The organism is Arthrobacter pullicola (assembly GCF_014836875.1).
Lineage (GTDB): Bacteria > Actinomycetota > Actinomycetes > Actinomycetales > Micrococcaceae > Arthrobacter_B > Arthrobacter_B pullicola.
In genome coordinates this window covers 339,720-562,919 of the sequence record NZ_JACSQC010000001.1, presented here as the reverse complement: position 1 = coordinate 562,919, position 223,200 = coordinate 339,720, and the positions used below count along the sequence as shown (strand labels likewise).

Annotated in this window: 222 protein-coding genes, 2 tRNA genes and 2 riboswitches (2 of these 226 running past the window's edge); of the genes, 101 read left to right on the top strand and 123 right to left on the bottom strand. The window is 65.9% G+C overall.

Features of this window, described 5'->3' with window-relative positions:
• Both H9638_RS02740 and H9638_RS02735 read left to right on the top strand, forming a co-directional pair.
• On the top strand, positions 1–829 hold the 3' portion of the coding sequence (locus tag H9638_RS02740; RefSeq protein ID WP_191745636.1) for a YeiH family protein. Its footprint begins 245 nt before the window's first position; 829 of the gene's 1,074 nt are visible here — the last part of the coding sequence; its start codon lies beyond the left edge, outside the window; the stop codon is at positions 827–829.
• A gap of 178 nt (positions 830–1,007) precedes the next feature.
• Positions 1,008–1,703, top strand: a complete 696-nt coding sequence (locus H9638_RS02735) for an HAD family hydrolase (RefSeq protein WP_225216886.1) — start codon at positions 1,008–1,010, stop codon at positions 1,701–1,703.
• A 14-nt stretch (positions 1,704–1,717) separates the two neighbouring features.
• Here H9638_RS02735 and H9638_RS02730 read toward each other — a convergent pair whose 3' ends face one another.
• The 4 genes from H9638_RS02730 to H9638_RS02715 are packed head-to-tail and all read right to left on the bottom strand — an operon-like array spanning position 1,718 to position 5,502.
• Complete coding sequence (locus H9638_RS02730; protein WP_225216885.1) at positions 1,718–2,989, bottom strand: NAD(P)/FAD-dependent oxidoreductase; 1,272 nt, start codon at positions 2,987–2,989, stop codon at positions 1,718–1,720.
• Entirely contained in the window at positions 2,990–3,304 is a 315-nt protein-coding gene (locus H9638_RS02725; protein ID WP_191745633.1) for a 2Fe-2S iron-sulfur cluster-binding protein, read from the bottom strand.
• A 31-nt stretch (positions 3,305–3,335) separates the two neighbouring features.
• The gene (locus H9638_RS02720; RefSeq protein WP_191745632.1) at positions 3,336–4,541 is read right to left on the bottom strand and encodes a cytochrome P450; all 1,206 of its coding nucleotides are present in this window, start codon (positions 4,539–4,541) and stop codon (positions 3,336–3,338) included.
• A 10-nt stretch (positions 4,542–4,551) separates the two neighbouring features.
• Positions 4,552–5,502: an ABC transporter substrate-binding protein gene (locus H9638_RS02715; RefSeq protein WP_191745631.1), complete on the bottom strand. Its 951-nt coding sequence runs from the start codon at positions 5,500–5,502 to the stop codon at positions 4,552–4,554.
• A gap of 141 nt (positions 5,503–5,643) precedes the next feature.
• On the opposite strand from H9638_RS02715, the gene H9638_RS02710 reads away from it, so the two are divergent.
• The 3 genes from H9638_RS02710 (at position 5,644) to H9638_RS02700 (ending at position 8,560) form a co-directional block, all read left to right on the top strand.
• Positions 5,644–6,510 (top strand): IclR family transcriptional regulator, encoded by an 867-nt coding sequence (locus H9638_RS02710; protein ID WP_191745630.1) that lies wholly within the window; start codon positions 5,644–5,646, stop codon positions 6,508–6,510.
• 136 nt (positions 6,511–6,646) lie between these two features.
• Entirely contained in the window at positions 6,647–7,738 is a 1,092-nt protein-coding gene (locus H9638_RS02705) for a type I restriction endonuclease (RefSeq protein ID WP_191745629.1), read from the top strand.
• A gap of 225 nt (positions 7,739–7,963) precedes the next feature.
• Complete coding sequence (locus H9638_RS02700) at positions 7,964–8,560, top strand: DUF1349 domain-containing protein (RefSeq protein ID WP_191745628.1); 597 nt, start codon at positions 7,964–7,966, stop codon at positions 8,558–8,560.
• 11 nt (positions 8,561–8,571) lie between these two features.
• Here the strand turns inward: H9638_RS02700 and H9638_RS02695 are convergent, their stop codons facing one another.
• Complete coding sequence (locus H9638_RS02695; RefSeq protein ID WP_191745627.1) at positions 8,572–8,928, bottom strand: nuclear transport factor 2 family protein; 357 nt, start codon at positions 8,926–8,928, stop codon at positions 8,572–8,574.
• A gap of 100 nt (positions 8,929–9,028) precedes the next feature.
• On the opposite strand from H9638_RS02695, the gene H9638_RS02690 reads away from it, so the two are divergent.
• Together H9638_RS02690 and H9638_RS02685 are read left to right on the top strand one after the other, a co-directional pair.
• Positions 9,029–10,048 carry an LLM class flavin-dependent oxidoreductase gene (locus H9638_RS02690; protein WP_191745626.1) on the top strand — a complete coding sequence of 340 codons (1,020 nt, stop codon included), beginning with the start codon at positions 9,029–9,031 and terminating at the stop codon, positions 10,046–10,048.
• Between the two features lie 56 nt (positions 10,049–10,104).
• Positions 10,105–10,563 (top strand): GNAT family N-acetyltransferase, encoded by a 459-nt coding sequence (locus H9638_RS02685; RefSeq protein ID WP_191745625.1) that lies wholly within the window; start codon positions 10,105–10,107, stop codon positions 10,561–10,563.
• Between the two features lie 55 nt (positions 10,564–10,618).
• Here the strand turns inward: H9638_RS02685 and H9638_RS02680 are convergent, their stop codons facing one another.
• Genes H9638_RS02680 through H9638_RS02670 form a run of 3 tightly spaced genes read right to left on the bottom strand, consistent with a single transcriptional unit; the run spans position 10,619 to position 11,726 of the window.
• Positions 10,619–11,155 (bottom strand): DUF488 domain-containing protein, encoded by a 537-nt coding sequence (locus H9638_RS02680; RefSeq protein WP_191745624.1) that lies wholly within the window; start codon positions 11,153–11,155, stop codon positions 10,619–10,621.
• A 5-nt stretch (positions 11,156–11,160) separates the two neighbouring features.
• Positions 11,161–11,376 carry a hypervirulence associated TUDOR domain-containing protein gene (locus tag H9638_RS02675; protein WP_191745623.1) on the bottom strand — a complete coding sequence of 72 codons (216 nt, stop codon included), beginning with the start codon at positions 11,374–11,376 and terminating at the stop codon, positions 11,161–11,163.
• Between the two features lie 50 nt (positions 11,377–11,426).
• Positions 11,427–11,726 carry a hypothetical protein gene (locus H9638_RS02670; RefSeq protein WP_191745622.1) on the bottom strand — a complete coding sequence of 100 codons (300 nt, stop codon included), beginning with the start codon at positions 11,724–11,726 and terminating at the stop codon, positions 11,427–11,429.
• A 168-nt stretch (positions 11,727–11,894) separates the two neighbouring features.
• Between H9638_RS02670 and H9638_RS02665 the strand changes: the two genes are divergently transcribed.
• Positions 11,895–13,697, top strand: a complete 1,803-nt coding sequence (locus tag H9638_RS02665) for an NAD(P)/FAD-dependent oxidoreductase (RefSeq protein WP_191745621.1) — start codon at positions 11,895–11,897, stop codon at positions 13,695–13,697.
• Between the two features lie 57 nt (positions 13,698–13,754).
• On the opposite strand, the gene H9638_RS02660 is transcribed toward H9638_RS02665, so the two are convergent.
• Positions 13,755–14,780 (bottom strand): GTP pyrophosphokinase, encoded by a 1,026-nt coding sequence (locus H9638_RS02660; protein WP_191745620.1) that lies wholly within the window; start codon positions 14,778–14,780, stop codon positions 13,755–13,757.
• A 278-nt stretch (positions 14,781–15,058) separates the two neighbouring features.
• Between H9638_RS02660 and H9638_RS02655 the strand changes: the two genes are divergently transcribed.
• Positions 15,059–16,516, top strand: a complete 1,458-nt coding sequence (locus tag H9638_RS02655) for an FAD-binding oxidoreductase (RefSeq protein WP_191745619.1) — start codon at positions 15,059–15,061, stop codon at positions 16,514–16,516.
• On the opposite strand, the gene H9638_RS02650 is transcribed toward H9638_RS02655, so the two are convergent.
• Together H9638_RS02650 and H9638_RS02645 are read right to left on the bottom strand one after the other, a co-directional pair.
• Positions 16,504–16,731 carry a hexameric tyrosine-coordinated heme protein gene (locus H9638_RS02650; protein WP_191745618.1) on the bottom strand — a complete coding sequence of 76 codons (228 nt, stop codon included), beginning with the start codon at positions 16,729–16,731 and terminating at the stop codon, positions 16,504–16,506. The genes H9638_RS02655 and H9638_RS02650 overlap by 13 nt on opposite strands.
• Positions 16,732–16,840: 109 nt before the next feature.
• Positions 16,841–17,206 carry an antibiotic biosynthesis monooxygenase family protein gene (locus H9638_RS02645; RefSeq protein WP_191745617.1) on the bottom strand — a complete coding sequence of 122 codons (366 nt, stop codon included), beginning with the start codon at positions 17,204–17,206 and terminating at the stop codon, positions 16,841–16,843.
• A 49-nt stretch (positions 17,207–17,255) separates the two neighbouring features.
• Here H9638_RS02645 and H9638_RS02640 point away from each other — a divergent pair, with 49 nt between their 5' ends.
• Positions 17,256–17,876, top strand: a complete 621-nt coding sequence (locus H9638_RS02640) for a flavin reductase family protein (RefSeq protein WP_191745616.1) — start codon at positions 17,256–17,258, stop codon at positions 17,874–17,876.
• A 200-nt stretch (positions 17,877–18,076) separates the two neighbouring features.
• Complete coding sequence (locus tag H9638_RS02635) at positions 18,077–19,837, top strand: BCCT family transporter (RefSeq protein WP_191745615.1); 1,761 nt, start codon at positions 18,077–18,079, stop codon at positions 19,835–19,837.
• Here H9638_RS02635 and H9638_RS02630 read toward each other — a convergent pair.
• Complete coding sequence (locus tag H9638_RS02630; protein ID WP_191745614.1) at positions 19,834–20,580, bottom strand: alpha/beta fold hydrolase; 747 nt, start codon at positions 20,578–20,580, stop codon at positions 19,834–19,836. The two genes, H9638_RS02635 and H9638_RS02630, sit on opposite strands and share 4 nt — an antisense overlap.
• Before the next feature lie 99 nt (positions 20,581–20,679).
• On the opposite strand from H9638_RS02630, the gene H9638_RS02625 reads away from it, so the two are divergent.
• From H9638_RS02625 to H9638_RS02615, 3 genes are all read left to right on the top strand, one after another.
• The gene (locus H9638_RS02625) at positions 20,680–21,675 is read left to right on the top strand and encodes a GlxA family transcriptional regulator (protein ID WP_191745613.1); all 996 of its coding nucleotides are present in this window, start codon (positions 20,680–20,682) and stop codon (positions 21,673–21,675) included.
• Between the two features lie 282 nt (positions 21,676–21,957).
• Positions 21,958–22,024: riboswitch (guanidine-III (ykkC-III) riboswitch) on the top strand.
• Positions 22,025–22,035: 11 nt separating this feature from the next.
• Positions 22,036–22,350: a DMT family transporter gene (locus tag H9638_RS02620; RefSeq protein ID WP_191745612.1), complete on the top strand. Its 315-nt coding sequence runs from the start codon at positions 22,036–22,038 to the stop codon at positions 22,348–22,350.
• Between the two features lie 2 nt (positions 22,351–22,352).
• Positions 22,353–22,703, top strand: a complete 351-nt coding sequence (locus tag H9638_RS02615) for a DMT family transporter (RefSeq protein WP_191745611.1) — start codon at positions 22,353–22,355, stop codon at positions 22,701–22,703.
• Here the strand turns inward: H9638_RS02615 and H9638_RS02610 are convergent.
• The 9 genes from H9638_RS02610 to H9638_RS02570 all read right to left on the bottom strand — a co-directional run bounded on the left by H9638_RS02610 (position 22,700) and on the right by H9638_RS02570 (position 31,628).
• Positions 22,700–23,473 (bottom strand): triose-phosphate isomerase family protein, encoded by a 774-nt coding sequence (locus tag H9638_RS02610; protein ID WP_191745610.1) that lies wholly within the window; start codon positions 23,471–23,473, stop codon positions 22,700–22,702. The two genes, H9638_RS02615 and H9638_RS02610, sit on opposite strands and share 4 nt — an antisense overlap.
• Position 23,474: 1 nt before the next feature.
• The gene (locus H9638_RS02605; protein ID WP_191745609.1) at positions 23,475–24,482 is read right to left on the bottom strand and encodes a 4-hydroxythreonine-4-phosphate dehydrogenase PdxA; all 1,008 of its coding nucleotides are present in this window, start codon (positions 24,480–24,482) and stop codon (positions 23,475–23,477) included.
• Positions 24,479–24,946, bottom strand: coding sequence for a ribose-5-phosphate isomerase (locus H9638_RS02600; RefSeq protein WP_191745608.1), 468 nt, complete (start codon positions 24,944–24,946; stop codon positions 24,479–24,481). Before H9638_RS02600 ends, H9638_RS02605 begins: the two co-directional genes overlap by 4 nt.
• The gene (locus tag H9638_RS02595; RefSeq protein WP_191745607.1) at positions 24,939–26,660 is read right to left on the bottom strand and encodes a dihydroxyacetone kinase family protein; all 1,722 of its coding nucleotides are present in this window, start codon (positions 26,658–26,660) and stop codon (positions 24,939–24,941) included. The genes H9638_RS02600 and H9638_RS02595 overlap by 8 nt, the downstream gene beginning before the upstream one ends.
• On the bottom strand, positions 26,657–27,694 hold the full coding sequence (locus H9638_RS02590; RefSeq protein ID WP_191745606.1) for a sugar phosphate isomerase/epimerase family protein: 1,038 nt from the start codon (positions 27,692–27,694) through the stop codon (positions 26,657–26,659). Before H9638_RS02590 ends, H9638_RS02595 begins: the two co-directional genes overlap by 4 nt.
• Positions 27,687–29,189, bottom strand: coding sequence for a tripartite tricarboxylate transporter permease (locus tag H9638_RS02585; RefSeq protein WP_191745605.1), 1,503 nt, complete (start codon positions 29,187–29,189; stop codon positions 27,687–27,689). The genes H9638_RS02590 and H9638_RS02585 overlap by 8 nt, the downstream gene beginning before the upstream one ends.
• Before the next feature lie 9 nt (positions 29,190–29,198).
• The gene (locus H9638_RS02580; RefSeq protein ID WP_191745604.1) at positions 29,199–29,744 is read right to left on the bottom strand and encodes a tripartite tricarboxylate transporter TctB family protein; all 546 of its coding nucleotides are present in this window, start codon (positions 29,742–29,744) and stop codon (positions 29,199–29,201) included.
• A 3-nt stretch (positions 29,745–29,747) separates the two neighbouring features.
• Positions 29,748–30,719 carry a tripartite tricarboxylate transporter substrate binding protein gene (locus H9638_RS02575; protein WP_318241757.1) on the bottom strand — a complete coding sequence of 324 codons (972 nt, stop codon included), beginning with the start codon at positions 30,717–30,719 and terminating at the stop codon, positions 29,748–29,750.
• 210 nt (positions 30,720–30,929) lie between these two features.
• On the bottom strand, positions 30,930–31,628 hold the full coding sequence (locus tag H9638_RS02570; RefSeq protein ID WP_191745603.1) for a GntR family transcriptional regulator: 699 nt from the start codon (positions 31,626–31,628) through the stop codon (positions 30,930–30,932).
• A gap of 196 nt (positions 31,629–31,824) precedes the next feature.
• Between H9638_RS02570 and H9638_RS02565 the strand changes: the two genes are divergently transcribed.
• On the top strand, positions 31,825–33,300 hold the full coding sequence (locus H9638_RS02565) for an amino acid permease (protein WP_191745602.1): 1,476 nt from the start codon (positions 31,825–31,827) through the stop codon (positions 33,298–33,300).
• Between the two features lie 48 nt (positions 33,301–33,348).
• On the opposite strand, the gene H9638_RS02560 is transcribed toward H9638_RS02565, so the two are convergent.
• The 3 genes from H9638_RS02560 to H9638_RS02550 are packed head-to-tail and all read right to left on the bottom strand — an operon-like array spanning position 33,349 to position 37,047.
• On the bottom strand, positions 33,349–34,941 hold the full coding sequence (locus H9638_RS02560; RefSeq protein ID WP_191745601.1) for a sensor histidine kinase: 1,593 nt from the start codon (positions 34,939–34,941) through the stop codon (positions 33,349–33,351).
• Positions 34,938–35,681 carry a response regulator transcription factor gene (locus H9638_RS02555; RefSeq protein ID WP_191745600.1) on the bottom strand — a complete coding sequence of 248 codons (744 nt, stop codon included), beginning with the start codon at positions 35,679–35,681 and terminating at the stop codon, positions 34,938–34,940. The genes H9638_RS02560 and H9638_RS02555 overlap by 4 nt, the downstream gene beginning before the upstream one ends.
• 46 nt (positions 35,682–35,727) lie before the next feature.
• Positions 35,728–37,047: an MFS transporter gene (locus tag H9638_RS02550; RefSeq protein WP_225216884.1), complete on the bottom strand. Its 1,320-nt coding sequence runs from the start codon at positions 37,045–37,047 to the stop codon at positions 35,728–35,730.
• A gap of 149 nt (positions 37,048–37,196) precedes the next feature.
• On the opposite strand from H9638_RS02550, the gene H9638_RS02545 reads away from it, so the two are divergent.
• The 3 genes from H9638_RS02545 to H9638_RS02535 all read left to right on the top strand — a co-directional run bounded on the left by H9638_RS02545 (position 37,197) and on the right by H9638_RS02535 (position 38,630).
• Positions 37,197–37,637, top strand: coding sequence for a hypothetical protein (locus H9638_RS02545; RefSeq protein WP_225216883.1), 441 nt, complete (start codon positions 37,197–37,199; stop codon positions 37,635–37,637).
• 140 nt (positions 37,638–37,777) lie between these two features.
• A complete protein-coding gene (locus H9638_RS02540) occupies positions 37,778–38,095 on the top strand; it encodes a hypothetical protein (RefSeq protein WP_191745598.1) in 318 nt (105 codons plus the stop codon).
• 142 nt (positions 38,096–38,237) lie between these two features.
• Positions 38,238–38,630: a DUF1622 domain-containing protein gene (locus H9638_RS02535; RefSeq protein ID WP_191745597.1), complete on the top strand. Its 393-nt coding sequence runs from the start codon at positions 38,238–38,240 to the stop codon at positions 38,628–38,630.
• Here H9638_RS02535 and H9638_RS02530 read toward each other — a convergent pair.
• Positions 38,542–39,090, bottom strand: coding sequence for a hypothetical protein (locus tag H9638_RS02530; RefSeq protein ID WP_191745596.1), 549 nt, complete (start codon positions 39,088–39,090; stop codon positions 38,542–38,544). The genes H9638_RS02535 and H9638_RS02530 overlap by 89 nt on opposite strands.
• Positions 39,091–39,291: 201 nt before the next feature.
• Here H9638_RS02530 and H9638_RS02525 point away from each other — a divergent pair, with 201 nt between their 5' ends.
• A complete protein-coding gene (locus H9638_RS02525) occupies positions 39,292–39,540 on the top strand; it encodes a PLDc N-terminal domain-containing protein (protein WP_191745595.1) in 249 nt (82 codons plus the stop codon).
• A 127-nt stretch (positions 39,541–39,667) separates the two neighbouring features.
• On the top strand, positions 39,668–40,936 hold the full coding sequence (locus tag H9638_RS02520) for an Nramp family divalent metal transporter (RefSeq protein ID WP_191745594.1): 1,269 nt from the start codon (positions 39,668–39,670) through the stop codon (positions 40,934–40,936).
• Between the two features lie 12 nt (positions 40,937–40,948).
• On the opposite strand, the gene trxB is transcribed toward H9638_RS02520, so the two are convergent.
• From trxB to H9638_RS02500, 4 genes are all read right to left on the bottom strand, one after another.
• Positions 40,949–41,923 carry a thioredoxin-disulfide reductase gene (gene trxB, locus H9638_RS02515; protein WP_191745593.1) on the bottom strand — a complete coding sequence of 325 codons (975 nt, stop codon included), beginning with the start codon at positions 41,921–41,923 and terminating at the stop codon, positions 40,949–40,951.
• An 88-nt stretch (positions 41,924–42,011) separates the two neighbouring features.
• Positions 42,012–42,899 (bottom strand): ABC transporter permease, encoded by an 888-nt coding sequence (locus tag H9638_RS02510; protein ID WP_191745592.1) that lies wholly within the window; start codon positions 42,897–42,899, stop codon positions 42,012–42,014.
• On the bottom strand, positions 42,896–43,837 hold the full coding sequence (locus tag H9638_RS02505) for an ABC transporter ATP-binding protein (protein ID WP_191745591.1): 942 nt from the start codon (positions 43,835–43,837) through the stop codon (positions 42,896–42,898). The genes H9638_RS02510 and H9638_RS02505 overlap by 4 nt, the downstream gene beginning before the upstream one ends.
• A 164-nt stretch (positions 43,838–44,001) precedes the next feature.
• Entirely contained in the window at positions 44,002–46,365 is a 2,364-nt protein-coding gene (locus H9638_RS02500) for a transglycosylase domain-containing protein (protein ID WP_191745590.1), read from the bottom strand.
• Positions 46,366–46,711: 346 nt separating this feature from the next.
• On the opposite strand from H9638_RS02500, the gene H9638_RS02495 reads away from it, so the two are divergent.
• On the top strand, positions 46,712–47,305 hold the full coding sequence (locus H9638_RS02495; RefSeq protein WP_191745589.1) for a hypothetical protein: 594 nt from the start codon (positions 46,712–46,714) through the stop codon (positions 47,303–47,305).
• Entirely contained in the window at positions 47,302–47,886 is a 585-nt protein-coding gene (locus H9638_RS02490) for a hypothetical protein (RefSeq protein WP_191745588.1), read from the top strand. The genes H9638_RS02495 and H9638_RS02490 overlap by 4 nt, the downstream gene beginning before the upstream one ends.
• Before the next feature lie 408 nt (positions 47,887–48,294).
• On the opposite strand, the gene H9638_RS02485 is transcribed toward H9638_RS02490, so the two are convergent.
• Positions 48,295–48,367 (bottom strand) — tRNA-Ala (locus H9638_RS02485).
• 227 nt (positions 48,368–48,594) lie between these two features.
• Between H9638_RS02485 and H9638_RS02480 the strand changes: the two genes are divergently transcribed.
• The gene (locus tag H9638_RS02480) at positions 48,595–49,002 is read left to right on the top strand and encodes a four-helix bundle copper-binding protein (RefSeq protein WP_318241756.1); all 408 of its coding nucleotides are present in this window, start codon (positions 48,595–48,597) and stop codon (positions 49,000–49,002) included.
• 10 nt (positions 49,003–49,012) lie between these two features.
• Positions 49,013–49,342: a hypothetical protein gene (locus tag H9638_RS02475; protein ID WP_191745587.1), complete on the top strand. Its 330-nt coding sequence runs from the start codon at positions 49,013–49,015 to the stop codon at positions 49,340–49,342.
• An 87-nt stretch (positions 49,343–49,429) separates the two neighbouring features.
• On the opposite strand, the gene H9638_RS02470 is transcribed toward H9638_RS02475, so the two are convergent.
• Both H9638_RS02470 and H9638_RS02465 read right to left on the bottom strand, forming a co-directional pair.
• Positions 49,430–49,732 (bottom strand): hypothetical protein, encoded by a 303-nt coding sequence (locus H9638_RS02470; protein WP_191745586.1) that lies wholly within the window; start codon positions 49,730–49,732, stop codon positions 49,430–49,432.
• The gene (locus H9638_RS02465; protein ID WP_191745585.1) at positions 49,729–50,250 is read right to left on the bottom strand and encodes a mycothiol transferase; all 522 of its coding nucleotides are present in this window, start codon (positions 50,248–50,250) and stop codon (positions 49,729–49,731) included. The genes H9638_RS02470 and H9638_RS02465 overlap by 4 nt, the downstream gene beginning before the upstream one ends.
• 141 nt (positions 50,251–50,391) lie before the next feature.
• Here H9638_RS02465 and H9638_RS02460 point away from each other — a divergent pair, with 141 nt between their 5' ends.
• The 7 genes from H9638_RS02460 to H9638_RS02430 all read left to right on the top strand — a co-directional run bounded on the left by H9638_RS02460 (position 50,392) and on the right by H9638_RS02430 (position 56,350).
• Positions 50,392–50,616: a hypothetical protein gene (locus H9638_RS02460; RefSeq protein WP_191745584.1), complete on the top strand. Its 225-nt coding sequence runs from the start codon at positions 50,392–50,394 to the stop codon at positions 50,614–50,616.
• 102 nt (positions 50,617–50,718) lie between these two features.
• Complete coding sequence (locus H9638_RS02455; RefSeq protein WP_191745583.1) at positions 50,719–51,651, top strand: metal ABC transporter substrate-binding protein; 933 nt, start codon at positions 50,719–50,721, stop codon at positions 51,649–51,651.
• Positions 51,648–52,430, top strand: a complete 783-nt coding sequence (locus H9638_RS02450) for a metal ABC transporter ATP-binding protein (protein ID WP_318241755.1) — start codon at positions 51,648–51,650, stop codon at positions 52,428–52,430. The genes H9638_RS02455 and H9638_RS02450 overlap by 4 nt, the downstream gene beginning before the upstream one ends.
• On the top strand, positions 52,427–53,317 hold the full coding sequence (locus H9638_RS02445; protein ID WP_191745582.1) for a metal ABC transporter permease: 891 nt from the start codon (positions 52,427–52,429) through the stop codon (positions 53,315–53,317). Before H9638_RS02450 ends, H9638_RS02445 begins: the two co-directional genes overlap by 4 nt.
• Positions 53,314–54,027 carry an IclR family transcriptional regulator gene (locus H9638_RS02440; RefSeq protein WP_191745581.1) on the top strand — a complete coding sequence of 238 codons (714 nt, stop codon included), beginning with the start codon at positions 53,314–53,316 and terminating at the stop codon, positions 54,025–54,027. The genes H9638_RS02445 and H9638_RS02440 overlap by 4 nt, the downstream gene beginning before the upstream one ends.
• 104 nt (positions 54,028–54,131) lie before the next feature.
• A complete protein-coding gene (locus tag H9638_RS02435) occupies positions 54,132–56,114 on the top strand; it encodes a heavy metal translocating P-type ATPase (protein ID WP_191745580.1) in 1,983 nt (660 codons plus the stop codon).
• Positions 56,111–56,350: a nuclear transport factor 2 family protein gene (locus tag H9638_RS02430; RefSeq protein ID WP_318241754.1), complete on the top strand. Its 240-nt coding sequence runs from the start codon at positions 56,111–56,113 to the stop codon at positions 56,348–56,350. The genes H9638_RS02435 and H9638_RS02430 overlap by 4 nt, the downstream gene beginning before the upstream one ends.
• Before the next feature lie 95 nt (positions 56,351–56,445).
• On the opposite strand, the gene H9638_RS02425 is transcribed toward H9638_RS02430, so the two are convergent.
• The 8 genes from H9638_RS02425 to H9638_RS02390 all read right to left on the bottom strand — a co-directional run bounded on the left by H9638_RS02425 (position 56,446) and on the right by H9638_RS02390 (position 65,603).
• Positions 56,446–57,945, bottom strand: a complete 1,500-nt coding sequence (locus H9638_RS02425) for an FGGY-family carbohydrate kinase (protein ID WP_318241753.1) — start codon at positions 57,943–57,945, stop codon at positions 56,446–56,448.
• Between the two features lies 1 nt (position 57,946).
• On the bottom strand, positions 57,947–59,581 hold the full coding sequence (locus H9638_RS02420) for a fucose isomerase (protein ID WP_191745578.1): 1,635 nt from the start codon (positions 59,579–59,581) through the stop codon (positions 57,947–57,949).
• A gap of 51 nt (positions 59,582–59,632) precedes the next feature.
• Positions 59,633–60,520 carry a dihydrodipicolinate synthase family protein gene (locus H9638_RS02415; RefSeq protein ID WP_191745577.1) on the bottom strand — a complete coding sequence of 296 codons (888 nt, stop codon included), beginning with the start codon at positions 60,518–60,520 and terminating at the stop codon, positions 59,633–59,635.
• An 81-nt stretch (positions 60,521–60,601) separates the two neighbouring features.
• Positions 60,602–61,756 (bottom strand): exo-alpha-sialidase, encoded by a 1,155-nt coding sequence (locus H9638_RS02410; protein ID WP_191745576.1) that lies wholly within the window; start codon positions 61,754–61,756, stop codon positions 60,602–60,604.
• The gene (locus H9638_RS02405) at positions 61,753–63,354 is read right to left on the bottom strand and encodes a tripartite tricarboxylate transporter permease (protein WP_191745575.1); all 1,602 of its coding nucleotides are present in this window, start codon (positions 63,352–63,354) and stop codon (positions 61,753–61,755) included. Before H9638_RS02405 ends, H9638_RS02410 begins: the two co-directional genes overlap by 4 nt.
• Complete coding sequence (locus H9638_RS02400) at positions 63,351–63,905, bottom strand: tripartite tricarboxylate transporter TctB family protein (RefSeq protein WP_191745574.1); 555 nt, start codon at positions 63,903–63,905, stop codon at positions 63,351–63,353. Before H9638_RS02400 ends, H9638_RS02405 begins: the two co-directional genes overlap by 4 nt.
• Before the next feature lie 2 nt (positions 63,906–63,907).
• Positions 63,908–64,870: a tripartite tricarboxylate transporter substrate binding protein gene (locus H9638_RS02395; protein WP_191745573.1), complete on the bottom strand. Its 963-nt coding sequence runs from the start codon at positions 64,868–64,870 to the stop codon at positions 63,908–63,910.
• A 46-nt stretch (positions 64,871–64,916) separates the two neighbouring features.
• Positions 64,917–65,603 (bottom strand): GntR family transcriptional regulator, encoded by a 687-nt coding sequence (locus tag H9638_RS02390; protein ID WP_191745572.1) that lies wholly within the window; start codon positions 65,601–65,603, stop codon positions 64,917–64,919.
• 201 nt (positions 65,604–65,804) lie between these two features.
• Here H9638_RS02390 and H9638_RS02385 point away from each other — a divergent pair, with 201 nt between their 5' ends.
• On the top strand, positions 65,805–68,771 hold the full coding sequence (locus tag H9638_RS02385; protein WP_191745571.1) for an aminotransferase: 2,967 nt from the start codon (positions 65,805–65,807) through the stop codon (positions 68,769–68,771).
• A gap of 102 nt (positions 68,772–68,873) precedes the next feature.
• Complete coding sequence (locus H9638_RS02380; RefSeq protein ID WP_191745570.1) at positions 68,874–69,599, top strand: hypothetical protein; 726 nt, start codon at positions 68,874–68,876, stop codon at positions 69,597–69,599.
• On the opposite strand, the gene H9638_RS02375 is transcribed toward H9638_RS02380, so the two are convergent.
• On the bottom strand, positions 69,530–70,102 hold the full coding sequence (locus H9638_RS02375; RefSeq protein ID WP_191745569.1) for a hypothetical protein: 573 nt from the start codon (positions 70,100–70,102) through the stop codon (positions 69,530–69,532). The two genes, H9638_RS02380 and H9638_RS02375, sit on opposite strands and share 70 nt — an antisense overlap.
• Here H9638_RS02375 and H9638_RS02370 point away from each other — a divergent pair.
• A complete protein-coding gene (locus tag H9638_RS02370; protein ID WP_191745568.1) occupies positions 70,091–70,348 on the top strand; it encodes a hypothetical protein in 258 nt (85 codons plus the stop codon). The genes H9638_RS02375 and H9638_RS02370 overlap by 12 nt on opposite strands.
• 194 nt (positions 70,349–70,542) lie before the next feature.
• Positions 70,543–71,484, top strand: coding sequence for a choloylglycine hydrolase (gene bsh / locus H9638_RS02365; protein WP_191745567.1), 942 nt, complete (start codon positions 70,543–70,545; stop codon positions 71,482–71,484).
• A gap of 28 nt (positions 71,485–71,512) precedes the next feature.
• Here the strand turns inward: bsh and soxR are convergent, their stop codons facing one another.
• Positions 71,513–72,025, bottom strand: coding sequence for a redox-sensitive transcriptional activator SoxR (gene soxR / locus H9638_RS02360; RefSeq protein ID WP_191745566.1), 513 nt, complete (start codon positions 72,023–72,025; stop codon positions 71,513–71,515).
• Between the two features lie 63 nt (positions 72,026–72,088).
• Here soxR and H9638_RS02355 point away from each other — a divergent pair, with 63 nt between their 5' ends.
• The 3 genes from H9638_RS02355 (at position 72,089) to H9638_RS02345 (ending at position 74,753) form a co-directional block, all read left to right on the top strand.
• Positions 72,089–73,321, top strand: coding sequence for an MFS transporter (locus H9638_RS02355; RefSeq protein WP_191745565.1), 1,233 nt, complete (start codon positions 72,089–72,091; stop codon positions 73,319–73,321).
• A 641-nt stretch (positions 73,322–73,962) separates the two neighbouring features.
• Positions 73,963–74,127 carry a hypothetical protein gene (locus tag H9638_RS02350; protein WP_191745564.1) on the top strand — a complete coding sequence of 55 codons (165 nt, stop codon included), beginning with the start codon at positions 73,963–73,965 and terminating at the stop codon, positions 74,125–74,127.
• A 56-nt stretch (positions 74,128–74,183) separates the two neighbouring features.
• Positions 74,184–74,753, top strand: a complete 570-nt coding sequence (locus H9638_RS02345) for a sugar O-acetyltransferase (protein WP_191745563.1) — start codon at positions 74,184–74,186, stop codon at positions 74,751–74,753.
• Between the two features lie 89 nt (positions 74,754–74,842).
• Here the strand turns inward: H9638_RS02345 and H9638_RS02340 are convergent, their stop codons facing one another.
• Together H9638_RS02340 and H9638_RS16730 are read right to left on the bottom strand one after the other, a co-directional pair.
• On the bottom strand, positions 74,843–75,922 hold the full coding sequence (locus tag H9638_RS02340) for an alkene reductase (protein WP_191745562.1): 1,080 nt from the start codon (positions 75,920–75,922) through the stop codon (positions 74,843–74,845).
• Between the two features lie 452 nt (positions 75,923–76,374).
• On the bottom strand, positions 76,375–76,812 hold the full coding sequence (locus H9638_RS16730; RefSeq protein WP_225216882.1) for an NADPH-dependent F420 reductase: 438 nt from the start codon (positions 76,810–76,812) through the stop codon (positions 76,375–76,377).
• Positions 76,813–77,034: 222 nt separating this feature from the next.
• Here H9638_RS16730 and H9638_RS02330 point away from each other — a divergent pair, with 222 nt between their 5' ends.
• Entirely contained in the window at positions 77,035–78,180 is a 1,146-nt protein-coding gene (locus H9638_RS02330; protein ID WP_191745561.1) for a baeRF2 domain-containing protein, read from the top strand.
• Positions 78,181–78,190: 10 nt separating this feature from the next.
• Here H9638_RS02330 and H9638_RS17040 read toward each other — a convergent pair whose 3' ends face one another.
• Positions 78,191–78,970, bottom strand: a complete 780-nt coding sequence (locus H9638_RS17040; RefSeq protein ID WP_191745560.1) for a CPBP family intramembrane glutamic endopeptidase — start codon at positions 78,968–78,970, stop codon at positions 78,191–78,193.
• 424 nt (positions 78,971–79,394) lie between these two features.
• Here H9638_RS17040 and H9638_RS02320 point away from each other — a divergent pair, with 424 nt between their 5' ends.
• From H9638_RS02320 to H9638_RS02310, 3 genes are read left to right on the top strand one after another with little or no spacing between them, the layout of a single operon-like run.
• Positions 79,395–80,342 carry an ABC transporter ATP-binding protein gene (locus tag H9638_RS02320; RefSeq protein ID WP_318241752.1) on the top strand — a complete coding sequence of 316 codons (948 nt, stop codon included), beginning with the start codon at positions 79,395–79,397 and terminating at the stop codon, positions 80,340–80,342.
• A gap of 24 nt (positions 80,343–80,366) precedes the next feature.
• Complete coding sequence (locus H9638_RS02315) at positions 80,367–81,425, top strand: iron-siderophore ABC transporter substrate-binding protein (protein ID WP_191745559.1); 1,059 nt, start codon at positions 80,367–80,369, stop codon at positions 81,423–81,425.
• Complete coding sequence (locus H9638_RS02310) at positions 81,422–83,551, top strand: iron ABC transporter permease (RefSeq protein WP_191745558.1); 2,130 nt, start codon at positions 81,422–81,424, stop codon at positions 83,549–83,551. The genes H9638_RS02315 and H9638_RS02310 overlap by 4 nt, the downstream gene beginning before the upstream one ends.
• A gap of 30 nt (positions 83,552–83,581) precedes the next feature.
• Here H9638_RS02310 and H9638_RS02305 read toward each other — a convergent pair whose 3' ends face one another.
• The 6 genes from H9638_RS02305 to H9638_RS02280 form a co-directional block, all read right to left on the bottom strand.
• Entirely contained in the window at positions 83,582–84,001 is a 420-nt protein-coding gene (locus H9638_RS02305; RefSeq protein WP_191745557.1) for a hypothetical protein, read from the bottom strand.
• Positions 83,998–84,468 (bottom strand): hypothetical protein, encoded by a 471-nt coding sequence (locus tag H9638_RS02300; RefSeq protein WP_225216881.1) that lies wholly within the window; start codon positions 84,466–84,468, stop codon positions 83,998–84,000. Before H9638_RS02300 ends, H9638_RS02305 begins: the two co-directional genes overlap by 4 nt.
• A 115-nt stretch (positions 84,469–84,583) precedes the next feature.
• Positions 84,584–84,769 (bottom strand): Rid family hydrolase, encoded by a 186-nt coding sequence (locus H9638_RS02295; RefSeq protein WP_318241767.1) that lies wholly within the window; start codon positions 84,767–84,769, stop codon positions 84,584–84,586.
• A gap of 312 nt (positions 84,770–85,081) precedes the next feature.
• Positions 85,082–85,318, bottom strand: a complete 237-nt coding sequence (locus H9638_RS02290; RefSeq protein ID WP_191745555.1) for a hypothetical protein — start codon at positions 85,316–85,318, stop codon at positions 85,082–85,084.
• A gap of 521 nt (positions 85,319–85,839) precedes the next feature.
• On the bottom strand, positions 85,840–86,610 hold the full coding sequence (locus H9638_RS02285; RefSeq protein WP_191745554.1) for an alpha/beta fold hydrolase: 771 nt from the start codon (positions 86,608–86,610) through the stop codon (positions 85,840–85,842).
• Between the two features lie 82 nt (positions 86,611–86,692).
• On the bottom strand, positions 86,693–87,547 hold the full coding sequence (locus H9638_RS02280) for an aldo/keto reductase (RefSeq protein ID WP_191745553.1): 855 nt from the start codon (positions 87,545–87,547) through the stop codon (positions 86,693–86,695).
• A 196-nt stretch (positions 87,548–87,743) separates the two neighbouring features.
• On the opposite strand from H9638_RS02280, the gene H9638_RS02275 reads away from it, so the two are divergent.
• A complete protein-coding gene (locus H9638_RS02275) occupies positions 87,744–88,514 on the top strand; it encodes a carboxymuconolactone decarboxylase family protein (RefSeq protein WP_191745552.1) in 771 nt (256 codons plus the stop codon).
• Here the strand turns inward: H9638_RS02275 and H9638_RS02270 are convergent.
• Complete coding sequence (locus H9638_RS02270; RefSeq protein WP_191745551.1) at positions 88,511–88,723, bottom strand: hypothetical protein; 213 nt, start codon at positions 88,721–88,723, stop codon at positions 88,511–88,513. The two genes, H9638_RS02275 and H9638_RS02270, sit on opposite strands and share 4 nt — an antisense overlap.
• 46 nt (positions 88,724–88,769) lie before the next feature.
• Positions 88,770–89,498, bottom strand: a complete 729-nt coding sequence (locus H9638_RS02265) for a helix-turn-helix transcriptional regulator (protein WP_191745550.1) — start codon at positions 89,496–89,498, stop codon at positions 88,770–88,772.
• A gap of 218 nt (positions 89,499–89,716) precedes the next feature.
• On the opposite strand from H9638_RS02265, the gene cynS (H9638_RS02260) reads away from it, so the two are divergent.
• The 3 genes from cynS (H9638_RS02260) (at position 89,717) to H9638_RS02250 (ending at position 92,449) form a co-directional block, all read left to right on the top strand.
• Positions 89,717–90,169, top strand: coding sequence for a cyanase (gene cynS / locus H9638_RS02260; protein WP_191745549.1), 453 nt, complete (start codon positions 89,717–89,719; stop codon positions 90,167–90,169).
• A 10-nt stretch (positions 90,170–90,179) separates the two neighbouring features.
• Entirely contained in the window at positions 90,180–91,007 is an 828-nt protein-coding gene (locus H9638_RS02255) for a formate/nitrite transporter family protein (RefSeq protein WP_191745548.1), read from the top strand.
• Positions 91,008–91,315: 308 nt separating this feature from the next.
• On the top strand, positions 91,316–92,449 hold the full coding sequence (locus tag H9638_RS02250; protein ID WP_191745547.1) for a polymer-forming cytoskeletal protein: 1,134 nt from the start codon (positions 91,316–91,318) through the stop codon (positions 92,447–92,449).
• Here H9638_RS02250 and H9638_RS02245 read toward each other — a convergent pair.
• The 5 genes from H9638_RS02245 to H9638_RS02225 all read right to left on the bottom strand — a co-directional run bounded on the left by H9638_RS02245 (position 92,446) and on the right by H9638_RS02225 (position 98,367).
• Complete coding sequence (locus H9638_RS02245; protein ID WP_191745546.1) at positions 92,446–94,050, bottom strand: alpha-amylase family glycosyl hydrolase; 1,605 nt, start codon at positions 94,048–94,050, stop codon at positions 92,446–92,448. The genes H9638_RS02250 and H9638_RS02245 overlap by 4 nt on opposite strands.
• Positions 94,047–94,937 carry a carbohydrate ABC transporter permease gene (locus H9638_RS02240; RefSeq protein ID WP_191745545.1) on the bottom strand — a complete coding sequence of 297 codons (891 nt, stop codon included), beginning with the start codon at positions 94,935–94,937 and terminating at the stop codon, positions 94,047–94,049. The genes H9638_RS02245 and H9638_RS02240 overlap by 4 nt, the downstream gene beginning before the upstream one ends.
• Complete coding sequence (locus tag H9638_RS02235; protein ID WP_191745544.1) at positions 94,934–95,938, bottom strand: carbohydrate ABC transporter permease; 1,005 nt, start codon at positions 95,936–95,938, stop codon at positions 94,934–94,936. The genes H9638_RS02240 and H9638_RS02235 overlap by 4 nt, the downstream gene beginning before the upstream one ends.
• 81 nt (positions 95,939–96,019) lie before the next feature.
• Positions 96,020–97,336: an ABC transporter substrate-binding protein gene (locus tag H9638_RS02230; protein WP_191745543.1), complete on the bottom strand. Its 1,317-nt coding sequence runs from the start codon at positions 97,334–97,336 to the stop codon at positions 96,020–96,022.
• A 29-nt stretch (positions 97,337–97,365) separates the two neighbouring features.
• Positions 97,366–98,367, bottom strand: a complete 1,002-nt coding sequence (locus H9638_RS02225) for a LacI family DNA-binding transcriptional regulator (RefSeq protein WP_191745542.1) — start codon at positions 98,365–98,367, stop codon at positions 97,366–97,368.
• 220 nt (positions 98,368–98,587) lie between these two features.
• Between H9638_RS02225 and H9638_RS02220 the strand changes: the two genes are divergently transcribed.
• Entirely contained in the window at positions 98,588–99,016 is a 429-nt protein-coding gene (locus H9638_RS02220; RefSeq protein ID WP_191745541.1) for a RidA family protein, read from the top strand.
• Between the two features lie 17 nt (positions 99,017–99,033).
• Here the strand turns inward: H9638_RS02220 and H9638_RS02215 are convergent, their stop codons facing one another.
• A complete protein-coding gene (locus H9638_RS02215) occupies positions 99,034–99,636 on the bottom strand; it encodes an RNA polymerase sigma factor (protein ID WP_191745540.1) in 603 nt (200 codons plus the stop codon).
• Positions 99,633–100,223 (bottom strand): hypothetical protein, encoded by a 591-nt coding sequence (locus tag H9638_RS02210; RefSeq protein ID WP_191745539.1) that lies wholly within the window; start codon positions 100,221–100,223, stop codon positions 99,633–99,635. Before H9638_RS02210 ends, H9638_RS02215 begins: the two co-directional genes overlap by 4 nt.
• 284 nt (positions 100,224–100,507) lie before the next feature.
• Between H9638_RS02210 and H9638_RS02205 the strand changes: the two genes are divergently transcribed.
• Positions 100,508–101,041, top strand: coding sequence for a hypothetical protein (locus H9638_RS02205; RefSeq protein ID WP_225216880.1), 534 nt, complete (start codon positions 100,508–100,510; stop codon positions 101,039–101,041).
• Between the two features lie 137 nt (positions 101,042–101,178).
• Here H9638_RS02205 and H9638_RS17035 read toward each other — a convergent pair whose 3' ends face one another.
• A complete protein-coding gene (locus tag H9638_RS17035; RefSeq protein WP_191745537.1) occupies positions 101,179–102,006 on the bottom strand; it encodes a DUF4839 domain-containing protein in 828 nt (275 codons plus the stop codon).
• Between the two features lie 638 nt (positions 102,007–102,644).
• Between H9638_RS17035 and H9638_RS02195 the strand changes: the two genes are divergently transcribed.
• From H9638_RS02195 to H9638_RS02180, 4 genes are all read left to right on the top strand, one after another.
• The gene (locus H9638_RS02195; protein ID WP_191745536.1) at positions 102,645–102,812 is read left to right on the top strand and encodes a hypothetical protein; all 168 of its coding nucleotides are present in this window, start codon (positions 102,645–102,647) and stop codon (positions 102,810–102,812) included.
• A gap of 265 nt (positions 102,813–103,077) precedes the next feature.
• Positions 103,078–103,764 carry an ABC transporter ATP-binding protein gene (locus H9638_RS02190; RefSeq protein ID WP_191745535.1) on the top strand — a complete coding sequence of 229 codons (687 nt, stop codon included), beginning with the start codon at positions 103,078–103,080 and terminating at the stop codon, positions 103,762–103,764.
• 3 nt (positions 103,765–103,767) lie between these two features.
• The gene (locus H9638_RS02185; RefSeq protein ID WP_191745534.1) at positions 103,768–105,312 is read left to right on the top strand and encodes a DUF6297 family protein; all 1,545 of its coding nucleotides are present in this window, start codon (positions 103,768–103,770) and stop codon (positions 105,310–105,312) included.
• A 402-nt stretch (positions 105,313–105,714) separates the two neighbouring features.
• Positions 105,715–106,359 carry a hypothetical protein gene (locus H9638_RS02180; RefSeq protein ID WP_191745533.1) on the top strand — a complete coding sequence of 215 codons (645 nt, stop codon included), beginning with the start codon at positions 105,715–105,717 and terminating at the stop codon, positions 106,357–106,359.
• Positions 106,360–106,465: 106 nt separating this feature from the next.
• Here H9638_RS02180 and H9638_RS02175 read toward each other — a convergent pair whose 3' ends face one another.
• Entirely contained in the window at positions 106,466–106,732 is a 267-nt protein-coding gene (locus tag H9638_RS02175; protein ID WP_191745532.1) for an HNH endonuclease family protein, read from the bottom strand.
• A gap of 1,015 nt (positions 106,733–107,747) precedes the next feature.
• On the opposite strand from H9638_RS02175, the gene H9638_RS02170 reads away from it, so the two are divergent.
• The 8 genes from H9638_RS02170 to H9638_RS02135 all read left to right on the top strand — a co-directional run bounded on the left by H9638_RS02170 (position 107,748) and on the right by H9638_RS02135 (position 117,274).
• A complete protein-coding gene (locus tag H9638_RS02170; RefSeq protein WP_191745531.1) occupies positions 107,748–109,244 on the top strand; it encodes a serine/threonine-protein kinase in 1,497 nt (498 codons plus the stop codon).
• A 143-nt stretch (positions 109,245–109,387) separates the two neighbouring features.
• The gene (locus tag H9638_RS17135) at positions 109,388–110,251 is read left to right on the top strand and encodes an endonuclease VII domain-containing protein (RefSeq protein WP_404799620.1); all 864 of its coding nucleotides are present in this window, start codon (positions 109,388–109,390) and stop codon (positions 110,249–110,251) included.
• 12 nt (positions 110,252–110,263) lie between these two features.
• A complete protein-coding gene (locus H9638_RS17130; protein ID WP_404799619.1) occupies positions 110,264–111,058 on the top strand; it encodes an endonuclease domain-containing protein in 795 nt (264 codons plus the stop codon).
• Between the two features lie 163 nt (positions 111,059–111,221).
• On the top strand, positions 111,222–112,700 hold the full coding sequence (locus tag H9638_RS02155) for a fumarylacetoacetate hydrolase family protein (protein ID WP_191745528.1): 1,479 nt from the start codon (positions 111,222–111,224) through the stop codon (positions 112,698–112,700).
• Positions 112,697–113,371, top strand: a complete 675-nt coding sequence (locus tag H9638_RS02150; protein WP_191745527.1) for a GntR family transcriptional regulator — start codon at positions 112,697–112,699, stop codon at positions 113,369–113,371. The genes H9638_RS02155 and H9638_RS02150 overlap by 4 nt, the downstream gene beginning before the upstream one ends.
• 42 nt (positions 113,372–113,413) lie before the next feature.
• Positions 113,414–114,931 (top strand): 5-carboxymethyl-2-hydroxymuconate semialdehyde dehydrogenase, encoded by a 1,518-nt coding sequence (hpaE, locus tag H9638_RS02145; protein WP_191745526.1) that lies wholly within the window; start codon positions 113,414–113,416, stop codon positions 114,929–114,931.
• A gap of 25 nt (positions 114,932–114,956) precedes the next feature.
• Positions 114,957–116,033: a 3,4-dihydroxyphenylacetate 2,3-dioxygenase gene (gene hpaD / locus H9638_RS02140; RefSeq protein ID WP_191745525.1), complete on the top strand. Its 1,077-nt coding sequence runs from the start codon at positions 114,957–114,959 to the stop codon at positions 116,031–116,033.
• Positions 116,034–116,692: 659 nt separating this feature from the next.
• Positions 116,693–117,274 (top strand): dihydrofolate reductase family protein, encoded by a 582-nt coding sequence (locus tag H9638_RS02135; protein ID WP_191745524.1) that lies wholly within the window; start codon positions 116,693–116,695, stop codon positions 117,272–117,274.
• Positions 117,275–117,541: 267 nt separating this feature from the next.
• Here the strand turns inward: H9638_RS02135 and cynS (H9638_RS02130) are convergent, their stop codons facing one another.
• Positions 117,542–118,012 (bottom strand): cyanase, encoded by a 471-nt coding sequence (cynS, locus tag H9638_RS02130; protein ID WP_191745523.1) that lies wholly within the window; start codon positions 118,010–118,012, stop codon positions 117,542–117,544.
• 38 nt (positions 118,013–118,050) lie between these two features.
• A complete protein-coding gene (locus H9638_RS02125; RefSeq protein WP_191745522.1) occupies positions 118,051–118,716 on the bottom strand; it encodes a carbonic anhydrase in 666 nt (221 codons plus the stop codon).
• Positions 118,717–118,828: 112 nt separating this feature from the next.
• Between H9638_RS02125 and cynR the strand changes: the two genes are divergently transcribed.
• Positions 118,829–119,743: a transcriptional regulator CynR gene (cynR, locus tag H9638_RS02120; RefSeq protein ID WP_191745521.1), complete on the top strand. Its 915-nt coding sequence runs from the start codon at positions 118,829–118,831 to the stop codon at positions 119,741–119,743.
• A 15-nt stretch (positions 119,744–119,758) separates the two neighbouring features.
• Here the strand turns inward: cynR and H9638_RS02115 are convergent, their stop codons facing one another.
• On the bottom strand, positions 119,759–120,355 hold the full coding sequence (locus tag H9638_RS02115) for a TetR/AcrR family transcriptional regulator (protein ID WP_191745520.1): 597 nt from the start codon (positions 120,353–120,355) through the stop codon (positions 119,759–119,761).
• 126 nt (positions 120,356–120,481) lie between these two features.
• Between H9638_RS02115 and H9638_RS02110 the strand changes: the two genes are divergently transcribed.
• The 3 genes from H9638_RS02110 (at position 120,482) to H9638_RS16715 (ending at position 123,073) form a co-directional block, all read left to right on the top strand.
• Positions 120,482–121,447, top strand: a complete 966-nt coding sequence (locus H9638_RS02110; protein ID WP_191745519.1) for a DUF5692 family protein — start codon at positions 120,482–120,484, stop codon at positions 121,445–121,447.
• A gap of 199 nt (positions 121,448–121,646) precedes the next feature.
• On the top strand, positions 121,647–122,642 hold the full coding sequence (corA, locus tag H9638_RS02105) for a magnesium/cobalt transporter CorA (protein ID WP_191745518.1): 996 nt from the start codon (positions 121,647–121,649) through the stop codon (positions 122,640–122,642).
• Between the two features lie 11 nt (positions 122,643–122,653).
• Positions 122,654–123,073 (top strand): META domain-containing protein, encoded by a 420-nt coding sequence (locus H9638_RS16715; RefSeq protein WP_225216877.1) that lies wholly within the window; start codon positions 122,654–122,656, stop codon positions 123,071–123,073.
• A 58-nt stretch (positions 123,074–123,131) separates the two neighbouring features.
• Here the strand turns inward: H9638_RS16715 and H9638_RS02095 are convergent, their stop codons facing one another.
• A complete protein-coding gene (locus H9638_RS02095) occupies positions 123,132–124,343 on the bottom strand; it encodes an MFS transporter (protein WP_191745517.1) in 1,212 nt (403 codons plus the stop codon).
• A 251-nt stretch (positions 124,344–124,594) separates the two neighbouring features.
• Positions 124,595–125,941, bottom strand: coding sequence for an MFS transporter (locus H9638_RS02090; RefSeq protein WP_191745516.1), 1,347 nt, complete (start codon positions 125,939–125,941; stop codon positions 124,595–124,597).
• Between the two features lie 255 nt (positions 125,942–126,196).
• On the opposite strand from H9638_RS02090, the gene H9638_RS02085 reads away from it, so the two are divergent.
• Positions 126,197–126,769, top strand: a complete 573-nt coding sequence (locus H9638_RS02085) for a dihydrofolate reductase family protein (RefSeq protein ID WP_191745515.1) — start codon at positions 126,197–126,199, stop codon at positions 126,767–126,769.
• Between the two features lie 69 nt (positions 126,770–126,838).
• Here the strand turns inward: H9638_RS02085 and H9638_RS02080 are convergent, their stop codons facing one another.
• Positions 126,839–127,339: a DUF456 domain-containing protein gene (locus H9638_RS02080; protein WP_191745514.1), complete on the bottom strand. Its 501-nt coding sequence runs from the start codon at positions 127,337–127,339 to the stop codon at positions 126,839–126,841.
• 918 nt (positions 127,340–128,257) lie between these two features.
• Between H9638_RS02080 and H9638_RS02075 the strand changes: the two genes are divergently transcribed.
• Positions 128,258–129,427: a TIGR04086 family membrane protein gene (locus H9638_RS02075; RefSeq protein ID WP_191745513.1), complete on the top strand. Its 1,170-nt coding sequence runs from the start codon at positions 128,258–128,260 to the stop codon at positions 129,425–129,427.
• Positions 129,428–129,504: 77 nt separating this feature from the next.
• Here the strand turns inward: H9638_RS02075 and H9638_RS02070 are convergent, their stop codons facing one another.
• From H9638_RS02070 to H9638_RS02060, 3 genes are all read right to left on the bottom strand, one after another.
• Positions 129,505–130,413 carry an SDR family oxidoreductase gene (locus H9638_RS02070; RefSeq protein ID WP_191745512.1) on the bottom strand — a complete coding sequence of 303 codons (909 nt, stop codon included), beginning with the start codon at positions 130,411–130,413 and terminating at the stop codon, positions 129,505–129,507.
• Between the two features lie 157 nt (positions 130,414–130,570).
• Positions 130,571–131,590 carry a hypothetical protein gene (locus H9638_RS02065; RefSeq protein WP_191745511.1) on the bottom strand — a complete coding sequence of 340 codons (1,020 nt, stop codon included), beginning with the start codon at positions 131,588–131,590 and terminating at the stop codon, positions 130,571–130,573.
• 161 nt (positions 131,591–131,751) lie between these two features.
• The gene (locus tag H9638_RS02060; protein WP_225216876.1) at positions 131,752–132,915 is read right to left on the bottom strand and encodes a multidrug effflux MFS transporter; all 1,164 of its coding nucleotides are present in this window, start codon (positions 132,913–132,915) and stop codon (positions 131,752–131,754) included.
• Between the two features lie 383 nt (positions 132,916–133,298).
• Between H9638_RS02060 and H9638_RS02055 the strand changes: the two genes are divergently transcribed.
• Entirely contained in the window at positions 133,299–133,775 is a 477-nt protein-coding gene (locus H9638_RS02055) for a universal stress protein (protein ID WP_191745509.1), read from the top strand.
• On the opposite strand, the gene H9638_RS02050 is transcribed toward H9638_RS02055, so the two are convergent.
• Positions 133,772–135,367: an MFS transporter gene (locus H9638_RS02050; protein WP_318241751.1), complete on the bottom strand. Its 1,596-nt coding sequence runs from the start codon at positions 135,365–135,367 to the stop codon at positions 133,772–133,774. The two genes, H9638_RS02055 and H9638_RS02050, sit on opposite strands and share 4 nt — an antisense overlap.
• A gap of 138 nt (positions 135,368–135,505) precedes the next feature.
• Between H9638_RS02050 and H9638_RS02045 the strand changes: the two genes are divergently transcribed.
• The 3 genes from H9638_RS02045 (at position 135,506) to H9638_RS02035 (ending at position 137,255) form a co-directional block, all read left to right on the top strand.
• The gene (locus H9638_RS02045; RefSeq protein ID WP_191745508.1) at positions 135,506–136,072 is read left to right on the top strand and encodes a TetR/AcrR family transcriptional regulator; all 567 of its coding nucleotides are present in this window, start codon (positions 135,506–135,508) and stop codon (positions 136,070–136,072) included.
• Positions 136,073–136,137: 65 nt separating this feature from the next.
• Positions 136,138–136,605, top strand: a complete 468-nt coding sequence (gene rraA, locus H9638_RS02040; protein WP_225216875.1) for a ribonuclease E activity regulator RraA — start codon at positions 136,138–136,140, stop codon at positions 136,603–136,605.
• 8 nt (positions 136,606–136,613) lie between these two features.
• Entirely contained in the window at positions 136,614–137,255 is a 642-nt protein-coding gene (locus H9638_RS02035) for a dienelactone hydrolase family protein (RefSeq protein ID WP_191745506.1), read from the top strand.
• 73 nt (positions 137,256–137,328) lie between these two features.
• Here the strand turns inward: H9638_RS02035 and H9638_RS02030 are convergent, their stop codons facing one another.
• From H9638_RS02030 to H9638_RS02005, 6 genes are all read right to left on the bottom strand, one after another.
• Positions 137,329–138,174 carry an HpcH/HpaI aldolase/citrate lyase family protein gene (locus tag H9638_RS02030; protein WP_191745505.1) on the bottom strand — a complete coding sequence of 282 codons (846 nt, stop codon included), beginning with the start codon at positions 138,172–138,174 and terminating at the stop codon, positions 137,329–137,331.
• 64 nt (positions 138,175–138,238) lie between these two features.
• Positions 138,239–139,744, bottom strand: a complete 1,506-nt coding sequence (locus H9638_RS02025; RefSeq protein ID WP_225216958.1) for a nucleobase:cation symporter-2 family protein — start codon at positions 139,742–139,744, stop codon at positions 138,239–138,241.
• Positions 139,744–140,670, bottom strand: coding sequence for a factor-independent urate hydroxylase (pucL, locus tag H9638_RS02020; protein WP_191745504.1), 927 nt, complete (start codon positions 140,668–140,670; stop codon positions 139,744–139,746). Before pucL ends, H9638_RS02025 begins: the two co-directional genes overlap by 1 nt.
• A gap of 3 nt (positions 140,671–140,673) precedes the next feature.
• Positions 140,674–141,012, bottom strand: a complete 339-nt coding sequence (gene uraH, locus H9638_RS02015) for a hydroxyisourate hydrolase (RefSeq protein ID WP_191745503.1) — start codon at positions 141,010–141,012, stop codon at positions 140,674–140,676.
• Positions 141,009–141,524, bottom strand: a complete 516-nt coding sequence (gene uraD, locus H9638_RS02010) for a 2-oxo-4-hydroxy-4-carboxy-5-ureidoimidazoline decarboxylase (protein WP_318241750.1) — start codon at positions 141,522–141,524, stop codon at positions 141,009–141,011. The genes uraH and uraD overlap by 4 nt, the downstream gene beginning before the upstream one ends.
• Positions 141,525–141,859: 335 nt before the next feature.
• Positions 141,860–143,245 carry an 8-oxoguanine deaminase gene (locus tag H9638_RS02005; protein ID WP_191745502.1) on the bottom strand — a complete coding sequence of 462 codons (1,386 nt, stop codon included), beginning with the start codon at positions 143,243–143,245 and terminating at the stop codon, positions 141,860–141,862.
• Positions 143,246–143,661: 416 nt separating this feature from the next.
• Between H9638_RS02005 and H9638_RS02000 the strand changes: the two genes are divergently transcribed.
• From H9638_RS02000 to H9638_RS01990, 3 genes are read left to right on the top strand one after another with little or no spacing between them, the layout of a single operon-like run.
• The gene (locus tag H9638_RS02000) at positions 143,662–144,795 is read left to right on the top strand and encodes an XdhC family protein (RefSeq protein ID WP_191745501.1); all 1,134 of its coding nucleotides are present in this window, start codon (positions 143,662–143,664) and stop codon (positions 144,793–144,795) included.
• Between the two features lie 13 nt (positions 144,796–144,808).
• Positions 144,809–145,657, top strand: coding sequence for an FAD binding domain-containing protein (locus H9638_RS01995; protein ID WP_191745500.1), 849 nt, complete (start codon positions 144,809–144,811; stop codon positions 145,655–145,657).
• A 5-nt stretch (positions 145,658–145,662) separates the two neighbouring features.
• A complete protein-coding gene (locus H9638_RS01990; RefSeq protein ID WP_191745499.1) occupies positions 145,663–148,614 on the top strand; it encodes a molybdopterin-dependent oxidoreductase in 2,952 nt (983 codons plus the stop codon).
• 47 nt (positions 148,615–148,661) lie between these two features.
• On the opposite strand, the gene H9638_RS01985 is transcribed toward H9638_RS01990, so the two are convergent.
• Complete coding sequence (locus tag H9638_RS01985) at positions 148,662–148,919, bottom strand: metal-sensitive transcriptional regulator (RefSeq protein ID WP_191745498.1); 258 nt, start codon at positions 148,917–148,919, stop codon at positions 148,662–148,664.
• A gap of 514 nt (positions 148,920–149,433) precedes the next feature.
• Here H9638_RS01985 and H9638_RS01980 point away from each other — a divergent pair.
• The 8 genes from H9638_RS01980 to H9638_RS01945 all read left to right on the top strand — a co-directional run bounded on the left by H9638_RS01980 (position 149,434) and on the right by H9638_RS01945 (position 158,514).
• Complete coding sequence (locus H9638_RS01980; protein ID WP_191745497.1) at positions 149,434–150,834, top strand: MBL fold metallo-hydrolase; 1,401 nt, start codon at positions 149,434–149,436, stop codon at positions 150,832–150,834.
• A gap of 38 nt (positions 150,835–150,872) precedes the next feature.
• Positions 150,873–151,463 (top strand): rhodanese-like domain-containing protein, encoded by a 591-nt coding sequence (locus H9638_RS01975; protein WP_191745496.1) that lies wholly within the window; start codon positions 150,873–150,875, stop codon positions 151,461–151,463.
• 8 nt (positions 151,464–151,471) lie between these two features.
• Positions 151,472–152,359 (top strand): sulfite exporter TauE/SafE family protein, encoded by an 888-nt coding sequence (locus H9638_RS01970; protein WP_191745495.1) that lies wholly within the window; start codon positions 151,472–151,474, stop codon positions 152,357–152,359.
• Positions 152,360–152,640: 281 nt separating this feature from the next.
• The gene (locus H9638_RS01965) at positions 152,641–153,285 is read left to right on the top strand and encodes a TetR/AcrR family transcriptional regulator (RefSeq protein ID WP_191745494.1); all 645 of its coding nucleotides are present in this window, start codon (positions 152,641–152,643) and stop codon (positions 153,283–153,285) included.
• Positions 153,286–153,346: 61 nt separating this feature from the next.
• Entirely contained in the window at positions 153,347–155,854 is a 2,508-nt protein-coding gene (locus H9638_RS01960) for an MMPL family transporter (protein ID WP_191745493.1), read from the top strand.
• A gap of 265 nt (positions 155,855–156,119) precedes the next feature.
• Positions 156,120–157,655, top strand: a complete 1,536-nt coding sequence (locus H9638_RS01955) for a collagen-like domain-containing protein (RefSeq protein WP_191745492.1) — start codon at positions 156,120–156,122, stop codon at positions 157,653–157,655.
• Entirely contained in the window at positions 157,652–158,011 is a 360-nt protein-coding gene (locus H9638_RS01950) for a DUF6916 family protein (RefSeq protein WP_191745491.1), read from the top strand. The genes H9638_RS01955 and H9638_RS01950 overlap by 4 nt, the downstream gene beginning before the upstream one ends.
• A 2-nt stretch (positions 158,012–158,013) precedes the next feature.
• Entirely contained in the window at positions 158,014–158,514 is a 501-nt protein-coding gene (locus H9638_RS01945; RefSeq protein WP_191745490.1) for a phage tail protein, read from the top strand.
• Positions 158,515–158,541: 27 nt separating this feature from the next.
• Here the strand turns inward: H9638_RS01945 and H9638_RS01940 are convergent, their stop codons facing one another.
• Together H9638_RS01940 and H9638_RS01935 are read right to left on the bottom strand one after the other, a co-directional pair.
• The gene (locus tag H9638_RS01940; protein ID WP_318241748.1) at positions 158,542–159,936 is read right to left on the bottom strand and encodes an FAD-binding oxidoreductase; all 1,395 of its coding nucleotides are present in this window, start codon (positions 159,934–159,936) and stop codon (positions 158,542–158,544) included.
• A complete protein-coding gene (locus tag H9638_RS01935) occupies positions 159,936–161,708 on the bottom strand; it encodes an L-lactate permease (RefSeq protein WP_318241747.1) in 1,773 nt (590 codons plus the stop codon). Before H9638_RS01935 ends, H9638_RS01940 begins: the two co-directional genes overlap by 1 nt.
• A 210-nt stretch (positions 161,709–161,918) precedes the next feature.
• On the opposite strand from H9638_RS01935, the gene H9638_RS01930 reads away from it, so the two are divergent.
• The gene (locus H9638_RS01930; RefSeq protein WP_191745489.1) at positions 161,919–162,671 is read left to right on the top strand and encodes an SDR family oxidoreductase; all 753 of its coding nucleotides are present in this window, start codon (positions 161,919–161,921) and stop codon (positions 162,669–162,671) included.
• Between the two features lie 9 nt (positions 162,672–162,680).
• Here H9638_RS01930 and H9638_RS01925 read toward each other — a convergent pair whose 3' ends face one another.
• The 7 genes from H9638_RS01925 to gcvP form a co-directional block, all read right to left on the bottom strand.
• Positions 162,681–163,103: a ChaB family protein gene (locus tag H9638_RS01925; protein WP_191745488.1), complete on the bottom strand. Its 423-nt coding sequence runs from the start codon at positions 163,101–163,103 to the stop codon at positions 162,681–162,683.
• A gap of 2 nt (positions 163,104–163,105) precedes the next feature.
• Positions 163,106–163,339, bottom strand: coding sequence for a hypothetical protein (locus tag H9638_RS01920; protein WP_191745487.1), 234 nt, complete (start codon positions 163,337–163,339; stop codon positions 163,106–163,108).
• Between the two features lie 92 nt (positions 163,340–163,431).
• Positions 163,432–164,841, bottom strand: a complete 1,410-nt coding sequence (locus H9638_RS01915) for an L-serine ammonia-lyase (protein WP_191745486.1) — start codon at positions 164,839–164,841, stop codon at positions 163,432–163,434.
• 9 nt (positions 164,842–164,850) lie between these two features.
• Entirely contained in the window at positions 164,851–166,152 is a 1,302-nt protein-coding gene (gene glyA / locus H9638_RS01910; RefSeq protein ID WP_318241746.1) for a serine hydroxymethyltransferase, read from the bottom strand.
• Positions 166,149–166,526: a glycine cleavage system protein GcvH gene (gcvH, locus tag H9638_RS01905; RefSeq protein WP_191745485.1), complete on the bottom strand. Its 378-nt coding sequence runs from the start codon at positions 166,524–166,526 to the stop codon at positions 166,149–166,151. Before gcvH ends, glyA begins: the two co-directional genes overlap by 4 nt.
• 233 nt (positions 166,527–166,759) lie before the next feature.
• Positions 166,760–167,881, bottom strand: coding sequence for a glycine cleavage system aminomethyltransferase GcvT (gene gcvT, locus H9638_RS01900; RefSeq protein ID WP_191745484.1), 1,122 nt, complete (start codon positions 167,879–167,881; stop codon positions 166,760–166,762).
• A 13-nt stretch (positions 167,882–167,894) separates the two neighbouring features.
• Positions 167,895–170,729, bottom strand: a complete 2,835-nt coding sequence (gcvP, locus tag H9638_RS01895) for an aminomethyl-transferring glycine dehydrogenase (protein WP_191745483.1) — start codon at positions 170,727–170,729, stop codon at positions 167,895–167,897.
• Between the two features lie 149 nt (positions 170,730–170,878).
• Positions 170,879–170,985: riboswitch (glycine riboswitch) on the bottom strand.
• 268 nt (positions 170,986–171,253) lie between these two features.
• Between gcvP and cycA the strand changes: the two genes are divergently transcribed.
• The gene (gene cycA, locus H9638_RS01890) at positions 171,254–172,744 is read left to right on the top strand and encodes a D-serine/D-alanine/glycine transporter (protein WP_191745482.1); all 1,491 of its coding nucleotides are present in this window, start codon (positions 171,254–171,256) and stop codon (positions 172,742–172,744) included.
• On the opposite strand, the gene H9638_RS01885 is transcribed toward cycA, so the two are convergent.
• The 6 genes from H9638_RS01885 to H9638_RS01860 all read right to left on the bottom strand — a co-directional run bounded on the left by H9638_RS01885 (position 172,731) and on the right by H9638_RS01860 (position 176,123).
• Complete coding sequence (locus H9638_RS01885; RefSeq protein WP_225216874.1) at positions 172,731–173,612, bottom strand: MBL fold metallo-hydrolase; 882 nt, start codon at positions 173,610–173,612, stop codon at positions 172,731–172,733. The genes cycA and H9638_RS01885 overlap by 14 nt on opposite strands.
• A gap of 104 nt (positions 173,613–173,716) precedes the next feature.
• Complete coding sequence (locus H9638_RS01880) at positions 173,717–174,340, bottom strand: hypothetical protein (protein ID WP_191745481.1); 624 nt, start codon at positions 174,338–174,340, stop codon at positions 173,717–173,719.
• Between the two features lie 33 nt (positions 174,341–174,373).
• On the bottom strand, positions 174,374–174,964 hold the full coding sequence (locus H9638_RS01875) for a DUF6286 domain-containing protein (RefSeq protein WP_191745480.1): 591 nt from the start codon (positions 174,962–174,964) through the stop codon (positions 174,374–174,376).
• A complete protein-coding gene (locus H9638_RS01870; protein WP_225216873.1) occupies positions 174,961–175,365 on the bottom strand; it encodes an Asp23/Gls24 family envelope stress response protein in 405 nt (134 codons plus the stop codon). The genes H9638_RS01875 and H9638_RS01870 overlap by 4 nt, the downstream gene beginning before the upstream one ends.
• Complete coding sequence (locus tag H9638_RS01865; RefSeq protein ID WP_191745478.1) at positions 175,362–175,541, bottom strand: hypothetical protein; 180 nt, start codon at positions 175,539–175,541, stop codon at positions 175,362–175,364. The genes H9638_RS01870 and H9638_RS01865 overlap by 4 nt, the downstream gene beginning before the upstream one ends.
• Before the next feature lie 54 nt (positions 175,542–175,595).
• The gene (locus H9638_RS01860; RefSeq protein WP_191745477.1) at positions 175,596–176,123 is read right to left on the bottom strand and encodes an Asp23/Gls24 family envelope stress response protein; all 528 of its coding nucleotides are present in this window, start codon (positions 176,121–176,123) and stop codon (positions 175,596–175,598) included.
• A 270-nt stretch (positions 176,124–176,393) separates the two neighbouring features.
• On the opposite strand from H9638_RS01860, the gene H9638_RS01855 reads away from it, so the two are divergent.
• Positions 176,394–176,804: an Asp23/Gls24 family envelope stress response protein gene (locus H9638_RS01855; protein WP_191745476.1), complete on the top strand. Its 411-nt coding sequence runs from the start codon at positions 176,394–176,396 to the stop codon at positions 176,802–176,804.
• A gap of 170 nt (positions 176,805–176,974) precedes the next feature.
• Here H9638_RS01855 and H9638_RS01850 read toward each other — a convergent pair whose 3' ends face one another.
• Positions 176,975–178,177, bottom strand: coding sequence for an MFS transporter (locus tag H9638_RS01850; protein WP_191745475.1), 1,203 nt, complete (start codon positions 178,175–178,177; stop codon positions 176,975–176,977).
• A 167-nt stretch (positions 178,178–178,344) separates the two neighbouring features.
• Between H9638_RS01850 and aceB the strand changes: the two genes are divergently transcribed.
• The 3 genes from aceB to ald all read left to right on the top strand — a co-directional run bounded on the left by aceB (position 178,345) and on the right by ald (position 181,772).
• Positions 178,345–179,943, top strand: coding sequence for a malate synthase A (aceB, locus tag H9638_RS01845; RefSeq protein WP_191745474.1), 1,599 nt, complete (start codon positions 178,345–178,347; stop codon positions 179,941–179,943).
• A gap of 240 nt (positions 179,944–180,183) precedes the next feature.
• A complete protein-coding gene (locus H9638_RS01840) occupies positions 180,184–180,612 on the top strand; it encodes a helix-turn-helix domain-containing protein (protein ID WP_191745473.1) in 429 nt (142 codons plus the stop codon).
• Between the two features lie 41 nt (positions 180,613–180,653).
• Positions 180,654–181,772 (top strand): alanine dehydrogenase, encoded by a 1,119-nt coding sequence (ald, locus tag H9638_RS01835; RefSeq protein ID WP_191745472.1) that lies wholly within the window; start codon positions 180,654–180,656, stop codon positions 181,770–181,772.
• Positions 181,773–181,855: 83 nt separating this feature from the next.
• Here ald and H9638_RS01830 read toward each other — a convergent pair whose 3' ends face one another.
• From H9638_RS01830 to H9638_RS01820, 3 genes are all read right to left on the bottom strand, one after another.
• Complete coding sequence (locus H9638_RS01830; RefSeq protein ID WP_191745471.1) at positions 181,856–183,184, bottom strand: MFS transporter; 1,329 nt, start codon at positions 183,182–183,184, stop codon at positions 181,856–181,858.
• An 84-nt stretch (positions 183,185–183,268) separates the two neighbouring features.
• On the bottom strand, positions 183,269–184,315 hold the full coding sequence (locus H9638_RS01825) for a Gfo/Idh/MocA family protein (protein WP_191745470.1): 1,047 nt from the start codon (positions 184,313–184,315) through the stop codon (positions 183,269–183,271).
• A complete protein-coding gene (locus H9638_RS01820; protein WP_191745469.1) occupies positions 184,312–185,049 on the bottom strand; it encodes a GAF and ANTAR domain-containing protein in 738 nt (245 codons plus the stop codon). Before H9638_RS01820 ends, H9638_RS01825 begins: the two co-directional genes overlap by 4 nt.
• Positions 185,050–185,176: 127 nt before the next feature.
• Between H9638_RS01820 and H9638_RS01815 the strand changes: the two genes are divergently transcribed.
• Positions 185,177–185,368, top strand: a complete 192-nt coding sequence (locus tag H9638_RS01815; protein WP_191745468.1) for a hypothetical protein — start codon at positions 185,177–185,179, stop codon at positions 185,366–185,368.
• 7 nt (positions 185,369–185,375) lie between these two features.
• On the top strand, positions 185,376–185,804 hold the full coding sequence (locus H9638_RS01810; protein WP_191745467.1) for a hypothetical protein: 429 nt from the start codon (positions 185,376–185,378) through the stop codon (positions 185,802–185,804).
• A gap of 127 nt (positions 185,805–185,931) precedes the next feature.
• Here the strand turns inward: H9638_RS01810 and H9638_RS01805 are convergent, their stop codons facing one another.
• The 3 genes from H9638_RS01805 to H9638_RS01795 form a co-directional block, all read right to left on the bottom strand.
• A complete protein-coding gene (locus H9638_RS01805) occupies positions 185,932–188,154 on the bottom strand; it encodes a catalase (protein WP_191745466.1) in 2,223 nt (740 codons plus the stop codon).
• A gap of 246 nt (positions 188,155–188,400) precedes the next feature.
• Complete coding sequence (locus tag H9638_RS01800; protein WP_191745465.1) at positions 188,401–188,613, bottom strand: hypothetical protein; 213 nt, start codon at positions 188,611–188,613, stop codon at positions 188,401–188,403.
• A gap of 28 nt (positions 188,614–188,641) precedes the next feature.
• Positions 188,642–189,601 (bottom strand): lantibiotic dehydratase C-terminal domain-containing protein, encoded by a 960-nt coding sequence (locus H9638_RS01795; RefSeq protein WP_191745464.1) that lies wholly within the window; start codon positions 189,599–189,601, stop codon positions 188,642–188,644.
• Between the two features lie 522 nt (positions 189,602–190,123).
• Between H9638_RS01795 and H9638_RS17030 the strand changes: the two genes are divergently transcribed.
• Together H9638_RS17030 and H9638_RS01785 are read left to right on the top strand one after the other, a co-directional pair.
• Complete coding sequence (locus tag H9638_RS17030) at positions 190,124–191,092, top strand: LuxR C-terminal-related transcriptional regulator (RefSeq protein WP_191745463.1); 969 nt, start codon at positions 190,124–190,126, stop codon at positions 191,090–191,092.
• A 45-nt stretch (positions 191,093–191,137) separates the two neighbouring features.
• Positions 191,138–192,430, top strand: coding sequence for an aminotransferase-like domain-containing protein (locus H9638_RS01785; RefSeq protein WP_191745462.1), 1,293 nt, complete (start codon positions 191,138–191,140; stop codon positions 192,428–192,430).
• Between the two features lie 28 nt (positions 192,431–192,458).
• Here H9638_RS01785 and H9638_RS01780 read toward each other — a convergent pair whose 3' ends face one another.
• The 5 genes from H9638_RS01780 to H9638_RS01760 all read right to left on the bottom strand — a co-directional run bounded on the left by H9638_RS01780 (position 192,459) and on the right by H9638_RS01760 (position 197,734).
• The gene (locus tag H9638_RS01780; protein WP_191745461.1) at positions 192,459–192,665 is read right to left on the bottom strand and encodes a hypothetical protein; all 207 of its coding nucleotides are present in this window, start codon (positions 192,663–192,665) and stop codon (positions 192,459–192,461) included.
• Between the two features lie 30 nt (positions 192,666–192,695).
• Positions 192,696–194,213, bottom strand: coding sequence for a dihydrolipoamide acetyltransferase family protein (locus H9638_RS01775; protein ID WP_191745460.1), 1,518 nt, complete (start codon positions 194,211–194,213; stop codon positions 192,696–192,698).
• Between the two features lie 59 nt (positions 194,214–194,272).
• On the bottom strand, positions 194,273–195,247 hold the full coding sequence (locus tag H9638_RS01770) for an alpha-ketoacid dehydrogenase subunit beta (RefSeq protein WP_191745459.1): 975 nt from the start codon (positions 195,245–195,247) through the stop codon (positions 194,273–194,275).
• Positions 195,244–196,452, bottom strand: a complete 1,209-nt coding sequence (gene pdhA / locus H9638_RS01765; protein WP_191745458.1) for a pyruvate dehydrogenase (acetyl-transferring) E1 component subunit alpha — start codon at positions 196,450–196,452, stop codon at positions 195,244–195,246. Before pdhA ends, H9638_RS01770 begins: the two co-directional genes overlap by 4 nt.
• A gap of 142 nt (positions 196,453–196,594) precedes the next feature.
• Positions 196,595–197,734 (bottom strand): histidinol-phosphate transaminase, encoded by a 1,140-nt coding sequence (locus H9638_RS01760; protein ID WP_191745457.1) that lies wholly within the window; start codon positions 197,732–197,734, stop codon positions 196,595–196,597.
• A 103-nt stretch (positions 197,735–197,837) separates the two neighbouring features.
• On the opposite strand from H9638_RS01760, the gene H9638_RS01755 reads away from it, so the two are divergent.
• Positions 197,838–198,236: a phage holin family protein gene (locus H9638_RS01755; RefSeq protein ID WP_191745456.1), complete on the top strand. Its 399-nt coding sequence runs from the start codon at positions 197,838–197,840 to the stop codon at positions 198,234–198,236.
• Here the strand turns inward: H9638_RS01755 and H9638_RS01750 are convergent.
• Both H9638_RS01750 and H9638_RS01745 read right to left on the bottom strand, forming a co-directional pair.
• Entirely contained in the window at positions 198,193–199,815 is a 1,623-nt protein-coding gene (locus H9638_RS01750; protein WP_191745455.1) for a hypothetical protein, read from the bottom strand. The two genes, H9638_RS01755 and H9638_RS01750, sit on opposite strands and share 44 nt — an antisense overlap.
• A gap of 2 nt (positions 199,816–199,817) precedes the next feature.
• Positions 199,818–200,096 (bottom strand): hypothetical protein, encoded by a 279-nt coding sequence (locus H9638_RS01745; RefSeq protein WP_191745454.1) that lies wholly within the window; start codon positions 200,094–200,096, stop codon positions 199,818–199,820.
• Between the two features lie 186 nt (positions 200,097–200,282).
• Between H9638_RS01745 and purB the strand changes: the two genes are divergently transcribed.
• On the top strand, positions 200,283–201,707 hold the full coding sequence (gene purB / locus H9638_RS01740; protein ID WP_191745453.1) for an adenylosuccinate lyase: 1,425 nt from the start codon (positions 200,283–200,285) through the stop codon (positions 201,705–201,707).
• 86 nt (positions 201,708–201,793) lie between these two features.
• Here purB and rlmN read toward each other — a convergent pair whose 3' ends face one another.
• Complete coding sequence (rlmN, locus tag H9638_RS01735) at positions 201,794–203,020, bottom strand: 23S rRNA (adenine(2503)-C(2))-methyltransferase RlmN (protein ID WP_225216872.1); 1,227 nt, start codon at positions 203,018–203,020, stop codon at positions 201,794–201,796.
• Positions 203,021–203,103: 83 nt separating this feature from the next.
• Positions 203,104–203,574, bottom strand: a complete 471-nt coding sequence (locus H9638_RS01730; RefSeq protein ID WP_191745451.1) for a nucleoside deaminase — start codon at positions 203,572–203,574, stop codon at positions 203,104–203,106.
• Positions 203,575–203,734: 160 nt separating this feature from the next.
• Between H9638_RS01730 and H9638_RS01725 the strand changes: the two genes are divergently transcribed.
• Positions 203,735–204,574, top strand: coding sequence for an SMP-30/gluconolactonase/LRE family protein (locus H9638_RS01725; RefSeq protein WP_191745450.1), 840 nt, complete (start codon positions 203,735–203,737; stop codon positions 204,572–204,574).
• A gap of 31 nt (positions 204,575–204,605) precedes the next feature.
• Here H9638_RS01725 and H9638_RS01720 read toward each other — a convergent pair whose 3' ends face one another.
• The gene (locus H9638_RS01720) at positions 204,606–205,847 is read right to left on the bottom strand and encodes an MFS transporter (RefSeq protein WP_191745449.1); all 1,242 of its coding nucleotides are present in this window, start codon (positions 205,845–205,847) and stop codon (positions 204,606–204,608) included.
• A 240-nt stretch (positions 205,848–206,087) separates the two neighbouring features.
• On the opposite strand from H9638_RS01720, the gene H9638_RS01715 reads away from it, so the two are divergent.
• Positions 206,088–207,161 (top strand): MBL fold metallo-hydrolase, encoded by a 1,074-nt coding sequence (locus H9638_RS01715; RefSeq protein WP_191745448.1) that lies wholly within the window; start codon positions 206,088–206,090, stop codon positions 207,159–207,161.
• Between the two features lie 53 nt (positions 207,162–207,214).
• Positions 207,215–208,516, top strand: coding sequence for an MFS transporter (locus H9638_RS01710; RefSeq protein WP_225216871.1), 1,302 nt, complete (start codon positions 207,215–207,217; stop codon positions 208,514–208,516).
• On the opposite strand, the gene H9638_RS01705 is transcribed toward H9638_RS01710, so the two are convergent.
• Positions 208,497–209,495: a LysR family transcriptional regulator gene (locus H9638_RS01705; RefSeq protein WP_191745446.1), complete on the bottom strand. Its 999-nt coding sequence runs from the start codon at positions 209,493–209,495 to the stop codon at positions 208,497–208,499. The two genes, H9638_RS01710 and H9638_RS01705, sit on opposite strands and share 20 nt — an antisense overlap.
• Positions 209,496–210,665, bottom strand: a complete 1,170-nt coding sequence (locus H9638_RS01700) for an MFS transporter (RefSeq protein WP_318241745.1) — start codon at positions 210,663–210,665, stop codon at positions 209,496–209,498.
• An 88-nt stretch (positions 210,666–210,753) separates the two neighbouring features.
• Between H9638_RS01700 and H9638_RS01695 the strand changes: the two genes are divergently transcribed.
• Both H9638_RS01695 and H9638_RS01690 read left to right on the top strand, forming a co-directional pair.
• Complete coding sequence (locus H9638_RS01695) at positions 210,754–211,335, top strand: TetR/AcrR family transcriptional regulator (protein WP_191745445.1); 582 nt, start codon at positions 210,754–210,756, stop codon at positions 211,333–211,335.
• Positions 211,336–211,400: 65 nt separating this feature from the next.
• The gene (locus H9638_RS01690; RefSeq protein ID WP_191745444.1) at positions 211,401–211,970 is read left to right on the top strand and encodes an NADPH-dependent FMN reductase; all 570 of its coding nucleotides are present in this window, start codon (positions 211,401–211,403) and stop codon (positions 211,968–211,970) included.
• A 40-nt stretch (positions 211,971–212,010) separates the two neighbouring features.
• Here the strand turns inward: H9638_RS01690 and H9638_RS01685 are convergent, their stop codons facing one another.
• On the bottom strand, positions 212,011–213,174 hold the full coding sequence (locus tag H9638_RS01685; RefSeq protein WP_318241744.1) for a calcium:proton antiporter: 1,164 nt from the start codon (positions 213,172–213,174) through the stop codon (positions 212,011–212,013).
• 253 nt (positions 213,175–213,427) lie between these two features.
• On the opposite strand from H9638_RS01685, the gene H9638_RS01680 reads away from it, so the two are divergent.
• Both H9638_RS01680 and H9638_RS01675 read left to right on the top strand, forming a co-directional pair.
• Positions 213,428–213,504 (top strand) — tRNA-Met (locus H9638_RS01680).
• Positions 213,505–213,802: 298 nt separating this feature from the next.
• A complete protein-coding gene (locus H9638_RS01675; RefSeq protein ID WP_191745443.1) occupies positions 213,803–215,215 on the top strand; it encodes an APC family permease in 1,413 nt (470 codons plus the stop codon).
• Positions 215,216–215,283: 68 nt separating this feature from the next.
• Here the strand turns inward: H9638_RS01675 and H9638_RS01670 are convergent, their stop codons facing one another.
• Entirely contained in the window at positions 215,284–215,484 is a 201-nt protein-coding gene (locus H9638_RS01670; protein ID WP_225216870.1) for a hypothetical protein, read from the bottom strand.
• Positions 215,485–215,582: 98 nt separating this feature from the next.
• Positions 215,583–216,698 (bottom strand): phosphate ABC transporter substrate-binding protein PstS, encoded by a 1,116-nt coding sequence (pstS, locus tag H9638_RS01665; protein WP_191745442.1) that lies wholly within the window; start codon positions 216,696–216,698, stop codon positions 215,583–215,585.
• A gap of 241 nt (positions 216,699–216,939) precedes the next feature.
• On the opposite strand from pstS, the gene H9638_RS01660 reads away from it, so the two are divergent.
• Positions 216,940–217,323 (top strand): DUF1304 domain-containing protein, encoded by a 384-nt coding sequence (locus tag H9638_RS01660; RefSeq protein ID WP_191745441.1) that lies wholly within the window; start codon positions 216,940–216,942, stop codon positions 217,321–217,323.
• Here the strand turns inward: H9638_RS01660 and H9638_RS01655 are convergent.
• The 7 genes in view from H9638_RS01655 to H9638_RS01625 are tightly spaced (at most 48 nt apart) and all read right to left on the bottom strand, a layout consistent with a single transcriptional unit that may run on beyond the window.
• Positions 217,320–218,258: a DNA-3-methyladenine glycosylase family protein gene (locus H9638_RS01655; RefSeq protein ID WP_191745440.1), complete on the bottom strand. Its 939-nt coding sequence runs from the start codon at positions 218,256–218,258 to the stop codon at positions 217,320–217,322. The genes H9638_RS01660 and H9638_RS01655 overlap by 4 nt on opposite strands.
• A complete protein-coding gene (locus tag H9638_RS01650) occupies positions 218,255–218,941 on the bottom strand; it encodes an alpha-ketoglutarate-dependent dioxygenase AlkB family protein (protein WP_191745439.1) in 687 nt (228 codons plus the stop codon). The genes H9638_RS01655 and H9638_RS01650 overlap by 4 nt, the downstream gene beginning before the upstream one ends.
• Entirely contained in the window at positions 218,938–219,561 is a 624-nt protein-coding gene (locus H9638_RS01645; RefSeq protein ID WP_191745438.1) for a methylated-DNA--[protein]-cysteine S-methyltransferase, read from the bottom strand. Before H9638_RS01645 ends, H9638_RS01650 begins: the two co-directional genes overlap by 4 nt.
• Positions 219,558–220,046, bottom strand: a complete 489-nt coding sequence (locus tag H9638_RS01640; protein ID WP_404799618.1) for an RNA polymerase sigma factor — start codon at positions 220,044–220,046, stop codon at positions 219,558–219,560. Before H9638_RS01640 ends, H9638_RS01645 begins: the two co-directional genes overlap by 4 nt.
• 48 nt (positions 220,047–220,094) lie before the next feature.
• Positions 220,095–221,573 (bottom strand): AAA family ATPase, encoded by a 1,479-nt coding sequence (locus H9638_RS01635; protein WP_191745436.1) that lies wholly within the window; start codon positions 221,571–221,573, stop codon positions 220,095–220,097.
• A gap of 14 nt (positions 221,574–221,587) precedes the next feature.
• Positions 221,588–222,790, bottom strand: a complete 1,203-nt coding sequence (locus H9638_RS01630; RefSeq protein WP_191745435.1) for an acyl-CoA dehydrogenase family protein — start codon at positions 222,788–222,790, stop codon at positions 221,588–221,590.
• Positions 222,787–223,200: the 3' end of an amidohydrolase family protein gene (locus H9638_RS01625; protein WP_191745434.1), read on the bottom strand. Its footprint extends 480 nt past the window's final position; only the last 414 of its 894 coding nucleotides appear in the window; its start codon lies off the right edge, out of view; it ends in the stop codon at positions 222,787–222,789. The genes H9638_RS01630 and H9638_RS01625 overlap by 4 nt, the downstream gene beginning before the upstream one ends.

Here is a 223,200-nt window from a genome sequence, read left to right as displayed (position 1 = left end):
GCTTTCCCCCGGCGTCGCCTTTTCCTCCAAGAAGCTGCTGCGCGCCGGCATCGTCCTGCTCGGGCTGCAGCTTTCCCTCTCCTCCATCCTCGGACTCGGGCCCGGAGTCCTCCTGGTTGTCGCCGCGTCCGTCGGCATCACCTTCGGTGTCACCCTTATCGCCGGGCGCTTGATGGGGATCAGCCTGACACAACGCCTCCTCATCGCTTCCGGCGTCTCCATCTGCGGCGCCGCTGCTGTTGCCGCAACGGAGAACGCAACGGACGCCAAGGAGGAAGAAACCGCGACGGCGATTGGCCTGGTGGTCCTGTTCGGCACCCTGATGATCCCGGCAGTGCCGTTCCTGGGAAGCCTGCTGGGGCTGGACGCGGAGTCAACCGGCATGTGGATCGGCGCTTCAACGCATGAGGTGGCCCAGGTGGTGGCCGCCGGCAGCGCGGTCGGCGGCGGCGCCCTGGCGGTGGCCGTCACGGTAAAGCTCGCCCGCGTGCTGACCCTGGCTCCGATGGTCGCCGGCATCTCGCTGTACATGCGCAAAACCGGAGCCGTGGCCGATGGAAAGCGGCCGCCCATTGTTCCGCTGTTTATCGTCGGCTTCCTGGCAGCGGTGCTGCTGCGCAGTTCGGGAATTGTCCCGGACCCGCTTCTGGCTGCGGGGCAGATTCTGCAGACGATCCTGCTGGCGGCGGCCATGTTCGCACTGGGACTCGGCCTTGATATCAAGGGACTGATCCGGGTCGGCGGCCGGCCGGTCCTGCTGGGGCTGGGCGCCACCGTGCTGATCCTCGGCGTCGCACTGGCCGGAACCCTGCTCTTCCCGCCGCTGTGAGCATCCGGCCGCTTTAGGGCGGGCCGCGGCGCCGCTTGATGTCCGCCCGGCTGAGCGCCGGGTTACGCAGGAACGCATTCACCTGGCACGCGCGTCTCGGATTTTGACGGACATGCATCCCCGCTGCCACGATCAAAGGGACCGCAGACCCCCTGCGGCGGCTCTACCAGGAGGACCATTGACACCCGCTCCCGCACTGCAGGCAGTTTTCTGGGACATGGACGGCACGCTTGTGGACACCGAACCGTACTGGTTCGCCGCTGAGAAGGAGCTGATGGCCCGGTTCGGCGTCACCTGGACCGATGAGCAGGCAATGGAGCTGGTGGGCAACGCCCTGCCGGACTCGGCCAGGAAACTCCAGGAAGCGGGAGCCGATCTCGGCGCACGGGAAATCCTCGACACGATGCTCGCGAGCGTGGTCCGCAAAGTGCAGGAAGAGATCCCCTGGCGCCCCGGAGCACGGGAAATCCTGGCGGAACTCAATGCGGCGGGCGTGCCCAACGCAATGGTGACCATGAGCGAGAGCACCCTGGCACAGGTCATCGCCGATCAGCTTCCGGAGGGAACCTTCCGGTTCCTGGTCACCGGAGAGATGGTGACCCTGGGTAAACCGGATCCGGAGCCCTACCTGCTGGCGGCCAAGCTGATGGGCGAGGAACTGGGCACCTCCGTGGACCTGGACCGAGTGGTAGCCGTGGAGGATTCGCGCCCCGGCGTAGCCTCGGCAAAGGCCTCCGGCGCCGTGACCGTTGCCGTGCCGAACGCCGTCGACGTACCCGAACAGCCCGGCATCACCCGCTGGGAAACCCTCGCCGGCCGGACGGTGGCGGATCTTGAGGCGCTGGTGGCGGAGCGGGCTTCCCTGCAGGTCTAACCGGACCGGCAGCCTCAGGCGGGCACCCGGGGAACCGCCGATTCCTTGAGCGTTCTGCCCAGGTCCGCGGCGGCCTCCGGCGGGATGTCCAGTCCGCGGGTCAGGGCATTGCGCACTGCCATGAAGTCCCGCGGGGTGTTGACACAGTCAGCGGCAATGATCCGTCCTTCCCGGTAATAGAGGACAGCGAACTTTTCGCTCTCTGGATCGCCCCGCAGGACGGTGCTGTCGTGTCCGGCGGAGAGGCCGGCGATCTGCAGCATCAGGTCCCCCTGGTCCGACCAGAACCACGGCACCGTCCGGTAGTCCGCTTCCAGCCCCAGCAGGGACCGGGCTGCCGTTTTGGCCTGTTCGACGGCGTTCTGGACGCTCTCCAGCCGCAGGTTCCCATTGCCGTAATCCGCTGTGAACGGATTGGGCATATTCGCGCAGTCCCCGGCGGCAACCGTAACGCCGTCTGAGGCCACTGCGCGCGAATCCACCACAACGCCGTTGCTGACTTCCAGCCCAAGACGTTCGGCCAGTTCAGTGCGCGGCAGCACGCCGACCCCGATGACGACGACGTCGGCCGGCACCGTGGTGCCGCCGGCCAGTTCCACCCCGGTGACGCGGCCGTTTTTGCCGGCGATGCGGACGATACCGGCGTTCAGGAGGACCGTGGTTCCGCGGCGGCGGTGTGCCTGGAGGTAGAAATCGCTGATCGTTTCGCCCACGGCCCGTCCCACCAGGCGCGGTGCTGCCTCGATGATGGTCACCTGTTTGCCGGCCGCCCGGGCAGCGGTGGCAACCTCCAGTCCGATGAACCCGCCGCCGATGACCGCGACGCTGCGGGCGCTGCCCAGCGAGCGGTGCAGGGATGCTGCCTGGTCGGCATCGCGCAGGTAGCAGACGCCCGCCAGGTCGGCCCCGGGAAGGGCCAGCTTCCGCGGCACTGCTCCCGTGGTCAGCGCCAGCCGCGCGAAGGGGAACACTCTGCCGCTGGTGCCGACGGCGGTGCCGCCGTCGGCGTCCCGGGAGATATCCGCGATCTGCTCCCCGGTCACCAGCTCAATGTCCTCCCGGACAAACCACTCCGGGGTCCGGAACGTCAGGGATGCCGCGGTTGCTTCCCCCTTGAGGAAGGCCTTGGAAAGAGCCGGCCGCTGGTAGGGCAGATGCGGCTCCTCGCCGACCAGGATGATCGGGGCGGTGTCGCCCAGTTCCCGCAGCGTGCTGGCCAGCTGCACACCGGCCTGGCAGTTTCCGACAATCAGAGTGGCACCAGCGGAGTTGGCTGTTCCCATCATCTAAACCTGCGTTTCCGGAATGCGGACCCGGATATCCGTGGCTACGGGGAGCTGGCAGGAGAGGCGGCTGCCTTCTTCCCGCTCGGCTGCCGCGCAGTCCAGCATCTCGTCCTCCACAGCGAGCATTTCCGGCAGCGCCGCCCGGTCACCGGGATCAACGTAGACGTGGCAGGTGGCGCACATCGCGCTGCCGCCGCATTCGGCAACAATTCCGGGAACTCCGGAGGAAACCGCCGTGCGCATAACGCTGGTGCCGGCTCCGGCGTCGACAATCATTTCAGTGCCGTCAGGCTGGACAAAGGTTACTTTTGGCATGGTGGGCTCCGGTGGTTTGGACGGACGCGGTTCAGGCGGACGGGGTGAGGCGAAGCGGCAGTGAATCCAGTCCGCGCAATGTGTTGTTGAGTTGCTGCACGGGCGCTCCGATGATCTCGATCTTCTGCACGCGCCGGGCCAGTGCGGAGAGGATGCATTCACCCTCCAGCCGGGCGAGCATCTGGCCCAGGCAGGCGTGGATGCCGAACCCGAAGCCAACGTGGCCCATGGTTTTGCGGGTGATGTCAAAGTCTTCCGGGTTCTCCCATCGGCGGGGATCCCGGTTAGCAGCGGCAATAAACATCAGGATTTTGGCGCCTTCGGGAATTCTGGTGCCGGAAAGTTCAGTCTCGCGGGACGTCGTACGGAAGAAGGTTTGGACCGGTGATTCGTACCGGATCGTCTCTTCGAATGCGGCGCGGGCCAGCGACGGGTCATGGTGCAGCAGCCGGTACTGCTCCGGATGTTGGGCAAGGCAGAGCAGGGCGTTGCCGATCCCGTGAACGGTGGTGTCCACGCCGGCTGAAAGGAAGGAGCGCAGCAGCCTGGCGGAGTCCTCGGCGGCGTAGCCGGCCTCTGCAGCGGCGGCGTGGATCCGGTTCCCCAGCCCGTCCCCCTGGAGCGCACCGGGTTGGCACTGTTCCATCACCCAGCCGGCTGCCTGCGAGCCCTTTTCCATGGCTTTTTCGAAATGCCCGTTGCGGGGTCCGAAGGTATTAAAGACCATGGAGCCGTAGGGCAGCAGATTCTCCCGGCCCTCCTTGGGGAGCCCCACAAAGTCCGGGAAAACTTCAAGCGGGTACGCCTCGGCCAGGTCCTTGACTCCGTCAATGTCGCCGAGTGCCGCAACCCGTTCCGCCACGTGCTCCGCCCGTTCCTGGAAACCGGCCTTGAGCTCGCGCAGGAATTTGGGGTTGAGAATGCTGGTGACAACATGCCGCGCCCGGGTGTGCTCCGGCGGATCGGCCTCCAGCAGCAGGCTTGGTGCCCGCCACGGTTTGTCTTTGCGGAAATCCGTGATGCCGACGCCGGCGGAGGAAATAAACGTTTCATGGTCCGCGAAGACCTGGGAGACCTCGTCGTGGCGGGCAACGGCCCAGACCTGATAACGGTTCAGCCAGGTCACGGGTCCGGATTCGCGCAGCTGGACGTGGGCCTCGTACGGATCGGCCAGAAAGTCATCGGCGAACGGGTCCAGGTCAAGAACGGGGATCTCGAATTCAGTCGTGGTGGTCATGGCTTTCCTCCTACTCGGCGAGCAGTGGACGGGTGTCCAATGCGGCGTCGATGATGTTGTATTTGTGCATCAGGTCTGCCGTTTTCTGCAGCTGGCCGCCGTCGAGCCTGCCCTCGAACCTGGGCATTTCGATTTGCTCCACGACCTCCGCGGGAACCTTGGTAAACGTTGGGACCAGCTCGACCAGCCGCGCACGGTTGTCCTGGAGTTCCTCCCCTGAGGCCGCGATGGCCTTGCGGAACGCTTCGACTGCCTCGGGATTTTCCTGCAGGAACGTCTCCGTTGTGATCCATCCGGCCACCGGCATTCCGTCGACCGGACCGGTGAACAGGTCGGAGAGTTTGACGAACCCCGCGGCGGCCGCACTGGCCTGGAACGGCTCAACCTGCCAGATGGCGTCCACCGCCCCGCGTTCCAAAGCGGCCTGCATATCCGGGTACGGCATCTCGATCAGGTCCACGGCCGAAGGATCCAGGCCGGCGTCCTCAAGCAGCGCATAGACCGCAACTGAACCGATGTTCTGGAGATTGTTCACCGCGAACGTCTTGCCGGCCAGATCCTCCACCGTTTCGATGCCTGAATCCTCCGCGACGAAGATACCGTGGTCAGCGGCACCGACGTCGTTCCCGGAAATGAAGCGCACCGGCAGCCCCTGCTTCACCGCCAGCAGCGCCGAGGTGTAGTTGGCATAGGCCACATCGATGTCGCCCGAGATCAGAGTGGGAATCGCAGCGGCCCCGCCCTGCGTCTGAACCAGCTCCACGTCCAGGCCCTCAGCTTCGAACAGGCCGTTTTCCTCGGCATTGACGGCGGTGGAGGTATGCACCAGGGGGAAGTAGCCCACCTGCACGGCTTCCCCGGCCGCAGCCTGCCCCGAGGAACCGCAGGCAGCCAGCCCCAGAGCGGCGCCAGCCACAGCCGTGAGTGCGAAGTAACGCCGGTGATTTCTGCGTCGATCCATGGTTTTCCTCCCAAAGGGCGCCTCATTGCGCCGGATGCAAAGCTCTGGCTGGAATCGGATCTTCACCGGCCCGACTCCGTTGCACTGAGTATGGGATGTGTCACAATTCAGGCTCCAGCTCGTTTCCGTTGAAAGGAAAATATGGCCAACGCTTCTGCCGGGAGGTCCGCGCTCAGCCGGATTATGCAGATTCTGGGTACCTTCGACGTGGACTCGGCCTTTCTCACCGTGTCCCAGTTGTCGCAGCGGAGCGGCCTGCCGCTGGCAACGACCCACCGGGTGGTGGCGGAACTTGAGCAGTTTGGCCTGCTGGAACGGGAACGGGATAAGACCTACCGCATAGGTGTGCGCCTGTGGGAGATCGCCTGCCGCACGCCGGGCGCCCTGGGTCTGCGGGAAATAGCCATGCCCTACCTGCAGGACATCCATTTTTCTGTTCGGCAGCACGCCCAGCTGGGCATCCTGCAGGGCCATGAAGTGCTGTTCCTGGAACGGCTGTCGACCCGGAATGCCGTCGTCAACGTGACCCTGATCGGCGGCCGGCTGCCGCTTCATGCCTCCTCCAGCGGGCTGGTTCTGCTGGCACACGCTCCCGGCAGTTTCCAGGCCGAGGTTCTGACCTCCGGGCTGGTGAAATACACCGAAGATACGGTCCAGAGCCCGGCTCACCTCCGGCGTTTGCTCGCCCAGATCCGCGAACAGGGCCACGCAGTGGGCAGCGGCTTCATTCATCCCGCTGCCCGGGGAATTGCCGTTCCGGTCTACGGATTGAAGGAATCAGTTGTTGCCGCCATCAGTGTGGTGGTTCCGAATGACTCCGCTCCGGCGCTTCCCACGGTCCGTCTACTCAAGGACGCCGCCCGCCAGATTTCGGCAGCGCTGCAGGCCGCGTATCTGCCGCCGGGCGGCCCCGAGTCAGCGGGCGGCGGCAAATACCGCGCTTTGGTGCATTCCTCCAGGAACTCCATGGAGTTCCTGGAGCAGCACCGAAAGGATCACCCGCTGTGATCGGGCTCACCGTTCCGGGCCGCTGTAGGGCGGCCGTATCTCAGTACGGGCCCTGGTGAAGGTGCCGGGTTATGAACATGCAAGTGTCAGACCGCAGGGATAGACTTTCAAAAAGCTTTCAAAAAATGGGGGAACCATGGATTTCGCAGAACGCCTGCTCGCATTGGCCGCAAAAGTACGGCAACAGCGGGCCTCAATCGAGACTGAAGAGGCAACGAAGAACGCGTTCATTATGCCGTTCATATCCACGATTCTTGGCTACGACGTGTTCAACCCCTTAGAGGTAGTCCCCGAGTTCACCGCCGATGTTGGCGTAAAAAAAGGCGAAAAAGTCGACTACGCCATTGTGCATAACGGTGAAGTTCAGATTCTTATCGAGTGCAAGAAATCGAAGGAACCCGTCAAGATAGAGCACGCTTCTCAGCTCTACCGCTACTTCGCCGTAACCAACGCGCGAATCGCCATCCTGACCAACGGTGAGCACTACCAGTTCTTCACTGATCTGGATGCACCCAACCGGATGGATGCGAAGCCTTTCCTCGTACTTGACCTCAACGACATCGATGAGACTCTTATACCGGAATTGCAGAAGCTGTCCAAAGATGTCTTCGACCTCGATTCGGTCATCAACGCGGCGGGTGAGTTGAAGTACATCGGCCAAATTAAGCGCATCATTGCCGCCCAGTTCAAAGAGCCGGATGACGATTGGATCAAGTACTTCACCTCTCGCGTATATGAGGGAGCGGTCACGCAAAAGGTTCGAGAGCAGTTCACTCCCCTAGTCATCAAAGCCGCTAAGCAGTTCCTCAACGACCAGGTAAATGGCAGGCTGAAAACGGCTTTGGGGACGGACACACTTCAGACTGCTAATGCAGAACAGTCAGCTGCCGCGCTGACGAGCGAACCCGAGGTGGAGAAGGATCTAGCGGACAATGACGGAATCGAGACGACCCTTGAGGAACTCGAAGGTTTCCAAATCGTGCGCGCAATTGTCTGTAGCGAAGTAGCCCCTTCCCGGGTAACACAGCGAGATGCAAAGACGTACTTCGCTGTGCTTCTTGATGACAATAACCGGAAGCCCATAGCCCGGCTTCACTTCAACCGAAGCCAGAAGTACGTGGGTATCTTCGACGAAGACAAGGTGGAAACCCGGATGCCGATCAACTCGCTGGACGAGATCTACAACCATGCCGAAGCGCTTCGAAAGAGTGTCCACAGCTACCTCTGACGTGATGAGGTGGACGGCGCGGATTCCGCCGTCCACCTTCTACGCGGACTCAAATCCCCGCACCTTTTGACCGGATTTCAATACGGCGTGTGCTGGTGCAGCGCGAGTTTATAAAAATGGGAGTGTCACGCTGGTTGACTCTTCATGCTGCCGAACCTTGTCATCGATACTTTGATGTACAGATCAACACCTAGAGGAACCACACCGAGGGGACAGGGCAGGACTATGCAGGAGTTTTTGGACCAGGCCACATGGACGCATCCGCCTGTCAGCAGCGAAGCCGACGGCGGCAATCTCCTGGTTGAGGCAGTCCAGGGCAGCGACTACTGGGAAAAGACGTACTACGGTTTCCAGCGGGATTCAGGGCACGCCCTCCTTGCTCCCGTCACTGGAGACGGCGCCCTGGAAGTCACGTTCAAAACCTCCTACGACAGTCTTTATGACCAAGCCGGCCTCATGATCCGCACCGATGAGTCCAACTGGATCAAGGCGGGCGTCGAAATCACCGACGGTGAACCTCATGTGGGTGCCGTCGTGACGCGTGAATACTCCGACTGGTCCCTCAGCCCCGTGCCGGAATGGGCCCACACCAACGTAACCATCCGTGCCAGCTGGACGGGGAACTCGGTGGTCCTTCGAGCACGCAGTGAAAAGGCGCCCTGGCGGACCATCCGGGTGGCGCATCTGGACATCACCGGTTCCACCAGGGCCGGCCTCTACGTCGCAGCACCGGAACGGGCGGGACTCACCGTTTCCTTCTCCCGGGCCTCTTTCGGTCCTGCCGATGAGAGTCTTCATGCCCAGCCCGCGGAGCAGCACTAGAAGGCTCAACCTCAGTACGGCGTGTGCTGGTGCAGGGCCAGCTTCCACTCGCCGTCCTCCCTGGCATAGACGCTGCTGAGCAGCGCGGTGTACGGCGTGCCGTCCCGGTCCGCCCGCACCTTGTAGGTGAGGAATCCGACGTCGGGCCCCAGATAGGTCTCCAGCGGTTCGATAATCTCGAAACTGGTCCACGGCGGACCGCCCATGGACGCGATGATCTGGCTCCGGTCGGTAATCCGCAGCCCGTTGGTCAGCATAATCACGGGCTCCCGTGCCAGCACCCGGTCATAAAACGCGGTGGCCTCTTCCGGTCCGGTGGAAAGGGCGTGCCAGCCCTCGGTTTCAAGTGCCACGAGTTCGTGTGCCATGGTCCGCGAGTCTAGCCCCGGGGCGGCCCGGGAAACAGGGGTTGCCGCATGGCCGGAGCCGCGGCGGAATATCCGTCCCGGCCAGGGCGCTGTTGCAGATATGAAGAAAATTGGCTTCCTTTCCTTCGGCCATTACCGCGATGTTCCGGGCTCCCTGACGCCGACCGCCCGGGAGGCGCTGCTGCAGGCAATTGAGCTGGCCGTCGCCGCGGAGGACGTCGGGGCCGACGGCGCCTTCGTCCGGGTCCACCACTTCGCCCCGCAGCAGGCCTCTCCGTTCCCGCTGCTGGCTGCGATGGCGGCGCGCACCAGCCGGATTGAACTCGGCACCGGCGTCATCGACATGCGTTACGAGAATCCGCTTTATATGGCTGAGGAAGCGGCCGGCACGGACCTGATCAGCGGCGGCAGGCTGCAGCTCGGCATCAGCCGGGGATCCCCCGAACCCGCCCTGCGCGGGGCCGAGTCTTTCGGCTATGTTCCGGCCGAGGGCGAGTCCGACGCCGACCTCGCCCGCCGCCACACGGCCGTCTTCCGTGCCGCGATCGCCGGACACGGCATCGCGCCGGCCAACCCGGAGATGACCGGGTCCAGCGGCCTGCTCGCGATCGAACCTCAGTCGCCCGGGCTCAGCGAGCGCATCTGGTGGGGCTCCGGGACACGGGCGACGGCGAAATGGACCGGCGAGCAGGGCATGAACCTGATGAGCTCCACCCTGCTGACCGAGGACACCGGTGTTCCGTTCGACGAGCTGCAGGCAGAGCAGATCCAGGTTTACCGCCAGGCCTGGGCCGACGCCGGCCACCCGGGCACGCCGCGCGTTTCCGTCAGCCGCAGCATCATTCCGCTGGTCTCCGACGCCGACCGCCGCTACTTCGGGCTGCGGGCGCAGGCCGAGAGCCGCGACCAGGTGGGCCGGCTCGACGGCGGGCTGGCCCGGTTTGGCCGCAGTTACGTCGGAGAGCCGGATGTCATCGCGCAGGAGCTGGCCGCCGACGCCGCGGTCCGCGAAGCCGACACCGTGCTGGTCACCGTGCCCAACCAGCTGGGTGTTGACTACAACGCGGCACTGCTGGAGAACATCGTGAAGCTGGTGGCTCCCGACGCCGGCTGGCGGTAAGCGGCGCCCTCAGCGGCCTGGAAGCACCGTGGGAGCTGCAGTGAGAAAATGGGTCCATGAATGAGACGGAGCAGCAGCTGACGATTCGTCCTAGCCACGGGACGCCCGAGTACCCACGCCTGGTCGAGATCTGGCGCAGCGCGGTGAGGGCAACCCACGATTTCCTGGCGGAATCCGACTTTGAACGGATTGAAGGAAACCTGGCCTCGGCGTATTTCCCGGCGGTGACGCTCATTGTTGCTGAGCGCGGGTCTCATGTGCTGGGTTTCGCAGGTGTTTCGGAAGGGACGTTGGAGATGCTGTTTGTCTCCGATCCGGCCCGGGGACAGGGTGTTGGTTCGGCCCTGCTCTCCGAGGCCATCGCCAGCTACGGAGTTACCCGGCTCGATGTCAACGAACAAAATGAAGGAGCCCTCGGGTTCTATCTGAGCCGCGGGTTCGTGCAGGTGGGCCGCAGCGAACTCGACGGCGACGGCCGCCCCTACCCGGTCCTGCACCTGGCGCTTCCGGCCTGACGGCCTGACCCGGTGCCAAAGGCTGATGCCGTCCCAAAAAATCACGGCTTTGGGCTCAGAGGGCCGGATAAGTAAGCCCTCGATCTGCGTCAACCACGGCACCGGCGCTCAGCTCGGCCGGTTTCACCTGGCCCTTGCCGAGGATATGGCAGACCTCTGCGTCCCGGACCAGAAGGTGATCGGCAATAATCCGCCGGTGGCACCGCCACCACACCGCCTCCGAGCACATCAGCGCCGTCCGGGACGACGCTGATGTGCCGAGCAGAGCCGCGAGCGCCTCACGGAACTCCGCGGAGAGCGCGTGGTCCGCGTAGTTGTGGAAGCTCCGGTTCTCCCACCAGGCGTTCACCTCGAACGGTACGTCCTTGTTGACCGGACGGCGGCCGGTCAGCGCTTCCAGCCGGATCAGCTTGATGCCGTGTTCCGCCAGGGACACTTCGAGGGCATCGTTGTTGAACTGCGGGTATTTCTTGGAGCCCGGCAGCTTCCGGACGTCAGCCACCTGCTCAATAGCGCTCTCCTGAAGGAGCTCCAGAAACTCATCCAGTGGCCGGTTGGAATGTCCGATGGTGAAGATTGGCGGCTTTCCCACGGCGCTCACTCCTTGAGGAGGCGGAGTGCACTGCCCTTGTGAGCGGCAACATGGTCTGTCTTGTCGCTCTGGATCTCGTACTGCGGCTCCTCCGGGGAAGCCCGGTGGGTGTGCCCCTTGTAGTCGAAGTCCGACGTGTGCACCCTGATGATCCGGCCCGAGACCCGGCCGGCTTCGGAGTTCCACGAAACGTGGTCCCCCACAGAGAAGTGTTCAGGCATACCTGCCCCTTTCCTCAGTGAAAGTTCCGCAGTGAAAGCCGCCGGCAACGCTACTTCCGCCGCCCGAACACCAGCGAGGCAGCAGCGGTGGCCGCAGTGACCGTGTACACCGCAGGCCAGGCACCCAGCTTCTTGGCCAGCGGATGGGACAGGCCGAAGGCGGCAACATAGGTGGAGGTGAGGGCGACGGCGGTCCCGGTGCCGGCGTCGCGCTTCCACAGGGCGAACGCCGCCGCACCCGCAGCGGCCAGCACTGCTCCGCCAAGCTGCCGGTTGCCGGTGTCGCGGGCGGTCTTGTAGCCGCCGATCAGACCGGCGGACGTGATGAGCGGGGTCAGCAGGGATGCCACAGTTTCTCCTTCAGGTTGGACTCCTTCCACCCTAACCCCGCGGTACCGGCCTCTTCGATCCGCCGATTCGGGCCATCATCCCTACCGCAGCGGGCCCGCGGCGCGTTTACTGGGAGCGGCATGGCGGCGCACCGCACCCCGAAGGACCGAACCCACAAAGGAGTGGATATGGCTGATTCTGCAATGACGGCACCGGACCAGGAGGTCGAATCCTGGCTCGCCGCACTCGGCACCGCCCTGCAAGACAGGGACACCGCCGCCGCAGCGGACCTCTTTGAGGAGGACGGGCTGTGGCGGGACTTCGTTTCCTTCACCTGGAACCTCAAGACCTTGGAAGGCCGGGCCCAGATCAAGGACATGCTCGACGCCGTCCTGGACAACACCGCCCCTTCCGGATGGGCCTTGGCTGAACCGGCCAGCGGCACTGCGGGCGCTGCCGAAGCCTGGATTACGTTCGAAACGGCGCTGTCCCGGGGTTGGGGGCACCTCCGCCTGCGCAACGGAAAAGCCTGGACACTGCTGACCACCATGCAGGAACTCAAGGGCCACGAGGAGCAGAAGGGGACCACCCGGCCCAAAGGCGTGGAACACACCATCACCCGCGGGCGGAAGTCCTGGCTCGAGGAAAAGCAGGAGCACCAGGAGCGGCTTGGCTACGAGGAGCAGCCCTACTGCGTGATCGTGGGCGGCGGACAGGGCGGAATCGGCCTGGCTGCCCGGCTGCGCCGGCAGAACGTCCCGACGATCGTGATTGAACGGAACGAGCGGGCCGGTGATTCCTGGCGCAAGCGCTACAAGTCCCTCGCCCTGCACGACCCCGTCTGGTACGACCACCTCCCCTACCTCAAGTTCCCCGATGACTGGCCGGTCTTCGCACCCAAGGACAAGATCGGCGACTGGCTGGAGCACTACACAGCGCTGATGGAGCTGGATTACTGGTCCGGCACGGAGTGCCTGGGCGCGCAGTACGACGACGACGCCGGCACCTGGGAACTGCGGGTCCGTCGCCGCGGCGAGGACGTAACACTGCGCCCGCAGCAGCTGGTGTTCGCCCTGGGAGTTTCCGGGTACCCGAACATTCCGGAGTTCGACGGCGCTAAAGCCTTCCTGGGCGAGCAGTACCATTCCTCGCAGTACCCGGGCGGCGGCGACCAGTCCGGAAAGAAGGCCCTGATCATCGGGTCAAACAACTCCGCCCACGACATCGCGGCCGATCTTTGGGAGCACGGCGCCGACGTCACAATGCTCCAACGCTCCTCAACCCACATCGTGCGCAGCGATTCGCTGATGGAGTTCGCGCTGGGAGACCTCTACTCGGAACGCGCAATGGCCGCCGGAACCACCACCGAGAAGGCGGACATGCTCTTCGCCTCGCTGCCCTACCGGATCCTCCCGGACGCGCAGATCCCCATCTACGAGACGATCGCCGAACACGACGCTGACTTTTACGACCAGCTCCACCAAGCCGGCTTTGACCTCGACTTCGGCGACGACGGGTCCGGCCTGTTCCTGAAGTACCTCAGGCGCGGTTCCGGCTACTACATCGACGTCGGCGCCTCGCAGCTGATCATCGATGGGCGGGTGAAGCTGAAGAACGGACAGGTCGCCAAGCTCACCGGCAGCGGCGCGGTGCTTCACGACGGCACCGAGCTGGACGCGGACATCATCGTCTATGCCACCGGCTACGGATCGATGAATAACTGGCTGGCCGACCTCATCTCCCCCGAAACCGCGGACCAGGTGGGTAAGTGCTGGGGGTACGGTTCCAACACCACCAAGGACCCCGGCCCGTGGGAAGGGGAACTGCGGAACATGTGGAAGCCCACCAACGTGGACAACCTCTGGATTCACGGCGGAAATCTGCACCAAAGCCGGCACTATTCCATCTTCCTGGCCCTGCAGCTGAAGGCCAGGATGGAGGGTCTGCCCACCCCGGTCTACGGGCTGCAGGAGGTCCACCACCGCCGCTGATCTGGCCGCGCCCCGGCCGGCGCCGGGGAGCAAACCGGGGATCACCCGCCACAACCCCTACCCGCCCAGCCGCCGCAGCCGGTACTCCAGCTTCGCGCGGCGGGTGCCGTCGTCGTCCATCAGCTGGGTGCGTTCCACGTAGTCCTGCCCAAAACGGTGCAGCAGCACGTCGTCGGCGGCACGGACGTGGCCGGGACGGAACCGGTACTCGATCCGCCGGGACACAATGGCCCAGTCGGCGGTCTTGAACAGGGCGTAGGCCTGCGGCACGGAGACCACCCCGTTGGCGCGCAGCACTTCCACCAGCCACTCGTACTGGTCGGCCCGGCTGCGCGGATTCTGCGGCAGTTCGTGCTCCAGGATGCCGCGGACCGCATCGGCGGTGAGCGTGAGCGAGGGTGCTGCGACGGCGTGCACGGCTTCCCGCTCGTCGCGGGCCTTCTGCGCCGTGACCAGTTCGTTGATGGTGTCGAACTCACGGTCCGCAAGTTCGATCAGGCCAGAGGCCAGGGTGAAGGCCCGGTTGACCTCCGGGGGCACCTCGCCGCCGCCCTTGTAGCGGATGTCGTGCTCAAACTCGGCCCAGGCATGCTGCAGGATGGTGCGCAGCTGCACCTCGAACCGCTGGCCGCAGAACGCTTCGCAGCCAGGCGGCGGATTCCGCTCCGGAACGGCAAGCACCAGGTGCTGGCCCGAGTAGCCGAACTCGCCGCGGGAACGCTGCTCGCCGGCCTTGTCCACGTGGCCCAATTGGTCGAACGCTCCGCTGAGGGCGTTGATGGCACTGCGAATATCCGAGTCCAGGAAGAGAATCACCCGCAGGCCGATCACGTCGTCGATGTCCCCCATTCCGCTGGGATATTTCGGCGTGCCGTCGGGCAGGGTCCGGGACAGCTTCTCGCTGAGTGATCCGGTGCCCTTCACCCGGTGCTGAATGTGGTGGTAGTTCAATCCGTCATCGCCCAGCCGGGCAACAACGGCCGCATGGATTGCCGTCTCGGCGGCCTCGAACAGCGGGCGGTCGGCCCGGAAGGCCCGTGCCCACAGATCCACCTGGGTGCTGTGAACCGACGGTAATTCCACGTTTGCTCCTTGCCTGGCAGCGGCGTCGGCAGCGGCGGGATCCGGCAGCGCGACGACGTCGGGCCCATCCCCAAGTCTTCGTCCGGTCCCCGCCAAACACAATCGGATGCCGCAAGAAACAACCCGAATCCGGGCGGTTGCAGCCGGGCCGCGCGGACTTCTCCGGAACCCGTTGAATCTGCCGCGGGAGAAGCCAACACTGGGTTCAGTTACCAGTTCCCCACTCCTGCGCTCCTCCCGGCCCGGGCGGAGCACGGGTGCTCCCAAGGCGGTGGATCATGACCGAAAACCCAACCCTCTCCGATTCCGCTTCGGCAGCTGTGCCCTGGCCCCAGCCGGAGGACAGCCTGTATCCGGCCCTCGCGGACGCCGTTTCAGGGACAGTGGTCCTGCCCGGCGACGCGGGGTATGAGGACCAGCGCCTCGTCTGGAACGGGATGATCGATGTGCTGCCCGCCGCCGTGGTGCGGGCGGCCAGCCCGGACGACGTCGCTCCGGTGCTGGCCTTCGCGCAGGTCACGGGGCTGCCGCTGGCTGTCCGCGGCGGCGGCCATAACGTGGCCGGCAACGGCACTGTCGACGGCGGCATAGTGCTCGACCTCGGCGGGCTGCGGACGGTGGAGGTCGATCCGATAGACCGTACGGTCACGGTGGATGGAGGCGCCACCATTGCGGACATCGACACGGCAACCGTTCCGTTCGGTATGGCCGTTCCACTCGGAGTTGTGTCAAAAACGGGAGTGGCCGGGCTGACCCTGGGCGGGGGCGTCGGCTGGATGACCCGCGCCCACGGACTCAGCGTGGACAACCTGATCGGAGCCGACGTCGTGCTGGCGGACGGCACGGCGGTGCATGCGTCGGCGCAGGAGGAGCCCGAACTGTTCTGGGGCCTGCGCGGAGGGGGCGGGAACTTCGGCGTCGTCACGTCCTTCACCTTCCGGGCCTGGCCCGTTCCGGAGACCGTGTACAGCGGCAACCTGGTTTACGGCGCGGACCGGTTCCCGGAAGCGCTGCGGGCCTTCGAGGCCTGGACCGGGGACCTGCCTGATGAACTCACCAGCATCGCGTCTTTCCTGGTGCCGCCGCCGGACTGGGACATGGGCGACGATCCGGTCCTGGCGGTGGGGTTCGCCTGGGCGGGTGAAGACCATCAGGCCGCCGACGACGCCGTCCGCCGCCTGCGCACGCTCGCTCCCCCGGATGCCGAGATGGTGGACCCGGTGCCCTGGACCGATTGGCAGTCCTCGGTGGACCCGCTGTTTCCGGACGGGTCACGTGCCTACTGGAAGAACACGTCCTTCGACGCGCTGGACGGGGACGTCATCGAGGTCCTCACCCGCCGCGGGCGGGAACAGTCCTGGCGCGGCACCGGCTTCGACATCCACCACATGGGCGGCGCTTTTGCCCGGGTACCGGAGGACGCGACGTCGTTCCCGGTCCGCGGCGCCGGCTACTGGCTGAACGTCTACGGCTTCTGGAACGATTCCGAGGACGACGCCCACCACACCGCGTTCGTGCGCGGACTGGCCGCTGACATGGAGCCGCACTCCGGCGGTGGCCAATACGTGAACTTCATGGGCGCGGAGGATCCCGTGCAGGCCGCCCCAAGCGTGTACTCCGGGGAGAAACTGGCCCGGCTGGCGGCCCTGAAGCAGGCGGTGGACCCGGGGAACCTGTTCCGGCGCAATCACAACATCGCCCCGGCGGGCAGACCGGGGACCGCTCAGCGCCAGTAGTTGTTCGCCGCCGCGATAGTGGCGAATTCCAGGGCCACCACCTGGGAGGACGCAATCAGTTCATCCGGATCGGTGGCATAGACCGTCCTGCCGGTCTTGAGGATCTCTCCGTCCGGCTGGATCGCGTAAATGCTGTGCAAAGCCATATCCATGGCCAGCCTGCGGCCGGCTTCCGGTGTTTCCGTAATGAGGGAGTTGCCCGGGATCAGTTCCATGCTGCACCTGGTTTCAAAGTCGGTCTTGCACCGTGCCCCTGTTCCACCATCCCAGCCCCGGCCGGGTTTGGGAACCGGCCGCCGGGCGCTTCCCCCGCCGGCAGGAAGCTTAGGCTTCCGGGGTGCTGCCGCCGGCGATCCGGTAGCTCCACAGCTCAGCGCTGACCCCAACCGGCTTCTGCCGCGCCGCATCCGCGCCTTCCCCGTGGCTGTCGCCATGGCTCTCACCATGGCTTTCACCATGGCCATGCCCCTGGCCGAAGTTCTTGGAAGCAACCCAGTCCTGGAAGGACTTCTCATCGCGCCACCGGGTGATGACCAGCCAGGTGCTGCGCTCGTCGGTCGGCTGAAGCAGCTCGAACCCTTCGAAGCCCTCCTGGTTGTCGACCGCACCGGCACGTGCCGCGAAGCGGTGCGCCAGCTCATCGCCGGAGTCGGCAGGGACGGTGATTGCGTTGATCTTGATGATGCTCATAGCCCATTATGCTCACGGCCATGACCCAGCTCCCCGCTAGGCTCGGAGGATGAGAACGGATTTTAAGCCAGCTGCCATGGGCGGGCGTGCCTTCTACCGCCTGCTGACCTCCGTGGTGGTGCCGCGGCCGATCGCCTGGGTGTCCACTGTTTCCTCAGGCGGCGTGGACAATCTGGCCCCGCACTCGTTCTTCACCGTCGCCTCGGTAGACCCGCCGATGGTTTCCTTCACCTCGGTGGGGGAAAAGGACTCGCTGCGTAACATCCGCCAGACCGGGGAGTTCGTCATCAGCCTGGCGCCGGAGGAACTCTTCGAGGCCGTGAACGCCACCGGCACCGGCTTCGCCTCCGGTGTAAGCGAATTCGATGCCGCCGGCATCGCCCGGGAGCCGAGCGCCACAGTGCGTCCGCCCCGCGTGGCCAGTTCTCCCGTGGCGCTGGAATGCCGGCTGCATGAGATCCACCCGGTGGGCGACTGTTTTGTGGTCTACGGCGAGATCATCCACGCGGCGGTGGCAGCGGAGGCACTCGACGCCGATACCCACCCGCGAATCGAGAGGCTGCGGCCGCTCTCCCGGCTGGGCCTGAACGAATGGGGAACCATCGGCGAAGTCCGGACCATCTCCCGCATCCCCGCCGATGAGTGGCCCGGGCACTACCAGAAGGGCTAGGCAGAGCAGGCTGCCTATGCACGCGCCTGCCGGATTGAAATCGGTGTTCCGTATCTCAATCGGGCATCAATGCTGGCGGACTTTCGCTGCGGCCGATCTTTGCGCAGAGTTGATCAGTAGACTTACATGCTGCAGAACACGCAACGAAGCATTCATCAGAGCAGTCTGAGCGCTTCACAGCGCAGGAGGAGAAATTGGGAATGTCCGCCACACCAGGCGCCAGTACCAGCGAAGATCCGGAGAACGAACCAGAGGAAAGTACAGCGACCTCCAACTCCGAGGCGGAGGCGGAGGTGGAGGTGGAACCGGCACCCCAGGCGAGGCCCCCCGTCAAGAGAGTCGACAGATGGGTGTTCTGGCCCGCGGCCGCCATCATTGTGGTTTTCGCGTTCTTCGCGATTGTGTTTCCCTCCGCGGCCACGGAGATGTTCACTTCCATCCAAACCAACGTCATTAGGTGGTTCGGCTGGTACTACGTCGCAGCCGTCGCCGTGTTCGTTGCCTTCGCTCTCTGGATCGGGCTGAGCCGCTACGGTGACATCAAACTCGGCAAGGACGAAGACGAGCCCGAATTCTCGGTGATGTCCTGGTTCGCGCTGCTGTTTGCTGCCGGCATGGGCATCGGGCTTGTCTTCTTTGGCGTCGCCGAACCCCTTAGCCACTACGCATCTCCGCCGCCGGGCGTTGCGGGCACTCCAATCCAGCTCGCCCAGCGTGCCCTCACCCAGACCTACCTTCACTGGGGACTGCACGCCTGGGCCATCTATGTGGTGGTGGGTGTCTCCATCGCGTACGCCGTCCACCGCAGGGGCCGGCCCATTACCATCCGCTGGACCCTCGAACCGCTGCTGGGCACCCGGCGCGTCTCCGGCGGCTGGGGCAACCTGGTGGACATCGTCGCACTGGTGGGAACCCTCTTTGGTGTTGCCACCTCCCTGGGCCTGGGTGTCCTGCAGATCTCTGCCGGGCTCGAAGAAGCCAACCTCATCCAGGCCACAAAGCTGACGCAGATCGGTTTGATTCTCTGCATCATCACCCTCACCATCGCTTCCCTGGTCTCCGGTGTGGGGAAGGGCATGAAGTGGTTGTCCAACGCCAACCTCATACTCGCCGGCGCGCTGCTGCTGTTCGTTCTGTTTACCGGACCCACCCTGTTCCTCCTGCGGGAATTCGTGCAGTCCATTGGCAACTACCTGCAGAACGTCGTCGGCCTGACGTTCAACACCCTCGCCTTCTCAGGCGCCGAGGGTGAGGCCTGGCAGGCAGCCTGGACCACCTTCTACTGGGGCTGGTGGATCTCCTGGGCCCCGTTCGTCGGCATCTTCATCGCCCGGATTTCCAAGGGCCGCACCGTCCGGCAATTCGTGGCTGGCGTCCTCTTGGTTCCCAGCATCGTTGGCTTCCTCTGGTTCTCCGTCCTGGGCGGCACGGCTATCTACCGGGAACTCTTCGGCGATGGCGGCCTCATAGAGCCGGACGGAACCGTGGATACAGAGGGAGCGCTGTTCGGCATGCTGAATGGGCTCCCCGGCGGGACCGCTCTCACCATCGGCGCCGTCCTGCTCATCGGGATCTTCTTCATCACCTCCGCCGACTCCGGCGCCCTGGTGATGGGGATGCTCTCCACCGGCGGGGAGGTGGAACCCAAGAACTGGATCCGCATCTTCTGGGCGCTTTCCGCCGCTGCCGTAGCCATCGCCCTGCTGCTGGCCAACGGCCTGGAAGCAATCCAGACCGCTGCGATCCTCACCGCAGTGCCCTTCAGCGTGGTCATCCTCATGATGTGCGCCGCCACGGCCAAGGCCTTCCACCAGGAACACGAAGCGCTCCTGCGGGCGCAGCGGAAACTGGCCCGCGAAGAGCTGACAGCCCACGTGGCCGAACATGTCGATGCCGCCGTCAAGAAACAGTTCAGGCGCCGCGTCCTGCCCATCCGGAAGGACCGCGGCAGCGGTTCCTAGAGCAGGCTGTCCACCGCGGCGGTGTGGTCCCCGATGAGCTCGGTGACCTCCCCCGGGTGTTCCAGCATGGGCCAGTGGCCGCCGGGCAGGATCTCGATCCTCCAGTCCGCCGCGCCGACCAGGGCAGCCGGCAGCTGGGCGCGGGAACGTGTAACAAACACGCCGTGCTGGGAATCCACAGGCTGTTCCAGGGAAGCCTGGTCCAGCACGGTCCGGCCGGGGTGCGGGGTGAACCGGCCGGCCAGGCAGGACCTGTCATCAGCGCTCAGCCCAGGCTCCGCGTCGAGCGCCGCGGCGGGCGGTGCTGCCCACAGGCAGCCGTCGGCGATGATGTCTGCGCGCTCCTGCGCGCGGGCACCGCCGTCGGGCCCCCACAGGTCAATCAGGCTGAGACCGTCCACCGGCAGGAAACTCTGGAAGTGGATGGTGGAGCGGACCTGGTCTCCCAGCCGGTCGGCGACCTGGGCGGCGACCATTCCGGAATAGGAATGTGCCACCAGGACAACCGGGCTGCCGTGCGCTGCCAAGATGCTGACCTGGTCAACGTGGTCAGCCAGGCGGACGGCGGCCCGCTGCCCGGCAGCCGCATCCGGTTCCAGCCCGGCCAGGGTCACAGCCTGCGCGCCGAGGCCGCGGCTGCGCAGGGTTTCGGCGATGGGTTCCCAGATCCAGGAACCCATCCATGCACCGGGCAGCAGCAGGACTCGGGGGCCGGTGCTGTACGAATCTGGTTGTGGGTTCATACTTCGAGGCTAGGACCGGTCAGGGCGCTTTCACCCTGCACCCCTGACCTTGGTCCGTCATTCTGGGATACTCGTCCCAGGATCTCGGATAGGACCCGGATGGAATCTCATTCGATGGCGGTCGTCGCCTACCACCAGGCGGAGCTGCTGGACATTGCCTGCATCACCACACCCCTGTTCCTGGCCAACCACATCGGGCAGCTCACGCATCCGTACAGGGTGCATGTCCTCGCTCCGGGTGGCACACCGGTACGGTGCGCCACGGGCCTGACCCTTTCGGTGGACGGCTCCCTGGAGAAGTTCCCCGGGCCCGTGGAGACCATGATCGTGGCCGGAGGGACCGGGCATGAGGAGGCCGCTGCCACCGGGTCCCTGCTGCAGCAAATCCGCCGGCTGGCGGCCTCCAGCAGCCGGGTTGCCTCGGTGTGCACCGGTGCCAGCATCCTTGCCGCAGCCGGGCTGCTGGACGGCAGGCGTGCGACGACGCACTGGCGGTTCGCTCCGGACCTCGCCGGGCGCTTTCCACGGGTGACCGTGGACCCGGCGCCGATCTATATCCGGGACGGAAAAATTGCCACGGCGGCCGGGGTGACCAGTGCCCTTGACCTGACGCTCTCCTTCATCCAGGAGGACCACGGTGCCGCTCTTGCCCGGCAGGTGGCCCGTGATCTGGTCACCTACCTCCACCGCCCCGGCGACCAGGCGCAGATGAGCGTCTTCGTGGCCGCGGACAACGGGTGCAGCGGAACGGTGCACGCGGCCACCCGGTACGTTGCCGCCCATCTGGCAGACGACCTTTCCACGCCCGCCATCGCGAGCCATGTTGGTGTCAGCGGACGCCACCTGAGCCGGCTGTTCCAATCCGAACTTGGTATGCCGCCGGCCCGGTTCGTCCGCTCGGCCAGGCTCGACGCCGCTGCCCGGCTGCTGGAGTCCGGGCAGCTTCCTGTGGCGGTCATCGCCCGCCGCTGCGGGTTCAGCTCCGCCGATCAGTTCCGGCAGTGCTTCGCCGGCCAGTACGCCCTGCCGCCGTCCAAATACCGCAGCCGGTTCTCCGGCCCGGACACCGCTGGCATGGAAGAAGCTGCGGGCTAGGCGTACCCGCCTGCCAGCTCACAGCTGCCTGACGGCGGGTACGCCGGCTGACCGCCGGAATCAGGCGGTGGGGCGGGCTCCTGTGGAGGCGGCAACCTGGGCCGCGGCGTCCCGGACCGGGGTGGAGCCGTCGGTCAGCAGGCCTGATCACCCGGCGCTGCGAGGGCACCGCGATCCTCAACACCCTGCGCCGCACCGACATGGAGTTTGACGCTGCGGCGGCGCCGCGACGGCTCCGCTGAACATCCGCGGCGCCGCAGCGGGGATTTTGCTACCTTGGAAACAGGGCCCGCACCTCCCGGCCCCCGGACGACGGTTCAGTACCCGGCACGCGACAAGACTGGCCAAAGGATTTAGCAAATGGCGTGGGTCATTCTCATCGCTTCCGGGATGCTTGAAGCCGTCTGGGCAACAGCACTCGGAAAGTCGAACAACTTCCGCAACCCCCTCCCCAGCATCGTGTTCGTCCTGGCGTTGACCGCCAGCATGGCCGGGCTCGCATGGGCGATGCTGAGCATCCCCGTTGGCACGGCCTACGCCGTCTGGGTGGGCATTGGCGCCGTCCTCACCGCTGCCTATGCCATGGCGTTCGGCGGCGAGAAGGCAACGGTGGCGAAGGTGGTGCTGCTGATGGGCATCATTGGCTGCGTTGTCGGCCTGAAGGTGGTGGCTTAGCCATGGCTTGGATTGTCCTGATTCTCAGCGCCGTCCTCGAAGCGGTCTGGGCCACCGCACTGGAGGCGTCGAACGGGTTCACCGTCCTGCTGCCCTCGGTGATCTTCGCCGCCGCTGCGGCGCTGTCCATGGCAGGGCTTGGCTACGCCATGAAGTTCATCCCCATCAGTACTGCCTACGCTGTGTGGACCGGGCTCGGCGCCGTCCTCACCGTGGCCTGGGCCATGGCCACCGGCACCGAGGAACCCGGGGTGCTCAAGGTCCTGTTCCTCGCCGGGATCATCGGCTGCGTCATCGGACTGAAGTTCGTGGACAAGGCCGTCCCTGCCGCGGAGAAACAGGAAACCCCCTAGGCCCGGGCGTGTGGCCGTTCCTCCGCCGCCAGGAGCACGGCCGCCTCCTCGAGGATGAGTGCGAGGTTGCCCGGATCGTGGGCAAAACGCCCAAGGAACAGTCCGTCCACGTGGGGGTAGAGAAGCGGGAGCAGGCCCGGTCCGGCGCTTCCGCCGTACAGCAGCGTCGCATTCCCGGGAAGCTGCTCCCGAAGCCGGGCCGCAACTGCGCGCACATACGCCGGCTCGGCGGGCTCCGTGGCGCCGATGGCCCAGAGTGGCTCATAGGCAACCACGGGCGTTGGTCCGTCCGGGTCCACGTGTGCCGAGGCGAACTGTGCGTAGCTGAGCCGGGCTGCCTCCTCCGGGGCAACCCGGCTCTTTTCCCCAATGCACAGCAGCGGCTGCAGGTTGTTCCGCTGGGCGGCTGCACTTTTCGCAGCCACCACAGCGTCGTCTTCACCGAAGAGCTCCCGCCGTTCGGCATGGCCCAGCTCCACCAGCGAGACGCCCATTTCTGCCAAAAAGGCTGGGCTGACCTCTCCAGTCAGCGGGCCGGAGTCCTGCTCCGATGCGTTTTGCGCAGCGATCTGGACCGGTGTTCCGCCGGCGAGCCCCAGCGCCGTCTCCAGCACGGGGAAGGACGGCGCGATGAACAGCTTCACCGTCCCAGCGGAAACGGCCTCCGATTCCCTGGCAACGGCCATCACCGCTTCCAGCCACGCTTTGGAGGACGCGTACCCGAGGTACATTTTGGTGCTGATACCGACGGTAACGGTCCTGCCGGTCATGTCAGACGGCCGCTTTCGCTGCGCGGATCCGGGAGCCGACCTTCACTGCGAGTTCGAAGGCGTGTTCAGTTGCCCCGAGGTTGGCGGCATTCTTCCCGACGATGTCGAATGCGGTGCCGTGCGCCGGCGTGGCGATCACGATGGGCAGCCCGCCCTGGATGGTTACCCCGCGGTCGAATCCGATCAGCTTCATGGCGATCTGCCCCTGATCGTGGTACATCGTAACAACACCGTCGAAGTCCCCCCGCTTCGCAGCGAGGAAAACGGTATCGGAGGGGAACGGACCGGAAGCGTCCATCCCGTCCTCGCGGGCGGCAGCGATTCCGGGCGCAATCTGATCGATTTCCTCACGGCCAAAGTTTCCGTTTTCTCCGGCGTGGGGGTTCAGGGCACAGACAGCAATGCGGGGGCTCTCCAGCCCTGAGTCAACCAGGACGGAGTGCAGGAGGCGGATCGTGTTCAGTACATTCCCGACGGTAATGCGTTCCGCGATCTCGCTGACCGGAATGTGTGAGGTGACCCGGGCTGTCCACAGGCCGGGAAGGACGTTGAGTTCGCTGGTCGTACCTTCGTAGTCAAGTTCCCGTGCGAACCAGCGCAGCTCGTCCTCTTCATTCATGCCGCCAAGCTTGAGGCTTGTTTTGTTCAGGGGCGTGAAAAGAATAGCTTCAACTTCGCCGGCATTGGCCAGGGCGACGGCCCTCTTCAGCTGATGAAGCGTACGTTCCCCCGCGGCCTGGGAGACCTGCTGGACCGGGATGGCTTCGGCCGGCGCCGACGCATCGTCCAGCAGGACGGCGTAGCCGGGCCGGGGCGCCGCGCTCAGCGGAACAACTACCCCGGCTGCCTGCGCAGCGGCCTCCACCTCTGCGGCGTCGGCAAGAATGTAGACCTCCGCCATGCGAGTGGTCTCCGGCCGCGCCAGCAGCCTGACGGCAAGCTCAGGGCCGACGCCGGCCGGGTCGCCGAGTGTTACCGCGATGCGGGGGAGCAGTTCAGTGGTGTTCATGCTGTGACTTCCTCATATGAGCGGATCGCCGCGACCTTGCTGGCGGACGCGGACTGGGGGTTGAAGCTGTAGGTCAGCCACTCGGCTGCCAGGCGGCGGGCAAGTTCAAGGCCAATGACGCGCTGGCCCATGGTCAGGATCTGCGCATCGTTGCTCAGGACTGACCGCTCCACCGAGTAACTGTCGTGCGCGGTCACCGCACGGATGCCTTTGACCTTGTTGGCGGCTATTGCCACGCCGAGGCCGGTACCGCAGATCAGCAGTCCGCGGTCTGCTTTTCCGGCAGCAATCAGGCGGGCGGCTTCCACCGCAACGTGGGGGTAGTCAGTGGACTCTTGCCCGGTAACGCCCACGTCGACAACGTCCCCCACCAGGGGGTTTTTCATCAGATCGGCTTTCAGCGCCTCTTTGTAGTCAAACCCGGCCTCATCGGATCCAATGACGATTCGGAACTTCTTATCCACGGATGTCCTCTTTCTTGATGTTCTCTCCGATGGTGCTGGCGATCATGGCCAGCGACACCGCTCCGGGGTCGGGATGGCCAAGGCTTCGCTCAGCCAGGGGCCTGGCCCTGCCGAGGTTGGGCCGGAGTTCGGCGGTAGCGGCTGCTGCCGAGGTGGCAGCGGCGGCGGCGGCCTGCCAGGCGTGCTCCAGGGTTTTGCCGGCCGCCATTTCCTGGCGCAGGGTCACGGCAAACGGCACAAAGGAGTCGACCATGGTCTTGTCCCCCGGCTCCGCCTTGCCAAGTGACTGCATCGCGGCAAGGGCCGCGTCAACAGCCTGCACGGCTGTGGCAGAGGATAGGTCCGCCGAACGGAGAAGGGTCGAGGAAACGGCACAGATGGCTGCCCCCCACAGCGCACCTGAGGTTCCCCCCGCTTCCTCGGCCCAGGCTTCCCCTGCTGCGAGGGTAACGGCGCCGATTCCGCTGCCGCTCTCCGCCCGGCGGCGTGCTGCCTGCGCGGCGGCCCGCGCTCCGCGGGCCATGCCGATGCCGTGATCGCCGTCGCCCGCTATCGCGTCCAGATCGCCCAGAGCGGATTCCGCCTGGGTCAGCATGCGGTCCACCGCCTCAAAGAGCTCGACGGCGAGGACGCTGGCGGCGGTATGGCTGCTGCCTTCAGGCGGCCCGGCAGGCCCGGCTGCTTCCTCATCGGGGGAAGACAGATCGGGTTCAGCACTCACCGCGCCCTTGCGGAAGGCGGGGCTGCCGGCCGGTGCGGCCCAGAGGGATTCAAGCTCTTCGTCCAGCCAGAGAAGGGTGAGGGAGACGCCGGACATGTCCAGGCTGGTGACGAGCTCACCGCATTCCGGTTCCACAATCGTCAGGCCCTCGCCCTCAAGCAGGAGCCGGACCTTGCTGTAGAGGACAAAAAGCTCGTCGTACTTGACGGTTCCCAGCCCGTTCAGCAGGACGACCACACGCTCCCCGGCGTTCTCCGGCCGGTCATTGAGCAGGGCGTGGACGAGCACCTTCGCGAGTTCATCCGGGGTGGGCAGCGGCAGCTCGGAAATACCGGGCTCGCCATGGATGCCCATTCCAACAGCCATCATCCCGTCCGGAACCGAGAACAGCGGTCTATCCGCCCCCGGAAGGGTGCACCCGGAGAAAGCCACTCCGAGCGAGCGGGTCCGGTGGTTGGCCCGCCGGGCGACCTGCTCCACGGCATCGAGGCTGTAACCCGCTTCCGCCGCAGCTCCGGCCACCTTGAAGACGGTGAGGTCTCCGGCAATTCCGCGGCGCTTGTGGAGCTGATCGGCAGGTGCGCTGGCAATGTCATCGGTCACTGCAATGGTGCGGGCATCGATTCCGGAGGCTCGCAGCTGTTCCCGCGCCAGTCCGAAATGGAGCACGTCACCCGCATAGTTGCCGTAGCCGAGGAGGACTCCCCCGCCGCGGTGGACCGCGCGGGCCACCCGGCAAATCTGGGAGGCCGAAGGTGAGGCAAAGATGTTGCCGCACACAGCGCCGGCGGCCAGGCCCGGCCCCACCAGTCCTGCGAACGCAGGATAGTGGCCGGAGCCGCCGCCGATGACCAGTGCGGCCTGGCCGTCAGGGATGACCGTGGAGCGGATCACCCCGCCGTCCACAGCTTTGACGTACTGCGGGTTGGCAGCCGTAAATCCGTCCAGCATGTCCGCGGCGAAAGTTGAGGCGTCCAGCTGCATTGCTGTCATGGGATTGTCTCCTGAAACTGGGCGCTGCTGCATGCCGGGGTAAGGGCGGATTTCAAAAGCGTCCGAAGGTAGCGTTGATTCATGGCGCTGATGCCGAGGCCGTCCCCGCCGTAGTGTTCGCAGCAGAAAACACCGTTGAAACCGGCAGCCACGGCCTGCTGAACCGCCTGCCGGTAATTGATAAAGCCGAGTTCAAGGGGCGCCGGCAGCGAAGTGATGGCTCCGGTTTCGGGGTTTTCGTCCCGGAAGTAGTTCTTGACCTGCCAGTAGTTGGTATACGGCAGCGTCTTGTGGAGGATTTCCTGCCAGCTCTCAATCGGACGGTGCAGCCGTACGAGGTTTCCAATGTCCGGATTAATGCCCACGTTGGCCAAGCCGATGTCCTCAATAAGCCGGACGGCGCTGTCCGCAGTTCCCAGGTAAGTGTCCTCATACAGCTCGAGGGAGACCTGCATGTTGTACCGGGCGGCTTCCTGCCCGATCGCCCGGAAGCGCTTCACGGCCAGGTCCCAGGTTTCCGGATCACCGGGAGGGTCCCCGGCGCCCTGCGCGGTCCAGAACCACAGCCGTTCCTGCTGCTCCGCGGTCAGCTGCTGGTGCAGGCCCAGGGACAGGGTGCCTGCTCCAATTTCCGCCGCTGCGGCGATGGAACGCATGGTGTAGGCGAAGTTCGCGTCTCCGTGTTCCCGGTCCAGCACACTGGTGCGCACGATCGACAGCACCGGAGCCTGGACACCGGAAAGGCTCAATGCCGTGTTCAGCTCGGCGAGCCGGCCTGCGGAGAGATCTCCGGGCTTTAGCCAGCTGTCCGTCAGGTCAACGGCGTTGAATCCGACGGCGCTCACCTGCGAAAGCGTGTCGACCCACTCGTTGGCGGGGGCATCCTGGACGAGCGAACCGTCCGGTTTGCGTCCGGGATACTGCAGGAGCGCCGCGGCGATCGGCCACGATGCGCTGTCATAGGGAGCGGTGTCTGCCGCCGACCGCGCGGGTAGAGGCGCGGCCTCGGCAGCAAGGGTGTGCGGATCAGGCATTCGTAAGGTCCTTTTGCTTGGACGAGGTTGTTTGGAACCTGCTGAGGACTGCCGGGCCGATGGCAAGAAGCAGTGCGAGCAGGAGGATGCCGACGGAAATCGGGCTCTGGAACATGATCATGAAGTTTCCCTGGCCCAGTGCTGACGTCTGCACCAGCGACTTCTCCAGCAGCGGACCGAGCACGAGCCCGAGCACGAAGGGCGCAATGGGGAAATCGAACTCCTTCATGAGGAATCCCACGACTCCGAAGATGACCACGAGCCAGACACTGAACATGTTGTTGCTCACCGAATAGGCGCCAACCAGGCTGGTCAGGATGATGATGGGGTAAAGGTACGCGTAGGGGATCCGCAGCATCTGGGCGAAGACCGGTGCGAGGGGCAGGTTGAGCACCAGCAGCATGACGTTGCCGATGAAGAAGGAGACCAGCAGTCCCCACACCAGGGTGGGCTGCTGTTCGAAGAGGAGCGGTCCGGGCTGCAGGCCATAGATCGTGAAGGCCCCCAGCAGCACCGCCGTGGTGCCACCGCCCGGGATGCCCAGGGCGAGGGTCGGCACGAAGTTCGCGTTGGCCGCTGCGTTGTTGGCACTTTCCGGTGAGGCAACGCCTTCAATGGCGCCTTTTCCGAAGTTGTCCTTGTTCTTGGACACCCGGCGTTCCACTCCATAGGAGAGGAAGGAGGCGAGGGTCGAACCCGCACCCGGCAGGCAGCCCAGGATGAACCCGATGAAGCTTCCGCGGAAGATGGACGGCATCGATTTGGTCAGGTCCCGCCGGCTGAGCATCATGTCCTTGAACCGCGCCCGGATGGGTGCCGCCGCGCCGACCCGGATCTGGTGCATGACTTCCCCGAGGGCAAACAGCCCGATCATGACCTCCACGAAGGGGATCCCGCCCAGGAGGTTGACGTTGCCGAAAGTGAAGCGGGCGGTGCTGAATCCGGACGCAATTCCGACGGTGCTGATCAGCAGCCCGGCGGTCACCATCATCAGGCCCTTGGACATCGATCCGCCCACGAAACTCACGACCGTAATCAGGCCCAGGATCATGATGGCCAGGTTCTCGACCGGCCCGAAGTTGAGTGCCAGCTTGGCAAACGGCGGCGCAAGCGCCATGAGGAGGGCCAGGGAAATGATCGCTGCGATAAAGGAGCCGATCGCTGCAATCGCCAGCGCGGATCCCGCCTGGCCCCGCCGGGCCATTTGGTACCCGTCCAGAGTCGTCACCACGCTGGCGGCCTCACCTGGAGTGGAAATCAGGACAGAGGTGATGGTGCCGCCGTATTGGGCACCGTAGTAAATACCGGCCAGCATAATGAGCGCGGTAACCGGCTCCATGCCAAGGGTCAGCGGAATCAGAATGGCAATACCGGTTGTTGAGCCGAGTCCAGGCATCAGGCCGATGACTGTTCCCATCAGCACTCCGATGAAACACCAAACAAGGTTTTCCACAGTAAGGGCGGTCGAGAAACCCAGGATTAGATTGTCCAGCATGGTGGTCTCCTAGATTCCGAGTAAGCCCTGTGGAAGCGGCACTTGGAGCAATACGACAAAGATGGTGTACGTAACCGCCAGCGTGATGACGCTGACCATGAGTGATGGCAGGATTTTCCGGCGCTCAACAGCCACGGCAATAACAACGAGCATGACGGCGAAGGCCACGATGAACCCCAGCACCGGGGTCAGGAGGACGGTGGCCAGGATGATGCCGACGACGGCCCAGAGCATGCGGTCGCGCTGGCGCTGGGACCGGCCGTAAATGTCCACGCCGTCCTCATCCGGCTCTTCCACGGGAAGCCCATGGTCACCGGCGTCGGACCCGAGCGCCAGACGCTCTGCGATGTCCTCGGCAGATGTCCTGTTCCGGTGGGAACTCACTGAGTTGACCACAGCGAACAGGACCAGCAGGACGCCGCAGAGCGCCGGCAGGAAACCAGGACCGATCCGGCCGTCGTCGCCAATGACGCCGTAGCCGGCGGCGATGACCGCAGCCGCCACTCCGAGCGCGGCGATAACAAGGTTCGGAATTAACCGGGTTGCAGCTGACACGGATTATTCTCCGAGGACTTTGGCCAGGTCCTCAGCATTGCCGGTGAGGTATTCCTTGAAATCGTCGCCGTAGACCGCGTTGGCCTGCATGAGGTTGTCCTCAATGTAGGCGGCATATTCGTCGGTCTGCTCGAATTCCTTAGCGGCGTCGATCCAGAACTGCTTTTCCTCGTCGGTGATGTTCCCGGGTGCGATGAACCCCCGGAACTGGGCGAAGGCTACATCGATACCCTGCTCGGCGGCCGTGGGAATGTCCTTCAGGGAGTCGAACTCGTAGCGGTTCTCCGCAATGGCGCAGAGGGGCTTGAGGGTTCCGGCTTCCAACTGGCCAAGTACTTCTCCGGGGTTTACCGAAATGACGTCCACCTGGCCGCCCAGCAGCCCGGCAACCACTTCGTTGCCCGATTCGTACGGAACCCGGTCAAATTCGACGCCGGTTTCCTTTTCGATCAGCGAGAAGACAATCTGGTCGAGGCTGGTCGCCCCTGAGACGGCCGCAACAACGCGTCCGTCCTTGGCGGCGTTGACGACGTCAGTGCAGGTTTCGTAAGGGGAATCCGGGCTGACTGTCAGCAGCGTGAAGTCGTCGCCGAGCTTCATGATCGGGGTGAAGTCCTCGTAGGTGAAGGGGACGTCCTGGGTCAGCGGCAGGGCCAGCATCGCCGTTTCCGTGGCCAGCAGCTGATCAGCCTTGCCTGCCTTGGCCAGGAACGCGGCGTAACCTACTGCTCCGGAGCCGCCCTCCTTGTTCTCGGTGCTGATGTTGACGCCGGTGATCTTCTCCAGGCCTGCTGCGATTGCCCGCCCGGAAAGGTCGCTGCCGCCACCGGCGCCAAAAGGCACGGTCATGGTGACGTTGCCGCCCGGTTTGTAGGCCCCTCCTTCGGTGGAGCCGCTTGAGCTCGACGCGCCACAGGCGGTGAGGGCAAGGCTTCCCGCCAGGAGGACACCCATCACATTCACAACTCTCGACACTGCGTATCTCCCTTGATAGCTGCGTAGTCGCCATTCCAGCGGAAGGCTGATTTTTGAAAATATAAAAGATCCTATTTGATCTACGAAACACAGTGTGGCATCCGTCACGGCCGGGCGCAACTGTTGAGTTAGGCGCGCGACTTATTTAGGCGGGGGACTCATTTAGCCGCGGCACACAGGGGCTTCAGTCCGCGGCTTCAGTCCGCGGCTTCAGTCCGCGGCTTCCGTAAGGGCCCTGGTCCGGGCATTGGCGATGTGTTCCTTCATGGCCCGGGCGGCGCCGGCCACGTCTCCCCGCGCCAGCCGGTCCAGCACCGCCTGATGCTCGGTGACGGCAAGTGCCGTGTCGTTGGAGCCGCGGGTGGCACTCTGCCGCATCCGGTGCGAGTGGGTGCTGGCCGTCTGGGCCATCTGGTGCAGGTAGCGGTTTCCACATTTCCGCAGGATGGTCTCGTGGAACTTCCAGTCGGCCTCGAAATAGCGCCTGTATCCCGCGGCACGTTCTGCCGGATCGGCCTCCTGGAACAGTATGGCCGCCTGGCGGTGCTCCTCATGGGCTTCGATCAGGGCAGGGAGCAGGGAATCCAAATCGGCACTGGTCCGCTCGACCGCCGCCACCTCGACAATCGCCCTGGCATCGAACAGTTCTTCCATCTGCCCCCGGCTCAGCGGCGGTGCCACCCGGTACCCCTTGAGGGCAACGCGCTGCACCAGGCCGGTGTGCTCAAGCTGTACCAGTGCTTCACGGATCGGGGTTGGCGATACCTCGAGCTGCCGGGAGAGCGAGTCGATATTCAGCGCCGCTCCTGGTTCAAAGTTGCCGCTGAGGAGAAGATCAACAATGTAGTCATAGACCTCGTCCCGGAGGATTCGGCGGGAAAAACCGAGGGCTGATGCGGTGGGTTCCATAGCGGAAGCCTACTATTTCCAACATCCTCTACGATCACGCGGAGGTAATTTCCCGCAGGCGGCCTTCCCGGTGACCCCGCACCGGCACTCCGGATTCCCGCCTCCCCCGCCGCAAAACCGGCTGCCGGGGGTTACAAAAGCCGCACACCACGGTTGATACTGCACAGACGCACCCCCAGCCGGTCAAGGAGCCAATATGTCCGTGGCAGATAAGGAACGCTCAGTCTTCCGGCGCAAGCCGATCGAAGATACCGAGGCGGAAGCCGGTGAAGGAACCAAGCTCTTCAAAAGCCTTGGCCTGTGGCAGCTGACCGCCATCGGCGTCGGCGGCATTATCGGAATCGGCATCTTCACGCTCGCCGGACTGGTAGCCAACGGCGGGCCGGACTCGGAGGGGGTTGGACCCGCCGTCGTCATCTCCTTCCTCATCGCCGGGCTCGCGAGCGCCGCGGCTGCACTGTCCTACGCGGAGTTCGCCGGGATGGTGCCGCGGGCCGGATCGGCCTACACCTACGGGTATGTCGCGCTCGGGGAGATCATCGGCTGGTTCATCGGCTGGGACCTGCTGCTGGAGTACACGGCGATCGTCGCCGTCGTCGCCATTGGTATTTCGGGGTATTTCACTGAGTTCATGGCCGGAATCGGTGTCGACGTTCCGGTCTGGATGCAGGGCACCGGAGACGTTATCGAAGGCGGCCTGGTGAACCTGCCCGCCGTCGTCGTCTGCCTGTTCATCACCTTCATCCTCAGCCGCGGCACCAGGACCTTCGGCCGGTTCGAACTGGTGGCCGTGGCACTGAAGGTCCTGCTAATCCTGTTCATCATTGGGCTCGGCGTGTTCTTTGTGAACACCGACAATTACACTCCGTTCCTGCCCAACGGCTTCGGTGTGGTCTTTACCGGGGCCGCCACGGTGTTCTTCGCCGTCTTTGGCTACGACGCCATGAGCACCGCGGCGGAGGAGGCAACGGATGGCAAGAAGCACATGCCCAAGGCCATCCTGCTCTCCCTGGGCGTGGCGATGCTGCTCTATGTGCTGGCCACCCTGGTCCTCACCGGCATGCAGAACTACTCGGAGATCAGCCCGACGGCGGGATTCGCCTCCGCCTTCCAGAGCGTGGGGCTGCCGGTGATCGCCACGGTGATTTCGGCGTTCGCCGTCATTTCGATCCTGACCGTGATGCTGACGTTCCTGCTCGGTGTTACCCGGGTCTGGTTCTCGATGAGCCGCGACGGGCTGCTGCCGCGCTGGTTCGCCGGCACCGACTCGCGCGGCACACCGCAGCGGGTGACCTGGATCGCCGGCGGCGCCTCCGCTCTGCTGGCCGGGTTCTTCCCGATCCGGGCGGTGGCGGACCTGACCAATATTGGCATCCTCGCGGCCTTCGTGGTGGTGTGCATCGCGGTGATTGTGCTGCGCCGCACCCAGCCGGACGCGCCGAGGGAATTCCGGCTTCCGCTGATGCCCTGGGTGCCGGCGTTCGGCGTCCTGGCCTCCGGATTCCTGATGCTGCAGCTGCACTGGGAGACCTGGGTCCGGTTCGGGATCTGGCTGCTGATCGGGATGGCCCTGTACTGGTTCTACGGGCGCCGGCACTCGCTGCTGAATCCGGACAGTCCGCGGCACACAACCCCGGGACCGGCTGCTCCGGCCCCGGACACCGCCGGGTAGTTCGGGGAGCCCCGGAAACCGGGAGCCAGGATCCCGGGCCGCCGGGTGTTACTGCGGCGGGCTGGACGGACCCCGGTTCGGCACGTTGCCTGCCGGCAGCCGGACGGTGAAGACCGTGCGGCCCGGCTCGCTTTCCAGGTGAATGCTTCCCTGATGAGCGCTGACGATCGCAGCCACGATCGCCAGCCCCAGGCCGGAGGATGCGGCCCGCCCGCTGCGGGCGGCATCGGCCCGGGTGAAGCGGGAAAAGATGTGCTCCTGGAAGGGAGCCGGGATGCCGGGACCGTTATCGGCCACGGTAATCACCGCCCCTCCCCCGTCCGCCGGAGCCAGCCGGGTACTGATGGTTGTCCCCGGATCGGTGTGCCGGCTGCCGTTGGTCAGAAGGTTGATCAGGACCTGCCGCAGCTGGCCGGGGTCTCCCTGCACAATCACGGGCTCTTCCGGCAGGGAAATGGTCCAGTTGTGGTCCTGCGCCGCCACCCGGGCGTCGCTGACCGATTCAATCACCAGCTGGGTCAGGTCCACTTCCTCGCGGACCTCCCCGCGGCCTTCATCCAGGCGGGCGAGCAGCAGCAGGTCCTCCACCAGTCCGGTCATGCGGCGGGACTCGGCTTCCACCCGCCCCAGCGACTGCTGGCCGTTGGCACTGAGATCCTCCGTGAGACGCACCATTTCGGTGTAACCGCGGATGGAGGTCAGCGGCGTCCGCAGCTCGTGGCTGGCGTCGGCGACGAACTGCCGGACCTGCGTTTCGCTGCGCTGGCGCACCGCCAGGGCATGGGAGACGTTGTCCAGCATCCGGTTGACCGCCAGCCCCACACTGCCAACCTCCGTGGCCGGGTGCGTCAGCTCCTCCGGCACCCGCTCCGGCAGGTCGACGTCGCCCGATTCCAGCGGCATGGTGGCCACCTGGGTGGCGAGCGCGGAGACCTTTTCCAGGGGACGCAGCGCACGCCGGATAATCAGATAGCTGAGCACCCCGGTGACGGCCAGGCCCACTGCCGAAACCCCGGCAATGGTCAGGCCGAGCGAGAAGAGAGTGTTGTTCTTTTCCGCGAGCGGAAGCCCGGAGACCACCACGGTTCCAATCGTCCCCGCCTGAGGCTGCGCCACGAGCCGGTACTCACCCACCGAAAGCGTACGGGTGACCGGCTCGCGGACCGGCGGCACCGCCGCGATGATATCCAGGTCGGATTCCAGCAGCGGAGCCCGCGAACCGTCCGGCTGCACAACCGCGGCGCCGACCACGGCACCGTCCGTGACCCGGGCGCCCAGCATCCCGATCCGCCCCTGGCCCGGGGCATCGAGAGGATCCCGGTCCGGGTCGGGGAACCTGCCGTGCGGGAACTGGAAACCAACTGCCCGGTCGGAGGCCCCGATCAGCGTCTGGTCCAGCTGCCGGGTCAGGTAGACGTTCATGACGGCGTGGCTGAAGAAGCCGATGGTCAGGCAGGTGAGGAGCAGCAGTGCCAGCGTGGCGGCCAGGAGCTTGCTTCGCAGCCGCCAGCCCTCCAGCCACCGCTGCCAGCGCGGCTGCCCGGGCTGCGACCCGGGTGCACTATGTGACCCGGCAGCGGCCCGCGGCACTGCCTGCCCCGGCCCCTGTCCCTGTCCCGGACTGCCTCCCGAACCGCTCATGTGGCCGGTTTAAGCACGTATCCGGCTCCGCGGACGGTATGGATCATCGGCGGACGGTCGACGTCGATCTTCTTGCGCAGGTAGGAGATGTACAGTTCCACGATGTTCGCCTGCCCGCCGAAGTCGTAGTCCCAGACCCGGTCCAGGATCTGCGTCTTGCTGACCACGCGGCGGGGATTCTCCATCAGGAAACGCAGCAGTTCGAACTGGGTGGCCGTCAGCTGGATCTCCTCCCCGCCCCGGGTGACTTCCCGGGTATCCAGGTTGAGCACCAGGTCTCCCACCACGAGTTCAGAGGTGTCCGCTGAGGCGGCTCCGGAGCGCTGGACCAGCCGGTGCAGGCGCAGCAGAACCTCCTGCATGCTGAACGGCTTGGTTACGTAATCGTCGCCGCCGGCCGCCAGGCCCGCAATCCTGTCCTCCACAGCGTCTTTGGCCGTCAGGAAGAGGGCCGGAACGTCCGGGTCGAAGCTGCGGATCTTACCGAGCGCCTCAACGCCGTCGAATTCCGGGAGCATCACGTCCAGGACCAGGACGTCCGGACGGAACTCGCGTGCCTTCGCGACGGCGGAACGTCCGTCTCCGACGGTGGCAACCTCCCAGCCGGTCATCCGCAGGCCCATGCTGATCAGGTCAGCGAGGTTGGGTTCGTCGTCAACCACCAGGGCCCGGATGGGGGTGCCGTCCGGGTGCATAAGCTTGGGCAGGTTGGCTGCGAAGTTGTTCGGGGCCTCGGTCATGTAAGCCTTTCCATCGGGTCCGCGGGAACCAGCTTTGGGGGACAGCTTAGCCACCCGGGTGCGGCCGGCCGGGCGCAGCTGCGCCCGTGGCGCCGTTCCGATCATCCCCCAGGCGGCTTTCGGCATCCTTGTTCGTTCCTGTGCGGGAACTGTGAGCCGGACTTTCATCTGCCGACGTTCCCTCCGCGCCGCGCGACTCCAGCCGGCGGTATCCCAGCCCGGTGGCGATGCACAGCAGGTAGGCGCCGCCAATGAACAGCCAGCCGTCCAGGAATCCGCCGGAGAACTCCAGCAGCAGTCCCATGGCCAGGGGGCCAAGCGCAAAGCCCGCATACATACCCAGCGAGACTGCACCGGAGGCGGCACCAACCCGCTGCTTGGGCACTTCCCGGAGGACCCCGGCCATCACCACCACGTTGACACCCAGGACAGAGGCACCGTGGAACAGCACCCCGGCCCACAGCAGCGCGGGCACGCCTGTCTCTCCGGCAGCCAGGAGCAGTCCCGCACCGCAGATGGCCCCGGCGGCCAGGACCAGCAGCAGGCTGGAGGCACGGACGCCTTCGGCCATCCGCCGGCCCCACAGCACGCGCGATGCCACGCCGACGACGCCGGCCGCGGCCGCGGTGGCTCCGGCCAGCAGCAGGGAGAAGCCAAGCTCCCGCTGGGCAAACAGCGGCAGATAGACGTTGGTGGCCTGCATACCCGCCCCGGAGAACAGGGCGAAGGCGGCGAGCAGCCAAACCGGCGCGGGGAACCTGCGGTTCACCGGTGCGCGGCTGGCTTTGTCCGCAGCCGGTTGGCGCGGCTCCTTGGGCAGGCGGTTCCAGGAGTAGAGCAGCAGCAGGCCCAGCACGGCAGCAGCGCCGACGGCGGCACCGCGCCACCCGGCGAACAGTGCGGCCGCCGGGAAGAACAGGCTGGAAAAGAGCTGGCTTGCCTGCACACCGGATTGCTTGATGCCCATCCAACCGGGGCGTTTGGCGGGCTCCACGGAGTGGATGATGATCCGGTTGGTGGTGGGATTGGAAATAGCCTGCGCCGGCCCGGAGAACAGGACGGCGGCCAGCAGCCAGAGATAATTTCCCGAGAGCGCCATAAACACCAGGGCCAGTGCCGTGCCGCCGAAGATGATCAGCAGCTGGGAGCGGGCGCTGATGCGGTCGCTGAGCCGGCCCAGGGACATGGAGGACAACGCCGCGCTGCAGAAGCAGGTGGCCGCCAGCAGCCCGAACTGGGCCTCGCTGATCCCCAGGTCAGCCATGATCAGGGTGCTCGTCGCTGACAGTCCGTAGTTCATGACCGGACCGGCACCCATGGCACATACCAGTACAAAAAGCAGGCCGGGGCCCGGGGTGGAGCGCAAGATTTTCCCTTCCTGGAACGACACACACCATTGTGGCCTGTGTATGCCAGTGTTACGGACCAAAAAGGACTAATATCAGCCTTAGGGTCCACCATCACCGGGCCCGCTGAGCTGGGGAGTTCCAATTGAGCAGTGAGTCTCAGGCGCGCGTGCCTTCACCACGCCGCCGCTCCGTAATGCTCTACCGCCGTGCCCGGACGGCCCTGATTCTGGTTGGGGTGTTCTGGCTGTGGCTGCTTTTCGGCAGCGCTGCATTCGTTGCGTCCCTCTTCGAACGCCCGTTCTACGCGATGCTCGCACTGTATGCGGTGGGCACCGTCACCCTGATCTCCCTGCTGATCGCTCCCGTGGCGCTGGCCTACCTGCTGATGAACCGCCAGCCGGCCGTCCCGGCACCTGCCGCGGCAGATCTGCCGGCCCGGGTCATCCGTCCGGAGCAGCCTGCCCAGCCGCCGCGGTCAGCCGAGGCTGCACGTTTCCCCCGCTCGGACCTGGCTCCGGTTATCCGGATGATTCCGCGCAGAGTCAAGGACAGCGGGACAGCCCTGGGCACCCGAGCGGCCGCAAAATGGCGGGATCTGGCCTCTTAGCAGCACCGGTCCGGCACGGACCCACCGGTGTCCCTTCCGGCGAAGGCCGGGCCGCGCGGAGCCGGCCGCCGCTTCCGGCAGCCGCTTCCGGCAGCCGCCGGCTGGAAGCAATGTCAGTGCCGGCAGCGACAGTGGAGTGCATGAGAACCTCCACCCGCCCTGCCCCGCACCCCCAGGCAGCTGCCGCCGGTCCGCGCGTTGCCCACGCACCCTACCGGCGGGAACCCTACATCCGCTGCCATACGGACGAGTTGAAGGTGGACGGCAAGGCCGCTGCTTGGACCCGCACGCATGTGCTTGTGCACTGGATAGACGACGACGCGCGGGCCCACAACCGCTGGGTCCCTGCCGCCGCCGTCGTCCGCATTCCACGGGACGATTCCGCCTGGCGCGACCCCTATGACGACTTTGCCTTCTACTACGGCACTTCACCCCAACCGGCGGCTCCGGCACGCTAGGCCATTGACAGCCGGACCGGCATTGGAGCTCAGTGGACTGAGCGGGCTGAGGAACTGAGCGAACTGAGGGACTGAGCGGGCTGAGCGGGCTGACACGGGATGCGCCGGCATTCCAGGGCTGAAGGGGCGGGTGTGTCCAGGCATGGATTTCCACGAACTCATCGAATCAGCCGGTGCGCTGGTGGACCTGGCAGGGGTGGCAGCGATCGTTGCCGGTGCGGTGGTGGCGACCATCATTGCCGGCACGGGACTGCTCCAGCACCGGCCCAGTGTCTATGAGGTCTATCGGCAGCAGCTGGGGCGGGCGATCCTGCTGGGATTGGAGCTGCTCGTCGCCGCGGACATCATCCGCACGGTGGCCATCACACCCACCTTCGAGTCCCTGGGTGTGCTGGCCGTGATTGTGCTGATCCGAACCTTCCTGAGCTATTCCCTGCAGCTGGAGGTTACCGGGAAGCTGCCCTGGCAGAGCGCTCCGGCCATTCCGGCCAAGGAACCGGCAGCACCGTGGCGGAAACCTGGTCCTGGCGGGTAGCCGCAGCGTCGCGGAAGGCCCGCACCAGGACCACCACCGATATGAACAGCGTGGCGATGCCGAACGGGTTGGCCAGGGCCGCCGAATAACCCAGTACGTCCTCGCCGGCCAGGCCGGACAGCACTGACCCGCTGGCAGGAGTGCCGAAGTCCGGCACGAAGAAGCCGAACGCGCCTGCCAGGACGTAATTGCCCAGCAGCAGGAGCGAGGTCTTGAGCGGGGCTCCGAACGGGCGCCGGGCCTTGGCCTGGACAGTGATTTTCACGGCCGCCGTGAGCATCAGGACGGCGAGGACCGGACCGGCGGTCAGGGCAAAGATCGGGACGAGCTGGCCCTCCACGCCGAACAGGATGCGTCCGGCAGTGACCCACAGCGGCATAACGATGGCCATGGGGATGCTGATGGCAGTCATAACAAGAGTGAAGCTGCGGGCAAACGCAGAGGGTGCGGGAGCGGACATTCTTCAACTCTAGCCGTGCCCCTGCCGGCCTCTCATGTGCAGGGATGATCAAAGGCAGCACCGAACTCATCTTCAAGGATGATGTGCTGCACGGCACGGGAAACCTACGCTGGGAACCGTGCCGGCCGAACAGCGGTTCGGGCCCTTCCGGTTCCAGCAGGATTCCCTCCCCATTCTTTCGTCGAAAGTGCCCGGTCAATCATGCCCGTTGAGTTTCTGATGTGGATTCCAGCAGCCGTCCTGCTGCTGCTCCTCGTCCTCACCTTGACGGCCGGGGCACTGTTCAGCCTCTACCGCACGGACTGGGCAGCCGGCGGAGAACGGGCGCTTTGGTGCGCGGTGATCCTGCTACTGCCGGTGGGCGGCGCCTTGGCCTGGCTGGCCGTGCTGCAGCACCGCACCCGCTGCGAACCGGTGGTGGAGGACGGCAGCCCGGAAGCCGCTGGGTAACTTTTTCCCGGCCCTCCGGCGGCGGCCAGACAGCCGAAAAGTGACGGCGGCGACCAAACCGTAAGATGTTGCGCACTCCTGTGTGAAACTCTTAGGCACGCCGAACTCACGGTGCTACGTTAGCCATATGCTCCACAAAGCAGCGCCCTCCGACACCGCTTCCCGGCCCGGCCGGGGCGCGGCAAAAACCCGCCTGCCCTGGCTGCTCGGCCCGGCGCTGGTGGCTGGGGTGGCGTACCTGGATCCAGGCAACGTGGCCAGCAACATGACCGCCGGTGCACGGTTCGGCTACCTCCTGGTGTGGGTCGTCGTCGCAGGCAACACCATGGCCTGGCTGGTGCAGTACCTCTCCGCCAAACTGGGGCTCGCCACCGGGCGGAGCCTGCCGGAACTCGTGGGCCGGCGGGTCAAATCCCCAACCGGCCGCCGGCTGTACTGGCTGCAGGCCGAACTGGTGGCCATGGCGACCGACGTGGCTGAGGTGATCGGCGGCGCCGTCGCACTCTGGCTGCTCTTCGATCTGCCGCTGCTGGCCGGCGGCATCATCACCGGCACCGTGTCCATGGCAGTCCTGGCCCTGCAGGGCAGCGGACGGCACCGCGGTTTTGAGTATGTGATCGTCTCGATGATGGCCATCATCGTCATCGGATTCACGGCCGGGGTATTCATCGCTCCACCGGAACCGGGAGCCGTGGCGCAGGGACTGGTTCCTCGGTTCGAGGGCGCCGAGTCCGTCCTGCTGGCCGCTTCCATCCTCGGTGCGACAGTGATGCCGCATGCCATCTATGCGCATTCGGCCCTCACCCGCGACCGTTTCCCGGAACGGACGCAGCATATGACCACCACAACCTTGATCCGGGCCACCCGCTGGGACGTCACCATTGCACTGGCAGTCGCCGGCACGGTGAACCTGGCCATCCTGCTGCTGGCGGCAACTTCGCTGCAGGGCGTGGACGGCACGGACACGCTCGACGGCGCACACGCGGCCATCGAGGGCGCTCTCGGGGGCGGAATCGCGTTCCTCTTCGCGCTCGGACTGCTGGCCTCCGGGCTGGCGTCCACCTCGGTGGGCGCCTATGCCGGTGCCGAAATCATGCAGGGCCTGCTCAAGATCCGCATCCCGATGCTGCTGCGCCGGCTGGTCACGCTGCTGCCGGCTCTGGGCATTCTCGCAGCGGGCATTGATCCGACCTGGGCCCTGGTCCTGAGCCAGGTGGTGCTCTCCTTCGGCATACCTTTCGCGCTGGTGCCGCTGCTGTGGCTGACCTCCAGTGCAGACCTCATGGGCATCCACCGCAACCGCTGGTGGACCACTGCCCTGGGTGCCGTCGTCGCGCTCCTGCTCATTACGCTGAACATTGCCCTGCTCGTCCTGACTTTCAGCGGCGCGGCTTAGACCCACATTTCACTAGTCCAGCGCTCCCTCCACCAGCGCGGTGGCAATGGCATCGGCATCCTGGACGGCCGCGAGGTAGCGTTCCGCGTCCAAGGCTGCGGAGCAGCCGGTGCCGGCGGCGGTGATGGCCTGCCGGTACCGGTGGTCCACGGCATCACCGCAGGCAAAAACGCCGTCCACGTTCGTCTGGGTGGTGGGTGAGACCACCCGGATGTAGCCGGCGTCGTCCAGATCGACCTGCCCGTGCAGCAGTTCCGTGCGCGGGACGTGTCCGATTGCCACGAAGACTCCCCCGACGGCGAGTTCACGGGTTTCGCCCGTGACGGTGTCCGCCAGTGTCAGCCCGGTGACCTTGTCCCCGCCCTGGATCGCGGTGACTTCGCTGTTCCAGGCGAAATGGATCTTCTCGTGGCACTTGGCCCGCTGGGCCATGATCCGGGAGGCCCGGAGCTCGCTGCGGCGGACCACCACCGTCACGCTCCGGGCGAAGCGGGTCAGGAACAGAGCCTCTTCCATGGCCGAGTCTCCCCCGCCCACCACCGCAACATCCTGGTTCCGGAAGAAGAAGCCGTCGCAGGTGGCACACCAGGAAATGCCCCGGCCGTTCAGTTTCTTTTCTTCGGCCAGGCCCAGTTCCTTATACGCGGAGCCGGTGGCGAGGATGACGGTGCGGGCTTTCCGGGTGGTTCCGCCGCCGGTGACCACCCGCTTGGTGTGGCCGGACAGGTCCACTGAGACGACGTCGTCGAACTCCACCACCGCACCGAACTTTTCTGCCTGCCGGCGGAGGGCCTCCATGAGGTCCGGACCCTGGATTCCATCAGGGAAGCCGGGGAAGTTCTCCACCTCTGTGGTGTTCATCAACGCGCCGCCGGCCGTCACGGAACCGGCCATGACCCGGGGTGCCAGGCCGGCGCGGGCAGCGTAGACGGCGGCGGTGTAGCCTGCGGGACCGGAGCCGATAATCAGGACGGAATCGGTAGTCATGGCTGCTCCTTGGGATCGCCGGCCGTTAGGCCGGTTCCTCCAGTGTGGAACCGCCTGCCCCCGCGCTGCTAGGGGCCCCGCGGGAACCCTACGCCTGCACGTGGATGCGGCGGCGGATGCGCACCGTCGCCAGCAGCGTGAAGACCACGGCCATCGCCACGAGGCTGAAGAGCACGTAGCCGGTCCCCACCTGCCAGTCCCCAACCTGCGCTGTGATGCCGAAGACCTCCTGCAGTTCCGCCGTCGCGGCCGGCTGGTCCCCGGTCATGGCCGGCAGGGTGTCGGCGGTCATTTCCTGCCGGAGCAGCATGGAGGACTGCATAAACGGCAGTGCGCTCACGAAGGTGCGCACACCGTCCGGGAAATTACCCACCGGAATGTAGGAGCCGGCCAGGAACCCTAGGACGGTGCCCACGATTGTGGACAGCGCGGAATAGGCCCCCGCGGTGCGGATGAAGGAGACCACGAACGCGCTCAGCGCGCCGAAGGCGACGCAGGAAAGCACCAGGTATCCGCAGATGCGCAGCAGCTGGCCGGCGCCCAGGGTCACGCTGCTGACCGTGTAGAGGTAGACCAGGCTGACGATCAGCACCAGGGCGGTCATGATCAGGGAAATCAAGGTGGCTGAGAGCAGGTAGCCGAGGATCAGTTTCCCGCGCTGGATGGGTGAGACCAGGAAATCACGGAACCGGCCAGACCCGGAGTCCTCCACAAACACGTTCATGGCGCCCAGCGCCGTCGTAATGGAGGTGATGCCCAGGATCCCGGCGAACATCCAGCTGTCCACAAAGCCCTTGATCTCCCCGCTGGTTGCCTGCGGAAAGGACTGGCCGAGCCCTTCGGTCTGCAGGTTGCCCAGGAACAGGGTGTAGAGCAGGAACACGACCAGTGCCGAGACCAGGGAGAAGAACACGCCCAGCCGGTCACGGAAGAAGAGCCTCAGGTTCCGGGCGGTGAGGTCCATGATGGCGTTCATTCCTGGGCTCCTTCCAGGGCTGGGATCCGGCCGGTCAGGGCCAGGAAAACGTCGTCCATGGTGCCGTGCCTGAACTCGAAGTCCCGGACGGCGGCACCGTGCCGGGCCAGGATCAGGCGGGCGGTTTCCGCAGTTTCCACACCAAGGCGCACGACGGCGCCTTCCACGGATTTGATGGTCCCGCCCAGTTCAGCGGCAAGGGCTTCCAGACCGGGCAGGTCGGCCGTGGTGAGGGTGAGGATGCTGGAGCTGTGCTGTGCCCGGAGTTCCGCGGGGGTGCCGTCGGCGATGATGCGCCCCGCGTCAATGATGCAGACCCGGTCCGCTTCCTCTGTTTCCTCCATGTAGTGCGTGGTGAGGAAGACGGTGAGCCCGTGGCGGTCCCGCAGTTCGTGGATAGTGGACCAGACAATTGCCCGGCTGGCCGGGTCCAGGCCGGCCGTGGGTTCGTCCAGGAAGATGATCGGCGGCGCGTGCAGCAGGGCCCGGGCGATGTCCACGCGGCGGCGCTGGCCGCCGGAATAGGTTCCGTAGCGGCGGTCCAGGAAGTCGCCCAGACCGATCAGGGTGGACAGTTCCTCGATCCGCGCTTCATTGCCGGCCGAGTCGGAGGAATAGAAACGGGCCCGCACGCGCAGGTTTTCCCGCCCGGTCAGCAGCGGGTCCAGGATCGATTCCTGGAAAACGACGCCGATATTCCGGCGCACGCCTTCCCCGGCCGTCCGCACATTGAACCCGGCTACCTCTGCCGTGCCCGCTTCGAACGGGTTGACGGTGGTCAGGCAGCCGATGGTGGTCGATTTACCTGCGCCGTTGGTACCCAGGAACGCAAAAACGCTGCCCTGTTCCACCTCGAAGGAAATGTCATCCACCGCGGTGGTGGAGCCGTATCTTTTGGTCAATCCCCGGACGGAGATGGCCGGCGGGTTTGCAGTCAATGCGCTCTTCCTGGATCAGTGGCCTGCCGGTTCCCCCGAAAGGCACGGAGAGCGGATGAGCTGCCCCGATAGGGACAATCTAGCCGAGCCGGGAGAACCGGATGGCCCCTCCCGTCTTATATGTCGGGAGGGGCCAAAAGTGGTGGATCGGGTGCCGGGGTTTGCTACCCCGTTACCTCCGGCGTCGGTGCCGCTTCCGGGGCCTGTGTCGGTGTCTGCGACGGGCTCGGGGTCACCGGAACGGTCGGAGTGGGCTCCGACGTCGGCACCACGGGCGCGGGCTGAGTGGGCTGAACGCTGGGCCGCGCCGACGGCGTGGCCGACGGCGTTGCGTCTTTCTCCTCGTCCTTGTCATCGTCCGATTCCGACGGGCTGGGGCTCGGGTTCGGGTTCGTCAGCAGGTTGCTCGGCGGATTGGCGAACGGTTCACCCGGGTGGAGGTCGCCTGCCTGCTGCATGAACTTGGCCCAGGACGGAGCCGCGATCAACGAACCGTCAATTTCGGGGTAAATCCTGCCGCCAATCTGCAGCCCGGACAGCGAGCCGGTGCCGGCCTTCCAGTTGCCGATCCAGCTGGCAGTCGCCATCCCCGAGTTGTACCCGATGAACCAGGTCTGCGACCGGCTGTCATTGGTACCGGTCTTGCCGGCCACGGGCTGGTTGCCGTAGTTCAGGAGCGAACCGGAACCCGACTTCATGACTTCCTGCGTCGCGTAGTTCACGGCGCGGGCGGTCTCCTTGCTGATGACCTGTTCGCACTCGGGTTCGGGGACCTCGTACGTGGTTCCGTTGGCGGCCGTGACCTCCAGCAGCGCACGCGGCTCGCACACGTTGCCTTCGGCAGCGAAGCCGGCGAAGGCCTGTGCCATGACCATGGGAGAGACATCCTCCACGCCGCCGAGCAAAGCCGACGGGCTAACGGACAGCGATTCCTCTTCACCCGAGGCGCTCTTACCGTTGTGGATGCCCATGGACTCGGCAATGTTCATGATCCGGCACAGGTCCAGCTGCTTGGCCGAGGACATGGTGATGGTGTTCAGCGACTGGGCGAGGCCGCGCAGCACGGTGGCATCACCGTAGTTGGTGTCGCCGTAGTTCTGCGGCGTGTACCCCTCCGCTTCATTAACTACGAAGTTGCCGCCGTCCATACAGCTGGCTGTCCAGGTGTCTCCCTGCGGATAGGTTTTCTTCCGGCCGTCCAGCTGCGTGTTCAGTGACTTGCCGGCGTCGGCCCAGGCCGCCACCGTGAACGGCTTGAACGTTGAGCCGGGCTGGAAACCGCCCACCCCGCCGAGGCTCTTTGTCGGATCACCGTCCTGGTACTGGTCCACGTTGAAGTTCAGCACGGAGTCGCCCGGATTTTCGCCGGGGTTGTACCGGGTGTTCTGGGCCATGGAGAGGATGTTTCCAGTGCCCGGCTCCAGGCTCACCATGGAATGGCCAACCTGCCCGTCTGTGGTGTCCGGGTTGGCGGTCTCGTTGACGGCATCCTGTGCTGCCTGCTGGACCTGCGGATCCAGGGTGGTCTTGATGGTCAGCCCGGAACGGTACAGCACGGACTCGCGCTCTGCCCGGGTGGCACCGAACTCTTCGCTGTTCAGGACCAGGTTCTCCACGTACGCGCAGAAGTAGGGAGCCTGCTCGGCGCCGACGCAGCCGTTCAGGGTGGGGGTGATGGTCAGGTCCAGGCCGGTGGCAACAGCGGCGTCGTACTGGGCCTGGTCAATCTTGCCGTTTTCCAGCATGGTTCCCAGAACCAGGTTGCGCCGCTCCAGCGCGCGGTCGGGGTAGAGCTGCGGATCGTAGTAGCCCGGCCCGTTGACCAGGCCCGCGAGCAGGGCGCTCTCCTGGATGTTCAGGTCAATGGCGTCTTTGTTGAAGAAGTACTTGGAGGCCGCCTGGACACCGTAGGTGTTGCCCGTGAACGGGACGATGTTGAAGTAGCCCTCAAGGATCTCGTCCTTGGACATCTCATTTTCCACGGCAATGGCCAGCCGGATTTCCCGGATCTTGTCGGAAACACCCTTGCTTCCGCTGTACGTGGCTTCTTCGCCGCGCTCATTCGCGGAGTTGATCAGGACGTTGGTGACGAGCTGCTGCGTAATCGTGGAGGCACCGCGGTTGGTGCCGCTGGAAATGTTGCTGGCAACGGCGCCCAGGATACCCTCGACGTCGACGCCGCCGTGTTCGTAGAACCGGTTGTCTTCCACGGCCAGGATCGCATCCACCATGTGGGGTGAGATCTGGTCGAAGGTGACCGGTTGGCGGTTCTCCTCATAGAGGGTCGCGATCAGGGAATCGTCAGAGGCCACAATCTTGGTGGGCGTCGCCAGGGTGGCCCGTTCCAGGTCTGCAGGCAGTCCATCAAAGAACTTGATGGAGGCCGAGGCCGCCGAACCGGTACCCGCGGCCATGGGAACGAACAGCCCGGCAACGAGCACGCCGCAGAGCACACTGACTCCCAGGAAGGAAAGCAGTCGTCCGAAGGTGGTTGCCGTGGTGAACACGGAAGATTTACGTGCAGCCATGATAAGGGAGCATAACCCAGGAACCTTTGATTTTTAGATTGATTGGCCAGCCAATACCGGGCATTACCGTTGCATCCATGCGGGCAACGAGGATAATCCGCCGGCAGTGGGAGTGACGGGATTCATGCTCCGTTCCTTTTGTCCCGGGTTTGGCTGTGTCCCAACTAATCTTCCGGACCCCCATCCCACCCGGGGGCCTGCCGCTGCTAGACTCCTGCACACTTCCCTGTAACGCCCGGGAGCGGCGGCGTACAGCAGCGAACCTCATATCGGTTCCACTGCCGGCCCCGCTGACTTGGACACCGGCGTCCAGTGAAGCCCGGAGCTACACCGGACTAGGAGAATCATGGCTCGATTACTCCACGATCTTCGCCGCCTGCGAGAAACTGTCGACGGACGGCTCAGAACGCCGCCGCCACCGCGCGGAAACCATGAAGAAATCCATGCCCGCCTGATAAGCGCCATGAACTCCGCCAAAGCCTCGGGACGGACGCTGGAACAGCAGGAACGGGTGGCTGCGGAGGCCTCCGCTCATTTCGCCTCAGTTGCCGAGGCCTACCGGCTGCGCAGGGAGGCCGTGGAATCGGTGATGGCCGGGCCCACGAATGCCTCGCAGGCCGCGTTGACCCTTGCCGCCACTGCCCGGCGGATGCACGGCCTCGCCATGGACCGTGAGTCCAGGGCCAACGCCCACCTCGCCGATATCCGTACCCGGAGCGAGCGGGTGCAGGAGCTGCTCTCCGATCTGGTGAAGGCCCAGGCCCAGCTGCGGCTGGCAGTCACGGTGGAACAGAGCCGGGCCCGGCTGGACGGCTTGGGCACCCCCGGTGCCCCCGGCCAGCACGGCAGCGGAAACTCCTTTGACGAAGAACTGCGTGAGGCCACCCGGCTGGCGCGGGAAGCAGAAGCCCTGGCAGAGCTGAAAGGCGGTTGGGAATGAGTGAAGAATCGAGCGTGCGTGTTGGAGTGCCATTCACCCCGCCGCGTTCCTATTCGGAGAAGGCCGTCAGCCGGCTCATTTTCACCGCTGCGGCCTTCGTGATCTTCGGCGGGTTTAACGTGATCGCCGTGCTGCTGGCCATCCTGCTGGTGGTTTACCCCCTTCTGATCGCCAGGGAGAGGCTGGTCCTGCGCCCGCGCCGGGAGGAGACGGAAACCGCCGCACTGAACGACGCCGTCGCCCAGTTCTTCCCGGACGCACCGCAGCTGCAGCGTGAGCAGTGGCGGCTGCTGATGACGGCGCGGAAGGGGAAGACGTTCCGTTTCCCTGACGATGTCGGCGGGGAGCTGCGGATGATCCGCACCGGCCGCGCCGCCCTGGCAGGACAGGCAGCCCTCGCCGGACAGCCCGTGCGGGCACGCGGCCCCAAGCGGACGGAGATCGAGGTGATCCGCCGGTACGGGGACATCGGGCTCACCGATTTCGACACGATCATGACTGCCTCGGGGCGGGATCCCAATATTGCCCGTGCCATCGCGGAGGTCCGCCGGGGCTACCGGCACGGGCGGGAGTCTGCGTAACCCGGCTCATCGGGGCCAGCAGTCCACCTATCTTGCGGCCATGACACTGAAACCCGGATTCATCGGCATCGATGGGCTTCCCCCTTGGCGACACGGATTCCCACTCTTTGTAGCCTCGTGGGGCCAATGGGGTCACACCAGCCACAGGAGCTAACAAACAGTGGGAACGCGTGCCCGTGTTGATCCGCGGTCGCGCTCAGTGTCCAATACCAGCCAGGAACGGAGGGGAGCCGGACCCGCGAGGCCAGAAGGACGACGAGGCTGGAGGGGCCCGGGGGAAGGCGGCTTTAATAATCCCTGCGAGCTCTGCGAGCTGGGATTTTCGTTGCCGCCGTCCCGGACCCGCTCCGGCCGGCCCCGCCCCACCCCGGACAAGCAAAAACCCCCGGTTTCCCGGGGGTTTTCTTGTGGAGCTTAGGGGAATCGAACCCCTGACCTTTTCATTGCGAACGAAACGCTCTACCAACTGAGCTAAAGCCCCTTGCCCTGACTGCCGCCCGGCACCGAAGCACCGGATAAACATCGGATAACAGCCTTGCCAGGCTACGCCGATTCTATGCACTCGCCTAGGTTCGGGGCAAAATCCGCCCGTGTGGTTGAGGCTCGCCGGACGCCTTGGCTACGCTCGAAGCAGTGCGCCGCCGGGCGCAGCGGGGGTGCGGATAAAACGCCCGGCACTGACGCCCAAAACCCGCTAAGGAGCACACCGTGAGCCTGATCAAAGACATGCTGACCTCCCACCCGGCCGGTAACTCCAACGTGGACATGGAGGCTGTGGCCGCCTGCGTCGAGGCCTGTTTCGACTGTGTGCAGACCTGCGCTGCCTGCGCTGATGCCTGTCTCAGCGAGGACATGCTCGGAGACATGGTCAGCTGCATCCGCGCAGACCTGGACTGCGCCGAAGTCTGCGCTGCCACCGGGAAGGTCCTGGCCCGGGCCGGCAAGGACTATGCCTCTTCCGTGGAGCTCATCCGCGCCTGCGCTGCCGCCTGCCGCCGTTGCGCTGAAGAGTGCGAGCAGCATGCGTCCGCCCACGAGCACTGCCGGATCTGCGCTCAGGCCTGCCACCGCTGCGCAGCCGCCTGCGACGCACTGCTGCTGACGATTTCGGCTTAGGTTCCACTAAATGTCCAAGGAATACCGCGACGTGGTGGTGCTGCACGCCTCCAACGAAGCCGGAGATGTTCAGCGGGCTTTGGCGGCAGCAGCCACGCTGGGCGAACGGCAGCCGCAGACCGGTATCCGGGTGATCGTGAACGGCGCCGCACTGGACGGCCTCACAGGCTCTGATCCTGTGGTCCTGCCGGCGAACACCGAAGTTGAAGCCTGTCTGGTCGGGATGGGTAAACGCGGCATCACCGTGGACCAGCTCCGGCCTGCAGTAGTGACGGTTCCTGCCGCTGTTGTTGCTCTGGCGCAGGCCCAGTTCTCCGGCGCAGCCTACATCCGGATCTAAGGACGGCGGCGCGATTTGCAACGACGACGCGGCAGGCCCGCCCCAGGCCACCTCAGCTTGCGCAGGTATTCCAGCTTGCGGAGTTTGTTACCGCTTGCGCAGGCCCCGCACCAGAATCCAGACGATCGGCGTCAGCACCGCTACCAGCGTGATGGGGTTCGGCCGGAACTCCGCCGGACCTCCCTCGCGGCCGGCATAAACACCCAGCGGAACCACCAGTCCCCCGGCACCCCCGCCGCCGTCGCCGTCGGCCTCTCCGCCACCGCCGAAACCGGCCTGCACCAGTGCCACCGGCACCAGGGTTTCACCGCCGACCTGCACGGGCTCGCCGTAGGCCTTGCTGACGGCGGTGGAACGGAAGGTTTCGGCGAGCTCTGCCAGGATGTTCATGACCCCATACTTCCCCCCGCGAGCATCCCGCGGATGTAGGCAGCCTGCCCGGCGTGTTCCAGGCAGTCAGCCAGGGAGCTGATCAGCCGGACACCGAGCGTCACCGGCGGATCCCAGGAGGTGTCCACCACCTGGTCCAGATCTTCGGGCGTCAACCCCGAGACGAACGCGACCGTCCGCGCGCTCACGGCGTCGTAATAACCCTGCAGCACCTCAGCGGACTGCACCTGGACCTTGGCCACCTCCTCGGAGGTGTGCCCGTAGCCGGTGTCCTCCACCATCAGCGGCAGCCCCACCCGGCTTGCCCATCCTTCCTCCGTCCAGGCCTGCTGGTGCCCGGCCATGGGCGCGATTTGGGCGTCCTCCACCCGGGCCAGGTGCCAGATCAGCCACGCAATCGAGTTTCCCTCCGGGTACGGCCGGTGATTCAGCTGCCCCACGGGAAGGTCGTGGAGGACCCGCCGAATGGTCCCGGGCAGGCGCCCGAATGCGTCAATGAGCAGGTCGCTCGGTTCCATGGCACTCCAATACGGATATCTGGACGACGACGGCGGCGGCCGCCGGATGGCTTGTTGCCCTGCCGACATCGTTCCACCGCAAGAGGAAGAAAAACACCACGCACCCGTTCCAAGCTCCGGAAGCGGTCCTAAACTGACCCGATGGAGTGGATTGACGAACGTCCCGCCTGGCTTCCTCCCATCCCTCCTCCACACCGTGGACGGATGCGCATCGTGGCGGGAATCCTGCTGGTCGCCGGTGTTATGATCACTGTCCTGGTGACCGCCTTCCTCGGCGGGATCATCTCCATGTACCTCTTCTGGCCGCTCGCCGGCGGGATGCTCCTCCTGATCTCCGGGCTCCTCAGCCGCCGCCGGCTTCCCTGAGAGTCCAGCCAAGGGTGGGGAACTGACCCAAACGACCGGTGACTGACAAAGTTCGGCATGCCGAACTTGTTTAATCATCACACCGAACTTAGGGTACTGCTCATGCCCTTGACTTCCCTTTCCCGCCGGCTGGCAGCGCTGCCAGCCGCTGCGCTGCTCCTCGCCCTCTCGGCCTGTGCCGGTGCCTCCGGCTCATCCGAAGGAGACGACGGCAGACCCGTTGTCCTGACCACCTTTACCGTCCTGGCGGACATGGCCCGCAACGTCGCGGGTGAGCACCTCCAGGTCGAATCGATTACCAAGCCCGGTGCGGAAATCCACGGCTACGAGCCCACCCCCGGAGACATCCGCCGCGCTGCCGGCGCGGACCTCATCCTGGACAACGGCATGAATCTCGAGGCCTGGTTTGAGCAGTTCACCGCCGATCTGGATGTTCCGCGCATCACCGTCAGTGACGGTGTGGAACCGATCAGCATCACCGAAGATGCCTACGCAGGACTGCCCAACCCGCACGCCTGGATGTCTCCCCTGAATGCCATGATCTACGTGGACAACATGGCGGATGCCTTCGCCGGCCTCGACCCGGACCACGCCGCAGCCTTCCGGGCCAACGCCGAGACCTACAAGGCCGAGCTGCAGAAGATCCAGGACCAGCTGGTCACGGACCTCGGGGCACTGCCGGCGAATCAGCGGGCCCTGGTCACCTGCGAAGGGGCCTTCTCCTACCTCGCCCGCGACGCCGGCCTGACCGAACGCTTCATCTGGGCGGTCAATGCCGAGCAGCAGGCCACTCCGCAGCAGATCACCGCCGTAATCGGGTTCATTCGGGAAAACGAGGTTCCGGCCGCGTTCTGTGAATCCACTGTCTCCGACGCCCCGATGAAACAGGTCCTCGCGGCAACCGATGCGGAGTTCGGCGGCACCCTCTACGTCGACTCGCTCTCCGAAGCCGGCGGCCCGGTCCCCACCTACCTGGACCTGATCCGGCACGACGCCCAAACCATCGTCGATGCTCTGACCGGGAGCACCTGGTGAATCCGGCGGACGGGACGGCGGCACCGGCCCTGGAACTGAAGGCGGTGACGGTCCGGTATGACGACGTGACAGCGCTCGACGGCGTCAGCCTCGCCGTCGATCCGGGCCGGGTCTGCGGGCTGGTCGGGATGAACGGTTCCGGCAAATCCACGCTCTTCAAGGCGCTGATGGGCCTGCTCAAACCTGCCGCTGGAGAAGTCCGCATCGCCGGGCTGCCGCCGGCGAAAGCCCGGAAGGCCGGCCTGGTGGCCTATGTCCCGCAGAGTGAAGACGTGGACTGGAGCTTCCCGCTCTCCGTCCGGGACGTGGTGATGACCGGCCGCTACGGACACATGGGCCCCAGCCGCCGGCCGCGCCCGGCGGACCGGGATGCCGTTCGCGATGCCCTGGCACGGGTGGAACTGCAGGACCTCGCGGACCGGCAGATCGGCCGGCTCTCCGGCGGGCAGAAGAAACGCGCCTTCGTGGCCCGCGGAATTGCCCAGGGCGCCTCGGTGCTGCTGCTGGATGAGCCGTTCGCCGGCGTCGACAAGCGCTCCGAAGCCACCATCACCGCCCTGCTGCGCCAGCTCGCCGCCGAAGGCCGCACTGTCCTGGTCTCCACCCACGACCTGCACGCCCTGCCCCAGCTGGCTGATGAAGCAGTGCTCCTGATGCGCCGGGTCCTGGCTTATGGGACCCCGGAAGAGGTGCTGCAGCCGGAGCAGCTGGCCCGGGCCTTCGGCCTTAATGTACTGGAGGGTGCCCAGCCGGGAGCCGCGGACGGGAGCCGGCCATGATCGAGGCCCTGCTGGAACCACTGGCCTACGATTTTATGGTCCGCGCCCTGGCCACGGCGGTGATCGCCGCCGTCGTCTGCGGCGTGCTTTCCTGCTGGCTGGTGCTGATCGGCTGGTCCCTGATGGGCGACGCCGTGTCCCATGCCGTGCTGCCCGGCGTGGTGCTGGCGTACATTGCCGGGGTGCCGTTCGCGGTGGGCGCGGTGGTCTTCGGGTTCCTGGCGGTGGGGCTGATCGGCCTGGTCCGGGACACCTCCCGGGTGAAGGAGGACGCCGCGATCGGCATCGTGTTCACCACATTGTTCGCTGCCGGCCTGGTGCTGATCTCGGTAACGCCCAGCCAGACGGACCTGAATCACATCATCTTCGGCAACCTGCTCGGCGTCAGCACGGGAGATCTGCTGCAGATCGGCATCCTCGCCGCCCTGACCCTGGCCGCGCTGCTGTTCAAGCGCCGCGATTTCACGCTGTACGCCTTCGATCCCACCCACGCGCACGCCGTCGGGCTGAATCCGCGGGTGCTGGGCGCGGCGCTGCTGGGACTGCTGGCGCTGACCGCCGTCGTCGCCCTCCAAGCCGTGGGTGTGGTGCTGGTGGTGGCGATGCTGATCATCCCCGGTTCCACCGCCTATCTGCTCACGGACCGCTTCTCGCGGATGCTGCTGATCGCCCCGGCGATGGCGGCGGCCTGCGCCGTCGCGGGGATTTATGCCAGTTATTACCTGGATACGGCGACCGGTGCCATGGTGGTGCTGGCCCAGGGCTGCGTGTTCGCCCTCGCCTACCTCTTCAGCCCGCGCCAGGGCGTGGCGGGCCGTGCGCTGGCAGCCCGGCACCGGCGCCGGACTGAGGGACGGCAGCCGAGTCAGCCTATGATTGGCGCATGACTTCTGCGTCCGCGGGTGCCGGTTCCCAATCCCAAACCCTCTCCCGCGGTATCCAGGCGCTGGAGCTGCTGGCGGACTCGGAAGCACCGCTGAGCATCGCTGAACTCTCCGCCGGCCTGGGTGTCCACCGGTCCATCGCGTACCGGATCCTGCGCACCCTGGAAGCGCATTCACTGGTGATGCGCGACGACGCCGGCCGGGTCTCCGCCGCGCCCGGACTGGCCGCGCTGGCCCGGGGAGTCTCCCGCGACCTGCAGTCCGCGGCCCTGCCGGAGCTGACCGTCGTTGCCAACGAGCTGTCCATGACCGCGTTCATCGCGGTGTGGGACCAGCACGACTGCGTCACCCTGGTCACCGTGGAACCCCGGCACAGCCGGACCGCGCTGATCCAGCGGCCCGGTACCCGGCATTCGTTCACGGTCGGAGCTCCGGGGATCGCCATCCAGTCCGCGGTGACGGAGGAGCATTGGAACCGGCTCGCTCCGGGGCAGCCCTACCGGCCAGAGGCCCGGCTTGCCCGCGAGCGCGGCTATGCCACCAGCTTCAGCGAGGTAATTGACGGCGTCGGCGCCGTCGCGGCACCGATCCAGGTGCCGGGCCAGCTGCCGGCGTCGCTCTCCGTGGTGTATTTCGGCTCCGGGAAGGACGAGGCAGGCATCGGAGCCCGGCTGATGGAGAGCGTGCGGCTGATTGAGGCGCAGCTGCGCTAGCTTCCCGCTGCCGGACGTGGCCGCCCCGGAACGTGTGGGTTGTGCCGGGTTAGGCAAGCATTCTCTTGCTGGAAAAGGGCCGCCGATAGGCTTACAACAAGAGCATGGTCTTCAACCGTGGAACCGCTGCCGGCCGGGCGCTCCGGCGTTATCCCGTCGTCGCCGCCACTGTGGTGGTCATCGCCGTCGTCCTGCTCCTCCTCGGAGCCGGCGCGGACACCACGGCTCAGTGGATCGCCACCCTCTTCACCCTCGGTGTTGTGGGGCTGACAAGTGTGGGCATGGTGCGGGATATTCTGCGCGGACACTGGGGGCTGGACATCCTGGCTGTTGTCGCCATGCTCGCCACGGTTGCCGTCGGCGAGTACATCGCGGCGCTGATCATTGTCCTGATGCTCTCCGGCGGGGAAGCGCTGGAGGACTATGCCGCGGGACGGGCTAAGCGCGAGCTGAACGCGCTGCTGGACCGCGCTCCGGACATTGCGCACCGGCTGCCCTCCGGCGTCGACACCGGCGAGCAGGTTCCAGGTTCCCCCAACCACGGCCAGGGCCCTGCGGAGGACATTCCCGCCACCGAAGTCACGGTCGGGGATGTCCTGCTGGTCAAACCGGCCGAAGTGGTTCCGGTGGACGGCATCCTGCTCTCCGACGCCGCCTCCTTTGACGAATCCTCGCTGACCGGTGAGTCGATGCCCGTGGCCCGCACCGCCGGAGACACCGTGATGAGCGGCTCGGTGAACGGCACCCACGCGGTCCGGATCCGGGCCACAGCGACGACGGCGGACAGCCAGTACCAGCGGATCGTCGCCCTGGTGCAGGAGGCATCGGAATCGAAGGCTCCCGTGGTGCGGCTGGCGGACCGGTATGCCGTGCCGTTCACGGCCGTGTCCCTGCTGATCGCCGGGATCGCCTGGGCAGTGTCCGGGGATCCGGTCCGGTTCGCGGAGGTCCTGGTGCTGGCCACGCCCTGCCCCCTGCTGATCGCCGCACCGGTGGCCTTTATGGGCGGGATGAGCCGGGCGGCCGGCAGCGGCATCATCGTCAAGGGCGGAGCGGTGCTGGAGCAGCTTGCCCGGGCGCAGAGCGCTGCCTTCGACAAAACCGGCACCCTGACCTACGGCCGGCCCGAACTGGTGGCAGTGAACCCGGAACCCGGTTTCAGCGCTGATGACCTCCTGACGCTGGCGGCCTCAGCGGAGCAGTACTCCTCCCACGTGCTGGCGGCCTCCGTCCTGGCCGCCGCGGAGCAGCGCGGCCTGCACCCTGCCCCGGCCGACACCGCGCAGGAAGTGGCGACCAACGGCGTCGAAGCGCTGATCCGCGGCCGCACGGTCCGGGTTGGCAAGCGCCGGTTTGTCGCCGAAGTGGATCCGCAGACCCGTCCGGTGGACCTGTTCCCCGGCCAGATGGGCGTCTACCTCAGCGTGGACGGCCGCTTCGCCGGCACCCTGGTCATGAGCGACACCGCCCGGGACAACGCGTCCGCCACCCTGGACCGGCTGCGGGACCTCGGCATCACCGAAACCGTGATGCTCACCGGAGACGGGCTGGCCACCGCGGAGAGCATGGCAGCGGAGGTGGGCATTACGCAGGTCCAGGCCGAGCTGCTGCCCCAGGACAAGGTCGCCGCCGTCGCGGCTCTCCCCCATCGCCCGGTGATCATGGTGGGCGACGGCGTCAATGACGCCCCGGTGCTCGCGGCAGCCGATGTCGGAATCGCCATGGGAGCGCGCGGTTCCACGGCTGCCAGCGAATCTGCCGACGTCGTGATTGTGGCCGATGATATTTCCAAGGTGGCAACCGCCGTGGACATCGGCAGGCGGACCCTGCAGGTGGCGCTGAGCAGCATCTGGCTCGGGATCGCACTGAGCATTGTGCTGATGCTCGTGGCGTCCTTCGGCCTGATTCCTGCCGTGGCCGGGGCCCTGACCCAGGAACTCGTGGACCTGGTGGCGATCCTGAATGCGCTGCGTGCACTCCACGGCCGGAAGCTGTTCCGGCGGGAGGCGAAAAGGACTAGACGGCTGAAGTCTCAGGTTCCGTCTGATTCGGAACCTCCCCGACCCGCAAGGAGGGGTCACGCGTGAGTACCCAAGAGGAACAGGCCCGCCATTACATGGACGGTTTCCGGCGCAGCGACCACCAGGCGATCCTTGCCTGCCTCACTGACGACGTCGTCTGGCGCATCCACGGCGCCCGCACCACCCGCGGCAAGGCGGAGTTCGACGCCGAAATCGGCGCTCCGGGGTTCGAGGGCAGCCCGGATCTGAGTATTGAGCGCCTGATCAGCGAGGTTGATTCCTACATGGTGGCGGTTCCCTGACTGCAGGTGCCTGGGTCTCCGCCCGGACGGGCGCGGACCCCCAAGTCGATGGACTCGAACCCGGCACAACGCGTGCCGGGTTCGAATCGCCGGGTTCAGCGCTGGCGCTGGCTCTCGGCCAGCCGGTGCTGGATGCTCCGCGACGCTTCGTAGAGCCCGCGGTACAGACTGTAGAGGGAGTCGTAGCGTTCACGCAGGGACGGGTCAGGACGGATGACCTGCTGCACCGGGTTCCACTCGGAGATTTGAACCGAATCCCTCGCTGAGATCTGTGCGGCCAGGAAAGCCGCCCCGTAACTCGCGCCGATGGTCCGGGCAGGAATCACCTGTTCGCGTCCGGTCACATCGGACACGATCTGGGTCCAGAGTCCGCCCTGCGTTCCGCCGCCCACCGCCACGATCCGGGTGATGTCGCCGCCGGCGGCTTCCATCGCCTCGATGTTGTGGCGCACGCCCATCGCCGTCGCTTCCAGTGCAGCCCGGTACAAGTCTCCGCGGGTCGTGGACAGGGTGAGCCCGGCGATGACACCGCGGGCGTCCGGATCAGCGATCGGCGTCCTTTCACCCGCGAAGTACGGGAGCATCAGGATTCCGTGCGCTCCCGGGCCGGATTCCTGGGCTTCGGCGAGCAGCTCCGGATACCCCGGGGAGCCGAAGATCTCCCGCAGCCAGCCGGTGATGGCTCCGGAGGTGGCCATTCCTCCGGCCAGGCATCTGGTGCCCTCGAAGGCACCGACGGTTCCCCAGAGTTCCGGGACGTCGATCCGTTCCGCGACCGTGTGCACCAGGAACATGGTGGTCCCGTACATCAGCATCAGGTCCCCCGGCTCGGTGGCGCTGACGCTCACCGCCTCGGTCCAGGCGTCGATCGTCCCGATGCACACCGGAACGCCGGCCGGAAGGCCCGTCACCCGGGAGGCTGCCGCCGTCACCTGCCCGACGACGTCGCCGGGCCAGAGCAGCGGCGGCAGGTCCAGGTCCGGTGCGATCCGCTCGGTCCAGGGTTTGTACCAGACGAGGGCGTCCGAATCGTAGAGCGGGGTGCACTGGCTGGCGGAGTGGTGGTCAAGCCCGTACTCCCCGGTCAGGTTGTAGGCCAGCCACGACGCCGGCATGTACAGTCGCCGGGCCGCGGCAAAGACCTCCGGTTCGTGGGCAGCCAGCCACTCCAGCTTCGGGCCCACCGCCTGTGTGGAGAGCGTTGACCCGCAGCGGCCCAGGATTTCCGCATCACCGCCAAGCTCCGCGGTGAGTGCGGCGATCTCCGCCGTGGCCCGGGTGTCCACCCCGTACAGAATGGCCGGACGCAGCGGCGTGGAGTGCTCGTCGGTGACGAGAACGCAGGGACCCATCCCGCTGACCCCGACGCCAACGATTGTCACGGCATCCGTCACGAGCGCAGCAGTGATGCTGCGGAACTCCTCCCACCACACTGCTGCATCCATCTCGACCCAGCCGGGGTGCGGCCGGTCAACCCGGTGTTCGCGGGTCTCGGAGGCCAGGACGTTGCCCTCGAGGTCCACCAGGACACCCTTGCTGCTGCTGGTTCCGATGTCGACGCCGAGCACAGCTTGGCGGGGGAAGGAGCCGTTCACGCTACAGCGCCACTTCGCCGCACAGGTGTACGTACACACCCAGCTCATGGAACAGGGAAGCCTTGGCGGCCAGTGCCTTGTCCGCGGTCTCCGCGTCCGGGGCGTAGACCACCTGGACATGGTTGGCCTTGTGCCGGGCCATCAGCTGGTCGCGGGAGACTCCGTGCAGGACGGCGTGCATGATCGGCCACTGCTTGTCCGTGGCGTTGAGCCGGCGCTGGGTCTCTTCCTCGGGCAGGGCCACCACGTGGCCCCGGCCGAGGTCCACGTGCAGTTCGTCGTCCATGATGAAGACGCGGGACCAGACGATCTCGCCGGGCTTGGACGTGCCGGAGAGCGTGGACCCGCCGCGGGGGAAGAACACCGCGGGCTGGCGGTGGCCGAACGATTTGTCGTAGCCGCCGTTGTGGGACGCCGGGACCGCGCCGGAGATCTCGAAAACCCAGACGAACTCGCCGTCGTATTCTTCGCCCCAGCGGATGTCGTGGAGGGTGTTCGCCGGGTCCAGGCCCATGGCCGTCCAAATCCGGTTGGTGACCAGGGCGTCCACGGCCACACCTTCGTCAACCTCGTTGAAGTGCGGCAGGGCAGCACCCGGGTACAGCTCCCGGGAGCCGTCGCGGGCGAGGACCGGCGGCCGGGAAACGTTGTTGAGCAGGCCTTCCACCAGGTCGGAGGCCGGGGCCATGTCCTTAAGTCCCTGCTGGTACTGGATGCCGATCGCGTCGGCGCCGAAGTCGTCCGCGATGCGCACGGCGGCCACGTACATCTTGAGCTGCTCGTGCACCTGCGCCTCGGTGAGGTCCTCGGCGTCGTCCGGCCCGAAGTGGAAGGTGAAGCCGGCGTCGTCGAGCCACTGCCGGACTTCCTTTGCCTCCCCGTCCGTCACCAGGCGCATTTCGGCGAGCAGCGCCGACTGGGACAGCCGTTCCTTGTAGATGCCCAGGGGGTTCAGCAGCTCGTCGTCAATGATGGCGTTGTACATACCCATGCAGCCTTCATCGAACACACCGATGATCGCTTTTTCCTCCCGGAGCTGCCGGGCCAGCGCGGCGCCCAGCCGGGTTTCGTCCGAATCCGGCAGGGCGGGCAGGTCGCGGACATGACTGAGGTCGTGGTTGATGGTGCCGGTGCGGAGCCATTCCTCCACCTTGCCGATGGCCCATTCGTCGCTGAAGTCCTTGCTCCACAGGGCGGAATACGGCACGCCGGCTTTGGTCAGGGAGCCTGTGAGGTTAAGCAGGCCCACCAGCCCGGGGAAGTCCCCGGCCCAGTTGGCTACCACCAGGATGGGGCCGCGGTGCGAGCGCAGGCCTGCGAGGACGTGGTGGCTGTACTGCCAGACGGCGTCGACCACCACCAGCGGTGCCTCGGCCGGGATGTTGCGGAAAACGTCCATGCCGGCGCGCTGGCTGTCGATAAACCCGTGGCCGGTCTCCGGATTGATTCCGTGGGCGCGTTCCACGGTGAATCCGAAGCGCCCGACGGCGGCGGCGAAGTCTGCCTCGAGCTGCTGCTGGGTGCCCCAGCCGGCCAAGTTGGCGCTCAGCCGCAGGTCGCCGCTGGCGACGACGTAGACGGTCTTTTCCTTCAGGGCGGGCAGGTGCTGTTCAGCTGGGAAGGTGTACGTGCTCATTGCTTCTCCTTGTGATCAGGTCGATCAGGTGATGGTGCGAAGTTAAGAGGTCTAGGCGTGGCTGGCGGCGGCGGCGGACAGATCGGCGGCCAGGGGCGCGTCGAGTGCTGCCATCGGCATACGGCTGCGCCAGCTGCCGGGAACGTTCACCGCGATGGCGGCCTTCAACCGGATGATTGAGGGCCCGGCCAGGGAGACCAGGTTCTCCACCGTGTGCTGCAGCGCCTGCGCTTCATCTGCTCCGGCTGCGTCACCGGAGGACGCCGGGCCGGCGCTGTCGACGGCTCGGGCCAGCGCTGCGAAGGTCGCCGGGAAAGCAGCCGATACGCCGGAAACAACGCCGGTGCCGCCGCTGGACATCACGAACGGCAGGGTGGCGTCATTGCCGGAGTAGAGTTCCTGGCCGGGCAGCAGGCACTTGGCGTAGGCCTCGAGTTCCTCGCTGGCGGCACCGGAGAGCTTTACTCCGCGGATGCCGGGCAGCTGCATGATCCGCTCGAACACGGCCACGCCGACGGTGATGCCGGTCCGTTCCGGGAACAAGTACACGTAGTGGTCGACGCCGGGAAGTGCGGCGGTCACTACCTCGTAGAACTCATAAACAGCGTCATCATCAGCGGGCAGGTAATACGGGTTCAGGGTTGCCATCCGGGTTATGCCCAGGCGCTCGGCCGCGTGGCCGAGCCGGATGACCTGGTGGGGGCTGGCGTGTCCGATGTGGGCGATGACCCGGTCTGCGCCGAAGGCCACGATTGCCCGGCGGAACGTTTCGAGCCGCTCGTCGTCGTCCAGCGCCGGGAATTCACCGGTGGTCCCGGCGACGAGGACTCCGTGGGCGTGCGGCTCAACGCGGGCGAGCAGGGCCTCGTACGCGGACCAGTCCACAGCCCCGTCTTCGGTGAAGGGAAGCGGGAGGGCGCTGATGATCTGTGCGGTCATGGGGTAGAGCCTTTCGGTGGTGCGGAGATTGGAGCCGATGAAGCTGTGTCATAAAGTGCTGGGGGTGAAGCAGGTGCTGCGTTAGGAAGCGGACTGCGCGGCTGCGCGGGCCGCAGCGAGCCGGAGGGCCGCAAGCGGGAGGGCGGCGCTGACGATCCCCCGCCGCTGCCAGGTGTAGGTAACGACCAGCTGGTCACCGTGGATGGCGGCTGACGGGTAGGAGTATTCGCCGCGCCCGTCGGTGACCACCCCGGTGTCACGGGGTTCGAAGCCGGGAGCTTGGGTTCCGGCTTCCGTACGTGAACCGGCGGCAGCCGGGAAGATGCCCTCCAGCGGAGTGCGGCCGTCCTCCAGGACCAGGGCGGGCGGTCCCCACCGGGTTCCGTCCGTGGAGAAGGAGACCGCCAGCGGGCAGCGCGGACCCCAGCTCTCGGCCACCGGGTTGTGGACGCAGGCCAGGAGGTCCTCGCCAATGGCAGCCACGGTCAGGCCGCTGTTGTTGTTCGGGAGGTTCGTCGGCTGCGCCGGGAAGAAGGTCCTGCCGCCGTCGGTGGATTCCGCGGCATAGGCAAATCCCTCGCTGGAGCGCATCAGCGCGCCGATGGTGTTTCCCTTCGTCCACAGCGAGGGCTGGATCACGCCGGCGCCGGAAAGCCGGCTCCGGTCAACGGGAATGGCGGTCTTGACCCAGGTGGCGCCGCCGTCATCCGAGCGGTCGGCGAAGCAGTCCCAGACGGCGCCGCCCGGCAGCCAGCGCTCCTCGGAGCCCGGTGCCAGCCAGCCGCCGCCAGGCGGCAGGACCGGCGGGTTCTTCACCGGTCCGCGCCCGCCGCGGTCCCCGGGAACCAGTTCCCGGGGACCGCTCCAGGTGCGCCCGGCGTCACGGCTTACCCGGACCCAGGTCTGCCAGGCCGAGATCGCAGCACCGCGTTTGTAGAAAAGCCAGACGCTGCCGTCCGGGCCTGCGGCCAGGACCGGATTCCAGTGCGCTTCGGTGCCTTCCCCTGCCACCGGCCGGGGCTCCTGCCAGCGGCCGGTGTGGTCAGTCGCGGAGAGCCAGATCCGGTTGTCCGGGGTGCCTTCGGCCGTGCCGGCGAACCAGGCACAGAGCAGCCGGCCGCCCACGGACAGGACAGAGGAGGCGTGGCACTGCTGTGCCGCGGTGTCCGACGGCGGAAGCACCCAGCGTCGATCGATGCCGGCGGTGAGTCCCGGGTGCCCCACAGCCGCCGTCATTTGCTGCCGCTTCGATCCGCCTCGGCGTCCTGGGCGTTGTCGGAACCGGTCCCGGAACCGCCGTCGTAACCGGCTTCGCGCGCGGTGCGGTCAACCAGCTGGTCCTCGAGCGATCCCGCAGCTTTGCCGGAACGGGCGGACCGGGCTTTTCCGATAATCGGAATGGCGATGGACACGGCGGCGAGGATCAGCAGCGTGAGGGAGATCGGATGCGTGAAGAAGACCGACGGACCGTCGATCAGCAGGGACCGGCGGAGGTTGGATTCAGCCAGCGGTCCCAGCAGCAAGCCGAGGACAACCGGACCGGCAGGGAATCCGGTGCGCTTCATGATCAGGCCAATGACGCCCGAAACGAGCATCACGATGACCGTGTACACGTTGTTGGTCACCGTGTAGGTACCGACCAGGCAGAAAATGAGGATTGCTGACCAGACATAGTGGTTGGGCAGATCCATGAGACGGACCATGCCGCGCATCCGGACCAGGCTTACGCCGAAGGAGACGATGGTCGCCAGGATCATGATGGCTGCGATGGAGACCACCAGGTCCGGCCGGTTGGTGAAGAGCTGGGGGCCGGGCTGCAGTCCCCAGATCACCATGGAGCCGATCATGACGGCCATCACCGAGTCACCGGGAATACCCAGGGCCATGGTGGTGGTCAGCGACCCGCCGAGCGTGGCGCTGGAGGCGCTGTCGGCAGCGGAGATTCCCTCGATGGACCCCTTGCCGAATTTGTCCTTTTCCTTCGACATGCCGCGTGCCCGGTCCCAGCCGATGAGGCCGGCGATGTCGCCGCCGGCAGCGGGCACGACGCCGACGAAGGCGCCGATGCCGGTGCCCAGGGCGGTGGGCTTGGCAACCTGCCGGTACTCCGCCTTGGTGGGCCAGACCCGGCCCAGCGAGGAAATCGGCTTGACCTTCGTTTCGCGGTACGTGAGGAGCTGGTCGAACAGCTCGGCAATGCCGAACAGGCCAATGATCACGGCAATGAAGTCGAGTCCGCCGGTCAGGTCGTTCAGGCCGAAGGTGAACCGCTGGTCGCCCGTGATGGGGTCCCGGCCGATGGTTGCGATGGTGAGCCCGATCAGTCCGGCGAGAACGCCCTTGACCAGCGACTTGGAGGAAATGGAAATCATGATGGTCAGGCCGAAGACCACCAGCGCGAACATTTCAGGCGGACCGAATTTCAGCGCCAGCTGTGCCACCGGCTGTGCGGCCAGGATGAAGAGGACCATGGAGGCCAGGATGCCGACGGTGGAGACCATGGAGGACATCACCAGCGCCAGCCCGGCTTTGCCTTGTTTAGCCATGGGATAGCCGTCGAAGGTGGTGGCGATCGCTGCGGGGGTGCCCGGTGTGTTCACCAGGATGGAGGGGATGCGGTCGCCGTAGTTGGCGCCCACGTAGATGCTGAGCAGGACGGCCAGGCCCTGCACCGGTTCCAGGGTGAGGGTGAATCCGGAGGCCAGGGCCACGGCCATGGAACCGGTGATGCCGGGGAAAACACCCACCATGGTTCCGACGGCGAGGCCGACCAGCAGGCAGATCAGGGTGGTCGGATCCAGCACCGCTTCCATGCCGATTGAGAACGTGTTCATAGTGGCACCTTGAGCAGGAGATGGAAGAGGACATAGATCCCCGCAGTGGCGAGGATGGGGTACACGGCGAGCGCCCGGAGGGTCCGGCCGCCGGCAATGGCGGTGACGGCCGAGATGAGCAGGGGCGCCACATAGATGAAGCCGATGAGGGGCCAGAGCACGATGAACGCGACGGTGGCTGCGAGGGTCACCAGGAGCCGGAGCCACCCGGTGCGTGTGGCGCCATCCAGGTCGCTCCGGTCAGCGGTGCGCCCAAACACTGCCATCAGCAGCAGCAGGGCGGAGAAGCCGAAACCGGCGGCACCGAGCAGCTCCGGCCAGGTGCGGGGGCCGACACCGGGCGTTTCGATGCGCACTTCGATGTTCTTCGCCAGGAAATACACCGCTGCCGTGACGGCGGCAACCACAAGGGCAGCGCCGATTTCCAGCGGGCGGGAATCGCGGGCAGGTACGCCCGTGTCAGCGGGTTGGGCGGAGACCTCCGGGTGCGGAGCCTGAACCGCAGGCTCCGCACCCGGATCGCTCCGCCTCTGGGGGGAGGCGGATTTCATGGTTACTTCGCCAGGAGCTTTCCGAAGCGCTCGTACTCGGAGTTGATGAAGTCGGTGAAGTCGGTCGGGGACTTGTAAACCGGCAGGGCACCGCCCTTGGAGATGGTCTCCACGAAGGACTCCGACTGCGCGGAGGTTTCGATGGCCTTGGTCAGGACTTCAAGCACCTCGTCGGGCAGGCCAGCGGGTGCGTAGACGCCGCCCCAGCCGCCGAACTGGAGGTCATAGCCCAGCTCGGATGCGGTCGGGACGTCCGGAAGCATCGGGTGGCGCTCGTCGTGGAGGACGGCCAGCGCCCGGACCTGGCCGGCGTCGTGCGCGGCCGCGGTCTCCGAGGTGCCGCCGACGGCGCCGTCAACCTGGCTACCGATGACGGCTGCGACTGCGGGGGCGCCGCCGTCGAACGGCACTGGCACTACCTGGGTTCCGGCAGCGTCTGCCAGGCCCAGTTCTGCGGCTTCCCAGATCGAGCCGGGGCCGGAGTTCGCCATGTTGAGGGGCTTCTCCTTGCCGGCCTCGATCAGGTCCTCCAGGGTTTCGTAGGGGCTGTCCGCGGGTACGGAAACCACGCCGGGAGAGAGCATGATCTGGCCCAGGAAGTCGTAGTTCGCCGGGTCGATGTCGAAGCCCTGGTGGCCCAGCATCGAGATTTCCACGGGCACGAAGCCGATCGTGTAGCCGTCCGTATCGGAGTCGGCAATGTACTGCATGGCGGTCGAGCCGGAGGCGCCGGGACGGTTCTCAACCACAACCGAAACACCCAGTTCCTTCTCCAGCTCAGCGGCGAGTGCACGCGAGGTGAGGTCCGAGCCGCCGCCGGCAGCTGCCTGCACAATAAAGGTGATGTCCTTCTCGGGGAACCCTGCTGCGTCGTCGCTGGCGCTGCTGCTGCTGCCGCAGGCGGTGAGGCCGATGGCTGAAGCGGCGAGAACGCCGATGATGAGGTGCGAACGTGATTTTTCCATTATCAACTTCCTTGTTGGTGGATGCGGGGAGGTGCTGCGTAGGGCTTTAGTCGTTCCCGAGCCTGCTGAACGCGTTCGAGAGTCTGGTCCGTGAACCCTGCAGGTGTTCACGGAGCATCTCTTCGGCCCGTTCCAGATCGCCGGCCATCACCGTGGTGAACAGGTCGATGTGGTCCTGGCAGGTGGGCCCGAGGTCCCGGTCTTCCGCGTTGGTCAGCTCGAGCATGACGGCGAAGGTCGGTTCGTACTGCTGCCAGATGCTTTCGAGCCGCTTGCTCCCGGCGACGCCGTAGATGGCCGAGTGGAAGGCGAGGTCCGCCCGGGCGAACGCCAGCGGGTCTCCCGCCGCGGCGCGTTCTTCCATGGCTGAGAGGTTCCTGACAACGGAGGCCCAGATCTCGCCGTCGGGCACCTTGGCTGCCAGGCGGAGCGCCTGGATCTCGAGGAGCTCGCGGATCATGTACAGCTCATCGACGTCGGTGGAGGTCAGGCCGATGGCGAAGACTCCCCTGCGCCGGCTTTCGACGAGCCCTTCTGCTTCCAGCTGTTTCAGGGCGTCCCGGATCGGCCCGCGGCTGACGTCGAACATCTCCGACAGCTGGGACTCGACCAGATGGGTGCCCCGCGCAATCTCACCGGCGATGACGGCGTGGCGGAGCCGGGACAGGACCAGCTCGCCCAGTGCCTGCATGGGAGGCAGCGGGAGGTTTTTCGGAAGCAGTGCGTTTGCCATGGGACCCTTCTTCTCGCTAACCGATTACGGTTAACCGTTGACCAAGTAACCCACATCACATCGGAGCTGTCAACGGTTTTGTTAGGCAGCCTGGGAAAGGGTCCGTTTGTGACGGCAGGTTGTGCGCTTTCAGCTGCCCGGTTGCTGCACTATTTCCTTAGTGGCTTCTTATTCGAAAAACCCCATGGGAGTTAGTGACATATGCCTGCACTGATCGAACCCACCGGTTTGCCCCGCCCGGACGTTTCTCCTGCCCTGGCGGCGGAATGGGCGGCAGAGTTTTTCGCCGTGGACGTCACGGCGGTGAAAGAGCTGGGCAGCCAGCAGGACCGGAACTTCCTGCTCACCACCGCCGCCGGGCACCGCCGCCTGCTGAAAATCAGTAATCCGGAGTTTTCCCGGACCGAGATCGAAGCGCAGAACGCGGCAATGCAGCGCCTCACCGGTGCCGGGTTTTCCACGCCGCTGCCGCTGGAATCGGTGGCCGGACAATTCGTGGAACTACCGGTGCTGGACGGAAGGGAGCATTGCCTGCGGCTGCTGACCTTCGTGGAGGGCACCCCGGTCATTGACCGGAAGTATCTCAGCCCGTCCCTCCGAAGCGACCTCGGGAGCTGGCTGGGCCGGACCAGCCGCGCGCTGGCGGGCTTCCAGCATCCAGGCCTGTCCCGGTCCCTGCAGTGGGATCTGCGGGCCGGCGAAGAAGTGGTGACCGCGCTGGTGTCGTTTGTCCGCAGCAGCTGGAAGCGGGAGCTGCTGGTTGCCACGCTGAAGCGGGTCACCGCCGCGCTGGGCCCGTTGAAGGACCAGCTGCCCGTCCAGGCGGTGCACGGGGACATGACCGATGACAACGTGGTTTATGCGCTCACCGCCCAGGGCATTCCGGAGCTGGCGGGAATCATCGATTTCAGCGATGCCATGTACAGCTGGCGGGTGGGCGAACTCGCCGTCGCCTGCGCGTCATTGTTCCACCACGAGCTGTCCCCCGGCAGCAGCGGCAATCCGCTCACCGTCCTGCCGATGATCCGGGCCTTTCATGAGCAGGCCCCGCTGTCCGACGCCGAGATCCAGGCACTGTGGCCGCTGATCGTCCTGCGCGGCGCCGTGCTGGCGGTCAGCGGCGAGCACCAGACCGCCATCGACGCCGGCAACGACTATGCCTCTTCGGCGCTGGACCGGGAGTGGGCCATGTTCGAGATCCCGGCACGCTATGACTGGAACGCTGCCGAGGCGGCCATCCGGCAGACGCTGGATGTCCCCGGCACCGGGAGGCACACACTCCCGCAACCCGCCTGGTCTCCCCTGCTGCCCGGCCTCGGCACCCCGGCCGCCGTGGACTTCGGCTGGGACAGTGAAGACTTCGACAACGGGTCCTGGCTGAACGGCGCCACCGAAGAGGAACGGATCCTCACAGGCGCCGCCGCCGGCGGCTCCCCGGCGGTGACCCGCTTCGGCGAAGCCCGGCTCACCCGCGCCACCGCGCACAGCACGGGCGAACCTGCGAATGTGGCCCTTGGCGTCGAGGTCCATGCCCCGCAGCCCTTGGCCGTCCACGCGCCGTTCGCCGGGACCGTCACCGTCTCCGGCACCCCGAACGGAACGCTGCGGCTGGAAGGCGGGGACTTCGCCGTCGTGCTCTCCGGCGCCGTGCTGGATCCCTCGGTCAGCAGCGGCCAGGCCGTGCAGTCCGGCCAGCGGATCGGGCGGAGCGGACCGGACGGACTCTGGATCTGGCTCCTGACGCAGGGAACCTACCCCACTGCCGGGGTTCCGCCGCGGTTTGTCCGGGCCTCTGAGTTCCCCGGCTACGCTGCCACGCACCTCGATCCCGCGCAGGTGCTGAGCGGCACCCGGGCCGAGGCACCGCCGTCGTCCATCACCGGTACTGACAGCCTTCTGGAGCGGCGCAACCGTTCCTTCGCCGCGCTCCAGGCGCACTACTACGACGCGCCGCCGCGGATTGAACGCGGTTGGAAAGAGCACCTGATCGACACCTCCGGGCGGCACTATCTGGACATGGTCAACAACGTCACGGCGCTGGGGCACGGACACCCGGCGGTGGCGGAAGCCGCAGCGAAGCAGTGGCGGCTGCTGAACACCAACTCGCGGTTCCACTACCAGGCCGTGGCCGAGCTGTCCGAGCGGCTGCTGGCCCAGGTGCCGGATTCCCTGGACACCGTGCTGCTGGTCAACAGCGGATCGGAGGCGGTGGAGCTGGCCCTGCGGCTGGGCAAGGCGTTCACCGGCCGGGAGGACGTGCTGTGTGTGCAGGAGTCCTACCACGGCTGGTCCCTTGGCGCCGATGCGGTGTCCACCTCCGTTTCGGACAATCCGCGGGCGGCTCAGACGCGGCCGGGCTGGGTCCACGCGGCGGACGCCCCGAATGCCTACCGCGGCACGCACCGCGGCGAGGGTGCGGGTGCGGCCTATGCCCGCGATGCGGTGGCGCTGCTGCAGGAACTGCACGACGCCGGCACCCCGGTGGGTACGTACATCGCCGAGCCGCGGAACGGCAACGCCGGTTCCATCGGCACCCCGCCGGGGTACCTGGACACAGTGTATGCAGCGGTGCGGGCGCAGGGCGGGGTGTGTATTTCCGACGAAGTCCAGATGGGCTACGGGCGGCTGGGAAGGTACTTCTGGGGTTTTGAGGAGCACGGTGTGGTGCCGGACATCATCACGATGGCCAAGGCGATGGGTAACGGCCATCCTCTCGGCGCGGTGATAACCCGGCGGGAGATTGCCGAGGCCCTCTCCTCGCAAGGCTCGTTCTTCTCCTCCGGCGGCGGCAGCACGCTCAGCAGCCGGATCGGAGTCACGGTGCTGGACGTGATCTCGAAGGAGCAGCTGCAGGAAAACGCCGGGGCCGTGGGCCAGGTTCTCGCTGAGGGATTCCATTCGCTGATGGACCAGCATGCGCTGGTTGGCGCGGTGCACGGCATGGGGCTCTATCAGGGGGTGGAGTTTGTCCGGAGCCGGGAGACGCTGGAACCGGCCGGGGAGGAAACCCTGGCGGTCTGCGACCGGATGCGTGAGCTCGGCGTGATCGTGCTGCCCACCGGAGACCGGCAGAACATCCTCAAGGTGAAGCCGCCGCTCTGCTTCACCGCGGAGAGCGCCCGGTTCTTCCTCGAGACGCTGGACCAGGTGCTGACGGACCGGTGGTGAGCGGCATGCGGGAAACCCTTGACAACCCGTTCATCCAGGGGCTGTCCTACCAATAAGACCACCGTTCGAGCAGGTTCCGTTCCGTTCGAGCAAGGACAGATTATGCCTGGGACATATGTCATTGAAGCAGCACACGATCCAGTGGTTTTCTCGGACAGCCCAGACTCTCCGGCCGCTGAGTTCCTGGTTGAGGAAAGGCCGCGGTCCATCCGGGATCTTTACCGCCTGGGGATCATCCACCCAGCAATTCCAGAGGAAGATCTGCACGATATCCAGCGCAGTCTGGAGCATTCCGTGGTGCCCGATGTGGTTTTTTCCGAGGGGAACCACGGTGTTGTATCGTCGCGCAGTGCTGAGGGCGTTGCGCCTATTCCGCCTGAGGCCGTGATGACGCGGGACGTGATCAGCCGCGCGGCCGCGATGCTAATCGCGCGTGGCCACCCGCCTGTCCTGGCAAAGCTGACCGCGGAGAAAGGGGCGCGGTTCATTTCACCGCTCCGCGACGTCTTTCCGGTGTGGAGGGAGGTCCGGTTTCCGAACCTGGACTTGGAGGTCCGTGGCCTGCTGGTTCTCAAGCGGTCAATCAATGCGCTGACGGCTCTCAACGTGAAGTTCCATAAGCACGGCTGGATTTTCCCGGAAAGCAGCCATTTCCTCCTGACCTGCAACGAGATGGTCGGTGTTCCCGGGAAACCCTGGGAAGTTCCGCTGGTGCTGGAGGAAATGAGCAAGCCTGGACCGCACCCGCCCATCGCCGGCTACACGGACCGTCTCTCCGTAGCGGAGATTTCCGCACGTGCGGAGATGGTCACGGCCACCTGGCGCTGAACTCCCAGCGACACCATGCCTACCTGGAACAGGAGAACATCATGGGCGGAATCGACAAGCGGGGAACGGACGGCGGAGAAGGAGCGGCCGGCGCTGCCGGGGGTGACGGCCCGGCGGGTCAAGAGGGGTTCGAGGCTGTGTGCAGCGGCTGGTTCTTCGTCGGAGATACCGGTGCCACGCGCGGTGGGCGCGGCGGGGACGGTGGCGCAGGCGGGCCCGGTGCGGATGGCCTGCCGGGCGGCAAAGGCGGCACCGTTGAACTGCATGTACGGGTCCTTGGCAGCGATGTAGTCGTCGATGCTTCCGGCGGCAATGGTGGTAAAGGCGGTAACGGAGGCAAAGGCGGCAAGGGCGGAACAGGCGGCAAGGGAGGCAACGGCAACGACTGCGAGCCCGGTGCCTACGGTGGCGGAGGCGGGAACGGAGCGCAGGGCGGGGTCGGCGGCAAGGGCGGTGATGCCGGCGCGGCCGGCGACATCCTGGTCTTCTATGTGTCCGACCAAAGCGGCGGCCAGAGCGTCTTCAAGGCGAAGTCGGGAGACCCCGGAAAGGGCGGAGACCCGGGTCCGGGTGGAGATGCGGGAGTCACCGGTAAGAACGGTGAGAGGGGCGACTTCAGCCACGCCACCACCGATCCAGGCCAGCCGTCCATCCCCGGGGTCGCGGGTCCCAGCGGTGCTCCCGGCGCCAAGGGCGCACCGCGTGATGACAAGGACAAGGTCAAGTTCCAGCAGGTCACGGAGGTTTAGCCGCCGCACTTCCCAACGGTGAGTGCCTCCGGCGGAAATGCGTGTGCGGAGGCCGGGTTCGGTGCGCAGGCTGCCGCGGGTGCGGGGTCCGGGCCTACCCTGAACAGGGAGGTTCCGGACCGGGCGACCCGGTTCCGTGGCCGCCCGACAGGCGAAGCCAGTTTCAGTGCGTCGCCGGAAGAGGGAGCATCGACATGTGCACAGGCATTCGGTTCGGCAGCGGCAGCCTCTACCTCGCCCGCAATCTCGACTGGACGACCGGCTACGGCGAGCGGGTGGTGGTCACGCCCACCGGGTACACCACCAGGTCTCCGTTCGGGGCGGTGCCGGAAATCCAGCATGCCGTCATCGGGATGGGCATCGTGGAGGAGGACACACCGCTCTACTTCGACTGCGGCAACGACGCGGGCCTGGCCGTTGCCGGCCTCAACTTTCCGGGGTACGCGGAGTACGCCCCGGAACCGGCCGAGGGGGCGACGAACGTGGCCGCGTTTGAATTCCCGCTCTGGGTGGCGTCCCAGTTCGCCAGCGTTGACGAGGTCGAGGCGGCGCTCGGCAACGTCGTCATTGTGGACAAGCCGATCAACGAGAAGTACCCGAGCTCCCTGCTGCACTGGTTCATCGGTGACTCGAAGCGCGCAATCGTTGTGGAGTACACAAGCGACGGTCTGCACGTCTACGATGACGACGTCGATGTCCTCACGAACCAGCCCGGTTTCCCCTGGCACCACGAGAACCTGCGCAACTACCTCAATGCCTCGCCGGAGTTCCCTGAGAAGGTTGTGCTTGGCCGGGCGGATCTGGCGCCGTTCGGCTCGGGGTCGCTGATGCGGGGGATCCCCGGCGACTACTACTCGCCGTCGCGGTTTGTGCGTGCGGCTTACGTCAACGCGCACTATCCGGAGAAGGCGACCGAGGAAGCGAACGTCAGCCGCGCATTCCACACCCTGCAGCAGGTTGCGATGGTGGAGGGCAGCGCGGCCATGGGATCGGGCGAGTTTGAGAAGACCATCTACACCGGGCTCTTTTCCTCCCGGACGATGACCTACTACTGGAACACCTATGACGATCCGGCGATCCAGCGCGTTGCGATGGCCGACCATGCCACCGATGGAACGGAGCTGGTGGTCGCCTAACCCCCGAAGCCACGCTGAACCCAGCGGTCTAAAGTACCTCAGAAGGATTTCCCGCGGACTCGGATTCGCCGGCACCAGGGGGCGTCGGCTCTGGAGGCATCCGCCACCGCGCGCCAGGTCCTTGAGCTGCCGCTTCGTCCTGGGGGTTGAGGATGCCGCAGGAGGACATTGAGAGGCATCCGCATCCAATGCAGTCCTCCAGCGACCTGCGCAGCTCCTCCAGTTCGCTGATGCGCTGGTCAATCCGGGCTTTCCACGGCTCGCTCAGCTGGCCCCATTCCTTCGGTGAGGGAGCGCGTTCCGCCGGCAGCTGGTTCATCGCGGCTTGAATCTCAGCGATAGACAGTCCAACCTTTTGAGCTGCCGCGATGAACGCCAAACGTCGAAGGACACTTCTGCCATAGACCCGGCGCCCGGCTACGCGTTGTCTGCTGGAGACCAGTCCGCGCTCTTCGTAAAAGCGAACCGCTGAAACCGATAGACCCGATCGTGCCGCGACCACTGAAATCGGCAGCAGAGTTTCCGGCTTGGTTTGCTTCATTTGACGAACGGTACCGGATAAAAGTTTGCGCTCAAGTTAACTTGAGCGCATACGATCGCCGGCATGCCTGCCCCCATTCAACTCTCCTATATGCAATCCCTGAAGAACCCCCGTTTGGCGTCATTCCTGGCCGGGGACATGCTCTCGAGAATCGGCGACGGAATGACCCTGGTCGCCCTGCCCGTCCTGGCCCTTGAGCTGCGCGGCACCTTGGCACCTGCTTTTGTGCTTTCGATGGTTTACGCCATTCCCCTGCTGGCTCCGCTACTGGTCAGCCTCTGGTTCGGGCTGGGCACCCGCCGTTTCGCCCCGGGAGCCGTAGTGGCTGCCGATGCGCTGCTGCGCTCGTTCTTCTACGGCATTGCGGCGCTGCTGGCCCTGACCGGGGCCCTGTCGCTGGGGTGGCTCGTGGCGCTGCTCAGCGCAGGTTCCCTCCTGCGGCTGCTCGCCGCGAGCGGAAGACGCTTGTTCGCCCTGAACCTCGTGGGACCGGCCGGGTCCTACGCCGTCAATGGCATGATCGGCACCTCGCTGGGCGTAGGAATGTTCATTCTCGGTCCCGTTTTCGGAGGCCTCTCCCTCACTTCCGGATCGGCGGCGCCAGCCCTGCTGTGCAATGCGGGTACGTATTTAGTCCTGCTCGCTGTCCTCTGGGCTGTGAAACGGCACCATTCCGGCGCCATCCCGTCCGCTCCAACCACCCGTCCTGGCAAATCCGGGGTCGCGATTCTGCGGTCCCAGCCACAGCTGATGCAGTTATTCTGTGTGTTTTTTGTTTTCGATCTTTTTTACGCGCCGGTGGAAGTGGCCCTGCCGCTTTTGCTTATGAACGACCTCGGCCTGCCCTCTCCAGCACTCGGCACTCTCTGGACGTCGTACGGCATCGGCGCCCTGTTGGGAGCGCTCTCGGTGAACTACCTCCGCCGGCTTCCCGCGGTCCCCCTGCTGCTGGCCGTCATCGTTGGCTGGGCCTTGTCCATGGCGGCTCTCGGAATGGCAGCATCCGGAACATCCGCGTTCCTTATCTTCGCTATCGCCGGACTGGTATATGGGCCGTTCAATCCGCTCGTCTTCATTGTTCTTCAGCAGCAAGTCCCGCCGGAGGAACAACAGCCGGTGTTCACGCTCTGGACCGCTGGCATCACGCTGGCCATGCCACTTGGCCTGGCCCTTGCCGGCCCCCTTGTCGCCGTCGCGCAAGCACGTGGATCCTCTCTCGGCCGCAATATCCCTGGGCCTGGCGATCTGTTCCCTCTGGATCCTGCGGAAACAACTGCGCCGGAAAACCGCAAATGAACCATCAACCGGTCAGGTGCTGCGGAAACCCAGTACAAACAGGTAGGCCCTGGTGCGGAGATTCCCACGGGTCGTGACGAAAGTGAACTCTTGGGACCACACAGGCCTCTTGCGTAAACGATGCCTGGGAAGCTGCGCACACCCAACGCCTATTCCGGGCGGCGACCATCCGTCCTGGGACAAATCAACCGCGGTGGGACTTCCCTGCCGTGGCGCCGCGCAGGAATGTCCCAAAGTGGCGGGGCCGTCCCAAATCGACTCGTCGAACTGACGGGCGCTTCCGACCGGCAATTCCTGGGTGCTGTAGGGTGGCCGGAACGTTAGGTCGACGTCGACCAGCCACAGTCTCCCCCAGGACCACCAGCTGGCACGCAAAACAACTGGGAGGCTGTATGCGCGCGAAAGTCCTGTCTGTTCTTGGTGTGGGCGCCCTGCTGCTCTGCGGCTGCACGCAGGCCGCATCGGTGCCTGAACAACCGCGGGTAACGCCGGCGCCGGCTGATCTTCGACTTCCCACGCATCCGGCCGGCGAAACGTTTATAGGAGGCATGGCGGGGTCCGGTTCAGCCTCAGGTGGGTACGGTCCAGCTGGTGCGGCCGTCGCCGTTTACCTTGCTTGCCAGTCCGAAGGCGAACTGACAGTGAACGTTGCCAATACCGGAAAGACCACCGTCCCCTGCGGTACTTCGGAGGAACCGACCCGCACGGTCTTCAAACTGGAGTCCACGGTAGCCGCCCTTTCCATCGACGTTGAGCCCGACAACTTACTGGCCTGGGGCCTCACCGCGACGGACGCCGGAGGATAAAAGCTAGGGTGGATGAGGGGCGGCACAGCTGCGGACAGCCCCGGATAAGGACGCCAATGGAACTCGACGATCTCCTCGCCGCCCTGAACGCCGGTGAAACCATAACCGCCGGCTCACCCCTGCACGAAACCATGCACCACGCCAGCCAGCAGGCCCTCCTAGTCACCGCGGAACTCAACACCGGCTACCACGAACCGGCCCGGGTACGGGAACTGCTCTCCCGGCTGACCGGGAGGCCGGTGGATGAAACCGTGGCCCTGTTCCCGCCGTTCTCCGCCGACTTCGGCAGGAACATCACCCTGGGCAAACGGGTCTTCATCAACTCCGGCTGCCGGTTCCAGGATCAGGGCGGCATCACTATCGGCGATGACTGTCTGATCGGGCACAACGCCGTCCTGGCAACGCTCAATCATGACCTCTCGCCCAGCAGGCGCGCGGATATGCACCCGGCTCCAATCACGCTGGGCCGGAACGTCTGGCTCGGTTCCAACGTCACGGTGCTGCCCGGTGTGAGCATCGGGGACGATTCCGTCGTGGCTGCCGGCGCCGTGGTGACCAAGGACCTGCCAGCCCGTTCGCTGGCGGTCGGCGCCCCTGCCCGCGTGGTCCGGTCGGTGGAGGACTAACGTTCCGCCGGCGTGAATTGGCTCAGGGAACGACGGCGGCCCTCCGCAGTGCGCGGAAGGCCGCCGTCGTTGACTAGGACAGCACGCGGCTAGGAAACCGGAGCCAGCTCCGGGTAGTCCGTGTAGCCTGCGGCACCGTCGGTGTAGAAGGTGGCGTAGTCCACTTCGTTCAGCGGCAGGTCTTCCTGCCAGCGGCGGGCCAGGTCCGGGTTGGCGATGGCGGGACGGCCGACGACGACGGCGTCCGCCAGGTCTTCGGCCAGGAGGGCGACGGCGTCGTCGCGGGTCGTCATCACGCCGAAACCGGTGTTCAGCAGTACCGGACCGCCGAAGCGGCGGCGCAGCCCCTGGACCAGGTCATCGGCCGGGTCCTTGTGCAGGATGCTCAGGTACATGGGCTTCAGCGGCGCAATGCCGTCCACCAGGGCGTTGTAGGTTGCCAGCACGTCCGCGCGGTCCGTCTCCAGGACACCCTGGATGTTGTGTTCCGGGGAGATGCGGATACCGGTGCGCTCGGCGCCGATGGCCTCGGCCACCGAATGGAAGGCCTCGATGATCAGCCGTGCCCGGTTCTCCGGGGAGCCTCCATAGGAGTCGGTGCGCTGGTTGGTGGCCGGAGACAGGAATTCCTGCAGCAGGTAACCGTTGGCACCGTGCAGCTCAACGCCGTCGAACCCTGCCTTCATGGCGTTCATGGCAGCGGCCGTGAATTCCTGGACGACGCCGGGAAGCTCGGCTTCGGTCAGGGCGTGCGGCACCGGGTAGGGCTGCTTGCCCTCGTAGGTGTGCGCCATGCCTTCGAGCGCAATGGCGCTGGGGGCGACGGCACCGCGGCCGCCGTTGATGTTCTCATGTGCCACCCGCCCGGAGTGCATCAGCTGGGCCACAATCCGGCCGCCGGCGGCGTGCACGGCGTCCGTGACCCGCTTCCAGCCGGCCACGTGCTCCTCGGTGACCAGGCCCGGCATCCGGGTGTTGCCCTGGCCGGTGAAGGACGGGTAGATGCCTTCGCTGACCATCAGGCCCAGCGAGGCCCGCTGGCGGTAGTAGTCGACCATGATGTCGGTGGGCACACCTTCGAGGTCTGCGCGCATGCGGGTCAGCGGGGCCATCACCAGGCGGTTGGGCAGTTCCACGGCGCCGAGTGTCAACGGAGTAAAGAGGTTCACTGAGGGTTCTTTCTGTCGCTCGCCTCAGGGCTGATCGTGTCCTGGGCTGAAAGTTGTACATCAGAACAAGCGGCAGGGGTGGCGGGGATATTCCGGATAGCGGGGGAAGTCACATCCGGCGCTGTGTCCGCGGCCCGCAGGTGACACGATGCACCGGGCCGCGGACGACGGGTTAGAAGGCGCGTTCGGCCACGTTGACCCGGGCGGCCGAGTCCAATGCGGACCGGACCTGGGCTGTTGGCGTTGGACCGGGTTCCGAGCTCATCAGCTGGTCATTGGGTGTGTTCTGATCCGCGAGGTAAACGCGTGTGTAGCCTGCGGAGTCAGGTTCAAACCTCCAGCTCTCGGCGAGCGTTCCGGCGTCGACAGTGTCAAAGCCCAGCCGGCTGACGATGGCCGCAGCCTCCGCCTTGGCCTGCTCGTCGTCGGAAGCCAGAGGCAGCGCGGATCGGTCACCGGCATCCTCGCCCCTGGCCAGCAGGGGGAATGTGATGAGCGAGGATGTTATTAAACGCCTTGACGTACCGCGCTCCGGGAACCCATCCCTGCACCAGTTCGCTGGTCGTGACGGTGCCGTTGTCGAGTTCGGCAATCCGTCCGTCCCGGGAGGGGTAGTAATTGCTCGTGTCTATGACCAGCTTGCCCTGCAGCAGCCCGGTTGGAAGATCCCTGACCGCTTTCAACGGAATAGAAAGCACGACGGCGTCGCCCAGTTTTGCGGCATCTTCCACCGTTACGGCGCGGGCCAATGGACCCAGCTCGGCGACCAGGCCCTGCAGCGATTCCGGCCCCCGCGAGTTGGCGATGACGACGTTCATGCCTGCCGCGACCGCCAGCCTGGCGACCGCCGATCCAATGTTGCCGCTTCCGATAACTCCAAGTGTGGGCATGCGACTTCCTCCGATTGTGTTCAGCTCTATAGTTGCCGGCCGCCTTCGCCGGGCTGGTTGTGAAGGGAACCCATGGCACGGCGGGCATATTCCCTCAGTCCCCACTGGGCGGTTCCGGGCGCCGCAGCCCCGCCGCCCCTATAAATGCGTCAGATGCCGGTGCTAGCGTGGATCACGGATTGAATCACTGCAGGGCTGCGGCCGTGCAGGAAGGAGATCGACATGACCCGGCAACTCCACGAGTTTGCAGACCTCTACCGGCGTAAGGGTCCCTGGTGCCTCGCGTACGTAGATGCTTCAGCGGGGGCCACGGACAGCTTGGAAGCCGCGGAGGTCCGCCCGGGCGACGTCAGGAAGGCCCTGGCCAAACAGGGTGCCCCGCCCCAGGACCAAGAGGCCGCGGAAACTGCGGTCCTGCCGGCGGACGGATACCCTTCCCCGGTGTCACGCTTCCTCCTCGTCCAGCAGGGCACGGTGGCATTGAACGAGGTGCTGCCCGGTCCGCTGGTGGTGCCGGAACGGGTGTCGGTGGATCCCATCCCGGATCTTTTACCGCTGCTCAAGCACCGCCCCGAGGAACTGCCCTACATTGTCGCCGAGGTTTCCCGCGAGGATGGTGAGATCCGGCTGCAGTATGCCGGCCGCAGCCGTCCCGCCTCCGTTCAGGACGTGGAGGGCGAGACTGAGGACATCACCAAACTGCCGGCAGGCGGCTGGTCGCAGGACAAATTCCAGCGGCAGACCGAGCAGATCTGGCGGCGCAACGCGGACCAGGTCGCCGAAGCGATCGACCGGATCGTAGACAGCAGCGGAGCCCGGCTCATTGTGCTGGCCGGTGACGTCCGGGCACGGGGCCTGGTGCTGGATCAGCTCGCTGAGGCGCACAAGGGCCTGGTCAGCATGATCGATTCCCATCCCCGCCCGGCGGGAACCTCCAACGGGCATTTTGAGGACGAGGTCCAGGAACGCGTCGCCTTGTTCTGGGCCGAAGAGCAGGAGCAGATCATGGACCGGCTGGCCCAGCAGGAAGGGCAGGCCAATCCGGAATCCGCCATGGGCTTTGGCCAGGTGCTGACCGCGCTCCAGCAAGCCCAGGTGGAAATCCTGATCCTGAACGACGGCGCCCTGGCCGACCGCCAGCTCTTCGCCCTCGGCGCCGAGCCCTGGGTGGCCAGCGCCGAGGAACAGACACTTGGCGCGGAGGTCCTCGGCAAGGTTCCCGCTCCCGCGGCTTTGGTCCGGGCGGCCGCCCTGACCGATGCCAGTCTGCTGCTGGTGCCCGACGGCGTCCTGCCGCATGGCACCGACGCCGCCGCACTGCTGCGCTGGCCGACCGGACCCGAGGCTCCGGGAAACAAAGCTCCCTAGCAGCCCGGTCCTATGAGGCGGCTGCCCCAGCAGCGACGAGGGCGAAGGTGAAGATCGTCCAGTCGTTAAGCACATGGGCTCCCGTGGAGACGAGGATGTTCTTCGTCCTTATATAAGCGAGGGTGAGGACGAGCCTGGCGGCTCCAATGACGACGAACGCCTGGGCGAAATTCCATCCGTAGGTGGGAAGGTGGGCGGCCCCAAACCAATGAGCGGTCACCAGCCATGCGACGATCACGGAGGTATTCCTCGAGAGCTTGGCCTTGGTGAACAGGAGGTACATGATGGCCAGGAACGGCAGGATGGTGAAGACCTCCTCACCGAAGAGCTGGATACCGGTCCCCACGTAGAAGGCAGCAACTTCCGCGGGGCCTCCTTCGAGGACGTTGTCAGTGGCGGGGTTTGCATTGGCACCGAAGACAGCCATAACAATGAGACCCACTGCGGCCGAGACAGCAAGGTTCAAGAGCCAGAAGATGACCATGGTCAGATAGTCGACACCCGTTAGTTTTTTGAACACCGACGTCCAGTAGCGTCCGGTGAAGCCAATGAATACTGCCAATGGAATCGCCGGGAACAAGATCCGGGGAATCAGTGACTGGATACCGTTTGCAGCGGGAAAAAATAACAGAGTGGCGAAGCCTGCTACGCAGGCAAGGATGATTACACCCCATTTCCAGCCGGCTACGTCAGTGGGTTCACCGTCGTAGTAAGGGAAATCGCGGCCATCTGCCCGTTCAATGAGGCGGCCAAACCGTTGCCCCTCGTGGGGTTTGATTCCTGACGTCACGGCGTCTCCTCAGCAGTTTTGGACCGGGCATTTTATTCAGTAATTCCACGGATAAATTACTAGGAGTATGCACGGCGCCGCTAGCCGTCGCACGGAAACGCAATCAAACATCCTCGAAGGAAAAAGCGGACCTGAATTCCAAACGATCCCTGTAGTCGCTCCGCCCCCGCGCAGGGCGCAGGAGACGCATGTGTCGGCGAAGGCGGGTGCGGGGACAAAACGGGCCAGGCCAGGTCAGGAGAATTTGTGGACGCTGTATTACCTGCCCCGAGACTCAGATTGCGTGCGTGTGGGCGGACTCATATAGTGAGTTAGGCAAGGCAAGCCTAACCCCGGTTGTGGGGTCAACGCGCTCAGCCGCCGCAATGGCCTAACCCGGTTTTGGTTGGTCCCGTTTCCTTTTCCTTCTGCCCTTAGGTTTCCCATGCCCCGGAGAAAAACCCCTCACCCCGAGCTGGCGGGCACCTTGGCAGCAGGCAGTAAGCCCACCACGGCGCTGAGCGGCGAGCAGATGATGCTGAGCTACGGGAAGGACGCGGTGGTCCACGGCGTCTCGTTGACGTTCCAGCCCGGGCAGGTCACGGCGCTGGTTGGCCCCAACGGCAGCGGAAAATCGACGCTGCTGCGTTCCATGGCACGGCTCCACAGGGTGGACAGCGGGCAGATCACACTCAGCGAGATCGAGGGCGGCGGCGTATCCAACGCTGGCGGCGGGAACGACGGCGGCAGGATCGCCGGCGGCAAGCGTGCCGTATCGGCGCTGACCTCACGTGAGTTCGCCCGCGAGGTGACGCTCTTCTCCCAGTCGCGGCCCGCGCCCCAGGGCCTGACCGTCAGCGAAGTGGTGGCATTTGGCCGGCACCCCTACCGGCACCGGTTCGCCGGACTTTCCACAGCTGACCATCAGGTGATCAACCGGGCAATGGCCGCCACCGGCGTCGATGACATGGCCGGCCGGTCTGTCAGCGAGCTGTCCGGCGGGGAAGTCCAGCGCGTCTGGCTGGCCGCCTGCCTGGCCCAGGAGACCGGCGTCGTACTCCTGGACGAACCCACCAATCACCTGGACCTGCGCTACCAGATTGAGATCCTGGATCTGGTCCGCGGCCTGGCCGATGAAACCGGCGTCGCCGTCGGGATCGTCCTGCATGACCTGGACCAAGCCGCCCGCGTAGCCGATCATCTGCTGCTGATGTCCGCCGGCCGCATTCACGCCGCCGGCGACCCGCTGGATGTCCTCACCGAACAGAACATCCGCGTGGTCTACGACATTCGGGTTGAAGTCAGCATCGAGCCTGGCACCAACCGCATCCGCATTGACCCCGTGGGCCGGCATACCGCCCGCGGCCGGTCCGCCGTCCGCATTTCATCCTAATTACCCCACCCGAGAGGCACCCTCATGACCCGACTCCGCCCATTGGCCGCCGCAGCATCGATGCTGGTTGCCGCTGCGCTGACCCTGTCCGCGTGCGGCACCACCGATGTGGAGGAACCGGCCAACGCGGCCACGGCCGCCTCGTCTGAGGCCTGCGCTGCCGACACCACCACGACGGCGGCGGGCCCGGTCTCGCTCACTGACGGCGTCGGCCGCACGGTGGAGCTGGAGAAGCCGGCCGAGCGCATCGCAGTACTGGAATGGCAGCAGATCGAGGACGCCCTCACGCTGTGCGTTACGCCGGTCGCTGTCTCCGACGCTGAAGGCTACGGCACCTATGTGAGCGCCGAAACGATCCCGGAGGGCGTCGCTGATGTGGGCACGCGTGGGGAACCGGACCTGGACACGCTGTACGCGGCGGATCCTGACCTGATCATCGTGGAGGCCTTCAGCGCCGACGACGAACTCATCGCCCAGCTTGAGGAGCGCGGTGTTCCGGTGCTGGCCACGCTCGGTGCCGACGGCGCCGATCCGATCGGGAACATGAAGAACGTCTTCTCCATGATCGCCGAGGCCACCGGCCGTACCGACCGGGCCGAGCAGGTCCTCACCGACTTCGATAACCACCTGGCCGAAGCGAAGGAGAAGGTGAAGTCCGCCGGCCTGGCCACCACTGATTTCCTCTTCTTCGACGGCTGGATCGAAGGCGGCAACGTCACGATCCGCCCCTACGGACAGGGCGCACTCTTCACCGCCCTGGGCGAAGAGCTGGGCCTGACCTCGGCCTGGACGGACGAAATCGATGCCAGGTACGGCAGCGGCGGGGTGGATCCGGCCTACGGACTGGGCCAAACCGACATCGAAGGCCTCACCGCGGTGGGCGATGCGAACCTCTTCTACGCCAACGATGAAGAAGCCGGCAGCTACGTTTCCGAACTGGAAAAGAACCCCATCTGGGCCGCGCTGCCGGCCGTCAAGGAAGGCCGCGCCTTCGCGTTCCCGGCAGGTGTCTGGGGCGCCGGCGGGCCGCTGTCCAACCAGCAGGCGATCGACGCCTACGTTGACGCCATGCTGACGGAGTGAATGCACCAACCCACACGCAGGACCTCACTGCTCCGCAGGCCCGCACCGCGGGTCTGCGGAGCAGCTTGCGTACCACCTTGCAGGACACCGCCGGCGGCGCCGCCGTCCTGGCGGTCCTGGTGCTGGCGGTTGTTCTGGTGGGTGCCTGGCACCTGACCCAGGGCACCTCCGGAGCGGGCCTGTTGGACCTGTGGCGTCTGTTCCGCGGGGAACCGGAGACAGTGGGCGGTGTGCCGATCGCCGATGTGCTGGTCGGCTCGCGGCTGCCGCGGCTCTTTGCCGGTATCGCTGTGGGCTTCGCCCTCGGAGTGGCCGGAGCGCTGCTGCAGTCCGTGACCCGCAATGCGCTGGCCTCCCCGGATACCCTCGCTGTGACCGCCGGCTCCTACTTCGCGCTTACCGCCGTCGCGGCCTTCGGCCTGTCCGTGCCGCTGTGGGCGTCCGGAACTGTCGCTTTCGTGGGCGGGGTGCTGGCCGCCGCCATCGTGCTGGGCCTGGCCGGACGCTCGGTGGGCACCGGAACCACCCGGCTCATCCTGGCGGGCTCCGCCATCGCCATGGCGCTGGACGCCGCGACGGCGATGCTGCTGATCCTGTTCAAGGAGAACACCACCGGTCTGTTCGCGTGGGGCAGCGGATCGCTGGCCCAGCTGAACCTCGATGCCTCGGTCCGTGCCGCCCCCGTGATCATTGCGATGCTCTGTGTGGCGCTGCTGCTCTGCCGCCGCCTCGATGTGCTCAAGCTCGGCGATGACACCGCGTCCTCGCTGGGCGTTCCCGTCGCTTCGACCCGTGTCTTTGCAGTGTTCTGTGCGGTGCTGCTGACGAGCATCTCGGTCACCCTGGCCGGTCCCATTGCGTTTGTGGGGCTCGGCGCCCCGGTGCTGGCCCGGCTGCTCGCGTCGCGGGCCCCCGTGCTGCGCCGGCACCATTTCCTGCTTCCGGTGTCCGGACTCCTGGGAGCGCTGCTGATCCTCCTCGCGGATGCGGTGCTGCGGGGGATCCTCGGCGCGGAGGGTGCCAGTTCGATTCCCACCGGTGTCCCGACGGCGCTGCTCGGCGCCGTCCTGATTGTGGTGCTGGCGATGCGGATGCGCGATTCCGGTCCCATCGCGATGCCCCCGCAGGGACGGCTCGGCGTCCGGACCCGCCGCCGCTTCCTGATCGCCCTCGCCATTTCCGGCCTGCTGCTCCTGGGCGCTGTCCTGGTGGGCCTGCTCGCCGGAAGCCTGTGGCTGCGCACCGGGGACCTGGCGCTGTGGCTGAACGGTTCCGCGCCGGATCTGATTGGCCGGGCGCTGGATGACCGCCTCCCCCGGGTAGCCGCAGCGGTGCTGGCTGGAGCGGCCCTGGGCCTGGCCGGATGCGTGGTGCAGGGAACTGTCCGCAACCCGCTGGCCGAACCCGGGATCCTGGGCATCACCGCCGGCGCGGGCCTCGGCGCGGTCATCGTGGTGACCTCGGGCATCGGCGGCGGACGCCCGATGCTCATCGCCATGGCCGTGCTGATGGGCCTGGCCACGTTCGCGCTGATCGCCCTGCTGGCCTGGCGCGGCGGGCTGCTCCCGGACCGCTTTGTGCTGGTTGGCATTGGCTGCGGATACGGCCTGACGTCGTTGACCACGCTCCTGCTGCTGCGCGCCGACCCGTGGAACACCCCGCGCATCCTCACCTGGCTCTCCGGCACCACCTACGGACGGACCCTGCCCGACGTCGTTCCGGTGGCCGTGGCGCTGCTGCTGGCCCTGCCGCTGGTGTTCGGTCTGCGGCGCCGGCTGGATCTGCTCGCGGTCGACGACGACACTCCCCGCATTCTGGGCGTCCGGCTGGAGCGCTCCCGCCTGCTGCTGCTGGGCACTGCGGCGGTGCTGGCGTCGCTGAGTGTTGTGGCCATTGGCGCGGTTGGTTTTGTGGGGCTGGTGGCCCCGCATCTGGCCCGGTTTATTGCCGGTGCCCGGCATTCGCGGCTGATTCCGCTGTCGATGCTGCTCGGTGCGGTGCTGGTGTCCGTCGCGGATACGTTGGGGCGGACGCTGATTGCTCCGGCGCAGATCCCGGCCGGGCTGATGATCGCCCTCATCGGCGCGCCCTACTTTGTCTGGCTGCTGCGGCGGTCACGCGGGTGATCCGTGGGGCTGGGCTTAGGCGCCGTGAAACTAGTTTCTGGCCCAGCCGCAGATGCCGGGAGTCTCTTCCGGTGCTGCCGTCTCCGCGTAACCCCGGCCGCCGGGCGCGCTTTCGCAGAACTCTTCAGCAGCGGCCTTGCTGAAGCTAATAACGGGCGCCGACGCCGCGACGAGCAGAAGCACCACAGTACAGACGGACAACGCCCATGCCCGGCGGTCCGTCGCGGCCCGCTTCATCAGGACACCGGTGACGACCGCGGCGAGCGCTGCCGCAAGGAAGGGCAGGGACGTCGCCACCTGGGACCACACGGCACCTGATCCCGCAATAGACGACGCAAAGGTGACCAGGGAGAACAAAACGACGAAAAGTATGGGGAGGAAGGTGAGAATGAGCACCCAGAGCACCAAGAGGTCCGGCTTGTTCGAGCGGACGCGTGTATCGCGGCTCATTTCCCCGTGCCCGGAGCGGGGCGCGGTTCGGCGATAGCGGCGTTCTGCTGGGCCGCGCGGCACAGCTGCTCCTCGCGGGACTCAGGGCTGAGCTCATTCCATGCCCGGGTTTGGCTCTCGATTTCAGCTGCGGAGCGGCCCATGGCTCTCATCTGCTCAGGCGAAACCAACACGCTGTTCTCGGGACCCATCAGGTTCCTCTGATCCAGCGCCGCGCCCGGACCATTTGCGTAGTCCGCAGAACATGCCATGAACGGTTCGTACACGGCTGTCTCGGGATCATCTATGACCTCAGGAAACTCTGTGGCCGATCCCGGCATGACGGCAAGTTCCGCATCCGATGCGCCGGAGATGGATTCGGCCGTGAATTCATCGGATTCGAGACCGGACAAGGTACCAATCCCGAGGGCAAAGCCACCCACGATCGACAGGCCAACGACCATTCCTACTGACGGTCTTTTGATCATTGCGGCTCCCCCGAACCTTTTCTGTCACACTCCACCGGCGCAACGAGCCGAGTCTAGCGGACGGTCAGGGAACTCCCGCTCAGTAAGCTCAATGCATGCACATCCGTGGTCCGTTCTAACGCCCCAGGACAGTTTCGATCTGGACCTTTGCGCCGAGTGGCAGCCCCGCGACTTGGATCGTTGTACGGACCGGGTATGGCTCTTGCAGATACTTCGCGTAGGCAGCGTTGATGGCTCCGAAGTGTTTGTAATCCTCGCTGCTACCGGCCTCGTGAGTGGCTGCGGACCAGGGCCCGAACACGGACACGTCGCTGTCGAGATTAGATCCATGCTGCCCGCCGCGCAGAGCGGCACGTATGAGGTCCGCGTGGTTGGGCCGGACGGCGCACCGATTTTCTCAAAGGCCATGCAGTCTGGCGATAGCCTCTCACACCCAAATATCCCATTGGGGTGGGTGTCTATCAGCGCGGACCCTCTGTGCACCGTCGAGGCTGAACTCACTCCGGATCAACCTGCAATGGGGCTCATCGTGGATGGTTCGGATTGCACTCTGACCGACGGAAAGGACGCCCAAGGCTCCCCATGAACGCGCGGGGCGATCCCTCAGCGGACATTATCCAGGAAGCGGGGCTGCCCAGTATTTCTGCACGTTTGCCGCCGCCGCCCCCAGTTGATCGCCAGCGATGAGAACGGATTCCTCCTTCATGCCAAGCTCATCCCATTGCGCCACGAGTCGGGTGTCCCCGCCGAGCGGCAACGGCCACAGCCAGAATTTGTTCGAACCGTACAGCTCCTCGTCATTGCCTGAACCCCCGCCACCTCCCACCGGCATCAATACCGGTCCCGTCATTGGTTCCTCTCCTCCAACCATCCCTAGATCCAACTGAGCGATCGTCGTCTTCCGTCCGTCGGGAAAGGCGGCGCCGAACCGGAGGGCTCCGTCGCGGCCGTATTCCGAATCCCTCCTGTAGGGGCCGAAAATCAAGCACTGGTCAGTTACTCTGCTCCAGCCGCTGTCTGACTCGTCCCCCCCGGCGGACGGACCATACGACCTCAATCAAACAACCCGTGGAGAAAACTTCGACACTTTTTGCGGCCATGACCATCTGAGCGGACCGATGAAAGAACTTCCCCCAACGGAACAACTGCGGGCAATTCGTCAGATGGCGGAGCAGCCCAGACGGGTGGCACGGGCTTCGGCTGGCGTGGCCTCTCGGGCCGGGCAGGAAGGTCATCGAAGAAGGACATCTCATCATCCTTGCACCACCGTCAATACCGAGCGCACCAACACCAAAAGGGAATCTCTTGGGGTCGCGTCTGGCCTGCAAGTTCACTGATTCCAGATGCGCGTAACTGACCTCGAAACAGAGATTAGGAGTGCTGCCCCAGGAACTCGCGGACGACGGCGCTGATCAGCGCCGGACGCTCGGCCAGCAGGCCGTGGGTGGCACCGGGGACGATGCACAGCTGCGCACCCGGAATGGACGCCGCGATGAGCAGGCTGTGGTCCGGACGGATGGTGTCCCGGTCCCCGGACATGATCAGCGCTGGAGCCTTGATCGCGCCCAGCTCCGCAGGGTCGATGTGCGGCTCTTCAGTCCAGAGCCGGAACAGCTTGGCCAGGACCGCATCGGCGTGGGCCGGCCCGTCCGGAGACAGCCGCTCGTAATGCATCCGCTCGACATCAGGCTTCGGCTCTTCCGTGGGCGCTTCATGCACCGGGGGCCCGAGCACCGGCAGCCCGCCGCCGTCGTCGTCGGATCGTTTAAATGCTGACGGGTCCAGGTTCGCGCTGATGGCGATCAGGGAGCGGACCCGTTCCGGATGGTGCAGGGCCAGCAGCAGTCCGAGGATCGCGCCGTCGCTGTAGCCCAGGACATCCACCGACTCCAGGCCCTCCGCATCGAGGTAAGCCACGGTGTCGGCGAGGCCGCGCTCGTAGCTGTAACCGTCGTCGATATCAGCCGACCGTCCGTGCCCGGGGCGTTCGAACGCGAAGACCTGCCGCTCCCCCGCCAGCGCGTCGGACTGTGCCCGCAGCGATTCCAGCGAACAGAATCCGCCGTGCAGGAAGAGGATGGGCGGCCCCTCGCCGGTCACCTCGGAATAGAGGTCGACGCCGTTGATCCGGTGGTAAGTCATGTGTTCCTGCCGTCGGGTTGGCGCCGGTTTCAACCCATCCGGCGGCGGGCTTTGTGACCGTCGGATATTACCATCGGGGCAATTATTTCCCGCTGAACACCGGGAACCTGCTCGACTTCCCATAGTCCTTCATCTGCAGACCATGGAGGGTGTCCATGTCCTGCTCGGAAATGACGAAGTCGACCTCGGCGTTGCTCCTCATGTGCTCCGGGTTCGCCGTCTTGGGTAGCGGGACGGTTCCGAGCTGGAGCACATAGCGGATGCAGAGCTGGGGCACGGACACCCCGTACCGGGCAGCAAGCGCCGCTACGGCCTCATTCTTCAGGATCTCGCCGTGGGCAATCGGTGAATAGGCTTCCACCAGCATGTTGTTGTCGGTGCAGAAATCCAGAAGATCGTCCGGGGTGCTGCCCACATGAACCAGAATCTGGTTGACCTGTGGAGGAACAGTGCACGCCGAAAGGATGTTCTCCAGGTCCGGCTGTTCAAAATTGGAGACGCCGATCGAGCGGAGCTTACCGGCGTCGTGCGCTTCCTCCAGCGCCCGCCAGGCTTCCCGGTTGCCCTCCGCGTAGGAGCCGCCGCGCCAGTCGTTCCATGGCTGCGGACTGTGGATCAGCATCAGGTCCAGATAGTCCAGGCCCATCACGCTGAGGGAATCGTCGATGGCTGTGACCGCGTCCTGGTAATCCTTGATCTCCGCCGCCAGCTTGCTGGAAACGAACAGCTCTCCGCGCGGCACCCCGCTGCTGCGCACCCCCTCCCCTACCGCGTGCTCGTTTCCGTAGGCCTGCGCCGTGTCGATGTTGCGGTACCCAATCTCGATGGCGTCCCGCACGGCCTGCGCCGCGGCGTCGGCGGGGATGAACCAGGTGCCGAGTCCGAGCTTCGGGATCGGCAGTCCGTTGGCCAGCGTGTAGGTCTCGTTCAGGATCATGGGTCCTGCTCCTCGCGGAATTGGGAAACTGGGGCCTTCCTCCGCCATGGTCCTCCGGTTTGCCAGCCAGGGGAATGGTTGGGGGCGGCCCGGCAGCTTCCATTGACAACCTCTGCCGGCCCCTGTTGCCGCGGCCTGTCCCGCATGCTTGCATGGGAGGGGCAACGGCGCGTCAGCACGTTCCAGGGAGCACACCATGGACGCAGAAAGTCAGCCCACCCCGTCCCGCCGGGAGCAGGCCGAGGCAACCTATGCGCGGCTGTTCGGTCCGCGGGACCGGGACGCCCACCAGGACGATCCCGAACTGATGGAGATCCTGCGCGGCTTCATTTTCGGCGACGTTTTCGGCACCGGCGTACTGGATGACCAGACCCGGGAACTGATCACGGTCACCGTCCTGGCCTGCCTGCAGACCCTGCCGCAGCTGAGCGCCCACACCGCCGCCGCGCTTCGGGTGGGCGTACCGCCGGTGCAAATCCGTGAAGCGGTCTACCAGCTGGCACCTTTCATTGGCTTCCCGCGCACCCTCAACGCCGTCGCCGCAATGAATACGGTGTTCCGTGATCACAGCATTGAGCTGCCGCTGCCGGCACAGGGAACGGTCGACGACGCCGCCCGGTACCAGCGCGGACTCGCCGAGCAGGAGCCGCTATACGGCACGGAAATCAAGGACAACCTCGCGGACCTGCCGCAGCCGTTCAACGAGGCCCTCCCCCGGTTCCTGACCGAATTCTGCTTCGGGGACTTCTACACCCGCGGCGGCCTGACCGTGGCACAGCGGGAACTGCTGGTCCTCTGCGCCCTCGCGGCCATCGGCGACACCTCGGCCCAGCTCGGCCCGCACGGCCGAGCCTGCCTCCAGGTCGGCAATTCCAAGACGGTGATCATCGCGGCCCTGGTTCACTGCTTCCCGTACGCCGGCTTCCCCCGGGCGGTGGCTGCTATCCGTGCGGTGAAGGATCTCTAGGTCCGGTACCTGGATCCGCCACGATGGGCCAGCGAAGGCGCGACCGGCTCCGGTGCCCGCCACACCACGATCAGGACGGTGGCGATCGGCCCCAGCAATATCGACACGAGGAACCAAATCCACCGCGACCGGTTCTTCTGCTCAGCCAGACCGGCATTGATCACGGCCAGCGTGAACCAGAATGTGCCTGAACTAACGTATTCATCCATCGGGCCACCCAATCACAAAAAACGGGGAATCCTGCAGCCCACCAAATCAAACGGACAGCGCCGGCACCTGGCTGGGAGACACACCGTAACGCTGCCGGAAGGCGCGGCTGAAAGTACCGGGGTCCTGGAATCCCGACGCCAGGCACGCGGTCTGCACGGCAGACCCCTGCGCCAGCAGGGTACGGGCATGTTCCAGCCGGGCTCGGCGGATTTCTGCCGCAGGTGACGTCCCGGCCTCGGCGAAGATGGCCTGCACCGAACGGACCGAAAGGTGCGCACCGGCGGCAAGTTCCGCCGTCGTGAATTCCGGATCCGTGAACCGGGCTTCGATGGTGCGGAGCATGGACCCGCGGAGCTCGCCCCGGACCTGCACCGCAGGCGTCCGGGGCGCCGGCCCGCGGCTGCGCAAGTCCCGCACCATCTGCGTCTGGGCCCGCGGCTGGGGGCTGAAGCTCAGGAGCGTGCCGAGGCGGCTCCCCATACTGCGGGTGGTCCATTGCACCGGGCGCGCGTCCCCGGAGCGGGTCACAAACCACTCCGACGCCAGGGCGGAGCCGCCCGAGCCGACAATCGGGCACTCGTGTTCCGGGTACGGGGATCCGTCCGGGCGGCGGCAGTGCAGGAGGTCATGGCTGGGACCGCCGACGACGTCGTCCTCGCCCCGGTAGCCCAGGAAACGAATGGCAGCCTTATTCGCCAGGGACACGAGTCCCTGGTGGTCGATGACCCACAGCGGAACCGGCGCCTCCCGGACCACCTGTGTCAGCAGATCCATCTCCGGTCCCTTCCTGTGGTCTTCAAACGGCCCCCAGTTCTACACCGTACGAAGCCTGGAAGGCGGACCCGTTGCCTGGTTGTTTCGCGCAGGTAAAAGGGTGGGCTCGCTGCGTTTTTTGCTGACTGGTCTTCGCAAAAAGCCTGGGTTGCGTGTTCGTCCGCCTTCTACGTTGATGTCTCGGCAAGTGCCGGAAAGCAACTCAGGAGGAGATCGACATGACCAATTGGAACGCGACCCGAGACCAGGCCACGCTCAAGGTGCGCAGCGCCGTCGCCCGTTCGGAGTCTTCCTGGGCTGAGCTTGCCGAGCAGCTGGACCGGCCGCTGCTCTGGACCATCGCCGCGCTGCTCGGTTCGCACCCCGTGCCGGCCGACCTGGCGGAAAAGGCGGGCGAACTGCTGGAGCTGGACGCGGAAACCGTGCTGGCCCTGCAGGAACAGCCGTACCGCATTGCCGGGGATTCGCTGAAGGACGATCCCACGATTTACCGCTTCTACGAACTGCTTGCGGTGTACGGCCCGGCGCTGAAGGAAGCCATCCACGAAGAGTTCGGCGACGGCATCATGAGCGCGATCAACGCCAACGTCGAACTGATCCGGCGGGAGGATCCCGACGGCGACCGCGTGCGCGTGATCATCGACGGCAAGTTCCTGAAGTACCAGTGGTAGGGGGACGGCCATGAGCTATGTGATTCCGAAGGATTTTGCGGTCCGGATGATCGACGCCGGGCACTCCAAGGTGATGCTCTCCACCCGGGACACCCTGATCCGCAGTTACATGGCCGGCGCCATCCTGGCACTGGCTGCGGCGTTTGCCGTTACGGTCAGCACCCAGACCGGGTCGCCCCTGCTCGGAGCGCTCCTGTTCCCCGTGGGTTTCTGCATGCTGTACCTGATGGGCTTCGATCTGTTGACCGGGGTGTTCACGCTGGTGCCGCTGGCCTGGCTGGATAAACGGCCCGGCGTCACCTGGAATTCGATGCTGCGGAACTGGGGGCTGGTGTTCGTGGGCAACTTTGCCGGCGCCCTGACCACTGCCCTGCTGATGGCGATCGTCTGGACCTACGGCTTCTCGGCCGAGGTGAGCGAGGTGGGCCAGGCGATCGGGCACCTAGGTGAAGGGCGAACCGTGGGCTACGCGGAGCACGGCGCCGCCGGCATGCTCACCCTGTTTGTGCGCGGGGTGCTGTGCAACTGGATGGTGTCCACCGGCGTCGTCGGCGCGATGATGTCCGACAGCCTGCCCGGCAAAGTGATCGCCATGTGGATGCCGATCATGCTCTTCTTCTACATGGGCTTTGAGCACTCGGTGGTGAACATGTTCCTGTTCCCGATCGGCCTGATGCTCGGCGGCGAGTTCACGCTGATGGACTACCTGATCTGGAACGAGATCCCCACCGTGCTCGGCAACCTGGTGGGCGGCCTGACCTTCGTCGGCCTGATGATCTACGGGACGCACGCCCGGACGGCGCCGGGCCGGCAGTTTGCGGCGAAGGTGAAGGTTTAGGTTCACAAGTACGACGACGGCGCGGGCCGGCACCGGGAGTTGGGGCTCCCAGGTGCCGGCCCGTTCCGTCGGTCGGGTTCTGGGCCCTCCCCCCCCCATCTGCCCGCCGAGAACTGGCAGGAATTATGCTCAGCGCCCGCCAACCGGACCCGCCGCCCCTATTGTGCGGCGGCTATCTGCTGGACACTGAAGACATTGGCCCGGGGCCACAGTGCCGGTGCGCATCGGCCCGAAGTTCCGGGACGCCGCTGCCCACAGCCCTCCGATGAGGACGATCAGGCGGATCCAGGTACCGGAAAGGCATTCCGATGAGACTTCCTTCTCCCTCACGGCGGGCTTTCTCCACAGTTCTCGCCGCCGTCATTCTGCTTCTCCTCACGGGGACCGGCGCATTCGCTGCTTCCCCGGCATCCAGCCCGCAGTCTGTATCCACTGCTGTAGCGAACGACGGGTCCGGCCCGCAGTACTACAGCGGACTGAACATCGAAGTCCGGGACGACGTTTCCGGGGACGTGTACGCGTCTGGACAAAGAATCACGATCAGCGGAAACGTCACAGGGGATGTGATCGCGGCCGCCCAGACGATCACCATCACCGGAAACGTTGACGGAAACGTGCGCCTGGCCGGTCAGGACGTGACCATCAGCGGCGACGTTTCACGCAGCGGCACCATCTTCGCGTCGACTGTCGATGTGACAGATACCGGCTCCTTCGGGAACGATCTGGTGGGCGCCGCGGGTGATATCTCCATCGCCGGCGCGATCGGCCGTGATGTCCAGGTCGGCGTCGGGGACCTGACCATCGACGGGACTGTCGGCGGCAACCTGACGTACAACTCCAACGAAGATGCGGACATCGCCGACGGCGCGGTCAGTGGCACCATCGAGCGCATCGCGCCGCAGCCCGACCGGGAACCGTCGCCGGGGGAAAAGTTCGTTGGCTGGCTCCTCGGGCTGCTCTATGCGCTGGTCGCCTTGAGCCTCATCACGGTGCTCGCCGGCTGGCTCTTCCCCCGCCTGCTGCAACGTGTAACCGACCGCTTGGTGCCCCAACCGTGGAAAGCCCTGCTGGTCGGTTTCGTGGCATCGATCGCCATTCCGTTCGCCGTGCTGATCCTTCTGGTCACGGTCATCGGGGCGCCCGTCGCGCTGGCAATCCTGCTGGTATGGATCACGCTCACGCTCGCAACCTTCGTCTTTGCTGCCTATTACATAGGCAGGCTCATCTTCCGTGGGAACCAGCATCCGGTGATCAAGGCGCTCGTCGGAGGCCTCATCCTCATCGTTGCGCTGCATGTTCCGTGGCTTAACATCCTCGTCTGGCTGGCGATGGTGTTCTTTGGTCTCGGTGCGCAGCTCCTGGCGATCTATGACAGGCGTCCCTGGCGGCGCGTTCCGCCGGCCGTCGACCAGCCGCCCGTCCCCCGTGGCAGCGCCGCTTAGGGCCGGTCCACGAGGATCCATGCAGCGCCGTCGGGCGGGAGGAGCCCTTCCGGAGTCAGCGGCGAAGACGCGAGCAGGACAGTGCCGTCCAGCAGCGGGACTGGTTCATCGCCCATCGACACGGCAAGGAGGAACTGCTGCCCGCGTGCGCACAGCAGCAGCCCGTGCTCGCCGACGCGCCATTCGCAGGCATCACCGGGCGCGAAGATCTCCTTCTCCAGCAACTGCCCGCGCAGCCGGAGCGCGTCGGTGACCAGGTGCAGGGTCGAATCCGGATCCTTCCGGTGCGCCTCCACGGACAGCGAGCCCCAAGCGGGCGGCGTTGGCAGCCACGGGGCCGCAGTGCCGGCGGAAAAACCGTACGCGTTACCGGGTGCAGTGGTCCACGGCAACGGCACGCGGGCGCCGTCGCGGGACACGCCGCCGCGGGCCCACATGGGATCCGCGCGGGCGTGCAGGGGCACCTCGACGTCGGGCAGGTTGAGTTCCTGACCCTGGTAAATGTAGGCACCGCCGGGCAGCCCTAGGATAGCGAGCAGACCCGCACGCGCGCGGCGGATCCCGCGTTCTCCACCACCGAACCGGGTCACGGACCGGGGAACATCGTGGTTCTCCAGTGCCCAGGTCGGCGGCGCGCCGTGGGCCCTGCGGGCAGCTTCCAGCTCGGTCCCGACGGCGGCCCAGGCCGCGGCATCCCAGCCCAGCTTCACGAAGGCATAGGCGAAGGCCTGGTGCATCTCATCCTGCCGGGTGTACCTGGCAGCACGGTCCGGTGCCAGGTTCACCTCACCGACAAGGATCCGTTCGGGCGTGTAGGTTTCGGCGAGCCGGCGCCAGCGCCGGTACACCTCGTGCACGTCCTCCTGGTCGGAGACCTGCGGGTTGGAGCGCAGGCCGTCGACGACGGCATCGGTGCCTGCAGCGTCCGGCAGGCCGTCGGCCTTGAACAGGGCGTGGGCCACGTCAATCCGGAGGCCGTCCACCCCCTTGTCGAACCAGAACCGGAGCACGGCTTCGAAGTAGTCCCCCACTGCCGGGTTGCGCCAGTTCCAGTCCGGCTGCTCCGGGGAGAAGAGGTGCAGGTACCATTCCTGGTCCGTTTCGGAGCCGGGATTCGCCCGGCTCCAGGCGCGGCCGCCGAAAACGCTCTGCCAGTTGTTCGGCGGGGCACCGGCGTCGTTCCCGGTCTCGAAGTGGAACATTGCCCGTTCGGGCGAGCCCGGCCCGGCGGCGACGGCGGCCTGGAACAACGGATGCTCCGACGAGCAGTGGTTGGGCACCACGTCCAGGAGAACCCGCAGCCCCAGGGCGTGCGCTGCTTCGAGCAGCCCGTCGAACTGCTCCATGGTGCCGAAGAGCGGATCCACGCCGCAGTAATCGCTGACGTCATACCCCTGATCCACCTGCGGAGAGGGCTGGAACGGGGTCATCCAGATGCCGTCCACACCCAGCGACGCGATGTAGGGCAGGCGCTCCAACAGCCCGGCGAGGTCGCCCACCCCGTCGCCGTTGCCATCGGCGAAGGACCGCGGGTACACCTGGTAGATGACGGCATCCTGCCACCACCCGGTCCGCTGTCCGCGGACCGCCGAGCCGGTCATTTGGTGCCTCCAGCGGTGAGGCCTTCAACGATGCGGCGCTGGAAAATAAGGACCATGATCACCAGCGGAATGGTGACGATCACGCCCGCTGCCATCTGCTCGCCGAAGGGCGCCTGGAACTCCGTGGCGCCGGTGAACTTCGAAATGGCGACGGTGGCGGTCTGCAGTTCGGGGTTATTGATCATCGAGAGCGCGATGATGAACTCGTTCCAGCTGTGGATGAACGTGAGGATCGCCGTCGTAAAGACGCCGGGGGCGGCCAACGGCAGGAGAATCTTCCGGAACGCCTGCCACTTGGTGCAGCCGTCGATCATCGCGGCCTCCTCCAGATCGAAGGGGAGCGCTTTCATAAAGGTCGTCAGGTTCCAGACCGCCAGCGGAATGGCGAAGGACAGATTAGGCACAATCATCGCCTGGTAGGTGTTGATCCAGCCTATGTCCGTGAACAGGCGCAGCAGCGGCACCACCACGGAGATGCCCGGGAACATGGAGGTCGCGATGACGAGCCCGAGGATCACGGATTTGAACCGGAAGTTCAGCCGCGAGATGGCATACGCGGCGAAGATCCCCAGGACCAGGGCCGCCGTCGTCGTAATTCCGGCGACAATCAGGCTGTTCAGGAGGGCCTTGCCAAACAGTGTGGATCCGTCGAAGACCTTCAGGTAGTTCTCCACGGAAAACGGTTCCGGGATCAGGGTGTTGTCGAAAATGTCTGCCGTGCGGCGGAAGCTTGAGACCAGCATCCAATAGAACGGCGAGAGGCAGTACACAAAGATGGCCCCGAGGCCGGCGTACGTGAGGTAGCTTTTCCAGCCGCGTTTTTTGGCTGGGCGCTGCGGAGCGTCGTCGGAGGAATCGGTGCGGGTGAGCAGGGGAGTTTGGGTCATGAGACTGCCTTTGCTTTCCGGGAAGCCCTGCGGAGGGTGCGCAGCTCCTTGGTCCCGGCGACGTCAGCGCCGAGGAGTTTTACAAAGACGATCGCCACCACAGCCACGTAGAGGAACAGGATGATGGCGAACGCCGACGCCGACCCGTAGCGCAGCTGGTTTGATTCGTCCCAGGCCAGCATCGAGAGGGTTTCGACGGATTGTTTGCCCGGGCCGATCAGCACGAACGGCAGGTCAAACATTCGAAGGGCATCGAGGAGCCGGAAGAGCACGGCGACGAGCAGGGTCGGTTTGACGAGCGGAAGGGTGATGGAACCCAGCTGCCGCCACCAGCCGGCACCGTCGATGCGGGCGGCCTCGTACACCTCCCCCGGAATAACCTGCATACCCGCAAGGACCAGCAGCCCGATGAACGGTGCTGTCTTCCAGACTTCGGCGATGATCACTGCCGCCTTTGCCTGAAATCCTTCCGCGGTCCAGAGGATCTCCGTGCCGATCAGGGTGTTGGCGATGCCGTCCGATTGGAAGATCCAGCGCCACAGCAACCCGGAAACGGCGGTGGGGATAGCCCACGGGATGAGGATGCTGGCACGCAGGAGGCCGCGGCCGCGGAACGCCCGGTTCATGGCCAGGGCGAGGCACAGGCCAAGCACGGTCTCCAGGGTCACTGTGGTGAGGGTGAAGAACGTGGTGTTGCCCAGGGCGTTGAGGAACCGTTGGCCGGACTCCCCCACCAGGAGGTCGGTGTAGTTGGCCAGCCCGACGAAGCTCTCCCCCTCGGCGACGAAGCCGTTCTCATCCAGCCCGGATTCTTCCCGGAAGAGCGACTGGTAGAGGGCGGACACCAGAGGGTAGGCGATGACCAGGCCCAGGACCAGCAGGGTGGGAGACAGCAGCAGCGCCGCCATCCTGCCTTCACCGCTGGTGCGGCCGCCTGGCTTGGGTTTTTTGGGAGGTTGGCCGTCGGGACGGCGCGGAGGCGCAGCGGTAATGGTACTCATGGAGTTCCTAACTGGGCGGGGGGACGGGAATCAGGCCGGAAAGCGGCCGCCAACACCCGGCGTCGGCGGCCGCCTTGCGGGCTATTCGGCCGAAAGTTCTTCGAGCTTTGCCTGCATGTCGGAGAGGGCGGTCTCTGGATCCTTCTGCCCGGTGAGTGCCGCGTACGCCTCTTCCTGGATGGCCGTCGTCGTCGCCCCATATTTGACGACCTGCGGCCTGGCCTGCGCGTTCTCCAGCGATTCCAGGAGCGTCGGGTAGAACGGGCGCTTTTCGACGACGGCGGGATCCTCCAGCAGCGAGGGGTAGACCGGCGCGCGCGAGCTCTTGTCCAGGCGGGCCTTCGACTCTTCCTCACTGGTGAAGAACTGAATGAAGTCCAGGGCCGTTGCCTTGTTCTGCGTGAACGGGGAAACCGCGAGGTTCCGGCCGCCCAGCGTGGAGACGCCCGGGTTGTCGCCGATGCCGGGCACTGAGCTGATGCCGAATTTGTCCACGACGGCGCTGGAGCCGTCCGTGGCGGTCAGCGAGGAGTAGACGAAGGGCCAGTTGCGCAGGAACACCAGGTCACCTTCCTGGAAAGCGCGGCGGCCCTGCTCCTCGATGTAGGTGATGGCGTCGCTGGGAACAAGGCCGTCGTTGAAGGCGTCAGTGAGCTGGGTGAGGCCGGCGAGGGCCTCGGGGGTGTCCACCGTGGGGGTTCCCTCGTCGAAGAGCTGGCCTCCGGCAGACCCGACGGCCTCGGTGAAGTTCACCGTCAGGGCTTCATTTTTGTCGAACTGTCCCGCGTAGCAGGACATGCCGTCAGCCTCCGCGAGGGCCAGTACCTTCTCACACGCGGCCGTCATTTCCTCCCAGTTCGTGGGCGGGGCATCGATGCCGGCCGCCTGCAGCAGGTCCGTGCGGTAGTAGAGCAGGGCGCCGTCCGTGTAATACGGAGCGCCGTAGAGGGTGCCGCGGTAGGTGGCGGTCTCCACTGCGGCAGGGACCATGCTGTCGGTCGGCAGTGCGTCCTGGGGCATCGGCATGATCCACCGGTTGGCGGCGAACTCGGAGGTCCAGACGACGTCCAGGTTCAGGACGCTGAAGGTGTCCGACTCGATCTGGGCGTTCTGCACCAGCTGCTGGCGCTGCTGGTCCGCGGAATCGGGCAGCTCGATGAACGTCACCTGCTCATCGGGGTGCTCGGCGTTCCATTTGTCGATGGTGTCCTGCGCGGCACCGGAGGCGTCCCGGGAGGAGACGTAGTTGATGGGTCCCCGGCCTTCGAACGCGGCGGCCGCGTCCTGCCGCGCTTCCGGGGACTCGGCACCGCCGCCGCAGCCGGTGAGTGCCAGGGCGGAGACGGTCAGTGCTGCCGTTCCGAGAAGAATCTGCCGGTAGTGGCGTCGTTGCCTCATGCTGTGCTCCTTAGAGTGGTGCGTTGCGCTTACAGTTCCTGGCTGGGCTGGTGCTGATTTTTGGGCGGTCCGGTGGATCCGCGGGCAATGATGGAGTGCGGCACAATGCGCGGTCCAAGGTTGCGGGCGCGCAGCAGTTTCCGGACCGCTGCCCGTCCCATCTCCTCCAAGGGCTGGGCGACGGTGCTGAGCGGCGGGTGGACGTGCTGGGCCGTGGAGGTGTTGTCGAAGCCGAGCACCGAAACGTCGTCCGGAACGCGGCGGCCGCGTTCCTGCAGTTCGTTGACGGCGGCAGCTGCCATTTCGTCGCTGACGGCGAAGATGGCGGTGAGGTCCGGATCCTGCCGCAGCAGCTCATCCAGGCCCGGGGCACCGCTGTCATAGAAGAACGTGCCGTGCGCGACGACGGGCGGGTGGCCTGCCTCCGCCATGGCCCGTTCGTAGCCGCGCTGCCGGGGGTGGGCCACGAACACCGACGCCGGATCTCCGGCGAGCAGGCCGATGCGCCGGTGCCCCAGGGACAGCAGGTACCGGGTGGCATCGTAGGCGGCCCGCTCGTCATCAATGGAGACGCTGGGAGAGCCGGACCTGTCGCTGATGGCCACCGAGATGATCGGGATGTTCGGGCCGAGGATCTGCCGCGTTTCCTGCGTGATCACGGCGGAAATGAGGATCACGCCTGCTGCCCGGTAGGTCCGCAGCGTCCGCAGGTAGCCGTCAATAAAGATGGACTGCAGTCCCGTCCGGCCCAGCATGACGGCGTAGCCCTGCTCGCGTGCTGCCTCCTCGACGCCGCGCATCACTTCGGAGGCAAGCGCGTCGGAGACCATGGGGGCAAGGAGCCCGATAACCGATGTCTGCCGGGTCTTCAGCCCGCGGGCCATGAAGTCGGTCTCATAGTTGAGGGAGGTGACGGCTTCTTCGACGCGGCGCCGGGTTTCCTCGGAGTAGCCCACGAGTCCGTTGACCACGCGGGACACGGTCGCCGGAGATACGCCGGCATGCTTGGCGACGTCCCTGATGGTAACCATGGCCCTCCTCTGTTCGGACTTCCGTGTGGACGCAAACGGTTTACGTAAACGATTGCGCGATCTGCGTCACACCCTAAGCAGATATTTCTGAGATCCATGATGTTTCGTAAACAGGGGCGAAAAGATGTCTGGTTTCTGGGGCAGGTTCTCCTCCTGCGGGGATCGTCCTTTAGGGTTGGCCGTGCCTCACGCCTGCCAACAGAAACCGAGTGAACCGCCCATGCCAGCGCACCATTTCAGTCCGCAGCTCCACCAGTCCACGGCCCCCTTCTCGCACTTCGCCCGGCACGGCGCGACTGGCTATACGGCTGGAATTATTGGCCAGCGGGCCGACGACGGATCTCTGGTCTCGGAAGATGTTGCGGCGCAGTGCGAAACAATGATGAAAAACCTGAGAACGCTGTTGGAAGAACTCGGCTTGAGCCTTTCGGATCTCCTGCGAACAACCATTTATCTGACCGATTACCGAGACTTCGAAACAATCAACGCTGTCTACGCCAGCTATGTGCGTGAACCCTTCCCTGCCCGGACAACAGTTCAGGCAGCGGCACTACCCCTCGGCGCGAAGGTCCAGATCGACGCAGTCATCGCCCTCCGGGATACGGGCTCTTCTCCTGACGGAAGCGTCAGCGGACCTGCGAATCCGTGAAGCCAGGCGTCTTATCTTCAATCGGCGGGAACGTTCGCAAGACGACCAATTCCGGGACCCGCTCTGCGGGACTGTCCCGCAGAGCGTGCCGGGGGCGACGGCTGGTCCTTCCCCCCGCCGTCGGGCTCTCCCAGCACGGTGCGCAGCTGCTGTTTTATCCGCGACAGCCGTGACCGCGCGGTTGATGGATTGATCCCCAGGACGGCCGCTGCCTCGTGGGACGCCAGGCCGTCCCAGTAGGTCAGCCGGACCAGCTCGGCGTCCTCCTCCGGCAGGCGGTCGAGGGCATCCCGCACCTCCAGGGCTGTGTCGTCCAGCGCCGGTTCGCTCAAGAGCCGCATATCTTTCACCAGGCGCTCAACTGCAGCGGAGCGGCGGGCCAATTTGCGGCGGGAGTCCCGCAGGACGTTGTGTGCGGTGGTGAACAGCCACATCCGGCCCTGGGTTGGATCCGCCGGGACCCGGCGGCGCAACTTCCACGCGGTGAGCAGCAATTCGCCGTAGGCTTCCGCGGCATCGCCGTGGTTCAGCAGGCGGCGTTGGAAGTACCGCAGCAAGTCCTCGGCATTGGCGCGGACGAGCTCACCGATCAACGACGCCGTCTCGCTCGCGTTACTCACTGGCAGCCCTGCGTCATGCTGAACAGGCTCACGGGGCCTTGTCCTTCCGGGGTTCGCAGGCCTCGGTTTTCCATCTCCGCAAACAGGAGGGCGGCTACGGTCCCGTGCATGGCGAACTGTTCGATCAGTTCCGGGCTGTTGTGCAGGACGCCGGGGGTGCCGTCGCCGAACGGCTGGTCGTTTTCGGCCTCCGCGCGAGCTCGCGCGGCGGACGTGTCCAGAGTGTTGAGGTCGAGTCCCGCGACGAACTCACGGGCGGCGGCCACTTCCGGCGCATCGTCTGGAACCCCGTCCGGCTCAACTCTGAGACCGGAGTAGCAGGTCTGGCCGTATGGTCCAGGGAACTGGTAAACGCTGTCGGCTGTCCACCCCCAGGGGGTCTGCAGTCCGTTGCCGGCCACAGCGACTGTTCCTCCGGCTGCGAGCACGGCGGAAGCCGCCGCGCCGGCCGCCCAGATGCGAAGGCTCCGCTGACGCCGTCTCCGCGCTCCTTCCAGGATCCGCGTACTGTGCTCAGCCAGCCCCAGCGGCTGGGATACGTGCGGGGCCGCTGCCCGGATCCGGGCTTCCAGGTCGAGATCATTCATGAGGGTGCCGCCTTCCTGACAGAAGCTTTACCCATACATGGCCGCAGGCCCCGCGATTGTCCACGGGTGTCCACAGTTTCTTCGGATCGCTCAGTTCAGCGGTATGGCCCAGTTCAGTGGTCCAGGGACACCTTCTCGTGGCCGTCGCCGCTGAGGGTGGAAGCGCGCCGGTAGGTTGACCCCACGACGTCCCGCGCCTGAGGTAGATTTCCTGGCAGGATCAGCACGGGAAACGCGCCGTCGGTAAACGCGTTGGGGGGGGAAGCATGTCAACAGGGACGATCTTGCAGATCACACTAACGGCCGGGGTGACCTTGTTCATCGGCCTTATTTCCTGGTGGGCGCGGAAGCACCCCAACCGCTCCAAGGACCATCCGGAACGGATCCGCCCGCCCAAGGTGGTGCCGGGAGTCGGATGGCTCTTTATCGCCGTCGGGCTCCTGATGGGTCTGGCCGCCCTGTCCATTGAAAACCCGGAGATTGGGATGGTCATCAGTTCCGTGGCCATCTTCGTTGGCGGGTTAATGTTCCTCTGGATCTACCGGAAGGTATATGTGGCACCACGCCAATATGAGCTGGCTTTCCGCAAGATCTTTGGGCCGGAACATGTCCTCCCCTACAGCGACATTGTCGACTACCGGATGCAGCGGCTGAAAGGACAGCCGTTTCTGTCGGTCAGATTCGCCAATGGCGTCAAATACAGCCTGAACGTCAATGCCTTTAATGTGGCGCCCATGATGCAGGCCATTGATTTCCACCGGGCTACGGGCCGCTGGCCCATGCCAGTTGATGCCATCCATCTTCCGCCTGTGGACTGAACCTCGAAAACGGTCACCAGCGGAGGGATTAGTCTGCCGGACGGTCGCGAGTCAGATCGAAGATGGCGAGTTCCACCTGCGCACGGGTCCTCCCATAAGGAGTTCTGAGCAGTCAACCGCGCATGATCTGCCTTCCTCTACCGGAACTCGGTCTCGACGGGCTCCAGAAGAAACAGGCAGGAATTGTCTTCGTATTTTCCAACTTGCGCCGTAATCCGGAGGTTGTCGCGCACGCCGATGGTGTCGGGAAGGTCGCTGTCCGGGAAGTGCAGGTCGGAGGTGGTGTTGACATCCCTGAACTGGAAGTTCGGCCCAGATGCGCTTGTCTCGCTAAAGTCTCCGGCACCAATCAAGATGTCATACCGCGTCTTGTAGCCGCCATGAGGGTTCATCGCGCCGATACTTCCGTCGAACGCGATGGTCTTCCCCTGATATTGGGCGGCAAAGCCGGCAATTGAATCGCTGCAGTAGTCGCCTTCAGCTAGCAGAGCCGCTAGCTCACTGCTGTTTTCAACGGTGAGTATTTCATCCTCTGGTTCAACGGCCTCAGCTTTTTCGGATGCTTGCTCGCTTGGCGCCACTTGCGCCGGCATGGAAGGCTCGGGCGCCGGTTCGCTTGAACTGCTTGGTGACTGGGCCGGACTCGCGACAGCATCGCCGTCTCCCTCTTGGATCACACCGACTGTGATAGCGAGGGCGATTAGGAGGACAACGAAACCACCTGCCACAACTTGAACGCGCAGTGGCAGCTTTCGCAGGAGGACAACGGCACCATCTGCCATAGCCTTAAAGCTCAGCGGCAGCTTTCGCACTGGGCGCCGGAATGTGATCTCGGACCGCAATGTCCCCTTGTCTTGAGAGACGGGTTCCCAGCCTTCCTTCTCCCATTTCGCCGTTGTCCTGGCTTCAGCGCCTCGGATTGCCCGCACCGTCTTGAACTCGTACTGCACTTCGTTGTCAGCCACGCGGCTTCCGTTCCCTATTTGCGTTTATATAGGTGCTGAGCCTAGCAACCGGCGCGACTTAGTCTGGTGCCTGGACCGTCAAAAAGTAAGCCATTCGGAGGACTGTGGCACGAATGAATGACATTGTCGGCTCACCACGGGAGTTCTAGGAGCAATACCTCGGATTGGTCAGCGAGCAGCCCGCCCCTCAAACATTTCCGACGTCACACCGTAACATAGGAAATCTCGGCAACTGCGCAAGCGAGCCCCCTGTCCCTCCATCCCACGCGCGCCGGACACCAGTCCTCCAGCCACACACAAACTGGACGAAGGTGCGCACGTGCAGCACCTGTTCACCAACAGCCCCAGCAGACCTACTGGGGGACGCTTCGGGTCACCAACCCGCTGTGCGTTCTTCGGAGACCCGGCTGCATGACATTCCTGCTGGTGGCGGACACTGCTGCGCAGTGACTACCAGAACAAGGTGGCGGGCCGGTTGACGGCGCAGCAGCTACTGCGCGGGGCATCGTTCATGGGGACAGGATTCAGGACGATCGAAGTTTCCGGCGAGGACATGCCCGGACTCCGGCCAGCAGCTATGGCAAGACAAACATGTGGGCCAAAGCCGCCCACACTTCGGGCTTCGAAGTATTGCCTGGATGAGCAGCCAGCGCGACGTAGAGAAGTCCTATGTGTCTTTCGGCGACCGCTTGCGGGAGGATGATTTCGCGGTCGAACCGGCCTATGGGCGGGCATTCGAACTGCCGAGCGACGATGAGTGGCTGACGCGGCTCTGCTTGCCGTTGATGGTGGGGGTTCGCAGGTAACCCAGCAGGGGAGATTGCGCCTCCTGATTTACCGGAACGCCTGTGCGGCACCGCGCCAGTAATGAGGTGCCGTCCGCAGGGTCTTGGCAGCTCGGAACACCTCCGCCCCTACGCTGCGGGCCATCGATTACCAACGGGCCACCGGGCGGTGGCCATTTCCGGTTGATGCCGCCCATCTGCCGCAGGGTCTCTGACCGCGTCTCGAACCGTAGGCGTACTCATCCAGCTTGCTGGAGGCAGTCAACAGCTCCGCTAAATTGAACCCATGACGTTCCCGGGGGCCGTGCTCGATATTTCCAACCTGTCCGTAGGCTACGGCGGCATGCCGGTCTGCGGGCCGATCACGGCACGCGCCGGCGCGGGCGAGATCCTCGGCGTCGTTGGCTTCAACGGTGCCGGGAAGTCCACGGCCGCCCGCACCATCGCCGGGAAGCAGCAGATGCTCGACGGCGAGGTCCGGGTCCACGGGCTGCCGGTCAACGAGGACGCGGTCCCGTTCCGCCGCGCGGTTGCAGCCCTGTTTGACGAGGACGCTTTCTTCCCATCGCTCTCCCTGCGCGAGCACCTGCAGCTGGTCGCCCGCGGCCACTCCCTCCCGGATCCGGACGCCGCCGTCGACGCCGAACTGGACTTCTTCGCCCTGCAGGAGCGGGCCGACGCCGTTCCCGCCTCCGTCTCCTCCGGCCAGCGCCGCCGCCTGCTGCTGGCGTCGGCCCTGATCCGGCCGTCGTCGCTGCTGATCCTCGACGAACCGGAGCAGCGACTGGACCCCGCCATGCGCGAACGCCTCGGAGAGCGCATCCAGGCCTATGCCGCCGAAGGCGGGACGGTCCTGCTGGTCACTCACGATCCTTCGCTGCTGCTGGCCACCGCAAAGCGGTGCCTACTGATTGACGACGACGTCCGGGAGATCGCGCCCGAGCGCGCCGCCGCGGAAATCGCCGGACGCTGACGGATGACCACCGAAACCGTCCAAGACCCTCCCCCGTTCGACCCGGTCCGCTACACCAGGCAGGCCTCGCGGGCGTTTTCCCGCGGCCGGACCCGGTTCCGGGATGCGTTCGTCGACGTCTACACCGCCGTGCTGGCGCTCGGAACCATCGGAGCCCTGGCCGTGGGACTCGTCCTGGCCCTGCGCGAGCAGGTGGCCCAGGCCTGGAACGTCGGTTCCGGGCGCACCCTGGTGACGCCGCCGTCGTTCGCCCTGCCCGACGGCGCGGCAGCGGCTGTCCTGGTCTTCGCGGCCCTGGCTGCGGTGATGGTGATCGCCCGGAAGCTGGGCCCCGCGGCGGTCAGCGGACCCGAAGGGTACTGGTGGCTGGGGCTGCCGCTGGAGCGGCGGCCGATGGTGGCCGGCCGGCTCGTCCGACGCCTGCTGCTGGTGTGGGCGGGCACCGCTGTGCTGTATCTGCCGTTCGGGTTTGTGATGGGCCTGCAGACCAGTGTTCGTGGACAGGTCCTGGCGGCTGTGACGTTTGGGGTGGGGGCGGTCTGTGCCGTGCTGCTCGCGGGTTTGCAGCAGGCCCTGCCGGCTCCGCGGTCGGCGGCTGAGCGGCGCCGCGGCATGCTTCCCGGCCTGCTGGTGCTGGCGCTTCTGAGCCTGGTCACGGTGCGGGTTGCCGCGGGGTCCTGGGCGCTGGCGGTCGTCGGCTTTGGTGTCACCATTGCCCTCGGCCTGCTCGTGTTCGCCCGGCTGGATCGGATCCCGGGCCGGGAGCTGATCCGCGGCGGCGCGGTGTCCGGGCACACGGGTGCCGCGGTGTACCTGATGGATCTCAATGAGGTGGGCCGCGCGCTTTCGGCAGAGCCCGACGGCGTTGCCTCCGCCCGTGCGGCGCGCTGGTATGCGCGGGGTGGGCGGACTCCGTTTGGAGCCCTGCTGCGTGCCGATACCGCGGCGTTTCTGCGGACCCGCGGCCTATGGGTCCGTCCGGTGCTAGTGCTGGCGGTGTTCGTAGTCGTGTTGCTGGCCGGCGGTGCGCAGCCTCCGCTGGTGCAGCTGGGGATGATTGCGGTAGCCGTGTTTGCGGCGGTTCCGGCGCTGGGTGCGGTGGCGCGTCGGACGGCGATTATGCCGGGTCTGGACATGCTGCTGCCGTTGTCAGTGTCAGTCGTGCGGCTGAGCCGGATGGCCCTGCCTGCTGCTGCGCTGGCGTTGTGGACTGCGGTGTTGTGTGCGGTGCTGGTGCTGCTCGGCGCGGGTAGTCCGTCGCTGATCGCTCTGGGTGCGCTGGCCGGCGTGGGGTTTGGTGCCTCGGCGGTGCGGGGTGCCTATCGGCCCCAGCCCGACTGGAGCCTTCCGCCGAAGGACACCCCGTTCGGGCCGGTGCCCAGCGCGCAGGCCGGGTCGATGGTCCGTGGTTTCGACACGACCCTGCTGGCGCTGGTTCCGCTGCTGCTCGGGCTGTTCCTAGGCTACGTGCCCGGGATGCTGCTGCTGGCGCAGGCTGGGTTTTCTGCGGTGTGTGTTCTTGTGGTGATGTACTCTCGGCCCAAATAAGACCCGGATGGGTCTACCCTGGGCGATCAGAATGACGCCAGGAGACGGTGAGCCACTCCAATTTTTATAGCTAGAATATTTGACCTCCTGACCGCTGCAGTCATACCGTTGTCCGGATGCAACTCGTGGGCGACTCTCACACCGGACGAGGTGATCGAGGGCTTGCAGTTCTATCCGGAGACTCCGCGTACCCGATCAGCTTTGGCATGGAAGTCTTTCCAATAGTGCCTCGCAACAGTGTTTGATTACCATCAACTTGATGGCCACTTGCGAGACATTCAAATGGGACACTGAAATCGTGTCCAGGCCGCGCGAAAGTGTCCTACGTGACCGGCGTCTTTCAATCCTTGGGTTGTGAGACGGTAAGGCTGCCTCGCCTGTGAGTCATGAGAGGATCAGCCTGTGAATTGGGACTGGTTAAGAGATGTCGGTTGGATCGGCACAACTATTGTTGCTCTCGGAGGTCTAGCAGCGACTTTATGGACGAGTCGCCGGGCCGGACAAACCCAGCTGTCGGTTCAGAATATGCAATTGACGGAAAGCCGCCGGGTCCTTGAGTGGCAGGAACGAAAAAACGCTTACGCCCAGTTCCTCAGTCGCTTCCAGGAGTACTTCGACAAGTCGATCATCCAACGGCAGGTCGACAACATCATTGACTCGGCGCTGCAAGCACCGGCGAAATCCCACACGTCTCCACAATCCGAGTCTCGTGATTCAGCTACGGACGGAGGGACGCCGGGCGGGGACCGACGTTTACAGGTGTACGAGGAGATGCAAGAAAAGTTTGGAGTCTTGACGATGCAGGAAGGTTGGGCGCTGCTTACACAACTTCGAGACGCGGCAAATCATGCACGGCTCATCGCTCCGCGTCCCGTGCGGCTGGCCATCGATGCGCTTATGGAAGCGGCAGACATGGAAAAAATAAAAGACGCTGTTCGGACTGAAGTACTGGTGAGAGACTTTCGTGCCGAAATGGAAGCAAGGAAGTTAGCTCTGAACGAGCTGATGAATGAAGACCTGCTATCCGGCTCTCCGTCCGACAGGTGAGCACGAGCCAGCGGGGGGAGGGAACCCGTCGTACCCTCCCGCCCGCCCCCGGTCGTCCTAGCCGCTCCCAGTTGGGCGGGTTGGGAAGTTTTCAGCAGGGTCTGAATCACGCGGCGAGGGCCAGCTGTATGCGCGACAGCGTCTTTAGCTCATGCGGACAATTCCCGGCAGGTGGCTTCAAATAGGGAAGGTCGTTATCGATGGCCCAAACGAGCATTGCATCCGGCTGTGGCGTGATATGCGTGTGCCGCCAGAACTCCTTGTCGAGTGCTGCAATCCGCTCATGCATGAGCCGCAAATTTTCAGTGTTCGTGACCGCCCAAAGATGGTCCGGACGAACACAATTAGTGACGTTGCAGATGTGATCGAGCACCTTCCTCGGTGCGTGTCCCCGTAAAAGTAGACGTAGGAAAAGCGGTGAGCTAGCCAAGACCCGTGGCAACTGAACATGCCATAGCCTTTCGCGTTAGTCCCCCCGGACCACAGCCAGCAGCCCGTGGCTGGGTCTGGCTCGATCTGCTCGCGGAATCGTGCGAGTGTCTTCTGCTGGGCCACGTAAGTGCGCTCAGATAGAGCCAGCCTCTCATGCAGGCGGCAATAATAGTGCGCTGCCTGAATGCGGCTGCAGCCTTTGGCCGTGCATTTAGGTGTTGCTCTATACCATTGCCGATAGTGCTTCAGGCAACGCTTTTGAGCTTTCACTGGTTTCCCGCAGACGACGGCGTTTCCAGCGCCGTCCATCGCGCGTGCTTTCTTGGTCATACGGCTTTCACCGCATGTATCGTTTTTTCACGGGTGAAAGAGGGGGTGGCCTCCGGAAACCCCGGTATACCGGCGGGGAATTGATAGGCCCGGCGGACTGATGCTGCCAGGCCTGGGTTATTTAGGGTTTCTGTAGTCCGGTGCACAGTTCCGGTGTTGCAGGCGTAGCTCCAAGCGGAGACTGCAGGGGAAATGTATATGGTTAGCTCCTCAGAGTGAGCCGCAGCAGGGGTGAGCGGCTTGAATCATCGGCCTCCTGAATGATGCGCCGGAATGGGGACCTTCTTGAATGCGGCGAGGAATGCGTGGAGGTCCGCCGCCAACTTCGTCGACAAGCAGCTCCAGCGCTTATCCCCCCGGGAGCCGCTGCTTGGACTGCCTACAACTATTGGGTCATCCGAGGCAGACGTCGTCCACAGAAAGTGCACGGGCTCGACGCGTGATCCCGCGGGAACAAAGGCGATTACGACGCTGGCTCTCGGTAGCCGTGCACAGACAGTGTCCTCCGCCCACGGCCGGCACACGTCCGCAGCAACACGGGTGGTGAGGTGCGTCTTGCGCCGGCGCGCTAGCTACTAGGCTGACCGTGTTTGTTGGATTTGGCGGAACGGGGGACTGGTATGGGAATGATCGCGACTGTTGATCTGGACAACGGTGAATGGGAACTGGGAGACCCGCTAGGCAAGGGCGGCTACGGTGTCGTCTATCGCGGACACCAGGGCGACAGGGAAGCGGCCATCAAGTTCATCCCAAAGGGCCACGGTCCGGCCAGGGAGATAGAGCTCAAGATTCCGGAAGATGCTCGCAACGTTGTGCCAATCACCGGATTCGGTCAGGACGAGGAAAACTGGATTGTCTCCATGCCGTTGGCCGCTGACACCTTGGAAAATGTGCTCGCCCAACACGGCGGCAAACTGCCGGAGCAGTTGGCACTGCAGGTCTTATCCGATGTGACCGAGGCTCTCATCAGTCTGGATGGACGAATCATTCATCGGGACATCAAGCCTGGAAACATACTTCTTCTGGATGGGAAATGGTGCCTCAGCGATTTTGGCATTGCCAAGTACGCTGAGGCCGTTACCGGGACGATGACTCACAAGTATGCGGGTAGCTTCCATTACGTCGCGCCTGAACTGTGGACCACCGGCACAGCGAGCAGCCAAAGTGACATGTATGCGCTGGGTATCGTTGCCTACCAGATCATCACCGGCAGACTTCCTTTCGATGGGACGCGGGAGCAAATCCAAATCGGGCATTTGTCGGAAACGCCAGCGCCCACGGGTGCACAGTCCAGACTGGACTGGGCGATCAGGGAGTGTCTCGCAAAGGCGCCGGAACTCAGGCTGACTGCCGCGCAGTTCGCGAATAAGCTCACGCCTAGCCAGCCGTCGATGCCGTCCAAAGCGACGGAAGCAATGGCTGCCGCTGACCAAGCCCTCAAGGACAAACGGGATCTGGCTGAGCGTCAGGCTCTGCAGTTTCGGGCAGATGCCGAGGAAAGGAAGGCGTATCTCAGCTTTGCGAACGAACGCCTCACCCAAATCGCCGACGTGTTTCTGGCCAGACTTCAAAGTCTGTCAAACGAAGCGGAACTGGAGGGGAGACATGGACTCGGGTGGACCCTGCGCTTGGGGTCGGCGAAGCTGACATTCGGGGAGATGATGCACAATCCGCACTGGCAGTTGATGGAATCGGAGGATGATCCGTTTACCGTCATGGCGACTGCAGGACTGTACTTGCAGCAGTCAGCGAGCGGTGGAGATTATTCTGGGCGCTCACATTCGTTGTGGTTTGCCGACGCCGAGGAAGCAGGACATTTCCAGTGGTACGAAACCGCATTCGCTCAAGTGGAAGGAATGGTCCCATTGCAGCGACCCGTTCCGTTTGAAGCAGGGTTCGAGTCGGCGGAGTCGCAGGAGGCCCTTCACTGTCGGGGCGGATACCGTGTCGCATGGCCGTTCGCGCCCGTCGACCCCGACAGTCTGGATGAATTCGCGGACCGTTGGGCGGTCTGGCTTGCCGAGGCGTCCCTGGGGCGACTCATAAAGCCCTCGGCACGGGAAGCGGCTATCGAGGCACGCGGCTCGTGGCGGTCAACCGATAGGGTGCCTCCGGTGGCCTAGCCATTGGCCGAAAGTGTGCGGGGGAAGACCAATGATGAGAAGGGCTTCATCAACTAGTATGGCGCGTTTTGGAGTCAGAGTGGTCCGTGGAATCGACCTTGACGCCGGCTGCATTGTCTGTCACAGCCAGTACCATTCTGGCCATGACAGAATCTGAGGAGTCTGCGAGGAAATGCCCGGGCCCAAATGAAGATGGGTCGGGTTTGTGTGGGCGGGCGGTTTACGCTCACGCGGGCGACATAATGGTCTGCCAGACGCATCACCGGCAGTATAAGAAGGACGGCCGCCTTCGACCCATTCGTCGAGTCCTTGACTCTGACACATCGTGCACCGGACCGGGCTGGCAAAACCCGACGTGTGACCGGCCAGCCGTGCATTGGGATCTGACCACCATGCCGTATTCCCCGCTATGCAAGGGGCATTACAATCAAAAACGGGCAGCCCTACGGAAGGGGTCCGGGGGCCTTAGCCCAATCAAGCCAACGAAGATGAAGCATCCGTCATTGACGAGGGACGAATGCGGCCGTAAGAGATGCTGCGTATGTGAAAAGTGGTTGGACCCGGAGCAATTCAGTCCTGGGGGACGTTCCACCGACAGGCTCAGTGCTCACTGCAAAGCATGCGGCAATGAGTTGAGGAGGATGCGTGCCTTCGGTCTTTCCGCGAAACAGTTCAAGGAGATGATCGCATCGCAGGGCAACGCATGTGCGATCTGCAGACGGGCCTTCGACGGCATCGTCAACAAAGTTTGCGTCGACCACGACCACGCATGTTGTCCTGGAGTTCGAACCTGTGGCGAGTGCATAAGGGGATTGCTTTGCAACAATTGCAACTCCTCTCTCGGTTGGTTTAAGGATTCCGTGGAGGCGATTGTCGCGGCGATTGGGTATCTGGAAACTTGGAATGACTCCAGATTGCTTATACCTGCTCATCCGCGAGGACCGGGGGAAGCGAGATCAACCCTCCCTCGTCCGAGCGAACGCATATCGGTTGTCGGAACCGAGTGATAGCTTCCAGCTATGCCAGCGAGAAAAGGTTTTTTCCCGTGTCCTGCCCCAAACCACGAAGATAATGGAATATGTGGGCGTGAGCCCTATGCAACAGCCGCAGGAGAAATGGTGTGTGTTCGGCACTACGTTCAGTTCCGCAGACATGGTGAGGTGAAGCCGCTAAAGCGAAGGATAAAGGTTGGGATGGTCTGTTTGGCGGAGGGGCGTGAAAATCTTCCATGCGGGCGGCCAGCTAAACACTGGGACACTACTGGTATTCCACACGTACCACTTTGCAAGAGTCACGCTGAACAGCGCCGTCAAATCCGAATAGGGCTGCGAACCGAACTGCAACCCGTCCGAGACAGGCGGATAGCCCAAGAATCACAGGCCCGTGATGGCAAAGGCAACAAGAGGTGCGGTGAATGTAAGCAGTGGCTCCCAGAAACAGAATTCTGGAAATCAGCTGCGTCTAAAGACGGCCTAAACGGTCTGTGTAAACACTGCTCGGGCATAGCCGCACGTATGAAGAACTTTGGACTCAGCAAAGCAGACATTGAACGCATACTAGGCGAACAGGGGGAAGCCTGTGCCATTTGTAGAAGCCCGTTCACCCCTGCGCGCACCATAAGCGTGGACCATGACCACGCGTGTTGTCCCGGCAACTACAGCTGCGGACAGTGCGTTCGCGGATTTCTGTGCTCCAGTTGCAATTCCGGACTAGGTTGGATGAAGGACTCCGTGCCCGGGTTGTACGCGTCGGTAGCGTACCTGACGTCGTGGCAGCAAAGGCGGACCTCATCGGGTCCCGCCTCGCCTGCATAACGCTGCACGACCGCCCATCATGGGCTGCGATTCAACAGCTCTCGGCCTACCCGGAATGTGCGCAACTTACGCTTGTGCTATATCGCGACGCACCCCCTTGACGTGACCCACCCCACAAGGCACTATGGATCGTATACGATTTCGTACTTGATTCAGGAGTGAGATGTCTACGAGCAGCACCGTTACACCGGAGACCTTGGCTAGCGCCGGCAAGGTCATCGCCGTCCACATCAACTACCCCACCCGGGCAGCCGAACGCGGACGCACACCCGAGCAGCCCTCCTACTTCCTGAAGCCCAGCTCCTCCCTTGCCCTCACCGGCGGCACCGTGGAGCGCCCGGCCGGCTGCGAACTGCTCGGGTTCGAAGGCGAAATCGCCCTGATCATCGGCAAGACCGCACGCCGCGTCTCCGTCGAAGACGCCTGGAGCTACGTCAGCGGCGTCACCGCCAGCAACGACCTCGGCGTGTACGACCTCCGCTGGGCGGACAAAGGCTCCAACCTCCGCTCCAAGGGCGGCGACGGCTTCACCCCCGTGGGTCCGGCGATCCTCGACGCCGCTTCCGTGGACCCCGCAGATCTGTGCGTGCGCACCTGGGTCAACGGCGAACTTGCCCAGGATGACACCACCGCAGACCTGCTCTTCCCCTTCGCGCAGCTGGTCGCCGACCTCTCCCAACTCCTCACCCTCGAACCCGGAGACCTGATCCTCACCGGCACCCCCGCCGGCGCCTCCGTGGCCGTCCCAGGCGACGTCGTCGAAATTGAAGTTGACTCCCCCTCCACCGGCCAGACCACCGGCCGCCTGAGCACCACCGTCACCGAAGGCACGACGCCGCTGGCCCCCTTCGGCGCACAGCCCAAGATCGATGACAAGCAGCGCGAAGAAGCCTGGGGCTCCGCCGAGAAGGCGGGCCTGGCACCCAAGCAGGAACCGGCGTCGGCCCTCACCCCCGAGCTGAAGGCCAAGCTTGAATCCGTCGCCACCGCCACGCTCAGCTCCCAGATGCGCGCCCGCGGCCTGAACAACGTCTCCATCGACGGCCTCACCGGCACCAAGACCGGCCGCAAGGTGGTGGGCACCGCCCGCACCCTGCGCTACGTCCCCAACCGCGAAGACCTCTTCAAGACCCACGGCGGCGGCTACAACGCGCAGAAGCGCGCCATCGACTCCGTCCGCGAAGGCGAAGTCCTGGTCATGGAAGCCCGCGGCGAAAAGGGCACCGGCACCCTGGGCGACATCCTCGCCCTGCGCGCCATGCACAACGGTGCCGCAGCCATCATCACCGACGGCGGCGTCCGCGACTACTCCACCGTCGCCAGCTTCGACCTGCCCGTGTACTGCGCCAACCCGCACCCCGCGGTGCTCGGCCGCCGGCACATCCCCTGGGACACGGACATCACCATCGCCTGCGGCGGCTCCACCGTCCAGCCCGGTGACATCATCGTGGCCGACGACGACGGCATCCTGGTCATCCCGCCGGCCATCGCCGAGGAACTGGTGGAAGCCTGCATTAAGCAGGAACACCAGGAAGAGTTCATCGCCGAGATGGTCAAGGCCGGCAACAGTGTCGACGGCCTCTACCCGATGAACGCCGCGTGGAAGGAAAAGTACGAGGCCTGGGCGGCGGAACAGGCGTGAACACCGTCCCCAACACGGCCGGTGTGAGCAAGGCCGAACAGGCCTACCAGACCGTCCAGTCGAAGATCGCCTCCGGTGAATACGGCCCCGGGTACCGCCTGGTGCTCGGCCGGATCGCCAACGACCTGGGCTGCTCCGCCGTCCCGGTGCGCGAAGCGATCCGCCGGCTGGAGGCCGAAGGCCTGGTCCGGTTCGAGCGGAACGTCGGCGCCACCGTCACCGGCATCGACCCGACCGAATACCTCTACACCATGCAGACCCTGAGCCTGGTGGAGGGCTACGCGACGGCACTGTCCGCTCCCCTGGTCACCGCCGAGGACCTGTCCAAGGCAAAGGCCATCAATGCCGAAATGCGCGAATGTCTGGAGCACTTCGACCCGGTCCGCTTCACCGCCCTGAACCGGGAGTTCCACTCCGCCCTGTTCACCAACTGCCCCAATCCGCACATCCTGGATCTGGTCCACCGCGGCTGGAACCGGCTGGGCGCCCTGCGCTCCTCCACCTTCAGCTACGTTCCCGGCCGGGCCCAGGACTCTGTCGCTGAGCACGATCACCTGCTGGAACTGATCGAGTCAAAGGCCGACGCCGGCACTATCGAGGCCGCGGCCCGCGCCCACCGGATCGCCACGCTCGAGGCCTACCTGAAGCACTCCCCTAGCACCACCCCGTAAATCGAACCCGCAGACCAGACCCCGCATCAAAGGAGACGCCCCATGGCTGAGCACTACATCCCGGAGAACCTTCCCACCCACATCCAGCACTTCATCAACGGCGAATTCGTGGACTCCATCAACGGCGCCACCTTCGACGTGCTGGATCCGGTAACCAACCAGAACTACGCCACCGCCGCCGCGGGCCAGAAGGAAGACATCGACGCCGCCGTCGCTGCCGCCCGCGAAGCCTTCGTGAACGGCCCGTGGCCGAAGATGAAGCCGCGTGAGCGCGCCCGCATCCTCAACAAGATCGCCGACGCCGTCGAAGCCCAGGAAGAACGCCTCGCCGAGATGGAAACCTTCGACACCGGCCTGCCGATCACCCAGGCCAAGGGCCAGGCCCTGCGCGCCGCGGAGAACTTCCGCTTCTTCGCGGACCTGATCGTCGCCCAGTTCGACGACGCCATGAAGGTCCCCGGCAGCCAGATCAACTACGTGAACCGCAAGCCGATCGGCGTCGCCGGCCTGATCACCCCGTGGAACACCCCGTTCATGCTCGAATCCTGGAAGCTCGCCCCGGCGCTGGCCACCGGCAACACCGTGGTCCTCAAGCCGGCCGAATTCACCCCGCTCTCCGCCTCCCTGTGGGCGGACATCTTCTCCGAAGCCGGCGTGCCGGCCGGTGTGTTCAACCTGGTCAACGGCCTGGGCGAGGAAGCCGGCGACGCACTGGTGAAGCACCCGCAGGTTCCGCTGATCTCCTTCACAGGCGAGACCACCACCGGCCAGACCATCTTCCGCAACGCGGCAGAGAACCTGAAGGGCCTGTCCATGGAGCTCGGCGGCAAGAGCCCGTGCGTGGTCTTCGCGGACGCGGACCTCGACGCCGCCCTGGACTCCGCGCTGTTCGGCGTCTTCTCCCTCAATGGCGAGCGCTGCACCGCCGGCTCCCGCATCCTGGTGGAGCGCCCGGTCTATGACGAGTTCTGCGAACGGTACGCCGCGCGCGCCAAGACCATCGTCGTCGGCGATCCCCACGACCCGAAGACCCAGGTGGGCGCCCTGGTGCACCCCGAGCACTACAAGAAGGTGGCATCCTACGTAGAGATCGGCAAGACCGAAGGCCGCCTGCTGGCCGGCGGCGGCCGCCCCGAAGGCCTGGAAGAGGGCAACTACATTGCGCCCACCGTCTTCGCTGACGTGAAGCCCGACGCGCGGATCTTCCAGGAGGAGATCTTCGGCCCCGTCGTCGCGATCACCCCGTTCGACACCGAAGAAGAAGCCCTGGAACTGGCCAACAACACCAAGTACGGCCTGGCCGCCTACATCTGGACGCAGGACCTGACCCGGGCGCACAACTTCGCGCAGAACACCGAGGCCGGCATGGTGTGGCTGAACAGCCACAACGTCCGCGACCTGCGCACCCCGTTCGGCGGCGTGAAGTCCTCCGGCCTCGGCCACGAGGGCGGCTACCGCTCGATCGATTTCTACACCGACCAGCAGGCCGTGCACATCACGCTCGGCAAGGTCCACACGCCCAAGTTCGGCAGCGACGACGCCGCCAAGACCGACGCCTAACCCCCGCCCTGTTCGAAGGAGAACCATGAACGCCAACCCCAATCCGATCCCCACGCCGTCCATCGCTCCGCCGGACATTGTCCGCTGCGCCTACATGGAACTGGTGGTCACGGACCTGGCCAAGTCCCGCGAGTTCTACGTGGACGTCCTGGGCCTGCACGTCACCGAAGAGGACGAGAACACCATCTACCTGCGCTCCCTCGAGGAGTTCATCCACCACAACCTGGTGCTGCGCAAGGGTCCGGTCGCCGCCGTCGCCTCCTTCGCCTACCGCGTGCGCACCCCGGAAGACGTGGACGTTGCCGAGGCGTATTACAAGGAACTGGGCTGCCGCACCGAGCGCCGGGCCGAGGGCTTCACCAAGGGCGTGGGCGACTCCGTCCGCGTGGAGGACCCGCTGGGCTTCCCGTACGAGTTCTTCTACGCCGTGGACCATGTGGAACGCCTGACCCAGCGCTACGACCTCTACTCCGCCGGCGAGCTGGTCCGGCTGGACCACTTCAACCAGGTCACCCCGGACGTTCCCCGCGGCCGCGGCTACCTGGAGGACCTGGGCTTCCGCGTCTCCGAGGACATCAAGGACTCCGACGGCGTCACCTACGCCGCATGGATGCACCGCAAGCACACCGTGCATGACACCGCCCTGACCGGCGGCGACGGCCCGCGCATGCACCACGTCGCCTTCGCCACGCACGAGAAGCACAACATCATCCAGATCTGCGACAAGATGGGCGCCCTGCGCATCTCCGACCGGATCGAGCGCGGCCCCGGACGCCACGGCGTCTCCAACGCGTTCTACCTCTACATCCTGGATCCGGACGACCACCGCATCGAGATCTACACCCAGGACTACTACACCGGCGACCCGGACAACCCCACCATCACCTGGGACGTCCACGACAACCAGCGCCGCGACTGGTGGGGCAACCCCGTTGTTCCCTCCTGGTACACCGAGGCTTCCCTGGTCCTGGACCTGGACGGCAACCCGCAGCAGGTTGTGCCCCGCACCGACTCCTCCGAAATGGAAGTGACCATCGGCGCTGACGGCTTCTCCTACACCCGCGGCGACGAGACCGACTTCAAGGTTGGTTCGCAGCTGTAGTTCTCGGGCGAACGGCCGGCAATCGAAGAACCGGCGTACGACGGCGGGAGGGACAGCTTGGGCTGTCCCTCCCGCTTCTGTTGGGGTGGGGGCCGGGGTGCCCGGCCCGTCCTGGGGTCGGGGCCTGGCCCGCGCTTCCCACTCTCTGTTGCTGCTGTAACCAGATGTGACCACTCCAGGTAACAACCGTCACGAAAGGTGGGAAGGGCGGGCACGCTGCCGGTGTCCACAGCGGAACAGGACCGGACGCCGGGGGCTGACCGGGGTGCCCGCCGGGGTTGGCTGGCCGGGGTTGGCCAGGGCTGGGTTCGGCCGCCTGGCCGGCGCTTCCCACTCTCTGTTGCTGCTGTAACCAGATGTGACCACTCCAGGCAACAACCGTCACTAAGGGTGGGAAGGGCGGGCACGCTGCCGGTTTGCGGGGCCGAAAGGCTGACAAGCCGGACGCCCGGGGGCTGACCGGGGGCTGGCCGGGGACCGCGCGTCAGCTGACCGGGGCTGGCTGGGGGCTGGCCGGGGACCGCGCGTCAGCTGACCGGGGCTGGCTGGGGGCTGGCCGGGGTGCCGTGCGTCGGCCATACTTACGGCCTGACTCCCGCACTCCTGCACCCACCCGCACCACACCCCCACGAGCCCCACCCACACCCCCAGGAGCACCCATGGGCAAGGTCGTTCTCTACGCTTCAGTGTCAGTGGACGGATTCATCGCGGACGCCAATGACCAGCCGGGCCCGCTGTTCGACTGGTTGCTCAGCGGAGACGTGCCGCTGGACGAGAGCGGCGCATTGAAGGTGTCGCAAACGTCCTATGACTACACGCGGGCGTACTGGGACCGGATCGGGGTGACTGTCACCGGCCGTCATGTGTTCGACCAGACGGATGGCTGGGGCGGGGAACCCCCAGGCGGAATTGACCACGTAGTGGTCGTGACGCACCGGCCGCCGCCGGAGGGCTGGGACACCGCAGCCCCTTTTTCCTTCGTGAACGGCATCGCAGCGGCCATGGCGCGTGCCCAGGAGCTGGCGGGCGAGCGCATCGTGGAAGTTGCCGCCGGCGACGTCGGCGGGCAGGTCTTCGCTGCCGGCCTGGTGGACGAGGTGCGGATGGACGTCGTTCCGGTGGTGCTGGGCTCCGGGAAGCGGTACTTCGGCTCGGTCAGCGCCCAGCACCTGCTGGAGGACCCCGATGTGGTGCTGCGGGGCAACCGGGTCCTTCACCTGAGCTACCCGGTCCGCCGCTGACCCTTTGGTTCCGGCCTGGGTCCCGGGGCCGAGCCCACGGCGACACGGGTTCCCACTGTTTGTAGCCTCCCGTGACTGGTGGGGTCACATCAGCCACAGGCGTTTACAAAGACTGGGAACCCGTGTCGGCCCCACTGGGAGGCCCCACCCGGGCGATCCAACCCGGGCGGCCCAACCCGTTCGGCCGGAACCGTTCGGGTGGAACCGTTCGGCGGCCCAACCCGTTCGGCCGGAACCGCCCGGCTGGACCAGGGCGGAACCGCGGGGTTAGAACGGCTTGGTCGGGAGGTACTTTCCGTCCAGGGTGATCACGGCGCGTGAACCGCCCTCGGGATCTTCAACCTTCTTGATGTCCAGCTTGAAGTTGATGGCACTGATGATGCCGTCACCGAACTGCTCGTGCACTAGGGCCTTCAGCGTGGATCCGTAGATCTGCACCATTTCGTAGAAGCGGTAGATGGTGGGGTCGGTGGGGACCCCGCCGGGGATGCTGCCGCGCAGGGGAATGGTCTGCAGGATCATGCTGGCGTCCTCATCCAGCCCCAGCTTCTCGGACACGACGTCGGCGGCTTCCTTGGGCAGCGCGTGCTGGCCCAGCAGCGCGGCAGTGACGAAGGCAAGGCTCAGGCCCGTGCCGTCGGTCAGGTCCTGCCAGCTGAGGTTCCTGCGCATCTTGGCGTCAACGATGGCGGCGGTCAGCTCTTCGCGCGGGCCCTGGGTGTTCTGGGAGTGAATCATGGGAGTTTTTCCTTCTTCTTGTGGGGTTGAGGGGGAAATCAGGCGGCCGGTGCGGCCGCAGTCTGTGTGGAGGTGGCACTGGCGTGGGGGTTCTCGGCCAGGGAAACAAAGTTCCCGCTGGCACCGTCCAGGGTGTCGATGGAGCCGGTTTCAATGTCATATACCCAACCGTGAAGGGTCACCCGCTGCTGATCCAGCGCCAGGGACACCGAGGGGTGGGTCTTGATGTTGTTCAGCTGGGCCAGGACGTTCCCGCGGACCATTCCGTCCAGCCGTTCCTTGGCTGATTCATGGGTGCGGCCCGCGTTGACTGCCTTGGCGGCGTCGGCGTGGGCCAGCCAGCTGGCCACGGCAGGCAGGTGTCCCATATCGGCGTCGGAGGAAATGGCAGTCATGGCGCCGCAGTCGGAATGGCCGCAGATAATGATGTCCGTGACGCCCAGGACGGAGACCGCATACTCCACACTGGCCGTGACGCCACCAGGCTGGGGGCCGTTCGCCGGAACAATATTCCCGGCGTTGCGGATCACAAACAGATCGCCGGGTTCCTGCTGGGTGAGCAGCTCCGGAACAACACGGCTGTCGGAGCACGCGATGAACAGGGCCTTGGGTTTCTGGGAAGTGGACAATTCTTTGAAGAGGTCTGAGCGCTGGGGGAAAGCTTCCCGCTGGAACTTCAGAACGCCGTCGATGATCTCCTGCATGGGCCGTCTCCTTGTTGATAGTCGAGCACCTCAAGACTGACGGAAATCAGCGATAGTGTCCAAGAATCAACTACAATGGTTTTGATAGTAAAAACCTATAGTTGGAGACGTGATGCTGCAGCAGATCCGTTATCTCGCCGCGGTGGTGGAGTACGAGAACTTCACCCGGGCGGCGGAAGCCCTGCGCGTGTCGCAGCCCACGCTCTCCCAGCAGATCAAACAGCTGGAGAAACAGCTGAATGTCCAGCTGCTGGACAGGTCCGGGAGAAGCGTGCGGTTGACGGATGCCGGTGAGAACTTCCTGGGCTACGCCCGTCGTGCGCTGCAGGAGCTCGACGCCGGCACTCGGGCGGTGCACGACGTGCTGGATCTGAGCCGCGGCTCCCTGCGCCTGGCGGTGACACCCACGTTCACCGCCTACCTGGTCGGACCGCTGATTGAGCGCTTCAACGTCCGCCACCCCGGGATCACCCTGAGCGTGCAGGAAATGACCCAGGACCGCATCGAGGCAGAGCTGGCGGCGGACACCCTGGACCTGGGCATCGCTTTCGCTCCGGCACATTCATCCGGCATTGAAGCGAAGGCGCTGTTTGTGGAGACCCTGGGATTGGTGGTGGGAAGCCACCATCCCCGCGCCGGCACCGCTGCTCCCATGGGACTGCATGAGGTGGAGCAGGAACGTCTGGTGCTGCTCAGCAATGACTTTGCCACCCGGCGGCACCTTGACACATATTTCCGGGACCACGGCATTGTTCCCCGCATCGTGATCGAGGCGGATTCCATCAGCGCGATCGTGGAAATTGTCCGCCGGGGCCAGCTTGCCGCCCTGCTGCCAGAAGGTATTACCCGGACGCAGCCGGGGCTGCATCCGATTGACCTCTCACCAGCCATACCGCACCGCACTGCCGCCGTGCTCCGGCGCGAAGGCGCCTACCAGAGTGCGGCCAGCCGCGCTTTTGGCGAGCTGGCACTGGCCTGGAACCAGTCACCCGATGAGTCCGGCAGCAACCCGCGCACCGAACCCTGAGCTCACAGCGGCCAGTCACACCCCGCGGCGGGCCCGCGCATCGAGCCGGCGGACGGACTCGCGTACGGCACCGTGGAGCATAACCTCCAGATCGCCGACCACCCGATACGGGTGCTCGACCATGCCGTCCGCAACCCATCGCAGCACCACAGCGAGCACGGCCGAGGTATAGAAGTCGACCACCAGCACACGGTCTTGCGGGCGCACCGGTCCGCCGCCGTTCTGGTCCATCACAGCCTCGGTGACGGGCCGCATCTGCCGAAACAGGAAACGTTCAAGCCCAGGCTGGCCCACGCCATCGAGCACCCCCAGCGTCGATGAGCGGTTGTCGCGCATATAGCGCATGAGCCGCACCAGTCCGTCCGCCCATCCCACCTCAACCGCGAAGGCGCGGACCTGACGGGCAACTTCGGTCTCGAACACCCAGGCCGCGAGGTGCCGCACGTCGGGGAAATGGTAGTAGAACGCCTGGCGCGTCAGCCCGCAGTCGCGCGTCAGTTCCGTGACCGTCACCTTGTCGAGCGGCTCCGTGCGCAGCCGGATTTTAAGCGCGGCCGCCAGAGCCACCCGCGCACTCTCATGCCGCTGTGCTTCCGTGCCCTCATCGCTCATGCCTGACGGTACCACCGGGGTTTTTTGGACACATCGCAACAGGTGTCTAACGACCCAAGGCGCCGCTTTTCTTATCGTAGAAACGACGGCACGCACGTCGCGGGCCGCGAAGGAGAGGTCCCCAAGATGTTCCTGTTCGAATCCATTCCCTGGTATTCCTGGGCGATGTTCGGCGTCGTCCTGGTTGCCCTCATTGTGCTCAACGAGGTGACGCGGCGCTGGAAGTGGGCCGGTCTCACCTTCTTCGTGGCGCTGCCGATCCTCCTGACCGTATTCGTGTGGCCCCACACCGCCGGAGAAGGCTCGTCCACAGGCACCTGGTTCCACTGGGTGAAGGTGTACTCGGCGCTCCTCGGATGCCTGGGCTTTATGCTCATCCGGTACGTCCCACGCTTGGCGAAGAACCGCTGGATGCTGATGTTCCCCGCGCTGATCCTGGCGATCAACATCGCCGAGGCGGTCATCCGCGACTTCGAGGTAGCCGGCCTGCAGGGCATGCATGACGGCGTTTTTATGGTCGGTGGTCCCTGGAACTACATGAACGCCATCGCCGGCATCCTGAACCTGCTGACCATCTGCGGTTGGGCGGGCATCATCGTCTCACGCGACAAGTCGAAGGACATGATCTGGCCTGACATGATGTGGTTCTGGATCATCGCCTACGACCTGTGGAACTTCGCCTACGTCTACAACTGCGTCGGCGACCACTCGTTCTACGCCGGTGCGGCACTGCTCATCTCCTGCACCATCCCCGCGTTCTTCCTCAAGAAGGGCGCATGGCTGCAGCACCGCGCCCACACACTGGCGCTGTGGATGATGTTCACGATGGCGGTCCCGACATTCGTGAGCACCTCACCGTTCGCCGTCGACTCCTCGCACAACCCGACCGCACTGTTCGTCGTGTCTGCCCTCTCGCTGGCAGCCAACATCGCCGTCGCAGTCTACCAGGTGTTCATCATCGTCAAACGGCGCCGCAACCCGCTGCGCGACGAGCTGTACACCCATCTCCCCCAGTACCGCGAGGTACGCGACGCGAACCTTCCCGGGGAATCCGCCCTGCCGAAGACAGCGGGCCGACGGGTCAGCGTCTAATCCCGTTCCACTCCGCCGGCTCCGGCGGGTGCGCAGCAAACACCACGCGCCGTGGTCGAGCCCCCAAGGCCCGGCCACGGCGCCGCCGTATACCGAACTCTGCCGAGTCGCATGCGCGCCATTGCCGTCGACGACGGATAATGGGCAGTGCCCCTCGGGGCTGCCCCCGGAAACTCCGGACCGGGCCGAAGGAGGAACAGTGACGCTCGTCGACAACGCGGTGTACGTGGACGGCAAGCGCCTGCACAGTCCCGAAACGCTCGAGGAGACATTCGAGCTCACCCGCAAGACCGGCGGCATGGCCTGGATCGGGCTGTACCGGCCGGACAACGTGGAACTGCTCGCCGTCTCCGAAGAGTTCGGCCTGAACCTGCTGAGCGTTGAAGACGCCCTCGCCCTCCACCAGCGGTCCAAGCTGGAGCAGTACGGTGAGCAGCTGTTCGTGGTGCTCCGCCCCGCCCGCTATCTTGACGACGTCGAACGCGTGGAACTCGGTGAACTGCACCTCTTTGTGGGACCGAACTTCGTGGTGACGGTCCGGCATGCCGAATCCCCGGACCTGGCCCGGGTCCGTAAACGCATGGAGCGGGACGAACCACTCCTGGCCCTGGGTCCGCACGCCGTGCTGTACGCCATCCTGGACCAGGTGGTGGACGAATATGCTCCGGTGGCCGTCGGCCTGGAGAACGACATCGATGAGATCGAGGATGAGCTCTTCGGCGGCGACGCGGAAGTCTCCCGCCGGATCTATGAGCTCTCCCGCGAAGTGATCGCCTGCCAGCGGGCCATCACACCATTGGAATCCGTGGTGGGCGAGCTGCAGCGCAATCCCGGCGGCTACGGCATGCCCGACGAGCTCAAGGACAACCTGGGCGACGTCCTGGACCACGTCCTGCGGCTCACCGACCGGATCACGTCCTACCGTGCACTGCTGGACAATGCCCTCCAGCTCAGCTCCACGCTGGCATCCAACCGGCTGGCGGAAACGTCGGTGGCGCAGAACGAGCAGACCAAGAAAATCTCCGCCTGGGCCGCCATCCTCTTCGCTCCCACCCTGGTGGGGACCGTGTACGGAATGAACTTCGACAACATGCCCGAACTCAACTGGGAACTGGGCTACCCCATGGCCCTGGGCCTGATGGTGGTGCTGGGCATCATGCTTTACGCCGCGTTCAAGCGGAACAACTGGCTCTAGGAGGCCCCGTTATGCGTCCCCGTTACCTCATCCTCGCCCTGGCCGTTGCGCTGGGAGTCTCCGCGTGCGCCACGGATGCCGGCTCAGAGTCAGCCGGTTCGGATTCCCCCTCATCCAAGCCGTCCGCCGAGGCACCCGCCACATCCGCCGCAGAGGTGGAAGGCGCCTGGGGAAATCCGGACAACATGCGCGAACCGTCCCTGAACCTCGGCTCCGACGGCCGGATCAGCGGAACGGACGGCTGCAACCGCCTGATGGGCAGCTGGACATTTGAGGACGGCAAGGTGGTCTTCTCCGAAATGGGCATGACCATGATGGCCTGCCCCGACGTCGACCAGTGGTTGGGCGGCGCCGTCACCGCCGTGCCGGAAGCTGACACACTCCGGATTTACGACGGCGCGGGTACGGAAATCGGCACCCTCACCCGGTAGTGGGGCTGGGCCTGCAGCGGGGCCCGGCGGCCCGGCCCAGCGCTCAGGCAGCGCGGCTTCAGGCGGCGCTGATCACCCGGTTCCGCCCTGCGAGCAGCCCCATCACCGCCAGAACGGCCATGATGCCGGCCGCAACCAGCAGCGGCAGCGTCCAGTCCCCGCTCAGCTCCCGCAGTCCGCCGAACATCACCGGGCCCATCGCTCCCAGGGTGTAGCCGACGGACTGCGCCATCCCGGAGAGCGACGCTGCCTGCGGATAGTTCACGCTCCGGAGGCTGAACAGTGACAGGGCGATCACGATGAGGCTTCCGCACCCGACCGAGCCGAGCAGGACCCACAGCAACGTGAGATCCGGCGCCAGGGCCAGTCCCAGGAAGGTCACCACCATGAGCGCGCCGCTGATGAAGGAGATCAGCCGCTGATCCTTTCCCCGGTGCAGGAGACTTCCGGCCGCAAGGCTGGCGAAGACGTTGACGAGAAGGAAAACGGACAGGTGGATGCCGGCGGTGGTGGCGGAAACCCCGTGGTCCTGCTCGATGGTGGGCAGCCAGGCCATCAGGACATAGAACGCGACCGACTGCAGCCCCATAAAGAGCGTCACCTGCCAGCCCAAGGCCGATCCCCACGGCGACCGGTAGGCTTCCTCCGCTGCTGCGGGCGCCTGCTGGGTGCCGGATGGGCGGCGGCGCAGCCAGGGCAGCAGGACGGCCATCGCGATGAGCGCCACGCCAACCCAGATGCCGAGCGCCAGCCGCCAGCCGGACGGGGACGTCTGCGCCACCGGAACAACCACGGCGGCACCGATCGCAGCAACCCCGGCCTGCACCGCCGTGTAGTTGCCGGTAATCTGGCTGACCTTCAGCGGGAAGTCCCGCTTCACCAGCGAAGGCACCAGGACGTTCAGGAAGGCGATGCCAAGTCCGATCATCGCGGTGCCTGCCCAGATAAACCCTGGCACCGGGAGGGAGCGGAAGACGATGCCTGCGGCGAGGACGAGCAGGGACACCCACATGGTCCGGTCGAGGCCCAGCCGGGAAGCGACGCCGGGGGCCATGGGAGAGAAGACCGCGAAGGCGATGAGCGGAAGGCCGGTCAGGAACCCGGCTGCGGTGGTGGACAGGTCCAGGTCGGCGCTGATGTTGGACAGGACCGGGCCAACGCTGACGAACGATCCTCGAAGGTTGGCAGCAATCAGCAGGACGCCGATGAAGGCAAACCCGAACCGTGCAGTGCGTTCCCGCTTTTGAGCAACACGTGAGGTGCCGAGCATCTATGCGTCCTTCCATGTTCCGGAAAGCCCGCCCTGAACCGCCACCGGCGTCAGCGCAGGCATCAACGTCAATGTCTATCACGTCACACGAATGGCGCCGGGCAGGGGCGGCTGGGCCGGCAGGCGTGTGGGCCGGCCGCCGTCGTCCTCCCCTCCCAAGCACCGGAAACCGGGAGACAGAAAACCGGCCCCTTGACGCTCCAAGGGACCGGTTTCTGCTCTTTCACTGTGGGGGGTCAGTCAGGGACCGGTTAGCCGGCTTTCGGAGCCCGGTGGGACTCCTCGACGCCGAGGTCCGCGCCCTTGGTTTCCTTGACCATGGTCACGGCAGCAAAGGAGATGACGCACAGGACCATGATGTAGATGCCGATTGAACCGGACCAGCCGGTCTCGTCCAGCAGCAGCTGGGCGATCATCGGGGCGAACGCGCCGCCGAGGATGGCACCGATCGCGTAGCCGATGGAGACGCCGGAGTAGCGGACACGGGCCGGGAACATCTCGGCGTACAGGGCGGACTGCGGACCGTAGGACAGGCCCAGGCCGATGGTCAGAATGAAGATCGAGAGGCCGAACAGGAAGACGTTGGCGGTGTCGATCAGCAGGAACATCGGGATGGCCCAGAGGAACACCCAGGCGTAGCCGATCTGGAAGGTGCGCACGCGGCCGATCTTGTCCGAGAGCATACCGCCGTACATGGTGAAGATCAGCCAGCCGAAGGAACCGACCGTGGTGGCCAGCAGCACCGCCGGACGCTCCATACCCAGGGACTTCCCGGCGTAGGAGGCGAAGAACGCGATGACCAGGTATCCGGCAGCGTTGTTGGCGATGAAGATCAGCGCGGCCAGGATAACTTCGCGGGAGTTGTATTTGAACAGCTGGCCCAGCGGAGCCGAGGACTCCTTCTTGCGCTGCTGCATCTCCTTGAAGACCGGGCTCTCATCAACCGAGCGGCGGATGAAGTAGCCAACGAAGATCAGCACCACGGAGAAGAGGAACGGGATGCGCCAGCCCCACTCGAGGAACGCCTCGTCGGACATGCTGCTGGAGAGCACGAACATCACGAAGGTCGCCAGGATCATGCCGACCGGAACACCGATCTGCGGGTAGGCGCCGAAGAAACCGCGCTTGTTGATGGGAGCGTGCTCCACGGAGAGCAGGGCGGCACCGCCCCATTCGCCGCCGGCAGAGAAGCCCTGCAGAACGCGCAGGACCAGCAGCAGGATCGGTGCGGCGACGCCGATCTGGCCATAGGTGGGCAGCACACCGATCAGTGCGGTGGCGGCGCCCATCATGATCAGGGTGAAAACGAGCATCTGCTTGCGGCCCAGCTTGTCACCCAGGTGCCCGGCGACGACGGCGCCGAGCGGGCGGAACAGGAAGCTGATGCCGATGGAGGCCCAGGCAACGATCTGCGCCAGTGCGGTGCCTTCGCCGACAGGGGCGAAGTAGAGGGTGGCCAGGACCAGGCCGGCAGCCTGGGCGTAGATGAAGAAGTCGTACCACTCGATGGTGGTGCCAACCAGGGTGCCCGCAAGTACCTTGCGTTCCTCCCGGCTCATCCGCTGGGACGGCTCAGCGGACGCGCTTTTTGTAGTCATTGAAACTCCGTTATTTTAGGCTGGGACAGCATTACTGAAAGAACGGTCGGTAACCAGTCGCCCAAAGATACCGTTAAGTGTGATGGGCAACACAGCTTTTTCTTTTTATGACAGAACCCGGTCCGCAGTGGTTCCGCGAACCGGGTTCAGGGCGGGTGGGCCTTGTGCCGCGGCCGACCGCTTCGGTACCTTCGCCCTTATCCGCCGCGCCGCCCGCCGGCCGGACGGCATTACGAACATCCTGAGGAAGAGATCATGGGCAAAGTCGCCTGGGGGTTCACCTGTTCGCTCGACGGTTTCCTGGCGGGACCCGGCCATGACATGAGCTGGTTTTCCGCCGCGGAACCCCTGCCGGAAGGGATTACGGAGCGCCTGGCGGGTGAGGTCGCGGTGATCATCGCCGGGCGGGACGGGTACGATGCCGCGAAGGCCCAGCAGGACGAGCGGGACGAAACGACCGCCGAGGCGTATGGCGGCGCGTGGTCGGGAACCGAGTTCATCCTCACCCACCGCCCGGAGGAAATCTCCGGGGACAAGTCGATTGTGGCGCTGAACTGCGGCATCGTGGAGGCCATCCGCCGCGCCCGGGACATCGCCGGCGACAGGGACGTGCAGATTATCAGCGCTGACATTGCCCGGCAGGCCCTGGAACACGACCTCATCGATGAGCTTCAAGTGTTCACAGCTCCGGTCTTCTTAGGCGACGGGATCCGCATCTTCGACGTCCCCGGCGGGCGCCGCTACGACTGGGAGCTCGTCGAGATCTACGAGGGCGCGGAACGCAGCTTTGGGCGGACATACCGCCCAAAGCGGACCACGCCGTCGTGACTTGAAGGTTTAGCCGGGCGCGCTAGCGGGTCGCGCCAGCGGGAAGCGGGCCGCGGGCCGTGGGCCGCACTAGCGGGTCGCGAAATGGACCCAGACGCCGATGACCCAGGCGGTTCCCGCAGCGAGGGCGAGCGCCAGCTCAACCAGCAACCCCAGGCCGGTGGCCTTCAGCGCCGCCCAGGAGGAGGACGCGGCAGCGGAGAGGCTGCGCTGGCGGGCAAACTCGCTAATCAGCAGGCCGCCGGCAAACCCAACGATCAGCCCGACGACGGGGATCACGAACATGCCGGCGATCCCAGCTGCGAGGCCGATCAGCACCGACCGGTTGGGGATCTGCCGCTGCTTCAGACGGCGGCCAGTGAGGACAGCGCTGGCGGACATGCCCGTGATGGCAAACAAGGCACCAAAGGCGAAGGACCACCAGCCCGCACCGCTGCTGACCCCGATGGCCCAGCCCAGGAAGGTCAGCAGGATCAGGATGCTGCCCGGCAACACCGGCACCACGATGCCAGCCACCCCCACGGCAATCAGCAGGCCGGCGACGACTGTAATAAATATGTCGGTGTCCATGGAGGACAGTCTTTCATCTGCTGGTTCGGCGGGCCGGCAGGTGTGGGGGCCGGCGAACGTGGGGGCCGGGAGGTCCGGCGGGGTTCGCGGGGCGGCTTGGGGCGGGGGGCCGGGAGGTCCGGCGGGCTCAAGGGCGGGAGGTCCGGCAGGCTCAAGATCCGGCGAACGTGGGGGCCGGGAGGTCCGGCGCGGCGGGCGGGGCCCGGTCGGCCAGTCCACCGGCATTCGCGGGGCGGGAGGTCCGGTGGACCTGGGAGCCGGCGGCCTCGGGGCGGGAGCCAGCCAGCCAGCCAACCAGCCCACCAGCAACACCGCGACGACACGCGTTCCCACTGTTCGTTGCTGCAGTGACAGTTGAGGTCACACCAGCCACGGGAGTTTACAGAGAGTGGGAACGCGTGTCTTCAACGCTGACCACGCTGCCCAGCCTTCCCACCGAATGTTGCCGGTGCTACCTACGGGGCCCCACCAGCCACGAGGGCCACACCGACTGGGAAGCTTGGGCACCCGCCCCCTCCACCCTGCCCAGCCTTCCCGCCAACTGTTGCCGGTGTTACCTATGGGGCCCCACCAGCCACGAGGGCCACACCGACTGGGAAGCTTGGGCAACCCACCCCCACCCTGCCCAGCCTTCCCACCGAATGTTGCCGGTGGTACCTACGGGGCCCCACCAGCCACGAGGGCCACACCGACTGGGAAGCTTGGGCACCCGCCCCCTCCCGCACCTGCCCAGGCCGCATCTGGCCCCAGTCACCCGCACCTCCACAGTCCAGCAGCCCCTCCCACCGCAGCCCGCCCCGCTCCCCCAATAACCCCTACCGCCCCGCAACACCCGCCCACCAAAACGGCCGATACAGTAAGGTTGCTTATGAAGTCATCGTCTTCAGTCAGCCAGCACTCGACGGCAAGGAGCAGCAGATGAGTACGGATTCAGGCAGCACAGCCGCAGGCGAACGCCGCCGGCGGGCAGAAGATCTCGCCGCACGCGAGGACAGCAGCACCAGCCCGGGCACCAGCAGCGAGCCGGACGTGACCCGCCCGCTGCACACCAGCGGAGCCACTGGTGCCACCAGCACCCCTCAGACCGACACCGAGGTCATCGGCACCGGAGACACCCGGCGATACGACACCGATACCACCGGGAACCACGACGCCCGGCGAAACGACACCGAAGTCCTGGGCAACCACGGCGCCCCTCAGAACGACACCGAGGCCCCCGCCAACCACGACGCCCGGCGCTACGACACCGAAGTCCTGGGGACCGGCGACACCCGCCGGCACGACACCGAAGTCATAAGCACCGCTGACAACCGGCGAAACGACACCCAGGCCTTGGGGACCGCTGACACCAGACAGTACGACGCCGAGGTCACCGGCACCCGCGACCCCAACGATGCCGCCTACCGCACCACTCAAACCACCCCGGAGTCGGCAACAGCCGAACGCCACGACCGCCACGGAAACCACGACGGCGCACGCACCGGACGCGGACCCCGGGCCCAGGGGCTGCCCAACCGCGAAGCCCTGCTGGCCGCGGAACGGGAACGTTTTGGCGGCTTCAAGTTCGGCGCCGCCTTCTTCGGCTGGCTGACCGCCACCGGCATGGTCGTCCTGCTGTCCGCCGCGGCGGCAGCCATCGGTGCCGCCGTCGGCGTCTCCACAGACACCGACCTCGGGGCAGCACTGGATCAGGCCGCAGCAAACCAGTCAGCCGGCCTAATTGGCGCAATCATCACCCTGGCGGTCCTGCTGCTCGCCTACTACGCCGGCGGGTACGTGGCTGGCCGGATGGCACGGTTCAACGGCCTGAAGCAGGGGCTCGCCGTGTGGCTGTGGGCCCTGGTGGCGGCCGCCGTCGTCATCATTGTGGGGCTGATCTTCGGCAACGATATCCGCAGCATCACCCAGCTGAATTCGGTGGCACCGCTGCCGCAGGATTTGGGCAGCATCTCCGCGGGCACCTGGCTGGCCGTGCTCGCCAGCGTGGCCGTGAGCCTGATCGGCGCGCTGCTGGGCGGTCTGGCGGGCATGCGGTTCCACCGCCGGGTGGACCGCGCCCACTTCCCGCCGGTGGAGGAAACCGCCTAACCGGCACTGCACTCCAAACGCGAAGCGGGGCCGCCTCCACACAGTGGAGGCGGCCCCGCTTGGCGCTGATGAGCAGGTTAGGGGCTGGGCATTCCGCCGTTGACGTTCAGCGTTTCACCCACCACATAGCTGGACTCCGAGGAGGCCAGGAACACGTAGGCGGGTGCGAGCTCGGTCGGCTGTCCGGCACGGCCCAGCGGGGTGTCCTTGCCGAACTCCGGCAGGGCATCCTTGGGCTGTCCATCGGAAACCTGCAGCGGGGTCCAGAACGGGCCCGGCGCGACGGCGTTTACCCGGATGCCCTTGGGGGCCAGCTGCTGGGACAGGCCCTTGGTGAAGTTGTTGATCGCAGCCTTGGTGCTGGCGTAGTCCAGCAGGTGCGATGACGGGCTGTATGCCTGGATCGACGTCGAGTTGATGATGCTGGAACCTGCGGGCAGGTGCGGCAGCGCTGCCTTGGTGATCCGGAAGAACGAGTAGATGTTGGTCTTGAACGTGTCATCGAGCTGCTCATCGCTGAGGTCCTCAAGACTCTCCACCGCGATCTGCTTGCCGGCATTGTTCACCAGGATGTCGAGCCCACCGAGTCCGTCGACCGCGTCCTGCACCAGCTGCGCGCAATATGCTGCATCCCGCACGTCGCCGGGGAGCCCGACGGCGGTGCGTCCGGTTTCCCGGATGACCTCCATAACGTGGGCGGCATCTTCCTCTTCCTCCGGGAGGTAGGCCAGGGCGACGTCGGCCCCTTCCCTCGCGAAGGCGATGGCCACTGCCGCGCCAATGCCGGAATCAGCTCCGGTGATCAGCGCCTTGCGCCCCTGGAGGCGTCCGGTGCCGCGGTAGGAATCCTCGCCGCGGTCGGTTTGGGGTTCGAGGTCTGCGTCGAGACCCGGTTCCGGCTGATCCTGCTTGGGCGGTGAGATGGATGGATACCGCGTGACCGGGTTCTGGAAGGTGTACTGGTCATGAGCGTGTTCGTTGGCCATTGAGTTCCCACTTTCGACGGGTACATGTTTCCGGCATGCCGACTTTCGTAAGCATACTTAGTACCCTAGGGCGAATAAACGGCCGAGATCAAGCTGGCGGCAGGCGCAGCAGCGGAGTCCATGCCTGGATTCGAAAAGCAGCACACTCCGGTTCGGCTCAGGAGGCGTTGGTCAGATCAGCGCCCAGGCGCTTCTGCTCGACCTCGTACCAACGGCTGAAGATCTCCACGGTCGCCGAAACTATTCGGTCGAGGTCCTCAAGCGGCCATTTGTTCGATTTGATGCCAAGCGCCCAGCCATCTGTGTACCCCTTCGCCAGCCAGGTCGCATCTGCCAGATGCTGCTGGGCCAACGGCAGCTTCCGCACGCCAAGGCCGGATCGGCCATTGCCCGGCTTCCGCAAGCTCACCAGCAGGCGTTCTTCATCGCCGTCGAGCACCTCGCGGCGCAGAGCCCGCAGGGGCTCAATCCAGCCGGGTTCCACATGGGAACTTTCCGGATCGGGATACTCCTCCTCCGTGGGTGCCACGGAGACGCCGATGCTGTATTCGATTCTGATCGGCCTGCCTGCCTCTGGCATCTCCCGTCCCACTATCTGTATCTGGCCGCGCAGCGTCCGGCCGTTCGGCAGCGCCTGGGACTCAATCTCGATCGCGGGCATGCCGCTGCCGCCCCTTTGCACGTCCACCCGCCAGCCCGGCAAGCGATCGCGGAGGTTCTGCGCGCGGAACCGTGCCTCCACCCGTGATTTGGGTACCGGGATGAGGTTGATGTCCTCAAGGGTGAGGCGTGAGTCTTCAAAACACGCCAGGGCATCGGCCCAGGTCATGACGTACACACGTGCCCGGCCGGCTACCCATTCCGGGGCGGATTCTTCTGCGGTCAGGAGCAGGACCAGATGATCGACTACGCCAAGCTGCCGATCCATCTGGTCCCGCGTCAGTTCGTGGTCGAGCTTCGCCTCGATGCCGACGGTGCAGGGCGACGGGTCCGAAAAGGCCAGCTCCAGGTCCAGCTGTTCAGAGGCTTCACAGCGCACTGATTGAAAACCATCAAGACCCGCGGCTCCGGTCAGCCGCCGGAGGCACTTCACGAACTCGTCAGGCGCGTGACGTATCTCGGCGGCCAGGGCGCGTGTCGCCATGGGCTCGGCAGTGAAGATCCGGATGTGTTCCACGGCCCCACTATGGCACGGCGCGCCACGAACGTGGGTGGGCTGCTGACGGGCTAGAAGAAGAGGCCCAGGAAGCCGACGCTGATGCTCCCCACGAGGCCGATGATGAGGAGCCAGACAATGGGCGTGCGGTACTTGTTCATGTGTCGCATGGTCTTTCCAGTCTACGCGGGACGCCGCTCGCGGGTAAGGAGGACGGCGGTGCCGGCGATCAGGGCTGATCCGAGCATCACCAGGGCGAGCGGCAGCGCCGAATACTCACCGCCGAGACCGGTCAGGGGCGAGACGGCGGCCCCCATCAGGAACTGCGCTCCGCCAAGGACAGCGGAGCCGCTGCCCGTGGACCCGGCGGCCTCGGCGAGGGCCAGGGCCGTGGTGTTGCCCATGATGAACCCCAGCGAACAGACCGTGCAGAACAGCGGAACGGCGAGCAGCAGCGGCGCCACGCCGGCCAGGACAAGCACCAGCATGGCCGCCGACACCCCGATCAGGACCACCACAGCCCGAACCACCATCCGGCGGGCCGGAACGCGGCGTGCCAGCCGGGCTGCAATGAACCCCGCACCCACCATGCCGGCGGCGTTGAGGCCGAACATCAGGCCATAGACCTGCGGGGAAAGGCCCATGAGGCTCTGGTAGATAAAAGGCGACGCCGAGATGTAGCCCATCAGTACACCGAAGGAACTGGCGAAGAGCAGCACATACCCCAGGAAGCGCCGGCGGCGGATCACCAGCCCCAGCCCCTTAAAGGCCGGTCCCGGCGTGCGTTTTTCCACCGGAAGGGTTTCCCGCACCACCGCAGCGGCGCAGGCGAACATCAGCGCGGCGATGCCGGCCAGCGTCCACAGCACACCGCGCCAGCCCCAGAGTCCAGTGAGCACACCGCCCAGCGCGGGGGCCAGCACGGGGGCGACTCCGCCTATGGTCATCAGCAGGCTAAAGGTCCGGGCAGCGGCGGCTCCGGAGGTCAGGTCGGAGGCAACGGCCCGGGCGATCACCGGCCCGGCGGCAGCGCACAGCCCCTGCACAAACCGCGCTCCGATCAGGACCTCCAGGTTCGGCGCGGTTGCACACACCACTGAGGCAAGGACGAAGGCACCGGAGCCCAGCATCAGCGGACGGAACCTGCCGTAGCGGTCGGAGATCGGCCCGAAGGCCAGCTGCCCGGCCGCCATCCCGATCAGGAAAGCGGTCAGGGTGAGCTGTACGCCGGACGCGGAAGACCCCAGGTCACCGGCAATCTCCGGAAAGGACGGCAGATACAGGTCCGTGGTGAACGGACCGGTGGCGGCGAGGAACGCCAGCACCAGCAGCAGGCCGGTGCCCAAGGGAGCGTTACTAGCTCGCGGGGAGGTGGTGGGAGGCACGTCCTGATCCTACGGACCGGCACCGGGACCGGAGAATCCGTTACGCCTGTCCCACCAGGCCCAGCCGCCGTTCGGCGGGCCGCATACCGTCGAGGCAGCCCGCAGGCCGCGCCCGCGGCAAGCCGCCGCGGCCCCCGCGGCAAGTCGCCCCCGGGGCAGGCCGACCCCGCAGGCCGCCCCCCGCGGCAAGCCGCCGCGGCACCCGCGGCAAGCCGCCGTCGGCCATCCACCGCCCGGACAACCCACAGCAGGCCTAGTGGGACGGGCGGCGGCAGGGCAGACTGGGCAGACGTTTCGACTCCCACGCCCCTAAAGAGGCTCCCGACAGACAGGAAGAAGAACAGATGAAGACGAACCCCGGCGGCCGGATCGTGGTTGGAGTGGACGGGTCGGCGCTCTCACTGGTGGCGCTGCGGACCGCGCGCCGGCTCGGAGATTTGCTGCAGTGCCACCTTCAGGCCGTGTCCGTGTGGTCCTATCCGGTTGCCCTGGCGGTTCCCGTTGCTTCCACGGAGTGGACCCCGCGGGTCGAAGCCGAATCTGCGCTGGATGACACCCTGACGGCGGCTTTCGGGGAGGAATTCCCGGCAGGGCTCACAAAAACGGCCGTAGCCGGCCAGCCGGTCCACGTCCTGGTGGAGGCGAGCAGGGGTGCGGAGCTGCTGGTGGTGGGCAGCCGGGGCCGCGGAGGCTTCAAAGGGCTGCTGCTCGGCTCGGTCAGCTCCGCCGCGGCTGCGCACGCCCACTGCCCGGTACTGATCGTGCACCCCGGTGAATCAGACTCCAGCCTCCTCACCGGGGTTCCGGTCTCTGGCGGTTAGGCCTTGTTGCCGGCGGCCGCCGGCGCGGGCTGGTCAGCTGCGGGCTGCACTTCCCCAACCGGCTCACCGCTGTCCGGTGCTACGCGGCGCAGTGCGACCAGGGCACCGGCAGCCGCGGCGACCATCAGCGCGATACCGATGGCCGACGTCGCGACCACGCCGGAGTCGAACGCTGCCTGGGCCGATGCCAGCAGGTCCGCAGCCTGCGGGCCGGGCAGGGTGTTTGCGGCTTCCACTGCACCGCCCAGGGTTTCCGATGCCGCGGCGGCCGCGGCAGGATCCATGCCCTCGGGCAGGACAACGCCGTTGCGGTAGCCCGCCGTCAGGATGCTTCCCAGCACGGCGGTGCCCAGCACGGCGCCCACTTCGTACGCGGTTTCGGAGATGGCCGACGCCGCTCCCGCCTTCTCGGACGGGACGCTGGCGAGGATGAGGTCGTTGGAGATGGTCTCCGCCGAGCCGACGCCGATACCCAGGATCATGAAGGCGATGATCAGGCCGAGCGGGCTTTCGTGGTGGCCGGTGAGCAGCACCACGGTGTACCCGACGGCACTGAAGAGCAGTCCGCCTGCCACGGCGTAGGCGGGACGCACCCGGCGCACCACCTTCACCACGGCCAGGCCGGCAACAATGGTGAGCATCAGGCCGGGCAGCATCATGACGCCGGCTTCCCGCGGTGCCTGCCCCAGGACCAGCTGCAGATGCTGGGAGAAGAAGAAGATGAACCCCACCTGCGCGAAGACGCTGAGCAGATTGGCGGAGATGGAGCCGCTGAACACCGGGTTGCGGAACAGCCGGACGTCGAGCATGGGCTCATCACGGCGCAGCTGGCGGCGGACGAAGGCGGCTCCGAAGACCAGTGCCACGGCCATTGGTGCCAGGGAGTCGAAGCCAACGCCGTGGGTGGACACCGTCTTGATGCCGTAGACCAGCGGGAACATGGCGGCCATGATCAGCCCGATGCTGATCGGGTCGATCTTGCCCGGCTTCGGGTCCCGGGATTCCGGCAGCAGGCGCGGACCGAAGACCAGCAGCGGGATAAGCACCGGCACGGCCAGCAGGAAGACCGACCCCCACCAGAAGTGTTCCAGCAGGGTGCCGCCGACGATCGGGCCCAGGGCCGCGCCGCCGGAGAACCCGGCCGCCCAGACCGCAATCGCGATCCGGCGCTGGCTCGGTATCACGAACATATTGCGGATGATGGACAGTGTGGCGGGCATCAGCATGGCGCCGAAGAAGCCGAGCAGCGCCCGGGCGCCGATCAGGGCGCCTGCCGTGGGAGCAAAGGCGGCGGCAACGGAGACCAGGCCGAAGCCGGCAGTGCCGATCATCAGCAGTTTCCGCCGGCCGAACCTGTCGCCGAGGCTGCCCATGGGAACCAGCAGGCCGGCCAGGATCAGCGCATAGATGTCAATGATCCACAGCAGTTCCGTGCCGGAGGGAGCCAGTGCCCGGGACAGTGAAGGCACGGCGAAGCTCAGCACGGTGTTATCCACCGACACCAGCAGGACGGCGAGCATCAGGACCGCCAGTCCCAGCCATTCACGTTGTCCAGCCCGCGCGAGCACGGGCCGTTCCTGTACCGCAGGCACAATTCCTCCTTGGATGCTGGCAGGGCTTCGCCTGCCGGAAACTTGTGGGTTAAAAGACGGAACAGCACGTGGCCGGAGCCGGCCGAACGTTACTGTACCGTCTAGACTGTACAGGAGAAAATGGCGTACCGTAAAGCCATGCCTGCACAGACATCCACCCGGGACCGCGTCCTGTCCGCGTACGAGGAACTGCTGATCAATGAAGGCCCGCGCGGCGCGACGCTCGACGCCGTGACGGCACTGGCCGGCGTCTCCAAAGGTGGGCTGCTCTACCACTTCAAAAACAAGGAAGCCCTTGCCGCCGGGGTGGTCGAACGGCTGAAGGAACTGGCCGCCGCAGACCTCGAGCAGATGCGCACTGATCCCGAAGGCCCGGCCAGGTACCTGGTCCGCACGTCCGTCTATGTTGGCAGCCCCCTGGACCGGGCACTGATCGCAGCGGTGCGGCTGGCCCAGTGCTCCGACGCCGCAGCGTCGGAGCTGCTGCAGCAGATCCACCGGGACTGGTTCGACCTGGTGTTTAGCGAGGTCGGGGACCGCGCCATCGCGCGGGCCATCATGCTCCTGGGCGACGGACTGTATTACAACGAAGGGCTGCCCGGCGGCTGGCCCCAGCAGGAGAACTCGCCGACGTCGGGTCCCGTGGAGGAACTCCTGGAGATCGTTGACCGGCTCAAGTCCCTGGCTCCCGCCTCCCGCACCTGAGCATTCCCCGCGTGCCGGCGCGGGCCACACGCCGCAGCCAGATGCCGTGTGACAAAGTGTGTGCCATGGAAACAAGCACAGCAGACCTCTACGACGAACATGGTGAAGCCCTGGCATCGGTTTCCCTGCAGTTCCAGGACCTGGGCGGACAGACCCGCTTCACCGGGCCGGTGCGCACCATCCGCTGCCTGGAGGACAACGGCCTGGTGAAGTCCACCCTGAACTCCCCCGGCAACGGCGCGGTTCTGGTGGTGGACGGTGCCGGCTCGCTCAACACCGCCCTCATGGGGGACATGATCGCCGAAGCCGCGGTAACCAACGGGTGGGCCGGCGTCGTTATCAACGGCCCGATCCGCGACCGCGCGGCCGTCGCCAAGCTGCCGCTCGGCGTCAAGGCACTGGGTTCGAACCCGCGCAAGAGCGCCAAGGACTCGGCGGGTGAAGTGGACGTTCCGGTGGAGTTCGGCGGCGTGACGTTCCGCCCCGGCGCCCGGCTCTGGGCCGACGAAGACGGCATCCTGGTCGAACGGTAGGAGTACAGGTGGCCAACGTGCTGCTGTTCCATTCCGAGCTGGGTCTGACGCCGGGCACCGAGGCCTTCGCGGACCTGCTCCGGGACGCCGGTCACGCCGTCACTGCCCCGGACCTCTATGACGGACAGACCTTCAGCACCCTGGAGGCCGGGCTGGAGTACGCCGGGGAGGTCGGCCTGGAGACGCTCGAGGCCCTGGGCGTCCGGATCGCCGAGCAGCTGCCGGAAGACCTGGTCTACATCGGTTTTTCGCTGGGCGTTCTCCCGGCCCAGCGGCTGGCGCAGACCCGCCCCGGGGCCCGCGGAGCCGTGCTCATCAGCGCCTGCGTGCCTCCCGGCGCATATGCCTACACGTGGCCTGCCGGCGTGCCGCTGCAAATCCATGCCATGGCCGAGGATCAGGTGTTCGTGGAGGAAGGGGACCTCGACGCCGCCAAGAATCTCATTGAGTCCATAGCCGTAGAGCCGGGCGGAGGCTGGGGCGGAGGCAGGACACTGGATGAAGCCTCCGTCAAGCTCATCCTGTACCCCGGCAGCGCACACTTCTTCGCGGACATCAGCTCTCCCGACTACGACGAAGACTATGCCCATGCCCTGACGGCAAGTGTCCTGCAGTTACTGAGAGGCATCGACGACGGGATCGAGGATTAAACACCGCAGCCCGCCCCCGTAAAGGGAGCGGGCTGCGGCTCAACTGCGGCATTACTGCGGCCGGGCGGAACGCTTACGCGTTCCAGAGACCGTAGGAGTCCGCCAGCGAAGAGATCTTCTGGGCACGGGCCAGGCGCGGCAGGTAGGAACCGTCGCCGACGACGGCGCCCGCGGCGTGTGCCTCCAGCAGTTCGTGGGCCCAGACGATTTCCGACTCGCTGGGCGACAGGCCCTGGTTGATCGTGTCCGCTGCCTCTGGCATGAGGCACAGCTTGCCGGTCATTCCCATCGAAGCGGTGACCTTGCAGGCGTCCAGCAGCTTCTCGCCCAGGGTGCCCACCGTCGGTCCGTCGATCGGACCCGGCAGCTGGCCCACGCGGGACGCCACCACAAGCTTGGAACGGGCATACGCCAGTGCCATCGGATCATCCGAGGCACCGGTGTCACGACGGAAATCGCCCACACCGAAGGCCAGCCGGAAGGTACCCGGAGCGCTGGCGATCGCCGTCGCGTTTTCAATGCCGAGTGCCGATTCGACCAGTGCCAGGACCGGGGTGCCGGCCTGCAGCCGCATGGCCGTGTGTGTGACCTGCTCCGGCTTTTCGGTCATGGCCAGCATGACGCCGCGCAGGCCCGGAGCCTTGGACAGCGCCGCGAGGTCGTCTGCCCAGAAATCGGTTTCGATGCCGTTGACGCGGACCCAGGCGGTCATTCCCGTGGAGAGCGCCTCGACCACGCGTTCACGCGCTGCCGCCTTGCCGTCGGCGGGAACGGCGTCTTCCATATCGAAGATGACCGAGTCCGCTTCGGAGGCCAGGGCAGGCCCGAAGTTTGCTTCGTCCGCGGCTGATGCCAGGAGCCAGGAGCGGGACAGTTTCGCAGGCAGCGCCGCAGCGCGGCTGTTTCGGAATGGAGCCATAGCAATGAGACTACTTTCCAGCCCCTGAGTTATCCCAACGCAGGGTCTGTTGATGTGACGACGATTACTTCATATCCGGACTGTCCAGCGGCTGGCCCGGCGGCACGACGGCGATCTCCTGTCCTTCCGCGTCCATCAGCTTTCCGTCCTTGATGTGGTCGCCTTCGCGCAGGATCCGGAGCTGGTCGGTCCGGATCGCACGCACCGGTGCCTCGGCGAAGACGCTCGGCTCCTCCGAGTTGCCCGCCTTGATGTGGTTGAACAGGATGTTGAGCAGGATCGCCATCACGGCTGCGGAGCTGATGCCCGAGTGGAAGATGGTGCTGAACCAGGAGGGGAACTGGTCATAGAACGCCGGCGCCGCAATCGGGATCATTCCGAAGCCAAGGGAAGCCGCCACGATGATCAGGTTCATGTTGTTCTTGTACTCGACCTTGGCCAGGGTCCGGATGCCGCTGGCGGCCACGGTGCCGAAGAGGACGATGCCGGCCCCGCCCAGCACCGGGGTGGGAACTGCGGCGACGACCCGGCCCAGGACCGGCAGGAGGCCCAGAATCACCAGGATCAGGCCTCCGGCACTGACCACGAAGCGGCTCTTCACACCCGTGATCGCCACCAGTCCCACGTTCTGGGCAAAGGCGCTTTGGGTGAAGGAGTTGAAGACCGGGGAGAGAGCACTGGAGAGCATGTCCGCGCGCAGTCCGTCGGCGATGCGCTTGGAGTCCACCTTGGTGTCCACGATTTCCCCGACGGCGAGGATGTCCGCCGTCGTTTCCGTGAGGGTCACCAGGATGACGATGCACATGGAGATAATCGCGGCGACCTCAAAAGTGGGCATCCCGAAGGCGAACGGGCTGGGCAGCGCGAAGACCGGGCCCTCCCCGACGCCGGAGAAGTCCGCCTTGCCGACCAGCGCGGCGAAGACGGTGCCGATCACGATGGCCAGGAGGATGGACAGCCGTGAGATGGCGCTGATGCCAACCTTGCTCAGCAGCAGGACGAACGCCAGGGTGAGCGCCGCCAGTCCGATGTTGGAGACGCTGCCGTAGCCCTCGGCCCTGGCGTTCCCACCCATGGCCCAGTTCGCGGCGACGGGCATGAGGGTCAGTCCGATCGTGGTGATGACGACGCCGTTGACCACCGGTGGGAAGAAACGGATCACCTTGGCGAAGATCGGGGTGATCAGGAGTCCGATCACGGACGCTGCGATCACCGCGCCAAAAACGGCCTGAATGCCGCCGCCTCCGCTGAGGATGGCGGTCATGGTTGCTACGCCGGCAAAGGAGACACCCTGGACGAGCGGAAGCTGGGAGCCGAAGAAGGGCACACCGATGGTCTGCAGCAGGGTGGCGGCGCCGCCGACGAAGAGGCACGCGGCGATCAGCAGGCCGATGTCCGCCGAGTCCATGCCGGCGGCGGTGCCGATGATCAGCGGCGGGGCAATGATGCCGCCGTACATGGTCAGGACGTGCTGGAATCCGTAGGCAAACATGCTGCCCAGCGGAAGCACTTCATCCTCCGGCCGGGCCGGCCGGGATCCCTTGGCCGCAGCGGCCCTGCGCCGGATCATCAGCAGAACCCCGCAATCGTGTTCCACACGGGGTTTTCCCCGGCACTGCCCTCACGCTGGACCGCGGCTTCGATCAGTCCGTAGGGCCGGTCCGCGGCGAAGAAGACTTCACCGGGGTTGTCCAGTCCGAACGGTTCGAGGTCGACCAGGAAGTGGTGGTTGTTCGGCAGCGACAGCCGCACTTCATCGATTTCCGGATGGGTATCCAGTACGGCCCGGCCCATTTCGAACATGGTCTGCTGCAGGGCCAGGGAATGGGTGTTGGCGAAGGCGTCCCGCAGGGCGGTCCGCACCGTGGCATAGGCGGAATTGAAGTCGATGCCGTCGAGGGTGTTGTAGCGCCATTTGGCCGTGACATCGGTGGCCAGGATCCGGTCGGTGGTTTCGCCGAGGGTGGTGTAGCGGTCGCGCGGGAAACCGTGGAATTCGGAGCCGGTGGATTTCAGGACGGTCAGGTCCGAGATTCCGGCCACCAGGTGCCGCTGGCTTCCGGCGGCCAGCAGGACGGCGGTGCGGATTTCGCTTTTGTCCTTGGCGAAGGCGTGATCGTGGTCGCTGATCCGGTTCCAGAAGTACTGCTCGGCCGCCCAGCGTCCGCCGGTGACCCAGTCGAACTCTCCGGTGAAGTGGCCGGCCAGGCGGAGCAGGAATTCCTCCGGGGACCCGACGCCGTCCCGGGCGAAGGCGTAAATGGTGTTCTTTTGCGTATCGGTGGCTACCACCCGGGCGTTGTCCCCCTGGGTGTGGGCGGCTTCGAATCCGCCGTGCAGCGCGGATGTGATGCTGAGGTCTTCGAGGCTGTGGCGGGCCGTGTCCCGGGTGACTTTTACCAGCCGGACTTCGGCCTTGCCGTATTGGTTGGGACCCAGTACGACCCGCGGGGTACCTGGTCCGCTGGCTCCGGCGGCGTGCGTTGTAGAGGTCATGGCTCAGCTTCCTCGATAGGTGGAATAGGCGAACGGACTCAGCAGCAGGGGCACGTGGTAGTGCTCCCCGGTTCCAGCAACATTGAAAGTCAGGGTGACGGACGGGAAGAACGACGGCGTTCCGGCGGCCTCGTACCAGGCGGCGGTGCTGAACTCGATCCGGTAGGTTCCTGCCTCGAGCCGGTCCGGGCCGAGGTCGGTGACGCGCCCATCGGCATCCGTGGTGCCGGTGGCGATTTCCTGCCAGCCCTGCGCCGTGTGGGCGTGCAGGGAGACCGGGATGCCCCGCGCCGGCCGGCCGGCGGCTGTGTCCAGGATGTGGGTGGTGACCTGGCTTTTCACTGGTTCAGGAGCCCTTCGAGTCGGAGGATGGCGATTTCGCGCAGCTGCGCGGCGATGACATCAAGTTCTTCTTCCACAGAGTTCTCCAGGCGGGCGGCGAGCGAGGCCAGGACTTCTTCGGCACTGCGGCCGGCGGCGCGGATCAGGAACACCCGTCCGAAACGGTCCTCGTAGGCGCGGTTACCGGCAGCCAGCTGCGCCTGCACGCCGGCTGAGGTCTCGACGCCGGACTGTTCGCGGCGGGACATTTCCGCTTCGCTGCCGCTGCCGGCCGCCTGCTCGCCGATGCGCGGATGGTGGGCCAGGGCGCCGTCGATTTCAGCTTCGGTCCAGCCGGGGGCGGCCAGTTCCGCGAAGGAGAGCAGTTCGGCTGCCGTCCCAAAGGGCCTGGCCAGGGCGATTTCCGAGGTCCACCGGGGGATGTCGACGCAGGGCTTCAGTGCCGCCTCGGCGTCCGCGATTGACACGGCATTGAAGGCGGAGAGGAAATCGGGAGAATTAAACAGAGCCACGGGTGTCAGCTTTCAGTGAAGAAGGAGAGAGGACTTCCCGGCGCTGAACACCCTTGACCATCGGCGTGGGCCGACTTGATTCGATGTTTCCGGCGAAGTTGCTTGTTGAAGTTGAAGATTTCTCGATGCGGAATTTCTATTTCGAACAGTCTGGAGTCCGCCCCACAACCTGTCAAGGGTTTGACTGTTTCCGCTTTTCTTTTAACCCGCGCGTAACGCACGCCTTCTTCCCGTGATGCAGTGTTTACAAAAAAGCGGTAAAAGTTCGGAAGCGGGGATTGCCCTTTTCAGAATGCCAGCGCATAATCCCGGCGCACCCACTGGTACTGCTCCCCTCAGCCGGCAACCAGCCGCCGGGCGGCCTCTGAGTGCCGCGCAGTGAGCGCTTCCAGGTCAATGCCCGGCAGGCCGCCGTCGACCACCTTCCACTCCCCGCCCACCATCACCCGGTCCGCGCGGTCCGCACCGCACAGCAGCAGCGCGGAGAGCGGATCGTGGGAACCGGAGAACCGCAGGTCATCCAGCCGGAAGAGGGCCAGGTCTGCCTGCTTGCCCGGTGCCAGCTCGCCAATATCGCTTCGCCCCAGCGCCCGGGCGGAACCGCGGGTGGCCCAGCCCAGGGCGCGTTCAGGAGTGATGGCCTCCGCCCCGTAGCGCAGCCGCTGCAGGTACAGTGCCTGCCGCGCCTCCAGGATCAGGTTGGAGGCATCGTTGGACGCCGAGCCGTCCACGCCCAGACCCACGGGCGCCCCGGCGTCTTCGAGCTCGGCCATCCGCCCAATGCCGGAGGCCAGCCGCATGTTCGACGTCGGACAGTGTGCGACGGCGGTGCCCGCCGCCCCCAGCCGGGCAATCTCACTGTCGTTGAAGTGCACGCCGTGGGCCAGCCAGGTGCGGTTCCCCAGCCAGCCGACGCTCTCCAGGTAATCCACCGTACGCAGGCCGAACATCTCCAGGCAGAACGCTTCCTCGTCCATGGTTTCAGCGAGGTGGGTGTGCAGGCGGACATCGTGGGTTTCTGCCAGGGCGGCGCTGGCCTTCATGATTTCCTGCGTCACCGAAAACGGTGAGCACGGTGCCAGTCCGATCTGGATTACGGCACCGTCTCCGCGCTCATGATAGGCCCCGATCAGCCGCTCACTGTCCGCCAGGATCACCTCTGCAGCCTGGACCGTCTGCCGCGGCGGCAGGCCGCCGTCGTCCTCCCCCAGGGTCATGGATCCGCGGGTCAGCATGGCCCGCATACCCAGCCGCCGGACCGCGGAAACCTGCACGTCCACAGCCTGTTCGAGCCCGTCCGGGAAGAGGTAGTGATGGTCGGCCGCGGTGGTGCAGCCGGAGCGCAGCAGCTCGGCGAGCGCCACCGTGGTGGCCAGTTCCAGATCCTCCGGGGACAGCCGGGCCCACACCGGATACAGGTTCTTAAGCCAGGGGAACAGCGGTGTGTTCACCACGGGTGCCCAGGCCCGGGTGAGGGTTTGGTAGAAGTGGTGGTGGGTGTTGATGAGTCCCGGCAGCAGCACGTGGGCGGACGCGTCGAAGATGGAGGTCACCGGTGCAGCGGGCTGGCCGCCGGCAGCCACCAGCTCGGCGATCCGGCCGTCTTCGACCACCAGCCCTCCTCCGGCATCGAGGCTGTTGGCAGTGAAGGCGGCCAGCGGATCCCGGATCCAAAGGCGGGAGGCCGGGGCGGCTGAGGGTGCTGAGGAGGGGCTCTGCATGGCGGATCCTTCGCGGGTCGATGCCGCTGGGGTGCCGCAGTTGCCGGACACCTTGAAAGGCGGCCAGCTCAGTGGAACTTGTCTGCTGATCCAAGAAGTCCGGCGGACGCCGGCACTTGGCCGCCAGCGTAGGCCGGAGCGCATGAAGCGGTCAAGAATATTTCTTTCAACCGGTTAGCGCAGTCCGGGTGAATAGGCGGGTTTCCCGTGGTAGGCTCCTTCCAATTCCGGCCCGATATGCTGCCGCGTGCATTTCTTCGAGCGCGCAATGTATTCGGCAAAGCCGTAATAGGAAAAGAATTGGATTCGCGGATTTAAGGCCCACCCGGCACGTCAGCCCGGTGGGGAACTCACCGCTTGGTTGCTGGTTAACCGGTGGCGGTGCCGCCGGCATAACCCGCTGAAGGGTAGGTGCCGTGCTGGATCACTGGGAGGACATCCTTCAGTCCCTGGCTGCCGGAACACCCTGCGCGGCCGCAACGATCATCCGCACGTCCGGATCGGTCCCGCGGCCGGCCGGAACTTCCATGGTGATCGGCGGCGGCGGGGAGGTCTGGGGCTCCCTGAGCGGCGGATGCGTGGAAGCCGCGGTGCTGGACTCTGCTCTCGAGGCGATTGCCGAGGGAATCCCCCGGACCGAAGTCTTCGGCTACAGCGACGGAGATGCCTTTGCCGCCGGCCTGAGCTGCGGCGGCAGTCTCGAAGTCCGGATCCAGCCTGTGGCTCCGGGTGCGCTTCCGTCCGGTCCTGCTCCTGCCGCACTGCTCCGGCGGCTCGACGGCGGCGGCCTTCCGCATGCTGTGTCCCCGGGTGAACCCCTGGCAGCTGCCCTGCAGGATCTGTTCCCGGCCGTGGACGCGGCAGTGCTGGTCCGATGGGGCTCCCGGCTGGAACCCCTCCTTGCCTCCGGGCACACCGGTACGGTCCAGCTGCCCGGCGGAGACTACGCCGGTGACTGCGGCGGGCAGGAGTCCCTGTTCCTGGAATGCCGCGCCGAGCCGCCGAGCCTGTACCTGCTGGGCGCCAACGATTATTCCGTGGCACTGTGCCGGATGGGTGCCCTGCTCGGCTACCGCGTCACGGTGGTTGATGCCCGGCCGGCCTTCACGAATCCGCACCGTTTTCCGGACGCCGAGGGTGTCCTCGTGCAGTGGCCGGATGCTGCGCTGCGCGCCGAGGCGGCCGCGGGCCGCCTGGATGCCCGCTCCGTGGTGTGCCTGGTCAGCCACGACGCAAAGTTCGACGTCCCGGCTCTGGCCGCCGCCCTCAGCTCGGCGGCAGGGTATGTCGGAGCGATGGGTTCCCGGCGGACCCACCGACAGCGGCTGCGGGCGCTGCGCGCCGCCGGCACCACGGAGTCTGCGCTGGCCCGCCTGCACTCCCCCATTGGACTGGACATTGGTGCGGCTACCCCCGCGGAAGTGGCGCTGTCAGTCTTCGCCGAGGTGACGGCCGCCCGCAGTGCCGGCGCCACCGGCCTGCCGCTGTCCGGGCTCCGCGGCCCTATCCATGCCTCATCCCGTCCTTTAAACCACCTCACCGCCAGCTAGGAGATCCCTGCGCGTGGATATAAACACCATTACGGACCTGGTTCCCACCTCCGACCCGGCGCACTGGCGCCCCGGAGACGCCTGGCTGGGCGGGGGCACGGTCCTGTTTTCCTACGGCAGCCAGAGCCTGCAGCGGCTGCTGGACATCACCCGCGCCGGCTGGAAGCCGCTCAGCGCCACGGACGGCGGGCTGGAGATCGCGGCCACCTGCACGGTCGCCGAGCTTTACGCCTTTGCCGGTGATCTGCCGGCCGCTGCCGCGGACTGGACCGCTCTGGAGCTGCTGCGCCCCTGCTGTGACGCCTTTGTGGCGTCGTTCAAAATCTGGAACGTCTCGACCGTGGGCGGCAACCTCTGCACTGCGCTTCCTGCCGGCCCAATGACCTCCCTGACCGCAGCCCTTGACGGCCGGGCCCTGGTGCTCTCGCCGGACGGCACACAGCGCACCCTGCCGGTCACCGAGCTGGTCACCGGCGACGGACAAACGTCCCTGGCTCCCGGCGAGCTGCTGCGCAGCGTAAGCCTTCCGGCCCACGCCCTGCGGGCACGCACCGCCATGCGCCGGCTGTCCCTGTCCAATCTGGGCCGCTCCGGTGTCCTGGTGATCGGCAGGGTCGATCCGGGCGGAGACTTCATCCTCACCGTCACTGCCTCCACCGTGCGCCCGGTCCAGCTGCGGTTCGGCAGCGTTCCCGGCCCCGGCGAGCTACGCGGCGCACTCGACGCCGCCATCCCGTTCGCCCTCTACCACGACGACGTCCACGGCCTCCCGCAGTGGCGGCAGTACATGACCGAGCGGCTCAGCGAGGAGATCCGCGCCGAACTGGCGGAGGCTTCCCAGGAAATGAAGGCGGCACAGTGACGTACATGGTTAATGGAAAACCCGTACCCGGCGAGCCGGCGCCCGGCCAGTGCCTGCGCACGTTCCTGCGGGCTGCCGGGAACACCGGCGTGAAAAAGGGGTGTGACGCCGGGGACTGCGGCGCCTGCACCGTCCACGTGGACGGGGTTCCGGTGCACAGCTGCATCTTTCCCGCCAGGCGCGCCGAAGGCCGGGACGTCACCACGATCGAGGGCCTGGCCGACGGCGGCACGCTGCATCCGATGCAGCAGCAGTTCCTCGACGCCCAGGGATTCCAGTGCGGGTTCTGCACTGCGGGCGCCATCATGACGGCGGCAACCTTCGGAGCGGAGGAATTCGAAAATCTGCCCCGGGCACTGAAGGGCAATCTCTGCCGGTGCACCGGCTACCGGTCCATTGAGGACGCGGTGAGGGGGACCCGGAACATCTGTGGGCAGGCCGGCAGCGAACCGCAGGACGAAGCCGGCCAAGGGTGCGCTGGATCCGGCGGATGCGGGGGCTGCGGCTCCGCCATCAACGGACTCAATCTCCCGGGCGCGGATGCTGCTGCAGCTCCGGAACCGGGTCCGGCTCCCTCCGGTCCGGCCGGAAGCGCGGGCGCTTCCGTCGGGCACAACATTCCGGCTCCAGCGGGGCCGGCCATCGTGACCGGAGCAGCCAGCTACACACTGGACCTTCCCCCGGAAACCTTCCCGGGCCTGCTGCACCTGAAGCTGGCCCGTTCCCCGCACGCCCACGCGCGGATCGTGTCCATCGATGCCTCAGCCGCCCTCGCGGTCCCCGGCGTGGAAGCCGTCTTTACCCACCAGGATGCCCCCGGGCAGCTGTTCTCCTCCGCGCAGCACGAACTGCACACCGACGATCCCGCCGACACCCGGGTGTTGGACGACGTGGTGCGCTTCAAGGGCCAGCGGGTGGCCGCCGTCGCCGCCGTGTCCGTGGCCGCTGCCGAGGCCGGCGTCCGTGCCCTGATGGTGGAGTATGAGCTGCTTCCGGCTGTCTTCGAACCGGATGATGCGCTGGCGCCGGATGCCCCGCTGCTGCACGCCGCAGCCGCAGCGGCGAGCGGCGTCGGCACCCCTGCCGCAAGCAACATCGTGGCCGAGCTGCACGCTGAACTGGGGGATCCGGAGGCGGGATTCGCCGCCGCGGCGGCGGTGCACGAGGGAACGTATTACAGCCAGCGCCTCCAGCACACCGCGTTGGAAACCCATGCCGCCATTGCCTCCTTTGACGAGGACGGGCGGCTGCTGGTGCGGACCTCCACCCAGGTGCCGTTCCTGGTGCGGCGCACCCTGTGCCGGGTCTTTGACCTTCCGGAGGACCGGGTCCGGGTGGTGTCCGGCCGGGTGGGCGGCGGTTTCGGCGGCAAGCAGGAAGTCCTGGTGGAGGACATCGCGGTGCTCGCGGCGCTGCGCCTGGGGAAGCCGGTGCAGCTCGAACTCACCCGTGAGGAACAGTTCACCGCCACCACCACCCGGCATCCGTTCCGGGTCCGGGTGCGCGCCGGGGCGGATGCGGACGGGCTGCTCACCGCGCTGGCCGTTGATGTCACCACCAACACCGGCGCCTACGGCAACCACGGTCCCGGCGTGATGTTCCACGGCTGCGGGGAATCCGTGGCCGTCTACCGCTGCGACAACAAGAAGGTTGACGCGCGGGCGGTCTACACGAACACCGTTCCCTCCGGTGCCTTCCGCGGCTACGGGCTGAGCCAGATGGTCTTCGCCATCGAATCCGCCCTGGATGAGCTGGCCCGTTCCCTGGGCCTGGATCCGCTCGAGTTCAAACGCCGCAACCTGGTGGTCGAGGGGGATGCGATGCTCTCAACGTCGCCCGCCGCAGCCGAGGACGTGCTCTATGGCAGTTATGGCCTGGACCAGTGCGTTGACCTGGTACGGGATGCGCTCGACGCCGGGGCCTGGGATCCGGAGCGCTCCGGGGACTCGCTCGGGCCGGGCTGGCTGGTGGGCACGGGCACCGCCGTCGCCATGATCGACACGGTGCCGCCGCGCGGGCACGTCTCCCATGCCCGGATCGCACTGCGGCCGGATGGACGGTACGGGCTCGACGTCGGCACCGCCGAGTTCGGCAACGGCACCACCACCGTCCACACCCAGCTGGCCGGCACCGCCTTGTCCACCAACCCGGAGAACATCGTCATCCGGCAGTCGGACACGGACCTGGTGGACCACGACACGGGTGCCTACGGTTCCACCGGAACCGTCGTCGCCGGCAAGGCCTCCCTGGCTGCCGCGGCGGAACTGGCTTCCCGGCTGAAGGGGTTCGCGGCGTCGTTGTTCCGCAACACCTCGGCCCAGGTTGCCCTGGAAGCCGACGCCGTGGAATGCGGCGGCGAGCGCGTGCCGCTGGCCGAGGTCTACCTGCGGGCGCAGGAGGCCGGGGTGGAGCTGGCGTCCGAAGGCCGCTGGGGCGGAACCCCGCGGTCCGTCGCGTTCAACGTCCACGGTTTCCGGATAGCAGTGGATTCAGGCACCGGCGAGATCCGGATCCTGCAGAGCGTGCAGGCCGCCGACGCCGGAGTGGTGGTCAATCCGATGCAGTGCCGCGGGCAGATCGAAGGCGGGGTGGCCCAGGCCCTTGGCGGTGCCCTCTATGAGGAGGTGCGGGTGGACGGCGCCGGGGAGGTCGAGACCCGGATCCTGCGCCAGTATCACATCCCCACCTTCGCTGACGTGCCGCGGACGGAGGTGCTCTTCGCCTCCACCAATGACTCCCTCGGCCCGCTGGGGGCCAAGTCGATGAGCGAGAGTCCGTTCAATCCGGTGGCCCCCGCCCTGGCCAGCGCCCTGCGCGATGCCACCGGCCTGCGGTTCAGCCGGCTGCCCTTCGCCCGGGATCGGGTGTACCTGGCGCTGCGGGAAGCAGGGGTGGCCCCGGATCCGGCGGAGCAGGCCTCATCTGGTGCCGTGCAGTCAGGTGCCGCGCGCCCCTGAGACCAGGTGGCAGTTCCCTTTTTGGCACCCGAAAGTGGCACCGGAGCTCAGGCCAGAGTGAGGAAGAGCTTCTCCATGTCCGCCTTGTCGGCCGTGGGATCCTCGCTCTTGAGGCACTGTTCGAGTCCGGTGGCGATGATCGAGAAACCTGCCCGGTCGATGGCCTTGGACGCCGCGGAAAGCTGGGTGACGACTGCCCGGCAGTCGCTGCCTTCCTCCAACATGCGGATCACGGCATTCAGCTGCCCCTGGGCCCGCTTGAGCCTGTTGATTGCCGGTTTCATCGTGTCCGCTTCCAGTTCCATGGCGGGCCCTTTCAGTGGTTGCCGTTTCGCTCATTCTATACCCCCAGGGGTTTCCCGGATCGCATGACAGATACCCCCGGGGGTATGTGTCATACTCATATCCAGGGCAGCAAGGAAGCCCAGCCATCCCACCCCAAGGAGCCACTCCGTGTGCCGCACCATCACCTGCCGAAAATGCCAGAAGACAACCTGGGCCGGATGCGGCCAGCATGTCCAGCAGACAATGGCCAAGGTCCCCCGCAGTGAACGCTGCCCCTGCAGTCCGAACGCTTCAAAGGAGACACCCAAGAGCGGGAACGGGTTCTTCGCGCGCCTCTTTGGCCGTTAGCACGTTCCAGCCATAGCCAGTGCGGCGATCACCCCCTCGATGACGGGGCTGGTCGCCGCTTTTGCGTGCACGGCTGGTTCGAACCTGCCTGGATGGTCATTTGACCAATACCCCAGGGGGTATTAGCGTTGACGGTGAACAGATACCCCCAGGGGTATCGCCATTCGAGCTATACCAGGAGAGAACATGCTGTTAGAGCGCATCTATGACGAGGACCTCGCGCAGGCCAGCTACTTCATCGGGTGTCAGGCCAAGGGCGAGGCCATCGTGGTGGACGCCCGCCGCGACATCCAGGTCTACCGGGAGCTTGCCGAGAAGAACGGCATGAGGATCACGGCCGTCACCGAAACCCATATCCATGCCGACTACCTCTCAGGGACCCGCGAGCTGGCGGCGGCAACCGGCGCCGCCACCTACGTTTCGGGCGAGGGCGGGGAGGATTGGCAGTACGGCTTCGACGCTGAGCGGCTTTTTGACCAGAGCACCATCACACTGGGAAACATCAGCATCAAGGCCCTGCACACCCCCGGGCACACTCCCGAACACCTCGCTTTCCTCGTGACAGACGGCGCCTTCAGTAGCGAGCCGGGATTCCTGCTCTCCGGTGACTTCGTCTTCTCGGGTGACCTGGGCCGTCCGGACCTGCTGGACGAGGCCGCCGGCGGAGTCGACACCCGGTTTGCCGGAGCACACGATCTTTTCGTCTCCCTGAAGGAGAAATTCCTGGTCCTGCCGGACTACGTACAGGTCTACCCCGCCCACGGATCCGGCAGTGCGTGCGGCAAGGCCTTGGGCGCCTTCCCGTCCTCCACCGTTGGTTATGAGCGCAGCTTCGCCTGGTGGGCCCCCTACCTCGCAGCCGACGATGAAGCCGGGTTTGTTGCCGAGCTGCTCGCCGGACAGCCCGATGCCCACGCCTATTTCGGCCGAATGAAGCGTGAAAACCGCCAGGGTCCCGCCATCCTGGGCGAACGCGCACCGCTGGCCGAACTTTCGACCCACAGTGTCGCTCAGGGGCTGGCAGGCAACACGATGGGCTTTGTTGACACCCGCAGCCACCACCAGGTCCACGAGGGCACGGTACCCGGCGCCCTCAACATTCCGGCCGGATCCAAGACCGCAAGTTTCGGCGCGTGGGCCGTGGACCCGGAGTCCGACCCGCGCCCGCTGGTGCTCCTGGCGCCGGACAGCGAAAGCGCCACCGGACTGTGGGACCACCTGATACGCGTGGGCATCGACAACGTGGCGGGATACCTCACCTCCCTGGACGGATTGCCCGTGGTGGTACCCCGCACCGTCTCCCCGGCCGACCTGGATGGCTTTGACCCGGCCCTGGTGCTGGACGTGCGGAACAAGACTGAACACGCCGCCGGGCACATCCCCGGCTCGCAACAGCTCAGCGCCGGACGCGTGCTGTGGAACACCGGCCGGCTTCCCGCTGACGGGGTCATCGTGACCTACTGCCAGTCCGGGGTCCGCAACTCCGTGGCGGCCTCCGCCCTGCGCCGGGCCGGGTTCGACGTCGTCGAACTGGCCGGCAGCTACGCGGGCTGGGCCGAATGGCAGCAGGCCCCGAACGCCGGATAGCCCAGTACACCCTCAGCCTCTTCAAAAGGACACACCCCATGAACCCCACACCCCAGACCGTCACCGCCGTCGAGCTCAAGACCTGGCTCGCCACCGGCACTGATGCCCTCATCCTTGATGTTCGCTCCAGCGCTGAATTCGAGGCAGCGCATATCAAGGGCTCCTGCAACGTTCCACTGCCGCTGCTCGCTGAACACGCCGGGGAGCTGGTCCCGCGGCTGCGGACCACAGTCGTCCTCGTCTGCCAATCCGGAGTGCGTGCGTCCGAGGCCCGGAAGAACCTGGCCGCGGCCGGCTTCGACGATGCGCACGTACTGGTAGGCGGGGTTCCCGGATTCCGGGAGGCGGAAGGCCCCATCGTCGAAGGTTCCAAACGCTGGGCTCTTGAACGCCAGGTGCGCATGGCCGCCGGTTCGCTGGTAGTCGCCGGGCTGGCCGGCGGAAGATTCCTCTCACCGCGCGCTCGGACCCTCACCGGCGTTATTGGCGCCGGCCTGACGTTCTCCGCGGCGACCAACACCTGCGCCATGGGCAAGGCACTGGCCGCGATGCCCTGGAACAGAACCGGGGACGAACCGAGCCTTGAATCCGTTCTCGCCCAGCTCCCCGCAGCACCGCAGGAGCAGTAAGAGACCCCATGACGCTCCCCCTTTTACTAACGCTCCTGTTATCGGTGCTGATCGGAATCTCACTCGGCCTCCTCGGCGGGGGCGGTTCCATCCTTACCGTCCCGATCCTGACCTATGTCGCCGGCATGAACCCGAAGGAAGCCATCGCAGCCTCCCTCTTCGTCGTCGGGGCAACCAGCGCGGTCAGCGCTGTGGATCATGCCCGCGGGAAACGCGTGCGGTGGCGGACAGGCCTGGTTTTCGGTGCCGCGGGCATGGCCGGGGCCTTCGGTGGCGGCCTGCTTGGCGGACACATCCCTGGAACCATCCTCATGATTGCCTTCGCCCTCATGATGGTCGCCACTTCCCTCGCGATGATCCGCGGCCGCAGGAACCCCACGGGCGCACCCCGGGAAGGTGACCTGCCCGTCGGCAAAGTCATTGTCGAAGGCTTAGCCGTTGGCCTGGTCACCGGCCTGGTCGGTGCGGGCGGCGGATTCCTGGTGGTCCCGGCACTCGCATTGCTCGGCGGGCTGTCAATGCCGGTAGCGGTGGGCACGTCCCTGGTTGTTATCGCCATGAAGTCGTTCGCCGGGCTTGGCGGCTACCTCACCACCGTTTCCCTGGACTGGGCGCTGGTGGGCGGCGTCACCGTGGCTGCGGTCCTTGGCTCATTCATCGGTTCCCGCCTCAGCGGCCGCATTCCCGAAGCCGCACTGCGCAAGGGCTTTGGCTTCTTTGTCCTGGCCATGGGCGTCTTCGTCCTGGTTCAGGAGCTCCCCTCACCGGCCAGCCTGATCCTCGGTATTACCGCCACCGGCATCGCAGCCGCAGCCGCCCTGTGCTGGTTCCTCATCCCGGTGTGCCCCCTGCGCCGAACACCCCGGGACGGGGGTGCCGCGGAAGTTGCTGGATAAAGCACTTCCGCTTGGGATCCGCCACAATAAGGCATGGCCCAGTTCAAGATTTAAGGACACGCGGCCAGACGACCTTGAAATTGTGCTCATCGAGACGCCTCGCCACGATTGGGGAATCCGCGGTCTGCCGGGGGACGAATTGCAGCTTGACTACGAAGTCCGGCAGTAAGGCCGGACGCCCGGCAGCGCCGTCGGCATCGACGATCACCCGGGGCAGGCTTGACCCAGCGGCACCACCCACTGAATTGCACCGAGTGCAACGGTGCACTTAGTGTAGTTATGTGCTTCCAGCCTGTTCTGCCCCGGACCGCCGGGCGGCCCTCAAGAACCGCCACCGGCAGGCGATCATTGATGCCTGCGCGGCCCTCCTCTCCGAGCGGCGCGGCACGGACTTCTCGGTGGACGAACTCGCCCGGCGCGCCGACGTCTCCCGCCGCACGGTTTTTAACCACTTTGCGTCCCTGGACGACGTCGTCACCGAGGTCGGAACCGGCATCGTGGGCGCTGTCCTCACCCTTCCGCCAGGCACCGCGCCGGAGGAGCGTTCCCCGCTGGATGATCTGGTGGACCTGGTCAGCTCGCCGGAGTTCATCGGGGCCATTTCCTACCTGACACAGGTCCTGGGCCGCGCGGACAGCCGTTCGTCGCCGCAAAAGGCAATCCTGGCCTTCCGCTCTGTCACGCTGGCGGGAAACCAGGTCATCACCGCTCTGCTGTCCCGCCACCCCCATGCGGACCCGCTGGAGATCGAACTCCTGGTCGGCACTTTCGCCGGCGGGGTGAGCGTCATCTACGAACGCTGGAGCGCCCAGACCGGGGCCGTGGATACGCCCGAGTCCCGCGGAGCTTGGCTTGAACTGCTTCAGCGCCTCATTACTGCCCTCCGCACCGGCCACGCTGCCGGCACGCCACCCAGCGAATCCTGAGCCGCTGACGGGCTCCATCTGACCGCCTCTTCCGCCGCAACCCCAATCCAAGGACCCCCCAATGGCTGAATTCCTTTACCGCCTCGGACAGGCCGCCGCCCGGCGCGCCCGCACCGTACTTGCGGTGTGGATCGCTGTGCTGGCTGTCGCCGGAATAGCGTTCGCGCTGTTCGGCGGCACGCTCTCCTCCGCGATCTCCATCCCCAACACGCCCACCACCCAGGTCACCGACAGGCTGCAGCAGGAGCTGCCGGAGGCCTCCGGCGGCACCGGTTCGATTGTGCTCCAGACGGAGGACGGTTCGGCATTCACGGCCGAGCAGCGCGACGCCATCAGCGCACTCATTGGAGACGCTAAGGCCGTGGATGGCGTGGAAAACGCCGTCGACCCCTTTGCCACCGAGGCGCAGCGCGAAGAACAGTCCCGGCAGCTCGCTGACGGACAGGCACAGCTCGACGCCGGACTGCAGCAGATCGAAGCAGCGCGGGCCGAACTCGACGCCGGCCAGGCGCAGCTGGACGCTGCCCGGGCCCAGGCGGAGGCCGCCGGAATGCTGGCAATGGCCGAACCGCAGCTGGCCGCGCAGCAGGCCCAGCTCGACGCCGGCCGGGCGGAACTGGAAGCCCAGGCCGCCGCGGCGCAGGAGCAGGCACCCCAGCTGGAACAGGGCGCAGCACTGCTGAACATGGCCAAGGAAATCCGCATGGTCTCCGAGGACGGGAGCACCGCTGTGGTGACCGTGGTCTTCGAGGACACCCAGATGGAGATTCCGCAGGAGACCAAGGACGCCGTGGTAGCCCTGTTCGAGGACGCGGGAATCGAGGGTGTGAAGGCTGATTTCTCCGCTGACATCACCCAGGGCATCCCCAGCATCGTGGGCGTCGGCGAGGTTGTCGGCCTGGTCATCGCGGCCATCGTCCTGGTGGTTATGCTCGGCACCCTCGTCGGCGCCGGACTTCCGCTGGTGACCGCCCTCATCGGCGTCGGCATCGGCGCCCTGGGCGCCCTGGCGTTCTCCGGCGTCGTCGAAATGATCTCCGTGACCCCCGTGCTGGGCCTGATGCTCGGTCTGGCCGTGGGCATCGACTACACCCTGTTCATCGTCAACCGGCACCGCCGCCAGCTCAAGAACGGCTTCGAGCTCGAAGAGTCCATCGGCCTGGCCAACGGCACTTCCGGCAACGCCGTCGTCTTCGCCGGGGCCACTGTACTGATCGCATTGCTGGCCCTGAACATCAGCGGCATTCCATTCCTGGGCCTGATGGGCACCGTGGGCGCTGCGTGCATTGCGATCGCCGTGCTTATCGCCGTGACCCTGACACCGGCTCTGCTGAAGCTCGTTGGCATGCGCATCCTGAGCAAGAAGGAGCGGGCCTCCATCTCCTCCGCGGCCGAGGCCGGCCAGCCCGCCGCCGCAGCTGCCCCGGTAAAGCCGATGTCCACACTCAGCGCCGTGCTCACCGCTGTGGCTGCGATCGCTGCGCTGCTGGTCATCGCCGTTCCTGCCCTGGATCTGCGGACCGGGCTGCCGGACGGCTCCTCCGAACCGCATGACTCCACCCAGTACCAGGCGTATTCCACGCTGTCGGAGAAGTTCGGTGAAGGCCAGAACGGCACCCTGCTGGTAGTCGCCGAGCTGCCGGACGAGCCCACCGAAGCTGAAGCGACCGAGGCCCAGGCCGAGATCGCCCAGATCCTCTTCGACCAGGACGGCGTCTCCGCTGTGGCGCCGATCGGTTCCTCCGAAGACGGCAGCACCGTCGCCTTCCAGGTGGTCCCCACCGAGGGTCCCACCAGCGAGTCCACCGAGAACCTGGTCCACACCCTGCGGGATATGTCCCCGCTGGATGGAACCTATGAGATTGGCGTGGCCGGTTCCGCGAGCGGCAACATCGACATCTCGGACAAGCTCTCGGACGCCCTGCCGATCTACCTGGGCGTCGTCGTCGGGCTCTCCCTGCTGATCCTGATCCTGGTGTTCCGGTCGATCTACGTGCCGGTCATCGCCACGCTCGGGTTTGTGCTCTCCTACTTCGCGGCCCTCGGCGGCGTGGTGGCGATCTACCAGTGGGGCTGGCTCGCCGGCGTCTTCAATGTGGAGACCCCCGGCCCGATCCTGAACTTCCTGCCGACCATCCTGGTGGGCATCCTGTTCGGCCTGGCCATGGACTACATGCTGTTCATCGGCTCCGGCATGCGTGAGGCCTACGCCCACGGAGCGCCGTCGCGCGTCGCCGTCGTCCAGGGTGTCCGGGCTGGCCGGTCCGTGGTGACCGCCGCGGCGATCATCATGGTCTCGGTGTTCGGCGGGTTCGTCTTCTCCCACAGCGCCATGATCCGGCCCATCGGCTTTGCCCTGGCGTTCGGCGTGCTGCTGGATGCCTTTGTGGTGCGGATGCTGCTGATCCCGGCCCTGATGCACCTGGCCGGTGACAAGGCCTGGTGGCTGCCGAAGTGGCTGGACAAGATCCTGCCGGACGTCGACGTCGAGGGTGCTTCGCTGGAACGCCGGCACCCCCACGAGTCCCACGCGCCTTCTGCGCAGGTGGAGCCGGCAGAGCAGCGCTAGCCTCCTTCCCCCGACCCAACCCAGCTAACAGCAGCTGCCTCCGGCCACAGCCGGGGGCAGCTGCTGCAGGTTAAGGCCCCTGAGCTGAAGCCCTTCACATCAGATCCGCGTCATATTGCGAGGACTTACGAAACAAAATATTGGACTGAGTCCAAAACGCTTAGGCTGGCGGCGACGGTGAATGACCTTGGGGGATCCATCCTCCGTCGCTTTCAGCTAACACTCTCCCCTGCCAGGCCGTTTGCCGACTGAGGAGACAGATAGCGTGAAGCATTCCCACCCAGCAAGACTTTCCATAGCCGCCAGCGCGGCCGCTGCAGTGCTCGTACTCGGCGCCTGCACTCCAGCCTCATCCTCTGAAGATGCCTCGTCCATCCATGCCTGCCTCGACAGCTCGACGCTGGAGTTCTCCAGCATTACCTCGGAGACTGACGCGTTGTCATGTGGTCCGGATGAGCTGCCTGTCTCCTGGCTGGCTGCAGGCCCTGCTGACAAAGCAGCGCCCACTTTCGCTGCGACAGCAGAAGCACCTGCAGGTGAGAAAGGCGTCCCCGGCGAAAAGGGCGGCAAAGGCGATGCGGGCGGCAAGGGGGATGCGGGCGAATCCGGAGCCCAGGGCCCGGCCGGCGCTACCGGTGCTCCCGGCGGGTCCGGAGCCGGGGGCACCGACGGAGCCGACGGCGCGTCAGGGACTAACGGGACTAACGGGACCAACGGAGTAGACGGGGCACCCGGAGCCGACGGCGCTGCCGGAGTAGACGGGGCACCCGGCCCGGCAGGAGCCACAGGCCCAGCCGGAGCTAACGGAGTAGACGGGACTGACGGGGTAGACGGGACTGACGGGGTAGACGGGGCACCCGGAGCTGACGGAGCACCCGGCCCGGCAGGCCCAGCCGGAGCCGACGGGGCTGACGGGGCGCACGGGGCTGACGGGGCTGACGGAGCAGCAGGCCCGGCAGGCCCAGCCGGAGCCGACGGGTCAGACGGGGCTGACGGAGCCGACGGGTCAGACGGGGCTGACGGAGCCGACGGAGCACCCGGTGCCACAGGCCCGGCCGGCCCAGCCGGAGCCAATGGTAGCGACGGAGCCAACGGCGCACCCGGACTTCCCGGCCGAGACGGCAACACCATCCGCAATGGCGTGGGCGCACCCGTTGCCACCTTCGGTGTGGACGGTGATTTTTACCTGGATACAGCTGCCTTTGCGGTCTATGGGCCAAAGGTCTCCGGGACGTGGCCCGGCGCAACCCAAAGCCTTATCGGACCGCAGGGACCAATAGGCCCGGAGGGGCCGCAGGGCCAGGTCGGCCCGGTAGGGGCCCAGGGCACCCAGGGCGTGCAGGGGATTCAGGGTTCAACCGGTTTGGCCGGAGCGGTCGGACCAGCCGGACCGACCGGGCCACAGGGACCCCAGGGACCCGCCGGCGACGGATCAGTTTTTACCGGGTCCTTGCCGTTCATCGATCCGTCGGACACCGCCGCCTTCATACCGCTGTCCGGCACCTCGGCGGTTGCCGCCGAGCGTGACGCGGCAACGGCACTGCCCCTGGACGGCACCCTGTCCGGATTCACCGGTGCCGTCACTCCGCGGGCCGGCACTGTCACCCTCACCGTCCGGGTCAACGGCGCAGACACCGGCCTGGCCTGCACGCTTGCGGACATGGTTGCCGCCTGCGCCGCCCCGGCCACACCGGTTACCGTCTCCGCCGGCGATTCGGTCAGCATCGGCTACGCTTCCACCGGCGGGCTGCCGGTGAAGAACCTCCGGTACGCTCTTGGCTTCAGCGGCGCGCAGCCGTGACGCCGCCCACCGGACCCAGCCGGCGGATTTTCCTGGCCGGGACGGCTGCACTGGCAGCCGTCGCAGCCGGCGGGGTGCCGGCGCGCGCCGCCGCCGGGAAGCCTGATCCCTATGCGGCCCAGACGTGGGAGCCGCTGGTCGGTGAGCCCCTGTCCGTCGGCGGCCTACAGGTTCGACTCGCCGACGTCGAGCGCTCCACGGCGGGCTTCCGGCTGACAATGGAGTCCGATTCCGCGGACATCACCGAAGGCCTGCACCGCGTCCATCACCCGGGCATCGGCCCGGTGGACCTCTTCCTAACCTCACACGGGCAGCGTGCCCTGGCCGTCTTCACCCACTTACCCAAAGGACTGTAATCATGACTGATGCGTATCTCGGCGAGATCCGAATGGTTGGATTCAATTTCGCCCCCGCTGGCTGGGCGCACTGCAACGGACAGATCCTGCCGATCCTGCAGAACACGGCACTGTTTTCGCTGCTTGGAACCATGTACGGCGGGGATGGAATGAACACCTTTGCACTGCCGAATCTCCAGGGCACCTTTCCGCTCCATATGGGACAAGCCCCCAGCGGCTCCCAATACCTGCAGGCGCAGCGCGGAGGCCAGGAAGCGGTTGTCCTTAGATCCCAGGAGATGCCTGCCCACTCGCATCCGCAGCACGGGTCGCCTGAGCAGGTCTCCGACCGGCCGACAGGAAAAGTCCCTTCCCGCGGCGGCAGCTTTGGGTCCATCAGCTCCGGCGCCGACATGGCGCCAACGGGGATAGCGGGCGGCAATCAGCCGCATAACAACATGCCCCCGTATCTGGCCATCAATTTCATCATCGCGTTGAATGGCATCTTTCCGCCGCGCAGCTAGTCCCGGCGTATTTAGGGAACGGTATACCTAGATCGCCTTCCCCGGATTCAGGATGCCCAGCGGGTCAAGGGCGGCCCGGATGGTGTGCATAACCTCCAGGGAAACACCGCCGAGTTCCTCTTCGAGCCAGTCCCGCTTGAGCAGGCCAATTCCGTGTTCCCCGGTCAGTGTGCCGCCGAGGGACTTGGCCAGCCGGAACATCTCCCCCAGCGCCACCTTGGGCGGGCCTTCCGTGACCGAGTCCTCGGGATCCATCACAATCATCGGGTGCAGGTTCCCGTCCGAGGCGTGCGCAACGGTGAAAATCCGCACCCCGGTCCGCGCGGAGATTTCCTCCAGCCCGGAAACCACCTCCGCCAGGCGTCCGCGCGGAACCCCGATGTCTCCGATCGAGACCCGGCCCAGCTTCTCCAGCGACGGGATGGCCTCCCGCCGTGCCCTGACCAGGGCTGCCGCCTGCTCGTCGTCGACCGCCTTTTCGCAGGTGCCAAAGGGCGCGACGGCGTCCATCACCACATCCTGTTCCAGGAACGCACCGTGGCCATCGGTCTGCACCAGGAGGAACGAGGCGCCGCGGGACCGGTAATCCGTGCCCAGCGCTGCATCCACCGCTTCCAGGGTCTGCCCGTCCATCAGTTCCATCATGGAGGGCTGGATCCGGGATGCGACGACGGCGGACGCGGCCCGGGCCGCCTGCTCCACGTTCGGGAAGAACGCCGCCACCGTGGCGGTCTGCACCGGCAGCGGCCGCAGCCGCAGGGTCGCCTCCACCACGATGCCGAGGGTGCCTTCCGAGCCGATCATGAGTGCATTCAGGTCATACCCGCTGACCCCTTTGATGGTTTCGCGGCCAGTGCGCAGTTCACGTCCGTCGGCGAGGATGACGCGCAGCGCCAGCACCGCCTCGCGGGTGACACCGTACTTGGCGCAGCGCATTCCGCCGGCATTGGTGGCGATGTTCCCGCCGATTGAGCAGATGGCGGTACTCGCCGGGTCCGGGGCATAGAACAGTCCGTACTCCCCCGCTGCCGTATTCAGCTCCGCATTCAGGACCCCGGGCTGAACCACTGCCAGCTGCTCCTCGGGGTCGATCCGCAGGATCGCGTTCATGCGGGAAACGTCCAGCACCACTTCTCCGGCCCGGGCCGTGGAACCCGCGGCCAGCCCGGTTCCCGCCCCGCGGGGCACCACCGGAACCCGGTGCGCGGTGGCCAGCCGCAGGAGGTCAGCCACCTCCCCGGCATCGTGCGCGTAGACAACTCCGTCCGGCAGGCTGGGCGGCTGGTAGCCTGACCGGTCCGCACCTGCTTTTGCCCGGTCCGCAAGGTCGACCGAGGAATGTGCCGCTTCCGCCAGCAGCGCCGCAGTTGTCCCGGGCACCGGTTCGGAACCCGGCTGGATAGGCAGGGATTCGGTGCTCACTACGGAACCATCCACCCCAGGATGGAGGTGGACTGCAGCCAAATGAGCAGGGTCATCATGACCAGGAGGCCCAGGCTCCAGCCGATCAGTTTTCTCAGCAGTGTGCCTTCGACGCCGTTCAGGCCCACAGCGGCTGCCGCGATCGCCAGGTTCTGCAGCGAAAGCATCTTGCCCAAGACACCTGCCGAGGAGTTGGACGCTGCCATCAGGGTCGGTGAAAGTCCGGTTTCATTGGCCGCCGCAACCTGCAGCTGGCCGAACAGCGAGTTGGAGGAAGTGTCCGAACCCGTCAACGCCACCCCAATCCAGCCCAGCAGCGGGGAGAGCAGGGCGAAGAAACCGCCTGCGGAGGCCAGCGCCACGCCCAGCGTGGTGGTCTGTCCGGACAGGTTCATCACAAAGGAGAGCGCCAGCACCGAACAGACCGTGACGATGGTCCAGCGCAGCGTCTTGAGCGTTTCGCCGTAGATGCGCACGCCTGTGGCTGGTTTGATGCGGTAGAGCAGCATCGTCAGGATGCCTGAGAACAGCAGCAGCGTGCCGGTCGACTTCAGGTGGTCGAACCGCAGGTTCTGCGCGCCCACCGGATCACCGGCGGAGTTCACCACGTCCAGGCCCGGCCAGTGGAAAGTAACGCCGCCGACGGCGGTCAGCCAAGCCTTGATCGGCGGGATCTGCGCCAGGGAAAAGACCACGATGATGATCAGATACGGAGCAATGGCGAGCCAGACGCTGCGGCCCGGGGGCCTCCCGGAGTCCTGTTCCCCGCCGATGCTCCCCGCCTCCGCCCGGGCTCCGGTCCCGCTCCGGTCCCCGGTCTCATTCCGTCCCCCGGTCCGCGTCAAGGTGTCCGTTCCCTCTGTGGCACCCACCTGGGCGCCCTCCCCGCGGCTGCCCTCGGCGTCGTCGTTCACCGTTTTCCCCGAATTGCCAATGAGTTCCTTGGGCTGCCAGACCCGAAGCATGGCCAGGACCGCGATGACGGTAGCCACCGCAGCCACGACGTCGGTCAGTTCGACCACAAAGTAGTTCGACGCCACGAACTGCGCCAGCCCGAAGACGAAGCCAGCGACCAGCGCCACCGGCCAGGTCTGCCGGACGCCGCGCTTGCCGTCGACCAGGAACACCAGGATCAGCGGGACGATAAGGGCGATGAACGGGGTCTGCCGGCCGGCCATGGAGGAGAGCTCATGCAGCGGGATTCCGGTCACCCCGTTGAGCGCGATGATCGGGGCGGCCATCGCCCCGAACGCCACCGGCGCCGTGTTGGCCAGCAGGGCCACCATCGCCGCCTTCAGCGGTTTCATGCCCGCGGCCATCAGCATGGCGGCAGAGATCGCCACCGGAGCACCGAACCCGGCCAGTGATTCGAGCAGGGCCCCGAAGCAGAAGGCAATCAGGATGGAAAGGATGCGGAGGTCATCCGAGATGGAGCGGATTGTCCGGCCCAGGACATCGAACCAGGGAGTGGCAACGGTCAGGTTATAGATCCAGAGCGCGTTGATGAGGATCCAAAGAATAGGAAAGACCGCGTAAAAGGCGCCCAGGGCGGTGGCCGAGAATGCCTGGTCCAAGGGCATTCCCCAGCCAAAGACACCCAGCAGAATGGACAGCACCAGGGCAATAATCCCGGCCTGATAGGCCTTGAGCCGGAAGACGCCCAGCATCACAAAGAGCAGGAACAGCGGCAGTGCAGCCAGGATGGCTGAGAGCACCAGGGAACTGCCTACCGGATCAAGGACCTGTTCAAACTGCGCCGTCGGAATACCCACAAAAACTCCCTTGTTTTTGTTCGGCCGGATCGCTCCCGACCTGAGCGGGACTTACGTTGCGTTGACCCTAGGCTTGCGGTTTCGGCTGGTCAACGCTTTCCTGCCTCCTTTTGCCGGTGAAGAACCAGAAACTGCTCCTTTGAGTGCCTAAAAGTCCCCTATCTGTTATTGCAGGCAGGGCATTTTCCAAGGCTGGTGCAGGATGTATTCATGAGCTCAAACATTTCCCGCACCGCTGTTATCACCGGAGCCGGCTCAGGCATTGGCCGGGCCACGGCCCGGGCGTTCCTCGCCGCCGGATGGCAGGTTGCCCTGGCCGGCCGGCGCGAAGAAGCGCTGGTTGAGACGGCCGCGGGCGATCCGCACGCGCTGGTGGTTCCGGCGGACGTCACCCGGCCCGACGACGTCGAGCACCTGTTCAGCGCCGCCGCCGAAGCCTTTGGCCGGGTGGACGTGCTCTTCAATAACGCCGGCAGCTTCGGGCCGGCCGGATCTGTCGATGAAATCAGCCTGGCAGACTGGAACAACACGATCGCCGTAAACCTCACCGGAACCATGCTCTGCGCCGCTGCGGCCATGCGCCAGATGAAGCGGCAGGATCCGCAGGGCGGCAGGATCATCAACAACGGCTCGGTTTCCGCGATCGCGCCGCGCCCGCTGGCGGCCGCCTACACCGCAACCAAGCACGCCGTCACCGGGCTGACGAAGTCCATCGACCTGGACGGGCGGAACTACGGAATCAGCTGCGCCCAGATCGATATCGGCAATGCCGCAACGGAACTCCTGGGGGGAATCACCTCGGGCGGGGCGCTGCAGCCCGACGGCAGCCGGCGCGTGGAACCAAGTTTCCCGGTGGAGGATGCCGCGCGGACAGTGCTGTTTATGGCTGAACTGCCTGCAGCGGCGAATCCCGGATCAGTGGTGCTCACGGCGGCGGGCATGCCCTTTTTGGGCCGCGGCTAAAACGGCGGCCTAATTGCTGCGGGATTCCCGCGTCTTTTTCTCGTTGGCCTTTTGAATGGCGGTTACCAGCTCGTCCTTGGTCATTTTGGAACGGCCGCTGACATCCAGCTTCGCTGCGATCCCGTAGAGGTGCTCCTTCGAGGCGTTGGCATCCACACCGCCGGCAGTCTCCGCACTGGAGTTCCTGCCCTCAGCGGCTTTCTGATCCGACGGGCCGCTGGAGGCCTTAGGCTCCCAATGATCGCCGACCTTCTCATACGTGTGTTTGAGCGAGGCGTAGGCGGTCTGGGCTGCCCGCTGCTCGTCGCCGTATTCCTCGATCGCTGAATCGTAGGTCTTCGCAAAGGTGTCCTGCGCCTTTTTATCCGACCGCTGCAAGGTCGAGGGCAGTTCGCTCTTTTTCGCGTTGCCGCGCTGGGAAGTCTTCTGCACTCCTAGTCCTCCCCATCCGGGACGCCGACCCACGCTTCCGTTTCCGGAGCGGCGTCCGCGGGCGCGATGCCCATGGCCGCCTGAACCTCGGCACTGTCCGTGTCATCAGCCACGGGTTCGGGATTCCGCCATTCCTGGGCGTGGTCGGGGACAGCGCTGCGGGTGAGGTTCTGCGTTTCGTGCTTCAGTTCCTCGTCCATGCGGCGCCCGTGGGTGCTGTTTCCGCGTTCGGCCATGGTGCTTTCCCTCCGGTCGGCAATTTACTAAGCGTCCTTACGGTTTATCACCCTTGCCGGGACTGCTCAACCCGCCCGGCGTCCCTGGCGGGTCAGCACTCCACAACGTTGACGGCGAGGCCGCCCATGGCGGTTTCCTTGTACTTCGAACTCATGTCCTTGCCGGTTTCCCGCATGGTCACGATGACTTCGTCCAGGGAGACGCGGTGTTCCCCGTCGCCCCAGAGCGCCATCTTGGCAGCGTTCACCGCTTTACCGGCGCCGATGGCGTTGCGTTCAATGCACGGGACCTGCACCAGCCCGCCAATGGGATCGCAGGTGAGCCCTAGGTTGTGTTCCATGGCGATCTCGGCCGCGTTTTCCACCTGTTCGGGCGTTCCGCCCAGGATCTCCGCCAGCCCGGCAGCGGCCATGGACGACGCCGAACCCACCTCACCCTGGCAGCCCACCTCGGCACCGGAGATGGAGGCCTGTTCCTTGTAGAGCACCCCCACAGCGCCCGCAGCCAGCAGGAAGCGGACGACGGCGTCGTCCTTCTGTTCCGGCGTGGCCGTGTCCATGCCCGGCGCGTAGTGCGTCGCGTAGAAGAGAACGGCGGGGATGATGCCGGCAGCGCCATTAGTGGGCGCGGTGACTACCCGGCCGCCGGAGGCGTTTTCCTCATTGACGGCCAATGCCACCAGGTTGACCCATTCCTGCCAGAAGCGCGGGTCCCGGTTAGGGTCCTCCTGGCGCAGCCGGGTGTGCCACTGGGGTGCCCGGCGGCGGACCTTCAGCCCGCCGGGCAACAGGCCGGTGCGGGCGATCGCGGAATTCTTGCAGTCTTCCATCACATCGCGGATATGCAGCAGACCGGACCGGACCTCCTCCTCCGAGCGGGAAACCAGCTCGTTGGCCAGCATGACCCCGCTGAGAGGCAGCCCGCTGGCGGTGCAGTGTTCCAGCAGTTCCGCGGCCGTCCGGAAGGGGTAGGGAAGCTGCTGCTTGGACGCGGCGAGCTCGCGGGCGGCGTCATCTTCTTCGCCGCCGCGCACAATGAACCCGCCGCCGACCGAGAAGTACGTGGCTTCGTGCAGCACTTCCCCGCCGGAGCCGGTGGCCGCGAAACGGATGCCGTTGGTATGCCGCGGCAGGACGGTCAGCGGGCGCAGTACGATGTCCTCGCTGCCGTACGGCAGCAGGACTCCGCCGCCGTACTGGCCGCCCAAATTGATTTTGCCCGAGGACTCAATGGCGGCGAGCCGTTCCTCCATCTGCTCCGGCAGGATCTCTTCCGGAGCAAAACCCTCCAGCCCCAGCAGAACCGCGGGCATGGTGCCGTGCCCGCGGCCGGTCGCCGCGAGGGACCCGTACAGATCCACGCGGAGACCGGCCGTGAAGTCCAGGAGGCCGGCGGCGTCCAGTTCACGTGCGAAGGCAGCGGCGGCCCTCATCGGCCCCACGGTGTGGGAGCTGGAGGGACCGATTCCAACAGTGAACAGGTCGAAAACGCCGACAGCCATCAGGACTCCTTAGACGCGGGTTGGTGCTCCTGCAAGGTCGGCGACCTGCGGGTACAGCGGGTGCGCTGCGGCCAGGGCATGGACACGGTCCCTCAGCGCGGCAAGATCCTCACCCTCGGGCGCAATCAGCGCCAGGGCGATGATGTCCGCGACTTCACGGAACGCTGCCTCGTCAAAACCGCGGGTGGCCAGCGCCGGCGTTCCGATCCGGAGACCGGAGGTCACCATGGGCGGGCGCGGGTCGAACGGAACCGCATTGCGGTTGACCGTGATATCGATCTGCGCCAGCCGGTCCTCGCCCTGCTGCCCGTCCAGTTCCGCGTTGCGCAGATCCACCAGGACCAGGTGCACGTCGGTGCCGCCGGACACTACGGAAATGCCCTTCGCCGCCACATCCTCGGCGAGCAGCCGCTCCGCGAGGATCCGGGACCCGGCCAGGGTACGTTCCTGGCGTTCGCGGAACTCCGGCGTGCCGGCGATCTTCAGCGCGGTGGCCTTGCCGGCAATCACGTGTTCCAGCGGCCCGCCCTGCTGGCCCGGGAAGACCGCCGAGTTGAGCTTCTTGGCAATCTCCGCCTCGTTGGAGAGGATGATGCCGCCGCGCGGACCGGCCAGGGTCTTGTGCGTGGTGGAGGTGACCACATGGGCGTGCGGCACCGGGCTGGGATGCAGGCCTGCGGCCACCAGTCCGGCGAAGTGGGCCATGTCCACCATCAGGTAGGCACCGACCTCATCCGCGATCCGCCGGAACTCCGCGAAGTCCAGCTGACGGGCATAGGCGGACCAGCCAGCCACGATGAGCTTCGGCTTGTGCTCGCGGGCCAGGCGTGCGACGTCGTCCATCTGCACGGTGTGGGTGGTTTCGTCCACGCCGTACGGGACGATGTTGTACAGCCGGCCGGAGAAGTTCAGCTTCATGCCGTGCGTGAGGTGGCCGCCGTCGGCCAGTGAGAGACCCAGGACAGTGTCTCCGGGACGGATCAGCGCGTGCATCACCGCGGCATTGGCCTGCGCGCCGGAGTGCGGCTGAACGTTGGCGAACCCGGCGCCGAAGAGGGCCTTGGCCCGCTCGATCGCAAGCTTCTCGATCACATCCACGTACTCGCAGCCGCCGTAGTAGCGGCGGCCCGGGTAACCCTCGGCGTACTTATTGGTGAGCACCGACCCCTGGGCTTCCATGACCGCTACCGAAGTGTGGTTTTCGGACGCGATCATTTCCAGGCCGTCCTGCTGGCGGCGCCGCTCGTTATCGATCTGCTCGGCAACCTCCGGATCGATCTCCGCCAGGTGCGCGTTCAGGTAGTCGGTCACAGCTCGCCGCCGTTCTTCTCCGCGTACTCGGCAGCGCTCAGCAGCTCACCCTCCTCCGTGACATTGACGGTGAACAGCCAGCCGGCGCCGTACGGGTCCTCGTTCAGGATGGCCGGGTTGTCCACGGCTTCCTGGTTGACCTCGACGATGGTGCCGGAGACCGGAGCGTACAGGTCCGAGACTGACTTGGTGGATTCAACCTCGCCGCAGGTCTCGCCTGCAGTGACGGTGTCGCCGACGGCGGGGAGGTCCACGTAGACGACGTCGCCCAGCGCGTCAGCGGCGACGGCGGAGATGCCGACCTTCACGGGGCTGGAGGAGTCCACCCACTCGTGTTCGGCGGAGTAGCGGAGGCCTTCAATAACTTTGCTCATAATGTGTGCCTTTCAAATAGGTCTTGTGAACTAACTCAAAGTCTAGGTGGGAAGTGTTTCTGTGGCGCATGTGGCGTGGGCCGCCGGTGCGGCATTCTGCCGCCCCTTAGACACCTCACTCGTTCCTCGCTCGGCGATGCGGGGCTACACAGAACACCGCACCGCCCGCGACGATTAGGCACCGACACACCGCCCGGCTTTGGTGCCCTGTATTCGGACCTGTTTTGCAGGCTTTACTTCTCGCGCTTGTAGAACGGGAGGTCGACGACGGTGAAAGGTTCGGGTTTGCCGCGGAGGTCTACTTCCAAAGGGGTGCCGGGGGTGGAATAGGCGGCGTCGACATATGCGAGAGCGATCGGGAAGCCGAGGGTTGGGCTGGGCGCACCGGAGGTGACTTCGCCGATCGGGTGGCCGTCCTTGAGGACCGGGTAGGAGGACCGGGCCGAACGGCGGCCGGAGCCCTTCAGGCCCACCAGCTTGCGGGCCGGGGTCTGCTGCTTCTTGGCTTCCAGCGCCGCGCGGCCGACGAAGTCACCTTCCTTGGACAGGGTCACCACACCGCCGAGGCCGGCTGCGTAGGGGTCCAGATCCAGGCTGAGCTCGTTGCCGTAGAGCGGCATGCCGGCCTCGAGGCGGAGCGAGTCGCGGCAGGCCAGGCCCGCCGGAACCAGTCCGCGGTCCGCGCCGGCGGCAAGCAGTGCCTGCCACAGGGCCGGCGCGGCGTCGTTGGGAACGTAGACCTCGAAGCCGTCCTCGCCGGTGTAGCCGGTACGCGCCACGAGCAGGCTGTGCGCACTGCCGTCCACGTTCAGCGGGGCCGTGGCCGCGGCGTAGTACTTCATGCCCGTCACAAGCCCGCGCTGTTCGGCGGGGACCAGGTCCAGCAGGATCGCTTCAGCCTCCGGTCCCTGCACAGCCACCAGCGAGGTGGCTGCCGTTTCGTCCGCGACCGTGACGTCGAAGCCCTGGGAGCGGGCCGCCAGTTCGGCAGCCACAACGGCGGCGTTTCCGGCGTTGGGGACCACCAGGTACTCGTCGTCGGCCAGCCGGTAGCTGATCAGGTCATCGATGATCCCGCCGTCGGCGTTCGTGATCAGCGAGTACTTGGCACGGCCCACGGTCATAGCGGAGAGCTTGCCAGTGAGCGCGTAGTCCAGGAAGGCACCCGCCTGCGGGCCGGTGACCCGGACTTCGCCCATGTGGGAGAGGTCGAACAGCCCAGCGGCCCTGCGGACGGCGTGGTGTTCAGCAAGTTCGGAACTGTACTTCAGCGGCATCTGCCAGCCGCCGAAGTCAGTAAAGGAGGCGCCGAGGCGCTTGTGCTCTTCGTAAAGCGCGGTGTACTGCTCAGTCATAGCGGCGATCCCCTTAGTTCTCGAACTCTTCGATCGGCGGGCAGGAGCAAATCAGGTTGCGGTCCCCCGCTGCGCCGTCGATGCGGCCCACCGGCGGGAAGTACTTGTCCGTCCGCAGGCTCTTCAGCGGGAAGACGGCCTGTTCACGCGGGTAGGGGCGGTTCCATTCGTTGCCGGCGGCGACGGTGGCGGTGTGCGGCGCGTTGCGCAGCGGGCTGTCCTCGACCGTGAAGTCGCCGGCGGCAACCTGGTCGATTTCGCCGCGGATGGCGATCATCGCGTCGATGAACCGGTCGATTTCGCCCTGGTCCTCGGACTCGGTGGGTTCGACCATCAGGGTGCCGGCCACCGGGAAGGACAGGGTCGGGGCGTGGAAGCCGTAGTCCACCAGGCGCTTGGCCACGTCCTCGGCGGTGACACCGGTCTTGGCGGTGAGCTCGCGCAGGTCCAGGATGCACTCGTGGGCCACCAGGCCACCCTTGCCGGTGTAGAGCACCGGGAAGTAGTCGTTCAGGCGGGCCGCCACATAGTTGGCAGCCAGCAGCGCGCTCTTCGTGGCGGAGGTCAGGCCTTCCCCGCCCATGAGACGGACGTAGGCCCAGGAGATCGGCAGGACGCCGGCCGAACCGAAGCGGGAGGCCGAGATCGGAACGTCTTCGCCGCCGTCCCAGGCCGCTGCGTTACCGGGCATAAACGGTGCCAGGTGGGCTTTCGCTGCCACGGGCCCGACGCCGGGTCCGCCGCCGCCGTGCGGGATGCAGAAGGTCTTGTGCAGATTCAGGTGGGAGACGTCGCCGCCGAATTCGCCCGGCTGGGCCAAGCCGACCAGGGCGTTGAGGTTGGCCCCGTCGATGTAGACCTGGCCGCCCGCTTCGTGGATCGCCTCGCAGACGTCGCGGACGTCGTCGTCGTACACCCCGTGGGTGGAGGGGTAGGTGATCATGATCGCGGCGAGGTTCTCGCGGTGCGCGTCGATCTTGGCGCGCAGGTCAGCGTGGTCGATCGCGCCGTCGCCGGCGGTGCCAACAACGACCACCTTCATGCCGGCCAGGACGGCGGAGGCCGCGTTGGTGCCGTGCGCGGAGGCCGGGATCAGGCAGATGTTGCGCTGCTCGTCGCCGCGGGAGTGGTGGTAGCCGCGGATCGCCAGCAGGCCGGCCAGCTCGCCCTGGGATCCGGCGTTGGGCTGGATGGACACCTGGTCGTAACCGGTGATGGTGGCCAGCTGGGCTTCCAGGTCGGCGATCAGTTCACGCCAGCCCTCGGTCTGGGAATCCGGGGCGAACGGGTGGATGGACGCGAACTCGGGCCAGGTCATGGCCTGCATCTCGGCGGTGGCGTTGAGCTTCATGGTGCAGGAGCCCAGCGGGATCATGGTGCGGTCCAGTGCCAGGTCCCGGTCCGAGAGGCGGCGCAGGTAGCGCAGCATCTGGGTTTCGGAGCGGTAGGAGGAGAACACTGGGTGGGTCATGTACTCGGAGGTGCGGAGCAGTTCAGCCGGCAGCTCGAACCCGGCCGCCTCGGCGGGCGATGCACCGAAGGCGGCAGCGACGTCGGCAATCACCGCGTCGGTGGTGGTCTCGTCGGTGGACACACCCACGGTGTCCGCGTCGACCAGGCGCAGGTTGATGCCCTTGGCCTCGGCGGCGGCCACCACTTCGGCGGCACGGCCGGGAACACGGGCGGTCACGGTGTCGAAGAACGTGCCGGAAACCAGCTCAATGCCGGCGTTCTGCAGGGCGGTGGCCAGGGCGCGGGCGTGGCCGTTGGCGCGCAGGGCGATCGCCTTCAGCCCTTCAGGGCCATGGTAGACGGCGTACATTGAGGCCACGATGGCCAGCAGGGCCTGCGCGGTGCAGATGTTGGACGTCGCCTTTTCGCGGCGGATGTGCTGCTCGCGGGTCTGCAGCGCCAGGCGGTAGGCGGGGGTGCCGGCAGAGTCCTTGGAGACCCCGACCAGGCGGCCCGGCAGCGAGCGCTCCAGGCCCTTGCGCACGGCCATATACGCAGCGTGCGGGCCGCCGAAGAAGAGCGGTACACCAAAGCGCTGCACGGAGCCGACGGCGATGTCCGCGCCCTGCTCGCCGGGAGGAGTGAGCAGGGTCAGGGCCAGCAAGTCAGCGGCCACGGTCACCAGGGCCCCGCGTTGCTTGGCATCGGCGATGATCCCGGCCTGGTCCCGGACGGCACCGGAGACCCCGGGCTGCTGGAGGACGACGCCGGTGATCTCGCCGTCGGGCAGGCCCGCGGAGAGGTCAGCAACCTCGACGTCGAACCCGAGGGCCTTGGCCCGGCCCCGGACGATCGCGATGGTCTGCGGCAGCGCGTCAGCGTCGAGCACGATCTTGCCCTCGGACTTGGCCTTGTTGGAGCGGCGCATCAGCAGCACGGCCTCGGCGACGGCCGTGGCCTCATCCAGCAGCGACGCGTTGGCCACGGGCAGGGCGGTGAGGTCCTGGACCATGGTCTGGAAGTTCAGCAGGGCTTCGAGCCGGCCCTGGGAAATTTCGGGCTGATACGGCGTGTAGGCGGTGTACCAGGCGGGGTCTTCCACGACGTTGCGCAGGATCACCGGCGGGGTGTGGGTGTCGAAGTAACCCTGCCCGATCATCTGCACGGCGGTCTTGTTCTTGCCCGCGATGCGGCGCAGCTCGGCCAGGGTTTCCTGCTCGCTGCGGGCCGCGTTCAGCACCAGCGGCGCGTCCTGACGGATGGCCGCGGGAACGGCAGCGTCCACGAGGTTGTCGAGGGTGTCGTAGCCGACGGCCTTAAGCATGGCGTCGGTTTCTGTCGCGCGCGCACCGATGTGGCGGTCGACGAAGGCTGCGGTGGACGGTGCTGCTGTCATGTGGAGGCTCCAAAAGGCGGGCGAGGGTACGCCGATGAGACGATTGGTTCCTCCCCGCTCTGTATTGGACCTGAGAGATTCCGCGGGGGTGAGCCGCTTGCACCGTCGGTGAGGATCCGGAGTGATCCGGCCCTGCTTTCCAGAGTTGCCTCGCTGTGGCGGTACAGGGGCCTGAGAGATTCCCGGGGAGGGTTTGCTCCTACGGCGCCCGCGGCGTCGGTGGTTCGCTGCTGCAGGACTCTCCCGCCACGGCTGATAAAGGCATATTCAGTTGTAGCTGCGTAGCTGACTCTAGTCGGCGGCACCGGACCCTTCAAGGTGTGACGCAGGACCGTTGGAAAGCCCTGGCGCGCAGGTTTATAAACCAGCCGGCCGAAAGACCCAAATTGACATGTCCGCGGGCACTCCGGAAACTGAAATGATCGGCGGCGACGCCGCATCTCATGGTGCTCCATTGGTAACCCGGTGACGGCAGCGTGTCTTGGCGGCGGTGCCTCGAATTGGTGCCTACGAGAAAGAACTCCATGTCAGGTAGCTCCACCCGCCCGTCCAGCACGGCGCAGTCCGCAGCAGTTTCCAGTTCCAAGGACCCGGACCTCTCGCGTTCGCTGTCCAGCCGCCACATCCAGCTGCTTGCGATCGGCGGAGCCATCGGTACCGGCCTGTTTATGGGCTCCGGCAAAACCATCTCCGTTGCGGGTCCTTCGGTCATCTTCGTCTACATGATCATCGGCTTCATGCTGTACTTCGTGATGCGGGCCATGGGTGAGCTGCTGCTCTCCAACCTGGAGTACAAATCCTTCAGCGACTTCGCCGCGGACCTGCTGGGCCCGTGGGCCGGGTTCTTCACCGGCTGGACCTATTGGTTCTGCTGGGTGGTCACCGGCATCGCCGACGTCGTGGCGATCGCCCATTACGTCACCTATTGGTGGGCCAGCGCGCCGCTCTGGATTCCGGCCCTGGCCTGCATCGCCCTCCTGCTGGCGCTGAACCTTCCCACGGTGCGGGCCTTCGGTGAGACCGAATTCTGGTTTGCCCTGATCAAGATCGTGGCCATCATGACCCTGATTGTGGTGGGCCTGGTCATGATCCTGACCCGGTTCTCCTCCGGTCCGGGCGAGGAAGCCAGCTTCGGCAACCTCTGGGAAAACGGCGGGTTCTTCCCCACCGGTCCCATGGGCTTCGTGGCCGGGTTCCAGATCGCCGTGTTCGCCTTTGTCGGCATCGAACTGGTGGGCACCGCCGCCGCCGAAACCAAGGACCCGACCAAGAACCTGCCCAAGGCGATCAACTCGATTCCGCTGCGCATCATGCTGTTCTACGTAGGCGCTCTGGTCATCCTCATGTCGGTGATCCCGTGGACGGACTTCAGCGCGGATGAAAGCCCGTTCGTGGGTATGTTCACCCTGGCCGGGCTGGGCACGGCTGCCGCCGTCGTCAACTTTGTGGTGCTGACGTCCGCGGCGTCGTCGGCGAACTCCGGCATCTATTCAACCTCGCGCATGGTGTACGGCCTGGCGCGCGACGGCGATGCGCCCAACGCGTTCAGCCGCCTGTCCCGGCGCAAGGTTCCGCAGAACGCCCTGTTCTTTTCCTGCACGTTCCTGCTCGCCGGCGTCGTGCTGCTGTACGCGGGTGAATCGGTGAGTGCTGCCTTCACGCTGGTCACCACAATCTCTGCCCTGTGCTTCATGTTTGTCTGGACCATCATCCTGTTCAGCTACCTGGCCTACCGGCGGCGCCGGCCGCACCTGCACGAGGAATCGACGTTCAAGCTTCCCGGCGGCCGGGTCATGGTCTATGTGGTGCTGGCCTTCTTTGTCTTCATCGTGTGGGCCCTGACCACGCAGCCGGACACCCTGATGGCCCTGCTGGTCACGCCCATCTGGTTTGCCCTGCTGGGCGGTGCCTACGCCCTGCTGCGCCGCACGCCGCTGCACCAGGCACGGGTGGCCGAGTACAACTCGATGGCAGCCGGGGAACGGGAAGCCGTGAAGGCCCTCAACCGCGGGTGAACTTCAGGTAGCGGGTAGCGGAGTCCTGCACGATCCGGTCTGCGGCCCGCGGCAGGATGAAGTCCCACCAGGCGCCGTAGAGCCGTTCGTAGGCCAGCGGCGCCAGCAGCTCCGCGGCCGCCTCGACGACGTCGGGACGCTCCGGGATCAGATTGGGATAGCTGTACATAAAGGCCACGTGCGTGAAGTCCGGGATGACCTGGATGATGTCTCCGCTGAAGAGGGCGCCCAGACCATCGGGGTCATCGTCCCAGTGCATTACCGTGCCGCCCGGGAAGTGGACACCCGGGCGGTACAGGACTAGTCCTGATGCCAGTTCCATCCGGTCCCCGTCCCAGAACTGCAGCACCGGGTCGCTGCGGCCCACCCACTGCCGGTCCGCGGTGTGCAGGTAGACCGGCACCTCGAATTCCCTGGCCCAGTCCACCATGGTCGCGTAGTAGTGCGGGTGGCTGATGGCGATAGCTGACAACCCGCCTTCGGCGTTGACGATGTCGATGAGTTCTTCGTCGAGGTAGGGCACACAATCCCACAGCACGTTGCCGTCCGCGGCCTTGACCAGCAGTGCCCGCTGGCCGATCGCAAACTTGGGTTCGCATCCGATCCCCAGCACCCCCGGGCCCTGCGGGTGCACGCTGGCCCGCCGGGCGCCGGAGCGGAGCCGGGAGAGCGTGGTCCAGGCCTGGCCGGATAACGGCACATATTGACGCTCATCCAGGCACACTGGACAGGAGGCGCGCGGTTCGGAGTACTGCGTGCCGCAGGTGACGCAGATCGGATAGTCGTTCGGGGGAAGGGCTTCTTTGTAGTGCTGCACCATCGTCGTGGACCCGTTCGTGAGCAGGTTTTTTGCCGAAGTGCCGGTCACGCTACCGGCTCGGTCCCGCCGGCAACACCTGATCCGGCAGAATCCAGCCCCTTGTCCGGGTAACGATTTGGACTCGTCTCCCTGCTCAATAGACCACCATTTGTTCAGTAGACCACCGTTCCGGTTGATTCGACGGTGCTGCCCAGCTGCGCCGCCTTGGCGCTGACGTCCAGCTGGATCCCGACAGTGTGCAGCGGGGCTTCCAGGGCAAGGCTCAGGTTGGGCAGGACCTCCGAGCGGATCCGGCGCAGGGTTTCCTGAATATCCGCACGCTCGTTGACGGTCACCCGCAGGGCGAGGTCCGGCGCCCCGGCCGTGCCGCGCAGCAGCGCCGAGGAATTTACGACGCCGGGCACGCGGTTGGCGTCGTACTCAACGGCAGCGGCGAGGACACCAGGCTCGCACCGGGTGATCCCGCGGGCCGGGTCTTCCTGCAGCCGGTAGCCCGCGGCTGCACGCCGGCGGGGAATCTCGGCGAGGATCCACCACAGGCCCAGAATCCCGAGGATCAGCCCGCCGATCAGCACGGCCGGCGCCACCCAGTCCGGAGCAAGCAGCGTCTCGGGGCTCTGCTGCAGCACCGGTGACTGGGCATCGGAGACCGCTCCGCCGGTGAACTGGTTCAGGAATCCCGCGGAAATCAGCAGTGCCAGGATTCCGGCTGCCAGAAGCAGCACGCCGATAATGATGAGCCACGTCCGGTTCATCGCCCCCGCATGGTGTCGCATGGCGCGTCCTTTCCGTTCCTGGCAGGTCCCGGGTCAGTCCCGGGAGTTGATGTAAACCTTGACGCGGGGCGCCGGGTCCAGGCCTGAGGCAACCAGCCGTGACCGGACGCCGTCGCCCACCCAGCGGTGGAGGTCCCGGGTGTCATGCAGGGCCGTATTGACGGAGACCCGCACCTCCCTGTCCGTTGCCGTCGCCGAGGCTGACGAGACTCCGTCGATGTGTTCACAGGTGGCAGCGGCCAGCTGGGCCACGGCACGGCGGGACATCACCACTGCCGCATCACCTTCCACGGCCGCCTCGGAATCCGGTTCCTCAGCAGCCGGCAGGCGCACGCCAAGGTCGCGGTACTGGCCGGGCAGGATGCCGGCCAACAGCAGAATCAGCCCGACGGCGGCTGCGACCGCCCCAAGTGTCCATACGGCAGGATCATCCCAGCTCACGCCCGCAAGCCACGTGAAGGGAGCCGTAAAAGCCTCCGGCCAGGACCCGGAGGTCAAACGGACAAGGGCCATCCAGACCAGCACGATTCCCAGGGCAAGGAGTACCGCGGCGCAGATAGTCGCCGGAACCGACCTGCTTGGCCGCTGGCGCAGCGCCACGGGAGGCGCTCCCGCCCGACTCACAGCAGCTGCCTTCGGCCGGAGGTGAGGGCTTTCGGCCTCAGCCAGGCGATAGTGATGTCCACCTGTCTCACCTGCACTCCGGTCAGCTCCGTGACCCGCTCGGCGATACGCTGGCGCAGCTGGTCCGTTGCCCGGCGCAGCGGCAGCGGGTACGGGAGCCCCACTGTCACCTTGAGGCTCGCGATGTTCCCTGCCAGTTCGACGTCGGCATCCGGACGGGCCGTGAAATCCGCCCGCGAGCCGATGCCGAGGAACCCCCCGGACGTCCCGCCCGCCTCCGTCTCATCCCTGGCTACCTGGCTGGCTATCTTCTCCAGCACTTTTTTGGACATGGATGTGTTGCCCCGGCTGCCCACGTCACGGCGGGAGCGGCCGGAAGCAGGCACCTCCGTGGTGGTCATCGGCTCGAGGCCCGGCCAAACAACCCGGCCATGTCGAGCTTGCCGTCAGCCGTCAGCCCCACCAGCAGGCCGATCAGTCCAAAGAGGATGGTGACCAAAAAGGCGAACCACCCGCCGAAGGCCAGCACGATCCCCAGAACCAGACCAACAGCCACGCACCATCTTGTTGCAGACATGGTGTTCTCCTTAGTTCCCTAGATTAAATCCGCCGCAGACCGGGCGGATGCCCGCTATTCCAAACGGTTGGAGGGCGCCTTCTTGCCGCCGTCGTCCCCCTCGTCACTGGAATCCCCGGGCAGGTGCACATCGGTGACGTTGACATTCACTTCCAGAACTTCCAGGCCGGTCGCGTTCTCCACCGAGCGGATAACGTTCCGGCGGATGCCCTGGCTGACTTCCACGATGGAGAAGCCGTAGTCGACGACGATGCTCACATCGATCGCCGCCTGCCGCTCACCCTTTTCCACAGTGACGCCATTACTGACGTTGGTCTGTGAACCGGGGATTCGGTCCGTTACGGCGCTGAAGGCCCGCCGGGCGGCATTTCCCATGGCGAAGACGCCCGGAACCTCCCGGGTGGCCATGCCGGCCAGCTTCTGCACCACTGTTTCTTCGATCGTTGTATCTCCCCTGGGCGTATGGAGTGGCCCCGAGCGGCGCTGCTGCTCAACCTCGTGTTCGCTGCCCGCGTGCTCTCCTGACACCGCTTCTGCGGCCGGTGCGGATGATGGTCCAGGGTTCCTTGCGGTTTCTGCCATGACACTCATCTCCTGCTCGATGGGATCCGGGCCGGATCGCCTACCTCCATTAAGACGGCGGAATGCCCGTACCGTCACTCCCGCCGGGACTATTCGGGCCTTGGACCCCGGATATTCCCGTTCTGCGGAGCTGGTTCCGCTTCCGCGGCCCCGGTGGCATATTTACAGGACCGGCAGCAACCGCCGGGCCTCTGTTGAAACACCCCGCTGAAACCGCCCCGCGGCGAAACGTCTGGGAACCCGGGGTCCCGGGGATTGGAAGGTGGGTCTGTGTCCGACAAACCCCTTCACGGCCAGCTGGTGGACAGTGCCCTGGTGGCAGGCATCGCTGCCCGGGCGGCCCGGGAAACGCCGGGCGTACTGCGGCTGGCTACGGCCCGCAGCCATTTATTGGCCCGGCTCCGGACCGGAGTCTCCCAGTCCTGGCGCACGACGGCGGGATGGGCGGCCCGCCGCCCCGGAGACCCGGAGGCTCCGAAGGTGCGGGACGGCGTCGTGGCCATGATCCGTGACGGCACGGCAACGATTGAGGTGGATTTAGCCACCGATGCCGCCTACAACGCGCTGGACGTCGCCGACCAGGTGCGGGACCGGGTGGCACAGGCCCTGCGCGCCACGGGCATCACCACCGGTCCGGTGAACGTCACCGTGCTGGCGATTGAGCCCAGTGCCGGGTCATAGTGCCGGACCGTTTTGTCAGGTGACAGCTCCCCAACGGGTGTGCACTTCTGGTGACCTGTTCCGAAAAACGCCCGCCATACCTGCACACGCAACGCCCGCCGACCCGCACCAATCCGCCCTCAGTCCCGCCCCGGTCCCTGCAAGTCCCATGGAATTGTTGGCCAGGCCGGCTACAGCTGGCTCCCGGCTGCGCCTCCGTCCGCACCAGCAGCTTCGGGAGCCGGCCGGTCCCGAACCCCGAGACGGCGCAGGGCAAGCGGACCGAGCACAGTTCCGCTGAGAATAATGCCGGCGAAGACCAGGCACGGCAGGGCCCAGGAGCCGCCGTCGTACAGCAGGCCCGCGAGCAGTGACCCGGCCGCGGCACCGAGGAGCTCGGCGTTACTGAGCAGACCCAGCCCCCGACCCGTCCGGGGTGCGCTTACCTCCGCGGCGACGGCACGCTGGATCGGCAGGAGGATCGCCCAGGAGGCACTCGTAAGGGTCCAGAGCGCGGCGATCGCCAGCGGACTGGGAGTAAAGGCCAGCCCGGCCGCGGTGAGGGCAGATGCCACGGAGGCGACGGCGTAACCCCGCTGCCGGCCGTGGCGTTCGACGAACCGGTGCAGGATGCGAGGAAGGACGGTGAGCGCTATGCCGCCGGGCAGGTAAACGAGCGCAATCTGGTAGACCGCCAGCTGGAGCGAGGTTTGCAGATGGAGCAGCAGGAGCAGCCCAACTCCTGCCTCCGCGGCGCCCGTGACCAGCGCGGGGAGCAGCAGCGGGGTGAGCCGCCGCTGGCCGGGTGCAGCCGCCGTCTCCGCGGGCCGGGCCTGCCGCGGGGGCAGGGACCGCTGGGCGCGGAGCAGCAGGAAGGCCGCGGCGGTGCAGGCAGCGGCGAGGGCAGCGAAGATTCCGCTGAAGCCGGCCAGCGGCAGGAGGAACATCGCCGGAATCCAAAAAAACCATGAGCCCAGCGCTTCGGAGGAGAGCAGCCCGGCGAGCGCCCCGGAGTCCTGTCCCAGGTCTTCGGCTGCGATAGCCCGGACCGCAATCCAGAACAGTGCTCCGCCGGCCCCGCCCAGGATGGCGGCAGCGAATGCGTGCGGCTGGGCCGCGGCCAGCGCGTAGCCAAGACAGCTCATTCCGTAGAGGAGGGCGCCCGCGGCAGCCACCGACGTCCGTGTCCGTGTGTCCACCAGCCAACCGGCGGCCGGGCGCGCCAGAACGGAAACCACCAGCTCGAGCGCGACCAGGGCGCCCACCGCGGTTGGAGGCATTGCGAGCGCAGCACCGGCCCAGAGCGGGATCAGGAAGTCGATCAACTCCGCGCTTCCACCAAGCAGGGTGGCGGCAGTTCCCGCGGCCTTGGCCCGGGCGGTTCGGATTGGCATCCCCCGATCGTAGCGGCCGGAGTCAAAGGACCCGGACCCTTGCCATCCCCTCACCCCGCACCGTATTATCACGATACGGAAGAACTTTTTCATTTTTCAAAAAGTCCTTGGGTACGTTAACTGGCGGACCAGCGCGACAAAGCAGACCTGCAAGAGGGAGTAAGGCCATGGCCATTGAAGTAACCGATCCGAACCCTGCCACGGGTGGCGAAACCATCCTGACCCCCGAAGCATTGGCGTTCGTCGAGGAGCTGCACAGACGCTTCGCACCCACCCGCAATGAGCTCCTCGCTGCCCGCACGGCACGCCGCGATGCCATTGCAGCCGGCGGCTCCCTGGACTTCCTCCCCGAAACCGCTGGAATCCGCGAAGGGGACTGGAAGGTCGCTGCGGCGCCGCCCGCCCTCCAGGACCGCCGGGTCGAAATGACCGGCCCCGCGTCCCCGGCGAAAATGGCGATCAACGCACTGAACTCGGGTGCCAAGGTCTGGCTGGCTGACCTGGAAGACGCATCCACCCCCACCTGGCACAACGTGGTGGACGCAGAGTACAACCTGTACCAGGCCGCCCGCGGGCAGCTGTCCTTCACCTCCCCCGAGGGCAAGGAATACGCGCTGCGCACGGACGCACCCCTCGCCGTCGTCGTGATGCGCCCGCGCGGCTGGCATCTGCCGGAGAAGCACGTGCTGATCGACGGCGAACCGGGCGTTGGCGCGCTGGTCGACTTCGGCCTGCACTTCTTCCACAACGCCAAGCAGCTCCTGGAGAACGGCCACGGCCCGTACTACTACCTGCCCAAGATGGAAAGCCACCTGGAAGCACGGCTCTGGAACGATGTCTTCGTGTTCGCGCAGGACTACGTGGGCATCCCGCAGGGTTCGGTGCGCGCCACCGTCCTCATCGAAACCATTCCGGCCGCCTTCGAGATGGAGGAAATCCTCTACGAACTGCGGGACCATGCCTCGGGCCTGAACGCCGGCCGCTGGGACTACCTCTTCAGCATCATCAAGGTCTTCCGCGACGCAGGTAAGGACTTCCTGCTGCCGGACCGGGCCGACGTCGCCATGACCGCACCGTTTATGCGCGCCTACACCGAACTGCTGGTCAAAACCTGCCACCGCCGCGGCGCCTTCGCCATGGGCGGGATGGCCGCTTTCATCCCGAACCGCCGCGAACCGGAAATCACCGCCAAGGCATTCGAGAAGGTCACCGCGGATAAGACCCGGGAAGCCAACGACGGCTTCGACGGCTCCTGGGTTGCCCACCCGGACATGGTGGCCACGTGCCGCGAGGTCTTCGACTCCATCCTGGGCGAGAAGCCCAACCAGGTGGACCGGCTCCGGGAGGACGTCTCGGTAACTGCGAAGGACCTGCTCAACGTCACCACCGCCCAGGGCTCCATCACCGAAGCGGGGCTGCGCTCCAACCTGTACGTCGCCGTCGCGTACACCGCGGTCTGGCTGTCAGGCAACGGCGCCGTGGCGATCCACAACCTCATGGAAGACGCCGCCACCGCGGAAATCTCCCGTTCCCAGGTCTGGCAGCAGGTCCGCAACGGCGTGGTGCTCGAAGACACCGGGGAAACCGTGACCGAGGACCTGGTCACGAGGATCCTGGCCGAGGAAACCGAGCGGCTGCGCAGTGAAGTGGATGAGGAAAAGTTCCACCGCTATTACGCCCCGGCGAGTGAACTGATCGGCCGGATCAGCCTGGCCCCGGACTACCCGGACTTCCTCACCCTCCCCGCCTACGAGCTGCTGGACTGACCCCTCAGTTCTAAAAGAGCTGCAACAGACTGACACCTGGAGGCCGGTCCATCCGTCCACCAGGTGTCAGTCGCTCGTTTAAGACTCCCTTCAGCCCCGCTCCCGCCGTTGGGCGCGGCTGCTCCGGCCGCCCATTTCCGCCGGGCCCCGCACACGGGCAGGCCTTTCGACTCCGACGCATACGGACTTTGGAGCGCTGGTTCATGCTTCCCGGCCGGCACGTTTGGCAAGATGATCTGCATGAGCCAAAGGACCACCACCACCCAGGCACTTCCCGGCAAGGACGCGAAGGCACTGGCGCGGGCACTTGCCGCCGGAGACGTCACTGTTTTCGTGGACGGCACCGCCCTGCGCCTTCCGCCTGCGGCCCGGGATGCAGTCCTGGACCTGCTGGGCCGGCTGGGCGCAGGAGAGGCAGTGAGCATCTCCTCCGCTGCGGCCCCCGCGTCCGCCGCTGCTGCGCCGGGCCATGATCCGCTTCTCACGACGTCGCAGGCAGCCACCGCAGCAGGAATCTCCCATACGTATCTGCGGAATCTGACCGACGCCGGTATTATCCCCGTGGAATACCGTGGAACGCACCGCCGCATCCGGATGTCCGACGTCGAGTCCTGGCTGCAGGCGCAGCGTGCCGCCAGTGCGGCGAAAGCGGCCGGCCAGCAAAAGTAGGTTGCCCATGTTGTTATCCACCCCGAAGACCGGAGCTAAACGTGATTATCGGTATCCCCAAGGAGATCAAGAACAACGAGTTCCGGGTGGCCATCACCGCATCCGGCGTGCACGAGCTTTCGGCTCGAGGCCATACTGTCCTGCTTGAGGCCGGAGCGGGGACCGGGTCGAATATCACGGATACGGAATATAAAGCGGCGGGGGCGGAAGTTGTTCCGTCCGCGGAAGCGGTCTGGAACCGTTCTGACCTGATTCTCAAGGTCAAGGAACCGATTGCCGCCGAGTACGGGTACTTCCGCCCGGGCCTGATTCTCTTCACCTACCTGCACCTAGCCGCTGAGCCGGAACTCACGCGCGCACTGCTGGATTCCGGAGTGACCGCCATCGCCTACGAAACCGTGCAGGAGGGCCGGGCACTGCCGCTGCTGGCCCCGATGTCCGAGGTTGCCGGGCGCCTGGCGGTGCAGGTGGGCGCGCAGTCCATGATGGCCCCGGCCGGCGGACCCGGGCTGCTGCTGGGCGGCGTTCCCGGAGTGCGTCCTGCGAAGGTGGTGGTGCTGGGCGCCGGTGTTGCGGGCACGAACGCCACAGCCATCGCCGTCGGCGCCCACGCGGACGTCACCGTGCTGGACATCAACATTAACCGGCTCCGGGAGCTCGACGCGCAATACGCCGGGCGGATCAAGACGGTGGCCTCCAATGCCTTCGAAATCGAGCGTGCCCTGCTGGATGCGGACCTGGTCATCGGATCGGTGCTGATACCCGGCGCGCGGGCCCCGAAGCTGGTCACCAACGACATGGTCGCCCGGATGAAACCCGGCAGCGTCCTGGTGGACATTGCCGTGGACCAGGGCGGGTGTTTTGAGGACAGCCGCCCCACCACCCATGAGGACCCGACGTTCCGGGTGCACGGTTCCCTGTTCTACTGTGTGGCCAACATGCCCGGCGCGGTGCCGAACACCTCCACGTACGCGTTGACCAACGTGACCCTGCCGTACGCCGTCGCATTGGCGGACAAGGGCGTGCGGGAAGCCTTCGAAGCCAGTCCGGCCCTGGCCCGCGGGCTGAACATTGCCGGCGGAAGGGTGGCCCACCACTCGGTTTCCGAAGCGCATGGCCTGGACCTGGCTGAGCGCTGGACGGAGCTCGTGCCCAGCTGACCCGGGTTCCCGCGGGGAGCGCAAAAAAGGCCGGCAGCCCGCGGGGGCTGCCGGCCTCTTACCGGTTTGGGTCCGCGAAGGGCCTAGTGGGCTACCGGCACCTTGGCTGCCGCACCGCGGAGCACGGGTGCGCCGAGCATCGAAATGACGACGGCACCGAGACCCATGGGAATCACGAAGAGGAAGTAGAGGTCCCCCGGCGTCCAGCCGCCGTCGATCAGCGTGCCGGCCAGGATCGGGGAAACGATGGCGCCAACCCGGCCCATGCCGATGACCAGGCCCAGGGCGGTGCTGCGGACCTCCGTGTCGTAGTAGGTGGGGCTGATGGCCAGCATGCCGGCGATCGGGGCGTTAGAGCCGAAGCCCACCAGGGCGGCCGCGAACAGCGCCAGGGGCAGTGAGCCCTCGGTGGAGTTGGCGAAAGCCACGAATGTGGCGGCACCGACGACGAAGAAGACCGCCAGGACCTTGCGCATCTCAAACCGTGAACCGAAGACTCCCAGCGTGACGGCACCGATGATGGCACCGACGCTGAACAGCACGCCGGCGGTGATGCCGTCCTGTGCGCTGAAGCCGCTGGCCGTGATCAGCTTCGGTGTCCAGGAGTTCGCGAAGTAGAAGCTTGCCATCAGGATGAAGTAGGCCAGCGAGAGCAGGATGGTCCGGCGGGCGTTGGCTCCGGTGAGGACGTCGGCGAAGCGGGATTTCTCACTGCGGGGTGCCGGATCAGGCAGTTCGCTGACCGGCTCCTGGCCGATGCTGCGGAGGGTCTTGTTGATGCGTTCCAGGGCGTTGGCCGGGCGGCGCACCGCCAGGTAGTCGATCGATTCCGGCAGGACCTTCAGGACCAGCGGGATCATGATCAGGGTGGCGATGGTGCCGAAGACGAAGGCCGAGCGCCAGCCGAAGGAGGAGATCAGCACGCCGGTGATCAGGCCGCCCAGGACACCGCCGATCGGCTGCCCGATGCTGACGATGGCGAGTGCCGTGGAGCGGCGCCTGGCGTTGGAGAACTCCGAGGCGAACACGTTGATGGTGGCCTGCAGCGTGCCGATGGCGACGCCGGTGATAATGCGCAGGATCAGCAGCACTTCGTAGGACGGCGCAAAGACCGAGCCGAGCATGCCCAGTGCGACGACGCAGACGCCGAACAGCAGTGTTTTCTGCCGGCCGATCACATCTGCGATCGTCGAAACGAAGATCGATCCAACCGCCATGCCTACCAGGGCCGCGCTGAGGAGGAAACCGAGTTGAGCGCCGTTGAGGTCCCATTCCTTGGAGACATCAGCTGCGCTGAAGGCCATGACCAGGACGTCGAAACCGTCGATCATGTAGAGAGCTGTACAAATTGCAATGATTCCGACTTGCCGCCGGCTCATGGTGGAATCTTCGATCCGGTCTTTGAGGTGCATTCCTAAAATGCTAAACGAGACGATTGACACACCGTGATTTGCGTCCCGTTTGCGCTTCCGGATTACACGCTGCCCCGGGGCGGTTTAAAGTCCGGCGTGGATCAGGCGTATGATCTCCAGCCCGCGCAGCGAGTCGGCCGGGTCCACCGGTACCGGGCTTCCGTGCAGGAAGGTATCCGCTAGCCGGGCGTAGTAGTCCTGGTAGCGTCCGGGCTCGGTGGGCACCGGAACGGTGGTTCCGTCCCGCCCCAGCTGCCCCCAGCGTTCCCGCTCCTCAAGCCCGTAGCCGGGGCTTCCGGGCCGCAGGCCGGCATCGAGCTGCCCTTCCTGCGGGTCAGTCCCCCGTTTGGTCCAGGACGCTTCGGAGCCTGTGACCCGGAAGCGGTCCCCCGCCTGCGGTGCCAGTGAGTTCATCCACAGATGGGACAGCACGCCGGCCGCGTGCTGCAGGACAACGAAGACGTCGTCGTCCGGCCCTCCACCGCCGCGCCTTGCAGCAACTTCGGCATAGGCCGGTTCAGCGGGCCCGAAGAGCTCCAGCGCCTGGTCAATGAGGTGCGGGCCCAGGTCAAAGAGAATTCCGCCGCCGTCAGCGGCTCCCGTCGCGGCTTTCCAGGCCTTGCTGACAACGGGTTTCCAGCTCTCCATCCGTGACTCAAAGCGGGTCACGGTTCCCAGTTCGCCTCGCTGCAGGAGCCCCTGCAGGGTGAGGAAGTCCCCGTCCCAGCGCCGGTTCTGGAACACCGACAGCACCAGCTCCTTTGCCGCAGCCAGTTCGATGAGGCCGGAGGCGGCTTCCGGCGTGTGCGCGAACGGTTTATCCACCACAACGCCCAGCCCTGCGTCCAGCGCTGCCCGTGCCAGTGGGGCATGGGTGCCCGGCGGGGTGCTGATGACGGCAAGATCAAGGCTGCCGGCGCGCTCCAGCGCCGCTTCGGCGGAGGGCAGGACGGCGGCGTCAGGGTAGGCAGCGGCAGCGGCCGCCGCGCGTCCGGCCTCGGCCGTGACGATGACGTCGAGGGAGTACTGCGGATTCAGTCCGAGCAGCGGGGCGTGGAAGACCCTGCCGCCCAGGCCGTAACCGAACAATGCTGTGCGGATCGGCGCGGTTTTCGCTGCGCCGCCGGTCATGACGGCTGGAAGTGGGTCTCGGAAGGAGCGCCGTTCAGCCGTGCCACCATTTCACCGGCCAGCACCTTGAGCTTAAGGTTGCGGCTGTTGGACGCACGTTTCAGCGTTTCGAAGGCTTCGTGCTGGGTGCAGCGGTTCTGGCCCATGATGATGCCGATCGCCAGGTCGATGTCCGTGCGGGACTGCAGCACTGCCTGCAGGTCCTCCACTGTCGTGGCGCGCTGGGACATCCGCACAGCCAGCCGCAGGGCAAGGGATGCCTCGGCCGCGTAGGTCCGGGCCACGCGCTGGAATTCCTCATCGAACACCCCGGGCGAGCGGGAGTAGAGATTCAGGGCGGCCCTGGAATGCCCTTCGAGGTCGAGCGGAACGGCGTACATGGTGTTCACCCCCTGCGCGACGACGTGTTTCAGGTACTCCGGCCACCTTTCGTCCCGGGACGTATCAGGGACGTGGACGGGCTCATGGACGCGCAGGGCGTGCAGACAGGGCCCGTCGTCGAAGGCGTACTGCATTTCATCCATCTCCAGCGCTGTGCTGTCGCTGCTCGCCACTGTGAAAGTGAGTTCGCGTGAGCGCTGCAGGGTGATGCCGCAGTACACCATCCCTCTGGAGGAGAGCGAAGACGAACTCAGTCTGGCCAGGTGCTGGAGAAACTCCAGGACGTCCTCGTGATGCACCAGCAGGTCCTGCAGCTGGGCCGCCGTTGCGGTCCCCGACCTCAGGTCATCCATTATTCATTTTCCCGCTCCAACGCCCGCACCCAGTGCACCTAATTGTCGTGTCCGAGGTTAGATACTACGATATCGGGATACGGTCAAGACGCGGCCATGGCTTCTGGATACCTTTACGGAGTTATGAATGGGCCTTCCGGCACATTTGCCGCTGTGCCACGACTGCGGCGTCGACGATTATCTGATCTACGAGTACTACACCGCGCCGTCCGACGGCGGCCCCGGTGTTGTCAGCTATACCTGCTCAGCCTGCGAGACCTTCGCGGGCCACGAAGTTCCGGCTGGCTGGACTCCCCCCGGGTGGCGCATTGGGCACTAACCAGCCCATGCAGACCGCCGGCAACCTCCACCTGCTGCTCGGTGCCGCTGCCCACCTTTCCGGACAGGCGAGAATCCACTTCTTAGCCGATTTGTCCCTGACCGAGAATTCCCTGACCGTACTGAGGGCGCTTTCCGCCAACGGCATACGGGTGGCTGAGGCTGCCGAAACGGCGGGCCTGACCGCTGGGGAGGCAGCTGCCTGCCTTGTGGCCCTGAGGGCCGCCGGTTATGCGGACCTGTCACCGCAGACGACATGGTCCCGGAGCAGGTCAGGGCAGCAGATCCTGGACGATCTGGCACTGCAGAAAAAAACCTGTGAGGGCAAGTCTGGTACGGACGATCTGCGGCAGGCGCTTCTGACTCTCATCAAGACGCTGGAGCACGCGGACCCGCCACAGGAACGCACCCCCTCCATGGAACGGGACTCCGCCTAAGCCCGGGATCCCGTGTACGGGAACCAAACAGCTGGGCACAAGGACGGGCCCGGAGCGGAATTCCTCCGCTCCGGGCCCGTCCTTATGGCCGTAGTCCGCCAGCCGCCTGGTTAGGCGCGCCGTCCGGTTAAGCGCCCTGCGCCACCGGGAAGCGTTCCCACACCCGGTGCTGCGAAAGCAGCTCCGTCAGTGCCGGCACGATCTGCGCGGGGTCGGCTGAGATGATGCCCGGGGCATCTCCCGGAATGCCCGACGCCGCCAGCACCGCTGAGCCCCGGCCCCAGGCGGCCAGCGCCTTGGAGTGCCGGTAGGCCTCGGTGAGAAGGATCGCGACACGGGGGTCGATGGCGGGATGCCCGGCCGGGTTCCCGGCCTTGGCATCAAGGCTGTCGGCGTCATCAGCACCGTGTTCACCCGCGCCGGCGACGATCACGGCGTCGAACTCGGTGGAACGGGCGGTGAGATAGGTCCGCTGTGCAGGCACCTGGCCGCCCAGCTTTCCGCCTCTGGGAGCGATAATCAGCGGAACCATGTCCGCTGCGTCGATCGCGGCGCGCACCTGCTCCAACGCGGCGAGGTCGGTGGTGTCATCAGCCAGGATGCCGATGATGCGGCCGTCAACGGGCCATGCCTTGCCGACCTGGCGAAGGGCAGGGCTGGGATCAGCATCTTCCACCGTCACCGCCGGCGCCGGCGCGGGCAGCCCGAGGCCCGCTGCCACCTCGGCGCAGAGCCGCTCGTCGATGTTCGCCAGCTGCTGCAGCTGACGGGTACGGATATTTTCCTCGTAGCACTTGCCCAGCTCGAAGGTGTAGGCCTGAATCACATGGTCCTGCTCCACCGGCGTCAGCGACCGGAAGAACTGCCGCGGCTGGCTGTAGTGGTCATCGAACGTCGCCGGGTTCTGGCGCACCTTCCGTGACTCCGCCACCGGCACGGGGACGTCTATGAACGCACCCATGTCCGCACCCGCCAGGAAGGGGCAGCCGCCGTCCAGGGAGTTGGGCTGGTAGGGGGCAACCCCGCTGTGCACGGCGTCCTGGTGGAAGCCCTCCCGGAACATGTCATTGACCGGGGCATGCGGCCGGTTGATCGGAATCTGGTGGAAATTCGGTCCCCCCAGCCGGGTCAGCTGCGTGTCGATGTAGGAAAACAGGCGCCCCTGCAGCAGCGGGTCGTTGGTCACATCGATGCCCGGCACCAGGTGGCCCGGGTGGAAAGCAACCTGTTCGGTCTCGGCGAAGTAATTGGTGGTGTTCCGGTTCAGGGTCATGGTGCCGATGATCTGCACCGGGGCCAGTTCCTCCGGAACGATTTTGGTGGGGTCCAGGAGGTCGATGCCCTCGAACATTTCCTCTTCGGTATCAGGAAAGACCTGGACGCCCAGATCCCACTGCGGGTAGGCACCCGCTTCGATGGCATCCGCCAGATCCCGGCGGTGGAAGTCCGGATCCATGCCGTTGATGATCTGGGCTTCTTCCCAGACCAGCGAGTGCACACCAAGCCGGGGCTTCCAATGGAACTTCACCAGCGACGTCTCGCCCCTGGCATTGACCAGGCGGAAGGTGTGGACGCCGAACCCTTCCATGGTGCGGTAGGACCGCGGAATGCCCCGGTCGGACATGTTCCACATCGTGTGGTGCTGCGCTTCAGTGTGCAGCGAGACGAAGTCCCAGAAAGTGTCATGTGCGCTCTGGGCCTGCGGAATCTCCCGGTCAGGGTGCGGCTTGCCGGCATGAATCACGTCGGGGAACTTAATCGCGTCCTGAATGAAGAACACCGGAATATTGTTGCCGACCAGGTCGAAAGTGCCTTCATCGGTGTAGAACTTCGTGGCGAAGCCGCGGGTATCGCGGACGGTGTCGGCGGAACCCCGCGAACCGAGCACGGTGGAGAAACGGACAAAGACCGGTGTCTGGGCATCCTTGGCGAGGAACCCGGCGCGCGTGATTCCTTCCGCTGCGCCGTTGGCGGTGAAAACGCCGTGCGCTGCGGCGCCGCGTGCATGGACAACACGCTCGGGGATCCGCTCGTGGTCGAAGTGGGTGATTTTCTCCCGCAGGTGATGGTCCTGCAGCAGCACCGGTCCGCGCGGGCCGGCCTTCAGCGAATGGTCTGTATCCTGCAGCCTCACCCCCTGTGCCGTAGTCAGGTAGCGGCCCGACTGCGCATTGGAGGTCTTCGGAGCCCCGGTTGGAACTCCGGTGGGGGAAACTGTCTCCGGGCCGTCCTGGTCGGGCTTGGGAGGCAAGGGCTCGCGTGGTTCGGTCGGTTCTGCAAGCGCCGGCGCTTGGGGTGCCGGAGCACCGGGAATGGGCAGTCCGTTTGCAGAAGTGCTCTGATCAGCCATGTAAGCCTCCATCTCGTCGAACAATCCAGCGGCGCGTCGCGCCGCCCCACAATCACCCTACCCAAAAATAGTAAGGGTACTGAACAACACTGGAGCTTTCAGGGCACAAAATGAAGGACGGATCCGCCTGTAGGGGGGACACAGGCAGATCCGTCCTTATGGGGTCCTAACCCCTCGCCGCCGCTTCGTCATTGGCTCCCGCAGTGGAGCCGTCCCGATTCGGCGGACGTTTCTTTGTGGTGCAGTTCAGTCCCAGAGACCATCCGCCCAGGCGGCGTCCCGCAGGTAGTCACGGGCGGGACCGACGCTCCAGAGTTCTCCGCGTGATTCCACGTACCCCATGTCGCGCATGTCTTCGATCGTTCCTTCACTGCACCCCAGGACTGCTCCCAGGTCTTTTTGGTCCGCGGCGAGAACCAGTTCATTCCGTTGTGCCACAGTGACGACCTCTTTCTTCACGATGTTCCCCCCGGACCATCCGGAGCGGCTAGTGCTTATCCAGAAGCAGGGCTTCGCGCTCGGTGCTCCAGGTCCTCGCATAAAGGCCCATGGCCGCCTCTTCGCGCAGGGACAGGCCAAGCCGGTTGAGCAGCATGTGCGCCTGGTAAACAGTGAGGTGCTGGGCGCTTCGGCTGACGCGGGCCTTGTCTGCACGGTAAAGGTAGGTGTCCATTGTGCGGAACCAGCGGCGCCGCCAGTTCTCTACTGCGGATTCCGCGGCAGTAGCCGCCATCAACCGGTGCGTGGGCATAACCTTCGCGCTGACCTGGACTGTCATCGCCTGGCGGACACTCGCGGCACGGGGACCAAAACCCGCTGTGCAGCTGCGCAGATGGCTATCCCAGTAATACTCCCAGGAAAGCCGGCGCCGGTCGGGCCAGCTGGAAGCGCGTGGACCCTTCATCATGCTGCGCGCCGAATCGAAGAGCAGCAGGGATCCCAGCGCCCACCTGTTCTGGACCTTGGGGAAGCGTGCTGTGGCCCAGGTACCCAGGTCAGAGGAAAGTTCGAAGACTTCTTCCGCCAGGGCCAGGCCTTCCACGCCACCGTACTTGGCGAGATCGGCCTCCACCCGGGGGTCCTGCTGTTCGGCCCCGCCGGGACCGAGCCGGTCGGAGGCGGGATCCCCAAAGGCGTGCGTTACGCTCAGGTGCCCAATGACCCCGCTTGCCTGCTCCTGCAGCGCGACAAGAAGCGACTGCAGCCGGTCCAGGGTCTCCTGCGGAGCAAGGATCTTGATCCTCACGTGTGCGTTTGTTGGCTCAGAGCAGCGGGTATAAAACCACCGCTGCGCTCCCCATAGCTGAGCCTGCGCCGCCAGCGGGGTAACCAGTTCTCCAATGATGCCGTCCGCTACATCGAAGCCGCCGGTATAGATCGAAAGCGTCCACCAGTGAGTGCTTGCATTAGTTCGCGAGGCGTTTCGAACTGCTGTTAGCTGGCTCATGGCGATCTTCCTCCGGGTTCAAAGCTGGTTACCACCGCTGGGGCGGGTCTATATGTGTGTTGCTGGTTGGTTCTTCCCCCAAAGCGAGGGGACTAAATCAGAACCATTCCCAGCTCTTGATGGAAACCGTTGATCCTGTAGCTTTCTCCATGGTCGTATCCCCTCTTTTAGTTCGGCTGGTTGCACAGCCGGCCGTGTTTGACTCCGAAAGCTTCCCCCGCCCCGAGAGGGCGTGTCCACAGTTCCGAATTTCAGCTTCCTGTCATGGCCGGTTGATGCCCGGACCACCCCCGCCAGGTGCCGGGAGGCGTGCGGTGACACGCTAGAGGGCACGGAATTCGCAGGCTTAGGTGCCCAAACTGAGAGTTTCCATGGAGAATGGCATTAACTTGCCATGTCATTGTCTCCGGGTTCCAATTTCGACCCGGAACGCTTTGCCCCCGCCGGGATGACAACACGCCCGCGCTGATAAACGAACCGGCCCCGCGACGGCCTTACGACGCGGTTTTGAGGAGGATGCACGTGCTTGATCAGGTGTCGGTTGAGGTCTACCGCTATGCGGTCGCCCATCCTGGCTGGACCCCCGCCGAGGCCTCGGACGCCCTGGGGTACACCACGCGTGCCATCGACCAGGCCGTGGAGGAGCTGCGGTCCCGGTGCCTGCTCTTCGCGGAAGGAACCGATGTGCCGGTCTACACGGCGGTGTCCCCCGACGTCGCACTCGCGGAGCTGGTGGACCCGGATGAAAGGGCGATGCTGGAACTGCGCTCACGGATTGGTGCCAAGCGCAGGGAGCTGGCAGGCCTGGTGCCAACTTTCGCCGAAGCGCGCCGGCAAGCTGCAGCAGATGCCTCGGTGGAGGTACTGGAAGATCCCGAGCAGGTGCAGCGGGTCCTCATCGAATACGGCCGTTCAGCATCCGACCGGGTTCTGATCGCCCGGCCAGGACACGGTTCCAATGCGGATTTCCAGGAGGAAAGCGTGCAGAAAGACCTGGATCTGCTTCGCGCCGGGGTTCGGCGGCAGACGCTCTACCACGCCAGCACCCGCGACCATGTACCCACCCGCAAGGCCGTGGAGATGATCAGCGGTGCCGGCGGCGAGTTCCGGACCCTGCCCTACGTTCCGCTCCGCACGCTGATCTTCGATGACAAAGTGGCCGTTGTGGCCCGGCAGCTGCACAGCTATGACCGCGCGGGCTTGGTGATCCGGGACCCGAATCTGATCGGATTATTCGCCATGCTCTTTGAGTTCGCATGGAGCCTGGCTGAACCCTTCCTGGATGAGGACCCGGGGAAAGCAGGGCTCAACAGCACACAGCGGTCAGTCCTGGCAGGGCTGGCGGCGGGCCACTCGGACGAGATCATCGCCCGCCGGGTGGGAATCAGCGTACGGACCTGCCGCCGCCACATTGCGTGGATGCTCGAAGAGCTGAAGGCCGAAAGCCGGTTTCAGGCCGGAGTGAAGGCGCAAAAAGCAGGCTGGATTTAGGAAACGCATGTTGCTTCCCGGTCAACTCGGATGCCATGATGTGGCATGACTTTCGAGGAAACCACGGGATCAACGCTGACCCCGGAAGCACAGGTGGCGCTTGACCGGGCCACCGACTCCGCCCACCGGCACCATGACCTGCTCTCGGACCGTGCTTTTCACATCAAGCAGTCGGCTGTCCGGGACGTTTTCGACATTTCCATCCAGCCGGGCCTGATTTCCCTGGCGGGAGGCAGTCCCTACCTCCAGTCGCTGCCCCTGGACGAGCTGGCCGACGTCTCTGCGGACATCATCCGCAACCACGGCCTGGCCGCGCTTCAGTACGGCCCCGGCCAGGGCCTGCAGGAGCTCCGGGAGCTGGCCTGTGAGGTGATGGCGGCCGAAGGCATCCTGGACGCCGACCCCGCGGACATCATCATCACCACCGGCTCCCAGTCCGCCCAGGACGTGGCCGCCAAAGTGTTCTGCAATCCCGGTGACGTGGTGCTCTGTGAGGATCCCACCTACGTGGGCGCACTGAATGCCTTCGAGGCCTACGAGGTGGACCTGCAGCCGGTCCCCATGGACTCCGACGGACTGGTCCCAGCAGCCCTCGAGGAGCGGATCCATTCCCTCCGGGCTGCCGGCAAACGGATCAAGTTCCTCTACACCATTCCCAGCTTCAACAACCCGAGCGGAATCACCCTCTCCGCGGAGCGCCGGGACGCCGTCGTCCGCATCTGCCGGGAGAACAACATCCTGGTGCTGGAGGACAACCCTTACGGGATGCTGCGCTTCGACGGGGAACCGCTGGTCCCGCTTCGTGCCAACCACCCGGAAGATGTGCTGTATCTCGGTTCCTTCTCCAAGATCTTCGCGCCGGGCCTCCGCCTGGGCTGGGCCCTGGTGCCCAAGCATCTCTTCCGGCGTTTCTACCTGGCGTGTGAGGCCGTGGTGCTTTGCCCCTCACCCCTGACACAAATGATCACCGCGGCGTACCTTCGTGACTTCGACTGGATGGGCCGTGTCGAGGCCTCACGCACCTTCTACGCCGAACGCTGCACCGCAATGCTCCGCGCACTCGGCGAGCACATGCCCGACGGCGTTACCTGGACGGTGCCGGACGGCGGTTTCTTCATCTGGGTAAGCCTGCCCGACGGCATCGACACGTATCCGCTGCTGACCGAAGCCATCGATGCCGGGGTGGTCTTCATCCCCGGCGCCGCGTTTACCCCGGGAGACGCCCCGAGCGCCCAGCTGCGGCTGGCGTTCAGCGCTGTTTCGCCGGACGAGATTGCCGAGGGCATCCGCCGGCTCACCCCGGTGATCCGCCGGGCCGTTGAGGGCCGCGCCTCCTAGCTCGGAGCTCCTGCCCGGAGCGGGCCTGCTATTTCCGGCGCCGCTTGTCCACCATGGGCACCACGATCACGAAGAGCAGCGCCATGATCGCCAGGCGCCAGAGCGTGCCGAGGCCGGGGAAGAGGATAATCAGCAGGCTGGAGACGATAAAAGCCCCAGCGAGGATCCAAAGCGTCCGTTTCCAGTCGATCTTGGGCCCGCCGCCGCTGCTGCCGGGTCCGGGATTCATTGCCATGCTTCTCCGATCGTTGCCTTGCCTTCGAGCCTAGTCCAGCAGCAGTGCCGGTTCCTCCAGGATGGCAGCGACGTCGGCCATAAAGCGGGCGGAAAGGTCCCCGTCCACCACTCGGTGATCGAATGAACCGCCAAGAGTGGTGATCCAGCGCGGGATCACCTCGCCGTCGAGCACCCACGGCTTCTGCTTGATCGTGCCGAACGCGACGATCGCGACTTCGCCGGGATTGATGATCGGGGTACCGGTGTCGATTCCCAGGGCACCGATGTTGGTGATGGTCAACGTTCCGCCGCGCATGTCGGCCGGCGGAGTCTTGCCTGCCCGGGCCGTGGTCGCGAGGTTGTTGAGTGCGATGGCCAGTTCCTTCAGGGAGAGGTCCTGGGCATCCTTAATGTTCGGGACCATCAGGCCGCGCGGGGTAGCCGCCGCGATTCCGAGGTTCATGAAGTGCTTGATGTGGATCTCGTCCTCCGCCCATGTGGCGTTGACGGACGGGTTCCTGGCGGCTGCCCAGATCACGGCTTTCGCCAGGATCAGCAGCGGAGACACCTTGATGCCCTCAAAGTCCCGCGACACCTTCAGCCGTTTGACGAACTCCATGGTCCGGGAGGCGTCCACGTCCACGAAGATACTGACGTGCGGGGCGGTAAAGGCGCTGTCCACCATCGCCTTGGCCGTGGCTTTTCGCACGCCCTTGACCGGAATCCGTTCAATCCTGCGCTCCTGCGGCTTCGCCGAGGAAGACCAGAAGGTATCCGCCGAGTCCTGTTCCGACTCGCGCTGGGCCTGGTAGCTGATCAGGTCCTGCTTGGTGACCTCTCCCCCGGCGCCGGTGGCCGGAACATCAGCCAGGTTAATGCCCAGGTCCTTCGCCGCCTTGCGGACCGGGGGCTTCGCAAGGACGCGCTGGAGCAGCTGATTGAAGCGGTCCTGAACGGCTGCTCCGGCGGTGGCGACAGTCTGGCTGCGGGGATCCTGGCGGGCCGGGCTGGCCGGCTGCGGTGTTTCTAATGGCGCGGTGCTGGCCGCACTGGAGGCCGCCGGGGATGCGGGGGCCGGGGATGCGGGCGCCGGGGGCGCCGGGGGCACCGGAGCCGCGGGCGTGCCGGTCGAGTCCTGAACCGGAGCCGCGGGACTGACGCCCGCACGCCTCGGACGGCGCCGGACAGCGTCCGCCTTGGGCCCGCTGCCGGTGAGGGAGGCCGACGGCGGCCCGTCGTTGCCGGCGGGCGCGGCCTGCGGCGCTGCGGGTGCAGCTTCAGGCGTGGGGGCCGCGGCTTCAGGCGCCGGGGCTGCCGGGGCCGGGGCACCGGCTGAAACCTGGAAGATCGGGGTTCCAACGTCCACGGTCTGCCCCTCCTGAACGAGGATGCCGGTGACAGTTCCGGCAAACGGGGAAGGCAGTTCGACCAGGGACTTGGCCGTTTCAATTTCCACGATCACGTCATTGATCGCGACAGTGTCGCCTTCCTTGACCTTCCACTGGACGATCTCGGCTTCGGTGAGTCCTTCGCCGACGTCGGGCAGGTTGAACGTTTTCTCAGTCATGGAATCTCGATCTGGCGTTGGCCGGCGCACCGGCGGGATGAAGGATGTCAGGGGCGCAGTTAGTAGGAGAACGAGGTGTCGAGGGCGTCCATCAGCCGGTCGATGTTCGGCAGGTAGTGCTCCTCGACGGCTGCCACCGGATAGGGCATATGGAAACCGCCCACCCGGATAACCGGGGCCTCCAGGTGCAGGAAGGCGCGCTCCGTGATGCGGGCGGCGATTTCTCCGCCGATTCCGCCGAAGGTGGGGGCTTCGTGCGTCACGATCAAGCGCCCGGTCCGGCGGACGGATTCGGTAACCGTGTCGAAGTCGATGGGCGAGATGGACCGCAGGTCGATGACCTCGATGCTCCGCCCGTCTTCCGCGGCAGCGTTGGCGGCAGCCAGGGCAACCGGCACCAAGGGTCCGTAGGCGACGATGGTGGCGTCCGTGCCCTCCCGCAGGACCTGGGCCGTGTACGGGTCGCCTGACGGCGCCGTGGTGTCCACCTCACCCTTGAGCCAGTAGCGGCGCTTGGGCTCGAAGACGATGACCGGGTCCTTGCCCTGCATGGCCTGCTGGATCATCCAGTAGCCGTCCTGGGGGCTGGAGGGCGTGATGATGCGCAGTCCGGCCGTATGCGCGAACAGAGCCTCCGGCGATTCGGAGTGGTGCTCAATCGAGCCGATCCCGCCTCCATACGGAATGCGGATGACGACCGGAGCACTGAGGGCTCCGTCGCTGCGGGAGTACATTTTGGCCAGCTGGGTGGTGATCTGGTTGAAACCGGGGAACACGAATCCGTCGAACTGGATTTCGCAGACGGGACGGTAGCCGCGCAGCGCCAGGCCGATCGCTGTGCCGATGATGCCGGACTCCGCCAGCGGCGTGTCCACCACCCGGTCGGCGCCGAATTCAGCCTTGAGCCCTTCGGTTACCCGGTACACCCCACCCAGGGAACCGATGTCCTCACCCATCAGCAGTGCCTTGGGATCGTTTGCCAGGCCTGCCCGCAGGCCCGCGTTGATGGCCTTGGCCATGGTCATGGTGCTCATGCGCCGGCCTCCTTCGCGTTGTCTTCGGTGATGTGTTCCGTATCGGCAAAGCCGGCTTCGTAGGACCTGTGGAAAGCGCGTTCTTCGCTGATCAGCGCATGGGGTCCCGCATAGACGCCCGCGAAGGACTCCTCAAACGTCGGCGGCTCCATGGCCTGCACATCGGCGCGCAGCTTGGCGGCCAGCTCATCACCCTCGGCAGCCAGGGAAGCGAAGAAGGCGTCATCCGCCGCTCCCGTGGCCCGCAGGTGCTTTTCCAGCCGGCTGAGCGGATCGCGGCCGATCCAGGCTTCCTCATCGGCGGACACACGGTACTTGGTGGGGTCGTCCGCGGTGGTGTGGGCGCTCATTCGGTAAGTGAAGGCTTCGATGAGCACCGGGCCCTTGCCGGCGCGTGCGTGCTCCAGGGCCCACCGCGTGACAGCATGCACGGCCAGGACATCGTTGCCGTCCACCCGGATACCGGGGAAACCATACCCCTGGGCCCGGTTGGCCAGGGGGATGCGGGACTGCACCTCTGTGGGCACGGAAATCGCCCAGTGGTTGTTCTGGCAGAAGAAGACGACTGGAGCGTCATAGGACGCTGCAAAAACCATCGACTCGTGGACATCTCCCTCGGAGCTGGCACCGTCGCCGAAGTAGGCAACGGTTGCTCCGGCTGGCTGCGACGGATCCAGGCGCTGGTCCCTGGCCATACCCATGGCATAACCCACGGCGTGCGGCACCTGCGCCGCCAGCACAAGGGTGTACAGATGGAAATTGGCTTCCCGCGGATCCCATCCGCCGTGGGAGATACCGCGGAACCGACGCAGGAGGTGGGAGAGCTCAAGACCGCGGGTCAGGGCGACGCCGTGTTCCCGGTAGGTCGGGAACACGTAGTCCTGCGGGGCGAGGGCGCGGCCTGAGCCGATCTGGGCTCCTTCCTGGCCTGTGAGCGGAACCCACATCACCAGTTCACCCTGGCGCTGGAGCGCGGTGGCTTCAGTGTCAAAGCGGCGGATCAGGAACATGTCGCGGTAGAAGGAACGCAGCGCATCGCCGTCAACGTCCTCCGCGTAGCGCCCGTAGAGCTCATGACCGGTCCGCTCTCCGTCCGGTGTCAGCAGCTGGACCATGCCGTCGGGCGGGCTGCCGGCAGCGCGCATGAGGGAATCGTCGAGCTCCGCCGAATCGAATTCGCTGGCGGGCAGTTGCTCCAAGGCCATACCTCTCCTCGCCGGGCGGGCTTGAAACCCTGCCCCGCTAGAAATATGCCTCTTCAGGAATAAGTTCCTGACAAGACATATACGTGGAAGTTACTCCACACAGCCTAACGAGAGCAGGGATCACAAAAGCACTTAAGACACGCTAGGAAAGCCGTGGACCTTTTGTATAGGTCGCACATAGAGCGAGAAAACGGCTGTTTGCTTCCGCTTCTCCGATGGAGACCCGGATGCCCTCAGTGCCGAAGGCCCGCACCGAGAGCGCCTGCTGCTCCGCCAGCGCCGCAAACTCAGGGGTATTCTCCCCCAGGCTGAGCCAGACGAAGTTGCCTTCAGCCTGCGGAATCTCCCAGCCAAGATCTTTGAGACCCGCAACAACGCGCGTCCGCTCATCAACCAGTTCTTGTATTCTTTCCACAATTTCGCCGTGATGGCGAAGGGACGCGATTGCGGCTTGTTCGGCGATCTGCGAGACCGCGAACGGCACCGCCGCCACCCGAAGGTACTGGGTCAGGTGCGGATGCGAGATCGAGTAGCCGACCCGGAGCCCGGCCAGTCCCGCACCCTTGGAGAAGGTCCGCAGAACCACAACGTTCGGGTGGCGGCGGTAGACGTCGACGCCGTCGACTGCGTCGGGGTCCCGGACGAAGTCTTCGTAGGCCTCGTCGATCACAACGATCACGTCTTCGGGAACCTTGGCCAGGAAGGCCTCCACCTCATCCCGGGCCAGCACCGGCCCGGTCGGGTTGTTCGGCGTGCAGAGGAGCACCATTTTGGTGCGGCCGGTGACGGCAGCCGCCATGGCATCGAGGTCGTGACGTCCGTCTGCCCGGAGCGGGACCTGGACATCGCGGGCACCGGAAAGCCCGACGCTGATGGGATACGCCTCGAAGGAACGCCAGGGGTAGATCACTTCATCAGGCACACCGTCTTCGTTCTGGCCGGCGAAGGTGGCGAGCAGCTGATTCAGGGCTCCAAGACTTCCGCCGCCGGTGACAATATCCTCAGCGGGAACATCAAGGAACGCTGCGAGCTCCGTCCGTAGCGCCGTGGACAGCGGGTCCGGATACCGGTTCACGTTCGGGTGGGCACTGATGGCCTCCAGCACGGACGGGAGCGGCGGAAACGGGTTTTCGTTGGACGAGAGCTTGTAGCTCTGGAGTCCTTCAATAGGGGCCGGCGGTTTGCCGGCTGCGTACCGCGGAAGCCGGTCGACGACCGGGCGCGGACGGATTCCAGGTGCCGGAACTCCAGCAGCGTTGATGTCATTCTCGGTAGTGGTCATGGCTTAACACTAATCCTGATTCCAGCACCCCCGTGTGACGTGATCCACAGTCCCGGAACGGAAGCATCTTGGGAACCGGGCCGCCCTGTGCCAGCATTGGGCCATGCGCCTGCTGCTCCGTATCATCATCAATGCCCTGGCCCTCTGGGTGGCCAGCTGGATCCTTCCCGGCATCACCCTGGGCGAGGACGGGACCTCGGCGACCGGAAACCCGACGCTGGACGTGGTGCTGGCGTATCTCTTTGTCGGCCTGATCTTCGGCGTGGTCAACGCTTTCGTGCGCCCCATCGTGCGCCTGCTGGCTCTGCCTTTGACCATCCTGACCCTGGGCCTGTTCACGATCATTATCAATGCGGGGATGCTGATGCTGACCGCCTGGCTGAGCAGCTTCACCCCGGTCCGGTTTGAGGTGGATTCGTTCTTCTGGACGGCGATCCTTGGCTCGATCATCATCAGCCTCATTTCGATGGTCGCAGGCTCCCTGACGGGTGCCCGGAAGTAGCACGAAGCCCGATCTGCTCTTGTTGCTGAGCCGGCGCCTGCGGCGCAGGGGATGCAGTTCCGGCCAGGGGCCGTGACGCGAACGGCACCGGCGGGGCCGGCAGGACAGGCACGCCCGGCTTGACCGGAAGGACAGGCACGCCCGGCTTGACCGGAAGCACTCGTGGGGCCGGTTTGGCAGGCAGGACCGGCACGTTCGGTTTGACCGGAAGGTCCGGCAGGTTCCGAGGCCCGGCCGGACGGGGCGTCCGCGGCAGATACCGCGGGCCCCGCGGGGCGGGGATAGGCGGAAGCCCTTTGGGGACGACCTTCGGCGCAGACCGGGCAGGTGTCCGGGTGAACCGGTACAGTTCCCGGGTTGCGATGCTCCCGGGGCCCACGACCGCGCTCACTTCCGCCAAGGTTGTCCGCAGGGACGGATCGGTGCTCGCATCGGCGGCAGCTGCGCCTTCCAGATAGACCGGGAGTTTGTGGGCCGGTCCCAGCCCGCCTGTTTCTCCCGGGACATTCATTGCAGGGTCGGTGAGCGTCATTGTGGTCCGGTTTGGCGCATCCGGATTCGAGGTCCCGTCGACCCCGGCCACCCAGTCCTGCTGGTGCTCCAGGTGCAGTACCTGTGTGCTGGACGGTATGTCGGCGTCGCCCGCCGGGGCGCCGGCGGTCAGAACGTGGCGGACTTCGACCCCCAGCTCGGCTTCAATCTGGCCGGCGGCGTTGGCGGCATGAATACCGCCCTGGCTGTACCCGACCAGAATGACGGCGTCCCCCGCCTCGGCCTGCGCCTGCCTCAGCGCTTCCGCGACTGCCGCCGCGATGTATCTGCTCTGATGTGCCCGGCCTTCGGCGTTGCCGTAATTGTCGAAGGGGTTGGAGCCTGCCGTGCGTCCCCCGGGCTGTGTCCCAGGCAGGGTGACCACAAACACCGGGCCGCCGTCGCGGTCAATCCGCAGGACTTCAATAACCCCGGGATCGTTCTCCTCCAGCAGCACGGCGCTGCGGTTCAGGAGCCCTGCCGCGCTGCCCTCCACCGGAATCCTGGCTCCTGAGCGCGGGGACTTCTCCACCGTGATCGGGCGAAGCCCGTGGCTCCCCGGCGAAGCGCCGGCCATCACAAGTTTCAGGATTCCTTCATCGACGAAACGCAGCGGAAGCCGCTCCACGACTGCCCGTTCCGGAAAACCACCGGCTCCGCGGCCGGTAAACAGCAGGGACAGAAACGGAATGAGGCCGGATGCCCCGGCCATCCGCTCTGACCTGCCCTCTGCATCGCGGTACCTGCCCGCGGCTGTACGCAGGTCGGAAGCACTGTCCCTGGCAGCGTCCCGGCACCGGGACAGCAGGAATACGGCCTGAGCAAGTTCGTCCAGGGCTGTAGTGGCAGCTGCGGGCGGCTGCAGCCACATCAGCCCATATTCCTCCATCTGGATACGCCGGAGGTCATCCGCCACAGCGCCCATCTGCCCGGCGGCGTGTTCCAGCCGGGCGGCCTGTTCCTCCAAAGCGTCGTATTCCACGAGAATGCTGCCCGCCCCGCCGGTGACCGTAAACCCGGGACCAGGTACCGGACAGACTGGTGACATGCCTAGCCCCAGGCCTTGTCCTGAGGCGTGCGGGCCAGCTCCCGGCGGGCGGCTGCGGCCGCTGCCAGCGCCTCGCCGCATGCAGACAGGTCCCGGACAATGTCCTGCAGACGCTCCAGGAACCGCTTTCCGGCCCCGGAGCGCCAGCGCTGAGGGTCGAACTGGCTGTATTCATCCTGCAGCCTGCGGATCTCCTCCCCATGCATCTCGAGTACCTGCGCCGATCGTCCGGCGTTCTCCGCCAGGTCCCGCACGTACCCCTCCTCAAGTGGCAGAGTCACCGGCTGTTCCACCTTTCATCAGCTGCTTGTTATGGGCCTTCGCGGACAACGTACGGCTTGGATCCGGCTGCGGCGTCCGCGTCCCAAGGGTTGGGGACATCCCCCGGCGGCAGCCCCCGCTGTGCAGGAGCAGTGCCGAAATGTCACAGAGCCGGGCGCCGCTGGAGGACGTGGAAGAATTGCCCCATGGCCGATTCTGCTTCCACATCCCGCGTCCCCCTTGCCTCCGTGACCCCCGCCATTGCGCTGGGCCCGCTGGACGGACGCTACCGTTCCGCTACCGCCCCGCTGGTCGATTACCTCTCCGAGGCGGCCCTGAACCGGGACCGCACCCACGTTGAGGTCGAGTGGCTGATCCACCTCACCTCAAACTCGGTCCTCCCGGGCACCGCACCGCTCACCGCGGACCAGCAGGCCGCGCTGCGGGACATCGTCTCCGGCTTCGACGGAAACTCCGTCAATGAACTGGCTGAGATCGAGCAGGTGACCGTCCACGATGTGAAGGCTGTGGAGTACTTCATCGGCCGCCGTCTGGCCGCCATCGGCATCGAGAATCTCACGCCCCTGGTGCACTTCGGCTGCACGTCCGAGGACATCAACAACCTCTCCTACGCCCTGGGCATCAAGGGCGCGGTGGAGAACGTCTGGCTGCCAGCCGCCCGGAAGATGGTTGCACAGATCGCTGCCATGGCCGAGGAAACGCGGTCGGTTCCGATGCTCTCCCGCACCCACGGACAGCCCGCCACCCCCACCACCCTGGGCAAGGAACTGGCCGTTACGGTGCACCGCCTGACCCGCCAGCTGGACCGCGTGGCCGGCACCGAATTCCTGGGCAAGATCAACGGTGCCACCGGCACGTACGCCGCGCACTACGCCTCGGTTCCCGGCGCCGACTGGCAGCAGGTCGCGAAGTCCTTCATCGAAGGACTCGGCCTGACCTGGAACCCGCTCACCACGCAGATCGAATCCCACGACTGGCAGGCCGAGCTCTACGCTGACATGGCCCGTTTCAACCGGATCCTGCACAACTTCTGCACCGATGTCTGGAGCTACATCTCCATCGGCTACTTCGCGCAGGTCCCCGTGGCCGGCGCCACCGGTTCCTCCACCATGCCGCACAAGGTGAACCCGATCCGCTTCGAGAACGCCGAAGCGAACCTGGAGATCTCCAACGGCCTGCTGGATACCCTGGCGTCCACCCTGGTCACCTCACGCTGGCAGCGCGACCTCACGGATTCCTCCTCGCAGCGGAACATCGGTGTGGCCTTCGGCCACTCCCTGCTGGCCATCTCCAATGTGGCCAAGGGCCTGGAACGGCTGAACGTCGCCGAAGATGTGCTCGCCGCCGATCTGGACACCAACTGGGAGGTGCTCGGCGAAGCCATCCAGATGGTGATGCGCGCGGAGGCCATCGCCGGCGCTCCGGGCATGGAGAACCCTTACGAGCGCCTCAAGGAGCTCACCCGCGGCAACCGTGTGGACGCCGAGCGCATGAAGGAATTCGTCTCCGGGCTGGGCCTGCCGGCCGAGGCCGAGGCACGCCTGCTCGCGCTGACCCCGGCGAAGTACACCGGCATCGCCGAGAACCTGGTGGACCACCTGCAGAAGTAGGTCCGCACGAAACAACGACGGCGGGAGGCCGGGTCTGAAACCCGGCCCCCCGCCGTCGCGCTCTTTAGGCCGCTCCGGGCCGAAACTTAGTCCGCTGCCGCCAGCTGGCCGCAGGCGCCGTCGATTTCCTTGCCTCGGGTGTCGCGCACCGTGGTGGGAATACCGGCGTCGAGCAGGGTGTCGATGAACTCCTGGATGACCTCGGGCTCGGGAGAGGTCCAGATGGAACCCGGAGTGGGGTTGAGCGGAATCGGGTTCACATGCACCCAGCCGCGGCCGCGGGAGTTGAGCTTCTTGGCCAGGAGCGCAGCCCGCCAGGCGTGGTCGTTCATGTCCTTGATCAGGGCGTACTCAATGGACACCCGCCGCCCGGTCACGCGGTAGTAGTTGTACGCGGCGTCGAGCGCCTCGTCCACCTTCCACCGGCTGTTGACCGGGATCAGCTCATCGCGGAGTTCGTCATCCGGAGCGTGCAGGCTCAGCGCGAAGGTGACGGGGATGTTCTCCTCGGCCAGCTTCTTGATCGCCGGGACCAGGCCCACGGTGGAGACCGTGATGTTGCGGGCGCTCATGCCCAGGCCCTCGGGGGCTTCGGCGGCCATGCGGTGCACGGCGTTCATGACGCGCTTGTAGTTCGCCAGCGGTTCGCCCATGCCCATAAAGACGATGTTGGTGACCCGCTCGGCGTCGTGGCCGCCGTCGCGGCGCTTGCCACCCAGCCCGCCCTCAGCGATGACCCGGTTGGCCTGGACAATCTGGTCCAGGATTTCCGCGGCAGACATGTTGCGGGTCAGCCCGGCCTGGCCGGTGGCGCAGAACGGGCAGTTCATGCCGCAGCCGCACTGGCTGGAAACGCAGAGCGTGATCCGGCCGGGATAGCGCATCAGCACGGATTCCACGAGCGAGCCGTCGAACAGCCGCCAGAGGAACTTGATGGTGTCCCCCCTGTCCGTGGTCAGGCGCTTCACCTCGGTGAGCAGGGTCGGGAACATCTCCTTGACCAGCTCGTCGCGGCGCTCCTTGGGGAGGTCGCTCATCTTCTCGGGATCGGTCGTGTAGTGCTGGAAGTAGTGCACCGAGAGCTGCTTGGCGCGGAACGCGGGCAGGCCCAGGGACTTGAGCTTCTCCTGGCGTTCGGCAAGCGTCAGGTCAGCCAGGTGTTCCGGCGGCTGTGACACACGCGGGGACTTGAACTGCAGCAGGGGGCGGCCATCGGGCTCCTTGGCCTGCTCCCAGCCTTCGGTTGCGGGGCGCACCTGCGGCTTGGTGCCGGGCACGCGCAGGGCAGCTGGGGGAATGTTAGGGGAAGTCATCCCTTCCATTTTGACATGCATCCGCCTGACGTGTTTTTTGCCCCCGCCGGTTCTCGCACAGCGGAAAACCGGGCCGCAGGGGCCTAATACTCGATCCGGTTACTGGCTGTGTTCCAGGCATCGAAGGGATCGTTGCGGGTCGGCCCGGAAATCTGGGTCACCGGCATGGAGCGCTCTTCCAGCGGGGTTTCGAAGTACTCATAGAAGACGGCGTCGTCGAACCCGGCCCTGGCGGCGTCGTGCCGGTCCGCAGCGAACACCACCCGGTCCACACGGGCCCACAGCGCCGATGCCAGGCACATGGGGCAAGGCTCGCAGCTGGTGTACAGCACGGCTCCGGTCAGGTCGAACGTTTCCAGCGCGGCGCAGGCGTTGCGGATCGCGGTGACCTCGGCGTGGGCGGTCGGATCGTTATTGGCAGTAACCCGGTTGACGCCGTCAAAGGCCTGCCCGTCCGCGGCGACGATCACGGCTCCGAACGGTCCGCCGTTACCGGCGACGTTGCTGGTGGCCAGTTCAATGGCCCGTTCCAGGTAAGCGGCATCTGTGGTCATGGGAACTTCCCCCTCGATCAGAATCCCGGCGGTCTTTCCGCCACGGGAAAATGCCAGGTTGATAGCAACGATCGTGCCCGCCTTCGCAGTGATGAGACTAACATCCACTGCCATTCGAAGGGAGCGGCTAGCCTAGGGGCTACCCGCAGGAAGGCACCGCATGAGCACGGAATTATGGACACCTATCAGTTCCCACGCCCACGAGCTGGGAGAAGGACTGCGCCGAACCCCGGACGGGGTCCGGTGGGTTGATCTGCTGAAGGGCGAAATGTACGTCTGGACTCCTGGCACCCAGGCGTCGCCCCTCTGCACGCACAAGCTCGGAAAGCCCCTCGGCATGGCCCAGGAGGACGCCGCCGGCCGTCTCCTGGCCATCGCCGGAACCGGCGTCGTCCAGCTTCTCGATGACGGTACGGACGTTCCGCTGGCGGACACCGGGCTCGATCCGGCACGCTACCGCGTCAACGACGGCGCGCTGGCACCTGACGGTTCTTTCTGGTTCGGCACGATGGTGCACAACGGCTCCGAACCGGACGGCGCGGTCTGGCGCTGGGATGCCACGGGCACCGGTCTCGATAAAATGCTGGGCGGCATCGATATCCCCAATGGCCCGGTCTTCCTGCCTGACGGGCGGGGCATGCTCATTGCCGATTCGGCAGCGGGCCGGATCCTCCGCTCCACGCTGGCGGATCCGGCGGACACGGGGGCCTTTGCCCAGACAGCGGACGGCTCCCCCGACGGAATGTACGTTGACGGCCGGAGCAGGGTCTGGAACGCAGTATGGGGCGCAGCCCGCCTGGACGTATACGCGCAGGACGCCACGCTCCTGGCAGGAATACCCCTGCCCGTGGTGCAGCCAACCAGCGTGCTGCTCACGGACGAACCGGATCCGTGGGTCCTGGTCACCAGCGCGGCAACGGGACTTTCCGATCCTGGTCCCTTCGACGGCTTCACGATCGCTGCGCCTTTCTCACGCGTGGCGCCTGGCCTGGGGCACTAACGGCGCGGCGCTGCCCCTGAGGTGGAACCGGCTAACCGTCCACAAAGCGCCGGCGTCCGGCCAGGGCGCCCATGACGGCGGCTGCGGCGCCGATAACCAGGAACATCAGCGCGGCCGGGGTGAAGGATCCAGTGGCCGTATGCAGGAGGCCGACCAGCAGGGTCCCGGAGGATCCCACGCCGTAACCTACGCACTGCATCATGCCGGACACCCGCGCCGCGGTTCCTGAATTCCGGGTGCGCAGCACGATCATGGTCAGTGCGAGTGCGGTCAGGCTGCCCTGCCCGACGCCGAGCATCACCGCCCAGAGCCACACCAGTTCCAGCGGACCAAGGATCACCAGGGCGAATCCGGTGCCGGTGAGCAGCGCGATCACAGCATTCAGCCAGCCCTGGCTCCGCAGCCGCGCAGCCAGGGGCGGTGCGAGGAAGGATCCCAGGACCTGCACCACGATGGAGCCGGCCACAACATAGCCGGCCGTTCCGCCGTCGATCCCCCGGTCGCGCAGGATCGGCGCCAGCCAGGCGAAAACGCTGAAGGACATCATGGCCTGCAGGGCCATAAAAGCAGTGATCTGCCAGGCCAGCGGTGAACCCCAGACCGAGGGGCCGGCCGCCGCTTGCCGGTCGACGCGGCTGGGACGGCGCCGCAGGGCCAGCGGCGCGAAGAGCAGGACGACGACGGCGGCCGGCAGCGCCCAGAAACCCAGCGCCGCCTGCCAGGAGCCGGTCGCCTCCAGCAGCGGGTGTGTGAGACCGGCGCCGAGCGCGGCAGCCGCGCAGATGGCACCGGTGTACAGCCCGCTCATCAGGCCCAGCCGGTGCTGGAAGTCCCGCTTGACGAGCGTGGGCAGCAGGACATTGACAACGCCGATTCCTGCGCCCGCCGCGATGGTTCCGGCCACCATCGAGGGGAATTCGCCGATTCCGCGGACAGCGAGCCCCGCTGTCAGAACTGCCATCGCGGCCAGGATAGTCCGTTCGGTTCCGAACCGCCGGGCCAGCGGCGGGGCGGCCGGGGCTGCGAGCCCGAGCAGCAGCACCGGCCCGGTGGTCAGCACCGTCACCAGGCCGGGAGGAATCCCTGATGCCGCGGTGATCTCCGGAAGGATCGCGGAAAAGCTGGAAAAGACGGTGCGGAGATTCAGCCCGACCAGCACGATGCAGATTCCGAGCAGGAGCAGCCCGCGCTTACCCGCAGGCGCCCCCGGGCCCGGTGTCCGGTCCGGCGCCGCCACCGCCACGGCCACGGCCACGGCAGTACTGTTCCCCATCTGGATCCGGTGTCCTTTCCGCAGGACGACGGTGCGCACCTACGGGACCACGGTAGGGGGACACTGTCCAGTGGACAAAACGGAGGTGCCCGGGGGTCCCTCCGGTAGAAGTCAGTTCATATAAGCAAAACCGATGAACTTGGACGGATATTACAGTTTTACAGTGGTTAGTGTGATCTCCATCATGGAGTGAGGTTCCGCGGGCTTTCCTGCGGATTGGCACTCTCAGGAGTTGAAATCATGTCTACGTCTCTCAATCCGCACGTGGTCACACTGGGGACCGCCGGCGGCCCGCGCTGGTGGACAGGCGAGAATGCCGGGCGCCGCAGCGGCATCGCCACCGCCGTTGTTGTTGGTGAGGCGGTGTACCTGGTCGATGCCGGTACCGGCGTGGGACGCCAGCTCGCCAGAGCCGGGCTGCCTATTTCCTCGCTCCGCGGCATTTTCCTGACCCACCTGCACTCCGACCACACCATTGACCTGGCCGGGCTGGCGGTCTTTGGCCTCTTCACGCTCGCGAAGGACCAGCAACCGATCAGAATCCTGGGCCCGGGCAACCGGGGGGCGCTTCCTCCCGCGTCGCCGCGGGCCGTGGTGCCGCCGTCGCCGGTTTTTCCGGGCCTGCCGACGCCGGGGACCGCGCAGATGTTCCACCACCTCATGCAGGCCTACGCCACGGATCTCAATGACAGGGTGATTGATGCCCTGCGTCCGTCGCCGCTGGACTACTTCACCGCCGGGGACATCGTTATCCCGGCCGAGGCTGGCTACCACCCCAACGACAATCCGACACCGGCGCAGATGGAGCCGTTCGAAATCTACCGCGATGATCTGGTCACCGTGACCGCCACTCTGGTGCAGCATCCGCCGATCGCACCGGCCTTCGCTTTCCGCTTCGATACGGCGGAGGGATCCGTGACTATCTCCGGCGACACGGCACCCTGCGAAAACCTGGTCCGGCTTGCCCAGGGAACTGAGCTGCTGCTGCACGAGGCGATCGATTTCGACTGGGTGCAGCGAGCCTACGGGGACACCGCTTCCGAGGAGGCCCAGGCCTCGATTGACCATCACCGCAAGTCCCACACGTCGCCAGCGCAAGCAGTGGAGATAGGCCACCGCGCCGGCGCGCGCACACTGGCACTGCACCACCTGGTGCCGGGAACCACGCCGGACGAAGTCTGGCGGTCGCATGGCAGCAGCTTCAGGGGCACCTTCCTGGTTCCGAATGACCTGGAAGTGATCCCCTTCTCCTCCTCCGGCTGGACGGCCACAGGAACATCCGCCACTGGCGCCGAAACGGCGGTCAGCCGATGAGCCAGGACACAGCGGCGCCCGGAACTTCCGCCGGGGGCCAGCCGGAAGATCAGTTGAAAATCCCCAGTCTGAACACCCCGGAGATGCGGCGCATCCTGGCCTCAAGTTTCATCGGCAGCGCCATCGAGTTCTACGACTTCATCCTGTACGCCACGGCGGCAGCCCTGGTCTTCAACAGCGTTTTCTTCGTGGACCTGGACCCGGCCGTGGGCATTCTCGCATCTTTTGCGACCCTGGCCGTGGGCTACGTTGCCCGCCCGCTGGGCGGCATTATCTTCGGGCATTTCGGTGACCGGCTTGGCCGCAAGGGTGTGCTGATCACCTCCATGCTGCTGATGGGTGTTGCCACCACCGTGATTGGCTTGCTGCCCACCACCGCCCAAATCGGGATGGCTGCCCCGGTGGCTTTGATCTGCCTGCGCGTCATCCAGGGACTCGCCGTCGGCGGTGAATGGGGCGGTGCCATGCTGATGGCACTCGAACATGCGCCCAAGGAACGCCGCGGCTTCGCCGCCAGCTTCGCGAACATGGGCGGGCCCGCCGGAGCTGTGATGGCTACCCTCGCGGTGTCCGCCGTGTCAGTTCTGCCGGACGAGCAGTTCCTGGCCTGGGGATGGCGGGTCCCGTTCCTGCTCAGCGTGGTGCTCATCGGCATAGGCCTGATCATCCGGCTGAAGGTCGCCGAATCCCCGCTGTTCCTGGCCCTCGAGGACAAGGCGGAGGAGAAGAAAATCCCCATTCTCGAGGTCCTGACCAAGTACCCGAAGAACGTCATTATGGGCACCCTGGTTGGGATGAGCTCCTATACGGTGCAGGGGCTGATGACGGTGTGGGCCGTCTCCTATGTCGTTGAGACCGCCGGCATGGACCGCACCAGCGTGCTCAACATCAAGGCCGTGGGTGCAGCTCTGACAGTCGTGGCCATCTGGTTCGCTGCCAGGTACTGCGACAGGATTGGCCGCCGCCCGGTGATGCTGATCGGCATCACCGCCGGCGCTTTGCTGGCCTTCCCCATCATGTGGATGTTGGATGCCGGGGAGCTGTGGCTGTTCGCAATCGGATTGTTCCTGGCCAATGGCGTTATTCAGGGCACGATCTTCGGTCCATTTGGCGCGTTCACCGCCGAGCTGTTCCCCACCCGGGTGCGCTACACCGGCGCTTCCCTGGTGTACCAGCTCTCCTCCACACTCGGAGCCGGCTTCACACCCATGATCGCCACGGGCCTGGTGCTGGTAGCCGGGGGCGAACTCTGGCTGGTGGCCGTGGCGTGGTGCGGTGCGTTCATCCTCGCCGGGCTGTGCCTGCTCGGGGTGAAAGAGGGCAAGGACCAGGACCTCACTGCGGAGGACCTGTAGTCCTTCCGGGTGTCTGCCCGGCAGCTGCCGCATCACCCGCAGCGGCTTCCGGTCCGGCCACGGGGCTGCCGGCACTGTCTCCGGCAGTGCCCGCCTCCGCACAGAAATCGAGGAAAGCCCGCAGGCGGAGGCTGGGCCGCGTGACGCTGGCATAGGCAACGCAAATGTCGCTGTGACCCACCGTCCCGTCGATTTCCACCGTTGCCAGGGGCAGGCCGTCGTAGCTGGTGTTCACCGGCGGCCGCTGCACCAGCACGGTGTAGCCAAGGCCGCGGGCCACCATGCCGCGGACTGCCTCAAAGCTGGAGGACCTCCAGGCAATTTTCGGATCCAGCCCGGACAGCCGGAGGTTCACCAACTGGTTATCCCGGACCGAGGGAATGTCCAGGGAGACAAAGTCCTCAGTGGCAAGCTCCGCCAGCCGAATGCTCTTCCGTGAGGCGAGCGGGTGGCCTGCCGCGAGGAGCACATAGGGCCGGCCGACCTTCACCGTCCGCGCCTGCACTCCGGGCAGGAGGTGGCGGGTGTGGGTCAGTACTGCATCCAGGGATCCTTCCTGCATGCGGTGCTGCAGCTGCACCGCTTCACCCTCCTCCATGGTGACGTCCAGCCGGGGATTGGGTTTGATGAACCGTTCGCTGATCACAGGAACCCAGAACGCCGCCAGCGTGCTGTAGCAGCCGATCGCCAGCGGACCCACCAGCCCCTGCTGGCGCTCGATAATACTGTTCTGCACTTCACCGGCATGGCGGACCAGGCCCCGGACGTCGGCCAGGAACTGCTGCCCTACACCGGTTAGCACCACCCCGCGGGAGCGGTGCCGGACGACTAGCTGGGCTCCGACAACCCGCTCCAGATCCGACAGTGCCTGCGACATCGCCGCCTGGGAGATGTGGCTGGCCGTTGCCGCGGCAGAAATTGAGCTGTGATCGGCGACAGCAACGAAATACTGGATCTGTTTGAGGGTGAATTTGACCACTCAGCCAGCGTACAAGCGCCGCGGCGTCTTCTGCCGGGACCACACGGCGGGCAGTACGGCCAGGATGCCGACGACAGCGGCGGCGGTAAAGGCCGGCGTCGGACTATCTTCCCGGAACAAGGCTCCCAGCACCGCTGAGCCGGCTGCCTGTCCGATGGCGAGGGCTATGAACAGGACCACCGTTCCGGCGGAGGCCTGGTCCGGGACCGCGCGGACCGCCCAGACGATGAGGACACCGCTCATCGCGGTATAACCTCCGCCGAAGAGTGCGGCTGCGGCAAAAGCAGCCACCGGGGTCCCCGGCGCGACGCCCAGGAGGAAGGTCGCGGCGGCCATGGCCAGCACCGTCCCGGTCCAGGCTGTTCGCACGCTGGCGGCCTGGACCAGCTTGCCCGCGAAGGCGCCCAGTACGCCGAATGCTCCCAAAACCATCCACGCCGTGACGGAGTGCATCTGTGTGCCGCTGCCCGCTCCGGCGATGACGGTGCGGCCAAAAGTCCAGACGGCCGCGCTGGAGGCACCGGCCAGGAGGGCCGCGGCCAGCGGCTTGCCCAGCGGTTTGGCCAGCGCAGCCAGGCGCCCAAACCGCAGCCGCGGCGGATCGGCTGTTCCTGATTCTCCTTCGGCCGGTCCGGGAGAAGACCGGTCGGAACGGAGGACGGCGGCGGCTGATAGGGCGGAGAGGACGGCGATTCCTGCCCAGCCAAGCCGCCACTGTCCCGCTGTGAGGATCAATAGGACACCGGCGGCCACGATTCCGGCCCCAGTTCCGGCGTTCACGACCGTCTGTGCGCTTTCCTGCCGTGCGGCAGCGATGTTCCGCTCGATCAGCCTGACCAGTCCTGGTGTCGCGAACCCGGCTCCGCCCCCGGCAATCACCACGCCGGCGGCGAGGATCCCGGCATTCGGTGCGGCAGCAACTCCCGCTGCTCCGAGGGCCGCCGTGGCACCGGCGCAGGCGACGACGAGGCGTGGGCAGGCGCCCAGGCGCGCTGCGGCAGCGGCAGTGACGCAGTAGGACAGGAAACTGCCAGCTTGGATTGCCCCGGAGAGGGATGGCGACAGGTCAAAAGCCTCGGTAAACCGCGGCAGGAAGAAGCCGAAGCCAAAGCGCGCCAGCCCATATGTGGCCGCGATCAGGGCCATCCCGCTGATCACCAGGTTTCGCACGGCTGACCTCCCAGACTTCGACGAACAGAACGCTCGTTACAGTACAACAGAACTACCGTTCTGGAACAGGGGTGACTAGGGTTAGGACATGACCACCGTCCAGCGACCATCGGCGCGCACCCGGCTGCTCCAGGCAGCCGACCGGGTGCTGTTCACCAACGGCATCCGGGCCACACCCGTCGATGACCTGCTGCGGCAGGCCGAAGTCTCCACTGCCACCTTGTACGCACAGTTCGGCAGCAAGGACGGCCTGCTGGCCGAGGCCCTGCGTCTCCGCCTCGCCGATTGGCGGTCCGTCTGGGACGAGTGCATCATCTCCGCAGGTGACGATCAGGGGCGGCTGCTCGCTGTTTTTGATGCCCTCGAGGTCTACCGCGGGCGCCGGCTCCCGGCTGCACGCTGGTGCGCCTTCCTGGCCACGGCAACCGAGCTTCCCGATGCCCCGGGGGAAATTGGCGACGTCGTCACCGCGGAAACCGCCCTGCTCAGCGAGCGCCTCCGGCACCTCGCCCGCCCCCTGGCCGGCCCCCGGGCCGCGGAACTGGCGGACGACGTCGTGCTGGCCTATAACGGGACCCTGGCTGCATTCCTCCGCGGCACCCCGGCCTCACCCATCGAAACCGGCCGCCGTCTAGCCCGTGCAGCGGTCGGGGTTTACGAGACCGCTTAGCCCTGCTGCCGTGGTGGTGGAAAATTTAGGTCCTGGGATTCTGAACGCCACCCGGGAGGTGACCCATGCCGATCCCCCATCGAATCGCCGTCGTTGTGGGCAGCACCCGCCCCGCCCGGATCTGCCCCGTGGTGGCCGCCTGGGCGCAGGCCGAACTGCAGGCAGGCAGCCCGCTTCACTACGAGCTGCTGGACCTGGCGGAGGTGGACCTGCCGCTGCTCGATGAACCGCTCAAAGCCGCGCTGCAGGACTACCGGCACGAGCACACCCGGCAATGGAGCCGCCGGGTCTCGGACTTCAACGGGTTCCTGTTTGTCTTCCCCCAGTACAACTGGGGCTACCCGGCCGTGCTGAAGAACGCCCTGGACTACTTATATGTGGAGTGGCGGGACAAGCCGGCGAGCGTCTTTACCTACGGGACCCGCGGCGGAAACAAGGGCGCCCAGCAGCTGATCACCGTCCTGCACGGTCTCCACATGGCCGTGCTCCAAAGCCATGTGGAGGCCGTGATCACTGACGACGACGTCGACGAAGACTGGCAGCTGACCGCTCCGGAGGCGACCCTGCGCCCTGCGCTGCCGCAGCTGCGCAGGGTCGACGAGGATTTCCTGGGAGTCCTGACCGACGGGCAGTGAGGCTGGCCCGGGGAGGGCGGCGTTGGCGCCCCGCTCCCGGCTAGGCGAAAACCACCAAAGCGTAGACGCCGAACACCGCCAGGTGGGCGGCCCCGTGCATGGCCGTGGTCCTCTTCGCTGCGAAGGTGGTGACGGACAGCAGCAGGCTCACGCCCAGCAGCAGCAGGTTGGCGGGTGATTCGCCAAGCACTACGGTCTGGCCGGTCAGGGCGCCGATGATCAGGACCGCCGGAATGGTCAGGCCGACCGTTGAGACGAGGGCGCCGTGGCACAGGTTGCTGACCCGCTGGACTTCCCCCTTCAGCGCGGCCCGGACGGACGTGATCGATTCGGGCAGGAACACAATCATCGCGATCAGGATTCCGGCCAGCGCTGCCGGCGCGCCAACCCGTCCCAATCCGTCATCCAGCAGTGCGGCCATGTCGTGCGAAAGCAGCACGATCGGCAGGACGGTCACCACCAGCACCCCAACGCGCAGCAGGAGTTCGGTCCGGTGCCCGGCGATGACCAGCATGACTCCAGGGCGGGCACTGCCGTCAGCCGAGCCCGTTTCACAGGCCGCCCCGGCCTGATCCGGGATCCTGGTGACTTCCCGGAAGTCATCTGCCTGCCGGCCCATTTGCCGGACCAGGAAGAACACATAGAGGGCAAGGGTCAGGATGATGATCGGAACCGCCTGCCCCGGGGTGTAGGACCCGTCGTTGCCGATGAGCGCCGGCAGGGCCAGAGCCAGCGAGGACAAAACAACCAGCAGGGAAAGGTAGGCCGAGGTGCCGGTGCGGTTGTGCCGCATCCCGCCATGCCTGAGACCTCCCACAAGCAGGGACAGGCCGATGACGGCGTTGAGGATGATCATGGACACGGCCATCACCGAGTCGCGGGCAATGGTGGCATGCTCACCCGGGCCCAGCATCACGGCCGCGATCAGGATGACCTCGATCATCACGATCGACAGTGTCAGGATCAGCGAACCGTAGGGGTCGCCAAGGCGGCGGGCCAGGTGCTCGGCCTCGTGGACGACGCCGAAGGCGCAGACCAGGATGACACCGACAATGATGACGAGGGCGATGATGAGCACCGGGACCGCAACGGGCGGTTCGAGCAGGGGTCCGGCGATCATCAGGCCAAGGAACGTGCCCCAGCCAAGCACAATGCGCAGGAGGGCGGCGGGGGTGATGATGGAGCGGGGATGAGCGTGGCTCACAGCAGCGTCCTGTTCAACGGGGTCGTCCCCGTATCAAAGGAAATGAGCGGGTCGTCCCGCCCATCAAGTTCGCGGCTGCTGTCCAGTGGTACCGGTATCCGGTGTGGCGGCCGGACAGCCCGTGGCTGCTTCCAATTATAGCCAACCCCGCGGGTATCTCCCGGACGCGGCCAATGCCGGCACCGTCGAAAAAGGTGACGGGAACCACGTGATTAGCAGCTCCGGCAAGGGTACTGTAGAGTTCTAAATACGACGCGGGGTGGAGCAGTTCGGTAGCTCGCTGGGCTCATAACCCAGAGGTCGCAAGTTCAAATCTTGCCCCCGCAACCAGTATGAAAGTGGTCCTGATCCGGCATTAGCCGGATCGGGACCATTTTTTTGCCCAAAACTCCAACGGATCCGGCTCACTGAAGCGCCCTCGTGCCTGCGGCTGCAAAGCACCCCGAATTAGGAAGTCACGAACGAAGAGATATGACACAGGCATTAAGGGCCTGCATCCGTCATTGACTATTATCAGCGGTGAACTGATGGGTTCTTTGTTGCTCACCAGTAAGGCTATTCAGCGGTGCAAGAGTGCGCTTCCACTTGACAAGTGCGTCCATTCACCCCGCAGGAAGTAAGGACAGTTTTGGAAACCACTCTGAACCGCCGGCTCGGGGTGCCTGGCATCGTCTTGATGGTCATCGCCGCCGCGGCACCGATTACCGTAGTCGCAGCAAATTTCCCCATCATCATTACTGTTTCGGGGTCAATCGCGGTTCCGCTCATGGCACTCACCGCAATGGTGATTCTGCTGCTTTTCTCCGTCGGATTCTCCTGGATGACACCCCATGTGCCCGATGCAGGCGCCTTCTACTCCTATGTCGACCGCGGCTTGGGCCGGCGGGCAGGCCTGGGTACCGCCGGAATAGCACTGTTCGCGTATGTGCTGCTGACTGTCTCCATGACCTGTTACCTCGGCGTGCAGGCGGGCAACCTGATCCATCTGTGGACCGGAATTGCGCTGCCATGGTGGTTGATCTCTGCCGTAATGCTGATCATCGTAGGACTCCTTGGTTACCGCGACATCAATCTTTCCGCGAAGGTCCTCGGTATTGTCCTGGTCCTGGAAGTCGTCGCCGTACTGGCTATTGATCTTGGCGTGCTCTTTTCCGGACGGGAACTGACTTCCACCCCGTTTAGCCCGGTGGAAGCTATGTCGGGAGCACCGGGGCTGGGCGTGCTTTTCGTGTTCCTGGGATTCTTCGGCTTCGAGGCCACTGCCGTGTTCCGCAACGAAGCCCGCGATCCGGAGCGCACCATTCCGCGCGCAACCTACATTGCCGTTCTCTCGATCGGAGCTCTGTACGCGCTTTCGTCCTGGCTGGTTATCAGCGGACTCGGTGAAGACAACGCGGTTACTGCCTCCAGCGAAAACCCGGACCAGGTGGTGATCGGCTTGGCTGGGCAGGTAGTTGCTCCGATCATGGCCGACATCGTCCAGGCGCTGGTGGTCACGAGCATGTTCGCCTGCATGCTGGCGTTCCACAACATCGTGACCCGGTACCTGTTTACCCTCGGCCAGCGGGGCGTGCTGCCCGGAAGCCTGGCCCAGGTGCACCGCCGGCACCATGCCCCTTCCCGGGCATCGCTGTGGGTAAGCGCGGTGACATCGGCGGTTGTGGTTGTTTCGGCCGCCGCACAACTGGATCCGGTGCTTCAGATCTACACCTGGTACTCGGGAGCGGGTGCAATCGGCGTCATCGTTATGATGGCCCTGACCAGCTTCGCAGTCGTGGCTTTTGGGTCGAAAACCAGAAAATCCGCCGGCCAGTCGCCATCCGTGCTGGTCACCGCCTCCGCAGTGACCGGCGGGATTGGCCTGCTGCTGGTCCTGGCGCTCTCGATCTGGAACTTCCCGCTTCTTGTGGGCGGCAGCATCGCGGCCGTTGTCTGGGGAGCCGCCCTGGTGATCGTCTTTGCCGCCGCCGCGTCGCTGCCCCGCCGGGCCGGCGTGGCAGCTGCTGCGGAGGACCAGGCTGTCCTCGAGCGGCAGCCGTAGGACGTCTGTAACCCGCTATCTGAGCGCGCAACTGTCCTCAAACGAGCAAACACAGCGGAATGCGGCCGCTAATCCACCAGCTCCGACTGGGTTTCGATAAAGTCCCAATCCCCGACGCCGAGGATGGGGTCGATGACCGGCCCACCAGCCTCGGCTATCCGGTCCTGGATTTTGGACGGAATTCCGTCGTGGCGGAGGTTCTCCCGAAGCCATTGCTTGGCCGTGGTATCTAGATACGGCCACCACCGTTCGATCCTGATGGGTTGCACGGCAGCCCCCTTTCCTTCGCGGTAGGTCCACCGTGCCACCGGCCCCTCAGGGGCGCAAGGGGGGCACTGAAGACGGTGCCGGACAGGCGGGGTTCGGCCTACGGGCGAACGGTGATGCTCTCGATGGCGGCGCGCGCCTGCACGGCCAGGCTGTCCGGAATCGGTGCACTCTTGGCGGCTTCGGCGGAGGCCTGCTGGCCTTCCTCACTCACCACGTACTGCCCGAACGTCTTCACCAGCTCAGCGGTGTCAGCATCTTCATAGCTGCTGCAGAAGATCTGATAGGAGATCAGCACCAGCGGGTAGGCTCCGGGCGCGGTGGTGGTGCGGTCCAGATGCAGCGCAATGTCATGTTCGCCACGGCCTTGGACCCGGGTAGCCTGCTCGACGGCGATCGAGGCTGCTTCCGCGCTGATCGGCACGTACTCTTCGCCAACCTTGAGATTGACCGTTCCCAGGGAATCGTCGACGACCGAGTCGTCCGAGTAGGCAACGGCACCTTCTGTCCGGGTCACGGTGCTGATCACACCGGCGCTGCCCTGCGCATTTTCGCCGCCCAGTCCGCCGGGCCAGGATCCGGAGGGATCATTGGGCCATTCCTCCGGGGCGGCCTCGTGCAGGTATTCAGTGAAGTTCTCGGTGGTGCCGGAATCATCCGCGCGGCTGACGGCGGTGATCCGCGTCTGCGGCAGCTCCACACCCGGGTTCTGGGCGGCGATGACGGGATCATTCCAGAATTCGATCTCGCCGCGGAACAACTTGGCAATGGTTGCGGCGTCCATGTTCAGCGAATCGATGCCCGGCAGGTTGAAGGCCACGGCAATGGGGGAAATGTAGGCAGGAATATCCAGCGCGCCGTCGGGGCCGCAGGTCTCACGTGCCTCACCAAGTTCCTCGTCCTGCAGGTATGCGTCCGAGCCGGCGAAGTTCACGGCACCGGCCAGCAGCGCGTTGCGCCCGGCGCCCGAGCCGTCCGGGGAGTACTGCACCTGCACCTTGGGGTGCAGTACGCGGAAACCGCCGATCCATGCATCCATGGCCGGGCCCTGCGCCGTCGAACCGGAGCCGGAGATAATTCCGGAAAGAGTGGATGTGCTGTTTTCCGCTGCCTCACGCTGTTCCTCACCCAATGGATAGTCGGAGCCGCAGGCTGAGAGCGCAAGCACTGCGGCGGCTGCGGCTGCCAGGGTACGAAGCGGACGGGAAGTGCGCACGTTGGTGGGCTCCTTTGGGGAAATGGCATCGGGCGTCCGGGTGGCTGTGCATTGTGCACAGCGCTTCCCCTTCGCAACTTCAAGGCTAGCCGCCGATTAGTCTTCACCGCCAACTGGGAGCGTCCACCGCCCTTGGCTCTCCGGTTCCAGGGTGGGAGGATGATCCGCACCGCGGACCACAGCTGCAGAACGCATGCGGCACTGCCCGGTCCGCCAGGGTCCCAGCCCCGAGGGGGTTGCAGTGCTGATTGCCGCCGCCGTGTTCACTTTGGTTGCCGCCGCCGTCCACTTTTACTTCTTTGTGCTCGAGTCACTGCGCTGGACTGCTCCCGAAACCATGGACGCGTATGGAATCACGTCGCCGCAGGACGCCGAGGCAACGCAGCCGCTGGCCTACACCCAGGGTTTCTACAATTTATTCCTTGGCGTGGGTGCCGTCCTGGGCGTGCTGCTGCTCGGCGTGAGCAATCCGGTGGCGGGACTGACCCTCATGAGCTTTTCCACTGCCTGCATGGCTCTGGCGGCGGTGGTGCTGCTGGCCGGGAAATGGCCCCTGGGCCGGATCGCCCTGATCCGCGGGATCCCCGCCCTGCTCGCCCTGTTACTGACCTTGCTGGGGTCCTAGGCGCCGGCCTGCGCGGGCAGCGGAGCGCCGTCGTACGCGTGGTCCGTCCAGAGATGGAAGAGGGCATAGGCGCGCCAGGGCCTCCATGGTTCAGCCAGGTCTTCCGCTTCCCGCGCCGTGGCGACGCCGAGGGCGCGCCGCAGGATCAGGTCGCCGGGAACAAACGCATCCCTGTCCCCGCCGGCCCGGACAGCCAGGTAGTCCGCGGTCCAAGGGCCGATGCCCGGCAGCGCCAGCAGCGCCGCCCGCGGACCGCTCCCCACGTCGAGTCCGCCAGCGGCGGCAGCAGCCAGGGCCTGGATGGTCCGGGACCTGGCTCCCGTGATCCGGACGGCGGTCTGCAGCTCTCCGGCGGGAACCTCCGCCAAGGCTGATGCGGAGGGGAAGAGCCGGAACCCCCCGGGACCAGGGGTGCCGTACGCGGAAACCAGCCGGGCGCCGAAGGTCCTGGCAGCGGCGAGGGAGACCTGCTGGCCCAGCACGGTCAGCACAGCGGTTTCGAACGGATTCACGGCTCCGGGAATCCGCAGGCCGGGGTGCCGGGCCACCAGCGGGGCCAGGCGCGGACAGCCCGCCAGGAAGCCGTCCACCGCGGACGTGTCTGCATCCAGGTCCAGCCAGCGGCGAAGCAGGGCTACGCACGCGGCATCACCCGAGGGGGTACCGCCGTCAAACCGCACGGTCACTCCCTCCGCGGAACCGAACTCCACCGTGGCCAGCACCGGTCCGTCCGGGGACGGCAGCAGCCGGGTCAAGGCGGCACCTGCCGCGGTGCCTTCCACGGATTCAAGTCCAGGAACTGCGTGTGCGGCCAAGCTGCGGACCAGGGGTTGCCAGGGGAACGGCCCGCCGGCTTCCAGCAGGTGGGTCCGGCCGGCCTTCTGCACTGCCTGCGCCGCCGGGATTCGGGGGACGCTTACTTCCGGACCGCTCATTCCAACCCGGTCATGCGGAGGGTGATGTTGATCCGCCCGTGGGGCAGGCCGGTTTCCGGGTCCGCCGTGCCGGGCAACGTCTTGGGCACGCCGTGATAGGCGAAGCGTGACGGGCCGCCAAACACGAACAGGTCCCCGGAGACCAGCTCCAGATCGGTGTAAGGCTTGGTGCGGGTCTGTGTATTCCCGAAACGGAATATACAGCTGTCACCGATGCTGAGGGAGACCACCGGGGCACTGGACTTCTCATCCTTGTCCTGATGCATGCCCATGTGGGCACCGTCGGCGTAGTAGTTGATCAGGGCCGTGTCCGGGGTGTAGTCCTCCGGGTCAAAGATCTCCGGAGCGTAGCCAGCCTGTCCCTCGGCGAAGTAGGCGGTGCGGAGCGCGTCGCGTCCCAGGTGGATGAGCCAGTCCGGAACCTCGGCCACCCGGCCGCCGCCGGCGTCGTCCGCTGTGCGGGTGTATTTGTACGGCTGCCAGTGCCAGCCCAGGCAGACCGTCTGGACCGACATTTTGTGTCCGCCGGGGAGGACGGCGGAGCGCATCGGCACCGGGCCGATCGCCCAGGCCCGGCAGGCCTCCACGATGCTGCGCTGCTGGGCGGTATCCAGCCAGCCGGGAACATGGACGGCACCGGCGGACGGAGCGGAACGTTCCCGCGGGAAAAGCTGCCCGGTCATGCGGCGGCTTCCATCTGCAGCAGGGTGCGCTTGGCGTCGCTGCCGCCGAGGTAGTTGCCGATTTTGCCGTCCGAGCGCACCACCCGGTGGCAGGGAACCACCACGGGCAGTGGATTCCGGGCGCAGGCTGTACCGGCGGCGCGGACCGCGCCGGGGTTCCCGGCCAGGGCAGCGAGGGCCGCGTAGCTGGCGGTGGCGCCGTAGCCGATGTCGGAGAGGTGCTCGACGACGGTGCGGCGGAAGCCGGTGGCCAGGCGGAAATCCAGCGGCAGATCGAACTGCTGCCGGGTGCCCGCGAAATACTCTTGCAGCTGGCGGACCGGCTCGGCCAGGCGCTCCGGAGCGGCGAGGATGCGTGGACTGATCCGGGCGGCGAGCTGCTCCAGGACGGCGTCGTGGCCTTCAACGCCAAACCCCACCCGGACCAGTCCGGCCGGGGTCGCGGCAAGCAGCAGGTCGCCGACGGGTGAGCCGATCACGGTGTAGGCGACGTCCAGCAGGTCCTGCTGTTCAGCTTCGGCCGCGAGCCGGGCCTGCAGCCGGGCCAGGGCTTCGTCTTCACCGGCGGCCAAGGCAGCTTCCAGCCCGGCGTCCAGTGCGGTGTCCGTGTGCGCGGTCATCGGAGCTCCTCTCCATCCATGGTTCTCAGTTTCTTCAGGCCGTCCGCGGCGGAGCGGCGGACGGCTGCCTCGGTACCGCCCAGCAGCACGGCCACTTCGGCAAAGGGCAGCCCGGCAAGGTGGTGGTAGGCAAGGGCTTCGCGCTGGCGCTGCGGCAGGGTCCGCAGGGCGGCCCACAGTCCGTCGTGCTCACCGGGACCCGGCATCTCTGTGCTCCTGCCGTCGTCGCTCCCGGGCTCGGGGAGTTCAGGCACCAGCACCGGGCGGCGGGCCGTGGCACGGTGGACGTCTATGGCCTTGCGTTTGGCTATGGTCACCAGCCAGGCCTGGACATTGGCTCCAGCCGGCAGCTCCGGGTAGGCGCGCAGGGCAGCGAGGAACGTCTCGGACCAGGCGTCCTCGGCGTCGTTGGGTCCCAGGACAGCCCGGCACACGCGCAGCACCACGGCTCCGTGTTCCCTGACGATCGCTTCGAACGGTTTCACTTCCACATACTGTAGACGCGCGGCAGCAGGGTTTTGTGAGGTTCCGGATTAGCCCAAGCCCGCGTGCGGCAGTGGCGACCAGCCGAAGCCGGCGCGCGGTCCCGTGACGAACCCTCCGGCGGCATCGGGCCCTGCAGGCTCCTGACCCTCCGCCTCAGGACCTGCGCCGAGCAGGCTGCGGGTCAGGGCTTCACGCTGTCCCGAGAGGCTTTCCGCCGCACCGAGCAGGTGCGCGTCGGCGGGGTCCTCCCCCGCTTCCGCCGCCGCCAGGACAGCGCGGCGCACCAGTTCCTTGGCGAACGACGCCGTTGCCCCCTCTGTTTGTTCCGCCACCTGTGCCAGGGCGGCCGCGGAGAACGTGCCGGCCGGTGCATACAGTTCCAGCAATCGGGCGCGGTCGGCGGCATCCGGCAGGGGAATTTCGACGGCGAGGTCCACCCGGCCGGGCCGCTGCGCCAGGGCCCGTTCCAGGACGTCCACCCGGTTGGTGGTCATGATGAACGAGACATCCGCATCGGCGTCGAGTCCGTCCAGGGCATCGAGGACTTCGAACAGCAGCGGCTGAGGCCCGTGGCCCATGCTGCGGTCTTCGGCTATCAGGTCAATGTCCTCGAGCACCACCAGGGACGGAGCCATGGCCCGGGCAAGTTTCGCGGCATGGGAGACAGCGCCGAGGGAACCGCCGGAGAGGAGCACCGCCGTCGTGCCGGGAGTTTCACTGAGCAGGTGTCTGACGGTATGGGTCTTCCCGGTGCCGGGCGGACCGTAGAGCAGGACACCGCGCTTGAGGTGCTGGCCGGCTGCCTTCAACTGGCTGCGGTGCCCGGCGATGCCGATGACGTGGCTGCGGACCCGCTCCAGCACGCCGTCGGGCAGGATCACTTCGCTGATGGGAAGTAAGGGCCTGGAGAGGAACGTGACGCCGGCGCCGTTTTGGCCATAGGGGTCAAACCCCAGCGACACCACCTGGCCACGCAGGACGCTGTTGGTCCGCAGGTCTTCCTGGACGGCAGCCAGCACGGCGGCTGCCGCGGAACGGTCCGCTGCCATCACCGCGATGCTCGCGTCCGGACTGCCGGTCTGCGGATCCCCGTTGCGCTGCATTACGGCAACGGGAATCCCGCGGTGGCGGAAGAGCCGGATACCCAGGGCCAGGGCTTCGCGGCTCTCCCCGGGACCGATGGGGACGTTCACATAGTCCGGCTGGCCCACCGGAACGTTGCTGTAACCGTCCTCCTGCACTACATCGGAGAGGGTCAGGTGCCGGCGCTGCTGGCCGCCGCCCATGCCAATCAGCTCATTGTCCGGGTCCGCCGCAGCCAGCCGTTCCAGCGCGATGTCCAGGTCCGCGAACCGGTGGAACGGGATTGTCTCGGCCACGATCGGCACGTCCTGGGCCGGGCAGCCCAAATGGCGGCTGATGGCATCCCGCAGCCGCTCCCGGTCCGGGGACTGGAAGCGCTGCTGCTGGGCGAGGTCGATTGCGGCGCTGAAGCTGGCCAGGAAGTCCGCGAGGTTCTTCTCCATGGGCGCCGACCCTATCAGCGGAAGGCGCCCGTTCCGGTGAGGGCGCGGCCCAGGATCAAGGCGTTGATGTCATGGGTCCCCTCGTAGGAGTAGACCGCCTCGGCGTCCGCATGGAAACGGGCGACGTCGGTGTCCAGGGTGATGCCGTTGCCGCCCACCACTTCGCGGGCCAATGCCACGGTTTCCCGCATCGCGGTGCAGGTGAACATCTTGGCCATGGCTGAGTCCTCATCCCGGAAGATGCCCTCTTCCTGGCGCTGGGTCAGCCGGACCACCATGCCCAGTGAGGCCGTGACGTTGGCTGCCATGGTGGCGAGTTTCTGCTGGGTGAGCTGGAAGGAGGCCAGTGGCCGGCCGAACTGCTGCCGTTCCAGGGTGTAGCGCAGGGCCGCCTCGTAGGCGCCGGCCTGCAGCCCGCAGGCGATCCACGCGACGTCGGAACGCAGCCGGCGCATCAGCGCGGCGACGTCCTTGAACGAGTTGATGTTACTGAGCCGGGCGGTATCGGGCACCCGGACGGCCCGGAGTTCGATGTCGGCGTTCTGCATCATCCGCAGGGAGGTCTTGCGCAGGATTTTACTCATCGAGACGCCGGGGGTTTCGCGCGGAACGAGGAAGGCTTTGACCTGCCCGTCGGCTTCATCCCGGGCGAAGACCGCCAGCACGTCGGCGGTGAAGGCCCCGCCGATCCAGCGCTTGGCGCCGTTGATCACCCAGTTATCACCCTCGCGCCGGGCGGAGGTTTCCAGGCCGCCGGCTATGTCCGAGCCGTGGTCCGGTTCGGTCAGGGCGAAGACGCCGGTGTACTCGAAGGAGCGGATCTTGGGATCCAGGTCCACCGCCTGTTCCGGGCTGCCGCCTTCCAGAACGGTGGTGCGGAACAGGCCGGACTGGGCGTTGTAGAACGTGGCCACAGACGCATCGGTGCGGGCCAGCTCAAAGTTCCGGAAGCCGGTGTACAGCCCGGAGGTGCGTCCCTGGCTGTCGGTGGCGCCCTCGGGTGCCATGAGGTTCAGGTCCACCAGCGGCTGGCGGATCTGGTACGGGAATTCCCCGGCTTCCCAGTACTCTCCCAGCAGCGGGGCGACCTGCTTATCCAGCACGGTCCGCAGCTGGCCCAGCGCTGCCAGTTCCGGGGCGCTGAGCAGTTCGGAGTAGCCGTAGCGGTCCGAGGGGTAGAACGCTGCTGCATCTCCGGCACTCACCCGGGCGCTCATGAGCCCAGTCCCAGCAGACGCACGGCGTTTTCCTTGAGGATCTTGGGCCGCACCGCGTCCTTCAACGGCAGGTCCGCGAACGCACTCATCCACTTCTGCGGGGTGATCAAGGGGTAATCGGTGCCGAAGAGCACCTTGTCCTGCAGGACGGAGTTGGAGAGCTTCACCAGCGATTCCGGGAAGTACTTGGGCGACCAGCCGGACAGGTCGATGAAGACATTCGATTTGTGTGTGGCGATCGAGTTGGCTTCGTCCTGCCACGGCACCGACGGGTGCGCCATGATGATCTGGAACTGCGGGAAATCCGCGGCAACCTCATCCAGCAGCAGCGGGTTCGAGTAGCCCAGCTTGATTCCGGACCCGCCGGGCGTACCGGCACCCATGCCGTTCTGCCCGGTATGGAAGACCGC

Bases quoted from the DNA above. Each gene is read 5' to 3' on its own strand.
- H9638_RS01985 (WP_191745498.1), bottom strand. From the start codon at position 148,919: ATGGAACTGGAAGCGGACACGATGAAACCGGCAATCAACAGGCTCAAG.
- H9638_RS17130 (WP_404799619.1), top strand. From the start codon at position 110,264: ATGCCAGCGAGAAAAGGTTTTTTCCCGTGTCCTGCCCCAAACCACGAA.
- H9638_RS02190 (WP_191745535.1), top strand. From the start codon at position 103,078: ATGACGTTCCCGGGGGCCGTGCTCGATATTTCCAACCTGTCCGTAGGC.
- H9638_RS02435 (WP_191745580.1), top strand. From the start codon at position 54,132: ATGGTCTTCAACCGTGGAACCGCTGCCGGCCGGGCGCTCCGGCGTTAT.
- H9638_RS02630 (WP_191745614.1), bottom strand. From the start codon at position 20,580: ATGAACCCACAACCAGATTCGTACAGCACCGGCCCCCGAGTCCTGCTG.
- H9638_RS01840 (WP_191745473.1), top strand. From the start codon at position 180,184: ATGAGCCAAAGGACCACCACCACCCAGGCACTTCCCGGCAAGGACGCG.
- gcvT (WP_191745484.1), bottom strand. From the start codon at position 167,881: ATGACTGAGCAGTACACCGCGCTTTACGAAGAGCACAAGCGCCTCGGC.
- H9638_RS01785 (WP_191745462.1), top strand. From the start codon at position 191,138: ATGACTTTCGAGGAAACCACGGGATCAACGCTGACCCCGGAAGCACAG.
- H9638_RS17135 (WP_404799620.1), top strand. From the start codon at position 109,388: ATGACAGAATCTGAGGAGTCTGCGAGGAAATGCCCGGGCCCAAATGAA.
- H9638_RS01850 (WP_191745475.1), bottom strand. From the start codon at position 178,177: ATGCCAATCCGAACCGCCCGGGCCAAGGCCGCGGGAACTGCCGCCACC.
- H9638_RS01920 (WP_191745487.1), bottom strand. From the start codon at position 163,339: ATGGCCGAACGCGGAAACAGCACCCACGGGCGCCGCATGGACGAGGAA.
- H9638_RS02715 (WP_191745631.1), bottom strand. From the start codon at position 5,502: ATGGATCGACGCAGAAATCACCGGCGTTACTTCGCACTCACGGCTGTG.
- H9638_RS01860 (WP_191745477.1), bottom strand. From the start codon at position 176,123: ATGGCAGAAACCGCAAGGAACCCTGGACCATCATCCGCACCGGCCGCA.
- aceB (WP_191745474.1), top strand. From the start codon at position 178,345: ATGGCCATTGAAGTAACCGATCCGAACCCTGCCACGGGTGGCGAAACC.
- H9638_RS02385 (WP_191745571.1), top strand. From the start codon at position 65,805: ATGCCTGCACTGATCGAACCCACCGGTTTGCCCCGCCCGGACGTTTCT.
- H9638_RS01805 (WP_191745466.1), bottom strand. From the start codon at position 188,154: ATGGCTGATCAGAGCACTTCTGCAAACGGACTGCCCATTCCCGGTGCT.
- H9638_RS02675 (WP_191745623.1), bottom strand. From the start codon at position 11,376: ATGCCTGAACACTTCTCTGTGGGGGACCACGTTTCGTGGAACTCCGAA.
- H9638_RS02570 (WP_191745603.1), bottom strand. From the start codon at position 31,628: ATGGAACCCACCGCATCAGCCCTCGGTTTTTCCCGCCGAATCCTCCGG.
- H9638_RS01960 (WP_191745493.1), top strand. From the start codon at position 153,347: ATGGCTGAATTCCTTTACCGCCTCGGACAGGCCGCCGCCCGGCGCGCC.
- H9638_RS02195 (WP_191745536.1), top strand. From the start codon at position 102,645: ATGAGCAGCCAGCGCGACGTAGAGAAGTCCTATGTGTCTTTCGGCGAC.
- H9638_RS01755 (WP_191745456.1), top strand. From the start codon at position 197,838: ATGCGCCTGCTGCTCCGTATCATCATCAATGCCCTGGCCCTCTGGGTG.
- H9638_RS02410 (WP_191745576.1), bottom strand. From the start codon at position 61,756: ATGACGGCGGCTGTGGGGCACCCGGGACTCACCGCCGGCATCGATCGA.
- H9638_RS01655 (WP_191745440.1), bottom strand. From the start codon at position 218,258: ATGAGCGGTCCGGAAGTAAGCGTCCCCCGAATCCCGGCGGCGCAGGCA.
- H9638_RS02110 (WP_191745519.1), top strand. From the start codon at position 120,482: ATGTTCCTGTTCGAATCCATTCCCTGGTATTCCTGGGCGATGTTCGGC.
- H9638_RS01795 (WP_191745464.1), bottom strand. From the start codon at position 189,601: ATGAGCCAGCTAACAGCAGTTCGAAACGCCTCGCGAACTAATGCAAGC.
- H9638_RS02455 (WP_191745583.1), top strand. From the start codon at position 50,719: ATGCCCTTGACTTCCCTTTCCCGCCGGCTGGCAGCGCTGCCAGCCGCT.
- H9638_RS02585 (WP_191745605.1), bottom strand. From the start codon at position 29,189: ATGCTGGACAATCTAATCCTGGGTTTCTCGACCGCCCTTACTGTGGAA.
- H9638_RS02685 (WP_191745625.1), top strand. From the start codon at position 10,105: ATGAATGAGACGGAGCAGCAGCTGACGATTCGTCCTAGCCACGGGACG.
- H9638_RS02490 (WP_191745588.1), top strand. From the start codon at position 47,302: ATGAGTGAAGAATCGAGCGTGCGTGTTGGAGTGCCATTCACCCCGCCG.
- H9638_RS01945 (WP_191745490.1), top strand. From the start codon at position 158,014: ATGACTGATGCGTATCTCGGCGAGATCCGAATGGTTGGATTCAATTTC.
- H9638_RS02665 (WP_191745621.1), top strand. From the start codon at position 11,895: ATGGCTGATTCTGCAATGACGGCACCGGACCAGGAGGTCGAATCCTGG.
- soxR (WP_191745566.1), bottom strand. From the start codon at position 72,025: ATGAAGCAAACCAAGCCGGAAACTCTGCTGCCGATTTCAGTGGTCGCG.
- H9638_RS02155 (WP_191745528.1), top strand. From the start codon at position 111,222: ATGTCTACGAGCAGCACCGTTACACCGGAGACCTTGGCTAGCGCCGGC.
- H9638_RS02510 (WP_191745592.1), bottom strand. From the start codon at position 42,899: ATGAACGCCATCATGGACCTCACCGCCCGGAACCTGAGGCTCTTCTTC.
- H9638_RS02320 (WP_318241752.1), top strand. From the start codon at position 79,395: ATGCCCCGGAGAAAAACCCCTCACCCCGAGCTGGCGGGCACCTTGGCA.
- H9638_RS01770 (WP_191745459.1), bottom strand. From the start codon at position 195,247: ATGAGCACCATGACCATGGCCAAGGCCATCAACGCGGGCCTGCGGGCA.
- H9638_RS02080 (WP_191745514.1), bottom strand. From the start codon at position 127,339: ATGGACACCGACATATTTATTACAGTCGTCGCCGGCCTGCTGATTGCC.
- H9638_RS02650 (WP_191745618.1), bottom strand. From the start codon at position 16,731: ATGGAACTGATCCCGGGCAACTCCCTCATTACGGAAACACCGGAAGCC.
- H9638_RS01775 (WP_191745460.1), bottom strand. From the start codon at position 194,213: ATGACTGAGAAAACGTTCAACCTGCCCGACGTCGGCGAAGGACTCACC.
- H9638_RS01825 (WP_191745470.1), bottom strand. From the start codon at position 184,315: ATGACCGGCGGCGCAGCGAAAACCGCGCCGATCCGCACAGCATTGTTC.
- cycA (WP_191745482.1), top strand. From the start codon at position 171,254: ATGTCAGGTAGCTCCACCCGCCCGTCCAGCACGGCGCAGTCCGCAGCA.
- H9638_RS02710 (WP_191745630.1), top strand. From the start codon at position 5,644: ATGGCCAACGCTTCTGCCGGGAGGTCCGCGCTCAGCCGGATTATGCAG.
- H9638_RS01865 (WP_191745478.1), bottom strand. From the start codon at position 175,541: ATGTCTGCAACAAGATGGTGCGTGGCTGTTGGTCTGGTTCTGGGGATC.
- H9638_RS01870 (WP_225216873.1), bottom strand. From the start codon at position 175,365: ATGACCACCACGGAGGTGCCTGCTTCCGGCCGCTCCCGCCGTGACGTG.
- H9638_RS02590 (WP_191745606.1), bottom strand. From the start codon at position 27,694: ATGCCTGATCCGCACACCCTTGCTGCCGAGGCCGCGCCTCTACCCGCG.
- H9638_RS01820 (WP_191745469.1), bottom strand. From the start codon at position 185,049: ATGGATGACCTGAGGTCGGGGACCGCAACGGCGGCCCAGCTGCAGGAC.
- H9638_RS01780 (WP_191745461.1), bottom strand. From the start codon at position 192,665: ATGGCAATGAATCCCGGACCCGGCAGCAGCGGCGGCGGGCCCAAGATC.
- H9638_RS01810 (WP_191745467.1), top strand. From the start codon at position 185,376: ATGCAGACCGCCGGCAACCTCCACCTGCTGCTCGGTGCCGCTGCCCAC.
- H9638_RS02185 (WP_191745534.1), top strand. From the start codon at position 103,768: ATGACCACCGAAACCGTCCAAGACCCTCCCCCGTTCGACCCGGTCCGC.
- gcvH (WP_191745485.1), bottom strand. From the start codon at position 166,526: ATGAGCAAAGTTATTGAAGGCCTCCGCTACTCCGCCGAACACGAGTGG.
- H9638_RS02530 (WP_191745596.1), bottom strand. From the start codon at position 39,090: ATGTCCGCTCCCGCACCCTCTGCGTTTGCCCGCAGCTTCACTCTTGTT.
- H9638_RS02610 (WP_191745610.1), bottom strand. From the start codon at position 23,473: ATGACCGGCAGGACCGTTACCGTCGGTATCAGCACCAAAATGTACCTC.
- purB (WP_191745453.1), top strand. From the start codon at position 200,283: ATGGCCGATTCTGCTTCCACATCCCGCGTCCCCCTTGCCTCCGTGACC.
- H9638_RS02265 (WP_191745550.1), bottom strand. From the start codon at position 89,498: ATGGATCTGCTGACACAGGTGGTCCGGGAGGCGCCGGTTCCGCTGTGG.
- H9638_RS01750 (WP_191745455.1), bottom strand. From the start codon at position 199,815: ATGTCACCAGTCTGTCCGGTACCTGGTCCCGGGTTTACGGTCACCGGC.
- H9638_RS02090 (WP_191745516.1), bottom strand. From the start codon at position 125,941: ATGACTACAAAAAGCGCGTCCGCTGAGCCGTCCCAGCGGATGAGCCGG.
- H9638_RS02475 (WP_191745587.1), top strand. From the start codon at position 49,013: ATGTCCAAGGAATACCGCGACGTGGTGGTGCTGCACGCCTCCAACGAA.
- H9638_RS02520 (WP_191745594.1), top strand. From the start codon at position 39,668: ATGCTCCACAAAGCAGCGCCCTCCGACACCGCTTCCCGGCCCGGCCGG.
- cynR (WP_191745521.1), top strand. From the start codon at position 118,829: ATGCTGCAGCAGATCCGTTATCTCGCCGCGGTGGTGGAGTACGAGAAC.
- H9638_RS02645 (WP_191745617.1), bottom strand. From the start codon at position 17,206: ATGAGCATCATCAAGATCAACGCAATCACCGTCCCTGCCGACTCCGGC.
- H9638_RS02225 (WP_191745542.1), bottom strand. From the start codon at position 98,367: ATGGTTACCATCAGGGACGTCGCCAAGCATGCCGGCGTATCTCCGGCG.
- H9638_RS01970 (WP_191745495.1), top strand. From the start codon at position 151,472: ATGACGCTCCCCCTTTTACTAACGCTCCTGTTATCGGTGCTGATCGGA.
- pucL (WP_191745504.1), bottom strand. From the start codon at position 140,670: ATGACCTCTACAACGCACGCCGCCGGAGCCAGCGGACCAGGTACCCCG.
- H9638_RS02535 (WP_191745597.1), top strand. From the start codon at position 38,238: ATGGATTTCCACGAACTCATCGAATCAGCCGGTGCGCTGGTGGACCTG.
- H9638_RS01980 (WP_191745497.1), top strand. From the start codon at position 149,434: ATGCTGTTAGAGCGCATCTATGACGAGGACCTCGCGCAGGCCAGCTAC.
- H9638_RS02125 (WP_191745522.1), bottom strand. From the start codon at position 118,716: ATGCAGGAGATCATCGACGGCGTTCTGAAGTTCCAGCGGGAAGCTTTC.
- H9638_RS02135 (WP_191745524.1), top strand. From the start codon at position 116,693: ATGGGCAAGGTCGTTCTCTACGCTTCAGTGTCAGTGGACGGATTCATC.
- H9638_RS02465 (WP_191745585.1), bottom strand. From the start codon at position 50,250: ATGGAACCGAGCGACCTGCTCATTGACGCATTCGGGCGCCTGCCCGGG.
- H9638_RS01690 (WP_191745444.1), top strand. From the start codon at position 211,401: ATGCCGATCCCCCATCGAATCGCCGTCGTTGTGGGCAGCACCCGCCCC.
- bsh (WP_191745567.1), top strand. From the start codon at position 70,543: ATGTGCACAGGCATTCGGTTCGGCAGCGGCAGCCTCTACCTCGCCCGC.
- H9638_RS01975 (WP_191745496.1), top strand. From the start codon at position 150,873: ATGAACCCCACACCCCAGACCGTCACCGCCGTCGAGCTCAAGACCTGG.
- H9638_RS16730 (WP_225216882.1), bottom strand. From the start codon at position 76,812: ATGCCCACACTTGGAGTTATCGGAAGCGGCAACATTGGATCGGCGGTC.
- H9638_RS02345 (WP_191745563.1), top strand. From the start codon at position 74,184: ATGGAACTCGACGATCTCCTCGCCGCCCTGAACGCCGGTGAAACCATA.
- H9638_RS02290 (WP_191745555.1), bottom strand. From the start codon at position 85,318: ATGACGGGACCGGTATTGATGCCGGTGGGAGGTGGCGGGGGTTCAGGC.
- H9638_RS02270 (WP_191745551.1), bottom strand. From the start codon at position 88,723: ATGGATGAATACGTTAGTTCAGGCACATTCTGGTTCACGCTGGCCGTG.
- H9638_RS02420 (WP_191745578.1), bottom strand. From the start codon at position 59,581: ATGAGCACGTACACCTTCCCAGCTGAACAGCACCTGCCCGCCCTGAAG.
- H9638_RS02595 (WP_191745607.1), bottom strand. From the start codon at position 26,660: ATGACAGCAATGCAGCTGGACGCCTCAACTTTCGCCGCGGACATGCTG.
- H9638_RS02640 (WP_191745616.1), top strand. From the start codon at position 17,256: ATGAGAACGGATTTTAAGCCAGCTGCCATGGGCGGGCGTGCCTTCTAC.
- H9638_RS01830 (WP_191745471.1), bottom strand. From the start codon at position 183,184: ATGCACCTCAAAGACCGGATCGAAGATTCCACCATGAGCCGGCGGCAA.
- H9638_RS02355 (WP_191745565.1), top strand. From the start codon at position 72,089: ATGCCTGCCCCCATTCAACTCTCCTATATGCAATCCCTGAAGAACCCC.
- H9638_RS02330 (WP_191745561.1), top strand. From the start codon at position 77,035: ATGACCCGGCAACTCCACGAGTTTGCAGACCTCTACCGGCGTAAGGGT.
- H9638_RS01720 (WP_191745449.1), bottom strand. From the start codon at position 205,847: ATGGGGAACAGTACTGCCGTGGCCGTGGCCGTGGCGGTGGCGGCGCCG.
- H9638_RS02025 (WP_225216958.1), bottom strand. From the start codon at position 139,744: ATGATCCGGCGCAGGGCCGCTGCGGCCAAGGGATCCCGGCCGGCCCGG.
- pdhA (WP_191745458.1), bottom strand. From the start codon at position 196,452: ATGGCCTTGGAGCAACTGCCCGCCAGCGAATTCGATTCGGCGGAGCTC.
- H9638_RS02690 (WP_191745626.1), top strand. From the start codon at position 9,029: ATGAAGAAAATTGGCTTCCTTTCCTTCGGCCATTACCGCGATGTTCCG.
- H9638_RS02620 (WP_191745612.1), top strand. From the start codon at position 22,036: ATGGCGTGGGTCATTCTCATCGCTTCCGGGATGCTTGAAGCCGTCTGG.
- H9638_RS02380 (WP_191745570.1), top strand. From the start codon at position 68,874: ATGCCTGGGACATATGTCATTGAAGCAGCACACGATCCAGTGGTTTTC.
- H9638_RS02400 (WP_191745574.1), bottom strand. From the start codon at position 63,905: ATGAAATCCGCCTCCCCCCAGAGGCGGAGCGATCCGGGTGCGGAGCCT.
- H9638_RS02700 (WP_191745628.1), top strand. From the start codon at position 7,964: ATGCAGGAGTTTTTGGACCAGGCCACATGGACGCATCCGCCTGTCAGC.
- H9638_RS02500 (WP_191745590.1), bottom strand. From the start codon at position 46,365: ATGGCTGCACGTAAATCTTCCGTGTTCACCACGGCAACCACCTTCGGA.
- H9638_RS02030 (WP_191745505.1), bottom strand. From the start codon at position 138,174: ATGGCTCCATTCCGAAACAGCCGCGCTGCGGCGCTGCCTGCGAAACTG.
- H9638_RS01915 (WP_191745486.1), bottom strand. From the start codon at position 164,841: ATGGCTGTCGGCGTTTTCGACCTGTTCACTGTTGGAATCGGTCCCTCC.
- H9638_RS02070 (WP_191745512.1), bottom strand. From the start codon at position 130,413: ATGGCCAACGAACACGCTCATGACCAGTACACCTTCCAGAACCCGGTC.
- H9638_RS01760 (WP_191745457.1), bottom strand. From the start codon at position 197,734: ATGACCACTACCGAGAATGACATCAACGCTGCTGGAGTTCCGGCACCT.
- H9638_RS01930 (WP_191745489.1), top strand. From the start codon at position 161,919: ATGAGCTCAAACATTTCCCGCACCGCTGTTATCACCGGAGCCGGCTCA.
- H9638_RS02245 (WP_191745546.1), bottom strand. From the start codon at position 94,050: ATGACCGGCTCGGCGGTCCGCGGACAGCGGACCGGGTGGTGGCAGGAT.
- H9638_RS02415 (WP_191745577.1), bottom strand. From the start codon at position 60,520: ATGACCGCACAGATCATCAGCGCCCTCCCGCTTCCCTTCACCGAAGAC.
- H9638_RS02730 (WP_225216885.1), bottom strand. From the start codon at position 2,989: ATGATGGGAACAGCCAACTCCGCTGGTGCCACTCTGATTGTCGGAAAC.
- H9638_RS01990 (WP_191745499.1), top strand. From the start codon at position 145,663: ATGGTTAATGGAAAACCCGTACCCGGCGAGCCGGCGCCCGGCCAGTGC.
- H9638_RS02405 (WP_191745575.1), bottom strand. From the start codon at position 63,354: ATGAACACGTTCTCAATCGGCATGGAAGCGGTGCTGGATCCGACCACC.
- rraA (WP_225216875.1), top strand. From the start codon at position 136,138: ATGGAAACAAGCACAGCAGACCTCTACGACGAACATGGTGAAGCCCTG.
- H9638_RS02220 (WP_191745541.1), top strand. From the start codon at position 98,588: ATGCCAGCGCACCATTTCAGTCCGCAGCTCCACCAGTCCACGGCCCCC.
- H9638_RS02655 (WP_191745619.1), top strand. From the start codon at position 15,059: ATGACCGAAAACCCAACCCTCTCCGATTCCGCTTCGGCAGCTGTGCCC.
- H9638_RS02055 (WP_191745509.1), top strand. From the start codon at position 133,299: ATGAAGACGAACCCCGGCGGCCGGATCGTGGTTGGAGTGGACGGGTCG.
- H9638_RS02230 (WP_191745543.1), bottom strand. From the start codon at position 97,336: ATGAGGCAACGACGCCACTACCGGCAGATTCTTCTCGGAACGGCAGCA.
- H9638_RS02240 (WP_191745545.1), bottom strand. From the start codon at position 94,937: ATGACCCAAACTCCCCTGCTCACCCGCACCGATTCCTCCGACGACGCT.
- H9638_RS01635 (WP_191745436.1), bottom strand. From the start codon at position 221,573: ATGGAGAAGAACCTCGCGGACTTCCTGGCCAGCTTCAGCGCCGCAATC.
- H9638_RS02470 (WP_191745586.1), bottom strand. From the start codon at position 49,732: ATGAACATCCTGGCAGAGCTCGCCGAAACCTTCCGTTCCACCGCCGTC.
- cynS (WP_191745523.1), bottom strand. From the start codon at position 118,012: ATGATTCACTCCCAGAACACCCAGGGCCCGCGCGAAGAGCTGACCGCC.
- H9638_RS02305 (WP_191745557.1), bottom strand. From the start codon at position 84,001: ATGAGCCGCGATACACGCGTCCGCTCGAACAAGCCGGACCTCTTGGTG.
- H9638_RS02695 (WP_191745627.1), bottom strand. From the start codon at position 8,928: ATGGCACACGAACTCGTGGCACTTGAAACCGAGGGCTGGCACGCCCTT.
- H9638_RS02720 (WP_191745632.1), bottom strand. From the start codon at position 4,541: ATGACCACCACGACTGAATTCGAGATCCCCGTTCTTGACCTGGACCCG.
- H9638_RS02235 (WP_191745544.1), bottom strand. From the start codon at position 95,938: ATGAGTACCATTACCGCTGCGCCTCCGCGCCGTCCCGACGGCCAACCT.
- H9638_RS02005 (WP_191745502.1), bottom strand. From the start codon at position 143,245: ATGCAGAGCCCCTCCTCAGCACCCTCAGCCGCCCCGGCCTCCCGCCTT.
- H9638_RS02275 (WP_191745552.1), top strand. From the start codon at position 87,744: ATGGACGCAGAAAGTCAGCCCACCCCGTCCCGCCGGGAGCAGGCCGAG.
- H9638_RS02075 (WP_191745513.1), top strand. From the start codon at position 128,258: ATGAGTACGGATTCAGGCAGCACAGCCGCAGGCGAACGCCGCCGGCGG.
- H9638_RS01815 (WP_191745468.1), top strand. From the start codon at position 185,177: ATGGGCCTTCCGGCACATTTGCCGCTGTGCCACGACTGCGGCGTCGAC.
- H9638_RS02250 (WP_191745547.1), top strand. From the start codon at position 91,316: ATGAGACTTCCTTCTCCCTCACGGCGGGCTTTCTCCACAGTTCTCGCC.
- hpaE (WP_191745526.1), top strand. From the start codon at position 113,414: ATGGCTGAGCACTACATCCCGGAGAACCTTCCCACCCACATCCAGCAC.
- H9638_RS02390 (WP_191745572.1), bottom strand. From the start codon at position 65,603: ATGGCAAACGCACTGCTTCCGAAAAACCTCCCGCTGCCTCCCATGCAG.
- H9638_RS02395 (WP_191745573.1), bottom strand. From the start codon at position 64,870: ATGGAAAAATCACGTTCGCACCTCATCATCGGCGTTCTCGCCGCTTCA.
- H9638_RS02560 (WP_191745601.1), bottom strand. From the start codon at position 34,941: ATGAGCGGTTCGGGAGGCAGTCCGGGACAGGGACAGGGGCCGGGGCAG.
- H9638_RS01715 (WP_191745448.1), top strand. From the start codon at position 206,088: ATGTCTACGTCTCTCAATCCGCACGTGGTCACACTGGGGACCGCCGGC.
- H9638_RS01880 (WP_191745481.1), bottom strand. From the start codon at position 174,340: ATGCGACACCATGCGGGGGCGATGAACCGGACGTGGCTCATCATTATC.
- H9638_RS01650 (WP_191745439.1), bottom strand. From the start codon at position 218,941: ATGACCGGGCAGCTTTTCCCGCGGGAACGTTCCGCTCCGTCCGCCGGT.
- H9638_RS02045 (WP_191745508.1), top strand. From the start codon at position 135,506: ATGCCTGCACAGACATCCACCCGGGACCGCGTCCTGTCCGCGTACGAG.
- H9638_RS02085 (WP_191745515.1), top strand. From the start codon at position 126,197: ATGGGCAAAGTCGCCTGGGGGTTCACCTGTTCGCTCGACGGTTTCCTG.
- rlmN (WP_225216872.1), bottom strand. From the start codon at position 203,020: ATGACTTCCCCTAACATTCCCCCAGCTGCCCTGCGCGTGCCCGGCACC.
- H9638_RS02280 (WP_191745553.1), bottom strand. From the start codon at position 87,547: ATGATCCTGAACGAGACCTACACGCTGGCCAACGGACTGCCGATCCCG.
- H9638_RS02445 (WP_191745582.1), top strand. From the start codon at position 52,427: ATGATCGAGGCCCTGCTGGAACCACTGGCCTACGATTTTATGGTCCGC.
- H9638_RS02495 (WP_191745589.1), top strand. From the start codon at position 46,712: ATGGCTCGATTACTCCACGATCTTCGCCGCCTGCGAGAAACTGTCGAC.
- H9638_RS02210 (WP_191745539.1), bottom strand. From the start codon at position 100,223: ATGAATGATCTCGACCTGGAAGCCCGGATCCGGGCAGCGGCCCCGCAC.
- H9638_RS02625 (WP_191745613.1), top strand. From the start codon at position 20,680: ATGGAATCTCATTCGATGGCGGTCGTCGCCTACCACCAGGCGGAGCTG.
- H9638_RS02315 (WP_191745559.1), top strand. From the start codon at position 80,367: ATGACCCGACTCCGCCCATTGGCCGCCGCAGCATCGATGCTGGTTGCC.
- H9638_RS02635 (WP_191745615.1), top strand. From the start codon at position 18,077: ATGTCCGCCACACCAGGCGCCAGTACCAGCGAAGATCCGGAGAACGAA.
- H9638_RS02605 (WP_191745609.1), bottom strand. From the start codon at position 24,482: ATGAACACCACTGAACTGCTCCCCCGCATCGCGGTAACACTCGGCGAC.
- H9638_RS02285 (WP_191745554.1), bottom strand. From the start codon at position 86,610: ATGACTTACCACCGGATCAACGGCGTCGACCTCTATTCCGAGGTGACC.
- H9638_RS02460 (WP_191745584.1), top strand. From the start codon at position 50,392: ATGGAGTGGATTGACGAACGTCCCGCCTGGCTTCCTCCCATCCCTCCT.
- H9638_RS01645 (WP_191745438.1), bottom strand. From the start codon at position 219,561: ATGACCGCGCACACGGACACCGCACTGGACGCCGGGCTGGAAGCTGCC.
- hpaD (WP_191745525.1), top strand. From the start codon at position 114,957: ATGAACGCCAACCCCAATCCGATCCCCACGCCGTCCATCGCTCCGCCG.
- H9638_RS01695 (WP_191745445.1), top strand. From the start codon at position 210,754: ATGACCACCGTCCAGCGACCATCGGCGCGCACCCGGCTGCTCCAGGCA.
- H9638_RS02525 (WP_191745595.1), top strand. From the start codon at position 39,292: ATGCCCGTTGAGTTTCTGATGTGGATTCCAGCAGCCGTCCTGCTGCTG.
- H9638_RS02540 (WP_191745598.1), top strand. From the start codon at position 37,778: ATGAGAACCTCCACCCGCCCTGCCCCGCACCCCCAGGCAGCTGCCGCC.
- H9638_RS02095 (WP_191745517.1), bottom strand. From the start codon at position 124,343: ATGCTCGGCACCTCACGTGTTGCTCAAAAGCGGGAACGCACTGCACGG.
- gcvP (WP_191745483.1), bottom strand. From the start codon at position 170,729: ATGACAGCAGCACCGTCCACCGCAGCCTTCGTCGACCGCCACATCGGT.
- H9638_RS02115 (WP_191745520.1), bottom strand. From the start codon at position 120,355: ATGAGCGATGAGGGCACGGAAGCACAGCGGCATGAGAGTGCGCGGGTG.
- H9638_RS02255 (WP_191745548.1), top strand. From the start codon at position 90,180: ATGAGCTATGTGATTCCGAAGGATTTTGCGGTCCGGATGATCGACGCC.
- H9638_RS01630 (WP_191745435.1), bottom strand. From the start codon at position 222,790: ATGAGCGCCCGGGTGAGTGCCGGAGATGCAGCAGCGTTCTACCCCTCG.
- H9638_RS01725 (WP_191745450.1), top strand. From the start codon at position 203,735: ATGAGCACGGAATTATGGACACCTATCAGTTCCCACGCCCACGAGCTG.
- H9638_RS02170 (WP_191745531.1), top strand. From the start codon at position 107,748: ATGATCGCGACTGTTGATCTGGACAACGGTGAATGGGAACTGGGAGAC.
- H9638_RS02615 (WP_191745611.1), top strand. From the start codon at position 22,353: ATGGCTTGGATTGTCCTGATTCTCAGCGCCGTCCTCGAAGCGGTCTGG.
- H9638_RS02555 (WP_191745600.1), bottom strand. From the start codon at position 35,681: ATGACCGAGGCCCCGAACAACTTCGCAGCCAACCTGCCCAAGCTTATG.
- H9638_RS16715 (WP_225216877.1), top strand. From the start codon at position 122,654: ATGCGTCCCCGTTACCTCATCCTCGCCCTGGCCGTTGCGCTGGGAGTC.
- H9638_RS02705 (WP_191745629.1), top strand. From the start codon at position 6,647: ATGGATTTCGCAGAACGCCTGCTCGCATTGGCCGCAAAAGTACGGCAA.
- H9638_RS02565 (WP_191745602.1), top strand. From the start codon at position 31,825: ATGTCCGTGGCAGATAAGGAACGCTCAGTCTTCCGGCGCAAGCCGATC.
- trxB (WP_191745593.1), bottom strand. From the start codon at position 41,923: ATGACTACCGATTCCGTCCTGATTATCGGCTCCGGTCCCGCAGGCTAC.
- cynS (WP_191745549.1), top strand. From the start codon at position 89,717: ATGACCAATTGGAACGCGACCCGAGACCAGGCCACGCTCAAGGTGCGC.
- H9638_RS02300 (WP_225216881.1), bottom strand. From the start codon at position 84,468: ATGATCAAAAGACCGTCAGTAGGAATGGTCGTTGGCCTGTCGATCGTG.
- H9638_RS02725 (WP_191745633.1), bottom strand. From the start codon at position 3,304: ATGCCAAAAGTAACCTTTGTCCAGCCTGACGGCACTGAAATGATTGTC.
- H9638_RS01730 (WP_191745451.1), bottom strand. From the start codon at position 203,574: ATGACCACAGATGCCGCTTACCTGGAACGGGCCATTGAACTGGCCACC.
- H9638_RS02440 (WP_191745581.1), top strand. From the start codon at position 53,314: ATGACTTCTGCGTCCGCGGGTGCCGGTTCCCAATCCCAAACCCTCTCC.